The organism is Hominimerdicola alba (assembly GCF_900109655.1).
Lineage (GTDB): Bacteria > Bacillota > Clostridia > Oscillospirales > Ruminococcaceae > Hominimerdicola > Hominimerdicola alba_B.
This window is the reverse complement of record NZ_FOAT01000001.1, coordinates 230,686-423,501: the sequence shown is the minus strand read 5'-3', so window position 1 is coordinate 423,501 and position 192,816 is coordinate 230,686. Positions and strand designations below refer to the sequence as shown.

General features: G+C 46.6%; 183 protein-coding genes and 1 other annotated feature (1 of these 184 only partly in view). Of the genes, 99 read left to right on the top strand and 84 right to left on the bottom strand.

The window, feature by feature from the left end; all coding sequences use genetic code 11:
- Positions 1–646 precede the first annotated feature (646 nt).
- The 12 genes from BMY75_RS01975 to BMY75_RS01920 form a co-directional block, all read right to left on the bottom strand.
- The gene (locus BMY75_RS01975) at positions 647–1,231 is read right to left on the bottom strand and encodes a hypothetical protein (protein WP_074828938.1); all 585 of its coding nucleotides are present in this window, start codon (positions 1,229–1,231) and stop codon (positions 647–649) included.
- A 1-nt stretch (position 1,232) separates the two neighbouring features.
- Complete coding sequence (locus BMY75_RS01970; RefSeq protein WP_074828935.1) at positions 1,233–2,093, bottom strand: hypothetical protein; 861 nt, start codon at positions 2,091–2,093, stop codon at positions 1,233–1,235.
- Positions 2,086–2,943 (bottom strand): ATP-binding cassette domain-containing protein, encoded by an 858-nt coding sequence (locus BMY75_RS01965; RefSeq protein ID WP_074828932.1) that lies wholly within the window; start codon positions 2,941–2,943, stop codon positions 2,086–2,088. Before BMY75_RS01965 ends, BMY75_RS01970 begins: the two co-directional genes overlap by 8 nt.
- Positions 2,943–3,317: a GntR family transcriptional regulator gene (locus BMY75_RS01960; protein ID WP_074828929.1), complete on the bottom strand. Its 375-nt coding sequence runs from the start codon at positions 3,315–3,317 to the stop codon at positions 2,943–2,945. Before BMY75_RS01960 ends, BMY75_RS01965 begins: the two co-directional genes overlap by 1 nt.
- Before the next feature lie 448 nt (positions 3,318–3,765).
- Positions 3,766–4,434 carry a thiaminase II/PqqC family protein gene (locus tag BMY75_RS01955; protein ID WP_074828925.1) on the bottom strand — a complete coding sequence of 223 codons (669 nt, stop codon included), beginning with the start codon at positions 4,432–4,434 and terminating at the stop codon, positions 3,766–3,768.
- Between the two features lie 9 nt (positions 4,435–4,443).
- Entirely contained in the window at positions 4,444–5,148 is a 705-nt protein-coding gene (locus BMY75_RS01950; RefSeq protein ID WP_074828919.1) for a class I SAM-dependent DNA methyltransferase, read from the bottom strand.
- 21 nt (positions 5,149–5,169) lie between these two features.
- On the bottom strand, positions 5,170–5,958 hold the full coding sequence (gene thiD, locus BMY75_RS01945; RefSeq protein ID WP_074828916.1) for a bifunctional hydroxymethylpyrimidine kinase/phosphomethylpyrimidine kinase: 789 nt from the start codon (positions 5,956–5,958) through the stop codon (positions 5,170–5,172).
- Positions 5,959–6,165: 207 nt separating this feature from the next.
- Positions 6,166–6,804 (bottom strand): thiamine phosphate synthase, encoded by a 639-nt coding sequence (gene thiE, locus BMY75_RS01940; RefSeq protein ID WP_074828912.1) that lies wholly within the window; start codon positions 6,802–6,804, stop codon positions 6,166–6,168.
- Positions 6,791–7,612 carry a hydroxyethylthiazole kinase gene (gene thiM / locus BMY75_RS01935; RefSeq protein ID WP_074828911.1) on the bottom strand — a complete coding sequence of 274 codons (822 nt, stop codon included), beginning with the start codon at positions 7,610–7,612 and terminating at the stop codon, positions 6,791–6,793. The genes thiE and thiM overlap by 14 nt, the downstream gene beginning before the upstream one ends.
- A gap of 374 nt (positions 7,613–7,986) precedes the next feature.
- Positions 7,987–9,975: a carbohydrate-binding domain-containing protein gene (locus BMY75_RS01930; protein WP_074828909.1), complete on the bottom strand. Its 1,989-nt coding sequence runs from the start codon at positions 9,973–9,975 to the stop codon at positions 7,987–7,989.
- Positions 9,976–10,145: 170 nt separating this feature from the next.
- The gene (locus BMY75_RS01925) at positions 10,146–11,507 is read right to left on the bottom strand and encodes a sensor histidine kinase (protein ID WP_074828907.1); all 1,362 of its coding nucleotides are present in this window, start codon (positions 11,505–11,507) and stop codon (positions 10,146–10,148) included.
- Complete coding sequence (locus tag BMY75_RS01920; protein WP_074828904.1) at positions 11,504–12,178, bottom strand: response regulator transcription factor; 675 nt, start codon at positions 12,176–12,178, stop codon at positions 11,504–11,506. Before BMY75_RS01920 ends, BMY75_RS01925 begins: the two co-directional genes overlap by 4 nt.
- Positions 12,179–12,518: 340 nt before the next feature.
- On the opposite strand from BMY75_RS01920, the gene BMY75_RS01915 reads away from it, so the two are divergent.
- Positions 12,519–13,514, top strand: a complete 996-nt coding sequence (locus BMY75_RS01915) for a LacI family DNA-binding transcriptional regulator (RefSeq protein WP_074828899.1) — start codon at positions 12,519–12,521, stop codon at positions 13,512–13,514.
- Between the two features lie 120 nt (positions 13,515–13,634).
- Here BMY75_RS01915 and BMY75_RS18335 read toward each other — a convergent pair whose 3' ends face one another.
- The 4 genes from BMY75_RS18335 to BMY75_RS01895 are packed head-to-tail and all read right to left on the bottom strand — an operon-like array spanning position 13,635 to position 16,589.
- The gene (locus tag BMY75_RS18335) at positions 13,635–14,006 is read right to left on the bottom strand and encodes a hypothetical protein (protein ID WP_242940143.1); all 372 of its coding nucleotides are present in this window, start codon (positions 14,004–14,006) and stop codon (positions 13,635–13,637) included.
- A gap of 10 nt (positions 14,007–14,016) precedes the next feature.
- Complete coding sequence (locus tag BMY75_RS01905; RefSeq protein ID WP_074828896.1) at positions 14,017–14,760, bottom strand: type 1 glutamine amidotransferase; 744 nt, start codon at positions 14,758–14,760, stop codon at positions 14,017–14,019.
- On the bottom strand, positions 14,760–16,106 hold the full coding sequence (locus BMY75_RS01900) for a MurT ligase domain-containing protein (RefSeq protein WP_074828893.1): 1,347 nt from the start codon (positions 16,104–16,106) through the stop codon (positions 14,760–14,762). The genes BMY75_RS01905 and BMY75_RS01900 overlap by 1 nt, the downstream gene beginning before the upstream one ends.
- Before the next feature lie 24 nt (positions 16,107–16,130).
- Entirely contained in the window at positions 16,131–16,589 is a 459-nt protein-coding gene (locus BMY75_RS01895) for an NUDIX hydrolase (RefSeq protein ID WP_074828891.1), read from the bottom strand.
- 322 nt (positions 16,590–16,911) lie between these two features.
- Between BMY75_RS01895 and BMY75_RS01890 the strand changes: the two genes are divergently transcribed.
- Positions 16,912–19,557 carry a cation-translocating P-type ATPase gene (locus BMY75_RS01890; protein WP_074828888.1) on the top strand — a complete coding sequence of 882 codons (2,646 nt, stop codon included), beginning with the start codon at positions 16,912–16,914 and terminating at the stop codon, positions 19,555–19,557.
- Between the two features lie 88 nt (positions 19,558–19,645).
- Here the strand turns inward: BMY75_RS01890 and BMY75_RS01885 are convergent, their stop codons facing one another.
- Positions 19,646–20,002 carry a hypothetical protein gene (locus BMY75_RS01885; RefSeq protein ID WP_074828884.1) on the bottom strand — a complete coding sequence of 119 codons (357 nt, stop codon included), beginning with the start codon at positions 20,000–20,002 and terminating at the stop codon, positions 19,646–19,648.
- A gap of 109 nt (positions 20,003–20,111) precedes the next feature.
- Complete coding sequence (gene pyk / locus BMY75_RS01880; protein ID WP_074828881.1) at positions 20,112–21,530, bottom strand: pyruvate kinase; 1,419 nt, start codon at positions 21,528–21,530, stop codon at positions 20,112–20,114.
- A 352-nt stretch (positions 21,531–21,882) separates the two neighbouring features.
- On the opposite strand from pyk, the gene BMY75_RS01875 reads away from it, so the two are divergent.
- The 13 genes from BMY75_RS01875 to BMY75_RS01815 all read left to right on the top strand — a co-directional run bounded on the left by BMY75_RS01875 (position 21,883) and on the right by BMY75_RS01815 (position 40,915).
- Positions 21,883–22,374 carry a hypothetical protein gene (locus tag BMY75_RS01875; protein ID WP_074828877.1) on the top strand — a complete coding sequence of 164 codons (492 nt, stop codon included), beginning with the start codon at positions 21,883–21,885 and terminating at the stop codon, positions 22,372–22,374.
- A gap of 346 nt (positions 22,375–22,720) precedes the next feature.
- Positions 22,721–23,776, top strand: coding sequence for a heat-inducible transcriptional repressor HrcA (gene hrcA / locus BMY75_RS01870; protein WP_347499918.1), 1,056 nt, complete (start codon positions 22,721–22,723; stop codon positions 23,774–23,776).
- Positions 23,777–23,796: 20 nt separating this feature from the next.
- Positions 23,797–24,369 carry a nucleotide exchange factor GrpE gene (gene grpE / locus BMY75_RS01865; RefSeq protein WP_081350422.1) on the top strand — a complete coding sequence of 191 codons (573 nt, stop codon included), beginning with the start codon at positions 23,797–23,799 and terminating at the stop codon, positions 24,367–24,369.
- Between the two features lie 90 nt (positions 24,370–24,459).
- On the top strand, positions 24,460–26,325 hold the full coding sequence (dnaK, locus tag BMY75_RS01860; RefSeq protein ID WP_074828867.1) for a molecular chaperone DnaK: 1,866 nt from the start codon (positions 24,460–24,462) through the stop codon (positions 26,323–26,325).
- Positions 26,326–26,397: 72 nt separating this feature from the next.
- Positions 26,398–27,546, top strand: coding sequence for a molecular chaperone DnaJ (gene dnaJ / locus BMY75_RS01855; RefSeq protein ID WP_074828863.1), 1,149 nt, complete (start codon positions 26,398–26,400; stop codon positions 27,544–27,546).
- Between the two features lie 175 nt (positions 27,547–27,721).
- Entirely contained in the window at positions 27,722–28,411 is a 690-nt protein-coding gene (locus BMY75_RS01850; RefSeq protein WP_081350421.1) for a methionine synthase, read from the top strand.
- Positions 28,401–30,767 carry a homocysteine S-methyltransferase family protein gene (locus tag BMY75_RS01845; protein ID WP_074828860.1) on the top strand — a complete coding sequence of 789 codons (2,367 nt, stop codon included), beginning with the start codon at positions 28,401–28,403 and terminating at the stop codon, positions 30,765–30,767. The genes BMY75_RS01850 and BMY75_RS01845 overlap by 11 nt, the downstream gene beginning before the upstream one ends.
- Before the next feature lie 58 nt (positions 30,768–30,825).
- Positions 30,826–31,047: a hypothetical protein gene (locus BMY75_RS01840; RefSeq protein WP_074828857.1), complete on the top strand. Its 222-nt coding sequence runs from the start codon at positions 30,826–30,828 to the stop codon at positions 31,045–31,047.
- 86 nt (positions 31,048–31,133) lie between these two features.
- Complete coding sequence (locus BMY75_RS01835; RefSeq protein WP_074828851.1) at positions 31,134–34,478, top strand: PD-(D/E)XK nuclease family protein; 3,345 nt, start codon at positions 31,134–31,136, stop codon at positions 34,476–34,478.
- A complete protein-coding gene (locus tag BMY75_RS01830; protein WP_074828848.1) occupies positions 34,475–38,170 on the top strand; it encodes a UvrD-helicase domain-containing protein in 3,696 nt (1,231 codons plus the stop codon). The genes BMY75_RS01835 and BMY75_RS01830 overlap by 4 nt, the downstream gene beginning before the upstream one ends.
- Before the next feature lie 201 nt (positions 38,171–38,371).
- Positions 38,372–39,406 (top strand): GGDEF domain-containing protein, encoded by a 1,035-nt coding sequence (locus BMY75_RS01825; protein ID WP_242940142.1) that lies wholly within the window; start codon positions 38,372–38,374, stop codon positions 39,404–39,406.
- A 101-nt stretch (positions 39,407–39,507) separates the two neighbouring features.
- Complete coding sequence (gene pyrE / locus BMY75_RS01820; RefSeq protein WP_074828844.1) at positions 39,508–40,167, top strand: orotate phosphoribosyltransferase; 660 nt, start codon at positions 39,508–39,510, stop codon at positions 40,165–40,167.
- 1 nt (position 40,168) lies between these two features.
- The gene (locus tag BMY75_RS01815; RefSeq protein ID WP_074828842.1) at positions 40,169–40,915 is read left to right on the top strand and encodes a DUF4261 domain-containing protein; all 747 of its coding nucleotides are present in this window, start codon (positions 40,169–40,171) and stop codon (positions 40,913–40,915) included.
- Positions 40,916–41,196: 281 nt separating this feature from the next.
- Here the strand turns inward: BMY75_RS01815 and BMY75_RS17835 are convergent, their stop codons facing one another.
- On the bottom strand, positions 41,197–41,349 hold the full coding sequence (locus BMY75_RS17835) for a hypothetical protein (RefSeq protein WP_170844230.1): 153 nt from the start codon (positions 41,347–41,349) through the stop codon (positions 41,197–41,199).
- Between the two features lie 76 nt (positions 41,350–41,425).
- Positions 41,426–42,007 (bottom strand): M15 family metallopeptidase, encoded by a 582-nt coding sequence (locus tag BMY75_RS01810; protein ID WP_074828837.1) that lies wholly within the window; start codon positions 42,005–42,007, stop codon positions 41,426–41,428.
- A 101-nt stretch (positions 42,008–42,108) separates the two neighbouring features.
- Between BMY75_RS01810 and spoIIP the strand changes: the two genes are divergently transcribed.
- Positions 42,109–43,239 (top strand): stage II sporulation protein P, encoded by a 1,131-nt coding sequence (spoIIP, locus tag BMY75_RS01805; protein ID WP_074828834.1) that lies wholly within the window; start codon positions 42,109–42,111, stop codon positions 43,237–43,239.
- Positions 43,240–43,261: 22 nt separating this feature from the next.
- Here the strand turns inward: spoIIP and BMY75_RS01800 are convergent, their stop codons facing one another.
- Together BMY75_RS01800 and BMY75_RS01795 are read right to left on the bottom strand one after the other, a co-directional pair.
- On the bottom strand, positions 43,262–43,804 hold the full coding sequence (locus tag BMY75_RS01800; RefSeq protein ID WP_074828831.1) for a hypothetical protein: 543 nt from the start codon (positions 43,802–43,804) through the stop codon (positions 43,262–43,264).
- 60 nt (positions 43,805–43,864) lie between these two features.
- Positions 43,865–44,470 carry a hypothetical protein gene (locus tag BMY75_RS01795; RefSeq protein ID WP_074828828.1) on the bottom strand — a complete coding sequence of 202 codons (606 nt, stop codon included), beginning with the start codon at positions 44,468–44,470 and terminating at the stop codon, positions 43,865–43,867.
- A 189-nt stretch (positions 44,471–44,659) separates the two neighbouring features.
- Between BMY75_RS01795 and BMY75_RS01790 the strand changes: the two genes are divergently transcribed.
- A complete protein-coding gene (locus BMY75_RS01790) occupies positions 44,660–45,505 on the top strand; it encodes a helix-turn-helix domain-containing protein (RefSeq protein ID WP_074828824.1) in 846 nt (281 codons plus the stop codon).
- Positions 45,506–45,917: 412 nt separating this feature from the next.
- On the opposite strand, the gene BMY75_RS01785 is transcribed toward BMY75_RS01790, so the two are convergent.
- Both BMY75_RS01785 and BMY75_RS01780 read right to left on the bottom strand, forming a co-directional pair.
- The gene (locus tag BMY75_RS01785; RefSeq protein ID WP_074828820.1) at positions 45,918–46,916 is read right to left on the bottom strand and encodes a cadherin-like beta sandwich domain-containing protein; all 999 of its coding nucleotides are present in this window, start codon (positions 46,914–46,916) and stop codon (positions 45,918–45,920) included.
- Between the two features lie 70 nt (positions 46,917–46,986).
- Entirely contained in the window at positions 46,987–47,871 is an 885-nt protein-coding gene (locus BMY75_RS01780) for a polysaccharide deacetylase family protein (protein ID WP_074828818.1), read from the bottom strand.
- Positions 47,872–48,066: 195 nt separating this feature from the next.
- On the opposite strand from BMY75_RS01780, the gene BMY75_RS01775 reads away from it, so the two are divergent.
- The 4 genes from BMY75_RS01775 (at position 48,067) to pepT (ending at position 53,112) form a co-directional block, all read left to right on the top strand.
- Positions 48,067–50,187 carry a methyl-accepting chemotaxis protein gene (locus tag BMY75_RS01775; protein ID WP_074828815.1) on the top strand — a complete coding sequence of 707 codons (2,121 nt, stop codon included), beginning with the start codon at positions 48,067–48,069 and terminating at the stop codon, positions 50,185–50,187.
- A 29-nt stretch (positions 50,188–50,216) separates the two neighbouring features.
- Entirely contained in the window at positions 50,217–51,293 is a 1,077-nt protein-coding gene (locus BMY75_RS01770) for a 6-phosphofructokinase (protein WP_074828811.1), read from the top strand.
- A gap of 51 nt (positions 51,294–51,344) precedes the next feature.
- Positions 51,345–51,698, top strand: a complete 354-nt coding sequence (locus tag BMY75_RS01765; protein WP_074828807.1) for a hypothetical protein — start codon at positions 51,345–51,347, stop codon at positions 51,696–51,698.
- Between the two features lie 187 nt (positions 51,699–51,885).
- A complete protein-coding gene (gene pepT, locus BMY75_RS01760; RefSeq protein ID WP_074828805.1) occupies positions 51,886–53,112 on the top strand; it encodes a peptidase T in 1,227 nt (408 codons plus the stop codon).
- Between the two features lie 51 nt (positions 53,113–53,163).
- On the opposite strand, the gene nadE is transcribed toward pepT, so the two are convergent.
- The 5 genes from nadE to BMY75_RS01735 form a co-directional block, all read right to left on the bottom strand.
- Complete coding sequence (nadE, locus tag BMY75_RS01755) at positions 53,164–53,913, bottom strand: NAD(+) synthase (RefSeq protein WP_074828802.1); 750 nt, start codon at positions 53,911–53,913, stop codon at positions 53,164–53,166.
- Entirely contained in the window at positions 53,910–54,326 is a 417-nt protein-coding gene (locus tag BMY75_RS01750) for an NADAR family protein (protein ID WP_074828798.1), read from the bottom strand. The genes nadE and BMY75_RS01750 overlap by 4 nt, the downstream gene beginning before the upstream one ends.
- Before the next feature lie 20 nt (positions 54,327–54,346).
- Positions 54,347–55,105, bottom strand: a complete 759-nt coding sequence (locus tag BMY75_RS01745) for an NUDIX hydrolase (protein ID WP_074828795.1) — start codon at positions 55,103–55,105, stop codon at positions 54,347–54,349.
- A gap of 98 nt (positions 55,106–55,203) precedes the next feature.
- Positions 55,204–55,851, bottom strand: coding sequence for a hypothetical protein (locus tag BMY75_RS01740; protein WP_074828793.1), 648 nt, complete (start codon positions 55,849–55,851; stop codon positions 55,204–55,206).
- Between the two features lie 125 nt (positions 55,852–55,976).
- Entirely contained in the window at positions 55,977–56,936 is a 960-nt protein-coding gene (locus tag BMY75_RS01735; RefSeq protein WP_074828790.1) for a hypothetical protein, read from the bottom strand.
- Between the two features lie 350 nt (positions 56,937–57,286).
- Here BMY75_RS01735 and BMY75_RS01730 point away from each other — a divergent pair, with 350 nt between their 5' ends.
- On the top strand, positions 57,287–59,695 hold the full coding sequence (locus tag BMY75_RS01730) for a right-handed parallel beta-helix repeat-containing protein (RefSeq protein WP_242940141.1): 2,409 nt from the start codon (positions 57,287–57,289) through the stop codon (positions 59,693–59,695).
- Positions 59,696–60,128: 433 nt separating this feature from the next.
- Complete coding sequence (locus BMY75_RS18205; protein ID WP_207646250.1) at positions 60,129–60,311, top strand: hypothetical protein; 183 nt, start codon at positions 60,129–60,131, stop codon at positions 60,309–60,311.
- A gap of 148 nt (positions 60,312–60,459) precedes the next feature.
- Here BMY75_RS18205 and BMY75_RS01725 read toward each other — a convergent pair whose 3' ends face one another.
- Complete coding sequence (locus BMY75_RS01725; RefSeq protein ID WP_074828787.1) at positions 60,460–63,408, bottom strand: fibronectin type III domain-containing protein; 2,949 nt, start codon at positions 63,406–63,408, stop codon at positions 60,460–60,462.
- Between the two features lie 508 nt (positions 63,409–63,916).
- Between BMY75_RS01725 and BMY75_RS01720 the strand changes: the two genes are divergently transcribed.
- Together BMY75_RS01720 and BMY75_RS01715 are read left to right on the top strand one after the other, a co-directional pair.
- Positions 63,917–65,821, top strand: coding sequence for a class I adenylate-forming enzyme family protein (locus BMY75_RS01720; protein WP_074828785.1), 1,905 nt, complete (start codon positions 63,917–63,919; stop codon positions 65,819–65,821).
- Position 65,822: 1 nt separating this feature from the next.
- Positions 65,823–67,601: a dockerin type I domain-containing protein gene (locus tag BMY75_RS01715; protein WP_074828781.1), complete on the top strand. Its 1,779-nt coding sequence runs from the start codon at positions 65,823–65,825 to the stop codon at positions 67,599–67,601.
- Positions 67,602–67,727: 126 nt separating this feature from the next.
- Here BMY75_RS01715 and BMY75_RS01710 read toward each other — a convergent pair whose 3' ends face one another.
- The 3 genes from BMY75_RS01710 to BMY75_RS01700 all read right to left on the bottom strand — a co-directional run bounded on the left by BMY75_RS01710 (position 67,728) and on the right by BMY75_RS01700 (position 70,790).
- Positions 67,728–68,990, bottom strand: coding sequence for a dockerin type I repeat-containing protein (locus BMY75_RS01710; RefSeq protein WP_074828775.1), 1,263 nt, complete (start codon positions 68,988–68,990; stop codon positions 67,728–67,730).
- Positions 68,991–69,122: 132 nt separating this feature from the next.
- Positions 69,123–69,590: a hypothetical protein gene (locus BMY75_RS01705; RefSeq protein WP_074828773.1), complete on the bottom strand. Its 468-nt coding sequence runs from the start codon at positions 69,588–69,590 to the stop codon at positions 69,123–69,125.
- 132 nt (positions 69,591–69,722) lie between these two features.
- Positions 69,723–70,790 carry a hypothetical protein gene (locus BMY75_RS01700; RefSeq protein ID WP_074828770.1) on the bottom strand — a complete coding sequence of 356 codons (1,068 nt, stop codon included), beginning with the start codon at positions 70,788–70,790 and terminating at the stop codon, positions 69,723–69,725.
- 231 nt (positions 70,791–71,021) lie between these two features.
- Here BMY75_RS01700 and BMY75_RS01695 point away from each other — a divergent pair, with 231 nt between their 5' ends.
- The 3 genes from BMY75_RS01695 to BMY75_RS01685 all read left to right on the top strand — a co-directional run bounded on the left by BMY75_RS01695 (position 71,022) and on the right by BMY75_RS01685 (position 75,141).
- Positions 71,022–71,651 (top strand): TetR/AcrR family transcriptional regulator, encoded by a 630-nt coding sequence (locus tag BMY75_RS01695; protein ID WP_074828767.1) that lies wholly within the window; start codon positions 71,022–71,024, stop codon positions 71,649–71,651.
- 74 nt (positions 71,652–71,725) lie between these two features.
- Positions 71,726–72,427: an ABC transporter ATP-binding protein gene (locus BMY75_RS01690; protein WP_074828763.1), complete on the top strand. Its 702-nt coding sequence runs from the start codon at positions 71,726–71,728 to the stop codon at positions 72,425–72,427.
- On the top strand, positions 72,427–75,141 hold the full coding sequence (locus tag BMY75_RS01685; protein ID WP_074828761.1) for an FtsX-like permease family protein: 2,715 nt from the start codon (positions 72,427–72,429) through the stop codon (positions 75,139–75,141). The genes BMY75_RS01690 and BMY75_RS01685 overlap by 1 nt, the downstream gene beginning before the upstream one ends.
- Positions 75,142–75,458: 317 nt before the next feature.
- Here the strand turns inward: BMY75_RS01685 and BMY75_RS01680 are convergent, their stop codons facing one another.
- The gene (locus tag BMY75_RS01680) at positions 75,459–76,244 is read right to left on the bottom strand and encodes a DUF6291 domain-containing protein (RefSeq protein WP_074828757.1); all 786 of its coding nucleotides are present in this window, start codon (positions 76,242–76,244) and stop codon (positions 75,459–75,461) included.
- 365 nt (positions 76,245–76,609) lie between these two features.
- Here BMY75_RS01680 and BMY75_RS01675 point away from each other — a divergent pair, with 365 nt between their 5' ends.
- The 10 genes from BMY75_RS01675 to BMY75_RS01630 all read left to right on the top strand — a co-directional run bounded on the left by BMY75_RS01675 (position 76,610) and on the right by BMY75_RS01630 (position 89,211).
- Positions 76,610–77,998: an efflux RND transporter periplasmic adaptor subunit gene (locus tag BMY75_RS01675; protein WP_074828754.1), complete on the top strand. Its 1,389-nt coding sequence runs from the start codon at positions 76,610–76,612 to the stop codon at positions 77,996–77,998.
- A complete protein-coding gene (locus BMY75_RS01670) occupies positions 77,982–78,698 on the top strand; it encodes an ABC transporter ATP-binding protein (protein ID WP_074828749.1) in 717 nt (238 codons plus the stop codon). Before BMY75_RS01675 ends, BMY75_RS01670 begins: the two co-directional genes overlap by 17 nt.
- Positions 78,695–80,017, top strand: a complete 1,323-nt coding sequence (locus tag BMY75_RS01665; protein WP_081350419.1) for an ABC transporter permease — start codon at positions 78,695–78,697, stop codon at positions 80,015–80,017. The genes BMY75_RS01670 and BMY75_RS01665 overlap by 4 nt, the downstream gene beginning before the upstream one ends.
- A gap of 660 nt (positions 80,018–80,677) precedes the next feature.
- Positions 80,678–82,324 (top strand): FAD-dependent oxidoreductase, encoded by a 1,647-nt coding sequence (locus tag BMY75_RS01660; RefSeq protein ID WP_074828746.1) that lies wholly within the window; start codon positions 80,678–80,680, stop codon positions 82,322–82,324.
- Between the two features lie 1,096 nt (positions 82,325–83,420).
- A complete protein-coding gene (gene mgtE / locus BMY75_RS01655) occupies positions 83,421–84,890 on the top strand; it encodes a magnesium transporter (RefSeq protein ID WP_347499917.1) in 1,470 nt (489 codons plus the stop codon).
- Position 84,891: 1 nt separating this feature from the next.
- Entirely contained in the window at positions 84,892–85,329 is a 438-nt protein-coding gene (locus BMY75_RS01650) for a hypothetical protein (protein WP_074828744.1), read from the top strand.
- 60 nt (positions 85,330–85,389) lie between these two features.
- Positions 85,390–85,884 (top strand): DUF6985 domain-containing protein, encoded by a 495-nt coding sequence (locus BMY75_RS01645; RefSeq protein WP_074828742.1) that lies wholly within the window; start codon positions 85,390–85,392, stop codon positions 85,882–85,884.
- Between the two features lie 34 nt (positions 85,885–85,918).
- Positions 85,919–87,004 (top strand): protein kinase domain-containing protein, encoded by a 1,086-nt coding sequence (locus tag BMY75_RS01640; RefSeq protein ID WP_074828739.1) that lies wholly within the window; start codon positions 85,919–85,921, stop codon positions 87,002–87,004.
- A gap of 90 nt (positions 87,005–87,094) precedes the next feature.
- On the top strand, positions 87,095–87,673 hold the full coding sequence (locus tag BMY75_RS01635; protein ID WP_074828736.1) for a biotin transporter BioY: 579 nt from the start codon (positions 87,095–87,097) through the stop codon (positions 87,671–87,673).
- 176 nt (positions 87,674–87,849) lie between these two features.
- Positions 87,850–89,211, top strand: a complete 1,362-nt coding sequence (locus BMY75_RS01630) for a glycoside hydrolase family 3 protein (RefSeq protein WP_074828733.1) — start codon at positions 87,850–87,852, stop codon at positions 89,209–89,211.
- 109 nt (positions 89,212–89,320) lie between these two features.
- On the opposite strand, the gene BMY75_RS01625 is transcribed toward BMY75_RS01630, so the two are convergent.
- Positions 89,321–90,088 (bottom strand): ZIP family metal transporter, encoded by a 768-nt coding sequence (locus tag BMY75_RS01625; protein ID WP_074828731.1) that lies wholly within the window; start codon positions 90,086–90,088, stop codon positions 89,321–89,323.
- A 243-nt stretch (positions 90,089–90,331) separates the two neighbouring features.
- On the opposite strand from BMY75_RS01625, the gene BMY75_RS01620 reads away from it, so the two are divergent.
- Both BMY75_RS01620 and BMY75_RS01615 read left to right on the top strand, forming a co-directional pair.
- A complete protein-coding gene (locus BMY75_RS01620; protein ID WP_074828729.1) occupies positions 90,332–90,658 on the top strand; it encodes an autorepressor SdpR family transcription factor in 327 nt (108 codons plus the stop codon).
- Positions 90,597–91,307, top strand: coding sequence for an SdpI family protein (locus BMY75_RS01615; RefSeq protein ID WP_074828726.1), 711 nt, complete (start codon positions 90,597–90,599; stop codon positions 91,305–91,307). The genes BMY75_RS01620 and BMY75_RS01615 overlap by 62 nt, the downstream gene beginning before the upstream one ends.
- Positions 91,308–91,853: 546 nt before the next feature.
- Here BMY75_RS01615 and BMY75_RS01610 read toward each other — a convergent pair.
- From BMY75_RS01610 to rnhA, 4 genes are all read right to left on the bottom strand, one after another.
- Positions 91,854–92,111 carry a hypothetical protein gene (locus BMY75_RS01610; RefSeq protein WP_074828724.1) on the bottom strand — a complete coding sequence of 86 codons (258 nt, stop codon included), beginning with the start codon at positions 92,109–92,111 and terminating at the stop codon, positions 91,854–91,856.
- 72 nt (positions 92,112–92,183) lie between these two features.
- Positions 92,184–93,266: a tRNA 2-thiouridine(34) synthase MnmA gene (gene mnmA, locus BMY75_RS01605; protein ID WP_074828721.1), complete on the bottom strand. Its 1,083-nt coding sequence runs from the start codon at positions 93,264–93,266 to the stop codon at positions 92,184–92,186.
- A gap of 14 nt (positions 93,267–93,280) precedes the next feature.
- A complete protein-coding gene (nifS, locus tag BMY75_RS01600; RefSeq protein ID WP_074828719.1) occupies positions 93,281–94,492 on the bottom strand; it encodes a cysteine desulfurase NifS in 1,212 nt (403 codons plus the stop codon).
- Between the two features lie 20 nt (positions 94,493–94,512).
- Positions 94,513–94,986: a ribonuclease HI gene (rnhA, locus tag BMY75_RS01595; protein WP_074828716.1), complete on the bottom strand. Its 474-nt coding sequence runs from the start codon at positions 94,984–94,986 to the stop codon at positions 94,513–94,515.
- Positions 94,987–95,270: 284 nt separating this feature from the next.
- Here rnhA and BMY75_RS01590 point away from each other — a divergent pair, with 284 nt between their 5' ends.
- The 5 genes from BMY75_RS01590 (at position 95,271) to BMY75_RS01570 (ending at position 100,226) form a co-directional block, all read left to right on the top strand.
- Positions 95,271–96,929: a glutamate--tRNA ligase gene (locus BMY75_RS01590; protein ID WP_074828712.1), complete on the top strand. Its 1,659-nt coding sequence runs from the start codon at positions 95,271–95,273 to the stop codon at positions 96,927–96,929.
- Positions 96,930–97,012: 83 nt separating this feature from the next.
- Positions 97,013–97,357: a hypothetical protein gene (locus BMY75_RS01585; protein WP_074828709.1), complete on the top strand. Its 345-nt coding sequence runs from the start codon at positions 97,013–97,015 to the stop codon at positions 97,355–97,357.
- A 12-nt stretch (positions 97,358–97,369) separates the two neighbouring features.
- On the top strand, positions 97,370–97,684 hold the full coding sequence (locus tag BMY75_RS01580; RefSeq protein WP_074828708.1) for a hypothetical protein: 315 nt from the start codon (positions 97,370–97,372) through the stop codon (positions 97,682–97,684).
- Positions 97,685–97,714: 30 nt separating this feature from the next.
- On the top strand, positions 97,715–98,230 hold the full coding sequence (locus BMY75_RS01575) for a hypothetical protein (protein ID WP_074828705.1): 516 nt from the start codon (positions 97,715–97,717) through the stop codon (positions 98,228–98,230).
- A complete protein-coding gene (locus tag BMY75_RS01570) occupies positions 98,217–100,226 on the top strand; it encodes a class I tRNA ligase family protein (protein WP_074828702.1) in 2,010 nt (669 codons plus the stop codon). Before BMY75_RS01575 ends, BMY75_RS01570 begins: the two co-directional genes overlap by 14 nt.
- Before the next feature lie 433 nt (positions 100,227–100,659).
- Here BMY75_RS01570 and sigE read toward each other — a convergent pair whose 3' ends face one another.
- The 12 genes from sigE to BMY75_RS01510 form a co-directional block, all read right to left on the bottom strand.
- A complete protein-coding gene (gene sigE / locus BMY75_RS01565; protein ID WP_081350418.1) occupies positions 100,660–101,364 on the bottom strand; it encodes an RNA polymerase sporulation sigma factor SigE in 705 nt (234 codons plus the stop codon).
- 14 nt (positions 101,365–101,378) lie between these two features.
- Positions 101,379–102,209: a sigma-E processing peptidase SpoIIGA gene (locus BMY75_RS01560; RefSeq protein WP_074828697.1), complete on the bottom strand. Its 831-nt coding sequence runs from the start codon at positions 102,207–102,209 to the stop codon at positions 101,379–101,381.
- 139 nt (positions 102,210–102,348) lie between these two features.
- The gene (locus BMY75_RS01555) at positions 102,349–103,224 is read right to left on the bottom strand and encodes an alpha/beta hydrolase (RefSeq protein ID WP_074828694.1); all 876 of its coding nucleotides are present in this window, start codon (positions 103,222–103,224) and stop codon (positions 102,349–102,351) included.
- Positions 103,225–103,227: 3 nt separating this feature from the next.
- On the bottom strand, positions 103,228–104,637 hold the full coding sequence (locus BMY75_RS01550; RefSeq protein WP_074828691.1) for an aminopeptidase: 1,410 nt from the start codon (positions 104,635–104,637) through the stop codon (positions 103,228–103,230).
- 20 nt (positions 104,638–104,657) lie between these two features.
- Positions 104,658–105,419, bottom strand: a complete 762-nt coding sequence (locus BMY75_RS01545) for a lytic transglycosylase domain-containing protein (protein ID WP_074828687.1) — start codon at positions 105,417–105,419, stop codon at positions 104,658–104,660.
- Positions 105,400–106,014 (bottom strand): dephospho-CoA kinase, encoded by a 615-nt coding sequence (gene coaE / locus BMY75_RS01540; protein WP_074828684.1) that lies wholly within the window; start codon positions 106,012–106,014, stop codon positions 105,400–105,402. The genes BMY75_RS01545 and coaE overlap by 20 nt, the downstream gene beginning before the upstream one ends.
- On the bottom strand, positions 106,011–107,027 hold the full coding sequence (locus BMY75_RS01535) for an L-threonylcarbamoyladenylate synthase (RefSeq protein ID WP_074828682.1): 1,017 nt from the start codon (positions 107,025–107,027) through the stop codon (positions 106,011–106,013). Before BMY75_RS01535 ends, coaE begins: the two co-directional genes overlap by 4 nt.
- 25 nt (positions 107,028–107,052) lie before the next feature.
- A complete protein-coding gene (locus BMY75_RS01530) occupies positions 107,053–107,454 on the bottom strand; it encodes a VOC family protein (RefSeq protein WP_074828679.1) in 402 nt (133 codons plus the stop codon).
- Positions 107,454–108,533 carry a peptide chain release factor 1 gene (prfA, locus tag BMY75_RS01525; RefSeq protein ID WP_074828677.1) on the bottom strand — a complete coding sequence of 360 codons (1,080 nt, stop codon included), beginning with the start codon at positions 108,531–108,533 and terminating at the stop codon, positions 107,454–107,456. Before prfA ends, BMY75_RS01530 begins: the two co-directional genes overlap by 1 nt.
- 56 nt (positions 108,534–108,589) lie before the next feature.
- The gene (locus BMY75_RS01520; protein ID WP_074828675.1) at positions 108,590–108,778 is read right to left on the bottom strand and encodes a DUF951 domain-containing protein; all 189 of its coding nucleotides are present in this window, start codon (positions 108,776–108,778) and stop codon (positions 108,590–108,592) included.
- A gap of 18 nt (positions 108,779–108,796) precedes the next feature.
- Positions 108,797–109,306 carry a hypothetical protein gene (locus BMY75_RS01515; protein WP_139199662.1) on the bottom strand — a complete coding sequence of 170 codons (510 nt, stop codon included), beginning with the start codon at positions 109,304–109,306 and terminating at the stop codon, positions 108,797–108,799.
- A gap of 255 nt (positions 109,307–109,561) precedes the next feature.
- Positions 109,562–110,329, bottom strand: coding sequence for a zinc-ribbon domain-containing protein (locus tag BMY75_RS01510; protein WP_074828670.1), 768 nt, complete (start codon positions 110,327–110,329; stop codon positions 109,562–109,564).
- A 281-nt stretch (positions 110,330–110,610) separates the two neighbouring features.
- On the opposite strand from BMY75_RS01510, the gene BMY75_RS01505 reads away from it, so the two are divergent.
- Positions 110,611–111,879 (top strand): diaminopimelate decarboxylase, encoded by a 1,269-nt coding sequence (locus BMY75_RS01505; RefSeq protein WP_074828667.1) that lies wholly within the window; start codon positions 110,611–110,613, stop codon positions 111,877–111,879.
- Between the two features lie 127 nt (positions 111,880–112,006).
- Here BMY75_RS01505 and BMY75_RS01500 read toward each other — a convergent pair whose 3' ends face one another.
- From BMY75_RS01500 to BMY75_RS01480, 5 genes are read right to left on the bottom strand one after another with little or no spacing between them, the layout of a single operon-like run.
- A complete protein-coding gene (locus BMY75_RS01500; protein WP_074828664.1) occupies positions 112,007–112,681 on the bottom strand; it encodes a uracil-DNA glycosylase in 675 nt (224 codons plus the stop codon).
- A complete protein-coding gene (locus BMY75_RS01495) occupies positions 112,681–112,908 on the bottom strand; it encodes a hypothetical protein (protein ID WP_074828661.1) in 228 nt (75 codons plus the stop codon). The genes BMY75_RS01500 and BMY75_RS01495 overlap by 1 nt, the downstream gene beginning before the upstream one ends.
- A gap of 19 nt (positions 112,909–112,927) precedes the next feature.
- Complete coding sequence (locus BMY75_RS01490; protein ID WP_074828658.1) at positions 112,928–115,651, bottom strand: transglutaminase-like domain-containing protein; 2,724 nt, start codon at positions 115,649–115,651, stop codon at positions 112,928–112,930.
- Positions 115,652–115,709: 58 nt separating this feature from the next.
- On the bottom strand, positions 115,710–116,903 hold the full coding sequence (locus tag BMY75_RS01485) for a DUF58 domain-containing protein (protein ID WP_074828655.1): 1,194 nt from the start codon (positions 116,901–116,903) through the stop codon (positions 115,710–115,712).
- 15 nt (positions 116,904–116,918) lie between these two features.
- Positions 116,919–117,887, bottom strand: coding sequence for an AAA family ATPase (locus BMY75_RS01480; RefSeq protein WP_074828652.1), 969 nt, complete (start codon positions 117,885–117,887; stop codon positions 116,919–116,921).
- Between the two features lie 234 nt (positions 117,888–118,121).
- Here BMY75_RS01480 and BMY75_RS01475 point away from each other — a divergent pair, with 234 nt between their 5' ends.
- From BMY75_RS01475 to BMY75_RS01455, 5 genes are all read left to right on the top strand, one after another.
- Positions 118,122–121,100, top strand: coding sequence for an acyl-CoA dehydratase activase (locus BMY75_RS01475; protein ID WP_074828646.1), 2,979 nt, complete (start codon positions 118,122–118,124; stop codon positions 121,098–121,100).
- 35 nt (positions 121,101–121,135) lie between these two features.
- Positions 121,136–122,407, top strand: coding sequence for a 2-hydroxyacyl-CoA dehydratase (locus tag BMY75_RS01470; protein ID WP_074828644.1), 1,272 nt, complete (start codon positions 121,136–121,138; stop codon positions 122,405–122,407).
- A 118-nt stretch (positions 122,408–122,525) separates the two neighbouring features.
- Entirely contained in the window at positions 122,526–122,993 is a 468-nt protein-coding gene (locus BMY75_RS01465) for a hypothetical protein (protein WP_139199660.1), read from the top strand.
- A 13-nt stretch (positions 122,994–123,006) separates the two neighbouring features.
- Positions 123,007–123,540 (top strand): nitroreductase family protein, encoded by a 534-nt coding sequence (locus BMY75_RS01460; RefSeq protein ID WP_074828638.1) that lies wholly within the window; start codon positions 123,007–123,009, stop codon positions 123,538–123,540.
- A 151-nt stretch (positions 123,541–123,691) separates the two neighbouring features.
- On the top strand, positions 123,692–125,953 hold the full coding sequence (locus BMY75_RS01455; protein ID WP_074828634.1) for an N-acetylmuramoyl-L-alanine amidase family protein: 2,262 nt from the start codon (positions 123,692–123,694) through the stop codon (positions 125,951–125,953).
- Between the two features lie 409 nt (positions 125,954–126,362).
- Here BMY75_RS01455 and trpA read toward each other — a convergent pair whose 3' ends face one another.
- From trpA to trpE, 6 genes are read right to left on the bottom strand one after another with little or no spacing between them, the layout of a single operon-like run.
- Positions 126,363–127,154, bottom strand: a complete 792-nt coding sequence (trpA, locus tag BMY75_RS01450) for a tryptophan synthase subunit alpha (protein ID WP_074828631.1) — start codon at positions 127,152–127,154, stop codon at positions 126,363–126,365.
- Positions 127,144–128,334 carry a tryptophan synthase subunit beta gene (gene trpB, locus BMY75_RS01445; RefSeq protein WP_074828628.1) on the bottom strand — a complete coding sequence of 397 codons (1,191 nt, stop codon included), beginning with the start codon at positions 128,332–128,334 and terminating at the stop codon, positions 127,144–127,146. Before trpB ends, trpA begins: the two co-directional genes overlap by 11 nt.
- Positions 128,335–128,700, bottom strand: a complete 366-nt coding sequence (locus BMY75_RS01440) for a chorismate mutase (RefSeq protein WP_347499916.1) — start codon at positions 128,698–128,700, stop codon at positions 128,335–128,337.
- Entirely contained in the window at positions 128,697–129,485 is a 789-nt protein-coding gene (trpC, locus tag BMY75_RS01435; protein ID WP_074828624.1) for an indole-3-glycerol phosphate synthase TrpC, read from the bottom strand. Before trpC ends, BMY75_RS01440 begins: the two co-directional genes overlap by 4 nt.
- Positions 129,486–129,489: 4 nt before the next feature.
- Entirely contained in the window at positions 129,490–131,124 is a 1,635-nt protein-coding gene (locus BMY75_RS01430) for a bifunctional anthranilate synthase component II/anthranilate phosphoribosyltransferase (protein WP_081350417.1), read from the bottom strand.
- Positions 131,125–131,142: 18 nt separating this feature from the next.
- A complete protein-coding gene (gene trpE / locus BMY75_RS01425; RefSeq protein WP_074828618.1) occupies positions 131,143–132,618 on the bottom strand; it encodes an anthranilate synthase component I in 1,476 nt (491 codons plus the stop codon).
- 77 nt (positions 132,619–132,695) lie between these two features.
- Positions 132,696–132,954, bottom strand: a binding site (T-box leader).
- Positions 132,955–133,140: 186 nt separating this feature from the next.
- Between trpE and BMY75_RS01420 the strand changes: the two genes are divergently transcribed.
- From BMY75_RS01420 to BMY75_RS01290, 27 genes are all read left to right on the top strand, one after another.
- Positions 133,141–134,460, top strand: coding sequence for an AI-2E family transporter (locus tag BMY75_RS01420; protein WP_074828616.1), 1,320 nt, complete (start codon positions 133,141–133,143; stop codon positions 134,458–134,460).
- 105 nt (positions 134,461–134,565) lie between these two features.
- The gene (locus BMY75_RS01415; protein WP_074828614.1) at positions 134,566–135,462 is read left to right on the top strand and encodes a stage III sporulation protein AA; all 897 of its coding nucleotides are present in this window, start codon (positions 134,566–134,568) and stop codon (positions 135,460–135,462) included.
- Positions 135,450–135,923 carry a stage III sporulation protein AB gene (locus BMY75_RS01410; RefSeq protein ID WP_074828611.1) on the top strand — a complete coding sequence of 158 codons (474 nt, stop codon included), beginning with the start codon at positions 135,450–135,452 and terminating at the stop codon, positions 135,921–135,923. The genes BMY75_RS01415 and BMY75_RS01410 overlap by 13 nt, the downstream gene beginning before the upstream one ends.
- A gap of 9 nt (positions 135,924–135,932) precedes the next feature.
- Positions 135,933–136,130 (top strand): stage III sporulation protein AC, encoded by a 198-nt coding sequence (spoIIIAC, locus tag BMY75_RS01405; RefSeq protein WP_074828607.1) that lies wholly within the window; start codon positions 135,933–135,935, stop codon positions 136,128–136,130.
- A complete protein-coding gene (locus BMY75_RS01400) occupies positions 136,130–136,516 on the top strand; it encodes a SpoIIIAC/SpoIIIAD family protein (protein ID WP_074828605.1) in 387 nt (128 codons plus the stop codon). Before spoIIIAC ends, BMY75_RS01400 begins: the two co-directional genes overlap by 1 nt.
- A 9-nt stretch (positions 136,517–136,525) precedes the next feature.
- Positions 136,526–137,644, top strand: coding sequence for a stage III sporulation protein AE (locus BMY75_RS01395; protein WP_074828602.1), 1,119 nt, complete (start codon positions 136,526–136,528; stop codon positions 137,642–137,644).
- Positions 137,645–137,648: 4 nt separating this feature from the next.
- Positions 137,649–138,155 (top strand): stage III sporulation protein AF, encoded by a 507-nt coding sequence (locus tag BMY75_RS01390; protein WP_074828597.1) that lies wholly within the window; start codon positions 137,649–137,651, stop codon positions 138,153–138,155.
- On the top strand, positions 138,124–138,669 hold the full coding sequence (locus tag BMY75_RS01385) for a stage III sporulation protein AG (protein ID WP_074828594.1): 546 nt from the start codon (positions 138,124–138,126) through the stop codon (positions 138,667–138,669). The genes BMY75_RS01390 and BMY75_RS01385 overlap by 32 nt, the downstream gene beginning before the upstream one ends.
- 21 nt (positions 138,670–138,690) lie before the next feature.
- Positions 138,691–139,236 carry a SpoIIIAH-like family protein gene (locus BMY75_RS01380; protein WP_074828591.1) on the top strand — a complete coding sequence of 182 codons (546 nt, stop codon included), beginning with the start codon at positions 138,691–138,693 and terminating at the stop codon, positions 139,234–139,236.
- 257 nt (positions 139,237–139,493) lie between these two features.
- Positions 139,494–139,847 (top strand): Asp23/Gls24 family envelope stress response protein, encoded by a 354-nt coding sequence (locus BMY75_RS01375; RefSeq protein ID WP_074828589.1) that lies wholly within the window; start codon positions 139,494–139,496, stop codon positions 139,845–139,847.
- 47 nt (positions 139,848–139,894) lie between these two features.
- On the top strand, positions 139,895–140,308 hold the full coding sequence (nusB, locus tag BMY75_RS01370; protein ID WP_074828585.1) for a transcription antitermination factor NusB: 414 nt from the start codon (positions 139,895–139,897) through the stop codon (positions 140,306–140,308).
- Positions 140,308–141,249, top strand: a complete 942-nt coding sequence (locus BMY75_RS01365) for a tRNA (adenosine(37)-N6)-threonylcarbamoyltransferase complex transferase subunit TsaD (protein ID WP_074828581.1) — start codon at positions 140,308–140,310, stop codon at positions 141,247–141,249. Before nusB ends, BMY75_RS01365 begins: the two co-directional genes overlap by 1 nt.
- Complete coding sequence (gene xseA, locus BMY75_RS01360) at positions 141,246–142,466, top strand: exodeoxyribonuclease VII large subunit (protein ID WP_074828578.1); 1,221 nt, start codon at positions 141,246–141,248, stop codon at positions 142,464–142,466. The genes BMY75_RS01365 and xseA overlap by 4 nt, the downstream gene beginning before the upstream one ends.
- Positions 142,456–142,644: an exodeoxyribonuclease VII small subunit gene (gene xseB / locus BMY75_RS01355; protein WP_074828573.1), complete on the top strand. Its 189-nt coding sequence runs from the start codon at positions 142,456–142,458 to the stop codon at positions 142,642–142,644. The genes xseA and xseB overlap by 11 nt, the downstream gene beginning before the upstream one ends.
- Positions 142,637–143,530: a polyprenyl synthetase family protein gene (locus BMY75_RS01350; RefSeq protein WP_074828569.1), complete on the top strand. Its 894-nt coding sequence runs from the start codon at positions 142,637–142,639 to the stop codon at positions 143,528–143,530. Before xseB ends, BMY75_RS01350 begins: the two co-directional genes overlap by 8 nt.
- 26 nt (positions 143,531–143,556) lie before the next feature.
- Positions 143,557–145,395: a 1-deoxy-D-xylulose-5-phosphate synthase gene (dxs, locus tag BMY75_RS01345; RefSeq protein WP_074828565.1), complete on the top strand. Its 1,839-nt coding sequence runs from the start codon at positions 143,557–143,559 to the stop codon at positions 145,393–145,395.
- Position 145,396: 1 nt separating this feature from the next.
- Positions 145,397–146,188, top strand: coding sequence for a TlyA family RNA methyltransferase (locus BMY75_RS01340; RefSeq protein ID WP_074828563.1), 792 nt, complete (start codon positions 145,397–145,399; stop codon positions 146,186–146,188).
- A gap of 1 nt (position 146,189) precedes the next feature.
- Entirely contained in the window at positions 146,190–147,053 is an 864-nt protein-coding gene (locus tag BMY75_RS01335) for an NAD(+)/NADH kinase (protein WP_074828560.1), read from the top strand.
- A gap of 3 nt (positions 147,054–147,056) precedes the next feature.
- A complete protein-coding gene (locus BMY75_RS01330; RefSeq protein WP_074828558.1) occupies positions 147,057–147,530 on the top strand; it encodes an arginine repressor in 474 nt (157 codons plus the stop codon).
- Complete coding sequence (gene recN / locus BMY75_RS01325; RefSeq protein ID WP_074828555.1) at positions 147,531–149,198, top strand: DNA repair protein RecN; 1,668 nt, start codon at positions 147,531–147,533, stop codon at positions 149,196–149,198.
- Between the two features lie 157 nt (positions 149,199–149,355).
- Positions 149,356–150,117, top strand: coding sequence for an FAD-dependent thymidylate synthase (gene thyX / locus BMY75_RS01320; protein ID WP_074828552.1), 762 nt, complete (start codon positions 149,356–149,358; stop codon positions 150,115–150,117).
- A 2-nt stretch (positions 150,118–150,119) separates the two neighbouring features.
- Positions 150,120–150,776 (top strand): dTMP kinase, encoded by a 657-nt coding sequence (locus BMY75_RS01315; RefSeq protein ID WP_074828549.1) that lies wholly within the window; start codon positions 150,120–150,122, stop codon positions 150,774–150,776.
- A 3-nt stretch (positions 150,777–150,779) separates the two neighbouring features.
- Complete coding sequence (locus BMY75_RS01310) at positions 150,780–151,682, top strand: DUF2156 domain-containing protein (protein ID WP_074828545.1); 903 nt, start codon at positions 150,780–150,782, stop codon at positions 151,680–151,682.
- A gap of 15 nt (positions 151,683–151,697) precedes the next feature.
- Positions 151,698–152,243, top strand: coding sequence for a DJ-1 family glyoxalase III (locus BMY75_RS01305; RefSeq protein WP_074828542.1), 546 nt, complete (start codon positions 151,698–151,700; stop codon positions 152,241–152,243).
- Positions 152,231–152,848, top strand: a complete 618-nt coding sequence (locus tag BMY75_RS01300; protein ID WP_074828540.1) for a 5-formyltetrahydrofolate cyclo-ligase — start codon at positions 152,231–152,233, stop codon at positions 152,846–152,848. Before BMY75_RS01305 ends, BMY75_RS01300 begins: the two co-directional genes overlap by 13 nt.
- Positions 152,849–154,483, top strand: coding sequence for an endolytic transglycosylase MltG (gene mltG / locus BMY75_RS01295; RefSeq protein ID WP_074828536.1), 1,635 nt, complete (start codon positions 152,849–152,851; stop codon positions 154,481–154,483).
- Between the two features lie 27 nt (positions 154,484–154,510).
- Positions 154,511–155,728 (top strand): peptidase U32 family protein, encoded by a 1,218-nt coding sequence (locus BMY75_RS01290; RefSeq protein WP_074828534.1) that lies wholly within the window; start codon positions 154,511–154,513, stop codon positions 155,726–155,728.
- A gap of 149 nt (positions 155,729–155,877) precedes the next feature.
- Here BMY75_RS01290 and argF read toward each other — a convergent pair whose 3' ends face one another.
- The 16 genes from argF to BMY75_RS01210 all read right to left on the bottom strand — a co-directional run bounded on the left by argF (position 155,878) and on the right by BMY75_RS01210 (position 169,835).
- Complete coding sequence (gene argF, locus BMY75_RS01285) at positions 155,878–156,792, bottom strand: ornithine carbamoyltransferase (protein WP_074828530.1); 915 nt, start codon at positions 156,790–156,792, stop codon at positions 155,878–155,880.
- A 33-nt stretch (positions 156,793–156,825) separates the two neighbouring features.
- Positions 156,826–157,266, bottom strand: coding sequence for a GNAT family N-acetyltransferase (locus BMY75_RS01280; RefSeq protein ID WP_074828528.1), 441 nt, complete (start codon positions 157,264–157,266; stop codon positions 156,826–156,828).
- Positions 157,267–157,283: 17 nt separating this feature from the next.
- Positions 157,284–158,465 carry an aspartate aminotransferase family protein gene (locus tag BMY75_RS01275; RefSeq protein WP_074828526.1) on the bottom strand — a complete coding sequence of 394 codons (1,182 nt, stop codon included), beginning with the start codon at positions 158,463–158,465 and terminating at the stop codon, positions 157,284–157,286.
- A gap of 35 nt (positions 158,466–158,500) precedes the next feature.
- The gene (locus tag BMY75_RS01270) at positions 158,501–159,043 is read right to left on the bottom strand and encodes a YcxB family protein (RefSeq protein WP_074828523.1); all 543 of its coding nucleotides are present in this window, start codon (positions 159,041–159,043) and stop codon (positions 158,501–158,503) included.
- A gap of 26 nt (positions 159,044–159,069) precedes the next feature.
- Positions 159,070–159,480, bottom strand: coding sequence for a hypothetical protein (locus tag BMY75_RS18200; protein ID WP_139199658.1), 411 nt, complete (start codon positions 159,478–159,480; stop codon positions 159,070–159,072).
- Between the two features lie 235 nt (positions 159,481–159,715).
- Positions 159,716–160,579, bottom strand: coding sequence for an acetylglutamate kinase (argB, locus tag BMY75_RS01260; protein WP_074828516.1), 864 nt, complete (start codon positions 160,577–160,579; stop codon positions 159,716–159,718).
- A 38-nt stretch (positions 160,580–160,617) separates the two neighbouring features.
- Positions 160,618–161,250 carry a GyrI-like domain-containing protein gene (locus tag BMY75_RS01255; protein ID WP_074828513.1) on the bottom strand — a complete coding sequence of 211 codons (633 nt, stop codon included), beginning with the start codon at positions 161,248–161,250 and terminating at the stop codon, positions 160,618–160,620.
- A gap of 9 nt (positions 161,251–161,259) precedes the next feature.
- Positions 161,260–162,012, bottom strand: coding sequence for a TraX family protein (locus tag BMY75_RS01250; protein WP_074828510.1), 753 nt, complete (start codon positions 162,010–162,012; stop codon positions 161,260–161,262).
- A gap of 51 nt (positions 162,013–162,063) precedes the next feature.
- Complete coding sequence (gene argJ, locus BMY75_RS01245; RefSeq protein ID WP_074828507.1) at positions 162,064–163,362, bottom strand: bifunctional glutamate N-acetyltransferase/amino-acid acetyltransferase ArgJ; 1,299 nt, start codon at positions 163,360–163,362, stop codon at positions 162,064–162,066.
- Positions 163,363–163,374: 12 nt separating this feature from the next.
- A complete protein-coding gene (locus BMY75_RS01240; protein WP_074828503.1) occupies positions 163,375–164,712 on the bottom strand; it encodes a glycoside hydrolase family 3 protein in 1,338 nt (445 codons plus the stop codon).
- A 19-nt stretch (positions 164,713–164,731) separates the two neighbouring features.
- Complete coding sequence (argC, locus tag BMY75_RS01235) at positions 164,732–165,685, bottom strand: N-acetyl-gamma-glutamyl-phosphate reductase (protein ID WP_074828499.1); 954 nt, start codon at positions 165,683–165,685, stop codon at positions 164,732–164,734.
- Positions 165,686–165,706: 21 nt separating this feature from the next.
- Positions 165,707–166,174 (bottom strand): hypothetical protein, encoded by a 468-nt coding sequence (locus tag BMY75_RS01230; RefSeq protein ID WP_074828497.1) that lies wholly within the window; start codon positions 166,172–166,174, stop codon positions 165,707–165,709.
- Complete coding sequence (gene argH / locus BMY75_RS01225) at positions 166,155–167,528, bottom strand: argininosuccinate lyase (protein ID WP_074828494.1); 1,374 nt, start codon at positions 167,526–167,528, stop codon at positions 166,155–166,157. The genes BMY75_RS01230 and argH overlap by 20 nt, the downstream gene beginning before the upstream one ends.
- A gap of 21 nt (positions 167,529–167,549) precedes the next feature.
- Positions 167,550–167,987: a C-GCAxxG-C-C family protein gene (locus BMY75_RS01220; protein WP_074828491.1), complete on the bottom strand. Its 438-nt coding sequence runs from the start codon at positions 167,985–167,987 to the stop codon at positions 167,550–167,552.
- Positions 167,988–168,134: 147 nt separating this feature from the next.
- Positions 168,135–168,566, bottom strand: coding sequence for a pentapeptide repeat-containing protein (locus tag BMY75_RS01215; RefSeq protein WP_074828487.1), 432 nt, complete (start codon positions 168,564–168,566; stop codon positions 168,135–168,137).
- Between the two features lie 39 nt (positions 168,567–168,605).
- Complete coding sequence (locus BMY75_RS01210; RefSeq protein WP_074828482.1) at positions 168,606–169,835, bottom strand: argininosuccinate synthase; 1,230 nt, start codon at positions 169,833–169,835, stop codon at positions 168,606–168,608.
- Positions 169,836–170,198: 363 nt separating this feature from the next.
- On the opposite strand from BMY75_RS01210, the gene BMY75_RS01205 reads away from it, so the two are divergent.
- The 8 genes from BMY75_RS01205 (at position 170,199) to BMY75_RS01170 (ending at position 177,861) form a co-directional block, all read left to right on the top strand.
- Entirely contained in the window at positions 170,199–170,732 is a 534-nt protein-coding gene (locus BMY75_RS01205; protein ID WP_074828478.1) for a flavin reductase, read from the top strand.
- A gap of 209 nt (positions 170,733–170,941) precedes the next feature.
- Positions 170,942–171,379: an NfeD family protein gene (locus tag BMY75_RS01200; protein WP_074828474.1), complete on the top strand. Its 438-nt coding sequence runs from the start codon at positions 170,942–170,944 to the stop codon at positions 171,377–171,379.
- Between the two features lie 19 nt (positions 171,380–171,398).
- Positions 171,399–172,361 carry an SPFH domain-containing protein gene (locus BMY75_RS01195; protein WP_074828470.1) on the top strand — a complete coding sequence of 321 codons (963 nt, stop codon included), beginning with the start codon at positions 171,399–171,401 and terminating at the stop codon, positions 172,359–172,361.
- Positions 172,362–172,492: 131 nt separating this feature from the next.
- Positions 172,493–173,095, top strand: coding sequence for a pentapeptide repeat-containing protein (locus tag BMY75_RS01190; RefSeq protein ID WP_074828467.1), 603 nt, complete (start codon positions 172,493–172,495; stop codon positions 173,093–173,095).
- Between the two features lie 3 nt (positions 173,096–173,098).
- On the top strand, positions 173,099–173,914 hold the full coding sequence (locus tag BMY75_RS01185) for a TIGR02452 family protein (protein ID WP_081350416.1): 816 nt from the start codon (positions 173,099–173,101) through the stop codon (positions 173,912–173,914).
- Between the two features lie 162 nt (positions 173,915–174,076).
- The gene (locus BMY75_RS01180; RefSeq protein ID WP_074828461.1) at positions 174,077–176,173 is read left to right on the top strand and encodes a glycogen debranching protein; all 2,097 of its coding nucleotides are present in this window, start codon (positions 174,077–174,079) and stop codon (positions 176,171–176,173) included.
- 4 nt (positions 176,174–176,177) lie between these two features.
- On the top strand, positions 176,178–177,359 hold the full coding sequence (locus BMY75_RS01175) for a DNA polymerase beta superfamily protein (RefSeq protein WP_074828457.1): 1,182 nt from the start codon (positions 176,178–176,180) through the stop codon (positions 177,357–177,359).
- Positions 177,360–177,372: 13 nt separating this feature from the next.
- The gene (locus BMY75_RS01170) at positions 177,373–177,861 is read left to right on the top strand and encodes an acyl-CoA thioesterase (RefSeq protein WP_074828454.1); all 489 of its coding nucleotides are present in this window, start codon (positions 177,373–177,375) and stop codon (positions 177,859–177,861) included.
- Positions 177,862–178,049: 188 nt separating this feature from the next.
- On the opposite strand, the gene BMY75_RS01165 is transcribed toward BMY75_RS01170, so the two are convergent.
- From BMY75_RS01165 to BMY75_RS01145, 5 genes are all read right to left on the bottom strand, one after another.
- Positions 178,050–178,199, bottom strand: coding sequence for a cyclic lactone autoinducer peptide (locus BMY75_RS01165; protein WP_074828451.1), 150 nt, complete (start codon positions 178,197–178,199; stop codon positions 178,050–178,052).
- 130 nt (positions 178,200–178,329) lie between these two features.
- On the bottom strand, positions 178,330–178,935 hold the full coding sequence (locus BMY75_RS01160; RefSeq protein WP_074828448.1) for a hypothetical protein: 606 nt from the start codon (positions 178,933–178,935) through the stop codon (positions 178,330–178,332).
- A complete protein-coding gene (locus tag BMY75_RS01155; RefSeq protein WP_074828445.1) occupies positions 178,932–179,513 on the bottom strand; it encodes an accessory gene regulator ArgB-like protein in 582 nt (193 codons plus the stop codon). The genes BMY75_RS01160 and BMY75_RS01155 overlap by 4 nt, the downstream gene beginning before the upstream one ends.
- 98 nt (positions 179,514–179,611) lie before the next feature.
- The gene (locus tag BMY75_RS01150) at positions 179,612–180,889 is read right to left on the bottom strand and encodes a sensor histidine kinase (RefSeq protein WP_074828442.1); all 1,278 of its coding nucleotides are present in this window, start codon (positions 180,887–180,889) and stop codon (positions 179,612–179,614) included.
- Positions 180,889–181,599 (bottom strand): LytR/AlgR family response regulator transcription factor, encoded by a 711-nt coding sequence (locus tag BMY75_RS01145; protein WP_074828439.1) that lies wholly within the window; start codon positions 181,597–181,599, stop codon positions 180,889–180,891. Before BMY75_RS01145 ends, BMY75_RS01150 begins: the two co-directional genes overlap by 1 nt.
- A 702-nt stretch (positions 181,600–182,301) precedes the next feature.
- Between BMY75_RS01145 and BMY75_RS01140 the strand changes: the two genes are divergently transcribed.
- From BMY75_RS01140 to BMY75_RS01130, 3 genes are read left to right on the top strand one after another with little or no spacing between them, the layout of a single operon-like run.
- Positions 182,302–183,318 carry a tyrosine recombinase XerC gene (locus BMY75_RS01140; RefSeq protein WP_074828436.1) on the top strand — a complete coding sequence of 339 codons (1,017 nt, stop codon included), beginning with the start codon at positions 182,302–182,304 and terminating at the stop codon, positions 183,316–183,318.
- Positions 183,311–183,697: a RidA family protein gene (locus tag BMY75_RS01135; protein ID WP_074828433.1), complete on the top strand. Its 387-nt coding sequence runs from the start codon at positions 183,311–183,313 to the stop codon at positions 183,695–183,697. Before BMY75_RS01140 ends, BMY75_RS01135 begins: the two co-directional genes overlap by 8 nt.
- A 14-nt stretch (positions 183,698–183,711) precedes the next feature.
- A complete protein-coding gene (locus BMY75_RS01130) occupies positions 183,712–184,593 on the top strand; it encodes an SUKH-3 domain-containing protein (RefSeq protein WP_074828430.1) in 882 nt (293 codons plus the stop codon).
- A 74-nt stretch (positions 184,594–184,667) separates the two neighbouring features.
- On the opposite strand, the gene glyA is transcribed toward BMY75_RS01130, so the two are convergent.
- Positions 184,668–185,915: a serine hydroxymethyltransferase gene (gene glyA / locus BMY75_RS01125; RefSeq protein ID WP_074828427.1), complete on the bottom strand. Its 1,248-nt coding sequence runs from the start codon at positions 185,913–185,915 to the stop codon at positions 184,668–184,670.
- Positions 185,916–186,320: 405 nt separating this feature from the next.
- Between glyA and BMY75_RS01120 the strand changes: the two genes are divergently transcribed.
- The 10 genes from BMY75_RS01120 to BMY75_RS01075 form a co-directional block, all read left to right on the top strand.
- On the top strand, positions 186,321–186,686 hold the full coding sequence (locus BMY75_RS01120; RefSeq protein WP_074828424.1) for a hypothetical protein: 366 nt from the start codon (positions 186,321–186,323) through the stop codon (positions 186,684–186,686).
- 2 nt (positions 186,687–186,688) lie between these two features.
- Positions 186,689–187,162 (top strand): GNAT family N-acetyltransferase, encoded by a 474-nt coding sequence (locus tag BMY75_RS01115; protein WP_074828421.1) that lies wholly within the window; start codon positions 186,689–186,691, stop codon positions 187,160–187,162.
- 35 nt (positions 187,163–187,197) lie between these two features.
- Positions 187,198–187,716: a GNAT family N-acetyltransferase gene (locus BMY75_RS01110; RefSeq protein ID WP_074828418.1), complete on the top strand. Its 519-nt coding sequence runs from the start codon at positions 187,198–187,200 to the stop codon at positions 187,714–187,716.
- A gap of 53 nt (positions 187,717–187,769) precedes the next feature.
- Entirely contained in the window at positions 187,770–188,159 is a 390-nt protein-coding gene (locus BMY75_RS01105) for a hypothetical protein (RefSeq protein WP_074828415.1), read from the top strand.
- A 139-nt stretch (positions 188,160–188,298) separates the two neighbouring features.
- Positions 188,299–189,054: a nucleoside phosphorylase gene (locus BMY75_RS01100; protein WP_074828411.1), complete on the top strand. Its 756-nt coding sequence runs from the start codon at positions 188,299–188,301 to the stop codon at positions 189,052–189,054.
- 20 nt (positions 189,055–189,074) lie between these two features.
- Positions 189,075–189,539 carry a GNAT family N-acetyltransferase family protein gene (locus BMY75_RS01095; RefSeq protein ID WP_074828407.1) on the top strand — a complete coding sequence of 155 codons (465 nt, stop codon included), beginning with the start codon at positions 189,075–189,077 and terminating at the stop codon, positions 189,537–189,539.
- A gap of 10 nt (positions 189,540–189,549) precedes the next feature.
- Positions 189,550–190,131 (top strand): GNAT family N-acetyltransferase, encoded by a 582-nt coding sequence (locus BMY75_RS01090; protein WP_074828405.1) that lies wholly within the window; start codon positions 189,550–189,552, stop codon positions 190,129–190,131.
- Between the two features lie 13 nt (positions 190,132–190,144).
- Positions 190,145–191,095 carry a homoserine O-acetyltransferase MetA gene (gene metA, locus BMY75_RS01085; RefSeq protein ID WP_074828401.1) on the top strand — a complete coding sequence of 317 codons (951 nt, stop codon included), beginning with the start codon at positions 190,145–190,147 and terminating at the stop codon, positions 191,093–191,095.
- Positions 191,092–191,772 (top strand): YoaK family protein, encoded by a 681-nt coding sequence (locus BMY75_RS01080; protein WP_074828397.1) that lies wholly within the window; start codon positions 191,092–191,094, stop codon positions 191,770–191,772. Before metA ends, BMY75_RS01080 begins: the two co-directional genes overlap by 4 nt.
- Positions 191,773–191,974: 202 nt before the next feature.
- Positions 191,975–192,816, top strand: partial view of a DHH family phosphoesterase gene (locus BMY75_RS01075; protein ID WP_074828394.1) — the 5' portion only. The gene runs 91 nt beyond the window's last position; 842 of the gene's 933 nt are visible here — the first part of the coding sequence; its start codon is at positions 191,975–191,977; the stop codon falls past the right edge of the window.

Genomic DNA, 192,816 nt, shown 5'->3' with positions numbered 1-192,816 from the left:
AAAATATCAGGTGACAAAGCATATGCTTTGTCAATGCTTGCAAGTTCATAAATGCATATCCATTCGTCCTGCTGTCCTCGGCAGGGAGACACTATAATTTCGATAATTACGATACACCGATGTGCTGCGCCTGCGGCATTATGGCAAAAATATAACTTGTCGTTCAGCACTCACCTTTGATAAAACGGCTGCTCAGATAAGGCGAAGTACATCTGAACAGTTTGCCCGATGAAACTGGCGAGACTTACGAACGATACTTCAAAGGTTGCAAATCAGATCATCGAGTTATTTATAGAGTATGCTTCCCCCTTTCAAATGTATATCCCATCGGCAGCTCGCACAGATGGTCGGGTGCGAACTAATCAGGAAACAGATATGTCTTGCATTTTTGTTACCCCTTGTCCTCCTCTCTAATATATAATATAGCACGTTTGTTTGCTCTGTGCCATATATTTCAAAATCCGAATTTTTTCTTGATAAGGGGGCTAAAATTTCATATATGAAGTGGATAACTTGAAAACTGCTATTTGCAAAAAGGTCAAGGATATCCGAGTGCATTGAAATGCACAAAAATCCCCCTATGAATGCTATCATAGAGGGATAGTAATCTATTAAAAACAGTAATGATCACATCTGACTTTATTTATTAGTCCGTATCGGTGTGGGAACGGGATACAAAAATTATTGCACCGTACATAAGGAAAAGTGCTACGGTAAAGTAAACTGCTGCTCCTGCAAATTCGGAGATGACCGAGGGTCTGTCAGCGAAGACATCGTAAGTCCCGCTGCCGAATATCATAGTTTTAAGAGATCGCGAGTTTATGTAGATCGTGTTTCTCACAAGGCACAGCCGCATCAGCAGGTTTTCTGCTGTGAGTATCAGTGCGGTTATCGGTACATAGGTATACAGCGCTTTCGATGAAGTTTTGCGGCTTACTCCGTTTGCCTTGAAGAAGCCCACAGTGGTCTTTGCAAGAAGTGACGCGCATATCGCTGCGGCTATCAGCGAGACGATCTCGAATTTTCCCGTACTGCTGCGCTCAAAGTTTACGCTGAGTATCTCTGCTGCCTCAGACTTCGTTCTTCCGGGATCGCCCATTGCATACCTAAACATATTCATCAGCGGAATTGCAAAGATCCCTGCAGTCAGAAGCATGGTAACAGCACCGGTTAAAGCTGTGAAAATTATACCGAATCTGGCTTTTAGGATATAAGTAAGACTTTCTTTCATATTAACGAACACCTCTCTTTCTTTCTGCAGCAGGAACCCTAAGTATGAACACTGCATAAACCAGATAACCGATCATGAATACCATCAACGCAGTTGTCAGAAAAGCTATGACCGCTCCAAGGCAACTGCCGTACTGATCAGGTGCCATTGGGTTGGGGTGAAGTATCTCTCCGATATATATCATTTTTTCTCTGAGCCCTGACATAAGCTCTCCGCGAAGTGTTACCGAACCGCCGTATTCTATAAACACATTAAAATAGCAATATGCTGTTACCGCAGATGCGACCGATGCTCCAAACAGGTTTGTTCTTTGCTTTACAGCAAGAAAAACCATCACAGCTGTATAACCCAGCATAACAAGCAGGAATATCTCGCTGATGCTGAAAAATATGAACCTCGGGTCATGTGCGAGCAGATCGTTCATGCCCTGCATTGACAACTGTTCACCGCCTGCCCAGGTATGGCGGTCATCACACATTATTATACAGTCGAGTCTCATGCCTGCAAGCCTGAAAATACCATCTGTTATAAGGTAGACAGTTTCTATCATTACAGAACTCAGCGCACCGAACGTGAGAGCTGCTGCACCGCTGCCTACAAGAATACTTACTCTTGAAGTGCCGTTATGCAGTGATATCTTTATAAGATCATAAAGAACCATCCCGAAAATGATACCTGCCGCCGCAGCACCTGCGCTTTCATAAATGTTTTTCCAGTCACTTCTGAAATTTACACTGATGATACCGGCAATGAGCAGAATGATATGGAACAGGAATAAAACTCCGAGACTAAGCCCGAAATATTTGAGATATCTCCTCAGGCCTTCTTTTCCACGAAATGAGTAAGAGAGAAATTCACCCATCCTGCACACCTCCTGTCATAGCTATCAGAAGCTGTTGAAGTGAAGGGTGTGAGACTTCCAGTCCATCAGGCACGTCCTTTACTTCGCCCTTGACACAGGCACTGCATAACGTGCCTATTATTGTCTTTTTCAGACATTGTTTGTCTTTTAGATATTCGGTGACATCCTTAGCTCTTCCTTCGATAAGGTACGCATTCGCCTGAAGCTCTTCACAATCTTCATCTGCGATAAGTCTTCCTTCTTCCAGAACAAAACAATGCTCAAAAAGACCAGCACATTCATCGATAAGATGAGTGGAGATGATAAATGCAGCTTCAGTTTTGTCAAAGCGTTCAATGATCTTCTTATAAAGTTCTTCACGGAAGTTTGCATCAACACCCAGAGTTGGTTCATCGAGGAAGATAAAATCCGCACCACTGGAAAGAGCAAGCGAAACCTTAGCGAGAGTTCGCTGACCTGTCGAAAGCTGAGAAAGACGTTTTTTCGGATCAATGCCAAAAACATCACATAACCTTATCGCATAATCTTCATCTGTATTCTTATAAAAATATGCCTGAGCCTTGATGGTGTCTTTTACTCTCATATGCATCGGGAGGAGGTCATCTGAACTCATGCAGTATATCTTACGCAGCAGCTTATCGTTCTCGGTGACTGTTTCACCGTCAATAGTGATCTCACCTAAATCAGGGAAAATTCTTCCGCCCACCAAGTCCACAAGTGTTGATTTCCCCGAACCGTTACGTCCTAAAAGCCCATATATCATACCATTATCGATACTTAGCGAAACGCCGTCCAGAGCAGTCTTTTTCTTATATTTTTTTGTAAGTGTCTTTATCTCTATCCTGCTCATCAGTCTTCATCTCCTTTCAGCATACCTATGATATCTTCACGGGTAATCCCCAGCCGCTCCGCTTCGTTCAACAGTGGGGCTACAAAGTCATCATAAAATTTAACACGTCTGTCGTCTCTGACATTTTCATTTGCATTTTCAGCCACAAACATACCCATACCTCTCTTTTTATATACCAGTCCTTTGTCCACAAGAATATTGACACCTTTCCGCACAGTAGCAGGGTTTATCTTCAAACTGTGCGAAAGCTCTGTTGTGCTGGGTATCTGTTCACCCTCACCCAGCTGACCAGTGACTATCTTGTTTTCAAGCCACTGGGCTATCTGTATAAACAGGGGCTCAGTATCGTTGAAATGCGGATAATATACACCCATTTAGTCTCATTCTCCTTTCTTTTTCTCTACACAGTTGTTTATTCATTTTTTTGAATAGCTATTCAGAAGTGATCAACCTGGTTGGTTAGTTACCTCTGTAACTAACCATATCACATAAGGTTTGGTTTGTCAATAGGGGCATAATAATTTTGGCGTAGTTCAACAATGAAAAGCTCGTGTGTTTGGCAGAACTTAACAAAAGCAGCAATGTACATACTGATTTGTGGATAAAAATGAGTTGGCTACAATGTTTTAGACATAAAAAACTGCCACACCCGAAGAATGTGGCAGTTGACCCGCTGTATCGTCTGTATCAATTGTTTTGGTATGGATAGATTACTTCTTTGGCGCTAGTCAGATAAAGCTCTCCTCTTTGGCAGTTTCCATGGGTTGCTTTCTCGCAAAAAAATCCCCCATCGGTCGCACTGACCAACGGGAGATCTTGTTTCTATTTTTCGTTATCTGCCGAAATAAATATATTCCAGAACCGTGTCTCATAATGAGCGCATTTCTCAAATATCTCGCAAAGCTTTTCTTCCTCCGCAGGAGATATATCTTTTGCCACGCGGTCTAGGATGTCTATCCAGCGCTGATTTGCTTCCTGATATTCGGCAGATGTATACGCGCTGAACCAATCGGCATAGGGCGAGCTTTCAAGCTTTTCACCGTACCTATCAGCAACTTTCTGTGCGATATATGCATAGCTCCATGAGCACTGTAAAAGGGCAGTAATGCCGTATATCAGGCTCTCTTGGGCTTTGTCCATCATATAGGACAGGTACTCTTCGCTGTCGGGTGCTTTTACCGTACTGCTTATCTCTTCGTCGGTAATGCCAAGATTTTTCATGTTCGGCACATGGACGGTGTCCTTTTCAAAGCGTGTGCTGTCAGCAGCGTTCTTCAGAAACTCGGCAACTTCCGCATCTTCAGCGCGACCCTGCATCCATTCAAGTATACCGATATAGTCTATCAGATAGCAGTGATCCTGAAGCATATATGCGCGGTATATGCCCTCATCAAGAGTGCCCTCAGCCATGGCGGAAACGAAATAGTTTTCCGATTCCTTGTCCCAGAGGGGCTTGGCTCTTTCGTATAGTTTTTCGGATAATTTTGACATTTTGCCCCCTTATTTTTCAGCGATTATGGCAACATAACCACCGCTCTTGTAGCCATCGGAAACTTCCTCGGGCTCTTCGTTGGTGTACATGGGGTTCTTCACAAGGGTCTGGTAGAAGGAGAATTTTGTTATACCCAGTTCTTTCAGAACGCCTATCTTCTCCTCTGTAGAATGCCATACGCCCGATGAAGCCAGTTCGATGGGGTAGGGAAGACCGGGCATGGTGCCTTTGAGGTACTCGTGGTCGTAAGTTCCGAGGCTCTTACCCAGGAGATACATAAAGCCGAATGCGCTCTCCTTAGGCACATCGAGAAGTATCAGCTTGCCGCCGTCTTTCAGGGCTGCAAGGCTCTTTTTGTAAACAGGTGTGAGGTCTTCCATATAGCTGGAGCTTCCGTTGAAATAGATTATATCGTACTTGTTTTCTGGCAGGTCGATATCCTCGATAAGACCGTAGCAGATAACGTTGACACCGCGCTTTTCAGCTATCTGTCCCATATCCTTTGATGGTTCGATACCCTCGATACCCGAGTTGTCGATGAAGCTTTCAAACAGACCGCTTCCGCAGCCTACGGACAGGAGTTTCTTCCCCGATATATCGCCGAGAACTTTTTTGAAGAGTCTCAGTTCGCTTTCAAAAAGGTTGGAATTTTCCTTGAACCAGTAGTCGTACTGATCTGCATAACCGTCAAATTTCTGCTTGATGTTTTCCATTTTACTTTCCTCCGTGTGATCTTAATTCAATATAAATGCGTGATCCATAGGACCGCTGCCTTTTCCGAGGTCAAGCTGTGCCGCAAGGGCTCCCGAAATGTAGTTCTTAGCATTTTCCACAGCTTTTTCAAGAGTCTCGCCCTTGGCAAGATTTGCAGCTATAGCACTTGAAAGTGTACAGCCTGTGCCGTGGGTGTTGGGATTATCTATTCTCTTTCCTCTGAACCACTTTGCGCCGTTTTCGTTGTAAAGCAGGTCGTTGGCATCGCTGATACGGTGTCCGCCTTTGCATAGAACTGCACAGCCGAATTTCTCAAAGATAAGCTTTGCTGCTGCCACCATTTCCTCTTCGCAGGTGATCTTCATATCAGCGAGAACTTCTGCTTCGGGGATATTTGGTGTGATGACGCAGGCGATGGGAAGAAGGCTTTTTTTCAGCTCTTCGATGGCGCTGTCATCTATCAGTTTTGCGCCGCTGGTGGCAACCATAACTGGATCGACAACTATATTTTTTGCTTTGTACTTTTCAAGACTTTCCGCGATCACACGGATAAGGCTGACTGATGATACCATTCCGACTTTTACCGCATCGGGGAAGATATCCTCGAAGATAGCGTCTATCTGCTGCTGTAAAAACTCGGGAGTGGATTCGAGTATGCCTGTTACGCCTGTAGTATTCTGGGCAGTAAGTGCGGTGATAGCGCTCATGGCGTATACACCGTTCATGGTCATTGTTTTCAGATCAGCCTGAATACCGGCGCCTCCGCTGCAGTCGCTTCCTGCAATGGTCAATGCTGTGTTCTTTTTCATTATCATAACTCCTTTCAGGTTTCAGATAAAGCATTGTTTTATATAGTAAACTGTATCAGGAAATGTAATTCCAATTTCGTTTACTTTAACGCGGCATAAAGTGGTGCCCCCGATATGCCGCCGTACACTTTCGTATACGTGATAATACGACCGTATATTTTCGTATCAGTTTGTATACTTTCGTATACTCGATAATACAATCATTTATTATCTTATCATTTCCTCGGATAATTTTCTCAGCTCGCGGCACTCGCTTTCGATATCCTCGGCTGAGAATATCGCGCTGACAAGGGCTACGCCGTCAACGCCTGTGCCTTTCAGTTTGAGGATATTGCCCTTGCCGATGCCTCCGATGGCAACCACAGGGATATCAACCGCATCACAGATATCCCGCAGGGTATCCATTGGCAGTACACTTGCATCAGCCTTGGTGGAGGTGGAGAACATAGCGCCTACACCGAGACAGTCAGCACCTGCGGCAACAGCTTCAAGGGCTTCGTCTACGGTATGGACGGAAACGCCTATCATCATATCATCGCCCACACGCTCACGGACTTTGGAGGCAGCCATATCCTCCTGACCAACGTGGATACCGTCAGCTTTGCATTTTACGGCTACGTCCACGTTATCATTTATGAAGAAGGGAACTCCGTACTTTTTGCAGAGAGCGGAAATCTCTATTGCTTCTGCGAGAAAATCCTCGTCGGAGAGCTCCTTTTCGCGGAGCTGAACGCAGGTCACTCCGCCTTTGAGAGCATCTTCCACCTGCTGATAGAGGGTCTTATCTCCCAGCCAAGCTCTGTCTGTAACAGCGTAGAGCAGCATCGTTTTTTTATCGCACTTCATATTTTGCTCCTTTCTCCAGCGCTTCGGGAGTCATTTTGTAGACAGCGTCGATGATGTAGTTTCTGTAAGTAGAGTTGCCGTCCTTTTCGGAAAGCCTTTCATGAGCAGCTTCACCTGCATAGCCCATAGCGCATACAGCGGCTACAACGGCTTCAAGAGGGTTGTCGGGATTGGCGGTGATGAAAGCGGTGGTCATGGCTGAAAGCTGACAGCCTGTGCCTGTGATGGAAGACATCATGGGATGACCGTTGCGGATAACATAGGCTTTTTCTGCATCGGATACTATATCGATAGCCCCTGTTATGGCGATGACCGCACCTGTCTTTTCAGCAAGTTTCTTGGTGAAAGCTATTACGCTGTCAAGATTTTCATCGGTGACTTTATCTGCGGCATCGGCATCAACGCCCTTGGTAGTACCGCCAACGGAAGCAAGGGTCTTTATCTCGGAGATATTGCCGCGTATGCAGGTGAATTTTATCTCATCCAGAAGCTTGCAGGCTGTTTCTGTCCTGAGTTTTGATGCGCCTGCGCCAACAGGATCGAGAAGAACGGGATGACCCAGTTCATTTGCCTTTTTGCCCGCAAGGAACATGGATGGTATAGTGTTATGGTTCAGTGTGCCGATATTGATATTCAGACCGCCGCAGATAGCGGTTATCTCGGCTGCTTCGCCCTCATCATCTGCCATGATTGGAGAAGCCCCGCAGGCGAGAATGATATTTGCGCAGTCATTGACTGTGACGTAGTTTGTGATATTATGTATTAGCGGACATTTTTTTCTGACATTTTCCAGCATAGTCCCCAGCATAATTATACCTCCCGAATAATATTTGTGCGGATATAGGCGCAAAAAAAGGCGGTACCTGTCTGATACCTCCTGTAAAAAATCGCTTTATGACTTCCTACGGCGGCATTATCCGCATTAGGTCTAAGGGTTCTCAGCCCAACTATGAGCTCCCCTTGGTTATAACATTACTATTATACCGCTATTTTCGGAAAAAGTCAACACATTTGTATTAACACTGATATACGGCAGCTTTTACATAGCTTTGCTTAAAAAATACGGCAGATGTAGGTTGTGTCTACATCTGCCGTTATATCAGGGGAAATCTATTGCTTTATACGCGTGGTGAATCAAGCTTTTGTATCTGATGCCAAAAACTATGAAACATAGTCACTGTATCACTTTACAGTTACAGTAAACGCTCTGCTGTTGATCTTGCTGATATCCCAGCTGCCGTTTATTTTTGCGCATACCACCATTTTGTAGGTCTGTCCTGCCGCCAGCTTCGGGGAAGTGAAGGTGGTTGTAGTGATATTCTGATCTACGACCTTCCATTTACCTGCCAGATATACAGCAACGCCGTACTTTTCAGCGCCGTCAACAGCGTTCCATGTCAGTCTGAACTGGTGATACTTTTCGCTGTATTCTATCTTAGTTACCTTAGGATAATTTGCTGTAGGATCGGTCTCGGGCTCTTCGGGCTGATCGGGAGGATTATCCTGTCCCGGCTGTTCCTGACCCTGACCCGGCTGCCAGGGCTGCTGACCTTGTCCGGGCTGCCATTGACCCTGACCCGGCTGCCATTGACCTTGTCCGGGCTGACCCTGTCCACCGGGCTGTCCGCTGCCCTGCGACTGTCCTGTACCTGCTGTGAGAGTAGCAGTTGCAACGCTCTGACCGTTTACGTACAGCGTATATGTCACATCAGACTTCAGCGATTCTGATGCGAATACAACGTGATTTGCGCTCTTTACCGCGGTTGCCTCATACAGGGTATTGCCGCTGCTGTCCTTTATTGCGATGGATGCACCCTTGCTTATGCTGTAAGACGAGCCGCTCTGACCGGACTGAGATCCGGGTCTGCCAAAACCACCGCCGAAGCCGCCGCCCATGCCGGAGGTGCCGAAAGCTATGTAGTTGCCCGATGTGGGTGTTACTGCCATTCCGTTCATGCCCACAGCTACTATTGTGCCGCCTGTATATGTCAGCGAGTTGCCGAAGTCACCGATGTCAAGTGCGCCGTTACCGTTGTTTGCAGCACCGAATACCTCGGTGTATCCGCCTGAAATGCTCATATTTCCGTTGGAATCAACTCCGTCGCCGTCCGCATTTACGTACCATTCGCCGCCTGAGATATTCAGCTCATAGGTGAAATTTTTAAGCTCGCTGTTAGCCGCATTCATACCGTCATCGGAGGAAAGTATGCTGCCCTTGCCGCCGCGGAGTGTGATGGTCGCACCCTCAAAGCCCTCGTAAGATTTTTTTACGTCAATTTCTGGACCGCTGCCGTCTGCTTTGCCCACAGTCAGTGCGTTTTCGGCTTTCAATCCATCGTTGCCTGCGTTGATAGTCAGATTTCCGCCAAGGACGTTAACCTGTTCTGCGTGTACAGCGTCATCGGATGCGGTAACGCTTATCTTGCCGCCATTGATGGTCACAGTGCCCTTTGATTCTGTGTCATCGTCATCGGGTGAAGCCTTAATGCCGTCATCGGAAGATGTCACATTGATATTACCGCCGTTGATTATCAGCTCACCGTCTGCTGCGAGGGCGTTGTTTACCGCATTCACATTCAGTGTGAAGCTGTCATTTGCGTTTTCGCCCACAGTCACTGTTGAAGTAGCCGCGCCCTTTATGCCGTTTTTGCAGTTGCTTCCGTTGACGGTAAGTGTTCCCGTACCCGTAAGAGTAAGTGATGAGCCGCTTTTGACCTTGATGCCTGCGCCCTCAAAAGCGTCTGCTACAGTCGTATCAGATGAGGTCTCATTTGCGGGATTTTCCGAATCGGTGAGAGTATTTTTGCCGTTTATAACTATCTCAGCTTCGGCACCCTTATTTACCGAAACAGGTGCGGTTGAAGAGCAGGTGAGTGTCAGCTCATCAAGGATAAGCACAACACCTGTGGTGCCTTTCTTCACAGTGATGCTTCCTTCAACACACTGTCCGCTTACAACATAAGTTCCCGCTTCGTTTATGGTCAGGGAAGTTCCGTTGATCTTGTAGCCTGAACCTGCTGCGTTTGAAGCACTTATACCGCTGTTGGTAAAGGTAAAGCTATTGTCATAAGAACCGCTGTAAGCGAAAGTTTCCAAGGATACCGTACTGCATACCATCGCTGCCGCAGCCACTGCTGCCGATACTCTTTTCATCATAAGTCTTGCCTTCATAAGTTATACACTCCTGTCTGATATTATTGTGTTCTTCCGTCCGTAAGTTTTTTTCTTCGGTACTTAACATACCGAAAAAATGCTCTTTTCTTAACCATGACCTCAGTATAAACTGTAAAGGTTAAAATTAGGTTAGAAAAAAGCATCTTTATGAAATATTTAATTTTTATTTACTTTTTGATAATTTTAACAATAAATCGACTGCCTATACCCTCGGTGCTTTCGGCTTCGGCTGTGCCGCCGTGGAATTCTGCTATCTGTTTCACCAGTGCAAGTCCGAGACCCAGTCCCTTTGAGCTTCTTGATCTGTCTGAACGGTAAAAGCGTTCCCAGATATTCGGCAGATCTTCCGCCGATATGCCGATACCGTTGTCTTCGACTGTAAGCACAGCCATATTTCCGTTTTCTGATAATCCAACTTTTACATTGCCGTTCTCTTTGCCGTATCTCAGACTGTTCTGTATAAGATTAACTGTGAGCAAAGTCAGCATTTCGCGGTTGACATAGGCAGTTACGGGGGCTAGCTTTTCGGTGACGGTGATATTTTTATCTGCGATTATGCGCATATCCTCGCAGACAGAATGTACAAGCTCCGTTAGATCGGTCTCTTCTTTCGGGTAATGCTCCGTTCCCTGATCTATCCTTGTGAACATCAGCAGAAGCTTTATAATTCCCGACATCTTGTAGCCCTGTTCCTGTACTGAGGAAACTACCTGCATAAGTTCTTCGGCGCTGTCTGCGTGATCGAAGCCGTATTCGCACTGAGCGAGTATCACCGAAACAGGAGTGCGCAGTTCGTGTGATGCATTTGATGTGAACTGCTTTTGTGCATCGAAATCCTTATCAAGCTTATCGAACATTGTATTGATAGTGTTTGCCAGTTCGTCCAGCTCGTCGCCGTTGCCGCTGGTGCCGATACGCTTGGAAAGATCCCCGCCGGAACGTATCTCCTCGGCAGTTTTGCGGATATCCCTTATGGGCTTTAGAAATTTTCCCGTTATAAAGTAGCCGCCGCCGAAAGCCATCGCCAGAAGTACAGGCAGGGCGATAAGTATCGTTATGTGGGATGTCAGGCTCCCGAAAAGGTCATCTTCTGCCGCAATTATACCCCTGACATACATATCGTTTCCGCGGACGGTTCGGGTCTTTTTGTCCCAGTAGTAATAGTCCCTTCCGTCAAGCTCCGTGCGTACAGGCTTGTCAGATTCGTGTACAGGAAGCTCATCAAGCTCGGGATAGAGGAACACACCTGCGATATGGTCGCCCTTTTTATTATACACCATCAGCTGAACATCATCGACGAGAAAGTTGTGGTCATCAAGCTTTCCCGTTTCCATATCCTTTCGGTATTTCCAGTCGCCCCTCATTTTGTATACCATTGAATCCGTGGCATTATCAAGGGTCTGGAGCAGCAGTTTTTTCTCAGTCGTCTGATATATCCGCATCACCAGTATCAGTATCACAGCACAGACTATGGTGAGTATCAGCGTGAACCACAGAGAAAGCTTCAGCTTTAGCGAGATGCGTTTCATACTTCCTCCTTCATGACATATCCTATGCCCCTTACAGTATGTATCAGCTTTTTATCTCTGCCTGCGTCTATCTTTTTGCGGAGATAGTTCATATAAACCTCAACTATCTTATCGCCGCCCTCGTAATCGTAACCCCATACATGGCTGAGTATCTTGGCCTTGCTGAGTATATGCCCTTTGTTCATCATCAGGTATTCCAGCAGTTCGTATTCCTTGCCTGTAAGAGTGATCTCACAGCCCTCCAGTGTTATGATATGGGTGTCGATATCAACTGTAAGGTCAGCCAGGGTGATCTGATTTGAGATATTCCCCGACACGGTTCGTCTTACTGCCATGATACGAGCGATAAGTTCGTCAAAGGAAAAAGGCTTGACGATATAGTCATTCGCACCGAGGTTCAGCCCCGTTACCCTGTCATGAACCGTATCTTTAGCGGTCAGGAAAATTACAGGTGTGTTTTTTCCATGCCTGCGCAGATCCGTTAACACCTCAGTACCGCTTAGTACAGGCATCATGATATCCAGCACTGCCATATCGTAATCGGTGTAAAGCAGTCTTTCAAGCGCTTCGCCGCCGTCAAGGCAGCTGTCAACGCAGAATCCTTCCTGTTTCAGCTTTTTGGTTATGACCTCATTCAGCGAGCTTTCATCCTCCGCGATAAGTATTTTCATATCACACCTCCGCAGTTTATTATACTATCGTGTTGTCGCTATTATATCAGATAGTTTAGTAAAAGTCAAATGTGAGTTTACTTGTTTGTTAGATAATTGGTTTCGTTTATCTATGTTCTATGGCAGGAATTTTCATTCTCGTTTTTGGCTGTCTTCTCCGTGATACAAGGAATACCACTGGTATTTTTGGTAAACGAAGCTATACCCAAAATACCGAACGTATGACTTGGACGATATTTCTTTTGAATATGTATAAAGCAGCAGTTGATTTTTACAAGGAAATATGATATAATACAGATTAATAAAAATGTGGGATATATGATACTGAAAGGAGTAAGTTATGAGCGCTACTATTAAGGACGTTGCAAGAGAAGCAGGGGTCTCGGTGGCTACGGTCTCAAGGGTACTCAACGGAAGCTGTAATGTATCTGAGGATTCGACTGCCAGAGTTAATGACGCTATCAAAAAACTGCACTATTCTCCTAATTTTCTCGGCAGAAACCTGAGAAAATGCGAGACCAACGTTATTCTCTGCATAATGCCTACCTCTGAACACTCGCTTTATTCAAAGATAATCACGGGTATGCAGAGGTATGCTTCAAAGCTCGGTTATGATATAATCACGGCGTTTTCGGATAATACTGCAACTGCTGAGGCAAGGCAGATGAATATGCTTTTCAACAGGACTGTGGATGGCGTGGTACTGCTGGGTACGATGTACGATGCGGATTCTCTGAACCGCCTTGCACAGAATTACGATATCGCGCTGTGCTGTGAGGGTGTGCCGGGGGCTGATGTGCTGACGGTGGCTGTTGATGATGAAAGCGGCGCTTTCGATGCTGTGAACGCACTTATCGAAAAGGGACACAGGGACATAGCTTTTCTTGGTACAAAGTCGGAGGCTATATCCTCCACCGCTCGTGAGAACGGCTACAAGATGGCGCTGGAGAAGGCTGGCATACCCTTCCGTGAAGAACTTGTTTACCGCGACAGCTACGAATACAACTGCGGCACAGACGCTATGGACTATTTCGCAAATCTGGATAAGATGCCTACCGCCGTTTTTGCGGTATCCGACCTGCTGGCTATCGCTGTGATACACCGTGCGGCTGAACTGGGTATCACGGTTGGCAAGGATATCTCAGTTATGGGATTCGATAATATCACAATGTGCGAGATGATGCTTCCCACAGTTTCGACTGTGGAACAGCCCTGTTTCAAGATGGGTGAGCTTGTCATTGAGAAGCTTATCGAGAATATCCATTCCACCAAGAAAGACAACAAGTATTACACCGTTGACCACAAGGTTATAATGCGGCAGTCCACTGGTGATTAGTAAAAATATAAAGGCACTTTTGTCGCGTGACAGAAGTGCCTTTTTTGTGCGGGTACGCTTAGTTCATTTTGTAGGTTTTGGCAAGTTAGCAGACATGATCTGCTTACTCGCATCATGTGGTTATTTCTGCTGTGTCTTTTTGAGGTCGATCATTATCCCCACCTTGGCAAGGATCTTCACAGCTGTTTCGGTATCAACGGAGAAGATATCACTTTTGCCTGTCTGACGCTCGGATTCAAAGTGCAGGAACTGAATGAAATTCTCGGAAAAATCCTCTTCGGAATACAGCATACCCATGATGTAGCTGTTTTTTATCGCATAGTAATTCACGGGCTTAAGGCGCATAAGCGCTTTGCAGTCCGTTTTCATTTCTGTGCAAAGCCTGTCAAAATCGTCATCGACGAAATATATCTTGCGGCATTTCATCTTTTCCACCCGCTTTTTCAGCGGCGGGTCGTTATCCGCGGACTTTTTTCTGAAAAGTGAGAACATCGGTCACCTCTTAATTTTTGAGAAGCCTTTCCAGAAGCACCTTGCGGCACTCGTCTTCAAGCTTATCGTTTATGGGGGCGGGAGTGTATGCACTTCCTGTTTTTCTGGTCATGCAGTAGGAGATTATGTGGTCGGCAAGCTTGGGATTCTTTGAGAGAAGAGGTCCGTGCAGGTAGGTGGCGGTGACGTTTTTCTCGGTGTAGCCCTCTATGCTGCTGGCGAATTCATTGCCGTTGCCCGCCAGAACTTTTCCGAAAGGAGAAGTTACGTTTGTGGTCTGTCCGCCGTGATTTTCAAAGCCTATGACCTTGTAATTTTCATCACCGAGTTTGGTCTCAACAACGATATTTCCGATGCATCTTTCACGCTTATTGGTGGAAGCCACGGTATAGTAATCGAAGAGACCAAGACCCGGTATCTTCTTGCCGTTTGAATCCTTATAATACTGCCCCATCAGCTGATAGCCGCCGCATATCATCAGGAAGTAAACGCCGCTCTCGTAAGCTTTGCGTATATCATCTTTCAGTGCGAGTAGATCATCAGCGAGAAGCTGCTGTTCAAAGTCTGCGCCCCCGCCGAGGTAGACTATATCTACACCGGAAAAATCGGTGTTTTTATCGCCCAGGTCATGCTTGAAGACTTCGGTCTCGATGCCGCGCATTTTGCAGCGGTAGGAAAGTATCTCCACATTTCCGCTGTCGCCGTAAAGGTCAAGCATTGCGGGATACATATGAAGAATTTTCAGCTTATCCATCAGCCCTGACCTCCTTTTACTTTCTCATTATAACGCTTTATAGCGGCGCGGGTGGGCTGTATCGCGGTATAGTTCGCGATAGCGTACTTGAAGCCCTTGTTCTTGAAAAATTCCACCATGGCATCGTCGAGGTCGGGCTTGACAACAATTTTATCGGGGTCATAGCCCGAGCACTTTATTCTTATGGCGATATCGTATGCTCTTGTGCCACTGGTGACAACTCTCGAAACGTCGTTGAATATGGAGAAGTTGATATCCCAAATCCACGAAACGTCATGACCGTCAGCGAGGTTATCGTTGAGTACGAAGAGCAGTTCCTTTTCGCCCTTGTGCTCGTTCATAACTCTCAGGGTCATGTTTGCGCCCACGGGATTTTTCGCCAGATTTACCAGAAGCTCACTGCCGTCAACGCTGAATTTTTCAAGTCTGCCGTTGTTTACTTCAAATTTCTCAAAGGTCTCGTGGAGGACTTTTTTATCAAAATTATAGAGGTTTGCAGCTGTGTACACAGCCGCAAGATTGTAAACGTAGTAGATGCTGTTATGGCTTATCTTGTACTCCTCGCCCTCGAATTCAACCGAGGGGACATCCAGCTTTACATTCTTAGCGGTGATATAGGGCTTTACATCGCCGAAGCCGCATTTGGGGCATTTGAACTTGCCAACATGGGAGTACTGATAGTAGTCATATACCAGCTCGGTGCCGCATTTGGGGCAGAATTTGCCTTCGCCCACTTCGTAGGGCTTATCGGTTGCGCCTGCGTAGCGGTCAACACTAAAATAGTATATGTTCTTGTTGTTGGGGTTTGCGAGACCAAGTCTTGAAACGTTGGGGTCATCTGCATTGAGGACAACATTGCCCTCGTAAGTCTCCAGAAATTTCTTGACCTTGAGTATCAGGGTCTCAACTTCTCCGTTTCTGTCAAGCTGGTCGCGGAAGAAATTCAGCAGTACCAGAGTTTCAAGCTTCATCTTGGAGAATATGACGGGAACGTGGCTCTCGTCTATCTCCAGTACCAGATAATCAGCCTTGACCCTGCCTTTCATATCGCAGTTGTTCAGCAGCAGGGAAGTTATACCGGTATCAAGGTTATTGCCCTGTTTATTTGTGATTATCTTTTTGCCTGTGCTTTCAAAAATGTGGTTCAGGTAGTTGGTAACGGATGTCTTTCCGTTAGTACCTGTTACCGCGATAATGGGGCAGTCCACTTTGAAGGCTTTAAGGCAGTCTTTATTCAGCTCCCACAGCACGAGCCCGGGAGCGTTGCCCGCGTCTTTGCCCAGTAGGTGCAGTGTTTTTACCATAAGTTTGCCGAACCAGATGGTCAGCGTATTTTTTAAACTCATATCATCTCTCCGTAATTTTTCTTTCTAAAGTATCCCGCTCAGGTATTTTTCAAAAACGGGACGTATGGGCGGGGATATCATATCAAGGGTTATTTCTTCGGGGCGGAAGAACCGAAGTTCTTCTATCTCTTCTTCCTGCCTTTTGAGTTCGCCGTGATATTTTTTGCAGATATAGATTATCTCCACATTTGATACTTCATCGCCGTTGGGGTAGATGTAGTGCGCTTCTTTTCCCGAGTTGATGAAGAAGAATTCCAGTTCATCGGCAATGATGCCCGTTTCCTCAAAAAGCTCCCGCTTTGCGCAGTCTTCCACCTTTTCATCAATCTCCACCGAACCCCCTGCGTAGCCCCACAGGTGATTGTCGGTGCGTCTGCCTAGGAGAAGTCTGCCCTCGCCGTCAACGCATATCACGCTGCCCGCACACTGTATCAGAGTCCTGTGACCCACAATCTTGCGCATATCGGAAATATATCTGCTCATAGAATACCTCCGCAAAAATAGTACGGCACTATCGTTCACGTACAGCTGTAAACTACGCCGTCTTTTAGTCCTGCCGAAATCTGCTGTACACTTGACGACAGGACACTATTATTTATAATATAACAATTCTGAGGAAATGTCAATAGCGAAAATCGCTTAAAAATCCAGAGTTGTGAGCCTGTTTGTCAGCTGATGTAAAATATGGGCAGGCATAATCCTTGTACGCCTGAATAGAATTAAACTAGCACCCTGCTTTGTTAAGTATTATATTTCAGCAGGTGGGGAAAACGGAAAATGTCTTGATAATGAAAGGAAGATGGAGATGTACGGGATATTGGATAAGAAGCTGGAATGTCCTGCGGTGGATGGTGAGGTGCTTGGGCTGTCCTCGGCGGAGGCGGCACAGCGGCTTGAAAGTGACGGCAGGAACGTTCTGGGCGGAAAGCGGCACAAGGGTGCAATGAAGATATTTCTGGGGCAGTTTCATGATGTGATGGTGATGATACTGCTTGGGGCTACGGCGGTATCTGTGCTTATGGGGCAGTATACGGATGCTGTTCCCATAATCGCGGTGGTGGTGATAAATGCTCTGCTGGGGTTTATTCAGGAGTACCGATGTGAGAAAACTCTTGAAAAGCTTGAAGCCATGACTGCGCCGACCGCCCGCGTTTACCGCGACGGCGTGCTTAAAACTCTGCCTGCGGAAATGCTGGCGGCGGGTGATGTTTTCACCCTTGAAGCGGGGGATAAAGTTCCTGCGGACGGCTACATAATCAGCGCTAAAATGCTTTGCTGTGATGAATCTGTTCTCACAGGAGAAGCGGAGCCCGTATGCAAGCGGATGCGGTCGGATGAAGTGGATTTTTCCTCGCTGAACAAGGCTTATATGGCATACATGGGGACTGTTGTGACAAAAGGCAGTGCGGTGGTCAGGGTGACGGCGACAGGCAGACGCACACAAATGGGCAGGGTATCGGTGATGCTGGACAGCATCGATGAGGAGCTGACTCCTTTGCAGAAAAAACTTGCGGAGCTTGGACGGACTCTGGCGGTGATATGTATTGTTATCTGTTTTATCGTTTTCATCGCAGGGATATTGCGTGGCGAACCTCTATTTGATATGGCGATGACAGGTATAACGGTGGCGATAGCGGCGATACCCGAGGGGCTTCCTGCGGCGGTGACCATAGCGCTTTCGCTGGCTGTAAGAAAGATGCTCAGGCGGAATGCTTTGGTACACAAACTCCACTCGGTGGAAACACTGGGTTGTGCCACGGTGATATGCACGGACAAGACAGGCACTGTCACACAGAACAAGATGAAAGTTACAACAATATCGGATGGTGTGGGGAATGTTTTTGAAGCGGCAGGGTTGTCGGGTGAGATACCTGATACGGTGAAAGAGCTGATGATCTGTGGAGCGCTGTGCTCAAATGCCAGAATCGAGGAAAATGCGTCTTCACTGCTTAAAGCGAAGAAGAATTCGGCAAGATTCACGGCTGAGGGCGACCCTACGGAATGTGCCATAGCTTTAGCGGCGGCAGAGCTTGGTATACTTTCGTATGCAGTCGTATACACTCGTACCGATGAGATACCATTTGACAGTGAGAGCCGTTCCATGACGGTGATATGCCGCGGGGCTGGCGGGAATATGGTATCATTCAAAAAGGGAAGTCCCGATGTGATAATCGGTGAATGTACTGCGGTGCTGACGGCGGCGGGTGTGAAGACTTTCGGCAGTGCCGAAAAGCTGGCTGTAATGCGGGTAGGGGACAGGTTTGCGGCTGAGGGTCTGCGGGTGCTGGCATTTTGCAGAATCGTTGACGGAAGCACTGTTTTTCTCGGACTGATGGGTATGCAGGACCCGCCACGACCTGAAGCGGCAAAGGCTGTGCGTCAGTGCGGCAGGGCAGGTATCAGGACGGTGATGATAACAGGCGACCACAAGCTCACCGCGGCGGCGGTAGCACGTCAGGTTGGGATATTGAAACAGGGCAGTCTTGTGCTGACGGGGAGTGAGCTCGACGGAATGAGCGATGAACGGCTTGCGGAAGTCATTGAAAACTGTTCGGTCTTCGCGCGGGTGACACCAGCCCATAAGCTCAGGATAGTCAGGGCTTTCAAGGCAAAAGGGCATATCTGTGCCATGACAGGTGACGGTGTGAACGATGCGCCTGCGGTCAAGGAAGCTGATATCGGTGTATCCATGGGGATACAGGGTACGGAAGTCACGAAACAGGCGGCGGATATGATACTTCTCGATGATAATTTTGCCACCCTTGTGAACGCTGTTGAGGACGGCAGGACTATCTATTCAAACATACGCAAATTCGTGAGATATATGATATCAAGCAACATAGGCGAGGTAGTCACTATGTTCGGGGGACTGCTGATGGGTCTGCCAATGGTGATGCTGCCTGCGCAGATACTTCTGGTGAACCTTGTGACGGATAGTCTGCCCGCGGTAGCACTGGGGCTTGAACCGCCCGAAAAGAGTGTGATGGAGAAGATGCCACGCAGAGAGAGTGACAGCTTTTTCAGCGGCGGTCTGCTGTGGCGTATGCTGATAAGGGGCGTGCTTATCGGCATCTGTACACTGGGTACGTTTTCTGTTCTGCTTAAAGCGGGTGCTGCGCTCACCTTGGCGAGGACAGGTGCGCTTATCACTCTGGTGCTTAGTCAGCTGATACACGTTTTTGAATGTAAATCCGAGGAAAAGACACTGTTCTCTGTGCCATTTTTCAACAACACTTTTCTGCTCTTCGCTGTGACGGCTTCGGCGGCGGTGTTGTTTACGGGGATATACGTCCCTGTACTGGCGAAGATATTCAGCACGGCGGTGCCTGATATCAGGTGTCTTGCGGTGTCGGTGGGTTCGGCTTTTCTGGTGCCTGTGCTGTCGGGGCTTGTGTCCTCGGCTAAAAGATTCGGCAGGCGGAAGACCTTTGATATACCTGCTAAGGGATAGGAAGACTATCCGAAAAAAATATTTATGCCCCCGAGCATTTTGGAGCTTGGGGGCTTATTGTTATTGCATGGGGCGGTGGAAATTATTCTCACCCTAAGTGAAGATACGGGTCATCGAGACCCTGTTCAACATCGCGAACAGCTTTTTCCCAGAGGTCGAGCCTTTTGCGGGCTTCCATATCTTTCAGTATATCGCCTATCTCATCGATATATCCGATATCCAGATATATCCTCAGAAACTGCATACCTATCATGTATGCATCATCGGGGGCGGAAACCTGTTCTACCGCTTTATCCCAGTCGCTTTCGTGGGCAGGGTCTGCTGTACTTCCATCGGGCAGCCAGCTCATCTGACTAAGTAATGAGCCCAGCCAATCGTGTTCTTCGGAATTCCATATATTATCGAGATATCTGTAAAATGTGCGGTAGGCTTTTATGTTTTTCATAGGTGTGCTCCTTAGTTGATTTATGGATATATTATATCCGAGCAGGGAAGAAATGTCAATAGAAAAGCCACAGTATTTCCCATGGCTTTGGAAATCTGTGGCTTGTTTTTTATGCTCTTTCAACCTTCATCAGGTTGGTTGTGCCGCTCATTCCGAGAGGTACGCCTGCGGTGATGACTACAAGGTCGCCCTCTTTGAGGTAGCCTTTTTCAAGTGCGACTTTGATAGCGCGGGAAATGAGTTCATCGGTGTTGTCCATTTCCTCCACAAGACCCGGCAGAAGTCCCCATGACATATTCATCTGGTGACAGGTGACAGGATCGGTGGTCAGACCGATTATTGGACAGTCGGGTCTGTACTTGGAGAGGATACGCGCGGTGGCACCGCTCTTGGTAACTGTCAGAACAGCAGCCGCTTTAAGGTCGTGGGCGGTGGTAACTGTTGCGTGGCAGATAGCATCGGTGATGCTGTGGTGGTCGATATCGTCACGCTTCTGGAAACGGCGCACGTAGTCGATATCACCCTCGGTGGTCTCTGCGATAAGGCTCATTGTCTTGACAACTTCAACGGGGTACTTGCCGGCTGCGGTCTCGCCGGAGAGCATTATTGCGGAAGTGCCGTCATAGATGGCGTTTGCAACGTCGGTTATCTCAGCACGGGTAGGTCTGGGATTGTTTATCATGGATTCCAGCATCTGGGTGGCGGTGATGACCTGCTTGCCTGCGTTGTAAGCCTTGTGGATAAGTTCTTTCTGGATGGCGGGGATCTTTTCAAAAGGTATCTCAACGCCCATATCGCCTCTTGCCACCATTATGCCGTCAGCGGCTTCAAGTATCTCGTCGATGTTCTCAACACCCTCGGCATTCTCGATCTTTGCGATTATCCTGGGGTTGAACCATCCAAGACTCTGGGTGAATTTTCTCAGGTAGGTGACATCTGCGCCTGTTCTCACGAAAGAAGCCGCGATGAAATCAAAGCCCATCTTTGCGCCGAACGCAAGGTCAGCCATATCAGCATCGGAGATATAGGGCATTGAAAGCTTCACACCGGGAACGTTGATGCCCTTATGGTCGGAAACGACACCGCCGTGGATTATCTCGCACTGGATATCGGTGGAATCTATCTTGATGGCTTTCAGCTCGATAACACCGTCATTTATCAGTATCCTTGTACCTGTGGTGATATCTTGGGGCAGCTTTGCAAAAGTGATGGAGCAGATGGTCTCATCGCCCTCAACATCTCTTGTGGTCAGGGTGAACATATCTCCGTCCTTGATGGTGACGGGCTTGTGATCTTTGAAATCCTTCAGCCTTATCTCGGGACCCTTGGTATCCATCAGTGTTGCGATGTTGAGACCCATTTCGTCGCGAAGACGGGTTATAGTCTCAAATCTCTGCTGATGAACGGAATGCTCAGAGTGAGAGAAGTTGAAGCGGGCAACGTCCATGCCGTTTTTCATCATATCCCTGAGGATATTCTCATCATCTGTTGCGGGACCTATGGTGCATACTATCTTGGTTTTGCGCATATTATCAGACTCCTGTTTAAATAAGCAAACGTCCCGAAAAACGGGAGTTTTAGGACAATTGTATGAGCGCCGCAAGGCTGATTTTTCTTACAAAAGATACGTCTGCGGCGAGTTTATCAATATCAATTTAAATTATACTACATCAAAAATTGCTTGTCAAGTTCATTTTTGGCAAACCTTAAGCACAGATTGATAAATAATTGTCAAAATCTACGAAATGCAAAAATGTGCTTGACAATATAGTAAAAAAATGTCATAATATAATTATTGTATTATTTATGTCCCGAATGTTATAGATATAGAAATGATTTTGCGGACGCTTAATGATAAATAATAGACCGGGGGTATTTATATGGAAAAGAAGATAAGGTCGCAGATGAGTATAATGATGGGTATAACCCTCAGTCTGTGTTTGTCATTCGTGGGTACTTTCACTTCTGGCAACTTTACTCCCGTGGCGTTTATGAAAAGCTTTCTGGAAAGCCTTGTGATAAGCCTTGTTATCGGATATTTGGTGCCTATGAAGCTGTTAGAGGACAAAGCCTGCGAAAAGGCAGGCATTACAGGAAAGCATTTGCCTTGCAGGGCGCTGGGAAGCCTTATCTCCGATCTTATATACACCCCGATAATCACTATTTTCATGGTGACTATAAATTTCGTGAAGATACCCGCCGAGCACAGACCGACTTATATTATTATGCTCGGGAAATCAATGCTGATAAGCTTTGTGGTGGCTTACCTCATAGTTTTTCTGGTGGCGGATAATTTCATGAAGCTCATCCTCAAAAGCAACGGCGTGGGAAGACCTCCCGAGGGCGGCAGACCAGATATGAGAAAAAAATAACAAAGTTTACTCAGAGGAACTTTACAGCTGCAATTATGCTGTAAGACGGTGAACAGCAGAAAAATGCTTTTTAAGGGCACTTTTGTCATGGTATGGCAGGAGTGCTTTTTTATATGGTCTTAACCGGACAGTGATGTCAGAACATCGGTTTATGATGGAATAAGTCCCTAAACAGAGGAATTTGTAACAATGGGTGTTTGCTTTGTTTAATGTGTACAATTTGCTTTTGACAGGAATTTTATCTTTGGTGAAAAAATTAGTCCAAAGGTCTTGACAAAATGAAGAAAAAGGTTTAAACTATATTTAGCACTCAGAGAGAATGAGTGCTAACACCTGAAAGTCGCGAGTGCTAAAAGGCAAGACTCAGGAAAGGCGGGACGGTGAGCAGATGGACGACAGAAAACTAAAGATATTGTCCGCGGTAGTGGACGAATATATAGTATCGGGTGAGCCTGTTGGCTCCAAGGCGATAATGGCTCATGTCAAAGCATCTTCCGCCACGATACGAAACGAGATGGCAGAGCTTGAAAAGCAGGGCTATCTTGAACAGCCCCACACTTCGGCGGGGCGAGTACCTACTTATAAAGGGTACAGACTTTATGTGGATAAGCTGATGGAGCAGAACCCTCTGAGTGAGGAGGAGAAGGACAGGCTGGATTCCATGCTTCCCGATGACTTCGTCACCGAGAAAGATCTGGTGGAAAGCGCTTCTCTTGCACTGGCAGAGCTCACAAAGTGCGCTACGGTGGTAGCAAACTCCACACCTAAATTTTCGCTGATATCTAAGGTCGAGGTAATACCCACAGGAAAAAGGATGTACGTCATACTTATGATAACATCCAACGGCGAGATCAAGAACAAAGTTTGTCGACTGGAATTTGACCTTACCCACGAACAGCTGGAATTCTTTGATAATTTCGTTAAGCAGAACCTGAACGGTGTACCTATAAGCGAGATATCAGATGCGAACATGGAAAAGCTGACGGAGGCTATGGGAACTTACATGATGACCCTTTCTCCGCTGGTTTCCGAAGTACTGAAAATGACCAAGGAACTCGATCGGAGCGTGAGCCTTAAGGGGCAGAAAAATCTGCTGACCTGTAAGGATCTCGACCAGACCGAGATAATATCTTTCCTTGATAACGAAAAGGAACTCATGGCGTTTATCGACAGCACATTCTCAGGGCTGAACGTAATGTTCTCACCCGAGACCGACGGATTTGTTATACACAATTCTTCGATGATAACAGCACCGTTCTCAAAGGACGGACAAATGGCGGGTGCGCTGGGACTGATAGGACCCATGAGGATAGATTACGCAAAATTCATACCATATCTTGAATACTTCACATCGAGGATAACAGACCTGATATCCGAGAGAGATGAGAATGATGATAAGTAACAGAAAGGCAGGCGCTGGAATTGGCTTTTGAAGAGAGACAGGATGAACTTGAAGAGGAAGCAGTGAACGCTGAAGAAACAGCTGAGGACACTGCGGAGGATACGGAGAAAGAAGAAAATAACGATACTGCCCCCGAGGAAGAGAATACTCAGAGCGAGGAGGAAAAGCTCAAAGCTGAGCTGGCTGATACAAAGGATAAGTACCTGAGACTTATGGCTGAGTACGATAACTTCCGCAAGCGTTCAGCTAAGGAAAGACTTGATATCTCGGCATCGGTAAAGGCTGATACAGTGGCTGATATACTCCCCGTTATGGACAATTTCGAGAGAGCACTGGGCACTGAAACTCAGGACGAAGCTTACAAGGCAGGCATCGAGATGATATTCAAGCAGTTCAGCGATGCAATGACAAAGCTGGGCATCGAAGCTATCGACCCTGTGGGTGAGGTCTTCGACCCGAATATAGCAAATGCAGTTAACCAGATAGAGGACCCCGAGCTTGGCGAGAACGTTGTAGCTCAGGTATTCCAGAAGGGTTACAGGATAGGCGATAAGGTCATCAGATATGCGATGGTCGTTGTTGCAAATCCGTAGTTAAATTAGCATATACACAGCAGGGTATAAAAGCCTTGCAAATTATCACTTAAACCAATAAAAAAGATAAAACTGAAAGGATGATATTTTATGGCAAAGATAATCGGTATTGACCTTGGTACTACAAACTCCTGCGTAGCAGTTATGGAAGGCGGCGAAGCAGTAGTAATCCCTAACAGCGAAGGTGCTAGAACTACTCCTTCCGTTGTTGGTCTTTCAAAGACAGGCGACAGACTTGTTGGTCAGGTCGCTAAGAGACAGGCAGTTACAAACTTCGAGAACACTGTTATCTCCATCAAGAGACACATGGGTTCCGACTATAAGGCAACTATGGGCGGCAAGGAGTATACTCCTCAGGAGATCTCCGCTATGATACTCCAGAAGCTGAAGGCTGATGCTGAGGCTTATCTGGGCGAGAAGGTAACAGAGGCTGTTATCACAGTTCCTGCTTACTTCACCGACTCTCAGAGACAGGCTACTAAGGATGCTGGTCAGATCGCTGGTCTGACTGTTAAGAGAATAATCAACGAGCCTACCGCTGCTGCTCTTTCCTACGGTATCGATAAGGAAGAGGATCAGAAGGTAATGGTATACGACCTCGGCGGCGGTACATTCGACGTATCCATCATCGAGATGGGCGACGGCGTTACCGAAGTTCTTGCTACAGCTGGTAACAACAAGCTGGGCGGCGATGACTTCGACCAGAGGATCATCGATTGGATGGTAGCTGAGTTCAAGACAGCTGAGGGCGTTGACCTGACTGCTGACAAGCTGGCTATGCAGAGACTGAAGGAAGCTGCTGAGAAGGCTAAGATCGAGCTGTCTTCTACTCCTTCTTCCACAATATCTCTTCCTTTCATCACTGCTGATTCTACAGGTCCTAAGCACCTTGAGATGACACTTACACAGGCTAAGTTCAATGAGATGACAGCTGATCTGGTTGAGTCCACAATGGGTCCTGTAAGACAGGCACTGAGCGACTCCGGTCTGTCCGCAGGCGACCTGCAGAAGGTTCTGATGGTCGGTGGTTCTTCAAGAATCCCCGCTGTTCAGGAAGCTGTTAAGAGATTCATCGGCAAGGAGCCATTCAAGGGCATCAACCCCGATGAGTGCGTAGCACTGGGTGCTGCATATCAGGGCGGTGTTCTCGGCGGCGACGTTAAGGACGGTCTGCTGCTGCTGGACGTAACTCCTCTGTCCCTTGGTCTTGAGACCATGGGCGGCGTATGCACCAAGATCATCGAAAGAAATACAACTATCCCTACCAAGAAGAGCCAGATCTTCTCCACCGCTGCTGATAACCAGAGCGCTGTTGACATCAACGTTCTTCAGGGTGAGAGAGAGTTCGCAAGAGATAACAAGCAGCTGGGTATGTTCCGTCTCGACGGCATCGCTCCCGCTCCCAGAGGTATACCTCAGATCGAAGTAACATTCGATATCGATGCTAACGGTATCGTTCACGTATCCGCTAAGGATCTGGGCACAGGCAAGGAGCAGAACATCACCATCACTTCTTCTACAAATATGTCCAAGGAGGATATAGACAAGGCTGTCAAGGAAGCAGAAGCATTTGCTGCTGAGGACGCTAAGAAGAAGGAAGAAGTTGACATCAGAAACAACGGCGACCAGCTTGCATTCCAGGCTGAAAAGGCTCTGAAGGACTTCGGCGACAAGGTCGATGCAGGCGATAAGGCTGACTGCGAGACCAAGATCGAAGCTCTGAAGGAAGCACTGAAGGGCACTGATACTGACGCTATCAAGGCTAAGACTGAGGAACTGCAGAAGACCTTTGAGGCTATCGCTACCAAGGTTTATCAGCAGGCAGGCGCACAGGGCGGCGCACAGGGCTTTGACCCCAACAGCATGAACATGGGCGGCGGAGCTTCCGCAGGTGCTGCTGACACCAACAAGGGCGGCGATGACGTTATCGACGCTGAGTTCACCGACGCAGACTGATATACAGACAATTGACGGCAGCCTCCGTTCCGTTTTGCGGAATGGGGGTATACCGCTTTAGGAGCGATATATATGGCAGATAAAAGAGATTACTATGAAGTCCTCGGCGTGCAGAAAGGTGCATCGGAGGACGAGCTGAAAAAAGCATTCCGTAAGCTTGCCAAGCAGTATCACCCCGATCTTCACCCGGGAGATAAGGAAGCAGAGGAGAAATTCAAGGAGATAAATGAGGCTTATGAAGTCCTCTCCGATCCTGACAAAAAGGCTAGGTACGATCAGTTCGGCCATGCAGGTGTTGACCCTAATTACGGCGGCGGTGCAGGCGGCGGATTCGGCGGATTCTCGGACATGGGCGATATCTTCGATTCCATATTCGGCGGATTTGGTTTTGGCGGCGGCGGACGTTCCACCAACCCCAATGCCCCAAGGCGCGGCGGCGATATCCGTGCTAATCTCACCATTGATTTCATGGAAGCTTGCTCGGGCAAAAAGGTGAAGATGAAGTATGCTAGAAACGAGACTTGTCCCGACTGTAACGGAACAGGCGCTGCGGCAGGAACTTCACCCAAGACCTGTCCCGATTGTCATGGTACAGGTCAGGTAAGGATAAGCCAGAGAACACCTTTCGGCAACATTTCTCAGACTACGACCTGTTCACGCTGCGGAGGCAAGGGCAGGATAGTTGATAATCCCTGTCGCACCTGCGGTGGTCAGGGCATCGTCAAGAAATCCGTTGAGAGGGATATCGATATCCCCGCAGGTATAGATGACGGTCAGACACTGAGAGTTGCAGGCGAGGGTCACAGAGGTTCAAACGGCGGACCCAACGGCGACCTGCATATCAATATCACAGTACGTCCCGACCCGATTTTCGAGCGCGACGGCTTTGATGTATGGACTGATATTCCGATTACTTACGCTCAGGCAACTCTGGGTGACGAGATAACCGTACCTACCGTTGGCGGCAAGGTGAAGTACAATGTTCCCGAGGGAACACAGAACAACACCGTTTTCAGGCTGAAAGGCAAGGGCATCAAGCGTCTTAACCGCAATGATTACGGCGACCATTACGTGCGCATAAACGTTGAAGTTCCACGCAATCTGAACCGTGAGCAGAAAGAGAAGCTCCGCGAGTTTGAGCGTTCGCTGAACGAGAAGAACTATGCTAAGAAGAATTCTTTCAAGGAAAAGCTGGACAAGCTCAAGGATATTTTCAAATAATAATTTGAATACGAGAAAGCTATAAAATATCATGAACTGACCTCGCTTATGCGAGGTCAGTTTTTTGTCCTTGGGCGGATGGCTCGATCCGTCACGTAAAATTTTTTTGAAGTCCTTGTATTATCGGTTTTGATATGGTATAATGAAAAAAATATGTAGTTTGGAGGACGGCGGGTTGAACGGTCATTTGCAGGTCGGGCTGGAAAGTCTTGACAAAAATGAAGCCCTGCGCTATATGGGCTACGGGGATACTGCTCCCGATGAAAAGATACTTTCCATGATGGACGAGTGCGAAAAGGCTCTGCTTGCTGTGATTAAGCCATGCTGTATATATCATGTGTTCGATATCGAGGCGGTCAGTCAGGGGATAGCGGTCTGCGGGACTTCTCTTGTGCTGGAGGGAAATGCCATCAGGGAGCACCTTGCGGGGTGCTGTAAGGCTGTGCTTATGGCGGCAACACTTTCGGCTCATGCTGACAGGGTGATACGCCGTTTTGAAGCTACCGATATGACACGTGCTGTCATGGCTGATTTTCTTGCAAGTGCGGCTGTTGAACAGGTGTGCGATCAAGCCGAGAATGCCATAGGGCAGGAGTTTGCGGATTATTATCGAACATGGCGGTTCTCTCCCGGCTACGGCGACCTTCCGCTGGATATTCAGGGCAGTTTTCTTGATGTTTTGCAGGCGCAGAAGCTCATAGGGCTGAATGCCACCGCAAGCAATATCCTTACGCCGAGAAAATCCGTCACTGCGGTGATAGGTCTTAGTGAAAACGAGATACAAAAGGGCAGACAGGGCTGTTCTGCCTGCAATATGAAAGATGTTTGTCAGTTCAGGAAAAGAGGGGAACACTGTGGGGTTTAGAGAACTTTTAAAAACCAAGGAATTTGTGATACTTGACGGTGCTATGGGTACCATGCTTCAGGCTAAGGGTCTGAAAATGGGCGAAACTCCCGAGGTCATGAATATAGAAAAGCCCGAATGGCTGCTGGATATCCACAGACAGTACATCGAGGCGGGCTCCGATGTTATCTACGCCAACACCTTCGGCGGAAACAGGCACAAGCTTGCTAAGAGCGGATATTCCGTTGATACACTTATCGGTGAGGGCATACGCCTTGCACGTCAGGCGGCTGAGGGTCATGATACCCTTGTGGCACTGGATATCGGCTCTATCGGACAGATGCTTGAACCTACGGGCACGCTGACTTTCGAGGAAGCATATGATATCTTCAAGGAAATGGTGATAGCAGGCAAGGAAGCTGATGTTATCGTCTTTGAGACCATGACCGACCTCTACGAGCTTAAAGCGGCTATCCTTGCGGCTAAGGAGAACAGCGACCTGCCCATAATGTGTACCATGACTTTCGAGGAGAATATGCGTACTTTCACGGGTGTTGATATAAGTGCCATGTGCCTTACCGCCGAGGGTCTTGGTGTTGATGCTCTGGGTGTTAACTGCTCTCTGGGACCCAAGGAGCTTTATCCTGTTGTTGAGAAGATATGTCAGTGGACAAATCTGCCTGTTGTGGTAAAGCCTAACGCAGGTCTGCCTGACCCTGTTACCAACGAATACAACTGTTCAGCCGAGGAATTTGCTGAGTTCGCTGAGAAGCTGATACCTCTGGGCATAAAGGTCATAGGCGGATGCTGCGGTACTGATCCCACATATATCGCCGCACTTAAAAAGATGCTTGACGGCAAAAAGTATGTCAAGAGGGAAGTTCATATCCCCGCTGTATGCTGTTCACCTACTGAGACCGTCGTTATCGACCAGCCCAGAATTATCGGCGAGAGGATAAACCCCACAGGAAAAAAGCGCTTCAAGCAGGCACTGCTGGAGGGCGATATCGACTATATCCTGGGTCAGGCTATGGAGCAGATAGACGCCGGTGCTGATATCCTTGATGTCAACGTGGGACTTCCCGCCATTGATGAAAAGGCGATGATGGTAAAGGCGGTAAAGGCTTTGCAGGGTGTTTGCGATGTTCCGCTTCAGCTGGATTCCACCATACCAGAGGTTATGGAAGCGGCACTGAGGGTCTACAACGGCAAGCCCATCGTCAATTCCGTAAACGCTGAGGAAAAGTCCCTTGAAACGGTTCTTCCTCTGGTAAAGAAATACGGTGCGGCTGTTGTCGGTCTTACCCTTGACGAGAACGGCATACCAAAGACCGCCGACGCTCGTTTTGCTCTTGCGAAGAAGATACTCGACCGCGCTATGGCTATCGGCATACGCAAGGAAGACGTTTATATCGACTGCCTTACGCTGACGGCTTCCGCTGAGCAGGAGAACGTTATGCAGACTGTCAATGCGGTGTACCGTGTAAAGCATGAGCTGGGTCTGAGGACAGTCCTCGGTGTGTCCAACATCAGCTTCGGTCTGCCAAGCAGAGAGATAGTCAACCACAACTTCCTGATGATGTGCCTGACAAGCGGTCTTGACCTGCCCATCATGAACCCGAATATTGATTCCATGACGGCGACGGTAAGAACTTACAAGCTGCTGACAAATATCGACAAGAACTCCATGGATTTCATCGCCCACTACGGCGCTGATACTTCTTCTCCCGCACCAAAGGCAGAGAAGAAATCCGACATGGACTTGCCCTATGCTATCGAGCACGGTCTGAAGCACGAGGGCGCTGAGATAACGGCGAAACTCCTGGAGACCACGGATTCCATGACTATCATCAACGAGATGCTTGTACCCGCTCTCGACAAGGCAGGCGAGCAGTTTGAAAAGGGCAAGATATTCCTGCCACAGCTGATACAGACCGCAGGCGTTGCTCAGGGCTGTTTCGAGGTCATCAAGCAGAAGATGCTTGCCGAGGGCGGAAGCAGTGTTTCAAAGGGCAAGATAATCCTCGCAACGGTCAAGGGCGATATCCACGATATCGGCAAGAACATCGTGAAAGTTCTGCTTGAAAACTACGGCTATGAGGTGATTGACCTTGGCAAAGACGTTGACTATCAGACTGTTGTTGATGCGGCTATCGAGAATGACGTTCATCTTGTGGGACTTTCAGCGCTGATGACCACAACTCTTGTCAGCATGGAAGAGACTATCAAGCTCCTGCGTGCCAACAATGTTGACTGCAAGATAATGGTGGGCGGCGCAGTAGTTACCCCTGATTATGCCGAGCAGATAGGCGCAGATTTCTACTCCAAGGATGCTAAGCAGTCGGTGGATATTGCAAGGCAGGTCTTCGGAAACTGAATAAAACATATTATTCCTCCCATGATAAGTGTGAAAGCTTATTTTGGGAGGAATTTTTATGTCAACAGGAAACAGGATTTATATCGCGGCGGTGTCAGCCTTTATTTTCGCTTTCGGAAACGGCAGATTTTTCGGCGGACTTGAGAATGCGTTTTTCCCGGCGCAGGCTGTCTGCTTCGAGGAAGAGACCCAAAGCGGCGAGCTGACTGTGATAAAAGGCGAGGGGAAGATCGAGATATCTTTCAGGATAGCGGAGATCATTCGTGAAATTTTAGAATAGTACGATAATTTGTACTATTGCGATTTGACAAAAATCCCCCGCAGTGGTATACTGTTAATAACTATATCCTACGGGGAGGAATAATTATGACCGAGATCATCACGGGCGGTGTGCGCAGCAGCCGCGAAAGCCTTTTTATAGAGCGTATATGCGCAGCCGCGGCGGCTGGCGAAAAGGTGCTTGTCATCGTGCCCGACCAGTTCTCCTTTGAGTATGACAAGACCCTTTACGAAGCTCTCGGGGCGAGTCTTTTCAACAGCATCGAGACCACGGGTTTTCAGCACCTTGCTGAGGATATATCTGCCCGCTATGGCAGCAAGGCGAAGGACAGCGCCAACGCAAATGCCCAGATGATACTCATGTTCCAGTCGGTTAAAAAAGCAGTTAAGGACGGCGTTATCAGGTTTTACAAGAACAGCACTGCCAAGGCTTCATTTATCGGAGAGCTGACCGAGCTTCTGCCACGCCTGCGCCAGAGCGGTGTTACGCCCCAGGCTTTGCAGGCAGCTTCCGCAAAACTGGAGGGCTCTATTTCAATGAAGCTTTCTGACCTCGGGGCGATATTTGAAAACTATATGCAGGAGCTTGAAAGAGCGAACATGAAAGATCAGCTTTCGCTGATGGAGGAAGCCGCTGAGCTTTCACGAAGCTGTGATGTTTTCGACGGTAAGAGCATATTCGTTTCGGCTTTCACGGATTTTTCCTACGATGAAAAACGTATGCTGGAGCAGTGCATCATCAAGGGCAAATCCCTGACGGTATCTCTGCTGATTGACGATGATTTTGTGTCCCGATGCCGAACTCACCCCTTTGATGTTACGGTGTCCGTAAGACAGGCGCTGAGGAATATGACACGAAGTCACAACAAACAGCTGACGGAGACTTCCGCTGTCGATATTTCAGGCGACCACCCCGATATCCTACAGCTTGCAGAGCATCTTTTCGACTACAACAGAACTCCCTACAAGGCATCGGGTGACTGCGTAAAAGTACTGGCGGCGGACGATGTTTACGAGGAGGCAGATTACATCTGCGCTGAGATATGCAGGCTGGTGCGTGAGGAAAACTATACTTTTAACGATATCGCTGTGACCGTCCGCGACCTTGAAAGCTTCGGCGCAGTTATATCAGGCGCTATGGAGAGGTACGATATCCCATTCTTCCTCGATAAGCGTGACAGCATCGATGCTTCGGCGATAGTGCATTACCTTAATACCATTTTCAAGACCGTTCTCACCCGAAAATTCAAAACGGACAATATCATCAAGCTGATAAAATCCCCGCTGTACGGTCTGCTGAATTACGAGATTAGCGACCTTGAGGATTACTGCGTGCGCTGGGGCGTTGACGGCGATATGTGGACTGAGGATTTCGCAGCCGCCCCCGACAGCGGTGTTGACCTCGGGCGTATCAACGAGCTTAGAAGACAGGTCATTGAGCCTCTTGTGAGGTTCAAAGAGGTCTGTGCCGGTGCTACTGCGGCGCAGATATCAAGGGCATTTTATGAACTGCTGGATGCTCTCGACCTTTCAAGGCAGACTTACTCTCTGGTTAAGCGTGTAAGCACCTCGGACAACGACACCGAAACAGAAATGTCAAGAGGTCTGAAACAGCTGTGGACAATGAGCCTTTCGGCAGTTCGGTCGATCTATGAACTTCTTGGTGATGAAAAGATAAGCCTGCGCAGTTACTATGACCTTTACAGCCTTATGCTATCCCAGATGAAAGTCTCGGAGCCACCCCAGAAGCTTGACTGTGTTCGTGTGGTCGATGCTTCACACTCCAGATTCAGCGGAGTTAAGGCGTTGTTTGCGGCGGAAGTAAATGACGGTATTTTCCCTGCCTCGGTTAAAAGCAGGGGACTTCTCAGCGAGCACGAAAAGGAACTTCTGAAACTGGAAGAGGATATCGACATAGCAGACAATTCCCTGAACAGCCTAAGGCGTGAAAGGCTTGCGGCTTATACTGCACTCTGCACCCCCTCGGACAGGCTTTATGTGCTGTATTCACGCTCCGACCTGCTTGGCAGTGAAAAACGTCCCTCGGTACTGGTGAAAGAAGTCCGCGAGATACTTGGGCTTTCGGAAGAGAACATAAATCAGCTCCCTCCCGACTTTTTCTGCACTTCCTACAAAACAGCTTACACCGTGTACATAGAGCATTCCCGCGATAACAGCGCATCCGTCAGCAGTATCCGTGATTCGCTGATGGGCTCGGCTTACTATTACGACAAGCTTAGGACTCTCACCGAAGCCTGCAAGGAAAAGCCTTTCAAGCTTTCGGAAGAAAGAGCAAAGGAAGTCTTTTTCGCGGCGGAAACGGCGGAAGTTTCCCCCACAAAGCTGGATAACTATTTCAAGTGTCCGTTCATGTATTTCTGCAATTACGGACTTCGTTTGTCGAGCTCCCAGAAGATGGATATGGACGGTCTCAACAAAGGTCTGATGATACATGAGGTGCTTGAAAAAGCCATAGGTTCGGAGGAGCGAACTCCTGCGGAGAACCGTGAGCATTTCCTTGAAATGACCGAAGAGCAGATAACCGATCTGATAGAGGAGCGGTTCACCGAGTACTATAAAAATGTTTTCTGCGGAGATTTCGGCAAGAGCAAGACCTTCCTCTACCGATTTGAAGCCATGAAACAGCAGGCGTTCAACATCGTGAAATATGTTCAGCGCGAGCTCTCAAACGGCGGATTTGCCCCCGCTGTCACCGAATACAAGCTGACTAAGGATAACGGCGCTGACCACCTTGATCTTACGCTGAAAGACGGCAGACACATCGTGCTGATAGGCACCATCGACCGTGCGGATATCTACGAGGACGAAGAGGGAAGGAAATTCGTGCGCATAATCGACTACAAATTCCGCAAACAGGCGGCTTTTGACCTTGGTGAGCTTTTCTGTGGGCTGAATCTTCAAATGCTGATATATCTGTCGGTACTGCTTGAAACGGGCAATCCCGTCAACCCCGATATGGAGCTTGAACAGGCGGGAGTTTTCTACCTGAAACTTATCGGCGACAATCAGAAGCTTTCCGAGGACTGCGAGCTTTCGGAAGACGTACTCTACAGCGCCGCCTGCGAATCTGCAATTGATGCTTTTTCGCGTAAGGGCAAGATATCCGATGCGGGGGCTGTGAATGAGAAGCTGGATTCCACCATCGGCAAAACAGCACTCAACAATTACACCATGAGCGATGCCATGTTCACCGCTATGAGAATATTCGCGAAACGCAAAGTTATTGAGTATGGCGACCGTCTGCTTGACGGCGATATCGATGCCGACCCGCTGGAGAATATCTGCTCCTACTGCCGATTCAGCGGTATATGCGGCAGAGCGTTCCCCGACGAGCCCAGAAAGGGAAGCAAAGAGCAGATGAATGAGGCACTGGAAGAGATAATTCAGGAAAATGGGGAGGGAGAAGAATGAGTGTCAGCTGGACAGCCGATCAGCAGAAAGCCATAGATTCATACGGCAGAGGTGTCACCGTTTCGGCGGCGGCGGGCAGTGGTAAGACCGCGGTGCTTATCGAAAGGATAATCCGCCTGTTGTCGGACAAGGAGAAGAATATCCCCGCGGACAGGCTTCTCGCCGTGACATTTACTATAGATGCCGCCGCGCAGATGCGTGACAAGCTGAATGCGGCTTTTGAGAAAAAACTCCGTGAAGACCCCGAAAATGTCTGGGTGCTTCGTCAGCAGGACTTAGTTCAGCTGGCAAGGATATCCACCATAGATTCTTTCTGCTTTGATATGGTAAAGGAGAACCTGAACAAGTTTGAGTTTACAGGCAATCTGAAAATTCTCGGTGAAGCGGAGTGCGAGATGATCTTCGATACTGCCTTTGAACAGGCGACGGAAGAACTCTGCACCGAGAATATTGATGAATACAAATTTCTTGATAACTTTTTCTTCGCGGACAATGGCGAGCTGAAACAGGTGGTGAAAGAGCTTTACAGCCATCTGCGCTCCATATGCCACACGGAAAAGTGGATACGCGAGACCGCGGAAAACTGTGTAAGTGACGAGTTTTTTGAGATGCTCTACGAGGATGCATTTTCTCGCTTTGATGCAAAACTTGCTGAGGCTGAACGCCTTGTTGATGATGCGCGTTACTGCTTCAATTACACAATCTCTGCTGGCGGTGATGAATTCCGTTTCAAAGATCATGTTAAGACAGCCGAGGAAAACATGGCTATCTGTGAGGCGGTTATCAGCAGTTATCAGCTTGCCGCCGCCCACCGCGACAGCGCGGCTTTCGGGAAAATTACCGCCGAGAAATTCAAGGCCATGCGCCTTTCTGGCAAGCCACCCGAGGACATCAAGGCTATCTTTAACGATGTCAAAGAGCGCTTCAAGCAGGATATCAACGGAGTTGGTACACTCCTTTACGGTGCATCCCGCGGGCTGGCACTTTCTGCTGAACACCTGCGTGAAAATCTTGCGCTGGCTCAGAAGCTTTTCCTTGCCATTTGCAGGCTTGAAAAGCGCGTTGAGGAAGTCAGCTTCGATATCAAGCTCGAAAAGAACGCCGTTGATTTCGGTGACATCGAGCTTATGACTAAAAATCTTCTGGTGCGTGAGACCGACGATGGCTTTGAGCGCACCGAGCTTGCCGAGGAGATACGCTCGGGCGGATTTTACAAGCTCATCGTCATTGACGAGTATCAGGATGTCAACGACATTCAGGAGATGATATTCAAGGCGGTTTCCGACACCGACGACCTTACCTACATGGGCAATAACACCTTCATCGTTGGCGACATGAAACAAGCGATATACGGCTTCCGCAAGACGAATCCCGAGCTTTTCAAAAGCTGTATCGACCTTGCACAGAAGTACGGCGATGAAAAACAGCTGGAGCACATCGGTCTTCAAAAGAATTTCCGAAGCAGGGGAGAAGTCATAGCGCTCTCGAATTTCATCTTTGAACGACTGATGAGCCGCGGCTGCGGTCAGGTGGATTATGACGGCAGTGAGCGCCTTGAAGCAGGGGCTGTCTACACCGAAAGGAGCTGTCCCGCCGAAGTCATGCTGGTGGACGCACCCGAGGAAAAGTCCGTTATTTCAAAGGAATTCCGATGCACTGCACAGCGCATCAGGGAGATGATAGACCGCGGCGAGCCTGTCTGCGACGGCGGCGTTGACCGTCCCTGCCGGCAGTCGGATTTCTGCATACTTGTGAACACCAATGACAACATCAGGCAGGTTACTCAGGCGCTTTCCGATGCGGGGCTCAGGGCTTTCTGCGAGGATACCGAGGGCTACATAAAATCCCGCGAGATATCCCTTGCCCTTGACTTACTGCGCACCGTTGACAACCCCATGAACGATATCTCCCTTGCGGCGGTGATGCTGTCCCCCGTGATGGGCTTCACACCCGATGAAATAGCCCTTATCAGGCAGAAATGCATAGCTGTCAACCGTAAAAAGCCCGACCATATCTACCAGATACTGGCTGGCGCTTCAAGGGAAGTCGGCACCGACGAGAAGTACGCAAAGTACGTTGATATGGGCAGTGCTGTGCTTCAGGAGAAATGCCGCTCCGCATTTGATATGATAGAATCCCTGCGCTACTGCTCCATGAGCATGAGCCTTGAAAAGCTGATAAGGCGTATCTTCGATGTTGCCGACCTTATGGGGCTTACTTCGCTGTACCTTGATTCTGCGAAAAAGCGCGCTAATCTTCGCCTGCTGATGCAGTATGCGGGGGACTACGAGCGCAGCGGAAACGAGGGCGTGACAGGCTTCCTGCGTTTCATAGATTCCGTATCAGGCAACGACAAGGCATTCAGGAATGCGGTATCCGTCACAGCTGGCGGCGATTCCGTCAACGTCAAGACCTACCACAAATCCAAGGGTCTTGAGTACCCATTTGTATTCCTCTGCACCCTTTCAAAACCCCTTGTCCGCGAGGATACCCGTGAGCTGATAAAGCTACACAAGACCATGGGCTGTGCTTTTGCACTGCGGGACAGGCGGCTGAACGTCAAGCGCGCAGACCTCTACTATGACTACCTTGCCGAAGTGCTGACCCGTGAACAGAAAAGCGAGAGGATGCGACTGTTCTACGTGGGATGCACCCGCGCAAAAGAGAAGCTGATACTCGTTCTTTCAAATGAAAAAACAGGTCATACCACCCGCGAGAAACTGCTGGAAAAATTGCGTGATGCTGTGAAAGCTTCGGCTCGATACGACCGTATACCCGCGGATATCACATCGGCGCAGGAAAGCGTTCTTTCATGGACGGTAATGTGCCTGGCAAAGCTTCCTGAGCGGTCGCAGCTTGAGGACTGGCTTGGTATGCCGTTGGATACGGTGGCAGTTTCCGAAAGTGCGGAGAATGTCAGCGTGTCCTATCATGTCTGTGAAGATATTGCCGAGGCAGAGACGTCCGACGAAGTGGAAAAGACTGTTCGTGCATCATCAGACCCCGCCATAGTCGCTAGGCTGAGAAAAATATTCGATCAGCAGACCGAGCGTCCCGAGACCCGACTGCCCGCAAAGCTGACGGTTACGGAGATAGTCGCCGCGGAAAAGGCGAAAGATCAGGGTGAGAAGAACACCGAATTCTTCCCGAACCTGCCACGTCTCAGCGACGAGCTTGACAAGCTCACGGCGGCGGAAAAGGGCACATTCACCCATAAATTCATGGAGCTTGCGGACTATGAAAATATGCGCAAAAGCGTAGATGCAGAGCTTGACAGGCTGGTGAACAGCGGTGGTCTTACGGCTAGAGAAGCTAAAGGAGTATACATCGACAAGCTGAAAGATTTTGCCAAAAGCGAACTGTTTGAGCGAATGATGTCATCTCCTGACCTGCGCCGCGAGCAGAAATTCTTAGCCAGCGTGAAAGACCTCGGTCTGACCGCTGAACTCAGTGAGTACACCACCGAAGATGGCTACATACAGGGCATCGCGGACTGCATATTCAAAGAATCCGACGGCTGGGTGCTTGTGGATTACAAGACCGACAACTTCAAGACTACAGAGGAAATGAAGCGCTATAAAACTCAGCTAATGCTATATAAAGCCGCCTTTGAGCTTATTCTGGGCGAAAAGGTCAAGAGCAGCTATATATATTCATTCAAGTTGGGTGAGGGCCTGGAGTTCACGCTTTAAGGTTCATTATTACGCGCTTATATAAGATCTTAGAGAAGCTTCCGAAAATGGGAGCTTCTTTTTGTTGTTAAAATTTATAAAAATATCCACAAACTATTGAATAAGTTAGTGATATGTGGTATAATAGTAAATAATTAATTTCATGCGCTATTCTTACTGCTAAATTCAACAATTGCTCTTTTTCAGCCAAGGAGTGTTTTTATGAATATGAATAGAACGATAAAAAATACGGTTCTGATAGAAAAACTCACCCTGTTTTTTGGCGGTTTTCTGCTGTTTACCGATGTCTTCTTCCTGCTTGTCGCCATATGCACCGATATGCCGCTGATGCGATATGTGGTATATGTCAAGCTTGTCATCAACACCACAAATATCTATCTTATCCTGAAGAAGCATTATCTTATATCAACGGTGATAATATGCACGGTGATCCTGGGATTTATGATAGTCGGGCTGGTATGCGTCGGCACCGAAGCGGCATTCCAGCTGTTTGCACTGGGAATGCTGGCGTGCATAAGCTACAGCGGTTATCTTCACAACAGGGTTCTTAAAAAGGAACTTCCTTTTGTACTTATGCTGGCAATCCATGTGGCTGTTTATACGGGAGGTTACATATATGCCCGTACCCACGAACCTCTTTACGATATCCCTAAACTTGCAGTGGATATACTTATAGCCTTTAACTCCGCGGCAACTTTCGGCATCGTGCTGATCTACATGGTGCTTTTCCACAATGTAGCTATCCAATCCGAGGAAAAGCTTGAACAGATGGCGCTGATAGACAATCTGACGGGACTTTACAACCGTCATTTCCTGCTTACTTCCATGGAACATATGGAGGTAGGTTCTCCCGAAGACCGCTGGCTGGCTATCCTTGATATCGATGATTTCAAAAAAGTCAACGACACCTACGGACACAATTGCGGTGACTATATCCTGAAACAGATATCGTATATCACAAAAAAGAACTGCAAGGATTGTATAGTATGCCGATGGGGCGGAGAGGAGTTTATAATACTCTCCACTATACATAATAATGAAAAAGAAATACTTGAAACATTGAGGACGAAGATATCTGAGGAAGAATTCAGTTTTGAAAACCACAAACTCCATGTTACAGTCACCATAGGTGCGACACATTATGAAAGCGGACTTTCAAATGACGGCTGGATATCAAATTCCGATGAAAAACTGTATTACGGCAAGACCCACGGCAAGGATCAGGTGGTTCTGTGACCCGTGACAAAAGCCGATTTGTTCATATAATCGCATTGACTAAATCGGTACTATATGGTATAATCATACTATCAAGTTAAAATCGGAAAGGATCGTATTTTATGACTTACAAAGAAGAATTTATCAAGTTCATGGTTGACAGCGGAGTGCTGACTTTCGGTGAGTTCACTCTGAAAAGCGGCAGAAAGGCTCCCTATTTCATCAACTGCGGCAACTATAAGACAGGCGCACAGCTGGCTAAGCTGGGCGAGTACTATGCCGAGTGCATAAAGGATAACGATATCCCCGTTGAGACACTTTTCGGACCTGCATACAAGGGTATCCCGCTGGCAGTTTCCGCTGTTGTGGCACTCAGCAATAAGTTCGGCTATGATGTTTCCTACTGTTTCGACAGAAAGGAAGCTAAGGATCACGGCGAGGGCGGTATGTTCGTTGGTAAGAAGCTGACCGACGGCGAAAAGGTGGTCATAATCGACGATGTTATGACTTCGGGCAAGGCGCTGGGCGAATCCATGCCCAAGCTGAAAAGTGCGGCTGACGTTAACGTAACAGGCATGGTCATCACTGTTGACCGTATGGAAAAAGCCCTTGATACCGACTTCTCTGCAGTACAGCAGGCGTATAAGGACTACGGTGTGAAGGTTTATTCCATCGTTAATATCAACGATATCATCAAGGCTATCGAGGACGGCGTAGTTGAAGGAAAGGAGTACCTCGATGCAATGCGCGCTTACCGTGCGCAGTATGGTGCGGAGTACTGATATGTTTGGAAACAGTAATTTTCTCGGTTTCGTGCTTCTGCGCGATGCCGAATGGGATCAGGAAGCTTTTTTCAGCAGACTGAAAGAGAAGTGGGATATCGAACCCAAGAATCTTGAAAATAAGGATGATGAAAAGATTTTCGTATTCAACGCAGGCGATTATCTTGTTTCTCTCGCGTATTACCCGACACCTGTACCCAACGGCGAAGCTGAACAGAATGCGGTGTTTAATTTCCTCTGGCCCGATGCACAGCAGGAGGTCGCAAAGCATACCGCTCAGATCGTTGTGAGCGTATGCAATGGCATGAGTGTCATGGAACGTGCGAAGACCTTTGTAAAAGTCTGCGATAGCTGTATCGATGACAATACCATAGGTATCTATACAAACGGCACGGTATATGCTCCCGCTTTCTATCGCCAGAATGCGGATATGTTAAAAGCTGATGCACTTCCTCTTCTTGACTTCGTATGGCTGGGTCTAGCCAACGATGATGGAAAACTCCGCGGATATACCATGGGTATGGAGAATTTCAAGAAGCTGGAGATGGAGTTCCTGAATTATAGCGGTTCGCCCCACGAATTCCTGAGCTTTATGCTGGCTATAGTCAGCTATATCGTTGAAGGCGATGTGATACTTGATGACGGCGAAACCATTGGTTTTTCAGAGGATCAGAAGTTTAAGATCACCCTTTCCGACGGCATCGAATTCAATGACAGGAAGACTCTGAAAATCGATTGCAAATTATGAAAATATCGCTTTTGAAACAGAATAGTTACATTTTGAAATCATTTGTAATATAAATGTAGCCATATGTAATAGCTTTGTTCTTGTAAAAATCGCTTGTTTGTTCTATAATATTCATTGTAGAACAAAGAAAGAAAAGAATGAACACTAAGAAATTACTCTTAGCTCGTTTCATCCTCTCCAAAATTTTTACACAAGCAGGAGGCAGTCAATAGACTGCCTTTTTGTTTTATACACGCAAAAAAAATCGGTCGGGATTGTTTCCCGACCGATATCTTTAGGCATCAGATGCCGCATTCTTCATAATCTTTCCACTTTTCGTAGTGCTCTTTTTCCTCGAAGTATCTGTATACGATATACGCTGTTGACCCAACTACCAGCAGCAGTGCACTCATCAAACACCAGAATGATTTTTTCTCGGAACGTTTCTTTTCCATTGTTTGCACATCCTCTCTCTGAGTTTTTATTATTATACTACATTCACAAAGCAAAGTCAAGTATTTCACATACTTTTCAGCATAAAGTATATTTATTTGAGTAAAAGTGCAAAAATTCCTCAAGGCAGATGCCGCTTTCGGTGATGATCTCGGCGGGTCTTCTGCCGACGTAGCGGTAATGCCACGGCTCAAAATCTATGCCCGTGATGTGCTCTTTCATTCGGGGATAGCGCAGTATAAAACCAAATTTGCTTGCTTTCCGCGAGAGCCATTTTCCCTCGGCGTTCTTGTGGAAATCAGGTTCGATATCATCAGCACCGGAAGTGCCCAAATCAGCCGCCAGACCTGTGCCGTGTTCACTGCACCCGGGCAGGGCAAGAGTTTTTCCTGTCTCCGCAACCGCTGATGCGTAATTCATCCCGCAGCCCATGTGTCGGTTTATTTCCTTTTCCCAGAGCATCTGCTGATAGTCATCGGAACGATATCCGGAGATGACTTCTATCCCGATGCCGTCGGACTTAGCTTCCTTCAGAAGCTTTTCAAGCGCAATTGCTGTCTTCTCCTCGAAAAGTTTTCCGCCTGCCTTCCGTAGTTTCAGGTTGTCAGCCCAGCCCGGGGGAATCGGTTCAAATTTGTTTACAAGTATCAGGTAGTCCATAAGCCCTCCCGTTTTGGTATAGTATATTCGGGGCGTGGGGGAAGTGTTACCGCATGGAATAAAACAGCCTGTCCCGAATATATATTTACCGAGGTGGTTTTATGGGACTTAAAACAGTTTGTACGAGGGCTTTGCTTTGTATATTCGCAGTGTTCGTTGTACCCATGTGCATTTTCCACGCTGCAAAACACTCCGATGGTATTACGGCGGTATGCGAGGGTGCTTCGAAGCTTCTCGTGATAGACCGAGGTAGTTACCAAAAAATACGAGGGAATACGCTCCCTGCGGGGGCAGATATTTCGTCACGAAGTTACTGGGACATTGCTCTTGCACAGACAGAACGTGAGCCCGAGCGGGTCAGTGCTGAGATACCCAGTCCTCTACCTGCGGAAGATGTAAGCGGCATGATACCATACCCCGAAGACCTCACCGACCATGACGGTGCAATACAAAAGTACACCTATCTGCGCAGTGATGAACCGCAGTTCTTCGATATACCCACAGGTGGTCAGGTGCGAAACTGCACCCTCTATGATAATGCTGAACTCCTTGAACTCAGCAGTGAGGGTCTGCCATTTGATACGGATTTTTCAGACGGCGAGCCTGTGGTGCTCATCTACCACACCCACGCCACAGAGAGTTTCGAGCTTACGGACAAGGATTGGTACGACAGCGATTTTTACGGTAAGACCACCCAGCGTGATAAGAATATTATCTCCGTTGGTGACAGGATATGCGAGCAGCTTGACGCGGCGGGTATACCCTATATCCATGACACTCTCGTCCACGATTACCCAAGCTATGACGACGCCTACTATTCCAGCCGCGAGGCGGTGCAGAAGATTCTGGCGGAGTATCCTTCGATAAAGGTGTGCCTTGATATCCACCGCGACGGAATCGAGCGCAGTGACGGCACACGCATCGCCCCCGTAGCCGAGATAGACGGCAGGGAAGCGGCGCAGATAATGATAATATCCTGTGCCGATGACGGCAGCGGGAATATCCCGAACTTCCGCGAGAATTTCAGGTTCGCCTGCGCTTTTCAGTCCGAAATAGAAAACCGCTTTCAGGGTCTGACCCGACCTGTGCTTTTCGACACAAGGTACTACAATCAAGACCTTTCAAGCGGTTCGCTGCTTATAGAAGTCGGCAGCCACGGCAACACACTGGCACAGGCGCAGTATTCGGGGGAGCTGCTTGGTAAAGCCCTGGCAGGGCTGTTTAATGGGTAGGATATGTTATCCGGTCACTCTTTCAATTCAAAATGAATTTAGGATCGCCCTTTTTTCTCAGGCTGAAACCTGTGACAAACACTTTATCATCCAGGATATACACTGTGCAGTAAGGTGAAGCCAGCACTTTTTCAGGAAATTTTTGCCCGACACTTATAGTACATTCCCGTTCGCCTTTGTCACGAAATCTGATATTCAGCAAGGTGTGATTGGGTTTGGAACTCATACTTCCGCTGCGAACATTAACGCGTATCCTGCGGTAAGATATCACTTCACCCTCTGTCTTTTTTCCGTTTTCAATGTTTTTTTTCACGCGCTTTATTCTGTATGTCATGCTAAGACCCATGAGATAAAACGGAACGGAAAAGCCTATGGGATAGTGCATGTTTTCACTGAGAGCTTTCCAGCCGTCTTTTTCAGTGCAGACAAATAAAACGGAGATCAATATGACGAACACCGTTGCAAAAAAGTATGCGCCTATCTCTGCAGCGTGACATCTGCGAAAGCTGAAATCATAGTCATCAAGCGGGTTATTTATGACGGTATATTTGGTGGGTCTTTTCATGGTGTTGCTCCTGTTTAAATGGCTGTTTTGTGTTTGGAAACTGCGTGCGGTGCTTATTAACTATCCATAAAGATATTCACCAAGATTATCTAAGACATCTTTTCTTGGTCCTGATGCAGTTGGCAATCCGAATTCACTTAATTTACTATCATTCTTCTCTCTATATTCTCTCCTCAAGGCTGAGCATTTTTCTGACTGTCTTTGTTCAAAAATATCAAAATAATTATAAAGTGTACCCTCATTTCGGATCAGATTTTCAGCGATCATTTCATCGACTTCCGGAACTTCATCAAAAGCAAAATCTTCATCCACTAACTGAAACGACTCATTATTCACCGAAACAAGAATGTAGCACTCATAAAACAGATACGCTTTTACTCTGTCAGAATCGTATATCAGCTCAAAATCAGAGCTTCTTATCTCTTCATCTCCTACTTCAAGGAGCAGTGAATCCCCGTCTTTTATAGAATACATTCTGCCTGTTATTTCAGATCTGCTTTTGATCTCAAAAACATCGCCGTTTTGGGTTGTGACCGTTCCCTCATCATAGAGTTTATTAGGGGAATAGCACCCCGCAAATGACAATGCTGCAATCAATACCAACGGTAAGAACAGCATTTTTTGCACGTATGGAAAATGGAGTTTGTTTTCATTTGATGTTATCATGGGGTTGTCTCCTTTTCGATTTGTTGTCATGTTTGATGTTTTTTCTGAATCATATTATAGCCCAAATCACGGCACAAGTCAACAAAAAATCCTAAAAAAGAAAATGCTCAAAAAGTCAAGACAAAACAAAAAATCTGTGTTATAATATGACCATAGTAACGTTACTGATATTTTTCGGGAGGTGTTCTTATGGCTGAGGATAATGAGAGATTTGAACACGGGTTCACTACTTTCGTCACAGCGCTGGATTATATCGAATCCCATCTGTGTGAGGATATCTCGCAGGAGGATATTGCGGCTGCCTGCTTTGTTTCCTTGTCTTCACTGCAAAAGGTCTGGAGGTACTGCACCCATTTCAGCCTGAAAGACTATATCTCAAAGCGCAGGCTTACCCTTGCAGGACGGCTTCTGCTGACCGAGGAAGTCTCTGTCCTTGAAGCCGCCATGAGATTCGGCTACAACTCCCATGAGGTATTCACCCGCGCTTTTACGAAAGTGTGGGGGATAGCACCCTCGAAGTTCAAAAAACAATGGAAAGGTGACTGCGGGCTTTATCCGCCCCTGAACCCCGAATATATTGAAAGGAATGAGCGTATGAGAGTTAAGAAATACGATATCAGTGAGTTCTACGATTATCTGAGGTCGCAGGTAGGGACTTATGTTCTCTGTTTTGACATTCAGAACCTTATGGTGATAAACGACACCCTGGGCAGAGAAGCGGGTGACAAAGCTATCCTTGAAGCTTTCCGCAGGATAAACGAAGCCGCCGATGAAAACATGATATGCCTGCGTCTGGGTGGCGATGAATTTGCCATGATAACGGAAAGCGATGATACCGAAAAAGTGACTGCCATCGCGGAAAATGTGCTTTCACAGAACGGCGGTAAAGTTCCCTACAGCGGCGGAGAAGTCAGCGTATCGGTGAGATGCGGGGCTATCAGGATAGGAGAGCACCTTAAATATTCGGTGCTGTGCAATGATTTCAATGCTGTTATGGAAAAGGCAAGGTTTTCGGGCAGGATAGAGTTTATGTAAAAACGGCAAACTAGAGGAGAACTGCCAAAGAGACAAAGCGCACGGTTTATGCGACTGCGTCGGCATATGCCTCGCGCTAGCAGGCTTGCGGGAGTTTGAGGGCAGAGCCCTCAACTCAAGGAACAAAAGCGACGCGGCAACAAAGCAATAAATAGCACAGCAAACGTCCGACCAAATGGCGCGGCAATATCAAAAATCCGAGCGTATGCGATCGTATGCATACGCTCGATTTTTTGTTATTGCCGCGCCTTTTTGACAGGGGCGGTAGTTCGCTGTTCTCTTATTGCTTGCTCTGCATTTTGGCTTTGCACCTTGACCGAGAGGCTCTGCCTCTCGAGCTCTCCGCAAGCTTTTCGCGAAAAGCTTGACCAAAAGCTCTCTTCCTTGGCATTTTTCCACTAGTTTGCTTTTGCTATTTCTTTTTCTTCTTACCAAGCTTCATCGTCCAGTTTATAACAATGAAAAGCGCAACTATCAGAGTAATGAGTATTATCGCCAGTGCAGGATTCAGCAGTTTTTTGTATCTGTCCTCGGTACTGTCTTTTTTGCTGGAGTTGTTCTTATCCGACTTGTTTCCGTTCTCGTCCTTGGCACGGATGACCTTTACGGTATAGGTATTCACTGTGCCGTCTTCGGCGGTAACGGTGGCGGTGAGGATATTCTCGCCGTAATCAAGTTCTCCGCCCCCTGAGATGGTCACAGTGTCCGAAAATGCAGCCGCTGTTGCGTTCAGGTCAGCGGTCTCGCAGGAACTGTCGGCGTTGACAGTATACTCGAAAGTATCGTAGGAAAACTCGGGAGAAAGTTCACCTGCGGTGCAGGTCAGACCGATGAGGTAGCCTTGTACTACAGGCTGTTGTAACTGAGTTTGCTGAGGTATATCGGTAGTATCATCGACAGCTTCGGATTCGGTCGGATCGGTTGGTACATTTTCGTATGCGCTGGTATCGTCAGGTACATCGGCGCTGTCATTCGTATCGGGTGGAGTATCCTCGGCTGTTCCCTCAACATGGACGCTTGCGCTGGATGCGGGCTGTGCAAGGACTGAGCCGTCGGTCGAAAAAACATAGCCGTTGGTTAGTGTGATGGAGCTGTCACCCTCGCCGACTGCCGTGAAATTCAGCACACAGTCGATAACACCGCTGTCCTCACCGGGGAAGCTGTACAAGGTTATAAGTCCGCCGCCGCCCCATGCGTCGCCGCCTGTAAATTCGATAACGCTGTCATCGTATTCCAGTGATGAATTAAGATAGCCTATGTCACTGTCGGATTCTATCTTGACAGTCACGGTGAAATTTTCACCCACAGCAGGGGTTCCGTTAATTATGATGCTGTCGGTTGTATCTGCAAATGCTATCAGCTGCATCAGTGCGGCGGCAGCAAGGGCGATGCCGAAAGTTGATATCTTCATTTTATGATCTCCTTTACGGGAATTTTGACACCATTATTATACACCATCACAGCGCCGCGGTCAACTGTTTTCAAAAGTCTTTCAGCATATTTTCCATAAATGATAACGTGTCCGTCATACCGGAGCGGTTGTAACGGTTGAGTTTGTAAAGACAGTCGCTGTCGTTCTTTATTATGTAGTTTGGCTTTTCCTCCACTCCGAGGGTGGCTTCAAAACCCAGAGCTTTCAGGGTATCCTCGGCTTCATCGCAGTAAAAACCGTAGGGGTAGGTGAAGACGTTTGGTCTGAAACTGCAGTTTGCTTCAAACAGCTTTTGCAGACCGTCTATATCGCATATCAGTGCGTGGCGGTAATCGTCTGCTGATTCACCCTCTTTTTTTAGTATGCCACGCCTTTCACTGAGATTGTGCATTGAACAGCTGTGGTTGCAGAATTCGTATCTGCCGCTTTCACGCATTTCGGTGATGTCTTTCCAGCTTAGATACGAATACAGCGCCGACTGTTTCTCACCGCTTTCCGAGGCGTTAATGGTATAATCACCAACAACGGAAATTGTCGCCTTGTAATCTTCCTTTTTAAGCAGACCGTAAAGGTACTCGCGGTTGTTGTAAAAGCCGTCATCGAATGTCAATACTATCGGCTTGTCAGGCAGTTCACCGCCGTAGTTAACGTAATTTATCAGGTCGTTTACGAACACGGGTGTAAAGCTTTTCTCCTTGAGATATTCGATATCGCTTTCTATCTGGTCAAGACTTACAACATATTCACCGCAGCAGTCATCATCAAGGGTTATGCTGTGGTACATTATAATAGGCACGGGAATACCGTCTTTTTCTGGCTTTTTCTGCTCTTTCTCCTGCGACGCGAAGGTGTTTGTTATCCCCGCACCTACGGCTATCACTGCGGGTAGCAGTATGGTCAGCAGTAATTTGTTCAGCTTTATCGTTTTGAACATTGTATCTCCTCCATGTCTGCTGTTATATAATTACTATAATTACAGCGTTTTTTAGTATATATGCCGTTTCGGCAAAAAAAATTCAAAAAAAGCCGAATATAGGCTTGAAAAAATTGTGCAAATATGATATACTCTAAATATGTTGAAATGGTAAATTAAGCATTTTGATAAATTATTTAACGGGAGGATCCAGATATGAAGACGATCGGTACTAAATTGATGCTGATAATGTTCGTTGTGGCATTGATAATCATATCCGTTCTCGATGCTGTGGCGATAACTGCCATCAGCAAGACTACCAAGGATTCGGTAATGAGTTCTGCAAAACCTCTTTCGGTACAGGGCGTTAAGAACTTTGACAGCTCTGTTCAGCAGTACATCACAGATATGTCAAGGTCTGTCAGATCATCTGATTTCAGCCAGGCTGCCGGTGAAGCGTCTATGGTCGAGGTCATTAAGAACGGTTTTCCCGAAAATGTCAGGGAAGATATAACCTGCGCAATAATGGGCGCTGAGGGTCAGACCCTTTATTCTACAAATGCGGGACTGACCGATATGATAAAAAGGGAAGAAATAGTAAATGCTGTGTCTTCAAATGAGACCTGCATCAGCGACCTTTGTATTGTTGACAGTGGCAGCGACAAGCAGCAGTACTTCTATATTCTCCAGTCGGCATTCAGGGATGGAAAATATATCGTGGCGGCTTCCGTGATAGATACCTCTTCGCTGTACGATATTTTCTCTGCTTCGGATATCGGTCATGAAGGCTTTGTATGCCTTGTGGACAAGGAAGGCAATGTACTGATGCATACCGACAAGTCGCTGGGTCTCAAGCGTTTCAATCCAATAAGGGAAGAGGGCAGTAATGAGGAATACAAGTCCTTTGCTGAAGCATTGAGAACTGTTACATCGGGCAGTGATGATTCGGGCGAGTTCAAGCTTGATGATAAGAACTATGTATTTGGCACATGCAATTCCGCTTACTTTGATTCGACAATGATATACGCTCTTACTCCGGGCGATTTTATCGGCACTTCTTCGGGTATGTTCAGGACGATCGTTATATGCGGCGTTATACTTCTGCTGCTGACGGTATTCTCGTCGATGTTCTTCTCCAGACGTCTTTCAAAGCCTATTGTATCTGCGACTGCACGTATACGTGAGCTTGCCCAGGGCAATCTTTCCGCACCTGTTGACGTATGGTACTCAAAGGATGAGCTGGGCGTACTGACAAGCTCCCTTGAAGAGACGATAGTATGTCTGAGACAGTACATCAATCTGATAACCGTAGCCCTGAACCAGATATCCGACGGCAACCTCTGCCACCGCATGGAGGGTACTTTCAAGGGTGATTTCCAGCAGATAAAGACCACATTCAACGATATCCTGAATTCGCTTTCAGATACATTCGCATCTATAAATACAGCCGCTGAACAGGTTAATACGGGAGCTGTGCAGGTGTCCAATTCGGCACAGTCGGTTTCACAGGGTTCAACTCAGCAGGCGTCTGCGATAGAAGAACTTTCCGTTACCCTGAAAGATGTTTCAAAGCAGGTCGAGCAGAACGCCAACGACGCTAAGAACGCCAATACTATCGTTACCAGAAATGCAGAAGCCATCGGCTCATGTAATGACGATATGACCAATATGCTCAGCGCTATTAACGAGATAAGGATATCCTCAGAGGAGATATCCAAGATAATCAAGGTCATAGACGAGATAGCTTTCCAGACCAATATACTCGCGCTGAATGCCGCAGTTGAAGCTGCCCGTGAAGGTTCAAAGGGCTTCGGTGTGGTCGCAGATGAAGTAAGACGGCTTGCTTCACGTTCCGCCGAAGCGGCAAAGCAGACAGCTTCACTTATCGAGAATTCCTCGGCGGCTGTACAGAAGGGCTCACAGATCGCAGAAAAGACTGCGGAATCCCTTGGCAGCATAGTTGAGGGCTCCGAAGAGATACAGACCCTTGTAAAGAATATCTCCGAAGCATCGGAAGCGCAGACGGAAGCTATCGCCCAGATAAATACAGGTCTCGGACAGATATCCACCGTAGTTTCAGCGAATACTTCCGCTTCCGTGGGTACAGCATCTGCCAGTGAGGAGCTTTCAAGCCAGTCGCTGATACTCAAGAACATGATAGCAAGATTCAAGCTGGGTGAAGAACCAAAGTCCACCGGCGGTATCTCAAAGTATGACTACTCAGTTCCCGAAGAGAATTCCTCGATTCTCAAAAACAGAGTTATGCAGCTGACTGGTATGGATCTTGACGATGATGACGATCAGGCATTTTTAGACGATCTTGATGATAAATACTGACGAAGATAACAGAAAGGATATGATCAGATATGAAGAGAAGAATAGGTATACTCACAAGCGGCGGCGACTGTCCCGGACTTAACGCGACCATCAGAGGTGTTGCCAAGGCTTGTTATGAAAAATTCGGCGAGGACGTTGAGATAGTCGGTATACATGACGGTTATTTCGGTCTGATAAATGGTCTGTGCAAAGAGATGAACCAGTCGGATTTTTCGGGTATACTCACCACGGGCGGAACTATCTTCGGTACAAAGAGAACACCTTTCAAGATGATGCAGGTAATTGAAGACGATAAGGTCGATAAAGTCAAGGCGATGAAAGCTACCTACAAAAAGCAGAAGCTGGATTGTCTGCTGACACTGGGCGGAAACGGCACCCATAAGACCGCTAATCTGCTGAGTTCAGAGGGTCTTAACGTTATCGGTCTTCCCAAGACCATCGACAACGATATCTGGGGCACAAGCGTGACTTTTGGTTTCCATACCGCTGTGGATACCGCCACCGATGTTATCGACAGACTGCACTCCACCGCTAATTCTCACGGACGTATCCTTGTAGCTGAGATAATGGGCAACAAGGCTGGCTGGCTGACCCTCTATTCGGGAATCGCTGGCGGTGCTGATATGATCGTCATCCCCGAGATACCTTACGATATCGAAAAGCTTGCGGCAGCCTGTGAGCGCCGTGATTCCAAGGGATTCTCCATCATGGCAGTAGCTGAGGGCGCTTTCGATAAGGAAGAAGCTAAGATGAAGAAGAAGGAGCGTGCTAAGCTCCGTGCTGAACAGGGCATTACCACCGCTACCGCTCGTATAGCAAAGCAGATCGAACAGATGACAGGCAGAGAGACAAGAGTATGTATACCCGGTCATATGCTTCGCGGCGGAAGCCCTTCGGCTTATGACAGAGTACTTGCTACAAAATTCGGTGTACACGCGGCAGAGCTTGTTGCTAAGGAAAAGTACGGCTATGCAGTTGCAATGATAAAGGAAGTTGTATCTGAGAATAAGCTGGAAGATGTTGCAGGAAAGACGAAATTCGTGCCTGAGGACGACCAGATGGTGAAGTATGCTAAGGCATTGGGCGTTTCGTTTGGAGATAAGTAATTGTAATTTTCATTATGGCTTAAATATTATAGAAAGGTCTAAGTTTTTGTTATGAACAAGGAAAATGTCACAGAGTTGATTAATACTGTAAATATTTATGACTTACATGAGTACAAATATAAAGATAGAATTCTACTATTTAATGGTAAACTATATCAATTATCATCAAAAGAGCAATTTGAAGATAATAAAGATTCCCGTGATAATTTTTTAGTTGTAAAGATAACTGATGAGAACTGGCTTTATTACAAGTATACTCCCAAAGATGATTCTATTTTAGCAATTCAGCTAGAACAGTATAAAACAAATGAATTATTGAAATCAATTAATTCGAAGTTGACTTTTTTTGTTATCTTAACAATTATTGGAATCATTACATCAATTATCATGAATTTAAATAAATAATTTAGAAGTAGTTTTCAAAAAAAGACCGAGTATTTTTCCGAATGTAAATGATACTATAATTATAACCCGAAAGTTTTGTGATAGCTTTCGGGTTTGTTTTAAGTATGCTGATTCAATTTTTCGGATTATTATGCTTGAAATATGCTATATTATTATGCTATAATTTAATTGTTAGGAGTGATACTTTTTGAACGAAGTAATTGAAAGATTTCTAAAATACGTAAAGATAGACACCCAATCCGATGAGGACGCACAGACCCAGCCCAGCACTGCCAAGCAGTTCTATCTGGCAAAGGTGCTGTATCAGGAACTAACAGACATGGGTGCGAAAGATGTGTATCTTGACGAAGCGCATTGTTACGTATACGCAAGGATACCCGCCAATGACGGTGGTATGCGGTCGCATACGCTGGGATTCATCGCTCATATGGACACCTCACCCGAAGCATCGGGTGCAGACGTAAAGCCAAGAATAATCGAGAATTATGACGGCGAAGATATCACGCTGAATGAGGAGCAGGGCATAGTGCTGAAGACCTCGGTCTTCCCTGAAATTAGGGATTATATCGGGCAGACGCTTATCGTCACCGATGGCACGACTTTGCTGGGTGCTGACGACAAGGCGGGTGTGGCTGAGATAATGACCATGGCTCACTGTCTGCTTTCCGATGACAGCATAAAGCACGGTGAGATAGCCATAGCTTTTACTCCCGATGAGGAGATCGGCGCAGGTACGGACAATTTCGACCTTAAAAGGTTCGGGGCGGACTACGCCTACACCGTTGACGGCGGCGGAATAGGGGAGCTTGAATATGAGACTTTCAACGCCGCATCTGCTGATATCACCGTGCGGGGCGTGAATGTGCATACGGGCGAAGCCAAGAACAAGATGGTCAACGCGGCTCGCATCGCGGCGGAGTTCGACAGTCTTCTTCCCCCTGAACAGAAGCCCGAATTCACCGAGGGCAGGGAAGGGTTCTTCCACCTTATGAACATCGATGGCAACACCGAAAGTGCGTCTCTCTCGTATCTTATCCGCGACCATGACAGGACGAAGTTTGAATCGAAAAAAACCATGATATCCAAACTTGTGGATATCATGAATCTGAGATACGGCGAGGGTACTGTCACCGCAGAGGTCAAGGACACATACTACAATATGCGGGAGAAGATAGACCCCGATTTCATGTTCCTTGTGGAGAATGTTTCTGACTGCATGAAAAAGCTGGGCATCCAGCCCAAGATACAGCCTATCCGCGGCGGCACGGACGGTTCAAGCCTTTCATTCAAAGGTCTGCCCTGCCCGAATATCTGCACAGGCGGTCACAACTACCACGGCAGATACGAGTACTGCTGTGTGGAGTCCATGGAAAAGATATGCGACCTGCTTGTAATGCTGACAGAAACTATATAAGCGAAAAAGGCACTTCCGCAGCAGGAAAGTGCCTTTAATATTATCATGAACTTATTCGGGATCGTATTCAAACTTCGGCATGGGCAGAAGCTTGTGGAGGTTTCTTGCGTGCATACCGTCGATGCGGGCTTTCAGCTCAGGCTTGTCGGAGAGGTCGGTCTCTTTTCTGATATAGCTGTCAAGCTCGGCATAAGTGAAACCAAGATTATCCTCGTCTGTCTTGCCGCAAAGACCGTCGATAGGAGTTTTGTGAGTAAGCTCGTAGGGGAGACCCAGCTCGTCACCCACAGCGATCACTTCGCGTACGCAAAGCTCGGAAAGGGGGCTGAAATCGCCAGCGGCATCACCGAATTTGGTAGAATAGCCAACCCAGTCTTCAGACATATTGCAGGTGTTCACCACACGTCCGCTGACACAGGCTGCAACTGCGTAGAGGGTGCTCATTCTTATTCTCGGGGGAGTATTCACCCTTGCCTGCTCGGAGATCTCAAGAGCATTGCCAAGCTCGCTAAGAAGAGCCGAAACTGTACTGCCCACATTTATCTCGTAGCTCTTTATACCCAGATGTGCCACCAGCTTTTTGCTGCAGTCAATATCGAACTGCTCGCCCTGAGGCATCAGCACGCCGATGACTCTGTCCTTGCCCAGTGCTTCAACGCAGAGCGCCGCAGCTACGGAGCTGTCCTTGCCGCCCGAAATGCCGATTACTGCATTTGTGGTGGGTGTTGCATTTGCCTCAAAATATTCTCTTATCCATTTGATAACGTCTTCCTTTACCTTTTTTGCATCGAAATTGCTCATTGTCTAAGCTCCTCCCTTATCTTCATAAGTATTATCCCAAGGCGGTTCTCGCCCTGTCCGTTGACTTTTCCCCATATCCTGTCGCCCCAGCTGTTGCCTTCAACAAGATCTTCATTGCCTGTGGCTAACAGCTTGCGGGTAAGGTCATCATTCTGGGTGAATTTTGCCTTGCATATCTCGTACATCAGATCTGTCTTAACATCTTCCCAGTCCGCACGCAGGCTGACTTTTCTGCCTGCCTTTTTAGCAGCATCGGGGTCAAGCAATGCAAATCTCCTGCGCTCGTCCTCATCGAGAGTCTTCATCGCCTGAAATGCGGCTTCGTTGTTAAGATAGGTGATGCCATCATAAGTTACTTTGCTTTCGTAAAAATTGCTCAGGAAAAAATATTCATCTTTGAATCTATCGATCATACCGACACCTCTTTATCGGGTCACGCCTTTCGGTAAAGTCTCGATGTCCTGTGTGCCGCGGCTTCATCGAAAAGCTCTGTTTCCGCGAGCTTGCCTATCACTTTTTTTCTGAATCCCTGGGGGGAAAGATGTATCCCCGTTATGGCTTCGTATGGCTGCTGCAGGTCGGATATGGTGAAGTATTCGGGCATAAGTCCGAATATCATATCGTGATTTATGACCTCGTCACGCAGTTTCAGGAATGCGTCAAGTATCATCTCGCCGTGGTCGAATGCCAGTTTATCCGACCGCATACGTCCGCATGAATTCTCGTATACTACCTCGCCGTCGTCGTGAAGTTTCAGCGTAAGACCGTCTTCGGTGCTGGTTGCTTCAAGGTCCAGCCAGTGGGCTGATTCAGCATCAGAACCCGCCGCAGTGGAAAGCTCAACAGTGTTGGTCAAAGCTATAAAACAGCAGGAGATTATCCAGCCGCGGGGGTCGCGCTGGGGCTTACTGTATACCCCGAGATTTATCAGCTTGGGTTCATTCACCCCTGCTTCTTCCTGAAGCTCCCTTATAGCCGCTTCCTCGATGGTCTCGCCCTTTCGCAGAAATCCGCCCGGCAGTGAGTAGCTGCCCATGAATGGCTCTTCGCCGCGCCTTACCAGCAGAAGTTTCAGCTTCTTCGTGTCAAGAGCTTTCTTATCCGCCGACTTTATACTGTCGATACCGAAGACCACAGCGTCTGCCGCCACAGATGGTCTGTCATAATTTTCAAGTGAATACAGGTTGCTCACCTCTCATTGTAACAAAAAGATACTAACTATTGGTTTATTACAATATACCACTTTTGCATCGAAGTGTCAATATAAATATATTACGTTTTATGATTATATTATTCAAGCAGATCTCCGCCTGTTTTGCTTTTGTACATCTCATAAAGGCTCTTGTTCTGGTCGGCGGGATTGATATCAACGTCCTTGGCGTTGGCTTTCCAGCTGTTGTCATCGGGCAGGATACTGTAAGCGATATTGTGCTGTATCCACTCGTAAGCCATGTCCTCAGGCTCGCGGTAGCTTTCGCCGTCACTGCCGTGGATAGGGTGTATATCAGCCAGCGCCCCGCATATAATTATCATATCCGCTTCGCAGGTTATCTTGTAGGAATCTACGATCTTCCAGTTGTCGGTGGAGTATATTGCGTTATATACCTCGCCGTCATAAACAAAGGTATAATTGGTCTCCCAGCCGTCAACATCGGTAAGCTGCAGGTCATCTGCACTTGTAAGCAGAGCTTTTTCTTCCGCGGCTTCTTCGTTCATCTCGGTTATTACTTCCACAGTGTGTTCGGCAGATGAGCTTTCCGTGTCTGGAATATCTGATGATTCGGAATTTGCTTGCGCAATGCTTGCAGACGAAGTCTCTGTTTCGGCAATAGATGAATTTTCAGCTTTTTCCGAATCGGCATCATTACGAGAAACAACACTTCCGCATGATGTAAACATACAACCGATCAATACCAAAAATAAAATTCTCTTATTCATTTTAATCTCCTTAAAAAAATGAATAATGAACAAAAGGAATCCGCGAAGCGAAATCAAATCGCCAAAGGCGATACCTTAATTATTCATTATTCACTATTCGTTATTCATTATTCATTGAGCCTGCATTACTCTTCTTCGTCTTCGTACTTTACGGGCTCGGTGGTAAGTCCGGGGTCATTGGTCTCTTCACAGCGGGCGGTGATATCCTCAACTATGCGCTGGTATATCTCAAAGCTTTCATCGTAGTATTTCTGCGCCTCGTCTTTGCTGAGACCCATGGTATCCTGTGGTATACGTATGGACATATGAACGTCATTTGGCATAAGTTCGTAATTGAATTCCTCAGCCATTACCTTTGAGTTGAAGCTGAAACCATCTTCGTCTATGTACTTGTTATCGGGGAAATCCTTGTCGAGGTCGGTCTTCATTACTGACATGAATTCGTCTGAGGTGTGGGAATCGGTAATGACTATCATGCCTTCACCTGTTTGTATCTCTGCAAGGAATTTCTGCGAATAGGTGCTTTTGGTAACAGTATCCATCTGCCTGCTGATATTTATGACTATCACACCAACATGTACATAGCCGTTGCCGTCAATATCATCGGTGTACTTTTCAAAAAACTCCTCTATCTCTTCTGTGCGCAGGGTGAGGTCGTTGTCGGTGATGACCATAACACTGATGTCGTCGCGTTTTCTTGTAGATTCGGAGTAGATCAGATAGCCCAATACCACCAGTGTGATAAATGAGAAGATCACGATAAATTTGTAGTGATACCAGAAATTCGCTACCGCCGCTTTGCCGTGGGGTTTTTCATAAGCTTCATCTTTCTTTGTAAACTCAGAATCCTCTTCGGAGGTCAAACCCGATTTCATTTTCAAAAGCTCGCGGCGTTCCTCTTCTATCTGGCGAGTGCGCTCCTTTTCAGCTTCACGCTTGCGCTTTTCGCGTGCAGCTTCTTCTGCAGCAGCTTTTTCCTCAGCCTGCTGTTTTTTCAGTCTTTCTTCCTCGGCGAGCTTTTTCTCGTATTCGAAATCCTCTTCGTCAACGTTCATTTCATCTATATTGATATTCTTTTTTGCCATTTTTCACTGACCTTTCAATTAAAAATATACAATTATTATAAACGAGATTTATTGACTTGATATTAATTAATCATGAACTTAAAAACCCTCACAGAATTTTCACCCTATGTCTTGAAAACCCTTAAATTCAATGTCTTGACAAAAAATAGCTTTGGTGTTATAATTTATCTGTGTAAATATTTTCAGATGTCCGCCGACATAAATATATATAATTCTCGTCGGGCAGAGTTTATAATAGGATTATAATAACCGGAGAAGATAAGCGAAAGGATAGAGGCTAAGTGAACTTGAAGAGTTTGGTGCGCGTCTTGTCTGTGTGGACTGCTGCTTTATCAGCGGCGGCTCTGCTTATGTCAGGACGCTTTATGCTCACCGCAAGCGCCTATGATTACAGCGTAATAAGCGGCAGTCATGCAACAGGCGCAAATATAAGCGGATATGATTCCGCCATAGCGGTCAGCGTTACCGACCTTGGTGCTGATCCTACAGGCAAAAAGGATTCGTCTGCCGCTATACAGAAAGCACTTGACTATGCAAAAACAAAGGGCAGCGATTCGGTGCAGGTAAAGGTCATAGTACCCGAGGGTACGTACAGTGTGCGCAAAGGACTGTATGTAAGCTCAAATACATGGCTTTATCTGGATAATGCCACCCTGCGCAAGGATTTCATTGGCGGTGTGCTTCTTATGAACAATACCGACGGACACGGCGGCTTTGACGGCGCAAGGAATATCGTTATCGAAGGCGGCTGCCTTGACGGAAATACAGGGGGCGGCAGTGTAAAGGCTTTTTCTGCCATACGTATGGGTCATCTCCATGATCTTTGGGTAAAGAACGTTGAATTCAAGGATAACTACAACTGCCATATGCTGGAACTTGGCGGCATCAAGAATGTCACCATAGAAGGCTGCAGTTTCCATGAGTACTACGGTCAGAAATTCAAAGAGGCTATACAGTTCGATATCCTCAATAATGCAAACCTTTTTGACGGCTATGCACCTTTCGATGATACTTCCTGCGATAACGTCATTATCAGGAACAACAGCTTCTATGACATCATGCGCGGCGTGGGTTCACATTCCGCTACGGTGGGCAAGTATTACACCAATTTCTATATTGCTGACAATACATTCAGCAACATCTACGAAACTGCGATAGTTATGCAGAATTACCGCTGCTGTTCGATCGAGAACAACAGTATGACAGGTGTTGGCTGCGGCATCGACTTCAAAAATATGACTTCCATGGAATATTCGGGATATTATACACCTGTGGCAGGCTATGACGGCGTATATGACAGGATCAACGATTTTTCCGATGTGGTTATCAGCAACAACACTATCAACGCAAATATAACAGGTTACTGTGACAATCCTTACGGAATAAGCCTGTATGGCAAGCTTGTGCAGAACGGCAGTCTGCCCGACCACGACTATAAGGTCAGCGGTGTGCATATAAGCTCAAACAATATCACTACTGCCGGTTCGGCTGTACAGCTGAACGACGCGACCGGCGTTTACATTGATTCAAATGTTATCGGCACACCTTCTGACGGCGACAAGAGCGGCAGCAGTCTGGTGAGCCTTAAATTCTCAAACGATGTTACCGTAAGCGGAAACAGCATAATCGGAAGTTCTTCCGATGCTATCTCCATTTTAGGCGGCAAAGGCGGGGTCATCAAGAAGAATTCCTGCCTTTACAGCGCAGGCAGCGGTATCTCGGCGGACAAGAGCGCTGAGGTCACCATTTCGGGAAATACCGTTGAAAATTCTTCCCAGAGCGGTATATATATAGCAGGCAAATCCAAGGCAGAGGTCAGCAAGAACACCGTCAAGACAAGTTTCAGCGGTGTTGCGGTTGAGGGCGCTTCGGGGATAAACATCACTGATAACACCATCACTGGCTGTACTGATTCGGGCATTTTTGCTGCCGATGATTCCAGCGCTTATGTAAATGCTAATAATTTTGTAGAAAATAAATGTGCAAATTATAAAGGAGAGGTCTACGCTATGCCTGTGACCGCTTTTGCGGCAGACGGCATTTACGGCGACCATGTCCAGCTCTCATGGAAGAGCAAGGGTGGCTCCGACGGATTCTCAATAAAGCGCCGACTTGCAGGCAGCGAGGAAGATTTCACCGAGGTAGCACAGGTATCAACACCCTCTTTCTCAGACGAATCTCTACCACAGAACACTGTTTTTGAGTACAGGGTCGATTCTCTGCTGGATACGGGTGATACTGTTACCGAGAGCAGTTCAAAGGTGCTGAATATAAGGACTAAAGCTTCTCTCAGCGGGTGTACCTGTGATATCAGACCTGTTTACAGGTTCACAGGCAGGCACATCGAGCCCGATATAAACGTGACTCTCCACGGTGCGAAGCTTGTGCGCAATGTTGATTACATCATCAAATACTACAACAATATCTCCGTCGGTACCGCGACTATTTCTGTTACGGGCTGCGGACAGTATTACGGCTTCAAGGAATTTGAATTTGACATAAGTCTTTCTGAGGGTTATGTACTAGCCGAAAGGGCATCGAATGATCTGAATTTTGCAGGTGACAGCATCGAGCGTTATGAAGTGCTTGCTTTTTCTCCTGACAGTATTCCGAATTTGACGGCACCTATAGCGAACCGCGAGAGTGACAGTCCTCTGATCGCTGAAATAAACTCAGCGAAGAACACAGATGAACTGAGGATCGTATCCAGAAGAATGACAGGTTCAGCTGTGATGCCTTGCTTTGATGCATGGTATTAAAAAGCAAACTAGATGAAAACTGCCAAGGAGGGGAGCTTTTGGTCAAGCGTGGTGCGGAAACAAACTAGCGCACCAAACAAACTATGCCGCGAATCAAAGCGCGCGGTCAAGCCTCGCGCTAGCAGGCTTGCGGAGAGCTCGAGAGGCAGAGCCTCTCGGTCAAGGCGCAAAAGCGACGCGGAAACTGTGCTATAAATAGAACAGCAAACTCCTGACCAAACAGGCGCGGCAATAACAAAAAAAACGAGCGTGGACAATACGACCGTCCACGCTCTTTCTATGTCCGTAAAAAAATTGCCGCGCCTGAAATCAACGGCGGCAGCTCGTTGATTTCTCGACCCGTAAGGGGCGACAAAACGTCCATCGCAGTTCTTTGGATAAGAGTACCGAATAAAATAAAATCGGGCTTTTCGGGTATAGTCGGAAATTTGATGTGGTCGATAGCTTGCTAGTTTTCGCCCCTCGTCCCTCGGGTCGAGCTGTCAAAAACGCTTCGCTGTTTGACAGCGGGCGCGGCAATATCTCACGCAGAAAGAAAGAGCGTGGACTGTTCGATTGTCCACGCTCGGATTTTTCATATTGCCGCGCCTTTTTCGGAAGTTCGCTGTGCTTTTAAAGTTTGCTGTGCATTTTGGTTTTGCACCTTGGTGATTGAGGGCTCTGCCCTTAACAGTCAGCTTTGCTGACTGTGGCTCCCCGCAAGCTTTTCGCGAAAAGCTTGACCAAAAGCTCTCTTCCTTGGTAGTTATATATCAGTTCGCTTTTTACTTTATAGTCACTGTAACCGCATTCTTGATAGCGTTTGCAGTATCCCATGTGCCGCCTACTCTTGCAGCGATAGCAACCTTATAGGTCATGCCGGGTGTAAGATTCTTAGGTGTTACGAAGCTGTTTGTGGTTACGTTAGATGTCTGGACTCTCCACTTGCCAGCCAGGTAAACTGCGATGCCGTACTTGTCAGCGCCCTCTACCTTATCCCATACGAACTGTACCTGATGGTACTTCTCGCTGTAATTTACCTTGATGTTGGTGGGGTATGTAACCTTGCTTGCAGCCTTGGGTGTAACGGTCACAGCATTGGGGTAAGCGTAATTGGTGTACCACTTGCCCTTTGCGTATGTCACAACAGCAAACTTGTAGCTCTTGCCTGCTGTCAGGTTCTTTACAGTGTAAGAAGTGCTGCTGGTCTCGTCTATCTTCACCCACTTGCCGTTCTGATAGCCGTATACAGCGTACTTAGTTGCGTCGGACATCTTGTTCCAGCTGAGCTTAACGCTGTTTTCCAGAGCCTCAGCGCTTATCTTGGGGATCCTTTCATCATCAGTAGGAATAGTGCTTCCGCTTGTAAGCTTGCCGTAAACTATACCACAGCCGACAGTTGACATATAAACCTTGCCGAATTCGTCCATATCGCCTACGAGGTAGTTGCCGTTACCTGTACCGCCGTAGAGGTGGTCAGTGTTGATGCAATCCCAGCTCTTGCCGCCGTCAGTTGAGCGGTAGATGCCCTCGGGGTCGGATTCTGCGGGTCTGCCGTACATATAAAGGGTATTCAGACCGCCTGTCTTTTCAGGTGCGCCGTAGCCTACTGTCTTAGCGTAGAATACGTTATCCAGCTTCTCGATGCTTGCGCCCTTGTTGGAAACCTTGTACATACCGTACCAGCCGCCTGCAACGATTATGGAGCCGTCGCCCAGATATGCGGGGTCGCCTGAGCTGTCGCACATATCGTATCTGCAAACAGTCTTTGCGGTGAATGTTGCGCCGTAGTCGGTGCTGATGTAGAAGCTGTAGTGGCACTCGTCCAGAGTAGGCTCTTTCTTGGTCATATCAGAAGCCCAGTACTCGTTGTACTTAACGCCCGAAGCGTAAACTATCGAAGGATCCTTGGGGTCAACGAGAGTGTAAACAGTCTTTGAAGCGTCGATGCCGCTGGACTTGTTCCATGTCTTGCCGAAGTCGTCGGAGTAGCTTACTGCGCCGTTAGCACTGGTATTGATTATCCTGTAAGTACCCTTTTTCAGCTCGGTGATGGAGAGCTTGCCGCCTGTGCAGGCAGGAGTGAATGCTGTCCATGTCTTGCCGCGGTCGAGGGTGTAATAAGCACTGCCTGTGTTGTTGCCGTCGCCGTTTGCGGTTCTTGCCCATACATCGGTGTTCTGGGGGCATACTGCGATAGCAGATGTTGAACCCATGTTGGGCTGATACTGCAAGCCTATCTTGTTTTCCTTCTCGTGAACGAAACCGTCGTAGTCACCGATAGCGGAAAGGTCAAGACCATCAGCTGTGCTGACAAAGTCCAGAGAAACAACTTCCTCTATTCCGTCGGGGTGGAATGTGAATGTAGGCAGCTTATCCTGATCGGTGCTCCAGAGATTTTCACAGATGAATACGCCGTTGCCCGATGTGATGAACATTCTGTCGGAGTTGCGGGGGTCGGTAACAACAGTACCTGACCAGTGGATAGCCTTGTCAACTATCCAGGAATAGCCGCCGTCCTGGAGATAGTTGGAAACCAGAGGCTGGTTCCAGCCGTGTGTCTGTCCTGGGGAGAAATTCTGCCATGTCTTGCCGCCGTCAAAGGAACGGAAGTACTGGTCGCCCCATGCGGGACCGTGTTCCTCTGTCCATGCCTGCCAGAGCTGAGACTGCCACTTGCCGCAGGTGCCTGCGATGAGGTGGTCGGGGTTGTTGGGGTCAGCCCATATGGAGCCCAGACCGTATGCCGAATCAAAGATGGGTTCAGCCTTGCCTGTTTTGGGGGAATATCTGTATCCGCCGCCGCTTGCGCCGTTGAATGCCAGACCTGCGATATAGGTTATCAGCAGATCGCCGTTAGCGTCAACGTTTATCCTTGAGGGGAATACATCAGTAGGCAGATCCTTGCTAAGAACGCTGTACTTGTCGTCCTTGACGTTTGCAACGTGAACGTTAGCAACACCCTTAATGGAAGTACCAACGTATACCTTTCCGCCTGTGATAGCGATGTTAGCAACGCCGTTCTGGTTGTTGTAAGCATCGGAAGTTACTGAACGTGCGTTGATGTTGCCCCATGTAGGCCACTTGCAGGTCTTGCTGAAAAGTCCCAGATCGTCATAGCCGATAACGGGCTTCCAGGTCTTGCCGCCGTCGGTGGACTTTATAAGTGCTGACAGTGACTTGTCGTCGCTCATAACGTCGCCGCCCGCATAGATGATATTGGGGTTGTCGGGGTCTACTGCGATGGACTCACCGCACTGTCTGCCGTCGCCGTTGCCCATTACCTTTATAAGGCTGGTAACGTCGATCTCGGTGAAGGTCTTACCGCCGTCGGTAGTCTTGAAGATAACGGTCTTCTCGGAAGAGAAGTAAGCACATCCGCAGAGGAAGTACACGGTATCATCATCAGTAGGGTCGATAGCCATAGCGTCAACGCTCAGCAGACCGCGGTCAGCTTCGTTGATGAATCCGAAGAGCTGCTCCCAGCACTCGGTGTCGTAGTTGTACTTGTAAGCGCCGCCTACGTCGGTCCTTGCGTACATAACTTCCTTACCGGTAACGATGCCCGATACGAATCCGCCGCCGCCTATCCTCAGCGTGCCCCATTCCATGGTCGAGGATATGTCCTGAGCGGAAGCCTGAACAGCTGCGATGCTCATACCTGCAAATGGTACAGCAGAAGCTGCCATGCTCATTGCGAGAAGTCCCGCGAAAGTCTTCTTGAATAAATTCATAGTTTAACCTCCCTGATCAAATTTGGGTTGTAGTTTTTCACCTATTATGTTGTTATTTTAACATAGTAATATTTCAAGAATACGGTTAAATTTTGAACATTTTTATATAAAATAATAGAATTCTTACCTCGGATATGAAAAATTGAAACAAACCAGAAACAGTTTCAAATGTTCATATAAACTAAAAAACGTGCGCTTGTGAGCCTTGGGAGAGGGTGCATTGTAAACGATTAAGGGGCGATGATAGGCGGTTTTCACTTTGTTACCAAATGTCTTAAAAACGATTAAGAATGATTTAAGGAAAAAGTAAGGAAATCGTTTAAGGAGTTAAGGACTATTTAAGAAATCGGTGATATACTGATAACCGTCGGGAGGAGAGACACCGACAGGGGAGATTTATTCAACGACTTCATAGAAGTGCATTTATGATGTCGTTGAACAAACCAAAAGATCCCAACCACAGGAGCATACATATATATACCGCTCCCAAAAAAGAAAGGACAAAACTATGAGGACGACAACACAGATCAACACAAGCACCATTGAGAGAAAGTTCCCCGAGTGGGCAAAGGTAGACCGCGTCATCAACGGCGCAAAGATCTACAACATGAATATTTTTGATAATATCATGACCTTCAATCAGGACAACCTTGACGGACCTGCCTTTGACTATTTCGGCAGGGTGATAACTTACGGCGAGCTTCCCGCACTGAGAGAAGCTTATGCCAGAGGACTGAAGCTGGCAGGCGTTAAAGAGGGGGACGTTGTTACCCTGTGTATGCCCGTAAGCGTTGAGAACCTGATGATGCTTTTCGCCGTTAACCTTGTAAAAGCTATCAGCAACAACGTGAACTTCCTGTTCCTCAAAAACGATTTCGAGCTTTATACCAAGGACAAGGGTTCCGAGGTCATCGTAACGCTGGACGCATTCCTGCCCTACTTTGTTGACCATCTGGCAAACAGCGGTGTAAAGAAAGTCATCGTGATGAACCTTGACGATTATCTCCCTGAGGATAAAAAGGGTATGTTCCTTGATACCTCGGAGATGCCCGAGCAGATGCAGGAAGTATTTGATATCGGACAGATAATGGAGTGCCTGAATAATCTGGATAAGATAAAGGGTGTTGAGTTTATCAGGCTGGAAGACCTGAAACAGGCAGGTGAGGACAGCGATATCCCCCTCGACTTAGGTCCCACCGATCTTGACCGCGATATCAGCTACTTCTACACCAGCGGCACCACAGGCAGACCCAAGTGTGTGGTATACAAGGAATATTCCATGAATGCTTATGTTGAGATGCACGCAGGACTTGATACACAGAACTACGTGGGCGAAAGAAACTTCCAGTGCATACCCCTTACACATATGACAGGCGAGAGAGTCTGTGCGATAATGCCGCTGGTAAGGGGCGGTACCCTCGTCCCCAGACCTATCTACAACAAGTACACTTTCGCAAGAGATCTCTCCGAGACACAGTGCAACTGCGTTGTGGCTACTGCAAGCTTCTATCTGATGAGCGTAAGACAGGGTGTGCTTTCACCTGATGCGCTGTCCTGCCTGAGAAGACCTGCTTCGGGCGGCGAGGCTGTTAACGTCAGCGCAGTCAGAAAGATAGACAAGTGGCTGAAAGACAACGGCTGTGAAGTAAGATATTCCATCGGCGGCGGTGCAAGTGAAGAGGGCGGTGCTACTCTGGTTACATACTTCATGGACGAAGCCACCAAGACCAACGAGACAGGCAAGCCCCTTGACCCATATATCCGCGTTAAGCTCCTGGATGATGATGGCAATATCATCACCGATAATGAAGTTCCCGGTAATCTCCACGTTACAAGCCCCGCAGCAGCTGACCGCTACCTCGATAATCCCGAAGCTACCGCGGCACGCTGGTACTTTGATGAAAACGGCACAAAGTGGGGCATCACAGGAGATATCGCAGTAAGGCACGCTGACGGTTCCTACACCATTCTGGGCAGAGGTTCTGATTCCTGCGTTGACGAGAACGGCAAGAGGATATTCCTCTTTGAGATAGAAAGCTCTCTCGATGAGAACGATCCCATCAGCGAATGGGAGATAAGCGCATTCAAGAATGACCGCGGCGGTCATGATATCGTAGGTCAGATAATCCTCGACCCCGACCGTGCAGAACCCACCCCCGAGCTTGTTGAATATATCTGCCGCAAGTACAACCTTGACGCTGTTAAGTTCTACAACGAATTCGAGATAGGTGAGATAACAGCAAAGAGAGATTATATACTGCTTACTCACGATTACAGTGGATACTATGCGCCTTGCAGCAAAAACCATATGATGTTGATAAACTATTCCGAGAACGGCGACACTGTAAAGATCAGGGTCAGAAAAGACCATAAGATAGAGATAAACGAAAAGAAGACCAAGGAGGACAACTGAAATGAGAGGACAGAAATTTATATCGGCACTTTGCGCCGCAGCAATGATGGGAAGCGCCACAGGACTTAATGCTTTCGCGGAGAACAATAATGCTCCTGCACCTGTGAAGAAGACCTACAACTACGTAGCACTGGGCGACAGCATCGCGGCAGGCTACGGACTTGGAAAGGAGAACGGTCTTGCAGGCGACCCTGCACTGGTCATAACCGACAAGCTGCTTGCAAACCCCGTACAGGGTGCTTATCCTGCCATACTTTCCGGCAAGCTGAAAGAGCTGGGAGCAAATTACGGTGCTGATGTTCAGGGTACGAACCTTGCATCTACCGCATACCGTGCGGCTGATATCGAAAAGACTATCAGACAGCCCGGCTACAAGGGTGAATTCGCAGCAAGCATACTTGAAAGCTTTGCAGGTGAGGGAACGAGCGAGGTGCTGGCACCTTACCACGACCTATACCTGAAATATCTGAGCCAGGCTGACCTTGTAAGCATACAGCTTGGCGGCAACGATATCGTTATGAGCATTATCCCCGAGATGCTGGAGCATGAGAACCCTGTTATCAGGGCATCGGCTATGTCACTTATGCTTACCCTCTTCGGCACAGATACCGAAACAGCTATGGGAGCGGGTCTGCAGATAATCGAACAGAGCAAGGACAGCATCACAGCTGATACCTTCCTTGAAGCCGCTAACTACCTGAAGAATATCGGCGCTAAGTCCGAGGAGCTTGTACAGCAGTCCGCTGACCATGTAAAGTGCGTTGTAAAGGCTGTGCAGGAAGTAAACGGCGAGACCGATATCGCTCTGGTCGGTATGTTCAACCCTTACCGCACCGCAGAGGGATCCGCTGATGTCGAAAAGGACATCTTAGATGTACTGGGACCCATCTTTGCCGAGGCATCAGATGCTGCTGCCGAGACAGAAGAACTCACCGATGCAAAGGGCGAGCCCACAGAGGAATTTACCGAGACCCTTAACGACAAGGTCGCAAAGGTGACCGAATTAAAAGAAGCTTTCAGCAAGCTTTACGATTATGGGCATATGGCAAAGGTCATAGATACTTTAGATTCCTGCGAGACTCTCGGCGAGCTGAAAAAATCTATCATGGATCTTGGCCTTGAAGATGCAGAGACACTCGAAGCGATATTGAAGCAGTATACAGATATCGATGAACTGAGAGGTATCCTCGCTGTTATCAAGAGCGGCGAAGACGTTAGCGAACTCCCCGATGTTGCCGAAGTTGTGGGACAGTTCAGCAATTCCGCAGCACCCGCAGAAGCCAAGGCATTTGCAAAGGAGATCGCAGGTCCCGCAGCTATGCAGCTGGCAGGCAAGAACGTTGACCCTCAGATCAAGTCGCTGAATGAAAAGCTGAAAGTCATCGCTAAGGAAACAGGTGCACTCTATGTTGATGTATATAACATCTCGCCCGAGACCGACTTCGACCCCCACCCCAATGCAAACGGTCATCAGGAGATAGCTGATATCGTATTCGCTTCCGTAAAGGATCTGGCGGCAGGAAGAATGTCAGATGACAAGAAAGTTTCCGACGTTGAAGAAACTCCCGATAAAAAAGAAAGATCTCTTGGCGATGTAAACGGCGACGGCGATATAGATACAACCGATGTAACACTGGTTGCAGCACACGTTAAGGGCAAGAAGATCCTTGATCCAAAGGATGCCGTTTATGCAGACGTTGACCGCAACGGCAAGATCAATATTACCGATATCATCATCATCGCGGCTCACGTTAAGGGCAAAAGACTGATCACAAGATAAGAACTCCAAGAACAATACAAAGCAAAGACCGCAGATGTCAGATGACCTGCGGTCTTCTGCTTTTGCATACAAAAAACAGCTCGGATAGATCAATGCTTTCCGAGCCGTATCTTATGCTTTTAAATATCAGGGTAACTTGGATATCTTTCCTGTGATGTACTGTGTGAGTGTAGCTGCATCATTGGTATTAACCGAACCGTCACCGTTAACATCGCAGACAGCTTTGTTGACTGTTACCGCCTTGCCTGCAAGGTACTGTCTCAGCAGAACAACGTCCATTATATCAACGGTGCCGTCGCTGTTGATATCGCCTTTGAGGTAATTATGCGTGGTCTTTACAGTGTTATCCTTTACCAGATAATAGGTCATATCGCAGTACGCCCTGAATGAGTAATTCTCTCTTGTATCATCGGAGGAACCAAGCTTTGTGACCTCTACCTTGTCGCCGAAGATATCGTACACGCTGAATCCTGTACCTGGATTTACGGATACGATACCTGTGCCCGTGCTCTTATCACGCCAGAAGCCCCATACAGCGCTCTTGGAGAATGCGCCGTCAACTTCCATCAGATAATCGCTGGTGGCAAAGCCTTTTCCCAGCTCGATCTCTTCCTGCTTGCCCATTGCGCTGGTATGCATAACGGTGAAAGGACCGTCATCCGGTATCGTGGGGAGCATTTGCACATCAAAATCTCCGGGCTGAACGTACTGTCTTACAATGAAAAGCTTGCCCGAGTAGTTGGAGCTTGAAAGTGTGATCTCGTTAGTGCAGGTACCGCTTTTGTGAGTTACAGATATCTCTTTCTGACTGTCAGCGTAGTAAACTTTTACAGGCATATCCATGTAAGTTTTGAAAGTGACTTTTCTGCCGTTCCTCTGAACATCGAAAACACCGCCTGTGATGGATTTATCAACGTAGAACATATCCTGCTCATTGAAATATGCGGGGTAGAGAAATATGTAGCTGTCGCTTACGCCGTAATAGCCGTCATCGTGCTGAACGAGCTTGTAATTATTCTCAACAGTAAAATCGCCGTAAGGCGTGCATTCAGCCTTGTAACTGTTCATGATCATGTCCTGATTTTCGCAGGCATACATAGTACCGTTGATAGTATAGGTAAATGCATCGAGCGAGGTCATTAGTATATCATATTCATCGGTCACAGTATCGCCTGATTTCAATAACTTGCCGTTCTGATAAGCCTCTACATAGTCAGTGTTGTTTGTGAATGTGAATGTGTGGACTTCTTTCTGGGATAGTTCGTAGGGGATAGGCGGAAGTTCAAGTGCTGAAACCGCGCTGTATCCCAGTACAGCTGTGGGGCATGAAGCTGTTATCATCACCGCGAGAGCCGAAGCGATCATTTTTTTGGAAAAATTACCTTTCATATTCTCCTCCTTGTGAAGTCAATATCGACATATAATAGAGTATTGTACCACAATTTCATTAAGATGTCAATAATTATTGTGTGAAATGTGTATGACTTTCAACGTTCCGCGGAGAGTACATAAGACTCAAAACTACGGATCAGCAGGCACGATGGGCAGTTCATACTCATCGCCGTCGATGTTTATCTCGTAAGGCACATCGGAACTGTCCGCCGATGCCGAAGTCACATCGAGAGAGCCATCCTCGGTGACTATCACGATACCTGTTTCGGTCTGTATTACGGGCTGATCTTTCTCTGATATTGATGTAACGGCACCTGGCTTTTCTTCGGAAGTGCTATCCGGAACAGTGATGTCACCGGACTTGCTATCAGCCGAACTTTCATCGCCCGCGCTTTCGGCTGATGTATCACTCTCTGTCGGATTATCGCTGATATCATCAGAAGAATCTTCCGCTGATATGTTTTCATCGGTCACAGCAGAACTTACCGATGATTTGCTGTCCGCCGACTTACTATCAGAGCTTTCTCCCGATTTGCACCCGCAGAAAGTCAGCGCAGCTGTTAACGCTATCATAGCCGCTATGGTCTTTTTTATCATAATATCACACCCTTCTTTGATAATTTTACTTTGCTCAATTATAGCATATCCCGCCTGAAATGTAAAGCGGGGGATATGCCAAAAAACTCCGCTGCCGCATGTAAGCGCGAAAACGGAGTTCTGTGTATCCTGTTAATATGGCGTATCGGGAGTAACTTTAGATAACATATCAAAAGTGTTCTGCCATTTGGCGATATCCTCCTCGTTCAAGGTGAATGAATCGCGGACAGCTTCAAGAAAATACTGAGCTTTTTCGTGAACGTGAGGGAAGCTGTACAGTCCCGGTGCTATCTCGTACCCCCACATCATATCGACGATAAGATCTTCCATCAGGGTAGCACGGTCTTCCATAGCAAAGGTCAGGGCGTAGTTGTAATAAAAGTATACATCATCAGCGTCCTGTGAAAGTACTCTGGGAATGTATTTTTCCGATGTGTAGCAGTATTTGTCGGTGAACTCACTATCCCTGTAAGTATTGTAATTTTCGGTATAAGCAAAGCCTTCGGGGTTCAGGGATTCCCACTTGCTTTCACTGAAAGTGCCCATGTCGGTCATGAAGAAATCAATGATATGGGTCAGTTCGTGACATACCGTTGGGACATTTATCTCCCCGTCAAGCGATATATCTATGGCAAGATATGTTTCTGTGTCATTCTTATTGGCAAAAGCGGGGATACCATCCCCATCAAATGGGCCGATATCCGAAGTGATCGTACCTGTGAGGTATATTTTCATGGGACTTCCATCAGCTGATATAAGCTGTTCCGTAAGTCCCTGAGGGAATACATCAAGGGCTTCGTCAACGTGTTTCAGAGCCGTTCTTATGCCATTATCATCAGTAGATTTTTCAGCTTTGAGAGTTTCATCTTCCTCTTCGTAGACTGTCCTGATATCATCACCGTATATTATATCTACGCCGTACTTTTTCTCCATCTTTTCAGCCATCTGCTCGGTGCTGTCATCTTCTGAAAAAGTCGCTTCCGAAGTATCACTGTTTGTGTCAGCATCATCTTTCGTGCTTGTTTCGGAAGCATCTTCGGGCTGATCTTCATGTTCTGATAGATTTGATATTTCTTCGGTTATGATCTCCGCTTCTGACGAATTGTTGCTTTTGACTGATTCGTCCTGCACTGCCGATTTACAGCCTGTAAACGCAATTGTAAGACCAAGCACTGCAACAATGATCTTTATCCTATCCATAGTATCTCCATCCTTTTCAGTTTTTCATATTATTCAAATATCCGCGTATCTAGTGGATTTTCTGCATCTGTCACGGACTTATTATACACTCTTTATGATAGATTGTCAATACCTTGACAATCATTTTCTTAGTCAAAATAACCAAATCTCCCCAGAACCACTTGACAAACCATCGAACATGAGTTAAAATAACAGTGTTACGTAACACTGTTATCAAAAGGAGGACACACCATGTCGGAGAAGATCACAGATAATAATGAGAGCCGCAAAAAGCTCATAGAATGCGCAAAAAGAGAGTTCCTTGAAAAGGGCTTTGTCAAGGCTTCTCTGAGAAAAATATCCTCGGACGCGGGGCTGACGACCGGTGCTGTATACTTCTTTTTCGGAGACAAAAACGGATTGTTTGAGGGTGTTGTGGGTGAAGCTCTGGCACAGCTGAATGCAGTGCTTGAGACCCACTTCACCCGGGATATAGAAGCCGACTTGCTTGCATATGAGCATCAGAAAGGCGATCACGATGATTTCAGCGAAGCTCTGGTGGATGTCATCTACGGACACTATGACGAGATGACCATACTCCTTGACCGCTCGGCGGGGTCGAAGTACGAAAAGTTCGTTGACGGTATCATAGACAAGCTGGACAGCTCTTATATCCTGCTTGCGGAAAAGTACGCCGCCTGCGTGCCGAACAAGCGGGTCAACAGAAAGATGCTCCACTGGCTCACCCATGTGCAGATAAACGCTTTCGTCCATATGATGCAGCACGAGAAAGACAAGGAAAGTGCTTTGCATTTCATCAAGCCTGTAATGGATATGCTGATAAAGGATTGGATGGAGTATTCGCTGGAAGATGATGTGTAAGAAAGTATAAAAGAATATGCAGAGAAATTTTATAGCAAAGTTAGATAAATCTAACTAAAGAAAGGAGCCCCAATATGTTTTTAGAGATACAAGACGTTAAAAAAAGCTACGGCAAGGACACCAGCTATATCCAAGTGCTGAAAGGTGTAAGCACACGGGTGGAAAAGGGGCAGATGTGCGTTATTCAGGGTACCAGCGGTTCGGGAAAATCCACGCTGTTAAACTGCATCGGTGGGCTGGATACCATGGATTCGGGGTCGGTGAAAGTTGACGGCAAGGAGATATTCGGGCTTTGTCCCGCGGAACTTTCCGACTACCGCCGCGACTATCTGGGGTTCATATTCCAGTTCTATAATCTGGTGCCGAATCTGACGGTGCGGGAGAATATCCAGGTCTGCGGCTATCTGACGGATTCTCCGCTGGATATGGAGGAACTGCTGGATGTTCTGGGTCTGACCGAGCATCAGAACAAGTTTCCCGCGCAGCTTTCGGGCGGTCAGCAGCAGAGGTGCGCCATCGCCCGCGCCCTTATCAAAAACCCGAAGCTTCTGCTTTGTGACGAACCCACAGGTGCTCTGGATTCAAAGACTTCCCGCGATATCCTGATACTGCTGGAAAAGATCAACAAAAAGTACGGCACCACCATGCTGATCGTCACCCACAATAATTCCATCAAAAATATGGTGCACAAGGTCATCGTCATAAAGGACGGTCAGATCGTGAAAGACTACGAAAATGATACCATCGTCCCCGCCGCCGAACTGGAGGACTTGTGATGAACAGAGTGCTGAAAAAGCGTCTGCCCCGCGATTTAAGGGCAGGGATAGGGCGGTATACCGCACTGATACTGGTCATCGCCATGGGCATTTTTCTGGTGTTGGGAATAGTCGGTTCGGCTGAAACTATACTCCACGGTGCGGTGGAAAAACGTGCTGAATTCAACACCGAGGACGGCTTCTTCACGGTATTTCTGCCCCTGACCGACAGCGAGATATCTACCCTCACCGAGGGCGGTACCGATATTCAGGCGGAGTTCTACACCGACCTCACCGTTGACGAGGAGACCAAACTGAGAATGTTCAAGAACCGGGATAATATCGACAAGATAATTCTCGATGATGGCAGGCTTGCGGAAAAGACAGGGGAGTGCGTTGTGGAAAAGCGCTACGCCGATGTCAACGGTCTGGAGATCTGGGACAGCATTAAGGCGGGCGGTCATGATTTCACGGTTACAGGTATCGGCACTGTGCCCGACTACGACCAGCCCAAAGCCAAGTTCTCCGACACGGCTGTACAGTCACGATTTTTCGGGCTCATCTTTGTGACAGATCAGTGCTATGAGGATATCCGCGCTGAGGGTGATCTGCCTGCTGAGGAGTACGTCTACGCATATAAGCTTGGTGATGATATCACCGATGATGATCTGAAAGAGAAGATACGTTCCGTCAAGCTTGATTACTTGAAAGTTGAAGACAAGTATTTCCGTGAGACGATCGAGGATATCCTCTCCGACCGCAATAAGTTAGAAGACGGCATAAACTCCCTCACCGAGGGAACTTCCGATTTATCCAACGGCATGACCGAACTGGATTCCCACAGCGCCGAACTGAAAAGCGGGGCGCAGAAGCTTGTCGATGCCTATTTTGCACAGGCGAATGAAAGTTTTGGGGCGGCAGGAATGAAAATAACTCTGACGGAAGAAAACTACGCCGAAGAACTTGATAAGCTGATAAAAGCAACCAAGTCCGAAGACCTGAAATCCCTGAAAGAAAGCCTTTCGGGCATGATCGCATACAGGGACGGACTTGCGGAGTACACCGAGTCTGTCAGCCAAGCAAAAGAGGGTTCAGCCAAACTTGATGAGGGCGCAGGAGAACTCTCCGAGGGGCTTGAAAAGCTTTTAGATTCGGCTTTTGATGTGGATATCGAGAACCTCGTTTCATTCGTGCCCCGTGGCGACAACGAGCGCATCGAAGCCGCCGCAGGTGATGTGGTAATGGATAAGAACGCGGGCCTTGCGGCGGGGGTGATAATCCTTATTCTTTTCGGCTACGTGATATCTGTTTTTGTTGTCCACCGCGTTGAAAGCGAAGCACCTGTCATCGGGGCGCTGTACGCCCTTGGCGTGAAGAAGAAAGACCTCCTGCGGCACTACATAGCCCTGCCGACTCTGGTGGCTTTCATCGGCGGAGTCATCGGCACAGCGCTGGGATTTTCGCCCATCGGCATCGGCACGAGGCTGAAGAGCAGCTACGGCTATTTTTCTCTGCCCCAGTACGATATCTACTACGCGCCATATCTGCTTGTTTACGGGCTTATCCTGCCCCCTGTTATATCAGCCATAGTCAATGCACTTGTGATAAACAGCAAGCTTTCGCGGACGGCGCTTTCACTCATCAAAAACGAACAGAACGCTTCAAACTACCGCAGATTCAATGTCAAGTCGAAAAACTTTATAACCATGTTCCGCATAAGGCAGATGGTTCGTGAACTGCGCTCGGCGCTGACTGTGGTTCTCGGTACGTTGGTTTCCCTTATGGTTGTGATGCTAGGTCTTGACTGCATGGTGATGTGTCAAGCAGTAAAGCATGACAATGTGGCTGACACCAACTACGGTTATATGTATCTCTACAAGTACCCCGAAAAGGAAGTCCCCGAGGGCGGCGAGGGCGCTTACATCAAGACCCTTTCCACCGACTGCATGGGCTACCCTCTTGATGTGACTGTGATAGGTCTTAACGAGAACAGCAGGTACTTCGATGCTGACCCCGAAAAGGGCAAGAACAAGGCTGTCATAAACAACTCCCTTGTTCAGCGCTACGGCTATGATATCGGCGACAGGGTGACCTTCACCGATGCGGCATCTGACCGCGACTACACTTTCACCGTGACGGATATAGCCCAGTATTCACCGGGGTTCACCGTGTTTATGGATATCAGCTCAATGCGGGAGCTTTTCGGTGAGGATGATGATTACTTCAACGCTGTCTATTCATCGGATGAACTGGATATCGATGCAGGCAGGCTTTACAGCATCACCACCAAGGCTGATATCGAGAAGAGCTCGGGCGTTTTCGTGGAGCAGATGGGACCGCTGATATACACGCTGATGACCGTGGGGACGGTGATATTCGTGGTGGTCATGTACCTGATGATGGGCGTGATGATCGACCGCAGTTCCTTTGGCATATCGCTGATGAAGATATTCGGCTACCGCCCCAAAGAGGTTCGCAGCCTGTACCTCAACGGCAACCTGATAGTCATTTCCATCGGTGCGCTGATATGCATACCGCTGGCGAAATTCCTGATGGACTGCATCTATCCCAGCTTTATACCAAACGTTGCCTGCTCAATGTCGCTGGATTTCCCGCCTTACCTCTATCTGATAGTGTATGGTGCGGTGCTTGTGGTCTATTTCATCAGCAGTGCTTTGCTGACAAGAAAGCTGAACCGCATAACACCCGCCGAGGTGCTTAAAAACAGAGAATAAATATCCTATCTTTTACCGCCGTCTTTCGCTTGCATGAACGAAAGACGGCTTATTTATGTCCGCGTTTTTTATTCGGATAAATATTCATTCCTGTGAACCCGTCCATGTGAATTTCCGCTCCGTATCATGACGCTTCTGTAAGGGCGTAAATAGGCGCTCATTCGACTACGGTTCATTTATAATAAACCGCTTTTATGCTTAACTTCTGTTTTGTGCATTATGTCGAAATTTGTACATATCTATTCTGTTATCTTGACGGATTTTTTTCGTAATGTTATAATAGTATCGTTGGTGAATTTTTATCATTTTTGCATATTTCACTGTCGTTCCGTGCTTTGATGAATTGTTGATTTTTGTTCAAGTTCTCTTGCAAAATCTTCCATTGCATGGGCTCTTGCATAGGTTTCATATTCGGCGAGTTCTTCATCGGTAATTTTGCCGCTGTCAGCCCATGAAGCCTTAGATGGGTTGATATTTCCCGACCTTGCGATATCTTCGGATATCCAGTTTTTCAGCTTAGCATAACAGCTTTGGTAAACTTTCCCTGACTGTTCCATATAAGCATCCATGCTTTCGATGCATTTATCGGTCATATGCTTACCGAACCTTTTTACAAGACTGCCGTATTCTTCAAGGGACAAAGATATATTTTTAAATTCTCCGAATTTGTGCTTTTTGTGGGCGGGGGAGTGGGATACCTCAGGGTGATCCTGCTTTGCGGTAAGCTCTTTACCCTCATCCTCTTCTTTATCTTCATCTTTGTCTTTTTCTTCATCTTTTTCTTTATCGGTATTTTTGGTATCAGTTGGTATACGGTCGTATTTTTTGGTATCATCTTCGTTGTCCCAGCGCTTGGCGATGTTCTTTTGATTTCTTTCGCATACCTTTTTATAGCGCTCGGAATCTCTGCGAAGCTGATTTGACATGACCATGAAGGCGATCTTCATTGCGCCTTTCAGGTCAGGGTCTTCGCCTGTTCTTACAAAGGCGAATATCTCGCGGATAAGCTCGCCCCTTTCGGCATCGCTTTCCAGTGCAAGAAATATCTCTTCCCATTCTTTGTAGAGCATGAAGCTCTTGCTTTTGCTGTTGATACTGTTCATAAATTTCTACCTCCTGTATATCCTGGTATGCGGTCGCATACCTTTCACTATCAGGAAAAAGAGCAGAAAAGTTGTACGTTTTTGTACAACTCTTGCAGAAATATGTCCGAGTTAAATATAAAAACATTTGTTTGCACAAAACCGCACGTGTTATTATGTGCGGATAGATAAATTTTGTGATGAAAACTTTTCCCTAAAGACCGCGTCCATTATCGGTCAGGCGGTGTAAGATCAGACCTGTGATATATCATTTCCTGTGGCGAAAACAGCCAATGCCCTAAGGGTGATACGGCAGGTCGGAAGACGGTGCCGTCAGCCTGTCTGTGTGCGCTTTTCGGAAAAGGAAAAAAGAAGGAGGCATTTTAATGGCTGTAAAGAAAAAGACTATCATTATCCCTGCGGTGATCGCATTGCTGGCGGGCGGAGGACTTTATGCCTGCAGTGCAATGTCCAAGGCTGCACAGGAGAGCCTGATAGCAAACACAAAGTATTCGGTTATCGCTGCGGGTCAGAACGACCTTTCAAAGGTGATATCCACCACGGGTAAGGTCATCGGCAACGGCACGGTGGACGTTACAACAAAGCTCAATTGTTCCGTTAGCAAGGTAAATGTCAGCCTTGGCGACATGGTCAAGGAGGGCGACCTGCTATGCGAATTCGACACCACAGAGCTTCAGGAGGAGTACGATTCGCTGAAAGAGCAGATGGAAAATTCCGACAAAAAGGAAAAATCCGACAGCTCCAAAAACGAGCGTGACCTTGAAGCCGCAAAGTCAAAGAAAACCGCGGCTCTTGCAAGGGCTCAGCGCGAGATAGACAAGGCTGTCACCGCCCGCGATGATGCTTATAACAAGTACAATAATCTCTGCAACGAGTACAATTCCGCTTTGGAGCGCGGTGATGAGAACTATGATTACTCCACGGTCTGGGCTACACTTGAACAGCTGAAATCGGGTCTTTCCAATTACGATGATGCTGTTACACTGGCAAACGATTCCTACAAGGATACCGAATCTACCTGCGACGATTCTATCCAGAGGATACAGGACCTTATCGATGCAGAAGCTTTCGGCACCACCGACGACAACCAGAAGAAGCTTGACAAGCTGGCTGAGCAGATAGAGCAGTGCAAGGTATATGCGTCCCAGTCGGGTATAATCACCGCCCTGAACGTAAACGAGGGAAGCGTACCTTCATCGCCTTCCATCATGACCATCGTTAACACCGATAAGACCGTCATCGAGCTGACTGTCAAGGAGACTGATATCACCAAGATAGAAGAGGGTATGACCGCCAAGGTAACTTCCAAGGTTCTTCCCGGTGAGGAATTCTCCGCTACTATCACACGTATAGTTAACGTCGTTTCCAACGATGTTACCGCTGAGGGTTCGTCTTCGGGCTACAAGGTTGAAGTCACTCTTGATGAGACCAACGACAAGCTGCTGATAGGTATGTCTGCTTCCGTTGATGTTGTTATCAACGAGATAGGCGAAAAGCTCAGCGTGCCTTATTCGGGCGTGTTTGAAGAAGACGGCGCTGAATACGTATACGTTGCCGAGCCTGCCGATGACGATGAAGGCGGCTATATCGCCAAGAAGAAAAAGCTGGTGAAAGGCGAGGAAAGCGACTTCTATGTTGAGGTCAAGAGCGGTGAAGTCAAGAGCGGCGATCTTGTTATCGAGGATCCCGTTGGCGGTGATCTTCCCGAGGTCAGCGACGGAGCGAGGGTGCAGGTAAATGAAAAGAAGAAGTGATCCTGTAATCCACATGGAATCCGTGACCAAGAAGTACTACGTGGGTGAACCCAATGAGCTTCAGATACTTTTCGATATCGGGCTGGATATCTACCGGGGGGAATTCGTCTCCATCGTAGGTGCATCGGGCTCGGGCAAAAGTACGCTGATGAACATAATCGGTCTCCTTGACAGGCAGACCGAGGGCGAGTACGAACTCAACGGAAACAGCACCAAGGTGCTTGACGACAAACAGCTTTCCCGAATCAGGAACAAGGAGATAGGCTTCGTGTTCCAGAATTTCAACCTTATACCTAAGATAACCGCGCTGAAAAACGTGGAGATGCCCATGATGTATGCAGGCGTATCCCAGAAGAAGCGCACCGAGAGGGCTATGGAGCTCATCGAGCTGGTTGGAATGTCTGACAGATACACCCATGACCCCGCAAGGCTTTCGGGCGGACAGAAACAGCGTGTTGCCATCGCAAGGGCTATGGCGAATGACCCATCTATCATTCTAGCCGATGAGCCTACGGGCGCACTTGATACCAAGACAGGCAGAATGGTAATGGACCTTTTCCACAAGCTTCACGAGGAAGAGGGCAAGACCATCGTGCTGATAACCCACAGCCCCGAGCTTGCATCTGAAACACAGCGCATGATAACCATCAGCGACGGCAGGATAATCGCTGATGATTATAAAAAGGAGGTGTTTCAGTGAATCTCCTTGAAAGCATAAAAATGGCGTTCTCCTCTCTGGCGATAAACAAGCTGAGATCATTCCTGACGATGCTTGGTATCATCATCGGTATCAGCGCCGTTATCACGATAACGACCATAGGTAACTCCATATCAAAAACTCTGAACAATACCTTTGACCAGTTAGGTGACGTAAAGCTCACCATCTATCCCGAGATAAGGGACGATTACGAGGGCAAGTATCCCGACACCGATGACGATACCCTGACCCTTGAAAAGGTGCAGGGACTTGTAGAACAGCACCCCAATGAGCTTACATACAGCTGTAACGAGGCTTACGGCGGTGCAGATATCGTGAACCTGAAAGGCGAAACTTTTAAGGCACTGATGATCGGTGTTTCCGGTGACTATTTCGATCCTCCCCAGTTCAAAAAGCAGATAATTCAGGGACGTGCGCCTTCAAACGCTGATAACATCGGCAATAAGCACACCTGTCTGGTATCCGATATCTTCTGCGAGCAGTATTTCGGTTCGGCAGATGACGCACTGGGCAAGACCATAAGGTTCGAAGTGAACAATCAGGGTAATATCAATCTGACCATAGTCGGCATAATGGAATATACCGACCTTGAAAAGAGCGAGATGAAGATCAACACCACGAAGAACAAGCTGGATATAAGGACTTATGTTTTCTTCCCATACAACACCATGCTTGAAGCTAAGGGTCTTTCTCCGAAAGAGACTATACTCCACAGTGCACAGATAGGCTGGACAAGCAGCTGTGATTCCGAGACTGCAAAGAAGTATATCGAAGATTACTTCGAGGATATATACCGCAACAATGACACATGGCAGATAGCTATATATGACTCTCAGGAAGAGATGGGCATGATAACCACCGTGCTGAACGTTATCACCATAGCGATATCCATTATTGCGGCTATCTCCCTGATAGTGGGCGGTGTGGGCGTTATGAACATCATGCTGGTAAGCATACTTGAACGTACCCGTGAGATAGGTGTGCGTAAGGCGCTGGGTGCGCTTAACGGCGATATCAGAAGTCAGTTTGTTATCGAGGCGGTCATCATCTGTCTTACAGGCGGAACCATCGGTGTTCTTATAGGCGTGCTGAACGGTGTGCTTCTCAGCAAGGTAGCGGCGCTGCTGCTTAACAATATGGCGGCTGAATATGCTGAATACATCACACTGAGTGTACAGCCATCGATTCCTGCGATCATCATATCGCTGGCATTCTCGATGCTGACGGGACTGATATTCGGTTACTATCCTGCGAAGAGAGCGGGCAACATGAATCCGATAGATGCGCTGAGGTATGAATAATCCTTTGGTAATTCATAATTGCCCTCGGCCGGGCGGGCCGATTCCGCCTATTTGTAGATTTGTTTGGGCGGTAAGATAGTGTGACGGCGGGTCAAAGCATGGTGGGTAAACACATTATAAAAGTACACGAAACTTTTACGCTGACTAAGTATGGTTAGCACAACAAAGCAGTGTGCGAGAGGAGCTTTGGGTCAAGCCTTTCGCGAAAGGCTTGCGAGGAGTTTGAGGGGCGGAGTCCCTCAATCACCAAGGTTCAAAGCTAAAATGCACAGCGAACAATAAGAGCAAAGCAAACTACTGACCACATAAGCGCGGGCAATATCAAAACCCCGAGCGTGTGTAAAGTAAAGATATACGCACAAACGATCCGCGTTAACTATTGCCCGCGCTCGTCATCGGACAGCGTCAGCGAATCCGATGACTCGACCCGAGGAACGAGGGGCGACCTGTTTCCAAACTACGTTCATGTATTTACGAGCGCATACGATCCTATACGACCGTATACCAACCGCAGTTCGTAAAGATAACATAAGAGTCAACCAAAAGACGACACTATAAAAACCACGCACAAAGTCCCCAAAAGGGCAAACAAACCGGAAAATCTTGCTGCCGTCCCCGCTGATGAGGACGGCAGTTTGTGCATAAAAAGGAGGAAGAACTATGTCACAGCAAACAAATTTCAACATAACCGAGGAAGAGACCGCAGGCTCGGTATGCGAACTTCAGGCGATAACCCCCGACAAAACTGCCGATTATGATGTTGTAGTCGTGGGCGCTGGCGCATCAGGAGTTCCCGCTGCTTGCAAGGCGGCTGAGCTGGGCGCTAAGGTGGCGCTTCTGCAGAAATCCCGCGCGGTGGTATCACAGGGCAACTGCGGTTCGGCGATAATAAAGTCAAGGTCTACCGAGGCTGGTATCGCTAAGTGGATACACCATACCAACGGTCTTTGCGACTGGCGTGCCGATACCAAGCTGCTGAGGGCTTATGCAGACCATTCCGAAGAAGCTATGATGTGGTTCTGGAACAGGGCTGGCATGACCAAAGAGACTGAGTACGGCGACGGCAGTAAGGTTGACAGCAACACCGACAGCGCAAAACTCCTGAACGACGGCAACGGTCTCTGCGCTTTCATCAGCACCAGCGGAGATTTCACAGGTCACTGGCAGGACAGAGAAAGCAGCTACGAGTACGGTGATGACCACTGCTATTTCTGGGCGCCCTGGGTGGGCCCCAAGCCGAAGAACGTCAGCAACGCCCTGAAAAATATCATCGATAATGTGCAGAAAACAGGTGTGGCACTGGACGTTTTATACAACACTCCCGCGGTTCAGCTTGTGACAGAGAACGGCAGAGTATGCGCTGTTATCGCCAAGAACAGCGAGGGCAAGTACATCCGCTATAACGCGAAAAAAGGCGTTATCCTGGCAACAGGGGACTACACCAACAATCCCGCAATGGTAAAAAGGTGGTGCCCCGATATCGCCGATTTTGACAAAAAGCAGTTCGGCAAAACAGGCGACGGTCATATACTTGCTATGTCCGCAGGTGCTGAAATGGAACCACTGGGACATACAAAAATGATGCACGATTTCGATTCCGCGCTGATGTTTGAAGAGCCATTCCTCTACGTCAATATGAACGGCGAGCGCTTCACCAACGAGTATACAGGCTTTGTCTACATGGGAAATATCCTGCGCTCACAGCCTGCCTACAAGGGCACCATGCTTGATGCAGAACACAGGGAGACTGGCTCAAAGGGCTGGTACTGCACCATCTATGACAGCACCTATATGGACTGGCCGGACGATGAATTTGTCAGCAGGAGAGTGCCGCCCACTGTTATGGAGAAGTTCATTCCCGGGGCGGTTGAAGACCCTCAGGGCGTGTTCAAGAACCTCATCGACCTGCACAGATGTGACACACTTGAAGAACTGGCAAAGGAGCTTGATGTGCCGTATGACAAACTGAAAGCTTCCGTTGACCGCTATAATGAACTCTGCGACAAGGGTATTGATACCGACTTTGGCAAGCCCGGGAAGTATATGCACAAGATAGAAAAAGCGCCATTCTGGGGAGCTAGAAAGCACATCCGCGTATCGGCTGAGGTATCGGGCGTTATCACAGATGAATACGGCAGAGCGCTTGACAAGGACGGCGAACCTATCCCGGGACTTTATTGCGTGGGCAATCTTGGCGGACAGTTCTACGGCGGTGCTGATTATCCGTTCCATCAGACGGGGCTTTCTCTGGGCAAGTGCTATACCTTTGGTATCATCGCGGCGAAACACGCGGTCTCTAATTCATAATTCATAATTGTTGGCAGGGCAACCACGTAGTGTGGTAAGTATGCCAAGGATGGGAGCGTTGGCTCAAGCGTTGCGCGGCAACAAACCTGCGCACCAGACAAACTATGCCGCGAACTGAGCTTTTGCTCAAGCTTTTCGCGAAAAGCTTGCGGATGAGCACACAGTCAGCAAAGCTGACTGTTAGAGGCAGAGCCTCTCGGTCAAGGCGCAAAAGCGACGCGGCAATAGTGCTTTAAGTAGCACAGCAAACTTCCGACCCAAAAGGCGCGGCAATACCAGATAATCCGAGCGTATGCAATCGTATGCATACGCTCAAACTATGTGCGGAAAATTATTGCCGTGCCTGTCATCGGACAGCGAAGCGAATCCGATGACACGACCCGAGGTACGAGGGGCGAAAGTCCGCAAGCCACCGTATACTAAAGTATACGGTCGTATGCCGCCGTACAAATTATCCGCGGAACAATATTGTCGCGTATGTAATCAACGGCGATTGCAACAGTAAAAGCAGTCGCTGTTATCTGACAGCTCGACCCGAGGAACGAGGTGTTAAAGTCCGCAAGCCAATGTATACCAAAGTATACGACCGTATGCCACCGTACAAATTATCCGCGGAACAATGTTTCCATGCACGGAATTAGGGCGATTTGTCATAGCGAACACAGTACATGTTATCGAGCTGAAGAACAAGTCACATCATCTGCCACTCTAGGTCAGAAAATCCAAGCAAAATAAGAGAAATTTTACTCATGACCCATGGTCAGCCATTGACATATGCGTATCAGTGTGGTATAATATTAAAGTAAAAAAATCTAAAGTAAAAGGACGGTGAGGACAGAAGTGACTAACGGTGACAGTTGCGGGTCAAAAGGGCAGCTATGCGGCAAAATATCCTGCGGGCGGCAAACTGTAACGGTTCGTCGTCTTCTGTAATCGTGTCTGCTTTGCGGACAGACCTAAGGATATATGTGCGCTGCCTCTGACAGACCCGTGTAAGGCGTTTTTTAACGCCGCGGTCAGCAGAGGACTTTTTATGCCCATTTTTAACCCCTTGCGTCATTATTAATATTATTAATATGAACGGAGGGCTATGGATATGGCAGAGGATATCAAAAAGGATACCGAGAACACAGAGGATATCTCAAAGATAAATACAGATGACGATACCGCCGAAATGGCGGTAAAGCCCGATTATGAGGGCGAGATTATAGAAGTTATACGCAGCAACGATTCGCCGCGTGTGATACTGAAAAAACTGGAGGACTACCACGGCAACGATATCGCGGGTGTTGTGGCTGACCTTACAAAACAGGAAAGGCAGAAGCTCTACCGCGTGTGCAGCGGTGATATGCTGGCGGAAGCCTTTGAATACCTTGATGAGGACGATGCGGGAGTTTACCTCAACGAAATGGATCTTCAAAAGGCGGCTGCGGTGGTGAGTCTGCTTGAAACTGATACCGCGGTGAACGTTCTTCGTGAGATAGAGCGTGAAAAGCGCGGTCTGATAATCGATGCGCTTTCGGCTGAGGTAAGGAAAGAGATCCGCCTTATCGCGAGTTTCGACGAGGACGAGATAGGCAGTAAGATGACCACTAACTGCATCATCATCAAGGAAGACCTGACCATAAAGCAAGCCATGAGCGAGCTTGTGCGTCAGGCGGAAGATAATGACAATATCACCACTATTTTCGTGGTTGATGATAATGAGGAATTCTACGGAGCTATCGATCTGAAAGAGCTTATCACAGCCCGTAGCACCAGAACGCTGGAGAGCCTTATAATGACCTCTTTCCCCTATGTTTACGCCAACGAAGAGATAGATGAGTGTATTGAAAAGCTGAAGGACTACTCCGAAGACCTGATACCCGTGCTGGATAACAGCAGTCGTCTGCTGGGCGTTATCACTGCGAAAAGCCTTATCGAAGTTGTTGACGATGAGATGGGTGAGGACTACGTGATGTTCGCAGGTCTGACCGCAGAGGAAGACTTGCAGGAACCGCTTTTGCAGAGCATGAAAAAGCGTCTGCCATGGCTGCTTGTACTGCTTTGTCTGGGTATGCTGGTGTCAGGCGTTGTGGGCGTTTTCGAGAAAGTCATCTCACAGCTGACACTCATTATGGCATTCCAGTCGCTGATACTGGATATGGCGGGTAACGTTGGCACACAGTCTCTTGCGGTGACTATCCGCGTGCTTACGGACGAAAACCTTACTTTCTCCCAGAAGATGCATCTTGTGGCAAAGGAGACCCGCGTAGGTCTTTCAAACGGCTTGCTTCTGGGCGTTATGTCTTTCGGTCTGGTGGGACTTTACATAATGTTATTCAAGCACCGCACGGCAGGATTTTCCTTTGCTGTCTCGGGCTGTATAGGCATCTCGCTGATGGTGGCTATGCTGATTTCCAGCGCGGTGGGCACCATAATACCCCTGTTTTTCAAGAAGATAAAAGTTGACCCAGCAGTTGCTTCGGGTCCCCTGATAACCACCGTCAACGACCTTGTGGCTGTGGTGACTTACTATGGACTCAGCTGGATGCTGCTGCTGAATGTTATGAATCTGGGAGGATAAAATGAAACGTAAAATTATTATTGCTGTGATCATACTTATATTTACAGCTTGTGTGGCTTATGTAGTATATATTTCTTCGCCCATGGTACGAATGACAGTGGCATATAAATTGAATGCCGAACTGTTTGAAAAGGCGGCGCATGGAAATGAGGATGATGTTGAGCGTCTTGTACATAAGCTTAATGACACAGTAGGATTTCAGAATACTTTTGATGATGGTATAGTAGAAGCTAACCGTAAAGAAGATCAAGAAAGACTGTATATCATCGGATACAGAGAAGAAGTAGAAAGTTCAGCCGGTGGCAAGGAGTTAAGATATGAGTGGGTCTACTCGGAAACCAAACCTGATTTTGAAAATAAAGAGATGAGCAGTTTCAGGCTTGAAAAGACTTTGGGTGACGGCTGGTACTTATATAGATGGTTAGGTTATATTTGTTAGATTCAGCAGTGCGGTAATGTGCTGATGAATTTAATAATGAACAATCTGAGGAGGCGTATTATGGAGAATAAGGTTTTCCGCGAGGGGGATATTTTGACCGACTGTGTTCTCGGTGATGAGATCGAGATCTATGTTCCCCATGAAAATGTCAGCGGTGAGTACATAAATAAGTGCGTTCGGAAGCTGATAGATCTGCCCGAAGATACGCTTTCGGCTATATGTGAAGCGGCGAAAAGGTACTGTTTGTTCTTTATCGAGCTTTGCAGGGACGCGGCAGGGGAGAGATTCGACCCATCTGATTTTCCGCCTGTTGACAAGACTACGCCTGCGAGTGAGATGTTCAGGTATTTCAATATTTCTACGGTGGAGTTTGAAGTCCCGAAGAACGCTGATATCCCTGCGCTGAACCTCAGCGGAGGCTGTGAATGGGAGCCCGAACATGGTATCCAGATATGTATTCTCGGGGATAAGCTTGTGTATCTCGGCGGTTTTGAGGGCAATTCCCCTTGGGGCAAATATGATCCCGATGATGATTGGAATTTTGCAAACGTTTAAGTAATAATCAAAGGCAGAAAGGAGGGCGTTATTTTTGGAAAACAGCTTGGAGCGCAGGCTTTCGCAATACGAACCGCTGTGGAATGAGTGGTATATTGACAGCTTCATGTGGGAGGACGACCTTGGGTCAATGTTCTCGCTGAAAGACAAAAACGGGCGCAAAAGCGCGGTGAGAGTGCTGACAGTTGACAGTACTGCCTGCGGCAGACCCCTTTCCGAACTGACGGCAGCTGCCATAAAAAGGATAAACGCCCGACTTCCTCTGGCGGGGGAAGCCTTCCTTGTCAGCGCAAGGAACTTCACGGTGAAAAACATCGAAAACGTTGGCGCTCCGCCTGTTGCCGCAGATATTCTCGTGCAGACGGACGACTATCGTCCCCTTGAGATCGATGGTCAGATGCCCTACATAACAGCCCGCAAACTGGCGGATAACATCTGCCGCGGGATTCGCACAGCCCACAGAAACGGCTTTACATTCGGGGATATCTGCCCTAAGAATCTCCGCGTTGACAGCGAGGGTCATTTCTGTCTTGATGCTCCCTGCACTTATCTTCCTGCCCTTGCAGACCATACCTATGCAGCACCTGAAACGTTTTCTGAAAACTACGATCATTTCAAGGCTGATATCTATTCCTACGGAATAATGCTGTATCAGCTTTTCAACGGAGGACTTCTGCCTCTTCAAAAAGAGGGAGAAAGCCCAGAAAACGCAGTAAAATCGCGGCTTGATGGTCAGCCTTTTGACCCACCTGCGGGTGCTCCTCCCGATATTGGGCGTTTCATAATGCAGTGCTGTATGGCGCACCCCGAGAGCAGATATGCTGATATGGATGAGGTCTACAGGGTGCTTAGCCAGCTTACCATGGACAGCATACCGCCACAGTACGAGGCTTGCTATGTACCGCCCGAGAAGCGAATGGGTGAATCGAAAAAAGTTCCCGAGACTAAAGAAAGTTCCGTAACTAAGCCATTACAGCCACCTCAGACAACACCCGAAACTGCTCCGCTTTCCGAAGAAAAGGAAAGCCGTGGTATGCGCTTGTATGTTTTGGTACTGCTTTATATGCTGTTGGCGGCGGGTGGTGCTTTCCTGATCTATTCAATATTTTTTCTGAAATAAAAAATAGTATACCTTTTTTGAAAATTAGGTTGACAAATATCGTCGGTTGTGATATAATGTATACCAGTGAATGAAAAGAGGTATACAAATATGATCACACAAACAGCAACACCCACAACCCACGAAAGCAAACAGCTTCTCACCGTTAAGGACATGGCCCTGACCGCGATGTTTGCGGTTTTGATAGCCGTATGTTCATGGATATCTATACCGACAGCGGTGCCTTTTACCATGCAGACATTTGCTGTTTTTTGCGCAGTATCAATGCTGGGCGGCAAAAGAGGGTTCTTCGCAGTGCTGGTATACATACTCCTGGGTGCAGTCGGTATCCCCGTATTTTCGGGATTTAAAGGCGGTCTGGGAGTACTGCTCGGTGCAACAGGCGGATACATTATCGGATTTCTTGTAATTCCTGCCCTCTGCCTGCTGACAGAAAAGCTCTTCGGCAAGAAGCTTATCGTCGAGATCTTGTCGATGATAGTTGGTCTTACCCTTTGCTACGCTTTCGGAACTGCGTGGTTCATTAAGGTCTACACCGATACAAAGGGTGACATGACCCTCGCAAATGCCCTTAAATTCTGCGTTTTGCCTTTTATCCTCTGGGATATGTTGAAGCTGGCTCTGGCTATTGTGCTTTCAACTGCGGTTAAAAAGAGAGTGCGTATTTAAATAGCTTAATCGTTTGCGGTAATATAGTCCTGCGTTATTTAGCGCGGGACTTTTTCTATGAATCGCTTTTTCCAAAGTGTAGCAAATTTCTGATTCAAATGTTGACAATCCGCGAAAATAGTGGTATACTGTATTTTGATATTTGATTTTACGAAATCGTTTTTAGGAGTGATAATATGTCGAAATCGAAGAAAAAGGCGAGTGTCAAAGCCAAGAGTATACGCACTTTGCTGATTCTTCTGGTGATAACAGGCGCACTGAGTGCCTATGTGGTGCATGGTTATTTCAAGAATCGTCCTGTTGAACTTGTTGACAGCAAAATGTCCGAGAACGCTGCAAAGCGCGGCAAGAAAGCTGAACAGTCCGATAAAGCGGACGATAACCTCACAGATGAGGAAGAACCCTATACCGAAATTGAACAGCGGTCCGACGAGACAAAACCCTCAGCTAAAACAGATGAAAAGACAGATAAGCCAGTCGAAAACGATATCGAGAGCGATGAGATAACCAAGATGATGGCTGAAATGAGCCTGCACGAGAAGATCTGTCAGCTTTTTGTGGTCACTCCCGAAAGCCTTACAGGCTATGATCTGGTGACGGAATCAGGCGCGGCGACCCTTGATGCGCTGAAAGATTACCCTGTGGGCGGTCTGATCTACTTTGCTCAGAATCTGGAGGACGTTGACCAGACGAAAACCATGTTGTCTGCCACCGCCGATAGCAACAGTACTGTCTCCGATATCCCGCTGTTTTTCGCGGTGGACGAAGAGGGCGGAATAGTCGCGAGATGTGCTGAAAAGCTGGGCACCACGGAGTTCCAGCCTATGTATAAATACCGCAAAAAGGGCGCAGATACGGCTTATAAGAACGCTTTCACTATCGCTTCGGATATCGCCGAACTTGGCTTTAACGTCGATTTCGCACCCGTGGCGGACACCTGGTCGAACCCCGATAATACCGTCATCGGCACCCGTGCCTACAGTGACGATTTTGAAGAGACTGCCGAGCTGGTGGCAAGCGCGGTCAAGGGCTTCAAGGACGGCGGAGTCATCTGCTCGGTGAAGCATTTCCCGGGTCACGGCGACACCGCTGAGGACTCGCACGACGGAATGGCTTGCAGCTACAAGACCCTCGATGAGTTGGAAAATGCCGAATATCTGGCGTTTGAGAGCGGTATCGAGGCTGGCGCTGACATGGTCATGGTGGGTCACATCACCATGGTGAATGTTGATAACCAGCCTGCGTCCCTCTCGAAAACTATCATTACCGACGAGCTTCGCGGAAAGCTTGGTTTTGACGGCGTGATCGTCACCGATGCCCTTGCCATGGGTGCTCTGGCAAATTATTACAGCTCCGATGAGATCTCTGTGGCTGTACTGAAAGCGGGTGGCGACCTACTGCTTATGCCCGAAAATCTGGAATCTGCCGTTGCAGGTGTTGAAAAAGCCGTAAAGAAAGGCGATCTGACCGAGAAGAGAATCGACGAGAGCCTTGAACGTGTGCTTCGTCTTAAAAAGGACAGGGGCATACTCAAATAAAACGATTTCGCAAATGATTTAAGCGGGGAATTTTCTCCCCGCTTTTTTTCGTGGCTGATTTTGTTCGTTTGTAATCGTTCAAAATTCATCTATTCAAATCTTTCGCCTTTTATAACGCCACATCAAGTGTCATCATCAGAATAAACCCTATCATCACGCAGATAGTTCCCGCGCGGGAGCCTTCAAGGTGAGCCTCGGGGATGAGTTCATCTGCCACAACATAGAGCATCGCGCCCGCCGCAAATGACAAAAACCAAGGCAGAACAGTCTGCGCCGCACCAGCCACCAGTACAGTTAAAACGCCGAAAACAGGCTCCACAATGCCTGAAGCCGCCCCGCAGAGAAATGCTTTCAGTCTTCCCATGCCGTGCTGACGAAGGGGTATGGCGATAGCCGCTCCCTCGGGAAAATTCTGTATTCCCATACCCACCGCCAGAGCGACTGCCGCCCCGAAAAGCGCAGGGTCAGCGCTCCTTGCCGCTACCGCAAAAGCAAGCCCCACTGCCATGCCCTCGGGGATATTGTGGAGAGTTATGGCGAAAACAAGCATCGCCGTTCGACCTCTTCGCCGCTCTGTATCTTTAGCAAAACATGGCAGCAGCTTATCAAGTAGCATTAGAAAAACCACCCCGCAGGCGAACCCGCCAGCCGCAGGTATCCACCCACGTTTGCCAAGTTTTTCTGATTCTTCTATTGCAGGGATCAGCAAGCTCCACACCGAAGCCGCTATCATAACTCCCGCCGCGAAGCCCAGAAAAGCCCTCCTGACTTTGTCTGAAAAGTCGTCGCTGTACATGAAAAGCACCATCGCCGCCCCCAGCGCCGTCATCAAAAATGTAAAGCCTGTCGCGCAGGCAGCCGAAATCAAACCCGTCATAGTATGCTTCCTTTCTTTTGGTGTTATGCTATACTATGCTGATATCGTGCGGGCTGACACTCTTGAAATACCTATATATTGCTTTGTTTCAGCGTTGGCAGACTTTTCTTTTTCTAATTTAGAAAAACTTCTAAATACCCCTTGACAAACTATCATAAGTGTGATATATTGTATTTAGAAAACATTCTAATTAGATATTCTTCAAATTTACGATCAACCATTTATGCTGAAAGGAGATGCCCGATGGGATTTCAGGAAACATTCAAAGCACTGTCCGACCCTGTGCGGCGGGATATTCTCGTACTGCTCAGGGACGGAAGAATGTCGGCGGGGGATATCGGTTCTCATTTCGATATGACAGGAGCGACCATGTCCTACCACTTCAAACAGCTGAAAAATGCCGACCTTATTACAGAAACAAAAGAAAAGAACTTCGTTTATTACGAGCTCAACACCTCGGTTTTTGATGAGCTTGTAATGTGGTTTGAGATGATGAAAGGTAAAAAAAATGAAAAAACTGACATGGGGCATAGCCCTGTTACCGCTGATAGCGACGGCAGCGGCGGTTAATTTTCTTCCCGAAAAAGTGCCGACACACTACAACGCCGCAGGAGAGATAGACAACTGGGGCAGCCGAAATTCCGCCTTTATACTGCCGATTATTATAATCATTTTCAAGGCGATCTTTGAAGTGATAGCCAGAGCGATGCAAAGTCGGGCGGTGGACTGTGAAAATTCAGCCGATAGAGCAAAGCAGAACATCAAGGTACTTCAAAAGATCATTCCCTGGGTGATTGGCGCGATGGCTGCGTTTCAGTTTGTGATGCTCGTAAAAATGTGCGCCGACAGCCATGCTGATATTTCAAATATGCCAATCGACGGTATGAGGATCTATGCATTTATCTTCGGGCTTATCTTCATACCCATTGGTAACAGTGTTTCAAAGACCCGCCGAAACGGTCTGATCGGTTTCCGCCTGAAATGGACGCTTTATAACGATGTCACCTGGCAGAAGTCCAACTTCTTTGGGGGAGTTTGTCTGATGCTGGTGGGCATCTGCACCATGATATCTACTGCATTTGTGAGCGGTCTGGCAGATTTACTGCTTATGGTTGCTTATCTTAATGTGGCGATCGTTGTGATGATGGTTTATGCAAAGCGTGTTTATGATGAGGAAAAGGCTAAAGGGGATAATTCGGGGATAGGAAATCAGGAGTAAAAAACTATCTTGCGGAAAATGCCAAGGAAGAGAGCTTTTGGTCAAGCTTTTCGCGAAAAGGTCCTCGGCCGGACTGGCCAATTTCGCGGCAACAAATCTGCACACCAGACAAACTATGCCGCGAACTGAGCTTTTGCTCAAGCTTTTCGCGAAAAGCTTGCGAGGAGCCACAGTCAGCAAAGCTGACTGTTAGAGGCAGAGCCTCTCGTTCAAGGCACAAAAGCGACGCGGTAACAAAGCAATTAATAGCACAACAAACTAACGCCCAAATAAGGCGTGGCAATAACGAAATTCCGAGCGTATGCAAAACCAATGCATGCGCTCAAACTATGTGCGGAAAAATATTGCCGCGCCCGCTGTCAAACAGCGAAGCGTCTTTGACAGCTCGACCCGAGGAACGAGTGGCGACAACTTGCAAACTAACGTACACAGCTAATAACCGACAATCCCAACAAACCAAGCCACACATAAAGCCATAGTTCTTCCGATCGTAAATCAGAAAAACTATGGCTTAAATTTTCGATATAACAATGCGAAGGATCTCAGCTAAAACTCACCATTCTTAAACCTGAATAACTGCTCCTCGCCCCAAATAACATTGCTGAAAAGCGAATAAACCTTCCCATTGTTGGCGCAGATAATATCCTGCGCTTCGGAAGAAAAACCACTGGCGAAACAGTGCGTAACCAGAGTCTTGTCACTTATACGTGCAAAGGCTTTTTCAGCGTATCTGCCGGTGACCAGAGACTTGCGGTCGGTTTGAAAAACTATCAGATTCACAGGTGCTGTGCGAGATTCTGCCATAAAGTCCAACAAACTGCGGCGGCAGATACTTTTTTATCTCGCAGGCGGGAATGTTTTCCTTGACTAAAAATTTCATCTTGCGGAATCCTCTATCGTTCCTCCGCCGATGACATATTCCCCATCATAGAACACCACCGACTGTCCCTTGGAAACCGCCTTATGTGGCACATCAAACTCGACTTCGGCTGTGTTTTCACCTGTGGGGTAGATGGTGCATGGAACATCTTTCTGGTGATAACGGGTCTGGGCTGTGCATCGCAGGGGCGAAGTCAGCTTATCGATGGTGATGTAATTCACATCACCGGCGGTGAGCCTTTTGGAGCAGACCTGTTCTGCATTGCCCATGATAAGGCGGTTTGAAGCCATATCCTTGGCGGTGACGAAAAGGGGTTCGCTGTAAGAAACTCCCACACCGCGGCGCTGACCAATGGTGTAATGTATAAGCCCCTTGTGTCTGCCAAGCACAGTGTCGTCGGAAAGCACTATATCGCCCTCGGGCTGTTCACCTGCCCTCTCGGTTATGAAGCTTGCATAGTCGCCGTCGGGGATAAAGCAGATATCCTGAGAATCGCGCTTGTGGGCGTTGATAAGACCGTTTTCTTCGGCGATGGCGCGTATCTCGGGCTTGTTCATTGCACCCACGGGGAAAAGGGTGTGGGCAAGCTGTTCCTGTGTCATTCCGTAAAGCACATAGCTCTGGTCTTTTGACCTGTCGGCTGAACGTTTCAGCAGCCATCTTCCGCTGGCTTCATCGAAATGAGAAGTCACGTAGTGCCCCGTGGCGATGAAGTCAAATCCCAGAAGCTTTGCCCTGTCGAGAAAACTTCCGAATTTCAGGTGCTTGTTACATTCTATACAGGGATTGGGTGTGCCGCCCGCAAGGTAGGTATCAACAAAATTGTCCATCACGCAGCTTTTGAATTCGTCGGAAAAATTGAAGACATGGAAATCGATGCCCAGCTTCAGCGCCACAAGGCGGGCATCCTCAACATCGTTCAGCGAACAGCAGGTTTTTTCGCGGATGCCGATATCCTCATTATTATAAAGGTGCATGGTCGCCCCAGCGACTTCGTAGCCCTCATCAAGCAGCAGCTTTACTGCCGCAGAACTGTCAACACCGCCGCTCATGGCAGCGAGAACTCTTTTTTTAGCCATAATAACTATCCTTTTTATTGTACTGTATAATCGGGTATGCCCTCTTCGCGGCAGATGCGCTGCCACATGGGTGACATACTGCGCAGGCGTTTTATCGTCTCGGGGAGGACTTCGAGGATGTAGTCGATATCCTCATCGGTGTTTCCATCGCCTAAAGTCAGCCTGAGTGAACCCTTTGCAAGCTCCTCGTTAAGACCTATCGCCGTCAGAACGTGTGAGGGGTCTATGGAACCGCTGGTGCAGGCAGAGCCCGAAGATGCCGCGATACCGCGGATATCCAAAGCAAGGATAAGGCTCTCGCCCTCGATGCCGCGGAATGAGATATTCACATTGCCCGAACTTCTGCACTCCCTTCCGCCGTTGAGACGTGAATAAGGTATCGCGGCGAGGATATTGTCTATCAGCCTATTGCGCATCTTGGCAAGGCGAATATTGCGTTCATCGATACCACTGACCGCATCGGTTATAGCGACACCCATGGCAACTATGCCAGCGACATTTTCCGTGCCCGCACGCTTGCCGCGCTCCTGCGCACCGCCGTGGATAAGGCTTTCCAGAGGTGTACCTGTACGAACATAAAGCGCACCCACGCCCTTTGGTGAATGGAATTTATGTCCCGAAATGGAGAGCATATCTATGTTCATATTCTTCAAGTCAAAATGCAGCTGACCTATCGCCTGAACCGCATCTGTGTGAAAAAGAACGCCTTTCTTTTTGCAGACTTCGCCTATCTCTTCAATGGGCAGGATACTGCCAATCTCGTTGTTTATCGCCATTACCGATACTATTGCTGTGTCCTCGCGAATGGCGTTTTCCACCTGTTGGGCTGAAACAATACCGTCTTCATCGGCGGGGAGATAAGTGACCTCAAAGCCGTGTTTTTCAAGGTGTTCGCAGGTGTGAAGAACTGCGTGGTGCTCGATGTTTGTGGTTATGATATGTCGCTTGCCGTTTTTAGCACCGAATTCAGCGGCACTTTTTATAGCAAGATTATCAGCCTCAGAACCGCCCGAAGTGAAAAAGATCTCCGATGGTCTGGCTGCACCAAGGGCTTCCGCCACCTGACGGCGGGCATTGAGGACGGCTTTTGCCGCATCCATGCCGAGGGTATATATGCTTGACGGATTGCCGTACTGCTCCTTGAGATATGGCAGCATGGCATTCAGGGCATTGTCGGAAACATTGGTGGTCGCCGCGTTATCGGCGTAAACAAAGGGTTTTTCCATAGTTTATAACCTTTCTGCGATCATTCGCCGACTACTTTGTCAAAAGACTTGCCCAGTGATCTGGCTTCCTGCGAGCCCTTGACCGCCAGCTCGTCACAGCGCTCGTTTTCTGTATGACCTGCGTGACCTTTCACCCATACGAACTCCACCTTATGAACAGCGAGGAGCTGTAAAATTATCTCCCAGAGATCACTGTTGAGGGCGGGCTTTTTATCGGCTTTTACCCAGCCGCGCTTTTTCCAGCCCTCTGCCCAGCCCTTTGTTATGGCGTTTATAACGTACTGGGAATCGCTGTACAGCGTGATCTCGCAGGGCTCTTTCAGTGCCTGCAAACCCTTTATCACCGCGGTCATCTCCATGCGGTTGTTGGTGGTCTTGGGGTCTCCGCCGTAAAGCTCTTTGCTTATATTATTGAACCTGAGTATCGTGCCGTAGCCCCCGGGGCCTGGGTTGCCCGAGCACGCACCGTCGGTAAAGATCTCGATTTTTTTCATATTTAGCTTTCCTTTTTTGATATGTTAGAACGTTAGTCAGACCGTTGAAAAAACTGGGCTGACTATGTATGTCTTAAATTTTATTATACCATATTGATTGGAAATTGTAAAGACACTTACGACACATTTCCAAATATACCAAGTATATACCAAAATTACCACTGGTATAAGGTGTTTCGCCGATGTTGACACAATATACAAAATGTGCTATAATATTATAGTATATTTTCCCGCACTGTCCCACTTTCGGGATATCGGGTATTTCATAAAAAGGATCTGATAACATGGATAATTTCGCATTAGCTAAACTGCTGTTTCCCGACGTAACTGCCACCCCTGAGGATATGGAGGCTAAGTTCCCAAAGAGAGACCTGCCCGAGGGTGCCTGCGTTACAAGAATAGGACCATCACCCACAGGTTTCGTACATCTCGGAAATCTCTATAACGCTATAATCGCTGAGAGGATAGCTCATCAGTCCGGCGGCGTTTTCTACCTCAGAATAGAAGATACCGACAACAAGCGCGAGGTCGAGGGCGCGGTGGAAACTCTTATCAACGCTATGGAATACTTCGGCGTACACTTTGACGAGGGCGCTACTGCCGAGGGCGACAAGGGCGCTTACGGTCCTTACCGACAGCGTCAGCGTGCGGGCATATACCATGTTTTTGCTAAGAAGCTTGTTGAGCAGGGCAAGGCTTATCCCTGCTTCCTGACCGAGGAAGAGATTCAGGCTATCCGCGATGAACAGATGGCTAACAAGGCAGACCCCGGCATCTACGGCAAGTACGCCGAGAAGAGCAGAAGCCTTTCTCTTGAAGATATCAAGGCAAATATCGATGCAGGCAAGCCCTGGGTACTGAGATACAAGGGCGAGATGAACGATGAAAGGATAGTCGTTGAGGACGCTGTCCGCGGCAAGATAGAGATGCCCCGCAACTTCGCAGACTTTGTACTGCTGAAGAGCGACGGCATACCCACCTATCACTTCGCACACGTAGTTGACGACCACCTTATGCGCTCCACCCACGTTATCCGCGGCGAGGAGTGGATAAGCTCACTGCCCATGCACGTTGAGCTGTTCGGTCAGCTGGGCTGGACTCAGCCTATCTACTGCCACACAGCTACACTGATGAAGATAGACGTTTCCGAGGACGACCCCGAGAAGCAGATAAAGAGAAAACTCTCCAAGAGAAAAGACCCTGAGCTGGCACTTGCATACTATCAGCAGGAGGGCATAAGCAACGATGTTGTATGGGAGTTCCTGCTGACACTGCTGAATTCAAACTACGAGGAATGGCGTGCGGCTAACCCCGATGTTTCTTATATGGAATTTCCTTACAGCATAAAGAAGATGTCCATTTCAGGCGCTCTGGTGGATATGGACAAGCTCCGCGATATCGCTAAGGAGACTATCTCACGCATGGACGCTGAGACAGTTTACAATAACTGGCTGGCTTGGTGCGAGGAATACAATGACGAGTTCGCAGGACTTCTGAAAAAGTATAAGGACAGAACTATCGCTGCGCTGAACGTCGGCAAGAACGGCAAAAAGCCCCGTAAGGATATCGAGACCTGGAAACAGGCTTGCGATTTCATGAGCTTCTACTATGACGAGACTTTCAAGAACGAGGACGATATGGCTGAGCAGGCTGACGAGGAATCCCGCAAGACATTCTTTGCGAAGTATCTTGCAAGCTATGACCACGCTGATGACAGCTCCGCATGGTTCGATAAAGTCAAGGCTATCACCGAGGAGCTGGGCTTTGCGGTAAAGCCAAAGGATTACAAGAAAGAGCCCGAGAAATTCAAGGGCAGCATAGTGCATATCACAAATATGCTGCGTATCGCACTGACAGGACGCGCAAATGCTCCGGATATACACGAGGTCAGCCATGTTCTTGGCGAGGATATCGTAAGGGCAAGGCTCTCCAAATGGGCTTGAATGAATTCATAATTCATAATTCATAATTCACAATTCATAATTATTGACAGGCATTATTGTCTGCTGTATCTGAGGTTACGACTATGGCATACGAAGCACATCTGACCCGCGCTGAACTGTGGGTCTATGATAAAGAACCTATAACTTTTGAAGAAGTTGTGGCTCTCGACCTGCCCGATGGGTTTGAAGCTGTTGAAAACGGCACTTTCTCGGACGGCGCTGTGAGCATCAATCTGGGAAAATGCGTAGTCTACACAAGACCGGACGGAGTGAAGAATTTTCTGATATTCGGAAACGGTGCGCCGTATTTCAAGATGCTTAGCGAGGAAGATGCTACACCATTTATCAAGCTGGCAGAACTTCTGGGCGCAAAAGTCCAGGGGGACGAGGGCGAGATATACACCCGTGACGGTGTTCAGTGGGAATAACAGGAGGGTATCATGCAGACCATAATAATCATGCTTGACCCCGAAAAGCTGGAAAATCCCGACCTTGACCTCACCTATGCACTTCCCGTGAGGATAGAAGAATATACAGACAACATCGTATATGACAACGGCTATGATTACGTTGACGGCGACGTTATTGCGATGTGGCTTGAGACCGAGAACGCCGAAGTTGGCGCGGAGAAAGTCATTGAACTAATAAAAGCTGAGAGGATAGTTGACAACGACCTCTCAAAGACAGTAGAAATACTTATATCGGAAGAGGACTGCGCCGAGATAGATAAATGCAGAAAGATATTCCCCCGATAGATACAGAGACAAGGAAAGAAGAGACAATATATGACGTTTATTGGTGTTTCAGCCGCAGTGTATCTTATTGCGGCGGTATTGCTGAGAAAAGTGAGCAAAGATGCTATTGCCTGCGGTATATGCATATTTTTGCCCGTGATAGTCACTACAGTGATGATAACATCCTCAAGGACACCGTCAATGCGTGGTGTAGGAAAAGCCGGTGGGCTTTTTGCAGTGCTGATATTTATGTTTGCATCAGTGCCGACCTATTTAAGCGTCACCTGTATAAGAGAGCTGATAGCTGAGGGCGGCAGCGCTTCACGCAAGGCGATAATATGGCGTATCATCGGAGTTGTGACTTGTGTCCCGCTGTCGATATTCATTAACCGCAAGATAGCAAAGCCTTTTACTTATTATCTGCACCACACGACTATACTGACATATATACTTCTGGCAGTTACGTTTGCGGTGGGAGTATTTCTTATTATAAAAGGACATCAGCATAAGCGATATATATCAAATTTAATTAAAATGAAAGAGATGAATGAAAATGGCAAAGAATAAAGAGGGCGGAAAGCCTTTCGAGATACCTCGTCCCGAATTCCCCAAGAGGGCTGTAATTACGGGCGGTATGCCTTACGGCAACAAGGAACTGCATTTCGGCCATGTGGGCGGAATGTTCGTTTTCGCGGATACTTTTGCAAGATTCCTCCGCGACAGGATAGGCAAGGAGAATGTTCTCTTCGTGGGCGGTACTGACTGCTACGGCTCACCTATCGCTGAGGGCTGGAGAAAGAAAGTCGCTGACGGCGAGTTTGAGGGTTCGCTCACCGATTTCGTTCAGAGAAATCATGACAAACAGCAGAAGACCCTTGATGACTACGGCATCTGCCCCGATATCTTCGCGGCTTCGGGTCTTGGAAGAAGCAAGGAGATACACGCGGAGGTCACTGACTGGTTCATCAGCAGCCTATACAAAAAGGGTCAGCTGAACAAGATAAGCACCATGCAGTTCTATGATGAAAAAGCAGGCTGTTTCCTCAACGGCAGACAGGTCATCGGCAAGTGCCCCATCGAGGGTTGTACCTCTGAAAAGGGCTACGCTGACGAGTGCGATCTCGGTCATCAGTATATGCCCGAGAACCTCATCGACCCTGTCAGCACACTGACAGGCGAAAAGCCTTCAATGCGCCCTGTTACAAACTGGTATTTCAAGCTGAGAGATTACGAGGAACTTCTGAAAAGCTGGATAGAGATGCTGAAAAAGCGCAAGGACGTTCGTCCCGTGGTATGCAAGACCATCGAGGAATTCCTGAAGCCTCCCGTTATCTACATCAAGCGTGAATATGAGGAAAAGTACCTCTCGCTGAAAGATACCATGCCCGAGCACGAGTACTTCGAGGAGCCTAAAAAGCCCTCTTTCACCGTACAGTTCAAGACACTTTCCGACTGCGACGAGGCTGTTAAAGTCCTTGTCAACAACGGCATACGCTACCGTACAGGCAAGACTCTTGTTCCTTTCAGACTGACAGGCAACATCGAGTGGGGCGTTCCTGCGCCTGTTATGGACGATGTTGAGGGTTTGACCGTTTGGGTATGGCCTGAATCCCTGTGGGCACCTATCTCATTCACCCAGACCTACCTTGAACAGCAGGGCAGAAGCAGAGATGAGTGGAAGAACTACTGGTGCAGCAAGGAAAGTGGCGTTTACCAGTTCATCGGACAGGACAATATCTATTTTTACGGTATCGCTGAGCCTGCAATGTGGATGGCACAGCAGGAATCCGATGTGAAGACTGCCGACCCCTCTGAGGGCGAGATGCAGATGCCTACAATTATCGCTAACCATCACATTCTTTTCCTCGATAAAAAAGCTTCAAGCTCAGGCGCTGTTAAGCCCCCTATGGCTGACGACCTGCTGAATTTCTATACCCCCGAACAGCTTCGTATGCACTGGTTGGGTCTGGGACTGGGTCAGAGGTCGGTAAGCTTCATGCCAAAGCCATACAATCCCGATGCAAAGCCGGAGGATGCTGATCCTGTTGTCAAGGACGGTTTGCTGCTTTCCAACGTATACAACAGAATGGTGCGTACCGCTTTCTATACCACACAGAAGCATTTCGACGGCGTTATGCCTTCAAACACCCCAAGCGAGCAGATACTTGCCGAGGGCAAAAAGGCTGTTCTGGATTACGAGAGACATATGTCGAAGTTCGCATTCCATCAGTGCACATACGTGCTGGATAGCTATATCAGAAACGGCAGCAAGTACATGGCAAAGACCATAAAGGAAGATACTCCCGCTGAGGAGCTTTCGCAGGCGCTGGCAGACCTTTTCTACATGATAAAGATCGCCGCAGTGCTGTTGCATCCGATGGCACCCTTTGGTACCGAAAAAGTACGAGAGTACCTGCAGGTCGGCGAAGAGCTGTGGAGCTGGGATAACATCTTTGAGCCTCTGACATTCTTTGTTGGCGAGGGTCATAAGCTGAAATTCCTGCCCCCGAGAACGGACTTCTTTACAAGACACGAGAGCCAGTTTGAGACAGCGGAGAAGTAAGCGAAAAACACTTGAGCGTTAACTGCCAAAGAGGAGAGCTTTTTGCCAAGTTTTTCGCGAATAGCTTGACCAAATGAAAGTTCAGCGATTTTTTGTAGCTGAGCTTTCATTATATTAGACAGGCTTTTGTAATTGTATAACTGCTCGCACCTACATCTTCAATGTCTAATGAAGTATAATAAACTCCAAGTAACACCATGGAAGTTCATTGGAGTATATTAGACACGGAGGTAACAGGTATGGACAAAACAACATCTATCACAACAGTCAAAAAAGAAATGCAGCTTCAGGAATGGTCATCAGAGATCGAAGCGCGGTAGGCAAGCAGGCTGACGATCAGGGAATGGTGCGCAGAAAACGGGATCAAGCCAAACACATATTACAACCGATTAAGAAAATTACGGGATCTATGATATGCTGAACTTTTATTGGTTCAGCATATTTTTTCAAGATTCTCACGTATAGCTTTCAGTGTCTTCTTTTCCAGCCTTGATATGTAGGACTGGGATATCCCAACGGTCTGGGCGACTTCTTTCTGGGTCATCTCTTTTCTGCCGTTGAGCCCGAAGCGCATTTCCATTATCATTTTTTCACGTTCGCCAAGCTTGCCTATCTCACGGCGGAGAAGTGTCTTTTCGACCTCGCTTTCGATACCCTTGTGGACAGTATCTTCGTCAGTTCCAAGGATATCCGAAAGCAGAAGTTCGTTGCCGTCCCAGTCAGTGTTGAGGGGTTCGTCGATTGATATCTCGCTCCTGCGCTGTGAAGCTTTCCGCAGGAACATTAGTATCTCGTTTTCGATACACCTTGAAGCATAGGTGGCAAGCTTGATGTTTTTATCGGGACGAAAAGTGTTCACCGCCTTTATCAGCCCGATAGAACCTATGGATATAAGGTCTTCAAGACCTACTCCAGTGGCTTCAAATTTCTTTGAGATATACACCACCAGCCGAAGATTGTGAACTATCAGCAGTTCGCGGGCTTTCTTTTCATCGGTGGCAAAAAGCTCAAAGGCGCGGGCTTCTTCTTCCTTTGTAAGCGGGGGAGGGAGCTGCTCGGCTCCGTTTATGTAGTCAACGCTGTGGGCATCTTCCAGAAGTTCCATCACCCAGCGGTTAAGTTTGTTCAGAATGTTCATCATCTTATCTCCTTTCATTCAAGCAAAGCGGGGTCGAATATCGCGCGGCTGTGGTCATTGTCAGCGGGTTTTATACCGACACAGCATCTTATATCGCAGCTTTCGCCGCTGTCATCTGTGATGGTGACATTGCCTTTTGACGTAACGTGAAGCAGTCCGCCGCCGTTTATGGTGGAGTAGGGTGTCAGGCGAAATCCTGCACGCATACCGTTGGCTGGGTCATCAAGAGCGTAATGGCGGTACATATCATCACAGCAAAATATCACCACGGGTAGCCCTGTGAAACTGTCGCAAAGCCTGTTGCCAGTGTCAGCCACCGCAGGCAGAGTGACTTCGTAATCACCGCATCTGAAAATGGCTTCATAGCGCACGTTTTTTGCAAACACTCTCCGTTTTACGGTCTCGGCTACGGTCAGCAGGACGTAGGCTGTGATCAGCGCGGCGGCAAGCTTCAGAAGAGATATGTCAAAATATGCTGTGAAGTTTCGGACGTATATGCGCTTTGTATCGGATATCTCCCAGTACATGATGATCAGCCCTGTGTAGACCATGCGCACAGCCATAAATACAGCAAGACTTCTCACAAAGTCTGTTGCTCCACGCAGTTTCATTGCGATGATAAGTGTCAGCATGATGCCGAATGCTTTTGCGATGGTTATAAGAAGCGCACCAACGAATGTATCTCCGTCGGCACATATTAGCAGAGACATGAGCCCTCCTAATAGACAGGCTGCAAACACTCTGCTGCCATGCAGTTTTCGGTGCATCAGCGCCGCTGTTGTATGCAGATATACATACTCCACCAGACAGCTTGTAACTATGAGCACATCGGCATATATCTTCATTTTTTCACCGCCCTTTGCTTGTCTGTATATATCATACTCCGTGAGGTGAAAGAAAACTGTCGGATATTATCGGTGTCAAAAGTCGAAAAAGTACAAAAAATCTCCCTGCCGCGATGTGCTCGAAGCAGGGAGAGATTTTTTATGCAATTGAGTTCTTTTCAAGAAAATCCGAGAACAGCGAAGCCAGTTTATCGGGGATAAAAGCGTACATCATGTGACCTTCGTCAAAAATATGCACCTCGGAATTGCATTTTTCGCTGTAATCTTTAGCCGCCTGCTGCCATGTCAGGGCTTTAACAGGGGATTTCATATTGCTGACAGCGAAGCAGGCAGGGCATTTCAGATAGCCTGTGCTGTCGGCTTTTGCGGCATTTGCTTCCGCGAGTATTGATTCTTCAGAAACCGCAGGGCTAGTGATGTTCTTGTAGTAGACCTCTTCGTAGGTCTTTTTTTCTTCATCGGTAAGCTCGTTGCCGCTCAGCAGACCTGACGCATTCACCGTCTTGTTCCTGAGCAGTTTGTCTAACAGACCGCGCTTGGCTATCTTCTGCATGAGAGCAGCTGATTTTTTCACCATAGCTACCTTTTTCTCATGAGGTATCTGTGCTGCCTGCGCTTTCATCATGTTGGGAAATCCCATATCCAGCCCAAACACAGCCTTGACCTCATCGGGATAGGTGTTTGCCCACCATATGGCTTCAAAACCCGAATAAGAATGGGGTACCAGCACATAAGGCAGCTGGATATCCAGCGCTTTAAGGGCGGCACGGCTTTCTTCGGCAAGATTTTCGACCGTCCTTTCGGTCTTGGCTTCTCCGCTTAGTCCGTAGCCTGCTTTTTCAACCACAGCTATCCTGTATCGGTCGGATAATCTGCGGTATAATGGCTTATACTCCAGGGCGGGACAACCAACTCCCGAGCCCGCCATAAATACCAGGGTAATACTGCCGCTGCCTTCGGTATAAACGTTTATCTCTGTTTCCCCGACCTTTGATTTTGTTCCGTAGTTCTGCATGGCTTATTTATCCTCAAAGAATACCTTGAAAGCCTTGTAAGCCATATAGTTATCAAGCTTTGAGGTTATCTCGAATGGGGCGTGCATGGAAAGCACGGGTACGCCAACATCGATAACATCAAGGTCGAGATTTGCTATATACTGGGCAACAGTTCCGCCGCCGCCTGCATCGACTTTGCCAAGCTCGCCTGTCTGCCAGATAACTCCGTTTGCATCGAAGAGTCTTCTTATCCTGCCAACAAATTCAGCAGAAGCATCGGATGTGCCCGATTTGCCCCTTGCTCCTGTGAATTTAGTTGCAACAACGCCGTAATTCAGCTGTGAGCAGTTGCGTATCTCAAAGGGCTCGATGAATGTGGGGTCAACAGCGGCATTAACGTCAGCGGAAAGGCACTCGGACTTGCTCATGACATTTCTGCCGTTTGCGCCGTATACCGCAGCAAGATCGCTGATAAAGTAGGGAAGATACGAGCTGTTGAGACCTGTGTTGCCGTCGCTGCCTGTTTCTTCCTTGTCAGTGAGGACTGTCATGCAGGTGTATTCGGGCTTTTTCAGCTCCAGTATAGCCTGCAGGGAAGAATAAGCGCAAACTCTGTCATCCTGTCCGTAAGAACCTACAAGGCTTCTGTCGAAACCAACGTCAACAGCCTTGAATGCGGGAACAGCTTCAAGCTCAGCGGAAATGAAATCAGCCTCAACTATGCCGTATTTTTCGTTCAGTATAGCCATAATGTTCAGCTTGACCTTGTTGGATATCTTATCGTCCTTAAAGGGTCTTGAACCTACGATGATATTCAGCTCCTCACCTGTTATGAGCTTTGGTGCTGGTCTCTTGTACTGCGATTCAGCCAGATGGGGGAGTATATCGCTTATGCAGAATACTGGGTCGCCCTCGTCCTCGCCTATGCGTACTTTTACGGTTGTGCCGTCAGCCTTGATTATAACACCGTGGAGTGACAGGGGCACGGTAGGCCACTGATACTTCTTGATGCCGCCGTAATAGTGGGTCTTGAAGTAAGCTATCTCCTTGTCCTCGTAGAGGGGGTTCTGCTTCAGGTCAAGTCTGGGGGAATCTATATGAGCAGCTGCAAGCCTTATGCCCTCTGATATATTCTTTTTGCCCATAACGGTGAGTATAACAGCCTTTGCTCTGTTAACAAAATAGAACTTGTCGCCCGACTTGTACTTCTTGCCGCGTACATAAGCCTTGAAGCCTGCAGCTTCAGCCTGCTTAACTATTTCCTCTGTTGCTTCGCGTTCGGTTTTTGCGGTGTTGAGGAACTTTTTGTAGCCCTCGTTGTAGCTGTCGATAGCTTCTATCTCTTTGTTCTCGGTTCTCAGAACTCCGTTTTTGGGCTTTGAGAGTATCTTTTCTGCAAGCTCCTCAGCTGCTGATTTTTTCTTTTCTGCCATTAGTAAAACCTCCTTGAAAGTTAATATGTTTCGTCAAAGCTCTCCGATACTTCGGATTCAAGCTCTTCTGCTGACTCGTCCTCGAAGATACTGTCGATACCGCGTTCGGAAAGTATCTTTTTGTAAGCCGAGTAAGCGTCATTTATCTTGTTCACGTAATGTGAAGTCTGGTCATTTTCTTTGGGAATATCATTCACATCGAATTTCTCGGCTTTTAATGTACCGTCTTCCAGCCAGCTGTCAACCTGTCCCATTCCGCAGTGGTATGCAGCTGCTGCAAGGTCTATGGAATCGTCATATCTTTCCATAAGAAAGCTGAGATAATATGTGCCATACTTGATGTTTGTCTCGGGGTCATACATATCGTCATAGCTTTCGCTGTCGTCATCAAGCCTGAATTTCACCCAGTCGTAGGCATCTTCCATTAGCTGCATAAGACCTCTCGCGCCTACTTCCGAAGTCGCTTGGTGATCAAAATTGCTCTCGACCTTTATCACCGAGAAGACAAGCACAGGGTCTACCTGATATTCTTTGCAGTATTTCAGAACATATTCTTCGTAATCAGTTGGATATGTAAATCCGTGGGGAACATAATCTTTGGCTTTTTCAGTGACATCTTCAAGTCCTTTGCTGATACTTCTTTTAAGCAGAAATACAGTTAGCAGAACTATTCCTAAAGCAAATACTATGCCTAATATAACTACTATCCAGTCACCTGCGGAGTTTTTCTTTTTTCTTTTTCTCTTTGGAGCCGAAGCTCTTCTATTTGTTTTTGTTGCCAATTTTATCTTCCTTTATTTTGTCTATTATTTCAATTGTCTGTCTTACAGCGTCCTCGCTTTCACCGTTATTTCTTATCACGAAATCGCTGTTCTCTTCAAAAAATCCCTGACCGTGCTGTGAAGCGAATCTGTTTTTTACGCTTTTCTCATCAAGACCGTCGCGGGCAGTTATACGCTGTAGCCTTATATCTTCGTCAGCCGTTACCGATACGATGATATCGCATTTTTTGTCAGCACCTGCTTCAAACAAAGTTGGTGCGTCAAGAAGTACATATTCATAGTCTATGCTGTACTTTGCTATTTTTTCATCCAGAAGTTTGTCGATGTACCTGAATATAACCGAGTTTAGGGTATCAAGTTTTTTTCTATCAGCGAAAACTATACTGCCAAGGGCACGTCTGTCCAGCGTGAGGTCATCATCGAAACATTCGGGGAATATCTTTGCAAGTTCAAGATTGCAGTCGCTGCCTGCTTCGGTGACTTCTCTTGCTGCCATATCGCAGTTTATAACACCGAAACCATTATCCTCAAACACTTGAGATACCAGTGTTTTGCCTGCACCGCTCTGTCCTGTCAGACCTATCACAACGCTCATAGATGTATCACCCTGAATGCAGCCGCTCGCAGAAGTCTGTTGTAAACCGCAAGACCAACGCCTGTCTTTCTCGGGCACCTTGCCCAGACTTTTTTAGCACCCATATCGTCAAATCCACGCAGAGCATCAAAAAGCCGCTGTGCCTGTTCTTCGTCCGTTGCACCAAGGATCGTTTTTCTGTTAGGGAGTCCATCAGCATCAGCTTTGGTGAATACCATCAGCACATCGTCCTCTGCGGCATTGGCTTTGCAGAATTCATTGAATTCCTTGCTGCTGCCGTCGATTATAGTGACCTCTGCTTTTGGTGCGTAGTGCTTGTATTTCATGCCGGGGCTCCTGACTTTTGCGCCCTCGCCCAGCATTTCTAGCACACCCTTATCAACAAGAACATTATCTGTAACTTCTTTTAAGTCTTCCACCGAGATGAATCCCGGGCGCAGAAGCCTTATGGCATCGCCCTCAAAGCTTATTACAGTGCTTTCAACACCTACTCCGCAGGCACCGCCGTCAACAATGGCGGGTATGCGTCCGTTCATATCTTTGAAAACGTGCTGTGCCGTAGTAGGGGAGGGACTGCCCGATAGATTTGCCGATGGTGCAGCGATGGGACAATCGCTCGCCTTGATTATAGCCCGCGCAGTATCATTAGATGGCATTCTTATACCCACCGTATCCAGTCCGCCGCTGGTGACCATTGGTATCTTATCCGATTTTGGCATTATCATTGTCAGCGGTCCTGCCCAGAATTTTTCCGCACATTTTTCAGCAAGCGCGGGTATCTCCGTCACAAGAGGTTCAATCTCATCAAATGTGCTTATGTGCACTATCAGGGGATTGTCGGCTGGTCTGCCCTTTGCTGCAAAGATCTTTCTTACAGCATCTTCGTCAAAGGCATTTGCGCCAAGTCCGTAGACGGTCTCTGTGGGTATTCCCACGACTTCGCCCGCTTTTATAAGCTCCGCTGCTTTTTTTACCGAAGCTTCATCGCTGCCAAGCAGTTTTGTTTCAAACATTTCAAAACTTCTTTCCCATCAAATATCATCGCTCAAAGGGTTTGCCGAATGAGCCTATCTCTATCAGATTTCCTTCAGGGTCTGCTACGTAGCAGGTGCGCTGTCCCCAGGGCATAGTCCTCGGGGGCATAACTGACTTTGCACCCATTTCTGTAATTCGGGAGTACTCTGTGTCGACCTCGTCAAAGGTATCGACATACAGCGCTATCTCCGAATGTCCGTTCAGACCCTTTATATATTCGTAACTGTGATCCGTCATCTTTTCAAAGTCGCTTCGCCCATAAAGCAGGAATAGTGTGCCGTCTTTGATAAGATATACATTTTCCGTGTCCTCTGATTCCTTTATCTCAAATCCGAGAACATCGCGGTAAAACCTTATCATCGCGGGCATATCGCTGACTAAGAGCCCGAAGCCGTCAAGATGCATCACTGCTCCTCCTGAGCGGCAAGCTTTGCAGCCTGATCAGCAGTTGCAAGTGCATCGATGACCTCATCCAGATTGCCGTTGAGTATCTGCTCTAGCTTGTAGAGTGTCAGCTTTATGCGGTGGTCTGAAATACGGCTTTCGGGGTAATTGTAAGTTCTTATCTTCTCAGATCTGTCGCCTGTGCCCACCTGTGAACGCCTGTTGGAAGCTATCTCATCCTCCTGGGCTCTTACCTTTTCGTCATACAGCTTTGAACGTAGCATTTTCAGCGCTTTTTCCCTGTTCTGGAACTGGGATCTTTCGTTCTGGCATTCCACAACTGTACCTGTGGGAATGTGTATAAGTCTTACAGCTGATGAAGTCTTGTTGATGTGCTGTCCGCCTGCACCCGAGGAACGGAAAACTTCCATTTTGATGTCTCTCTCCTCGTTAAGTTCCAGTTCAACTTCTTCAGCTTCGGGAAGAACTGCCACCGTAACGGTAGATGTGTGTACTCGACCCTGAGATTCGGTCTCTGGCACACGCTGTACGCGATGTACGCCGCTTTCGTATTTCAGTCTTGAATACGCACCCTGCCCCGATACTGTAAAGGTTATTTCCTTGTAACCGCCCAGCTCGGTCTCATTTGCGCTCATTACCTCTATCTGCCAGCCTTTCTGCGCCGCATACATGGAGTACATACGGTACAGCGAATTTGCGAACAGCGCAGCTTCCTCGCCGCCTGCACCGCCTCTTATCTCAATGATAACGTTTCTGTCATCGTTGGGGTCTTTTGGCAGAAGAAGTATTTTCAGTTCTTCTTCAAGACGCGCCATAGCCGCCTTGGATTCGGCATACTGCTCCTGTACCATCTCTTTCATATCAGCATCAAGGCTGCTGTCAGAGGACATTTCCACCGCTTCATCGAATTCTGCTTTAGCCTTGTCGTACTCGCGCAGTGCCTCAACAACAGGTTCAAGATTTCTGTACTCTATCATAAGCTCGGTGTACAGCTTGGAGTCGTTAACTACCTCGGGCTGCATGAGCTTTTCATTTATCTCATTGAATTTATCTTCAAGTGCTCTTAATTTATCAAACATAGCTATTGCTCCTTTTTACTTACTTAAAATGTTCAGCTTATCATATAAAAGCATAGCTATGATTCCGCTTCGCGTATTACGGATCTTACATTTTTTTCAGCCTTGCTGCGTGGTATCATGAACTCCCGTCCGCAGCCGACACAGCGAAGCTTGAAATCCATACCCGAGCGCAGCACCATCATCTCGTTGCTGCCGCAGGGGTGTTTTTTCTTCATAACAAGCCTGTCGCCCTTGATGATATCCATCACGCTTCACCGTCCTTTTCAAGATAATTCTAAATTTATGATCTCTTCTTCATAGCCGCATTTTTCGCATTTTAACGTCATTGTCAGCCAGTTGAATGCCTCTGTGAAGTCTTCCTCGCGGAATTCATCGGGAAATTCTTCTACACATTCTTCGATGAACTGTTCTTTGTCTTCAAGTTCTATGCCGATATCGGTTTTGAATACCTCCGCTCCGCATTCATGGCATATAACAGGGGACATTCTTTTATCATTGACAGTTTCGTATGAATGGCAGGCAAAGCCGTCATACCCATGTACTGACTGATCGAACAGCAGGTGAGTTTTGCCGCACCCGATACACTCTGCTGATACCTTTATGCCGAATTTCCAGTCATCTTCACGGGTATTATCAAGACCAAAACAGCGAAGTTTCATCTTATCACAGCCGCAGGAACATCTTACCTGCCCCGTAATACCAGCGCTGTCAGATTTGCTGTCATCAACAGCAATAAGTCCCCGCAGATGACGCGGAAGCAATTCCTCAGCCATATCACACCTCGCTCTGAAAACGTTTGTCTTGTAAGAGAGATCCATCAACTCAATGCGCAAAAAAGATCATTACTAACATCCGCGCAAGTCTACATTATTTTATTATATCATCCTTTAGGTATATTTGCAAGACTGTTTAACAAAATTAAGATAATTTTAAAATAATGAGAAATATTGTTTTGTTAAGAAAACTTTTGGACTGGGATGTTTTTCATTACAAAAAAAGACTGCCGCGTGTGCAGCAGTCTTTATCATTTAGTAGAAGTTTTGTGGGCTTTTGGGTTTATCAAAAATATAATTGATCAAACAAGAGATCAATGCCAGTATCACCATCAGCATACATAGGACGTATCCGAATTTGGTGTTTACTTTCAGATAATTCCCCAGACCTTCCAGGTCGGTTTTACCGTCGGTGATATATCGCTTGGCAAAGTCCGATTTGAATATGATAAGACATATTATGCTTACCAGTGAACAGCCTGCAGATATCAGTGTGAACAGCTTCTTTCTTTTCAGGAACAGGATCACACATCCAGCTATACAACAAATGGCAGTTATTATCAGCCAAGGATTAGCTCCTTCTTTTGAACCGTATTTTTCGCCTGAATCGGTTGTAGTTGTTTTTTCTTCCCTCTGATCGAATCCCGAACCGGTCTTTACGTTCTTGTCGCTTATGGTAGATGGGAATATAAGATTATAACCCTTGTATACGATCTCAAAGGTATAATCTTCACTTGTATCCTGACCCGTGAGACTTGCTGCAGTAGATGCATCACATGATACTGACATGAACGGGAACAGGAAACATACCAGAGCAGCAAGGAATGCGATCTTTGCTATCAGTCTGGTGGGGATTTTTACGACAGTCTGATTGACAGCAGCTACTCCTCCCGAGACAGGTGCTGCAATTGCAGGCTGTCCGTACATAGGCTGCTGCACTGCCTGAGCACTTGTGGGTTTACCGCACTCGGGACAGAATACCGATCCGTCGGGGATATTATTACCGCAATTTGGACAAAACATATTCTTACCTCCAAATAAGTTTATTGAATTGATTATATCATAAAATCCATTAAATGTCAATAATGATTTTTTTATTTCTGTAATAGCGGTTATTTGCCGAAAATTCGGGCTTTCACTAATAATCGGATCATTATATGCTTTCGTGCAAACGGGTTTATACCCTTATTTTCAGATATCTTTTCAAGACGGTTCATTAAATTATCTATTTTCTATTGACTTGATCTGAAAAAAATGTTATTATATAAAAGTACATTTATTTTTTCAGAAAAGGACGATGATATATGAAGAAACCATTTATTACAAAAGAAAAGGCAGAGGAGATAATCAAGGCTTATCCTACTCCTTTCCATATTTATGACGAAAAGGGTATCCGCGAGAATGCCCGTAATCTCTACAAGGCATTCAGCTGGAACAAGGGCTACAAGGAGTTTTTTGCTGTTAAGGCTACTCCTAATCCTTATATCCTCAAAATACTTCAGGAAGAGGGCTGCGGAGTTGACTGTTCTTCAATGACAGAGCTCATGCTCAGCGATTGCTGCGGCTTCAAGGGTGAGGATATCATGTTCTCTTCCAACGTTACACCTGCTGAGGAGTATGTTAAGGCACGTGAGATGGGAGCTTTCATCAATCTTGATGATTTTACCCATATCGAGTTTCTCGATAAGCTCTGCGGTATCCCCGAGACTATCTGCTGCCGTTACAATCCCGGCGGAACTTTCTCCATTTCCACAAAGATCATGGACAACCCCGGCGATGCAAAGTACGGCTTCACCCATGAGCAGATAATCGAAGGTTTCAAGATACTGAAAGCAAAGGGCGCTAAGTACTTCGGTCTTCACGCTTTTTTGGCTTCCAATACCGTTACAAACGAGTACTATCCGAAGCTCGCTCGTATACTGTTCGAGCTGGCTGTTGAGATCAAGGAGAAGACAGGCGTTGAGTTCAAGTTCATCAACCTGTCAGGCGGTGTAGGTATTGCTTATGAGCCCGACAAGCCCCAGAACGATATCTTTGCTATCGGCGAGGGTGTACACAAGGCATTCGATGAGATACTTGTTCCTGCCGGTCTGGGCGATGTTGCTATATTCACCGAGCTGGGCAGATATATGCTGGCTCCCTACGGTCATCTGGTTACAACTGTTAAGCACTTCAAGCATACCTACAAGGAATACGCAGGTGTTGATGCTTGTGCCTGCAACCTGATGCGTCCTGCTATGTACGGCGCTTACCACCACATCACTGTACTTGGCAAGGAAGACAAGCCCTGCGACCACAAGTACGATGTTACAGGAAGCCTTTGCGAGAACAACGATAAGTTTGCAATCGACAGAATGCTGCCTGAGCTGGAGATAGGTGATATCCTCGTTATCCACGATGCCGGCGCTCACGGTTTCTCCATGGGTTACAACTACAACGGCAGACTCCGTTCTGCTGAGATACTTCTGAAGGAAGATGGCGATGTTCAGCTTATCAGACGTGCTGAGACTCCTGCAGATTATTTTGCTACATTTGATTATACAGGCATAGTTGACAAGTATCTGAACAAGTAAAAGGTTTATGGTGGCTTATCATGGTCGAGATCGACTTTTAGCCGATACATGATATGCTTACCGAGTATGCGTTGACTTTATAATAACAATAAAAACTCCCGAAACTTCGTGCTTCGGGAGTTTTGTGTTATTTGTCTGAAATGCTCCAGTCAATGGGCTGCTGTCCTGTCTGGACAAGGAATTCGTTTGCGATGGAAAAATGTCTGCAACCGAAAAATCCGTTGTATGCCGAAAGGGGAGATGGGTGCGCTGCGGTCAGCACAAGATGTCTGCTGTTTGTTATCAGCTTCTGCTTTTCCTTGGCATTTCTGCCCCACAGCATGAAAACTATAGGTTTTTCACGTTCGTTGAGCCTGCGTATCACCGCGTCTGTCAGCTGTTCCCAGCCCATACCGCGGTGAGAATTTGCCTGTCCTGCACGAACTGTCAGGACTGCGTTCAGCAGCAGCACACCCTGACTTGTCCAGTCGGTAAGCTCTCCGTTGTTAGGTATACGAAAACCCACATCGTTCTGCAGTTCCTTGAAAATGTTCAGAAGAGACGGCGGTGGTGCTATGCCTCTTTTAACTGAAAAGCAAAGCCCGTGAGCCTGTCCCTCTCCGTGATAGGGATCCTGTCCTATAATGACCACCTTTACATCTTCGTAAGCCGTGTATTTAAGGGCGTTGAAGATATCGTACATATTTGGGTAGATGGTCTGCTGGGCGTACTCTCTTTTTAGAAATTCACGCAGACGCAGATAGTATTCGCTTTTGAATTCCTCTGCCAGGATATCATCCCAGCTATTTCCGATATTTACCATCAGAATGATCCGCCTTTAGCAGCTACCATAACAATGCCGAGAATCATAACTGCAACGACTGCGAGTACGAGTATTCTCATAAGCATAGGCTTTCTGCTGGTGGGCACTGTATTGTTATGCACCAGCTGCTTGTCAACCTCTTTTGCGAGTTTTGCAGCTTCTGCTGCCTTGAATGCGTCAATGTTCTTCTGCGGATTTCCGTACTTATTTTTCATCTTGTTAGCCATTAGATCATATCCTTTCCGATCAATACAGACAGTATATAAATCTCGCCGAGATCTTTGATATAATATCAAGTTTCTTCGCTACTATATCCTCAGAGATGCATCTCATTATCTCTTCAGCTCTTGTAGCTTCTTCCTCGGTGATGCTGTCTGCGCTCATATTTGCTTCTACTGCCATTATCGTCAGCTCTGTCAGCTTATCGTCAAGCTGATGTATACGATGCTCATGACATTTGTTTATCAGTTCATCGCACATCTGCATATCCGATAGATTTTTCTTGACCTCGATGTGCAGGACAGAGAGATATTTCAGCGAGTATGTGTAGAACGCTGTCACTCGTTTTGCAAGATCTTTCTGCGTGCAGCTGTCGTGCATCTTGTCAAGGCATCTTTTTCGGTTGATGATTATTGCTGCAAGACCGGCAACTATTGCCAGAAGTGTCATGCCAATTGTTTTTCCAACAGGCGATCTTACTATACCTCCGCTTTCGGGCTGACTGCTGTTATTGCTGTCGTTTCCCGAGGTATCACTGTTTTTGTTGCTCGAATTTTTGCCGACTGTACCACCGCCGGGCTTGCCGTTGGAATTCTTACTGTCTGTCTTTGAGCCAGTTTTGCTGTTGGTAGAGACCTTACTGTTGTTCAGTGGCTTTTTGGAGCTGTTATTTATATCTGTTTTGCTGCTGTCGGGATTGGAAGAACTGTTTGAAATGCTGCTCTCATCCCTTTTATTTCCGCCTTTTTCTTCCTTGGTTAGGTTAGGGTTGTCGCCGTCATATCCCGGAGTGAATTCCGCAGGCATCCAGCCAGCACCTTCGATGAATACTTCTGTCCAGGCATGAGCACATTTGTCTTTTACGACCAGCTCATATCTATTCACGTCCTTGACTGCTGTATCAAGCTGAGAGGGAAGAATCATGTAACCTTCGATGTATCTTGCGGGGTATCCGAACATTCTTAGCAGATGAACACCGGCTGTTGCGTAATAAGTACAATAGCCTTTCTTCTGCTTAGTGAGGAAATAGTCAAGAAAATCCTCACCTTCGGGAGTTTTGCCCGGGTTTGTATCGTAGGTGAATTTATTGTCGCTGAAATAATTCTTTATAGCAGAATATATCTTGTCATATGAGCAGGATTCTGGTTCGTCCCTGAGATATTTCTCACATATCTCTTTATATACAGCATCAAGCGAATCCAGCTTTACCGGAGTAGTATAACTGCGTTTTACATACTCCTTGTAAAGATCTGTGGAAGGCGTGAAATTCTGAGAGAAATGATCCAGATCAGCATAGATGAGATTACTGGTTCTTGTTATCCAGCTTGGTGTTTCAAAGGTCTTATAGTACATCGTGTAGTTCTTGCTTGACTGGCTTATACGAACATATGAATCGTTGTAAGGTGTCATGCCGCTTTCATTGGGAAGTGCTGCATATGAATAGCTGTAATCACATCCATATGGCGCATATACAAACTTTGAGCAGGCGCCTTTGATAGTGATATCCATTGCTGCATCAGATGAACCGGTTTCTTCATCTGAATCACTCAGAAGAAGGCTGTCGTAATCCTGTATCCATCTTCCATTTTCAGATATATCATCGCTTATCTTTTTGATAGTGCTGTCAGTTTCAAGGGGCTGCCACTGGTTTTCAGCGTATTCGCCCGCAACATAGCCTCGCAGATACATTGTGTAGTTGAATCGCTGGGTGTTTATTATCATAGCCTTTGAACCATTGAAGCTTATACCGTTGGTAGTTCCCAGAATACCGCCGTTAGTTCCGCCGACTGTTGTTACACCGAACAGGTTCGAGCCACCGTTGACATCGATGAGGAAATCATCTGCGTGAGTGATATCGAATTTCTCTGCCGCGTGATGAAGATTGTATCTCAAATCAGCAAAAGAATCGGGTCTGTAAAAACCGCTGATCTTTGAGAAGACAACTATCGCCAGGAATACAGTCGCAGTTACTAATGCTACGAATTTTATATACACCGTGTAGAATCCTGCTTTTGATTCAGCCGATGTGAAGAAGAACGTCTTTGATTTTTCATGCACCGCGAAAGTGTTGTTCCTGCCTGCTTTGTTAGTAGTGTGGTTGATGATGTTCATAGAAAGCACTGTTATCCATGATATAAGCATCATCAGAACAGCAGGGGTGGGAACATCAAATCCCAGATACAGTCCAACCTCCACGATAGGGAAGGTCACGATGAACAGCATCGGGAAATCTATCCGCACCACACATGCGATCACAGTACCTATCGCCACCAGAAGTATCACAGCCGAAAAGAAATAATACAAGCCCTGGTCTACTGCGGCTTGTGTTGTGAAGTAATCTTTGTACGCACTTGTCGCCTGCCCGGGAAGTTCGCCTTTGGTAAGATATCCGTGGGCTGCTGCCAGGGCACCGTATTTTATTATGCTGATTTTTCCTATCAGTGGGACAATGTACATTACACCGACTATTGCGGCGCATATCTTGATTATCTTATGTTTAGAAGCCAGAAGTCCGAAGGCCAGCACAGCCACTGTACTGTTATAAGCCAGCAGCAGTGGGCTGATATCTGCGTCGCAAAAGTTGTTGCCCAGCAGTGCCGCAGAAAATGTTGCCATAAGGGCGATGATGATCCTGAAAGCGAAGAACAGTCCCGAAGAGTGGAACTGAGTCAGCCTCATGTCGATATCACCGTCGATGCATATCCCGCCGCTGCCGATAAGCCCGGCTTCACTTTTTGTTTTGTTACTCATTCTGTCACCTTTATCTTTATAGGAGAGTTTATCGACTCTCTCATTAATTTCTCCTCTCTTACAGACAAAGCTCTCTTATGGAGCCATCGAGCTGTCCGGGATATACCGGGATAAGCTCTGCGAATTCATCATAAAGCGCTGTCTGCGAGCCCTTATCTGTCATGAGCAGATATGTATATTTGTATGCAAGATCGGCATCGCTCATAAGTTCCGTCGCATTTGGACTGTATCCGGTTGATACATATATCAGATGACCGCACTTCACGCTTTCGGAGGTTCCAATATAATCAGTGAGAACTGCATCCTTGGTATCGCAAAGTCTTGCCTGCAAAAGCATACCGACCATGGTGCTATGGCTCTCGTCATCGCTGATGTTCTGTTCTATGGACATCTGTCTGTCGGCATCGTAGAAGACTGCTCTGTGGGGAACTTCATTTTCAAGCAGATATTCGGACACCGAAGCAGCTGTCTCTACTGCTGAATCGAACAGCGTAAGTTCATCTGCCTTGCCGTCAGCTTTTGAGAGGTCGATCATAAGTACTATAGAATTTGCTATGGGCAGCGAGTAATCCTTTACCATAGTCTTGTCCTGCTTTGCCGTAAGTTTCCAGTGTATGCGGTTCAGCTTATCGCCTTCCACATAATCTCGTATATCGAATATCTCAGAGGGGTCATCGCCCTTCTGTGTCTTTGAATACTCATCGCTTTCAAGTCCCATATCTGCGTAATTGGCTATTTCGTTTTCAAGGGGGATATAATCGGGGAGTATGGTAACAGTGCAGTTCCTATCGGATAGAAAATTGTTTTTGCTTTTTACTTTCATGTTAAAGATCTTCAGCATATCCGATATCTTACACTTCTTTATATTGAAATCAACCGTTCCGCAGTGCACTCCCGATACGGACAGAGTCAGTATCTGAGTTTCGTGGGGATATACGGGAGTGTTGATCTTGACAACATTTGTCTTGCCGTCAATCTTGTTCGCATATGATATCTCAATAAGCAGATTAGGACATGGAAGCATGGAGCTGTTGCTGACTCTGAGCCTTATTGGCAGCTTAGCTGTTCTGCTGACTATCGACTGCTTGTCAGTAAATCCAATCTTCAGCTTCTTTGCTGTGAGGAGTGTCATTACAAACATCACCACAGGTATCACAAGCAGAAAAGCAAACAGATAGAAAGAAAATGGGTGTTCATACAGTATGTAGAAAAATACCGAAGCTATGAGCAGTACCGTGTATAAAAATGGCATGGCGTCGCTCCCGCATTATCTTGCAACTCTCGGCACTTCAACAGTGCTGAGTATGTCTTTAAGTACCTGTTCGCCGCTCACACCGTTGATCTTTGCCTTTGAATTGAACACTACTCTGTGCAGTACAACATCGTTGAATGTGTAAGCAACATCATCGGGGATAACATAATCTCTGCCCTTGAGAAGTGCTGTCGCTTTTGTCATTCTCAGCAGTGCGATAGTTCCTCGTGGTGAAAGACCCAGCTTGATGAACTGATGGTTTCTTGTAGCAGCTGCAAGTCTTGCGATATAGTCTATGACCTGATCGGCGATATAGATGTTCTCCACCTCGTGTCTTGCCCTTATGATATCCTCGGCTGTGACTACAGGATTTACGCAGTCAACAGGAACAAGGCTCTGCTTGGCTTTCAGCATCATTACCTCGTTCTCTACCGAGGGATAACCCATAGTCAGTCTTACGATGAATCTGTCCATCTGAGATTCGGGAAGCATTTGTGTACCAATTGAACCTATGGGGTTCTGGGTCGCGATAACTATGTATGGGTCGGGAGCTTTTCTGGTAACTCCGTCAACAGTTACCTTGCCCTCTTCCATTATCTCCAGCAGTGCTGACTGTGTCTTTGAAGATGTTCTGTTTATTTCGTCTGCAAGAAACAGATTTGTCAGTGCAGCACCCTGCTTGTATTCAAAACGCTGTGTCTGCTTGTTTAGGATGTTGAAGCCTGTAACATCGGTAGGCAGTACATCAGGTGTGAACTGCAGACGTTTGTAATCCAGCGATAATGCCTTGGAAAGCGCCACCGCGAGAGTAGTTTTACCAACGCCGGGAATATCCTCTATCAGGATATGTCCTCCCGCAAGTATCGAAAGCAGTACTTTGATGATTATCTCATCCTTGCCTATGATGACTTTTTTTACCTCTCCGATAACGTTTTGTGACATTGCAAGGACAGCGCGCTGTCCCTCTGTAAGATTAGTGCTCATTTATGATTCTCCTATCTTTATAATAATGACTACATATATGTTAATTATAACATATTACGGTATTATTTTCAAGTGTTTCTCGCAGATTTTATCCTATTGTCACATTACTGTTATTTTTCTGATATCTTTTTTGTTTTACAGGTAGATGTCTGAAAAATTTTTAAAATGACTTGTAATTTAAAGTCGAATGTGTTATAATAAAACTAATTTGTTATTTCAGCGGAGGTTTTTTTCATGTGTATGACCTATGACCTTGGAATCGACGTCGGTTCCACAACAGTCAAGACAGTTATCACCCTTGATGGTGAATTCATATACAACCGATATGAACGTCATTTTTCCCGTGTTAGGGAAACGGTAGCAGAGCAGCTGAAGCTCATCAGAAAGAGCTATCCGGAGGACAAGTTCCGTATCGCTATAACAGGTTCGGCGGGTCTGGGTATAGCCGAGGCTTGCGGTATACCCTTTGTTCAGGAGGTCTTTTCTGCCTTTGTTGCTGTAAATAAGACCTATCCCGATGCTGATGTTGTTATCGAGCTGGGCGGTGAGGACGCTAAGATAATTTTCCTCACAGGCGGCGTTGAACAGCGTATGAACGGTTCCTGTGCGGGCGGTACAGGTGCTTTTATCGACCAGATGGCAGGACTTCTGGGTGTTACCCCCGATGATATGAACGATCTCGCACTCAAAGCCGAAAAGACTTATCCTATCGCATCACGCTGTGGCGTTTTTGCTAAGTCCGATATACAGCCTTTGCTGAATCAGGGCGCGAGAAAAGAGGATATCTCCGCTTCCATATTCCAGGCTGTTGTGGATCAGACTGTTTCAGGTCTGGCACAGGGCAGAAAGATAGCAGGCAAGGTGCTTTTCCTTGGCGGACCTCTGACTTACCTCAGCGCACTTCGCCAGACTTTCAAAACCACGCTTTCACTCAGCGATGATATGGCTATCCTTCCCGAGAGATCTTCATGCTATATCGCCTACGGTGCAGCTCTCCATGCTCATGATCTTGCTGAAGAAATGACCATAGATCAGGCACTCGAAAAGATCACCAATGCCAAGACGAATGATAATATAGTTGTCGGCAGGAGACTGTTTGAATCTCAGGCAGATTACGCCGAATTCATCGGGCGCCACAAAAAATCCGACCTTAAATACGAGGATATTGTTACCTATGAGGGGGACGCATATCTTGGTATTGATGCGGGTTCAACTACAACAAAGCTGGTGCTCATCACTCCCGAGGGCAAGCTGCTTTATCAGCATTATTGCTCCAATCAGGGTCAGCCTCTGGATATTATCGCTTCAAAATTAAAGGATATCTACCGTCTTGCAGGTGACAAGCTGAAGATAAAGGCTTCTGCTGTTACAGGCTATGGCGAGGAACTTATAAAAGCCGGACTAGGTGTTGATTTCGGTATTGTTGAGACTGTTGCTCACTACAAGGCTGCGGCTTATTTCTGCCCCGATGTTGATTTTATCATTGATATCGGCGGACAGGACATCAAGTGCTTCAAAATCAAAAATAATGCCATCGACAGCATAATGCTCAACGAAGCTTGTTCTTCGGGCTGCGGTTCTTTCATACAGACTTTCGCAGGTGCTATGGGCTATGATATCGCTAATTTCGCACAGCTCGGTCTTTTTGCAAAAGCACCTGTTGAACTGGGCTCAAGATGTACCGTTTTCATGAACAGCTCCGTAAAGCAGGCGCAGAAGGATGGTGCTACCGTTGAGGATATCTCTGCGGGACTTTCAGCTTCCATAATCAAGAACGCTGTCTATAAAGTTATCAGAGCGAAATCCATCGAAGAACTTGGACAGAACATCGTTGTTCAGGGCGGAACTTTCCTTAACGATGCTGTTCTGCGTTCCTTTGAGCAGGAACTTGGCAGGAACGTTATCCGTCCCGCTATTGCAGGACTTATGGGCGCTCTGGGCTGTGCTCTGTTTGCCAAGGAGAAATCCGAGGGTTCTATTGAACATTCGAGTTTGATAAGCAAAGAAGATCTGGATTCATTTACATATACTTCACGTGCATTACAGTGCGGCGGCTGCGGTGCTCACTGTAATCTGACAGTTATCCGCTTCAATGACGGACACAGATTTGTGGCAGGAAACCGTTGCGAAAAGGGTGCGGGCATCAAGATAACCGACCGCACCGAAAATATGATAGAATATAAGTACAACTACATCAGGGAACTTGAAAATAAAAAGACCCGCATGAAGCCCATCGCAACTGTGGGACTGCCTCTGTGCCTGTCTTATTATGACCTCATGCCTTTCTTTGCACAGCTTTTCACTGACCTGGGATTTAAGCCTGTGTTCTCTGAGGAATCTACCAGAGAGACCTACTACAAGGGTCAGCAGACTATCCCTTCGGATACCGTTTGCTATCCTGCAAAGCTTGCCCACGGTCATATCGAGAGCCTGCTTGAAAAGGGTGTCGATTTCATATTCTACCCCTGCATGAGCTATAATATCGATGAGGGCGGTTCTGATAACCATTTTAACTGTCCTGTTGTTGCTTATTATCCCGAGCTTCTCAAAGCTAATAATGACAAGCTCACCGAGGATAATTTCATAGCGCCTTATCTCGACCTGAATAATAAGGGTCATGTTGCTAAGGCTATGGCGAAAGCGCTGAAAAAGTACGGTATCTCAGCAAAACAGGTAATGAGTCTGCTGAACAGAGCGTACTCCGCGCAGATAGATTTCCGTCGTGATATCAAGGGCAAAGCGCAGGAGATAATCCGTGAAGCCCGCAGTAAGGGTCAGAAGATAATCGTTATCGCGGGCAGACCTTATCACATCGACCCCGAGATAAATCACGGCATACACAAGCTGATAGCGTCCCTCGGATTTGCAGTAATTACCGAGGACAGCGTAGCTAGTCTTGTTGATACTCCCGCACTTGATGTTCTCAATCAGTGGACTTATCATTCAAGAATGTACCGCGCAGCAAAATATGTATGCGAGAATGATGATATGCAGATGGTACAGCTTGTAAGCTTCGGCTGCGGTATCGATGCTGTTACCACCGATGAGGTCAGGGCTGTGCTTGAAGAACAGGGCAAGCTCTACACTCAGCTTAAAATAGATGAGATAACCAATCTTGGTGCTGCCAAGATAAGACTGCGTTCTCTTGCGGCTGCCCTTGAAGAAAAAGACGCTCAGGCTGCCCGCAAAAAGAAGAATCAGTCCGCAGTCTGAAAAAGGTAATCTCTTGTTTATTTGGAGGAATAGAAATGTCTGATACAAATTCATGCAGCATCCCTCACTCAGGGTCGGACAGAGTACATAAGTCGTACTTCGACAAATCAAAAAAATCGGATTATCTTGTACTTATCCCCGATATGCTGCCGATACACTTCAAGCTGATAATGGCGATATACGAACAGTACGGCTACCGTATGGAGCTTTTGCAGACTTCCACAAGAAGTGTGATAGATGAGGGTCTGAAAAATGTTCATAACGATACTTGCTATCCCGCTCTGCTGGTAATAGGTCAGTTTATGGACGCACTGAAAAGCGGCAAGTATGACCCCGACCATACTGCACTGCTCATCTCGCAGACCGGCGGCGGCTGTCGTGCTTCAAACTATATCCATCTGCTGAGAAAGGCGCTTTCATCCACTTTCCCGCAGGTGCCCGTGCTTTCACTGAATTTCAGCGGACTTGAAAAGGATGCTTCTATCGAAGTTTCACCCTCTATCGCGCTGAAGCTTATTTACGCAGTTCTTTACGGCGATATGCTGATGCTGCTTTACAATCAGTGCAAGCCCTACGAGATACAGCCTAATTCTACAGATGAACTGCTGGCAAGATGGCAGCATCGTCTTGGGAAAATGTTCCATACAAAGCGCGATTATATGAGTACTACCAAGATATACCGTGCTATGCTGAAGGACTTTGCCGCTCTGCCCAGAACTAAGGAGAAAAAGCCAAAGGTTGGTATTGTGGGCGAGATTTATGTTAAGTATTCACCACTTGCTAACAATCACCTGAATGAATTCCTGCTCAGCGAAGGCTGTGAGCCCAATGTACCGGGACTTCTCGACTTTGTTATGTACTGTGCTTCCGATGCTGTTAACGACAGGAAAATCTATGATAACAAGAGCAAGAAGTCTCTGATATACGGAATCGGATATGATGTTCTCTACAAGTTCCAGAAACAGCAGATAAAGGTCATCAACGAGCAGGGAGTATTCCAGCCGCCTCATGATTTCGAGCATCTTCGCCATTGCGCTGACAAGTACATCAATCAGGGCGTAAAGATGGGTGAGGGCTGGCTGATAACAGCTGAAATGGCGGCTCTTGCTGAGACGGGAACAAAGAATATCATCTGCACTCAGCCTTTTGGCTGTCTGCCGAACCATATCGTTGCAAAGGGAAGTGCCCGCGTTATCAAGCAGGCGTATCCCGATGCGAATATAGTCGCTATCGACTATGACCCTGGTGCAACAAAGGTAAATCAGGAGAACCGTATCAAGCTGATGCTTGCGAATGCGGTATTATAAAGTATATTTCGGACAGTCTGCGGGCTGTCCGTTTTTTGTTTGGAAGGTCTTGCAAAACCGGCGGTTTTGGTGTATAATAGATATCAAGCTTAATGTACTTGAAATATGAGGTGATACTGTGTGTAAAAAGATCATTGCGTTGGCACTGCTTGGTGTCATGTTGCTGTCATCCTGCGGGATTAGCGCGAAAACACCTGACAGTACATCGTCCGAAACTGTGACATCTTCTGAAACGACATCTGAGGAAGATACTCAAAGTACTGTGGATACAGCTCTGCTCAGGGAAAAGTACCCCGAGTATTTTGAACTCAGCAATTTTAAGGGGATAGAGGTATATGTCTGGCAGATGTCGCAGGATAGTTATCTGTGCGGTCTGATGAGCGGCACTAATCGTAATAAAACCGATGAAGAGATAGCTGCTCTTTCTGAAAAAGCACTGGAGATAGATGAAGCAAAAGCGATACTTGACTATCTTGGTGTTACAGGTACTGATATTATTGTTATCCCTGTGATACAGCCATATTCGAGTTATTTGTATGAGATAGATGAAGCTTACACCGAAAAGGTGAGAAAACTGTTTGAATAAAGGAGTGTACATCATGGAATTTCAGACCCTTATAGGATCAAGAAGAAGCGTGCGCAAGTACGCTGACAGGGAAGTTACCCGTGAACAGGTAGAGGAGATAATCAGAGCTGCTCAGGAAGCACCCTCATGGAAAAATCAGCAGACATCGAAGTACTACTGTGTACTTTCTAAAGATAAGCGCGAGGAGCTCAGGACTACCTGCTTTCCTTCGTTCAACGAGCAGAGGTGCATGAACGCCGCATTGATAGTTACAGCCTACGAAAAGAACAACGTTGGCTTTGATGACAATGGTCAGGCTATCAACGAGCTTGGCAACGGCTGGGGCTGTTATGACCTCGGTTTACAGAATATGCTGTTCATGCTCAAAGCAAAAGAGCTTGGTCTTGATACGCTTGTTATGGGTATCCGCGATGGAGAAAAGCTTCGTACTGCGCTAAATATCCCCGAAAATGAGGAGATCGGTGCTGTGCTCGCACTTGGCTATGCTGATGAAGAGCCTAAAAAACCAAGACGTCGTGAGTTTTCTGATATTGCTAAAATATTCTGAGTCTATACTTGCTTTCTATAAGTCGGAGAAATTGCTTTCTCCGACTTTTCTTATCTGAAAATCAGGTGAAGATTTGGTAAAAACGGTTGCAAACAAAGCTCGAATGTGGTATACTAACTAAGTGAATTCTTTAGGAAAGGGATAATTCCGAATGAGTACCAAAGGCTTGGAAAAGGGATATGTGCGTGATAAGACACGTGTAATAGCACAGCGCAGAAGTGCCGCTAATATGGTTTCGGCACTGATCTGCACAGCGGCAGTTGGCGTTGTTTTTTCAGGACATCTTATTTATCAGTCTTATTATTCTGTGGGTTGGCACACCCATTCCGAGGGAACTTACTATATCTCTCCTGAGACCAACGATCGCGTAACAGGCTACCAGATAATCGACAACACCTGTTATCTTTTTGATGACGATGGTATCATACTTCCTCCCGGCTGGCATGATTTTCGTGGTGATACTTACTATCTGGGTGAAGACGGCGTGATTCAGCGTGGCACTGTCGAGATCGACGGTGAAAAGTATTACCTTTCCACCGAATCAGGTGTTTTCAGAACAGGCCTTGTGGATATAAACGGTAATGAGTACTACTTTGATGATCACGGTTTTCCCGGATCCGGTATGACGGGGAATTCTTACTTTGATGAAAACGGCAGACAGCGCCGCGGCTGGGTAAATGTCGGCGGTGTTCAGTATTATTTCAAGAACGACGGTAAGATGGCTGTGGGCTTCTATGAGATAGAAGGTAAAGTATACTATTTTGATGCAGAAGGCAAAATGGCTACCGACTGGAAAGTCATCGATGGCAAGCGCTATCTTTTCAATGAAGACGGTGTTCTTCATCACGGCTGGATAAAAAAAGACGGAAAATATTTTTATGCCGATGATGAAACAGGAGCTTGTGTTATGGGCTTTTGTAAGATCGATGGCAAGACTTATTATTTCGATACACGCGGTGAGATGGTCAAAAGCTGGAAAAAAATCGACGGCAAGACATACCATTTCTCTTCCGATGGAGTAATGACGGTTGGCTGGTATGAGGAGAAAAACAACAAGTATTATTTCTCCGAAAAAGGCGAGGCGGCAAAGGGCTTCAACAAGATTGGCGAAGATTACTTCTATTTTGACGATGAATTTAAGATGCGTTCGGGCTGGCAGAAGATAAACGGTTCAAGATATTATTTCGGACGCGGCGGCGTTGTTGCAAGTGGTTGGACAGAGCTGGCGAGCGGGGATACAAATCCTATTACCCTTGAACCTATAATGTTGAAATACTACTTTTATCCCAAAACTCACGACGCTGCTTACGGCTGGGCTTCTATCGGCAGCGATGCCGCAGAAGTCAAGCTTTTCAAGAAAGATATGTCGGATATACATAAGTTTGGAAAGCTATCCGATGAAAAGAGGGCTTCTCTCACTTACGATGAGATAGCAAGAATAAATGAACTTGACGATAAGTATAGAGATGATACAATAGAAAAATTCCAGAAAGATGTCTATGACAAATTCGGAAGTGATGTTCTTGGAAATTACTATTTCTACAGTGATAACTCCATTGCTTACGGCTGGATAACTGTGGGTGATTACCGTTTCCATTTCGATGAAGAAACAGGTAAGAAGTCATTGGGATGGGCAACTATAGATGGTAAGCGTTATTACTTTGGTGAGACTGGTGCCGCCTGTACAGGAGAATTTAGTGGCAATGAAGAAAACTATGTTTTCTCCTCTGATGGTGTGCTTTCTGATGGTATTGTGAAACTTGATGGTCAGATAAAGTACAAAAAGGGCGGCGAAGAATGGCTGACCGAGAGTTTCCACACAGAGGGCAATAAGACTTATTATTTCGATGAGAATGGAAATGCAGCTATCGGCTGGACGGATATAGACGGCAAACGCTATTTCTTCAATGATGAAGGCGTTATGCATATCGGTGTTTATAACGACGACGGCAACATCTACTATCTCAGTAGGAACGGCATTGAAGAAAACAAGTGGGTTACTGTCGAGAACGGTAAGATCTATTATTTCGGCAGTGATGGTAAAGCGTATAAGGGTTGGAAAACTCTGAACGGCACTGAGTTTTACTTTGGCGATGACGACACTTTGCAGGAGGGCTGGACGACCATCGAGGACAAACGTTACTATCTTGAACACGGCGTTATGCTGAGAGGTCCCATTACAGTCGGCACTGAAATGTATAATCTCGGTGAGAACGGTTATGTTACCGAGGGCTGGCTTACATGGAGCGGAGAAAAGTACTATAATCTCAAAGGCGGCGTAGTAGCAACAGGCTGGCAGGAGATAGATGGTAAACAGTATTACTTCGACTGGCAGGGCATACTTGTGACTGATACTGTTATCGATGGCATAACAATTGGCACAGACGGTGCGGCTGTTAGTGAAAAATCATAACCACCACTAAAGTGGTGGTTATGATTTTTTGTGATTCATTTTAATCCTCCTGTCTAAATAAATTATCATGCCGTCATGGCAAGGCGAATTACTCACAATAATAACACGCAGGAATTGTTATATCATGTATAATTTTGAATGTCAATAAATTAACACACGATTTATGATTATATACTTAATCTTATTTAATTACCCAATCACTACAATATATATTACACAATATACTTCATGTGAAAAAATTTACGCACTTCATCTTTGGTTAAAATTAATTGATGCCGGTGATCATAATCATAAAACAGCCACACCCGAAGATGTGGCTGTTGATCCGCTGTATCGTCTGTATCAATAATTTTGGTATGGATAGATTACATCTTTTGCGCTAATCAGATAAAGCTCCCTTCCTTGGCAGTTAAGCGTCCAGTGCTGTTCTTACGCTCTCAATAAATTCACCCACAGGCTCAACGCTATCTGCACCATATTTCTCCACGATATTAACTATCGCAGAACCGATGATACAGCCGTCGCAATAGTCTGCCATCTTACGAGCCTGCTCGCCGTTGGATATACCGAAACCGATGCAGGCAGGGCAGTAGTTGCCTTCTTTTAGGGGAGCCAGCAGTTCATCGAAATTCGTGCTGAACTCATTACGTGTACCTGTAACGCCAAGGGAGGATACTATATAAAGGAAGCCCTTGCTTTCTTCAGCTATCATCTTCACACGCTCTTTGGATGTAGGTGCAACGAGATAAATGCTTCTTACGCCTGTCTTTTCGGAGTATTCCTTTACTTCGTCACGCTCCTCGAAAGGCATATCGGGGATGATAACGCCGTCTATCTGAACGTTCTTGCAGTTATTGAAGAACTTCTCTGTACCGTAGCGGAATACGGTGTTCAGGTACATCATCAGAAGTATGGGCTTCTCGGTATTATCGCGGAGCCTGCTTACAAGCTCGAATATCTGGTCGAGGTTTGTGTTGTGTTTCAGTGATCTCAGGGAAGCACGCTGGATAGTGCCGCCCTCAGCGATGGGGTCTGAGAAAGGTACGCCGATCTCAACGATATCTGCGCCCTTATCGAACATTTCAAGCACAAGTTTTTCGGTAGTTGCAAGGTCGGGGTCGCCCGCAGTAATGAAAGTAACAAGTGCTTTTTTACCCTGAGCTTTGAGGTCTTCAAAGCAAGCGTCTATCCTATTTTTCATCTAACTCAACTCCTCTGTATCTAGCTATGGAATAAACGTCCTTGTCGCCTCTGCCCGACAGGTTTATAACAACTATCTGATCTTTGCTCATCTGGGGAATAACTTTCATAGCAGCAGCAACAGCGTGTGCTGATTCTATTGCAGGGATAACGCCCTCGGTTTTTGAAAGGTATTCAAAAGCCTGAACAGCTTCCTCGTCGGTTATGCTGAAATAATCAGCTCTGCCGATGGAGTGGAGATATGCGTGCTCGGGACCTATGCCGGGGTAGTCAAGTCCTGCGGAGATAGAATAAACTTCATCTATCTGACCGTACTCGTTCTGTAAGAACAGTGACTTCATACCGTGGAAGATGCCCAGGTCGCCCTTTGCGATGGTAGCTGCGTGTTCGGGAGTATCAACACCTCTGCCCGCAGCTTCTGCACCGATGAGTCTTACACCCTTATCGCCGATGAAATCATAGAAAGCACCCATAGCGTTTGAGCCGCCGCCTACGCAGGCAACAACAGCATCGGGAAGTCTGCCCTCTTTTTCCAGCATCTGCGCCTTGATCTCTTCGCTGATGATCTTCTGGAAATCACGCACCATAGTGGGGTAGGGGTGAGGTCCCATAACCGAACCTATGCAGTAGAATGTGGTGTCGATGTTTGAGCACCAGTCGCGGAAAGCTTCATTTATCGCATCTTTCAGTGTAGCTGTGCCGCTGTCAACTCCTGTTACCTTAGCGCCCAGCAGGTTCATTCTGTAAACGTTCAGGGACTGTCTTTCCATATCGGTGGAGCCCATGTATACTTCACATTCAAGGCCCATCAGTGCGCATACGGTAGCGGTAGCAACACCGTGCTGACCTGCACCAGTCTCAGCGATGATACGCTTTTTGCCCATCTTCTTTGCAAGCAGCAGCTGACCCAGAACATTGTTTATCTTGTGTGCGCCTGTGTGGTTGAGATCCTCTCTCTTGATATACACCTTAGCGCCGCCCAGATCTTTTGTCATCTTCTCAGCATAATAAAGCATTGAAGGTCTGTTTGCGTAATCGCGGTAAAGCTCGCGCAGCTCTCTGTTGAACTCGGGATCGTCCTTGTATTTGTCGTAAGCGGCTTCCAGTTCATGAACTGCTGTCATGACTGTTTCGGGGATATACTGTCCGCCGAAATCACCGAAGCGTCCTATCTTTTCCATTTATTTACCCTCTTTCTTACTGTTGAACTCTATTGTTTCAGCGTCTATGAAACAGCTTATCATCGTGCGGTATACCGCTTCCGTTATATCGGGGTCTCCGCCGCAGTTTTCAGCCTTTTCCCTGACGCCCGCGATGACCTTTTCTACTCTGTCGGGAGCTTTAACATCATCGCTGTTCTTCTTGAAGCCTGCCGCCTGCCTGACGTACTGTCCGCGCTCGGCTATCAGATTCACTATCATATCATCGATGCGGTCGATCTCTTTTCGTACCTCGCCGATGTCATTGCATTTTTTGGTATCGTTTCGTATCATCTCTGTGTCGTCCGGTATGTGGTCGTATACTTTCGTATCCTTTGGTATCATCATACGCCCTCTCGCAGTTCGTGAAGCTTATCGGTGATGCTTTCTGCTCTCATGAGTGTTTCGCCTATCAGCACTGCATCAGCTCCGCCCTCTCGTACAGCTTTCATATCTGCGTTGGTGTTTATGCCGCTCTCGGACACGAACACGGCACCGTCGGGAGCGTAGGGTCTCAGTTTTGAAGCTGTCGCAAGATCGACTTCAAAAGTCTTTAGATTTCGGTTGTTAACACCGATGACCATGCCCTCGCGGTCAAGAGCGTAGCACTGCATCTCTTCCACTGTGTGCATCTCACCCAGTACGCTGAGTCCCAGTGTCTTAGCCAGCTTGAACAGCCTTTCAAAATCCTGTTCGTAAAGTACAGCCGCAATAAGCAGTACTGCATCCGCGCCCAGTGCCGCAGCTTCAAATATCTGGTATTCATCGAATATGAAATCTTTGCGAAGTATCGGGATATTCACAGCCTTGCGTATATCTGCAAGATACTGTGAACTGCCCTGAAAATAATGCTCTTCTGTAAGACAGCTTATTGCATTGGCACCCGCCGCTTCGTACTCTTTTGCAAAGTCCACAGGACGGAAATCCTCTCTTATCAGACCCTTTGAGGGTGAAGCTTTTTTCACTTCGCATATGCATGAAAGCGTATCCTTTTTCAAAGCCTTTTCCAGCGAAAGGGGAGTGCGCTCCGTAAGCTGTATCTCAGCTCTGCGGCGCATCTTGTTCAGGGAGCAGCGCTCCATTTCGTGTCTCAGCTGTATCCTGCGCTGAGCAACTATATCATCAAGTATCATATATTTATCCTCTGTTTGTAAACTCGATCAGCTTGTTCAGCTGTGCCAGTGCCGCACCGCTGTCGATGGCTTCGCGTGCCATTCTAACACCTGCTTCGATGTTGTTTGCCTTGCCGCAGGCATAAAGCGCAGCGCCCGAATTGAACAGTACGATATCTCTCTTAGCGCCCTGTATCTCGCCCTTGAGTATGCCCAGTGTGATGGAAGCATTCTCCAGTGCGTCACCGCCAACGATCTCTGATTTCTTAGCAGTTGTCAGACCAACATCCTCAGGTGAAAGTGTGAACCTGTTTATCTGACCGTTGTCTATCTCAGCGAAATATGTGGGTGCCGATATTGATATCTCATCAAGTCCGTCACTGCCGTAAACAACCATGGAGTGCTTAACACCCAGATTTTTCAGAACGTTTGCAACGATGTCGATAAGTCTTTCCTCGTAAACACCGATAACGTTGTACTCAGCATTTGCGGGGTTTGCAAGAGGTCCGAGGATATTGAAGACTGTTCTGATACCGCTCTGTGCTCTTACAGGTCCCACGAATCTCATAGCCTTGTGATAGCTCTGAGCAAACAGGAAGCATACGCCAACTTCATCTATGCAGGCAGCAGCCTTTTCGGGAGTTGAAGCTATCTTTACGCCGAGAGCTTCCAGCACATCAGCCGCGCCGCTTCTTGAAGAAACGCTTCTGTTGCCGTGCTTTGCCACAGCCTGACCGCAGGCAGATACCACCAAGGAAGAAGTAGTGGAGATATTGAAGCTCTGTGCCAGGTCTCCGCCTGTACCAACTATTTCAAGTACTTCGCTGTTGTGAGGAACTTTAGCCATCTTGTCTCTCATACCCTGAGCACAGCCTGTTATCTCGTCGATAGTCTCAACGTTCATTCTCATGGCAGTCAGCAGAGCGGCTGTCTGTGCGTTTGTAGCACGGTCGCCCATGATTATGTCGATAGCATCTCTTGCTTCCTCGCGGGTAAGGTGCTGACCGTCAACAACTTTAGAAATGTAAGACTTCAGTTCTGTTCTTTCGGAATCGGGAAGAACGTTTACCTGAGGACCTGAAACTTCGATGCCTGCTATCCTAAGGAAGTTTGCGATTATAGCAGAGCCGTATTCAGTGAGTATGCTCTCGGGATGGAACTGTACGCCGTAGGTAGGGTGCTCGCGGTGTTTCAGTGCCATTATCTGACCTCTGTCATCTGTACCGATAACTTCAAGACAGTCGGGGAGAGTTTCTTTCTCAACTATCAGTGAGTGATATCTTGCCGCATCCACCTTGTTTTTCAGACCCTTGAATATGGGCTGATCGTTGTCGATATCTATGGAAGTCTGCTTGCCGTGCATCTGTTCAGCTGCATGGATTATGTGTCCTCCGAAAGCTTCGGCTATGGACTGATGACCCAGGCATACTCCGAAGATAGGGAGCTTTCCGCTGAAATGTCTTATAGCTTCAACGGAGATACCTGCGTCCTTGGGATAGCAGGGGCCGGGAGATACTACCAGCGCCTGAGGGTCGAGCTTTTCGATCTCCTCGATGGTTATCTCATCGTTTCGTACTACCTTGATATCGGGGTTAAGTACACCGATAGCCTGATAAAGATTGTATGTGAAACTGTCGTAATTATCTATCAAAAGTATCATTTTAATTTACCCCCGTCCTTACAGTCTTGCTGCTTCCTTGACAGCATTTATAACCGCAAGAGCCTTGTTGCAGCTCTCTTCATATTCGTTTTCGGGAACAGAATCTGCGACCACGCCGCCGCCTGCCTGAACATAAGCCTTGTTGTTCTTGAAAAGCACCGTTCTGATAGCGATGCAGGTATCCAGCGAACCGTCAAATGCAAGATAACCAACTGTTCCGCCGTAAAGACAGCGCTTTGTGGTCTCCATCTCGTCGATTATTTCCATTGCTCTCACCTTGGGTGCGCCCGAAAGGGTACCAGCGGGCAGTACAGCCATCAGCGCGTCAAGAGGTTTCTTGTCCTCTCTGAGCTTGCCCTTAACATTAGATACTATATGCATTACCTTTGAGTATCTCTCAACCACCATCAGGTCGGTAACTTCGACGCTTCCGAATTCGCTCACCTTGCCGATGTCGTTTCTGCCAAGGTCAACAAGCATTGTGTGCTCGGCTCTTTCTTTGGGGTCGTTGATGAGGCGCTGTTCGTTCATGATGTCCTCATCGTGGGTAGCACCGCGCTTTATAGTGCCTGCGATGGGTCTTGTGACTACCGTTCCTTTTTCAACGCTTACCAGCATTTCGGGAGAAGCACCTGCAAAAGCGTAATCATCGTGCTTGAAGTAGAACAGATACGGGGAAGGATTGGTTGAACGCAGCATTCTGTAAACATCGAAGCTGTCGGGCGGGTTGTCCATCTCAAATCTCTGGGAGGGAACTATCTGGAAGATATCGCCGTCCTTGATGTATTCTTTAGCCCTGCGAACATTTTCAAGGTACTGTTCCTTGCTTATGTTCGATCTTACCTCGATATTCTCGGGCATGGGCTTTCTCTTCTTTACCTCGGGCTGATAGCTCTTCAATGCAACTACTATATCAAGAGCAGTCTGCTCGCAGGCAGCGTACTTTGCATCGATATCATCGGTTGAATTGATGTTCAGTATGATAACTGCCTTGTTGCTAAGGTGATCATAAGCCACCAGCTTTTCAAACATGAACAGATCGGCGTCAGCCATTCCGAGATCGTCCTTGGGGACGTTTGTGAGCTTCTTCTCGAAGTATCTTACCATGTCGTAAGCGAAGTATCCCATGAGACCGCCTGTCAGCTTGGGGTAGCTTTCAAATCTGGGAGACTTGTGTTCGTCGATGACCTTGGAAAGGAAACCGATGGGATCATCTGTCTTTACCTCAACAGGAGCCTTGCCTGCCTGTCTGATCGTCATAACGCCGTTTCTCAGTTCGTACTCGGCTTTGGGATCAATGCCCACGTAGGAATATCTGCCCCACTTGTCCTTGTTGTCTACCGATTCAAGTATGAAGCAGTCCTCATACAGCTCGTGCAGGCAGTTGAACAGTTGTATCGGAGTGCAGCTGTCCATCAGCAGCTCATAGAAAACAGGAACTGTTTTGTAGCTCTCCAGATATTTTTTTACGTCTTCAAGGTTCGGATACAGCATAGTGATTACCTCCATTGTTTGATATCCCAAAGCAAAAACGGCAATAAAAAAAGCCCCATCATCACACATGACTTCAGTCATGGGACGATAGAACCGTGGTGCCACCCATTTTCCCGACAAATAACTGTCGGCTCACAAGGTACGCACTCTTCGGAATGACCTAGAGATCAATACCCCTCCGCACTAACGTAGGGAACACGGCAGGAGATACTCGTGAAAACTTTCGCTCCGCTCCTCACAAATCCATTCACTGTATGCCCTCGTACTGTCTCGCACCAAACGACAGCTCTCTGAAACTACCTCAAACAGTTACTTACTTTTGCTCACAGGATTTCGTTTATCAAATTTTCTGATTTGCATTATATTACTTTTTTTGCCATTTGTCAAGAGGTTTTCCGAAAAATGTAATGTTAACTTTCTGTAAATGCTCGTATGCGGTCAAAAAAATTCGTAAATCACTTGCAAATCTTCTGAAAATGAGTTATAATAAATAACAGTATTTTTTCAATGAAAGGACAGACCATGAAGATATATACAAACAAAAAGTACCAGACCATCGCGGTGTACGCGGCGGTAGTCATCGCTGTTAATGTACTGCTGGTACTGGCACTGAATAACGTTACTGATATACTGGAGAGTATCTATCATCTTTTTGATGTATTGCAGCCTGTGACCTGGGGCTTGATAATCGCATTCCTTACAAACCCCCTTATGGTGCGGACGAGCCGTCTGATGGGAAAATTATACAAGACAGAGGAAAAGCGGCAGAAAGCCTCCGGGTTCATCAAAGTTGTGTCGGTTATCATAACCGAGCTTCTTTTTCTTGGTATAGTTACGGGTATCGTTGCTATAGTAGTCCCCGAACTTATAAAATCAATTATGGAGATCTTTGATAATGCAGGGTCCATAGCCGAGAGTATCCAGAAATGGATAAACAAGGTATTCCGAAACTATCCCGCACTGGAACAGGCGGCAACAAAATGGCTGTCTGATTTCAATACCGATGTGGGTACGATATACGATAAAGTCAAGCCCATGCTTGAAAATATCCTATCGGGCGCGTGGGGTATCGTTACCGTAGTCAAGAACTTCCTGCTGGGTCTTATAGTATCTGTTTATATGCTTTGCAGCAAGGAAAAGCTTCTGGCACAGTTCAAAAAGATCATCATAGCCTTGACCAAAAAGCGTACCTGCGAAAAGATAATGGCAGGCTGCGAGCAGGCAAACACCGTCTTCTCCGGCTTCATTACAGGCAAGATAATCGATTCCATCATAATCGGTCTGATTTGCTTTATAGGTCTTACGATAATGAGTATGCCCTACGCTACGATGATAAGCGTTATAATAGGCGTGACCAACATCATACCTTTCTTCGGTCCACTGATAGGTGCGGTACCCACGGGTCTGCTGATACTCCTTATCGAACCGAAAAAGTGTGTTATTTTCATTATTTTCGTAGTAGTGCTCCAGCAGTTTGACGGCAATATCCTCGGTCCGAAAATTCTTGGTGATTCAACAGGACTTCCGGGTTTCTGGGTTCTGATATCACTGTTCCTTTTCGGCGGGCTTTTCGGTTTCGGCGGAATGATACTTGCAGTCCCCACCACAGCTCTGCTGTACAGCTTCATAAGAGGTTCGGTAGAGGAAAAACTTCGCAAGAAGAAGCTTCCCACAAGCACAGCGTACTATATGGACGATGTTCAGCATCTCTATAAAAAGCCTCCCGAGCGTACGCCCCTAACTGCCGAGGAACTTCTCGCCCTTGATATCCCCTCGATAGACGAGGTCAACGAAGTAAGCATCGATGAACAGAGCAAAGTTATTGAGCTCACAGAAAAATAAACTTTCAGCGCCGCTGTCGGTAAAAAGACAGCGGCGATTTTTTATGCATATCTTTCTGACACAAAGCATATCTATTTACCATGGACAAGCAAAGGAGTGATCGAATTGTCCGAAGCAACAACTCTTAAAAACGCACTGAAACTTCTTCCCACTCATTTTGCGGATATGCTTGAAAATCTCCCGTGTGACATTACCTCAAAGATCTGCGAGATACGTCTGCGTACCAGCAGACCACTTTCGCTGACCTTAACGGATGATACTATAATCCCGTATCGCGAGATCACAGTCACCCCGAAAGATATGGAACTCACAGCCGCAAGGGCTTTCAGATACTCCATGCACAGCAGTACTGCACAGCTATGCGAGGGTTATGCGGCATGGTGCGGTGGTATTCGAGTGGGTGTTTCAGGTACAGCTTCGGCAGAGGGCGGCAGGGTAGTGAATGTCAGTGATATATCTTCGCTGAATATCCGTATCCCGCGGGAGGTGACAGGCTGTGCCGAGGATATATTCCGCCGATTTATGGCTGAACGTCCTGAATCTATGCTTATCGCCGGCGAACCCTCATCAGGCAAAACAACTTTCTTACGAGATCTTGCCAGGCTATGCGGCGGCATTTACAGAACTGCCATCATAGACGAGCGCAGTGAACTGGCAGCGACAGTATCGGGAATGCCTACAAACGATGTAGGTATCATGACGGATGTATTCGACCGATACCCGCGCAAAGCCGCCGTGGAGACCGCAGTCCGCGTGATGTCACCTCAGGTGCTGGTGTGCGATGAGATAGGCTCGGCTGAGGACGTTGCATCCCTCGAATATACCTGTGATTCAGGGGTAGCGCTGATAGCTACCTGCCACTGCGGAAGTCTTTCGGAACTCTCACATAAGCCGAATATCTCAAAGCTTCTTGCTGATGGGGTTTTCGACACAGTACTATTGCTGAAAGACCGTGCTGTGAAAGATATACGAACAGCAGGTGAGCTCCTGTGCTTGGTGTGATAGGCTGTCTGTTGCTGACAGCATCGGGTGCGGCGGCAGGTGAAAACGCAGTATATCGCCTGAAAAAGCGCGAGGACGAGCTCCGTGAATTAAGTGCGATAATGTCGAAGATAGATATCTGCATTACCTCGTGCCGCCTTGACACCGCTGGCATTTTTCGGCGCATATCTGAGGAAAAGGGAAGTTACAGCTCCTTCTTTGTATCGGATGATGTTAATATTACCGAATGTGTATCATCACTCATAAGAACAAGCGGACTTGAGATGTGTGAGGCCTTTGCCGATCTTATAGCTCGTTTCGGTCATACAGATATCGATGGTCAGCTGGCGCAGAATGCTTTGTTCAGGGCGGAAGTCAACACCGCACTGGAAAAAGCTCACATGGCAAGAGAAAAATACACAAGGATATACAGGGCGGCGGGTATCTCCGCTGGATTGACTGCCGCTCTGATTTTAATATAGGTGAAGATAATGGAAATTGATCTCATATTCAAAATAGCCGCCGTGGGCATTATCGTGGCGGTGCTGAATCAGCTTCTCAAACGTGCCGAGCGTGACGAACAGGCGATGATGACCACTCTCGCGGGGCTTGTTGTGGTGCTGATGATGGTTGTCAGCAAGATAGGTGAGTTGTTCGATACGATAAAGAGGATCTTCGGACTGAGCTGATGAATATTGTTATAATATGCGCCTTCGCTGTGGTATCGGCTGTGATTTGCAAGACTGTCAATAATGACCGCAGTATCGCCATTGTACTGACCCTTGCCGCATCTGCTGTGATATTTATGAAAGCGGCGGCTTCCATGAGCGGTATTATAGCCCAGATGCGGTCGCTTTTTTTCGCACAGGGTGGCTCAGACCCTGAGTATATGCGCATACTGCTGAAAGGTCTTGGTATATGCTATATAACAAGCTTTGCATCGGGCATCTGCCGTGACAGCGGAGAATCAACTCTAGCTGAACAGACAGTTCTTGCAGGCAAGACAGCACTTCTGCTTGTCGCCCTGCCAATGCTGGAGACCCTGATAGGGATAGTTAAAACTTTGCTGATGTGAGGTCATTAAATGAAAAGGATAATAACAGCTGTTTTTGTTATAGCAGTGATGTTCATATTGTGCGTTAAAGCAAGTGCATCTTCTGCCGAAAACGGACTAGACCGCCTGAAAGATCAGATAGACTCCGAACTCAGCCGCGCCATCGATGAAGACATAGCCCAGGATATGGACGAGCTTGGGGTAACTCCCTCAGATTATGCAAAGCTTGATATGCGAGGATTCTTCGGCTGGCTGTGGGGGCGTTTTCGCGAAGTGCTATGTACTCCCGCAGTGATGCTTGGCAGGATACTTGCGGTGTCCCTGCTTTATTCTGCCGTGACATTTCTGACTCCGGAAAACCGAGAATTAAGTTCAACTTACGGCAGCGTATCCGTCATAGCTGTGATAACAGTCATGGCTGATACTTTATCGTCAAGTTTTTCTGCTTTGCAGGATTCCATATCCTGCATAAACAGGTTCATGCTGACTTACATACCGGTGTTTTCGGCTGTGTCTGCATCAAGCGGCAGTCCAATGGCTGCGGGCGCATACAGTTCATCGACTGTGCTTTTGTGCGAAGCCGCAGAGCTTGTGGCATCTGGAGTGCTGCTACCATTTTTGAGCACGTTTATGGCACTAGCAGTTGTCTCGGCCTTGAACACCCATGTGAAACTTTCGGGTGCGGAAGAAGCTATCCGTAGGCTGACTACATGGCTTCTTGCGGCGCTTATGCTTGTGTTTGTGGGACTTCTCACCATACAGGGAGTTACCTGTTCTGCGGCAGATTCCGTAGCCGCCAAGACCATACGCTTTACAGCTTCAAGCTTCATACCTGTCATTGGCAGTTCCGTCTCGGACGCTTTTCTTGCAGTCAAAAGCGGAGTTGGTGTCATCAGGGCTGCGGTGGGAGGATTTGGAATGATAGCGGTATTTCTAATAGCCCTCAGACCATTTCTGATTCTACTGTCAATGCGGCTTACCCTTTGGGCAGGCAGGATAGCCAATGAGTTTCTGGGTCTGAAACCCACAGTCGAACTCCTGAAAACTATGGATAACGTGATGGCTGTGGGAGAAAGTATCCTCATCGCCATCACATCGGCATTTATCATAGCTACAGCTGCGGTGATGTCATTTATGACAATGGGGTGAGTATATGAATGATATCAAAAGCGCCATAACAATCGCTTGCTTTATGGGCATAATAACCGCGATCACCGATATGCTGGCGCCGTCGGGTGGAATGAAAAAGCATCTAATGTCACTTTTGGGGCTGATGACTTTACTTGCTGTGATCTCGCCATTCGCTTCGTCGGGATTCAAGCTTTCTCTGAAAGAAGTGGATATCTCTTCTGAGATAGAGCTTGAAAAATCTCACACCCAAGCCGATGTTACCGGGATATTTCTAGATGAAGCGAAGTCACGGTGCGATGAATATTTCACCGACCTGCTGAATAAGAATGATATCAGCGAAGCAAAAGTCAGTACAAAGCTGGTTCTCACAGAGGATAACGAAATCGAGATAACCGCGGTGGAAGTCATTCTGACTGATGAAACCAAAGCAGATGAAGTCAGACGTCTTATATCGGCAGAGATTGGTGAGTCTGAGATAATAATAGGGAAGGCAGAAGATGAAAAAGCTGATTCAACAGTTGGCGGATAGACTGAGAAACAGCCCTAACAGGCTGAAGATAGCAGTTGTCCTGGGGGCGGCGGGGATGCTGATGATAATGCTTTCCGAGTTTATACCCGATAATAAGGATAAGCCGGAAAAAGGTGTAGCGCAGACAAAAACATCTGATAGCAACAATTTCAGAAAGCGTACGGAGAACGAACTCAAAGAACTTCTCGAACAGATTGAGGGTGTAGGGGAGTGTGAGGTCATGATATCCCTTGAAAGCAGCACCGAGTATGTCTATGCAGAAAATATCAGCCGATTTACCGAGGATAACACCGACCGCCGAAGCGAAAAACTAGACGAGGATATCGTCATCACCGAAAACGGCGGGACAAGACAGCCTCTGATAAGAAAGGTCATAGACCCGCAGATAGGCGGAGTTGTCATCGTATGTGAAGGAGGAGGGAACATAAGCATCAATGAACGTGTGCAAAAAGCAGTTTCGACCGCCCTGAACATCTCATCTACAAGGGTTTGTGTTGAAGCTAAATGCAGATAAACGGAAAAGAGGTACATAGCAATGAAAAAGCCAAGTTTTGTTATAGGCAAAAAGCAGATAGTCCTGGCGGGAATGACCCTTATGCTGGGCATAGCCGTTTATGCGAATTACGCAGTTACTTCATCGGGCGGCGAGATAAAGACAACCGATAAGATAGAAAAGCACAGTGCAGATTATGGTGAAGCAGAGCTTGTCAGTCTTGATAAGAACTCAACGGATTATTTCGCACAGGCACGTATAGAACGTATGAACGCCCGTGACGAAGCCAAGGAGACACTCAAGACAATAATCAACGGCGGTGATGCCACAGAAGAAGAAAAAGAGGTAGCTGCCGAAGAAGCTGCCGCCATGACAGGTCTTATGGAATCCGAAAGCAAGATAGAATCACTTGTAAAGGCGGCAGGGTTTACAGAATGCGTATGCTACCTTGACGGAGATAACGCAAACATCGTGGTCAAGGCAGGTCCTGAGGGTCTTATAGCCAGCGAAGCCGCTCAGATCAAGGATATACTGCTCAGCGAAGTGTCCGTACCCACCGAGAATATTCGCATTTTCGATGTGGCATAAAACAAATGAAATATCCGCTCGTATCCCGACGTAGCTTTTGGGGTGCGGGCGGTTTCGTGCGTACATTATCGTATAAATACGGCTCGATTATTATGCGGCGGTTTACCAAATTATACGACCGTATAATTTGGTAACATCAGTTATACGAAAAAATGCGCGCAGTGTCTTTACTTTTGCAGAAAAATATGTTATAATACTTTCAAGTATACAAATAACGGGGCTGATGTCCCGCTGAATATTTTACGGGAGGTATCATTATGTCAGAAAACACCAACAAAGTCGAGAAAAGTCTCCATATAAATCAGGACGTTATCGCACAGATAATCACCAACTCCATGACAGAGGTGGAGGGAGTATACGGTGTAGCACCCGTTATGAAGACCCCCAGGCAGATCTGGCTCAGACAGGAGAGTGTGGGAAATATCAGGATAGGGCTCGTTGACGATGTTCTTTCCGTTTCCATAGGTGTCATTCTCAACAACGGAACCAATGCGATAACCGCTGCCGAGATGATACAGGAGCAGGTCAAGAGCGCTGTGCAGACTATGCTGGGGCTCACCGTTGCCAAGGTAAACGTAACGATCTGCGGCGTTCATTTCAGTGAGGACTGATACCTCTGTAGAAATGTATCAGAATAATTTTTGTTAGGAGTGTTTGTGTGGCAGGAAGACGAGAAGTAAGACAGGCTGCTTTTCTGCTGTCTTTTGAAAAAATGTTTTTGGACGATGATCTGGATAAGATATTTGAGAGTGCCGAGGAACTTGGCGAGTTCATACCCGTGAACGATGAGGTGAAGTCCCTTGTGCGTGCTATATTCGATAACCAGGAGGAGCTTGATTCCATCATATCGAAGTATTCAGACAAGCGCGCTGTCAGCCGTATACCCAAGGTGGATCTTACCGCGCTGAGACTTGCTATCTACGAAGCGCTTTATGATGACAAAGTACCTGTGAACGTAGCGATAAGCGAGGCTGTGGCTCTTACTGAGAAATACGCTCTCGAACCTGATATCGCTTTCGTTAACGGTCTCCTGGGTTCATTTGCAAAGGATATCAAAAAGGACGAGGACTGATGGGAATATACTTAGGTATAGACACCAGTAATTACAGGACGAGCTGTGCGCTGTATGACAGCGTTACGGGGGAAGTAAAGTCTTGCAGACAGCTTCTTCCCGTGAAAAAAGGCGAGCGTGGGTTAAGACAGTCTGAAGCGGTGTTCCATCATACAAAACAGCTTCCTGCGTTAATGGAGGAACTGTTTTCGGACAAGCCGCAGCTTTCGGGCTGTGCCTATTCCTATGCCCCAAGAGAAGTTGAGGGCTCATATATGCCCTGTTTTCTTGTGGGTGAAAACGTGTGCAGAGCAGTTTCTGCCGCCGCAGGTATTGAGCCTGTGCGTACCTCTCACCAGAAAGGTCATGTGCTGGCGGCGCTTTATTCCTGCAAAAAGCTTAGTCTTCTTGATAACGGCGAACCTTTTCTTGCGTTCCATGTCAGCGGCGGTACTACGGATATGTTGCTGTGCAGAGGGGACAAGGAAAAGGTCGTTTCTTTGACTGAGGCAGGTCATTCCGATGACCTTAAAGCCGGTCAGTGTATCGACAGGCTGGGTGTAAGGCTGGGGCTGAATTTTCCCTGCGGTGAGGAACTTGAAGAGCTCGCCCACAAAAGTAATCGGGAATTCAGGATAAGACCCTCGGTAAAAGGGCTTGACTGCTCGCTATCGGGAGTAGAGAACAAGTGCGTGCAGATGCTTGAAAAAGGCGGATCTCCCGAGGATACTGCCAAGTTCTGTCTGGACTATATCTTTGAGACAATATCGGCGATGACAAAGGCAGGTCTTGAAAAATACGGCGATATGCCTGTTATCTATGCGGGTGGCGTCATGGCGGACAAGCTTATCGCTGATAAGCTTTCAAAGCAGTTTGACGCATATTTTGCTGCGCCCGATTTTTCGGGGGATAACGCAGTTGGCATAGCGATCTATGCCGCCATGAAAGGAAATGAGCCATGAGTGTTCTGACAGTCAGTCAGCTGAATAAACTGCTGGCATTCAAGATAAAGCAGGAGCTTAAATTCAAAGGTGCGGCGGTCAAGGGCGAGATATCGAATTTCAGCATACATTTCAGGACGGGTCACGCTTTTTTTACCATCAAGGATGAAGCGAGCTCCATAAAATGCATCATGTTTTCGGGGCGGGTGAAAAAGCTGAAAGCCCTGCCTGAGAACGGCATGAGCGTCCTTGTTATGGGCGATGTTGAAGTGTATGAGCGTGAGGGTTCATGTCAGATAATAGCCACCGAGATAGCTGTTCTCGGCAGTACGGGCATAGCTTTTGCAAAGAACGAACTGCTCAAAGACAAGCTGAAAAAGCTGGGTGTTTTTGATCAGTCGAAAAAAAAAGCCATACCCATGGTGCCGAAAAAGATCGCTGTGGTGACATCGGCGGACGGTGCCGCCTTGCAGGATATCCTTAATATTGTAGGCAGACGTTACCCTGTCTGCACGGTGGAAGTTTATCCCGCTACGGTGCAGGGAGATACAGCACCCGCGTCGGTTGCGGCGGCTTTAAGGTCTGCTGATAAAAGCGGCGCGGATACAATAATACTATCAAGGGGCGGCGGTTCTTCCGAAGACCTTGATGCTTTCAATTCAGAGATTGTTGTAATGGCGGTGGCGGATTGTTCTACACCTGTTATATCAGCTGTTGGCCACGAGACGGATACCACCCTTGCCGACTATGCCGCAGATATGCGGGCACCTACGCCCTCGGCGGCAGCTGAGCTTGCAACTCCCGATATCGTTGATATGTATGCCGCGGCAAATGTGATGAAAGCACGGCTTGATTCTGCTTTTGGGATGTATCTGAGGGGCAGGATGATAGAAATTGAAAAGCTGGATACAAGGCTCAGGGCTTCGTCGCCGAAACGTCGGCTGAAAGAATCCGAAAAGCGCCTTGAAGAAGCCGAAAACAGACTTCGTATGCTGATGGAAAACAAGCTGAAAGTCTGCGAGCTGAACCTTGACAGGGCGGCGGCACAGCTGAGGACACTCAGCCCATTCAACGTGCTGGGCAGGGGTTATGCTCTGGTTGAAAGCGGCGGCACAGCCCTTACCTCGGTGAAGGATATCAAAGAGGGCATGGAGATAAGCATACGCTTCGCTGACGGCACCGTTGCGGCTGTTACGACAAAGATAAATGACCGAAAGGCTGATATAAATGACATTTGAAGAAAATCTGCAAAGGCTTGAGGAGATCGTGGCTCAGCTTGAAAGCGATAAACTCCCTCTGGATAAAGCACTTGAACTTTACAAAGAGGGCGTGGGTCTGACGGCGGACAGCAAAAAGGCTCTGGAGAACGCCAAACTCACAGTAAAAACTATGAACGGAGAAAATACTGATGACTGATAGACATGAACAGCTGTTACAGGCATATGCCGAAAAAATAAATGAAGAGCTGTTGAAATTCACCGAAAATAAGCCCGAGCTCCAAAGCGCAGTTCTTGAAGCAATGGAGTATTCACTGAGTGCTGGGGGCAAAAGGCTTAGACCTATCCTGATACTTGAATTCTACCGTATGTGCGGCGGTGATGATATAGACAAAATGGTGAAGCTTGCCTGTGCTGTTGAGCTTATACACACCTATTCCCTTATCCACGATGACCTGCCTTGCATGGACAATGACGACTTCCGCAGGGGCAAACCCTCATGCCATAAGGCTTTTTCTGAGGATATAGCACTGCTGGCAGGTGACGCGCTGAATACTTTAGCTTTCGAGGTTATCACCGACTGTGCGATGGAGGGGACTATATCCGCTGAAACAGCTGTAATGCTGATCTCAGTGCTTTCCAAAGCCATCGGTACCAACGGCATGATAGGCGGTCAGGTCATCGACTTGCAGACCGAGGACGAAGTGATCGACCTTGAGACCTTGAACACTCTGCAGTCCTATAAAACAGGGGCTCTTATCGAGGCTGCCTGCGTAATGGGCGTTATCATTTCAGGCAAAATGGAGTATATCCCCGCTGCCGCCGAGTACGCTCAGGCTATGGGCAGGGCTTTCCAGATAGTGGATGATATCCTTGACGTTACCGGCACTTTTGAAGAGCTGGGCAAGCCCATCGGCAGCGACAGCGAACAGCATAAGAACACCTATGTATCTCTGCTGGGTCTGCAAAGGTCGAGACAGAAAGCGGCACAGCTGACTGTAACAGCTCTTGGCGCCCTGAAGAAATTTGAAAACAACGAATTCATGTTTGAGCTCACACAAGAGCTGCTTGAAAGACGCTCATGATCTCGGCGAAGGGAGTTTAAAAGATTATGGCAGATAAAAAAGCAGATCTTTTCAGTCTTGACCTGCCCGCAGATCTTAAAAGGCTGTCATACAACCAGTGTGATGAGCTTTGCAGGCAGATACGGGCACTTCTGATAAAGACAGTTTCCAAAAACGGCGGACACCTTGCCTCAAATCTCGGCACGGTGGAGCTGACAGTTGCTCTTCACAGGGTTTTTGAATCACCTGAGGATAAGATAGTCTGGGACGTGGGACATCAGGCATATACCCATAAGATACTTACAGGCAGGCGCGACAGTTTTTCTACCCTGCGCAAAGAGGGCGGTATCTCTGGTTTTTGCCGTCCCGACGAATCAGAGCATGACGCATTTATCAGCGGACACAGCTCAAATTCCATATCCGCGGCGCTTGGTATAGCCTATGCCAACAAGATCAAAGGCGACCCACATCATGCCATCGCAGTACTTGGTGACGGCGCTATGTCGGGTGGACTTAGCTTTGAGGGTCTTAACAACGCAGGCAAAAGCGAGACGAATATCATCGTTATCCTTAATTATAACGAAATGTCCATATCCCGTAACGTGGGCAGTATGGCGAAATATCTCTCCACACTGAGGACAAAGTCTTCATATAAAAGAACAAAATCAGCAGTTCAAAGGGTGCTGGACGCTACTCCTGTCGTGGGTCAGCCTGTGAAGAAAGTCGTCAAATCATCGAAGAACGCTTTCAAGTCCATGCTTCTGCACAGCACCATGTTTGAAGAACTGGGATTCGAGTTTATAGGACCTCTCGACGGTCACAATATTGAAGAACTTGAAGCAGGACTTCGCGCGGCAAAAGCATCGAAAAAGCCTGTTTTCGTCCATGTGAACACTGTCAAGGGAAAAGGCTATGCACCCGCAGAAGCCAATCCCGGTGAGTTCCACGGTGTGGGTTCATTTGAGATATCCACAGGCAATCCCGATGTTGTCAGCGCTGACAGCTTTTCCACCGTTATGGGCAAGGAGCTTTGCAGGCTTGCAAGGGCTGATAAGCGTATCTGCGCGGTGACAGCCGCTATGAAGTACGGTACGGGACTGCAATATTTTGCCAAAAATTTTCCTAACAGATTTTTTGATGTTGGCATAGCCGAAGAACACGCGGTAACATTCTGCGGAGGTCTTTCCGCCGCAGGCATGATACCTGTTTTTGCAGTGTATTCCACATTTTTACAGAGAAGCTATGACCAGCTTATCCACGACCTTGCCATTGGCGGACTTCACGCAGTTATCTGTGTTGACCGTGCGGGCATTGTAGGAAGTGACGGTGAGACACATCAGGGTATATTTGATATCTCATTCCTGACCGCTGTGCCTAATGTAACCATCTATTCGCCCTCGGACTATCAGGAACTCAGGCTTTGCCTTAAAAAAGCAGTTTTTGAAGAAAAGGGCATAGCAGTTGTACGCTACCCCAGAGGCAAAGAAGTGTCAAGTTGTGGTCTTGACACTATCAGAACAACACATTATCTCGGCAAAAACGGCGGAAATACTTTGCTTGTAAGCTATGGCAGACTTTACAATAACGTCTGCAAAGCCGCAAATATTCAAAAAGAAAAAGGTATCATATGCGATACTCTGAAACTTGTCAAGGTATTTCCCTTGGCGGATGATATAGCTGATATAGTCAAGGGCTACGACAAGGTGCTTTTCTTTGAGGAAGCCTATGCTGACGGTTCTATCTCCGAAAAGCTATCCGCTGTGTGCGGTAATGTGGAAACCTTCAACATCAAGGGCTTAGTACATCACGGCGACCCCGATACACTGCTTGATGAACTGGGTCTGTCCGCTGAAAAGATAGCGCATACAGTCGAAGAGAGGATATAAGATGAGATTAGATGTCTACCTGACAGAAAATGGCATTTCCAAAAGCAGGGAGCGTGCCAAGACCATGATAAAGTCGGGCTGTGTAAAGCTTAACGGCGCTGTATGCACCAAACCAGCCGCTGAAGTGGCTGAGGGCGACAAAGTCGAGGCAGATGACAGCAGTTTCGACTATGTGGGCAGAGGTCTTATCAAGCTGGAAACCGCCTTTCAATCATTTAAACTTGACATCACTGATCTTGTCTGCGCTGATATAGGCGCATCAACAGGGGGATTTACACAGTGTATGCTGGGGCGCGGCGCAAAACTCGTCTATGCGGTGGACGTTGGCAGCGGTCAGCTTGACCCTGTATTGCTGAATGATGAGCGTGTGGTAAACATGGAAGGCGTAAACGCAAGATACTTGACACTTGATGATTTTCCTGAAACACCGCAGTTTATCAGCGTTGATTTGTCTTTTATATCCTTGACACAGGTTATGCCCGCATTGGTATCATGTCTGGATAACGGCGGAAAAATGGTGGTTCTTATTAAGCCCCAGTTTGAAGCCGGAAAGGCAGCACTGAATAAGAAAGGGATAGTCAGGGACAAAAAAGACCATCTCCGCGTGCTGCGGGATATGACCGCTTTCTTCACAAGCTGTGGGCTTTCCGTGGCGGGGATAGTGCCTTCCGGCATAACAGGTGGGGACGGCAATAGGGAATATCTGGCATATCTAATAAATGACGGACGGGCTGCCGCTGCATCTATCGATTTGAAAAAGCTCGTTGAAAACGCTTTTTTAGTGGGTGAGTAATATGAAAGTTTTTTTGTATCCCAATCTGGGTAAAAATCGCTGCGCCGAATACACGGTGGAAGCCTGCAACGTTCTTCGCAGCTGCGGCATAGGCTTTTCGGTCAGCGAAAGGTATAAGGACGTTTTTGCCGATGTTAACGGCATGGTTTTCGGCAGTACCGAGGAATGCATGGATAATGCCGATATCATCATCGCTATCGGCGGCGACGGCACTATCCTGAAATGTGCAGGCAGAGCTTCAAGACTGAGAACACCTATTCTCGGCATAAACTGCGGCAGACTGGGCTTTATGGCGTCTCTGGAACATTCTCAGCTTGATTTGCTCCGCAACCTCACCGAGGGCAAATACACAGTAAGCCGCCGCATGATGCTGGAAGCTTCTGCAAGCGGCGAAGAGGGAACTTATTCCGCCCTTAACGATGTTGTTGTTTCAAGGTCGGACGACTGCAAGATATCTGATTTTGAGGTCGTTAAGGACGGTCAGATAGTTTCGCTTATCCGCGCCAACGGTGTGATCTTCTCCACAGCTACAGGTGCTACAGCCTACTCGCTGTCCGCCGGGGGAGCGATAATCGAACCCGAGATGGAATGTATCGAATTCACGCAGATTTGCCCCCATACGCTGTTTGCCAGGTCAATGATATTTTCGGCATCGAGCGAGATAAAAGTCAAGTGCCATACGGCAGACAACGCCCACGTTCATCTCAATGTTGACGGTAATATCGTTTACAGATTGTCCGACGGTGACGAGATAAATATCCGCCGCGCAAAGGAAAGCCTTGATATCATCGATATCTGCGGAGGAAGCTTCTTCTCGTCGGTAAACACCAAGCTTATGAGACCTCTAAAGGGTACGGAGGGATGATTTATGAAGACCGATCGTCATGAACTTATTCTCAAACTTGTTCAGGAAAGAGTTATCGATACTCAGGAAAGCCTGAGAGCGGCTCTGGAAGAGAACGGCATGACCGTCACACAGGCAACGCTTTCAAGGGATATCAAGGAGCTTTCGCTGATAAAAGTCAGCAGTGAACTGGGAGTGAGCAGATATGCGGTTCCACGCCTCAGCAAAGAGGGTCTTGACCGCGGCAGCAGCGATACTCTCCGACTTCTCCACAGCTCCGTTATCTGTGTAGATCACGCTATGAACACGGTTGTAATCAAGTGCCATGTGGGTATGGCGCAGGCTGTCTGCGCAAAGCTCGATTCCACCGATATCGAGAATTCCGTGGGCACTATTGCGGGCGATGACACCATCTTTATGCTTATGAGAACCCAGAAAGATGCGGAAAGACTGGTGCGTGAGCTCAATACCATTTTGTACAGCAAGGACGAAAAATAAATGTTAAGAGAGCTTTATATCGAAAATCTTGCGGTTATAGAAAAAGCATCCATAGGCTTTACCGAAAGCTTCAACGCTTTCACGGGCGAAACCGGTGCTGGTAAATCAATACTGATAAACGGCATAAATGCTATACTCGGTCAGCGTGTGACTAAGGATATAGTCCGCACTGGGGCTGATAAGGCTGTTATTTCCGGACTTTTCACCGATATCGGCGCTACTGTTCTTAAACAGCTTGAAGAAATGGGCGTTGACTGCGAGGACGGTCAGATCTCCCTGACCCGTGAGATACGCTCTGACGGCGGAAGTATCGCAAGGGTGAATCAGCGCGCGGTGAATGTGTCCCTTCTGCGTGATATCGGCGATCTGCTGGTTAATATCCACGGTCAGCACGATAACCAGATACTCATGTCCCCTGAAAAGCATATCGATATACTTGACGGTTATGCGGGTTCGGAAGAACTTATCAGTGATTACCGAAAGTCTTTCCGTGAACTTCAGCACGTCGCAAAAAAGATAAACGATCTTCGCAAAAAGGCTGGCAGAAAGGAAATGCGCATAGCCGAACTGGAAGATATCATAGCCGATATCCGCGCCCTTGATATCACCGACCCCGATGAAGAAAAGCAGATAGCCGCCGAGCTTGAAGTTTCAAAGAATGCGGTTGCTATATCCGAGGCTGTATACGCCGCACAGATGATGCTTTCGGGTGATGATGAGACTGAGGGCATATCCGAAATGGTCTCAGAGTGTTCCGATAAGATAGACGGCTACACTGATATCATGGCAGAGCTTGCGCCTATCAGCGAAAGGCTCAATTCTGCCATCATCGAACTCGATGATATTTCGGGTGAGCTTGCTTCCGTTCTAGATAAGCTTGATGTTGATCCCAAGCGCTTCGACTGGCTCAATCAGCGTTCCGATGACCTGCGGAAGATATGCAAAAAGTACGGTCCCGAGCTCAGTGATGTAATATCCACTCTTGAAAAAAGTGAGGAAGAGCTTGATATCCTCACAAGTTCCGAGCAGAACGTCAAGGAACTTGAAGCCGAAAAAGACCGTCTGCTGGCTGAGGTCTCTCACAAGGCAAAGACCCTCTCGGATTTCCGCAGAGTTGCCGCTGAAAGATTCGTAAGTCAGGTAACAGGGGAGCTTGAATTCCTGAATATGCCCAGCGTTAAACTGGTGGTTGGTCAGGAGACAGGCAAGCTGACACTGAACGGAATGGATAATATCGAGTTTCTGATATCCGCAAATATCGGTGAAGAACCCCGTCCAATCGCGAAGATAGCATCGGGCGGTGAGCTTTCGAGAATAATGCTGGCTCTAAAAAGTGTTCTCGCCGAAAAGGATTCAATCGACACTCTGATATTCGACGAGATAGATACAGGTGTCAGCGGTAGAGCCGCCCAGAAGATAGGCTTGAAACTCCGCGAGATATCAAGCCACAGACAGGTCCTCTGCGTTACTCACCTCGCTCAGATAGCTGTCATGGCAGACAATCATCTGCTTATCGAGAAAAACATCGTTGGCGACAGGACAGTCACAGCCGTGAGAACTCTCGCACGCGAGGAAAGAAAGTACGAGATAGCAAGGATTATGGGCGGCGATAATATCACCGAGCTTATGCTTGAAAATGCAGATGAACTGCTGTCGGCTGTGAAATAATGGCTGTAATTGGCATAAATTTATGATATTTTATTCAAAGGCAGAGTTTATCTGCCTTTTTTCGTGGTCATTTTGTTAAATTTACGGATTTATCGTTGACTTGACTTCGATTTGATGGTATAATAAATATATCTATGAGATGAAAGGAAGATGTTCCATGAAAGTAATGCTTATCGCTCATACACCGGAACCCGAAAAGATAATCGCCACAGCTGCAAAGCTCTGCTATTCGAGCAGCGACATCGGTTCTCTTAAAGACGGTCTTACCGAGGAGAAAACAGCTGAGTTCGTTAATATGCTGGCTTCCATCGGTCATGAGAGCGTTATGGAGCACGTAAGTTTTACTTTCGGTATCGAAGGCATCTCCCGTGCCTGTTCCCATCAGCTGGTGAGACACAGGATAGCTTCTTATTCCCAGAAAAGCCAGCGCTATGTCAACGAGGACGGTTTTGATTTTATAACTCCTCCCGAGATAGAAGCTGTACCCGAAGCTAAGGCTGAATTCGACCGCACTATGGAAGTACTGGTTGAAAGCTATCACAAGATAGCTGAAATGCTTACCGAAAAACATACAGCGGATTTCATAGCTCAGGGTCAGGACGAAAAGACCGCTGCTCGCAACGCCCGCAAAAAGGCTAACGAGGACGCAAGATTCGTTCTTCCCAATGCCTGCGAGACCAAGATAGTCGTTACCATGAACGTCAGAAGCCTGTTCAATTTCTTTGAACACCGCTGCTGTAATCGCGCACAGTGGGAGATTAAGGCTGTTGCTGATGAAATGCTTAGGCTCTGCCGCGAGGTAGCCCCCAACGTATTCAAAAATGCTGGACCTTCCTGCGTCAAAGAGGGCAAATGTCCCGAGGGCAAGATGACCTGTGGAAAGTTTGCAGAAGTTCGTGATAAATATAAGGTGCTTTGATTATGAAATATAAACTGATAGTTCTCGAAGGTCTTGACGGCAGCGGAAAGTCCACACAGTTTGAAAAGCTTGCGGAGTATCTTAAAGACAAGGGTGTTAAGCTGAAAGCAATAAGTTTCCCAGATTATGATGATCCGTCATCGACCCTTGTGCAGATGTATCTGCGTGGTGATATCGCGGGAAGTGCCGAGGCAGTCAACGCCTACGCCGCTTCAAGCTTCTATGCGGCTGACAGATACGTAAGCTACAAAAAATACTGGGAAGCCGATTATAATGACGGCTGTCTTATCCTTGCGGCAAGGTACGTGACATCCAACTGCATCTACCAGATGACCAAGCTTCCCGAGGAAGAATGGGAAAACTATCTGGCGTGGCTGGAGGATTACGAGTACGGCAAACTGGGTCTGCCAAAGCCCGATAAGGTAATTTTCCTCGATATGCCCATCGATATTTCCCAGAAACTCCTTTCTGCAAGATACGGTGGAGATGAGAGTAAAAAAGATATCCACGAAAAGAACATCGGTTTTCTGCGTATGTGCCGCAAGGCAGCGCTCTTTACCGCCGAAAAACAGGGCTGGGATATCGTTGAATGCGGCTGCGGCGATGAACCGCTGAGCATCGATACGATATTTGAAAAGCTCACGGGGATAATTGAATAATAAATGTTTGATTTCAGAAAAATTGAACTCACCGATCGCGATGAGATAAATGCAAGGCTTGCAGTATCTGACCGCATGGGCTGTGAGTACAGCTTCGCGAATAATTTCGCGTGGCACAGGCTGAGCGATTCGCTGATATGTCTTCACGGTGACTTTTATATACTGATGAATTTCAGCGACGGAGAGCCCGTTTTGTCATTACCTGCCTGTGCAGCGGATGGCGATCAAGGCAGGGAAAGGACCTTGTCTCTCCTTAAAGAGTTGGAAAAATATATAACGGATAATGGCGATGTGTTCAGAGTCTGCTCCGTCACCGAAAATGATCTTGAATGGCTCAAAGAAGTCTGCGGCGACAGGATAAGCTTTTCCACTGATCGCGGAAGCTCCGATTATATTTACCTTTCCGAAAAACTCATAACCCTTGAAGGCAAGAAATATCATGGAAAGAGGAACCACATCAACAGGTTCATGGAGAATGACTGGTCTTTCGATGAGATAAGACCCTGTGATATCGAGGATTGTTTCCGATTTGCCGCAGATATCTATAATTCTGTAGGTGATAATGACGGCTCGGCGGCTATAGAGCAGTACGCCATTCACCGCTTTCTGATGAACATGGATTATCTCGGTCTTAAAGGCGGGATACTCCGCGCAAACGGTGAGATGGTGGGATTTACCATCGGTGAACAGCTCAACAGCAATACATTTGTTGTGCATATCGAAAAGGCGAGAGGCGATATAAACGGCGCGTACCCAATGCTCTGCAATCAGTTCGCGAAAAAATACGCCTCTCAGCTAAAATATATAAACAGGGAAGAGGATATGGGCATCGAGGGTCTCAGGCGCTCAAAGCTATCGTATCACCCCGAATTTCTTTTGCATAAGTATACAGTTAGTTTTGAATGAACGGAGGATAATGCTATGGTATACGTATTTCTGGCAGATGGTTTTGAAGAGCTTGAAGCCCTGGCACCCATCGATATTTTAAGACGCGCAGGCGTTGAACTGGTAACAGTAGGCGTCAGCGGTGAAACTGTTGTCGGTGCACACAAGGTAATGTTTACCCCCGATATTACCGTAGATAAGGTCATTCTTGACGATAAAGTCGATATGATCGTTCTCCCCGGCGGCATGCCCGGCACTATAAATCTTGAAAATGATGACTACGTTCAGGCAGCTATAGATTTCTGCGCTAAGAACGATAAGTATATAGCAGCTATCTGCGCTGCACCCAGCATACTGGGTCATAAGGGTCTGCTGAAAGGCATGCAGGCTATCTGCTTCCCAGGTTTTGAAAAAGACCTTGAGGGTGCAGTTATCTCCGATGATCCTGTTGCAGCTGACGGAAAGTTCATCACTGCAAAGGGCGCAGGCGTAGCTGTTGATTTTGCCCTGACCCTTACTGCAAAGCTCGTTTCCGAAGCTAAAGCTGAGGAGATAAGAAAGGGCATACAATGCAGGGACTGACCAAGCAGGAGCTGAGAAAACGCTTCAAAGCCCTCAGGATTGCAAGAGACCCTGAGGAAAAAAGCTCTGCTGATCGTGCAGTCTGTTCTGCTTTCATCGAAAGCTATGTATACAAAAACTCCCGCGATATCCTCATATATGTTTCGGGTGACATCGAGATAGGCACTATCGGTATAATCGATAAGATCCTCAGTGATATAAACATCGGTGCTGATAAGCGCCTGCTTTGCCCGCGATGTGTCAGCGGGACAAATGAAATGCATTTTTACCGCATAAACAGCCTTGATGACCTTGAAACGGGTCATTTCGGCATACTTGAACCTGCCAATCAATGCCAGCGCATAGATGACTATTCAGATGCATTGTGTCTTGTGCCTGCCCTTAGTTTCGATACCAAAGGCTATCGGTTGGGATTCGGCAAGGGTTTCTACGATAGATTCCTCACCGATTTTAAAGGTGTTGCCGTTGGTCTGTGCTGCGAAAGCTGTCTGACAGATGGTGAACTGCCCAGAGATGAGCATGATGTTTCTGTTGATTGGATAATTACCGAGAAAGGCTGGATAAAAATTCCTGCGGATAATATAAAGGAAAGGAAGTCAAAATGAATGAGTGACAAAAATTTCGATATCGACGATATTCTCGGCGGAAGCAAAGAGAACGCCGGTGATGCTTCGTTAAACGCTGAAAAGCCGAAGAAAGCCGAAGTTGACGAGATAGATGAACTCCTTGCTTCACTAAAAAACAGACCCAGAAGGAGAAGACCATCAGAAGATGAGCTCAAAAACGGCAGAGAGGCTGTGAGCGTTACTACTCCAATACCAGAAGAAAAAGAACCGGAAACTGTAATTGCAGATGAAGCAGAAGCTCCTGAAGAGTCCAAAGAGAAAAAGGAAGCTGCTATAATTGGAAATGACAGCGACGATATCAAAAAGCATTTCGGAAAAGATGCCGATGTCGAAGACGAGTTCGACGAAGATGAGGATGAAGACGACGAGGATGAAGAAGATATACCCGTCAGAAAGGCTTCAAAGTCTAAATCTCGCTCCGATGAAGACCGAGGCTCCGGCAAAAAGAGAAGCGGCAAGTCTTCGGGCAGAAAAAAGAAGAAAGGCATAGGCTTCAATGGCTCGATCTTCGGCGGCATAATCCTTGTTACCATAATACTTACTGTTTCACTGCTTTTGGCAGTGGGCGGACTTACTATCGGTATGGAATTCTATGGTATAGGCAAGGATGAAAAGGATATCTCATTCAATATACCTGAAGGATCATCTAATGAGGATATAGCCGATCTTCTGGTGGAGAACGGTATCATAAAGAACAAGAAACTGTTCCTCTATACCATAAAGTTCATGAAGCCAAAGATGATATACCCCGGTGATATCACACTTCAGCCTTCCAAGCCCTACTCTGATATCGTTGAAGAACTTGAGAAGCAGAGAGAGAGTTACCAGACAGTGACAGTAACCTTCACTGAAGGTGAGTACCTTATAGATATTGCAAAGAAGCTGGAAGATAACAATGTCTGTGCTGCTGACGACTTCCTTTTTGAATTCAACAGAGATATGGGGTATAATTTTGAGAGTTATCTGACGGATAACAAGAACGCTTTCTATGCGAGAGAGGGTTATCTGTTCCCGGATACCTATGATTTCTATGTAAACGACACAGCGTATAATATCGCAAAGGTGCTCAGGGATCACTATGATTCCAAGATCAACGATGCGATGTACAAGAAGATGAACGATCAGGGTCTAAGCCTTAACCAGACTATCACACTCGCTTCAATTGTTCAGCTCGAAGCTGCAAACGTTGAAGAGATGCCCAGAGTAGCATCGGTTTTCCTCAACCGTCTGAAAGATTCTGATACATTCCCTATGCTCCAGTCTGATACGACATATAACTACATCAACAATGTTATCAAGATTAAGGCTGGCAGTGAAGAGAGAGTGACCCATTATACTGAGTATTATGATACCTACGCTATGGACGGTCTGCCGGCAGGACCTATCTGCAACCCGGGCATTGAAGCTATAAATGCTGTGCTGAATCCTGAAAAGACAGATTACTATTATTTCTGTAATGATATCGAAACAGGTGAGACCTTCTACGCCGAAACTCTTGACGAGCACGAGAAGAACCTTGTAAAGGCAGGCAGAAGCGATCAGGTTGTTGAAGATACCGCCGATAACGGCAATGGAAATAATGAAGAAAACGACGATGAGAATTACAACGAATAATACAACGAGAATTGGTAGGGATAACTGATGTCCGATCTCCTTGAGATACTTTCGCCTGTTGGCGATATGGAAAGACTGCACGCTGCGCTGGATTTCGGCGCAGACGCTGTCTATCTTGGCGGAACAGCTTTCGGAATGAGAGCTGCTTCTGCAAAATTTACACCGGAGCTTCTTTCACAGGCTTGTGAACTTGCTCACTCCCGGGGTAAAAGGGTCTTCCTGACCTGTAATACTCTGCCGCATAATAACGAGATACCCTACTTTGAGGGTTTTGTAAAAAACGCAGTAGATGCAGGCGTTGATGCGCTGATAATTACCGACCTCGGTCTGCTGAGTCTTGCAAAAAAATTCGCCCCCGACACCGAGATACATATCTCCACTCAGGCGGGTATCGTGAATTATGTAACAGCCAATGAATTTTATAATATGGGCGCAAAGAGGGTAGTCCTCGCAAGAGAACTCACTCTTGAAGAAATAGCTGAGATACGTGCTAAAACACCCGATGATCTGGATATCGAGTGCTTTGTGCACGGCGCTATGTGCGTAAGCTTCTCGGGCAGATGTCTTCTTTCCCAGTACCTCACCGCCCGTGATGCCAACCGCGGCGAATGTGCCCAGCCCTGCCGCTGGGGATATCACCTGATGGAAGAAAAGCGCACCAACGAGTTTTATCCCATATTCGAGGATGAGCGCGGCACATTTATACTTAATGCAAAGGATATGTGCCTTATCGAGCATATCGATAAGCTTGCCAAGGCGGGTGTTAACAGCTTCAAGATCGAGGGACGCGCGAAGTCTTCATACTACGTATCTGTCATCACTAATGCTTACCGCAAGGCTATGGATATCTATAAGTCTGACCCCGAAAATTATCAACTTCCACAGTGGCTTAAAGACGAGGTCTATAAGGTTAGCCACCGCGCTTACTGTCCGGGATTCCTATTTGGCAACCCCAGAGAGAGCCAGTATTACGAAAACAGCGGATATGTCCGCGAGTATGACGTTGTTGCAGTTATCGAGGATTGCAGAGACGGCAGGATATTTGCCGAGCAGCGCAATAAGTTCAATAAGGGCGACGAAGTTGAAGTACTTTCACCCTATGGCGAACCTGTGATACTCACAGCCAGCGAGCTCTTTGATGAAAGAGGCGAGCCCATCGAGACTGCAAACCATGCGGCTATGAAGTTCTCAATGACTTGTGAGCGAGTATTCCCGAAGAACTCGATCATACGAATCAAAAAATAACATAGAAATTTTAAGCCATAGTATTTTCTGACATTCTGTCAAGAGTACTATGGCTTTTTTATTTATGCATTTCTAGTTTGATAATAAAAAATGCCCCAAAGCACTAAAATGCTTTGGGGCAAAATTTATATATGTATTTACTAAGAAGATTATTTCTTCTCACCCATTACCTTGACCATTACAGCCTTCTGTGCGTGGAGTCTGTTCTCAGCCTCCTCAAAGATTTCATTAGCATGAGCCTCGAATACCTTTTCGGTGATCTCTTCCTCGCGGTGTGCAGGCAGGCAGTGCTGTACCATTGCATCAGGCTTTGCAGCTGCCATGATCTCATCATTTATCTGATAGCCTGCAAATGCGACCATACGCTTCTCTGTCTCAGCTTCCTCGCCCATGGAAGTCCAAACGTCTGTGAACAGAACGTCAGAATCCTTAGCAGCCTCGATAGGCTTGTCGGTCATGAAGAACTTGTCGCCGTACTGCTTGGTGAATTCCAGTACTTCGGGATCGGGACGATAGCCCTCGGGGCAAGCGATGGATACGCTCATGCCGACTTTCAGACCGCCTACGATCAGTGAGTTAGCCATGTTGTTGCCGTCGCCGATGTAGCACATCTTCAGACCCTCGAACTGACCCTTGAACTCACGGATAGTCATGAGGTCAGCAAGCACCTGACAAGGGTGGCAGAAGTCTGTCAGACCGTTGATTATCGGGATAGAACCGTACTGAGCCAGGTCTTCAACTTCCTTCTGCTCAAAGGTACGGATCATGATGCCGTCCAGATAGCGGGAGAGTACCCTTGCTGTATCCTGAACAGGCTCGCCGCGGCCTATCTGAAGATCGCGATTGGAGAGGAATAGCGCCTGTCCGCCCAGCTGATACATACCTGTCTCAAAAGAAACACGTGTACGTGTGGAAGACTTCTGGAATATCATGCCAAGGGTCTTGCCTTTCAGCACCTTGTGCTCGATACCGTTCTTGTTTTCGTATTTCAGCTGATCTGCCAGATTGAGTATGTCGATTATCTCCTCTTTTGAAAGATCAAGCATTTTGAGTAAGTGGTTCATATTGTAATACCTCCATCGTTTGAGATTATTTATTTACGTATCTATCCTTTTCATGTCCGAGAGCGCTTTGTTCCTGTAGCACAGATCAGTCCTCTGCGTGAATCCCGTCTTCTCCCAGAAAGTGTTGCCGCCGTCATTTTTCGAGAAGCACACCAGCGCTACTTTGTTTATGCCCTGTTCTTTGAGGGCATTCATTGCCGTATCCACAAGCTTTGTACCGATGTCCTGTCCTCTGTGTTCGGGTGAAACGGCAGTGTGGTAAATGTACCCGCGCCTGCCGTCATGGCCTGCGATTATCACACCGATGATATCCTCACCGTCCTCAGCCACAAAGCACGTTTCGGGATTTCTTTCCAGATATCTTGCTATGCCCTCTCTCGAATCATCAAGGTCATTCAGTCCCATGCCTTTACATGAAAGCCACAGGCTGTAAACTTTATCATAGTCCGAAATAACCATTTTCCTTATCGTCATGGCATACCTCCGAACTTTTATTTTTCAAGGATATCCTTGAGTATAGCCAGACCGTTGTCTATCTCCTCGTAGCTGATGTTCAGCGGGGGCAGGAAACGCAGCTTTTCCTTAGCGGTGAGTATCAGCAGACCATTATCAAGACAAGCCTTGCATACATCGCCTGCGGTCTTGGTCTTCAGGCTGACACCCAGCATAAGACCCATGCCGCTGATGCCTGTTACCTCGGGAACATCTTTCAGCTTCTCGCGGATATAGTCGCCCTTTTTGATAACTTCATCAAGGAAGCCATCTTTTGTAACGTTGTTCAGCACAGCCAGACCGCCTGCGCATACAACAGGGTTTCCGCCGAAAGTAGAACCGTGTGTGCCCTTTGTCAGAACATCACAGCACTTTTCGTCAGCAAGACAAACACCGATAGGCAGTCCGCCTGCCAGACCCTTTGCCATTGTCACGATATTGGGCTTTACGCCGTAGTTCATGCAGGCAAGGAACTTACCCGACCTGCCAACACCTGTCTGAACTTCGTCGCAGATAGTCAGGATATCGTTTTTCTCGGCAACATCGAATATAGCCTTTACAAAAGCTTCGTCCAGGCCGACAACGCCGCCCTCGCCCTGGATACACTCAAACATTATAGCGCATACCTTGCCATCGTTCTCGGCAAGTACCTTGTTCAGGTCATCGATATCGTTAGCCTTAACGTTTACGAATCCCGGAAGGAAAGGGAAGAAGTAGTTATGGAAAACGTCCTGTCCAGTAGCGGAAAGTGTACCCATTGTCCTGCCGTGGAAGCTGTTCACCAGAGTGATGATGACATTCCTCTCGGCTTCCTTTCCGTACTTGTCAAAGCTGTACTTCCTTGCAACCTTGATAGCGCACTCGTTAGCTTCAGCACCCGAGTTTCCGAAGAACATCTTGCTGTAACCTGTGATGCCGCAAAGCTTCTGGGCAAAATCTGCCTGAACCTTTGTGTAGTAGTAGTTTGATGTGTGCTGTATCTTCTTCACCTGTGCACATACCGCATCTACCCATTCCTCGTTGCAGTAGCCAAGGCTGTTTGTACCTATTCCGGAGCCGAAGTCGATATACTGTTTGCCATCCTCGCTGACAGCTGTCTGTTCAGCACCCTTGTCTAAAACCAGGTCATACCGTCCGTAGGTCGGCATAACGTGTTCGTTGAACTGTTCTATAGTATTCATTTTACATTATCCTTTCAAAGAATCATTTATGTAGTTTAGCTTAATTCTATCTCGATCTCTTTGCCCATGTCATACATCAGTTTTTCAAATTCTGCGGCTGGGCAGGTGAAACCTTGTTTATCTATCGTGTACTTGTTACCCATAAAATAAAGGTTGTAGTAGTAGGGATTTTGAGTTACCCTCTCGATACCGTTGTAAGGGATATTTATGGTGTCAAAGTCGCGGGTGACCATTATCTTCTCGTCCGTGAAAACATATTTGAAAACCTTGGGCCCGCTTATAACCTCACCTGTGCCCGTACCATTGCCAAAAACTGACTTTACTATCATCTCCGATGGCAGATAGCCTATGGCAACGCATATAAGCAATACAGCGACACAAGTGCTGTAAGTTTGGAAAAGCCTTGGCAGCATAAGGACGTATATCACAATAAACAGCGGTATAGCGACTGCAAACGTAACTCCGTAGCGAAGTTTTTTCTTTCGTCTGTTGAGTTCGTTGTTCTCATGTATTATATCATAATCCGATTTATTGCTTTCGGTCTTTACAGTCGTGCTGTTCTGAAACAGTACTATCAACGTTTTTTCTCCTTTCAGAAAGGTTTTTATTTGGTAATAACTCTTACCCCTTTGCTCTCCATAAATTTAAGAAATTGCTCAGGATCGCATTCAAAACCGCTGATGTCCATTCGGTATTTTTTATTATCTTGTATTATGTTTTCAGTGTCCTGCATTATATATCCATTATCTTGTATTATATAATAATAGTCATCGGTCACAAATATCTCAATGTCTTTGTAAAACATACGCCCGAATATATATCTTCCATCGAAGAAAACACTTGTTTCCGTAAATCTGAAAGTATTTTTATACCTCAGATATTCATCTGGTTTGCGGATATTATATTGTTTGTACGGGGAGTATTGTGATTTTAGAGCACCATCGCACTTCACAAATCCTACCAACAAAGACATGATCGCAGTTACGATGATCGGTAAGCCAACATAGGGGAGCACTTCTTTCAGATTTGCATGAAGAGGTCATTCATGAGTATCTTTTTGAAGTCAATTATCAGCGCAGATCCATAAGGGAGAAGCCAGAATAGATTTACTGATACAAAAATTGATATTGTCTAACTCCGGAACGTTTTCTTCCTGTAAGCTTCCATCTTGTCCCGCATTTTGTATCCTTCAGCGGAATCATCATACTCTTCGGTGACATTCTTGATGTATGGCTTGTAATTTTTGTCCATCAGTTGAACTGTGTGCCAATGCCCTCATTTGTAAGCAGTTCTATTAGTATCGAGTGGGGAACTCTGCCGTCGATTATGGAGGTCCTCTTGACGCCGCGTCTGACAGCCTCCACACAGCAGTCTATCTTAGGTATCATACCGCCGCTGATTATACCCGACTTTTTCAGGAAAGGAACTTCGCTGACATTTACCTGAGGTATCAGTGTGCTGTCATCGTCCTTGTCCTTCAGCAGACCAACGATATCGGTCATGAGTATCAGCTTTTCAGCCCTCAGGCAGGAAGCTATTCTTGAAGCTGCAGTATCAGCGTTGATATTGTAGCTCTGACCGTCCTCACCGATACCTACAGTTGAGATAATCGGAACATAACCGTCATTAAGTGCATCCAGTATAGGCTTTGTGGTGACCTTCTTTATCTCACCGACATACCCGTAGTCCTCGCCGTCATCACGATCAAGCTTTTCAGCTATTATCATTCGGCCGTCGCATCCGCAGAGACCCAGCGCATTTCCGCCGTGAAGCTGTAAAGCCGATACAAGCTCCTTGTTCAGCTTACCACAGAGCACCATCTTGACTATGTCCATAGTCTCTTTGTCTGTGTATCTGAGTCCGTTTATGAACTTGCTCTCAATACCAACTCTTTTGAGCATAGCATTTATCTCGGGGCCGCCGCCGTGTACCAGCACGACCTTTATGCCTACCTCGCTCAGCAGAACGATATCGCTCATGACAGCCTCTTTGAGAGCTTCGTTAGTCATGGCATTTCCGCCGTATTTTACAACAACTACTTTGTCGTGATACTTCTGTATGTATGGCAAAGCGTCGCTGAGTATCTGACTTCTAATGCTGTTTGAAATATCCATTTTACATCTTCCTTTATATTATCCCATGTGGGAAATTATTAGCTTTTTCTAATCGGGTGCCTGATGACTGTTTTAAGCTTGTCAGCCTCGGTCTTTCGCGGGTCTGAAAGATATATCTCGTGATGCTGTCTTTCTTCACCTATATCATTTACATATCCCTGCTCTTCCAGAAATCTCTCCATCATCTCAACTGATGCGAGCTCATCATCGTAAGAACCGATATGCATCATCTGCACACAAAGCCCCTCATTAAGCGTGAGGTATTCAGCCATTGAACAGTCAAGCTTTTTCTTCTTCGTGGCAGTTTCCACCGCCCACTCAAAGTCAGCCTTGGTTATAAATTCCGGCAGGCGTATCATCGCCACCCATTCAAAGCCGTCTTTGCGGGAGTAATCAATGCTCTCCGAACCGTCCTGCTTCCACAGACCTTCCAGCGGCGGTACAACGTACTCGTAAAAGCCATCTATCCTGTGGTCGGTCTTGTAGCTCATTTTCAGGGTATATGCCACAGCATACAGCACCCCGACAGCCTGCTTGTATTCGCCGTCTTCTTCATTCGGGTCGCCCTTGCCACTCACCGCGATGTATCTCATTTCGGGAACATCAACGATAACAGGCTTTTTCGGCGGCATATAGAATTCCTTGTACTCTTTCTTGAAATCGAAAGCCATATTAACTCCTTATGCAAGCACTACCCATTTTATGATGCCAAGTATCAGCAGGTGTGCAGGGTAGAATATGTAGAAGAACCACTTGTTGAAAGCATTTTTCTTTCCGCCCTTGCCGTTGTAGCAGAAAATTATTATCAGCGGTACCATAAGAACGCCCGCCTGATGCCACCCGTCCATTATGAGAACCATCAGCATCATCGGCAGATATGCCAGCGTCACTGCGATATAGCGCTTCTTCTTGTCATCTCTGTAAATATACATAAACAGCGGCGCAAGAACGTCCATTATTGGCCAGTCTCCGATCACTGAAGCCAGACACAGCAAAAATATGAATATTATTTTCGCATCCTTTTCGTAATTCGGGCTGTCCCAGATCCTTATTGCTGTTATTCCGAGGAATAGTGTATAAATTACGCTCTGCTGTAGAAAATATACGGGAGATTCTATCAGTTTTTGAGGTCCGGGGTTTGCGAATATGAAAGGCAGCCATGATATAGCAGCAAATATCGCAAGCCTTTTCTGATACTTAGCTATATCCCGCGTGTACTTGGCGCCCTCCGCCAGAAAGAATGCCATGGTGGGACCTGTAAGTCTGCCTATGAACCTCATTATGTGGTATATGTTGGGGTCAATTGAACTTTCAAAAAGTTCACCTATGTGATCTATCAGCATAGCCACGATAACTATGTATTTCAGCGCATTGCGGTTGATGAAACCGTGTTCCTCAGACGGTGCCGAAACATTGCTGAGTGTGTTTTCCATATTCTTTGTCCTTTCTCTTGCTTTGTATGTTTACAGAATCATCTTTTTTTCTTAGCTTCTGTAATCGCCGTTTATCTTTACGTAATCATACGTAAGGTCACAGCCCCATGCGGTGGCATTGCCCTCGCCGTCACCTACGCATACATTTATGAAGATCTCATCTTCAAGCAGTATCTTCTTTGCTTCTTCTTCTGAGAAAGGCACGCCGGCACCGTTCTCGCAAACGTGTATCTCGCCCTGCTTTGAAGCTATCTTTACATCTACCTTGTTTATATCGAATTCAGCCTCGGCATAACCGACGGCACAAAGTATGCGTCCCCAGTTAGCATCTGCACCGAACATTGCGCACTTGAACAGGGGAGAGCAGATAACGCTCTTTGCGATGATGATAGCATCATCCTGATCCTTTGCGCCGCATACGTTGCATTCCAGCAGCTTTGTAGCGCCCTCGCCGTCCTTAGCAAGCATCTTTGTTATGTTGCTCATTATGATAAACAGACCCTGCTTGAACTTATTGAAATCAGCGCTCTCAGCAGTGATCTCAGCATTACCTGCAAGACCGTTAGCCATAACAGCACAGGTGTCGTTTGTGGACTGATCTCCGTCTACAGAGAGACAGTTGTATGTTACCTTTACTATCTCGCTCAGCGCCTTTTTCAGCATTTCGGGGCTAACTGCGCAGTCAGTAGTGATAACATTCAGCGTGGTAGCCATATTAGGGTGAATCATGCCGCTGCCCTTGCCCATGCCACCGATGTGACATACTTTTCCGCCTATCTCAAATTCTACTGCTACCTCTTTCTTTACAGTGTCGGTGGTCATTATAGCGATGGCAGCCTTCTCGTTGCCGTCATAAGCAAGACCGCTGTACAGGTCGTCCATAGCATTTTCAACAGGCTCTATAGGCATTATCTGACCGATAACACCTGTCTGTGCGATAAGCATTTCTTCGGTCTTGATGCCCAGCTTGTTTGCAGCCAGCTCGCACATTTTCAGAGCCTTTGCTTCGCCGTCAGCATTGCAGGTGTTGGCATTCTTGGAATTCAGTATAAATCCCTGTGCCTTGCCCCCTGTCTCTTCCAGATGTTTCTGCGAAACAGTTACAGGGGCACCTTTTACCTTGTTCTGAGTGAACACTGCCGCAGCACTGCACATAACGTCAGATGCTACCAGACAAAGGTCGGGCTTTGTATTTGAAACGGGGCTCTCGTTTCCGTCGGGAGTTTCAGCTGCGTCCATAGCTTTCTTGATACCGCAGTACAGACCGTTTGCCTTGAAACCCTTGGCAGCACAAACGCCGCCCTCAATGTATTTGTAGCCGTCGTATACGACTTTGTTTATTTCTTTCATATCAATTTCTCCTTAGCTTTCCGATGAATCACTGTCTGTGTCCTTTGATGTGTCATCAGACTTTGCAGCGTAATCATCAAAAAGATGGTTTTTAACTTTGAGCCAGAGTATCCTCTCAACGCTCTTATCTATTCTTGCTTCGCTTATCTTGCCGTCCTCTACAGCTTTCAGCACCGAGTCATAAGCTTCGTCCAGGTCGTAGGGCATCAGTATCATATCTGCCCCTGCGATTATGGCATTTACAGCAATTTCACGCTTTACATAGTTTTCCGTGATGCACTTGGCTGACATCGCATCAGTGATGACAACGCCCCTGAATTTCAGCTCATCTCTTATCTTGCCCTGGATTATCTGCTGTGACATCGAAGCTGGAAGACCATCATCACTTACCGCGGGCAGCATGATGTGTCCCACCATCAGCATATCAGTCTTATTCAGCGCTCCCGTAAATGCAAGACCGCTCTCTTCCATTATCCTTTCCCACAGGAATCCGTTCTCGGGGACTTTTGACTTATCCGTACTGCCGTCGCCGTATCCGGGAAAGTGCTTTACAGTCGTCATAATGCCAGCCTCGTGCAGTCCGTCGATCTCAGCTTCCACCATGCTTGCGACCATCGAGAGGTCAGCTGCAAAATTGCTTTCTTTTACTTTGTCTTCGTTCAGTGAAACGTCGGCAATTGGTGCAAAATCAAGGTTGATCCCGTAACTCGCAAGATATTTGCCGATGGTTTTTCCAACTTTTTTTGCATTTGCTGCCTCGGCAGTTTCTCCGACCTCATTCATATTTCCGAAAAGAGGCACAGCGAAATTTTTGTTGTTAGCAATAGGCGCAAGTTCACCGCCAATTTCCTCAACACCTATAAACAAAGGATAATCGGAATTCACCTGAAGATCGGAAGTCAGTTTTATCAGCTTATCCTCGTCCATGATGTTCTTTTCCATCAGGACAACTCCGCCTACGTGGTACTTTTCAAGGGCATCGATCATCATATCGTCAACATAGGTAACGCCGCCGATGCTGTCATCATTCACGACCTTGTTCTCGTATCCTGTTTCCAGCGCGTCAGCCCTTACAAAGAAAAGCTGTCCTATTTTCTCTTCGAGAGTCATGTTCTCGACGGTGACTTTTACATAATTCTCGGGATCGTCCTCTATGGTGTATTCCACGTTATCACTGACTGAGCTTTCTTCGTCAGTTGGGAACATCTCATCTACAAGACTTCTTCGTGAAGAATCCTGATCCTCGTTTACTCTTTCAAGGGTCTTAGGATCGGGCCTCCCGAAGTTTCCGCAAGATACCATCGACAATGACATTATAAGTGCCAGTGCTGCAGCGAACTTTTTTTTCATAAATTATCCTCAATAAATTTTATTCAAGACCTGTTGTTTCATCAATGCCAAGCATGATGTTCATATTCTGCATAGCAGCGCCGCTTGCGCCCTTTCCGAGATTGTCAAATCTCGAACACAGCAGTATCTGATCGTCGTTTCCGCATACGAATATCTGCATATTGTTGGTATCAGCCAGTGTATTTGCCGCCAGGAAACCGTCAGCCAGTGTTTCTGTGCCGCCAAGCTCCATTACCTTTACAAAATGCTGACCTGCATAGTGTGCAGTCATTATCTCGTGTATCTCCGCGGGAGTGTACTTCTTTGTCAGGCATCTTGTTACCAGAGGAACGCTCACTACCATACCGCTGTAATAGTCGTCAACGATAGGATTGAACATAGGAGCGTACTTCATGCCGCATATCTTCTGCATCTCGGGGATGTGCTTGTGCTGCTGACCAAGTGCATACTGTCTGGGTGAGTTCATCTCAAAGGTCTTGTCAGGGCTCTCGATAACATTTATCATCTTGTTGCCCGCGCCGCTGTAACCTGATACCGCATGGCAGGTAACAGGATAATCCTCAGGCAGAACGCCTGCCTGTATCAGCGGATATACCAGAGATATAAAACCGCTGGCATAGCAGCCTGGGTTTGCAACTCTCTTGGATTTGCGGATGTTCTCTCTGTGCTTTTCCGAAAGCTCGGGGAAACCGTAATCCCATGCAGGATCGGTTCTGTGTGCGGTAGAAGCATCGATTATCCTTGTCTCGGGATTTGTACACAGCGCCACAGCTTCCTTTGCAGCCGCATCGGGCAGGCAGAGAAATACTATATCCGCGCGGTTTATCATTTTAGCACGTTCAGTGCTGTCCTTGCGCTTTTCCTCGTCTATCAGCAGTATCTCGATATCGTCGCGTTTGCCAAGTCTTTCGTATATCTTAAGACCTGTAGTTCCTGCTTTACCATCTATAAAAACCTTGAATTTATTGCTCATAACGTTACACTTCCCAAAAGATCATTTCTTGTTTTTTCTGACATTATTGTCATCTATTATCGAAGAATAAGGCTTGTCCTCACCGAGTTTCTTCAAGCGCCTGTTTTCACGGTAAGTCTTTACAGCTTCCTTGTCTGCAAAACAACCGCCAAGTCCGCATCCGAAGAGTACACAGAGTATAGTTAGGATAAGCAAGTTCGGGATTATCGCCCTGTAAGTCCCCCATGCCGCATACATAATAACAGTTGCTGTTATCACTGCAACAGGGAAGTACCACATAACTCCGTGCCTTTTGCAGAGCCTGAAAAACATCACCAGGCACCCAGCGGGATATACAAACCCGAAAGCCAGCATCAGGGTCAGTATACTTGGTATCACCTTGTCCACCAGAAGTACCAGCCCCGCCCCGAAGACCAGCCACAGCAGAAATACTGCCGCCGCGCTGAGTTCCTCGCTCTGCCTTATCTTATCAAATCCTTTCACGTACATACGCTATCTGTGCCTTTACGGATTCAGGTGCGGGTCCGCCCGCAGCCTTTCGCTGCATAACGCAAGTATCAAGGCTTATAGCCTCGTAAACATCTTCATCAAAATTCTCTGTCAGCTTCTTGTACTCTTCCATCGGCAGAGTTTCAAGAGTGCAGCCAAGCTCGATGCAGGTGTGTACCAATGTACCTGTTATCTTGTAAGCATCTCTGAAAGGCATACCCTTCTTTACCAGATAATCTGCACAGTCTGTTGCATTTATGAAACCTCTTGCAGCAGCATTTCTCATGTTGTCTTTAAGAACAGTCATGGTATCCAGCATGGGGATAAATGTTTTCAGGCAAAGTTTAACTGTATCCACAGCATCAAAGATAGCTTCCTTGTCCTCCTGCATATCCTTGTTGTATGCAAGGGGAGTGCCCTTCATCATTACCAGCAGGGTATTCAGGTCACCGTAAACTCTTCCTGTCTTACCTCTGATAAGCTCGGTAACATCGGGATTCTTCTTCTGGGGCATTATGGAAGAACCTGTTGCATAAGCATCGTCAAGCTCAACAAACTTGAACTCCCATGAACACCACAGGATTATCTCCTCCGAGAATCTTGAAAGATGCATCATCAGCATTGATATAGCCGAAGCCAGTTCAATGCAGAAATCTCTGTCCGAAACGCCATCCAGCGAGTTCTGAGTAATCTCGTCAAATCCCAGTAGGTCGCATACTCTCTGTCTGTTTATGGGATAAGTGGTTGAAGCCAGCGCACCGCTGCCCAAAGGCATTATATTGAGTCTCTTCTTGCAGTCCTCAAGTCTGCCAAGGTCTCTCAGCAGCATATTTGCATAAGCCATCAGATGATGTGCGAAAGTGATGGGCTGTGCCCTCTGTAAATGAGTATATCCGGGCATTACCGTGGTCAGGTGCTTTTCAGACATATTGAGGATAGTCTGCTCCAGTTCCTTTACCAGTGCGATTATCTCGTCAGCCTCAACTTTTAGATTCATTCTTATATCCAGTGCTACCTGATCGTTTCTCGATCTTGCAGTGTGAAGTCTCTTGCCTGTGTCGCCAAGTCTTGAAGTCAGCTCAGCTTCAACGAACATATGGATATCTTCAGCAGTAGGGTCAAATTCAAGCTTGCCGCTTTCGATATCAGCAAGTATGCCCTTAAGACCCTCGATTATCTTCTTACTTTCCTCGATATCGATTATTCCGCATTCACCCAGCATAGTTGCGTGGGCGATAGAACCCTCGATATCCTGCTTGTACATTCTGTGGTCAAATGAGATAGATGAATTAAAATCGTTGACCCTCTCGTCTACCTCTTTAGTGAAACGTCCTGCCCACATTTTTCCAGCCATTTTACTTACCGTCCTTTTTATTTATTCATTCATAAGTTCTTCTGCTGTCTCAACGGCACTTGCGACCATCTTCGGGCAGAATTCCGAAAACATACCTTTTTCGCGAGCCTCAGCCTGCTGCTTCGGGTCTGAAAGATCATATCCGAGAAGCTCTCTGCAAAGACATGAGCCATTCTTTTCTTTGAATCTTTTCAAAAATTCCGAAGTAACAGCATTGTTCTTTTCCTTGCTGCCGATATCATCGGCTTTGAAAAATTTGTATTTCAAACCGATAGCCATCAGCGCTCCTGTGCAGGCGCCGCAGACTTCGCCGTTTCTCATACCGCCGCCGAAACTGCCGCTGACACTGAGAGCCAGTTCATCGCTCATGCCAAGCTCTTCTGCAAAAGCACCAAGAACAGCCTGAGAACAATGAAAACCCTGACTGAAAAGACTTAAAGCTTTGTCTTTGTGTGTCATGATACTTCCCCTTATTATAATGATCATTTAGTCTGCTTATACAGACCGTCCTGCGCAGGGCAGTCTGTATAAACAGGCATGGGCAAAATAACCCGAACCAAGGAGTTATTCTGCCCGAACACCTGCTAGCGTCCGCCAAACGGACGATCAATCCTTATCGTGCTGCTCCAGAAGCTTCTGGATGTCGATGCCGTTGATCTTCAGACCATCTATCTTGCAGTCGCTGATCTCAACACCTGTGAGGTCACAATGTATGAACTGAGAATTCTTCAGATCAGGATTCTTGAACTCAACATTGTTCATGATAGAACAGCCAAAACGCGAACCACTTATGTTAACGCCCAGAAAACGGGAATTTACCATGTACATATCGGTGAATCTGGTGTTCTGCATACTGATGTTGTCAAAGATGGTATCGTCCATGTTGACATCTTCAAAGTTTGAGCCTTTCAGATTAACATTGGTAAAAGTCGCACCGCCCAGATTAACGTCTTCGAAAGACGAATTGGGAAGATTATCGTAGGATATCTCTACTTTTTTGTCGAAGCCCGGTTCAAAGTAAGAATTCTTGTCTGACATACTATGACCTCCTAATAATAGATTTTTTACGGCGTAAGATTACTTATTGTTTCTCTTCTGTTCCAGCTTAGCGCGTACCTTGATAGGCAGACCGAACAGATTGATGAAGCCTGCGGAATCAGCCTGATTGTAAACATCATCCTCATCGAATGTAGCAACTTCCTCATCATACAGAGTGTAAGGAGAAGTAACGCCTGCGTTGATGATATTGCCCTTGTACAGCTTCAGCTTAACGTCACCTGTAACATTCTTCTGTGTCTCGGTAACGAATGCGCTCAGAGCCTCTCTCAGAGGTGTGAACCACTGACCGTTGTAAACTATATCAGCGAACTTGATGCCGATGTAGCTCTTCATTCTTGCGGTTTCCTTGTCGATGGTGATGGTCTCCAGTATCTCGTGAGCCTTGTACAGGATAGTTCCGCCGGGAGTCTCGTATACGCCTCTGGACTTCATACCAACAAGTCTGTTCTCAACCAAGTCAGCCAGACCGATACCGTTAGCGCCGCCCAGTTCGTTCAGCTTAGCAACGAGATCCTTGCCGCCCATCTTTACGCCGTCAACAGCGGTGGGGATACCCTTTTCAAAGTGGATAGTAACATAAGTGGGCTTGTCGGGTGCCTGTATGGGAGATACACCCAGCTCCAGGAAACCGGGCTTCTCGTACTGAGGCTCGTTTGCGGGATCCTCAAGATCCAGACCCTCGTGAGAAAGGTGCCACAGGTTCTTATCCTTGGAGTAGTTGGTCTCTCTGTTTATCTTCAGAGGAATGTTGTGTGCCTCGGCGTAATCGATCTCCTGATCTCTGGACTTGATATCCCAGATTCTCCAGGGAGCGATGATCTGCATATCGGGTGCAAATGCCTTGATAGCCAGCTCGAATCTTACCTGGTCGTTTCCCTTACCGGTGCAGCCGTGGCAGATCGCGTCAGCGCCTTCCTTGATAGCGATCTCAGCTATTCTCTTAGCGATGATAGGTCTAGCAAAGGAAGTACCCAGCAGATACTGATTCTCGTAAACAGCGCCAGCCTGTACGGTGGGGTAAACGTAATCAGTGATGAACTCTTCTGTAAGATCCTCGATGTACAGCTTGGAAGCACCTGTCTTTATAGCCTTCTCCTCCAGACCGTCAAGCTCGGTGCCCTGTCCAACGTCGCCTGAAACTGCGATAACTTCACAGTTATTGTAGTTTTCCTTCAGCCACGGAATGATGATAGAAGTATCAAGTCCGCCTGAGTAAGCGAGTACAACTTTTTTGATTTCTTTAGCCATGATGTATTCCTCCAAAAATAAAAAATTCAGGCATAAGGTGAATAGTATGTCAAACAATAATCATATTATACACCATTATTCGGATTTGTCAAGAGGTTTTACGCATAAAATTACACGAATATGCAAATTTTTGATGAATATCACGTATAAAGCGTGATAATATACAGGATATCATGCATAATATGAAATATACATCAATACTGCATACAGATATCCCACGACAAAAACGCCCTACATATAGACTATTATAACACCAATTCTGTAAAAAAGCAATTACAAAACGGTTGCATTTTCATAAAATATGGAGTATAATAGTATCATGCTTGTATAAGCATAAATCTTACGCGAAAGGCGGAATGGAAAATGAGCATACTTACTGAAAAATACGGTTTTAAAGAGGTAGACCCCTCGGAACTGCACACAATGTGTTTTGACCCTTATAAGAAGATAGACAAGGATTGGTTCCTTGTTACCGCAGGCAACGAGAACAGCTGGAACACCATGACAGCTTCATGGGGATTTGCAGGTATAATGTGGGGCAAGCAGACCTTCACCACCGTTATCAGACCCCAGAGATATACCAAAGAATTTCTTGACAAGGAAAATACCTTTACAATAAGCTTCTTTGATGAATCTGAGAGAAAAGCACTGGCTTTCTGTGGTTCGCATAGCGGCAGAGACTGCGATAAATCCGCCGAAACAGGGCTCGTTCCCGTTGCAGCAGACGGCTCCGTCACTTTTGAACAGGCAAAGCTGGTGTTCGTATGTGAAAAGGCATATGTCCAGTCCATGACTCCCGACAGCTTCATCAACAAGGATCTCATCGAAGCAAACTACGCTGCAGGTGACTACCACGTGCAGTACATCGGCATAATCAAGAAAGTATATGTCAAGTAATCTTCTTGACGAAAATCATTAAACGACAAGTCGGCTTACTTGACCGAATCACTGTGCTTTCTATCACTTTTCTGTCAGCAAAATTTTTTCTGTTATACGAATTTACCTATTGAAAAAATCGAAAAATTATGGTATAATTATGTTGCGGTAAAATTAATACCGCAGAAAGAAATATATATTTTCAGAACAGGAAAGGAGTTGATCTGTTTATGGCTACCACTTACATCATCGTTTGGGCAGTGGCTTTCGTATTCTTTGTGATCGTTGAGATCGCAAACGGCGCAGGATTGCTTAGCATCTGGTTCGCACTGGGCGCACTTGCGGCTATGTTCTGTGCTATCGCGAAGCTTTCATTCGTGGCTCAGTTTGCAGTATTCGTTATCGCTTCGATAGTATTCCTTATAGCGACACGTCCTCTTGCAAAAAAGGTCAGGATGACCGCTGTTCCCACAAACTTTGAACTTGATGTCGGTAAGACAGCGCAGGTCATCGAGAGCATCGATAACAGCCTGAATAAAGGCAGGGTCAGACTGGACGGCACTGACTGGTCAGCTGTTTCCGAAGACGGGAGCACAATAGAGAAAGGCGCTACCGTAAGCGTAGTCGAGGTCTCAGGCGCAAAACTTGTTGTAACACAAAAGAATTGAATTCGGAGGTAAAGAAGAAATGAGTCCATTATTGATCGTACTGATACTTATCGCATTTATCGTGTTGGTTATAATCTCCAACATAAAGATAGTACCCCAGGCATATGTTTATGTCGTTGAAAGATTTGGTACATTTCACGCAGCATGGGGTACAGGTCTCCATGTTAAAGTTCCTTTCATAGACAGAGTCGCTAAGAAAGTTTCCATCAAGGAACAGGTAGTTGACTTCAAACCCCAGTCCGTTATCACCAAGGATAACGTTACCATGCAGATAGATACCGTTGTATTTTTCCAGATAACAAACGCTATGCAGTTCACATACGGCGTTGAAAGACCTATCTCCGCTATCGAGAACCTCACAGCTACCACTCTGAGAAATATCGTCGGCGACCTGGATCTGGAAGCAACACTTACTTCCAGAGATATCATCAACACACGTATAACCGCTATCCTCGATGAAGCTACCGACAGATGGGGCATCAAGGTTCAGCGTGTCGAGCTGAAGAACATCATCCCTCCCAGAGAGATACAGGACGCAATGGAAAAGCAGATGAAGGCTGACCGTGAAAGACGTGAGAAAGTCATTCAGGCTGAGGCTGAAAAGAAGTCCCAGATACTCGTTGCAGAAGGTGAAAAGGAGTCCAAGATACTCCGTGCACAGGCTGACAAGGAATCTCAGATACTTGCCGCTGAGGCTGAAAAGCAGTCCATGATACTCCGCGCTGATGCAGTCAAGGAGCAGAAGATACTTGAGGCAGAGGGTGAAGCGCAGGCTATCGATATGGTACAGCGCGCACTGGCTGACAGTATCGTTAAGCTGAATGCTGCTAATCCTAACGAAGCAGTTATCCAACTCAAGAGCCTTGAAGCATTCAGCAAAGCAGCTGACGGCAAGGCAACCAAGATCATTATCCCCAGTGAGATACAGAGTCTTGCAGGTCTTGCAACAGGTCTCAAGGAGATCGTTAAGGAAAATCAGTAATAATTTTCAAGCCGCCTTCGGGCGGCTTTTTTGTGCCTTCATACCCGTAAAGTAATATAACTTGATGTAAATTTTCATCTGCTGTCTTTACATTTTTAAAATAATATGGTATGATATTTCGGGTGATAATTATGTTTACAGATGATATTTCAAAAGTCAGAGATCAGGATATGGAGATCAAGAATGCCGAATACGAACGCGAGACAATTGCTTCCGAGGATATCAGCGGTTTTGAATTCTCCGAGGTTTTCTTCAAAGGCTGCCGCTTTATTCAGTGCGACCTTACCAAAGCCTGTTTCTATGGCTGTAAGTTCGATAAATGTGACCTTTCCAACTGCAAACTTGGTGACTGCTATTTTAAGGAATGTGAGTTCTCGGGCTGTAAAGCCAACGGCGCAGAATTCGGAAGTACTGTATTCAAACAGTCCACGCTGAAAACCAGTTCCTTCGCCTACGGACTTTTCTCCGAATCCACCTTCGATGGTTGTACCATCACCGACTGCGATTTGTCGGGTGCGCTTCTTTCCCGAAGCGAATTAAAAAGAACCACCTTTAAAGATGCAAAGCTTATCAGTGCCGAACTGTTTATGACAAAAATGCGCGGCACCGACTTCTCAAAATGTGATATATCGGGCATAGTCCTTTCCCGTGAACTTTCCGAACTCCGCGGCGTGACAGTAACATATGAACAGGCAGCCGACCTTGCAAAACTGTTGGGTCTTATAGTAAAGTGAGGTATGACCATGAATGGAAACGATAAAGAGACCCTAGTAAATATCTTCAATGACACGCTTGAACAGTGCAATAATAACAGCCTGCTTAAAAACGCTGTTCAAAACTCCATAGACCGTCAGTATATCTTACTTGACGGCGATTCGATCGCCCTTAAAGGCGAGCCTTACCTGACTCCGGCAAAAATAACCGTTACCCAAAAGCGTACCATAGAATCTGCTGAACAGTATAAAGGCACCAAGGTCTGCATACTTAATTTCGCATCCGCCAAAAATCCGGGCGGCGGTGTAGTAAACGGCGCAAAAGCTCAGGAAGAATGTATCCGCCGAATCACCACTCTTTTCCCCTGTCTTGCTTCTGATAAGATAATTGAAGGTTTCTATCAGCCCCACAGAACTATGTTCAGCGACCTCATTTACAACGATGACCTCATCTTCACTCCCGATGTCTACTGCATCAAGACCGATACCACATCGCCCGCTCCCAGACCCGAAAATGAATGGTTCAAGGTAGATGTCATTACCTGTGCTTCTCCGAATCTCAGCGGCTACACCAGGATATATGACGATACCCTAGCAAAGATACAGTATAAACGCCTTGAAAAAGTCTTCCTCACCGCCATAAACAACGGCGCTGAGACCTTTATCCTCGGTGCATTCGGCTGCGGTGCTTTCCGCAATCCCCCGAAAGTTGTGGCAAAGGTCATGAAAGACCTGACCGAAAAGTACCGATACTATTTTAAAAACATCGAATTCGCTGTATACTGTTCCCTTAAAAATCCCACAAATTACAATGTCTTCCGAGATACATTCGGAAAATGATGCTTCGATTTAACATTTCGTGACCGCTTTACCAAATATGGCGGTCATTTTTTATACAAAAATTCAATTGATAATTTGTTCAAAATGGTATATAATCAAAGATATGATATATTCACTTTGTTATATTATCATAATATATTAATGATTTAAGGCTGTGATATAATGAAAAATTCATCTACCTACAAAGCTACAGATATCATCGCAGGATTTGAATGCCGTCCCGGAATTTATACCCTGAACGGCGCTTCCGCCATGCTTCATGCTGTTAATTTCACTATTCATTCTTCAAATGCCACAGGCTGTTCCGTAGTGCTTTTCAGGCGCGGCGAGACCGAGCCGTTTGCCATCATACCTATCCCCGACAGCTATCGTATAGGCGATACATGGTCTATCATGATCTACGGTCTTGATATCTATGAGATCGAATACTGCTACCGCTTTTCTGGAGAATATGCCCCCGAAAAAGGTCTGCTGTTCGACGATAGAAAGAATATCCTTGACCCTTACGCAAGGGCTGTCACAGGACAGAGCGTATGGGGCAAAAAAGCCCCAGGCGACGGCAGTTATCACGGCAGAGTAACAACCGATAAATTTGACTGGGGAAATTTCGTCAGCCATAATATACCTTTCAGCGACCTGGTTATCTACGAACTCCATGTCAGAGGTTTTACCAACAGCCTGACCTCGGGCGTTCAGCATCCCGGCACCTTTGACGGCGTTATAGAAAAGATACCCTACCTTAAAAAGCTGGGTGTCAACGCTATCGAACTCATGCCCGTATTTGAGTTCGACGAACTCTACGAGGAGCGTCATCATGAGGGTAACCTGCTGATGAATTACTGGGGCTACAACACAACTTGTTTCTTTGCCCCTAATACAAGCTATGCCTCAAAGGTCGAGTACAACCATGAGGGCGACGAGCTGAAAAATCTTATCCGTACCTGTAACGAAAACGGCATACTTGTTTTCCTCGATGTTGTCTTCAACCATACATCCGAGGGCAACGAGGACGGCACCATTTTTTCATTCAAGGGCATAGATAACAGCGTCTACTATATGCTGACCCCCAACGGCAAGTACGTAAATTTCAGCGGCTGCGGAAACACCATGAACTGCAATCACCCCATAGTTCAGCAGTTTATAATCGACTGCCTGCGCTACTGGGTAATTGAGTACCGCGTCGACGGCTTCCGCTTCGACCTTGCATCTATCCTTGGCAGAAGCGAAGACGGCACTCCAATGGAAAATCCGCCACTGCTGAAAACCATCGCATATGACCCCATACTCAGCGGCTGTAAGCTTATTGCAGAAGCATGGGATGCAGGCGGACTTTACCAAGTTGGTAGCTTCCCCTCATGGAATCGCTGGGCTGAATGGAACGGTCGTTTCCGCGATGACCTTCGCTGCTTCCTTAAAGGTGATAACGGCATGGCGTGGGCGGCTATCCAGAGGATAACAGGCTCAGCTGACCTCTATCCCCCCGAGCGCTGTCATAACGCTTCGGTAAACTTCCTCACTTGCCACGATGGTTTTACCATGTATGACCTCTACTCCTATAATACCAAGCACAACGAAGCCAACGGCTGGAGCAATACCGACGGTGATAACAGTGTCACCAGCTGGAACTGCGGCTTTGAGGGTGATACCGATGACCGCGAGGTAATGGGTCTGCGAATGAGAATGATAAAGAACGCCTTTGCAACACTGCTTTTCAGTAGGGGAGCAGTAATGTTCTATGCAGGTGATGAATTCTGCAACACCCAGTTCGGCAATAACAACGCCTACTGTCAGGATAATGAAGTTTCATGGCTTGACTGGTCAAGACTAAAAAAGTTCCGTGAGATACATGATTTCGTCCGTGATATGATCGCTTTTCGTAAAAGACACGAGGTCATAAGGCACGCCACCAATGAGGGTGCATTCGGTTTTCCAGATACCAGCATACACAATACCACCGCATGGAACAAAAAAACTAACGATCATGATCACGTTATCGGAGTAATGTTTGCGGGCAAGGATAAAAAGGGCAACGACGATGCAGTGTTCATAGGCATAAACGCCTACTGGGATGATTGTTCCATCGAACTTCCCGCTCTTCCCGAGGGCTACGACTGGAATATCGATTTCTATACCTTTGTCCCCTACAAAAAAGGCACGGATTTCAATGCCCTCATTTACCGAAACGGCAATACCTACAGCCTGAGACCCAGAAGCGTCATCATCGCATCGGCAATAAAGAAACTCGGTCTTTACAGGTGATCTGATGGATATAAACAAAGTTATTTCAGCCCCGGAGTACAGCTTTCTTAAAAATGACCCTTATCTCGGCGACCGTATAGCACTGCTGACTTTCGGTGGAAGCATATCCTACGGGCTGAACACTCCCGAATCGGATATAGATATCCGCGGCATTATAATGCCCGAACCCGCAGACCTTTTAGGCTGTGGTTTTCTGAAAGACGATTCTTCCGCCCAAAACGAACACTATATTTACGGCGCAAACGGATTTGAACAGTACATCGACCGTCCCACCGATACCACACTTTACGTCCTTGGCAAGATAGTTGCACTGTTCTATAAATGCAACCCCAACACTATCGAAATGCTTGGCTGTAAGCCCGAACATTATACCATGGTCAGCGAGTACGGAAAACTTCTGCTTGATAACCGTGAGCTATTCCTGAGCAAACTGGCCTACGGTTCATTCGCAGGTTATGCAAGAGGACAGTTCCAGCGTCTGAAAAACGCCATCGGCAAGGATAACGGCTCAAATGTATTCAAAAGCATATCCCTCGCCGATTCCATCGAGCGCATACAGCGCCATCTCGAAGAGGAATGCAAGCACTATAAACGCGAATGCCTGAAAATGTCCGTTACCGACCTAAGCGGCAATAAGATAATCGTAAACGGAATCCCCGTAGATGCCTACGATGTTGGCGTTCTCTTCAATGATACCGTAACCGAGATAACTGTGAACAGCAAACCCATCACCGATGAAGAAGTACAGCTGTGTTTCTCTCTCAACATGGATATGCTTCCCGCTAATGAATTCAGTATAGTTGCCAACGAGATTACTTCCTGTGTCAAGGAATTCAATAAGCATCTCGGACACCGCAACCATAAAAAGGATACCTACCACCTGAACAAACACGCCATGCATCTGCTGAGACTTTATTTCATGGCTGAGGATATCCTGTCCCGCGGAGAGATCATCACCTATCGCGAAAAGGAACATGACCTTCTCATGAGCATCAAAACAGGGGAGTACTTCAACACCGAGCAGAATACCCTTTCACCCGAGTTCTTCGATATGGTGAACCGTATGGATAAAAAGCTCCTCACTGCTTATGAAAACAGCAAGCTCCCCGAAAGACCCGATAAATCAAAAGTCAGCCGACTTCTCACCGATATCCACATGAGATATCTCCAGACATCAAAACCTTAAGGAGGAAACCATCATGCCTTATCCAAAGGGCGATAAACGTGTCTCGGATTCCATCACCGAGATAACCAAGCTTATCCAGTACCGCGATATCAACGGGGAAAACCGTCTTTTCGGCGGCAGACTGATGGAATGGATTGACGAAGCCGCAGGTGTAGCCGCCATGCGCCACTGCGGGGGAAATGCCGTCACACTTATGGTGGACAGCCTGAGATTCAAGCACGCCGCATTCATCAACGATATTGTAGTACTCATCGCTAAGGTCACTTACGTCGGCAAAACTTCAATGGAAGTCCGCGTTGATTCCTATGTTGAAGATAAAGGCTCCGGTATCCGCAGAGCTATAAACCACGCCTATCTCACCTGTGTACACGTAGATGAAAACGGCAGACCAAAGCCCATAGACTATGGCATTATCCCAGAGGGTATAACCGAACAGGCAGAATACGAAGGCGCCCGCAAGCGTATAGCTATCCGCAAACAAAGAACAGCCGAAGGCTACTAAGACAGGAATATAAAACAAACACCGCTTCAGCATTTTAAACTTAGGCGGTGTTTGTTTTACATTTAAATAGGGATTTGCGAAGATAACGTGCCCTTATCCTAGCAAAACAGCCGACAGCTCAGAGGGTCCTGCCGGCTGAAAGCTAAAGATTAGGGTGTTACATATTGTATTTTATAAACCCGACAATTTTATTTGCGGAATTTATTAATACCTTTTGGTTCTTTCGGCTGATTATACCAGAATATGCAGGCCTGTTTGTTGGTAGTTACACCAACTTTCAGCGCCAGTGATGCCAAAGCCGATCCGCACTTCACAATTGGTTTTTTCAATGTTTTCATAAATTCCACTCCTTTAAAAATATTATTTATAACCCCGACAACTGCGGCTGCAAATTACCAAACAGCCGCGCTTCCATACTGCCGGGAATTATTACCATCGCCTGTCCATATTCCGTCTGACTAAGACCTTTTATGTCCTCAGTTCAAGATCTATCCCTTTGGAATCAAGTATAAGCTTGATATTCTTTCTGTCCTTTGGGAACTGCGTCTTGACCAGAGTCATGTTCTTAGACTGTATCTTTTTAAGTGTACTTAAACTTATATTCGATGTCACTCTCAGCCTGTTGAGTGTATCATCGCTCATTCTTACGTGCTTGATGCTTTTCCAGAAAGGAAGATCCTTTCTCTTTCCCGAGAATTTCAGCGTGCTGCTGAAAAGCTTATCATCTGAATAACGTCCCTCTTCGGGAGAGTTGTTAAGTATATGTTCTTCAAGATGTTCAAACATATCGTCCAGCTTTTTATTCACAAGTATCCTTCTCAGTATTCCTAAAGGTATCTTGTGCAAATATTCCACGTTAGTATCAGTATCGTCAACATTCAGAGAGGTATAATAATAATCTCTTTCATAAATAAGTATCACCGAAAGTGAAAGCGCCTGAACGTCATAAGCATCAAAATAAACGTGTACATAAACTCCGTTGTAAGTAAAACGATACTTTGTGAATGTATCGTCTGTATGATAACTCAGACTGTTGTAATCGTTTATAAGTTTTTCTTTGACCTGGTTTCTCATCCTATTTTCTCCTTAAGTTTGAATTTCTCGGCTATCATCGCCAGACCGATTGTAAATACACCCGAAGCCGCATAAAAGCAATAACGCACATTGATCACAGAAAACACTATGCAGAACACCGTCCATACACCTGCCCATAACACCGATCTGTTCCTTAGTCTGATCTTCATATCATCATCAAGTGGCTTGTTAGGGTGTTCCACAGGGGAAAGCATTATGATCAGTGAATTTGAAAGCATCAGCATCAGAAGCGAACTAAAAAACATAGCAGTTTCAGATATATTCTTCTCAGCAAATATAAACACAAGCATTACCGATGCCAGTGTCATCGTACACCCAAGATGTGTATCCGCATGGTATCCTCCTGCATTTACCCGAAGTGTTAGAAAAGCAGTCAGATTCACAAGGCACGGAATAAAAGATTTTGTTATTACTGCGATAGCTATTGCAACAGCAAAGTTCACCACTGTTGATAGAAGCAATTCCATGCCGTAGGAATAAACCTCAATGTCTTCCTCTTCGATTATTTTGTTGTCAACAAAAAAACACGCTGTACATTTTGCAAGTCTGGAGATCATATCATTTTCACCGCCTGCAATCAGTATAGCGTGTTTTATTCATTATTTCAATTAGTTTTGCATGAAGTACCATTAATCGTGCATGAAGTGCAGCCTCGTTAATATTTTATTATAATATCAACCGAGAAGATTTCACATTCGCACTTAAAAGTGATTATTCCGTTAAGTTCTTCAACAGCCTTTTTGATGCTCTTTACTCCCAAGCCATGGGCTGAAAGATCGCTTTTCTCCGTTCTAAGATCATCTACATCAACTTGATTTGAGGAGTTTGAAATGCTGATGTGAAGATTTCCGTTTATCTGGCTTATCCTTATGCTGATAAACTTGTTGTCACCGATGTATCTTTCGCAGCCCTCAATGGCATTATCCAGAAGATTAGCAAAGATCCTGCAAAGCAGAAGATCGTCAAGTTCTATCTTGTCGCTGACAGTTATCTGCGTAACGTACTCGATATCGTGCTTCAAAGCTTCCTGCCATTTCAGATTGACTATTGAATCTACAGAGGATATACCCGTATAGCATACCCCGCTTGTTTCCGAAAGCTTGTCCTGCAATTCGTTCAGATGCTTTATCGCCTCACTCGTCCGCCCTTTCTCGAACATATCGTTAGCCACTGCGATCTGATTTTTAAAATCATGCCTGAGTGTCCGTATCTCGTTGTACTTGTCCTCTATAAGCTTGTAATTATCCTCATCATTTTTCAGCTGCTGTTCCATCAGAGCCATTTTCAGCTGATTCGCATACACATCAAAAAAGTCAAAGACAAACAGATTCACCGCCAGCAGACCCACCGCCGATGAAATAAAGATCACAGTGTCCTTTCTGTCTACTCTGTTTGGATCGAACATACAGTACAGTATAAATATGCTGAAAAACGGCGTGAGAAAAATCGCCATCCAGTTTCTGAGCGGTATCGAGCGCGTCTTGTTTTTCAGATATTCGATGATATATACAGATATCCAGAACATGAATATCTTTGAAAGTATCATTCCGATATACCGCCCTCTGCCGGAAGACAGCTGATCTATAGGAGTTCCCATATCCAGCATATATATCACCGTCATCGGCAGAAATTCCGATACCAGTGCTATCACAACGAACATTACCGAGTAAAACAATCGCTCTATCATACTTACATTGAACCATATATGGGAGGTCAGCACGAGTATCAGCAGTGTCGCTCCGAGATTAAGCAATGGCACAGGCGAAAAGAATGACAGCGCAGAAAATACGGATATGGATATCACCGTCATCAGCGCTATACCCTTGGAACCGTGATAGTATTTCTCCTTGAATATGTTGTACAGAAAGAAAACTATTATTACCGATTCAGCAGAGTTGTTAAGCAGTTCAGCAATTATTTCCGTCCTGCTCATCAGATGCACCTGCTTTTCGTGTACTCAACAAAAGCATCAACGATCTCTTTGTAGTGTTTGCGGCTTATGTAAAGATGCTCGCCGTTTTTCAGAAGCAGTCTGTCCTTTTCTACAAAATCGATGTTCGCCGCATTAACAAGGTGGCTCTTGTCGGGCTTGGCAAAATACATTCCCTTGAAATTGTTCTCATAGTCCTTAAGCTTGCCGGTAGTCCTGTGGCATTCGTCTGCCAGATGGATTATTATCTCTCTTGAATAAACTTCGATATAGTAAATATCATCTATCATCAGCTTCTGCAGAACATCATTCAGATATATGGTTATGTATTTGAACTTTCTGCTGTACTCATCGATGGTGTCCTTTATCTGCTTGAGATAGATAGGACGCGCCTGATCTTTCAATATATAACGGAAAGCATTCACCTCGTATCCCGAATATACGAATTTATCATAATTTGTAAGAAATGCAAGTATAACATTACGGTCTATAGAGCGTATGTATTCCGCAGTTTTAAGGCCGTCCAGTTCTTTCATTTCAATGTCCATGAATATAATATCAAACTCACCTCTGGTAAAATTTGAAATTATATCCTCACCGCTGTTGAATGATCTGAAATGAAAGCTGTTGTTCTCTCCGTATATTTCGTTAATGTCATTCAGCAGGGTATCAACATAGGCTTTTTCATCGTCACAGATCGCGATATTTACCAAGGCTTTCACCTTCCTTTACAGTACTCTGATATTTTAGTATATCATTCATTCTTACATTAATCAAGTATTGATGTGATAATTTTCTTATCTAGTCCATACTTTTGATGTGATTTTCTGCGATAAATCTTTAAATCAGTCGAATGTCAATTTTTTGTGAACAAAAATATCCAAACACGCACACGAATTTACGGCTAAAATATTAACTATCATGTTAATGACTTGTGGTATGAATAATAGATATCTAAAATAAGATAAAAATATTAACAGTGTTACATCTCATGTACATAAATCAGCAGTTCATGTATAAACTATTGCATATGAAATTTGATATGCTATACTTAAATCAAGCTATAATACATAGATCAAAACCTAAAATACACTTATAATTTACCAATGCATCATTATGAAGAGCCAATTAAGAAGCTACATGCACTACACTCAGGGATTCCTGTAACTTCTTAGGTACGACAGAGAGAGTAACACAACTCATATTTATATCCACGGGTTGACCGTGGACTAGCTCCATCGCAAAAGCCTACACGCAAGTGTGGGCTTTTTGCATATCGTAACGGATATTTACTCGCCTTTTATTAAGGCGTTTTTATATCTTGTCTTGGTTGACTTATCCCCGCGAATGTTGTATAATCAAGTTAAGACAGCCCTGAATAGCATGTCATTCCGCAACGATATGGAGATGAAAAAATGAAAAAAGCCTATTATGATGACTGCCCCGATTACCTTGCAGATTATCTAACATATATGCAGCTTGTAAAAGGCAGAGGCGACAGAACTGTTGAAGCCTATTACATCGACCTCAGAACATTCCTGCGTTACCTGCGCATCAACCATAACGAAGCTGATACAAACAAGACCCCCTTTGAGGAAATACCAATAGCGGGAGTGCCATTTGAGTACGTCAGAAAACTCAGGCTTATAGATGCCTACGATTACCTGAAATGGTTAGCTGAAGATCGTGCAAACTCTCTGAAGACCCGCGCCCGCAAGACCTCCGCATTAAAACAGTTTTACTCTTATCTCCACCTGAAAAAGAACCTTATCCCATCCGACCCGCTAACTCAGCTGGAGATACCCAAACTTCCCAAAACTCTCCCCAAATATCTCTCCTTAGAGGACGCACAGCGCCTGCTTTCTTCCATAGAATCCGACCACTTCGAGCGTGACTACTGCATGATAACTCTGTTTCTCAACTGCGGTATGCGTTTGTCTGAACTCTGCGGGCTGAATCTCAGCGATTTCAGTTTCGAGAGTGAAACTTTGCGACTTTTCGGTAAGGGTCAGAAAGAAAGGATAGTCTACATCAATCAGGCGTGTATCAGTGCTTTAAAAGCCTATCTCCCCATACGACTATCCGTACAGACTCAGGAGAAAGCTCTTTTTCTCTCCAACCGAAATACGCGCATTTCTCGCCGCCGCACTCAGGAGATAGTTGAAGAAAGCCTGAAAAAAGCAGGGCTGGGAAACCTCGGCATAACCACCCATAAACTCCGCCATACCGCCGCGACCCTTATGTATCAGTACGGCAATGTTGATACCCTTGTGATCAAGGATATCCTCGGTCATGAAAGCCTTGCTACCACCGAGATATACACCCACCTCAGCAACGAGAATCTCCGTCAGGCGGCAAACGCCAACCCTCTGGCGGGAAACAAAGCACCAAAGCATAAAAAGAAGACAGATAAGGAGGACAACGATGAGTGAAATAATCAGAAAAGATGTGAATGAACAATGGTGCCATTCTGGCATAATCAAAGCAGGAGATTACTGCTTCATAAACTACTGCGCAGGCAACGTAGGCGGTACTGTTGAAGAACAGATAAACGGCGCTTTCGATGAAATGGAAAAACGTCTCGCCCTTTTTGACCTGACCCTTGAAAACGTAGTTCAGATGGACTGCCTTTTCCGCGATGTATGGAATATCCCCATTATGGAAAAAGTAATAAAAGAACGTTTCAACGGCAGATACCCCGTCCGCAAATCCATCCAGACCGAATTCGCCCACGTCGGCGGCGAAAACGGCTTGCAGTTCCAGGCGGATGCCATCGCATACTGTGGCAAAATAGATGATGCGAACGCATAGTTTGGAGGTAAAACATGAGTTTGGTAACTTTTTATGATATAAAAAATGATCCCGGTTTCAGAACAGTCAACGGAACACTTGAACATCAATTAGAAGATTGCAATTCAAGGATTATGAATGAAAGTATTACTTTTGGAGATAAAATCATAGAACTTGTCAAAAAATATGGCGAATTTTATATTGACAGAATAGAGCATGATTCCGGTGACAGATTACGTTTCTATTTTATGCCGTTTTTCAATCCCTGCAAATATTGGTCTGAATTTGATCAGAAAGCTGTTTTTATAGGAACGATCGTAAATTCCGACTGCCGTGGTTTCCTCGATGGAAATACGATAGAGAGTGCTTATCTGCTTAATGACGGCTGTTATTATAATCAGTCAAAAAAGAAAATCGCAGACAGCATTGAGGAGCTATTTGACTATTTTATGATGGTCGAATATGATTATCATGCTCCTATTTCACCAAAAACTTACGAACGCCTTAAAAATGGAGGCTGGTATGAAGGCAGGAAAGTTGATATTTCCAATCTTATTGGAGAATGTGAAGAAGCTGGCATAACCTTGACCGATAAACAGAAAGCATTCTTTGAAGAATTTTCTGGAATTATATGTAAGGCACATGACGGACAAGAAGTTGAGATCTTTAGTAAATTATCACACGGCATCTGCCAAGTCAGCGCTGACAGCGATGAATATGAAGAAAAATGGATGTATGATAATTATGATAAAAATTCAATATGGGTTGGAATGTGTTATACTGGCGAAGGAAGAATATGGCTCACAGGTGACGGACAACTATTATTATTTGCAATTACAGGTGTGCTCAAGGATGATGCTTGGATCAGTCCTATTGGCAGAACCATTATGAATGGATTCAATGTGCTGTTAGGCTGATATCAAAACTGCTGACACTAAACATTAAAAGACCCGGAAACACTTAGCTTCCGGGTCATATTTATCTGTGTAAATTATTCGTACAGAGGATACTTCTTGCAGATGCCTGTTACCATCTCTCTAACCTTGTCAGCATTAGCGTCAAAGTCAGAAGCAGTCAGGTAGATGCACTCAGCAATAACGTCCATGTCTTCCTCAACAAGACCTCTTGTGGTAACTGCGGGAGTACCGATACGAACACCGCTTGTTACGAAGGGGCTCTCAGGGTCGTTGGGGATAGCGTTCTTGTTAACGGTGATGTAAACCTCATCCAGATCATTCTGCAGCTTCTTGCCTGTGATGTTGAAAGGACGAAGATCAGCAAGCATCAGGTGATTGTCTGTGCCGCCGGATACGAGCGCAAAGCCCTTGTCAACCAGACCCTTAGCAAGTCTCTGTGCGTTCTTTACGATCTGCTCACCGTAAGCCTTGAATTCAGGCTTCAGAGCCTCACCGAAGCATACAGCCTTGCCTGCGATAACGTGCATCAGAGGACCGCCCTGTGTGCCGGGGAAGATAGCGCTGTTGAACTTCTTAGCCAGAGCCTCGTCATTGGTCAGTATCAGACCGCCTCTGGGACCTCTCAGGGTCTTGTGGGTTGTAGTGGTTGTAACATCAGCAAAAGGAACAGGAGATGGGTGCATACCGGAAGCAACCAGACCTGCGATATGAGCCATATCTACCATGAAGTAAGCGCCTACAGACTTAGCTATCTGAGAGATGCGCTCGAAGTCGATAATTCTGGGGTAAGCAGAAGCACCTGCAACGATCATCTTGGGCTTAACTTCCTTAGCCTGCTTCTCCATAGCGTCATAGTCGATGAAACCTTCATCGTTAACGCCGTAAGGAACGAAGTTGAAATACTTACCCGAAATGTTAACGGGTGAACCGTGTGTCAGGTGACCGCCGTTGTCAAGGCTCATGCCCATAACAGTGTCGCCGGGCTGAAGCAGTGCGAAGTAAACAGCAGTGTTAGCCTGTGCGCCGGAGTGGGGCTGAACGTTAGCGAACTTTGCGCCGAACAGCTTGCAGGCTCTGTCGATAGCGATCTGCTCAACGATATCAACGTCCTCGCATCCGCCGTAGTATCTCTTTCCGGGATAGCCCTCAGCGTACTTGTTGGTCAGCACACTGCCCATAGCTGCCATAACAGCAGGCGATACGATGTTCTCGCTGGCGATGAGCTCCAGATTTCTTCTCTGACGAGCCAGCTCTAGGTTCATAGCCTCGCCGACTTCCTTGTCAAATCCGGTAACAAAACCGATTGAATCAAGCATCTTCATAGTTTAACTCTCCTTGTCAATAAATTTAAATAAAAATCAACATAGAGTTATTATACAATATTTTTCAGAAAATAGCAAGAGGTTTTTTCAAATTTTTTCTATATTTCTTAACTATCCTTATCTATAAGCAATATTTCATGTCCGCTGTGCCCCGAAGTGTCAATTTTGTTTTGAAAACTTGACAATATCCTGCTTATATGGTATAATAAATGCCATAAGGGAGGGCGGCACTATGATCGCATTTGAAGTCATGTACAATAATATAGTCATGTCAGGCTGTGCGGGACGAGCCGTTTTCGGATAACTGCTATGGCTTTTTTGCCGTGGCTGAGTTTGAAACTTCGGTGCGTCTGTTGAACGGGCGCGCCTTTTATTTTTTGATTTTGATCCGGGGGAGGCTGAACCATGAAACTGTACAGACCTGTCGGTACGGCAGAACTAAAACTGATAGAACAAACAGGATACAAAGCCTTTCCGCCCAGACTACCCGAACAGCCCATCTTCTATCCTGTGCTTAACGAAAAGTACGCTCGTGAAATAGCAGAAAGATGGAACGTCAAAGATACGTCAGACCATAAAGGCTACGTAACAGAATTTGATGTTGATGATGATTACTGCTCAAAATTTCAGATTCAGACCGTGGGAAGAAGCTATCATCAGGAATTATGGGTACCCGCCGATGAATTGGAGACTTTCAACCGTCACATTATCGGTACGATAAAAGTCATCACAGAGTTTTCAAGTGATGATGCTGATATCAAGGAGATGTAAAAATGCCGAATACTGTTCGTCTTGCAGAGGAAAAAGATATCCCTGCTGTTATAGAATTGCTGAAACAGGTCAACCGTGTTCACCACGATGGTCGTCCTGACCTCTTCAAACTTGCAACAAAATATACCGAAGATGAGCTTCGCAATATATTCGCAGACAAAAACACGCCTGTATTTGTCTGCACAGACAGCAGTGAACGCGTGGTCGGACACGGATTCTGCGTTTTTCAGCGTCCTCAGAATACCAGACTTCTGACGGATATCGTTACGCTTTATATTGATGATATCTGCGTAGACGAAACAGCACGCGGTCAGCAAGTTGGCAGAATGATCTATGAGCATATTGTGGCTTATGCCCGCGAATGTGGATGTTATAATGTCACCCTAAATGTGTGGAACTGCAATCCCAGTGCAATGAAGTTTTATGAGAAGCTGGGATTGGTGCCATACAAAGTCGGCATGGAAAAGATATTGTAAATTTACCACTTTGGCAGATTTGTGGAGGTATCAGAATGAACGAACTGTTTTCAACTGAAAGACTGACAGTGAGAAAATTTACTCCCGAAGATCATAATGATCTTGCAGATATACTTACAGATGCTGAAGTCACTTATTTTGAACCATACGAAACTTTCACAAGGGAAGCCTGCGTTCAGGAAGCGATAAACTTTTCAAACAGCGATGAATTTTATGCAGTGGTATTAGATAATAAGGTCATCGGCAAGATATATTTTTCAGATAAAAATTATGGCAGTTATGAGATAGGATATACCTTTAACCGAAATTATCAGGGCAAAGGATATGCCTGCGAAAGTATCATCGGAATGATGAAATATGCTTTCACAACTCTGGGCGTTCGCCGCATTTTTGCCGAAATAGATACAAGAAATCAAAAGTCAATAAGACTGGTCGAAAGGGCAGGAATGCGCAAAGAGGCAGAACATAAAGAGCTGTTTCCACGCAAAGGCGAAATAGATGTCTATAACGATTTTCTGATATACGCTATCCTCAAAAAGGAGTTTATGAAATAGATTCCGTTCTGTCATTCTGATGTCTTACGGAGTTGAATTTAGAGAGGTAATTTATGCAGTGGATATTCTTGATCGGCGATGATTCATTCACTTTGAATTGTTTCTCCGAAATGGATTTTAAAGACAGCCAAAAAATAATATCGAATGACGATCAAGTTGAAGTCATATACAATGATAACGACTATGTTGTTTTCTATAAAGAAGAAAATTCAGATGATATGGTAAGCAGTTTTGAACCCTCCGAGTTTGAGAAATATCTGCAAAAACTGCCTTTTGATGACCCGAGATGGATAATGCTGAAATTTAATAATGCCAAGATACTGAAAAAAATATTAAGCGAAAAGGGATTCCCGACAGATGTTATTATAGACTGCGACGGTCTTGATCTCGGATTAGAAGAAGCAGTTGATAAAAGCAGAATAATTGAGAATGATCTTACATAATACGCTATTCCAAAAATAACTATATAAAGATAGATTAAATACACAAATAAAAAATCCTATCGCCTGTCGATGAATCATCATATCCGAAAAATGGTTTATCATGCGGGTAATGAACTATACAACATAAGGAGAAAATGACATGAGCATACTTGACACTTTTGACGGCGAGGGTGAGGAGATACTCCGCCCCGATATGATATTTGAGCATACAGACGATATACCCAAAAAGTTGATAGCGGTCTTTAACATCAATTCCGTGAATTCTCTTCTTGACCGCTACCGCTGTGCAAAGTGCTCGGCGCGAATGTCAGCAGGACAGAATATCCCCATATACAGCCTCGAATATAAAGGCGAAAAGATAGGCTTCTATCTTTCGCCCATCGGCAGTGCCGCTTCCGTAGGTATCATGGAGGAAATAGCTTTCCGTAAGGATAAGAAACTGCTGTTCTTCGGTTCCTGCGGTTCTCTCGATAAGGAAATTTCTTCGGGAAAACTTCTTATTCCCGCCGAAGCCTACCGCGATGAGGGCACAAGCTACCACTATGCACCGCCCTCGGATTATATAACCGTTGAATCAGCCGACAGACTTGCAGAAGTCTTCGACGAGATAAACGTTCCATATCGTAAAACAAAGATATGGACGACAGACGCTTTCTACCGCGAAACCAAAAGAAATATGCTGGCTCGCAAAGCTGAGGGCTGTTCCGCTGTTGATATGGAATGTTCCGCTTTGATGGCTTGCGCCCAGTTCAGGGGCTATGATGTCTATGAGTTCGTGTATGCCGCAGACTGCCTTGACGGCGACGAGTGGGATAAACGCATACTCGGCAACGGAGAAAAAGACCTCTGCGATATGATGGTGGATATCGCACTTGAAACTATAATCAGATTGTAATAATATAATGGGGTGATACCATGATAAAGCTTAAGTTTGAACAGATGTCCGCAGAAACAATGGAAAAACTCTCTGCCGATATTCCCGATGCAAAACAGCTTGAAGATATCGTCAGGGAACATAAAGGCGTAGTCTTCGCTCTTAATGACGGCGAAAAATATACCGCCGCATCTGCGATGATGTTTGAGATGAACGACGAAACACTCACAGTCGCCCTGAGAAAACTCTATCTCTCGGCACTGCTTGTGAGCGATAATGCAGACAGCGGCATCGACGGCATGATGCTGGAATATACAGCCGACAAAGCAAAATTCATGGGATATGATCTTGTCACAACTAAAGTCAGCACCGAGGATGTAAGAGCTATAAAGTTCTATGCGTCCCACGGCTTTGACAGGATCGTGAAAGCAAACATAACAGGAAAATATCTGATACTGCAGCGTGACGTAAAGATAAAAGTAAGCTGCTGCGGTTTTTACGCATAGGAGGAGAAAAATGGAGGGACTTAACCTTATCGGCTCACAGCCCTTTGATACAAAAAGGCTGAAGATCAGACCTTTCAATATAAAAGATGCTCAGTTTATATACAAAAACTGGGCTAACAGTGATAACGTAACAAAATACCTTGTATGGAACACCCACAAGAGCGTTGAAGATAGCATCGAGTACTGTAATTACGTTGTAAAAGAATCTAAGGCGCTTGATTATTTCCACTGGATCATCGAGCTTAGCGAGATAAAAGAACCCATAGGCTCTATCGGCGTTTCCGATGTAGATAAAGATAAGCGCGAAGCTAAAATTGGCTACGTCCTCGGCGAAAAATGGTGGAATCAGGGCTATATGACAGAAGCTCTGGAAGCTGTCCTTGCATATCTGGTATTTGTTATCGGATTTGATAAGATAACCATCGAACATTTCACCGAAAACAAAGCCAGCGGCAGGGTCATGCAAAAGTGCGGACTTAATCACAGCGGAACAACTAAATGCGTCCTTGAACAGAAGGGCGGCAGGGAAGTCACCAACGAGGTTTACACTATCACAAAGCAAGAATGGTTCGCTAAAAATATCAGGATTTAAAGGTGGGAATATAATGCCTATAAAAATACCTAACGATCTGCCTGCTTTTAAGGCACTTGAAAAAGAAAGGATATTCGTCATACCCAATGACAGGGCTATGCATCAGGATATCCGCGCACTCAAAATAGCTATACTGAATCTCATGCCCGATAAGATAACCACCGAGACACAGCTGCTCCGCCTGCTGAGCAACACACCTCTCCATGTGGATATCGAGCTTATCCAGATGAGCAGCCATGTTTCCAAAAATACATCTCAGGAGCATATGCTGGCTTTCTATAAGCCTTTTAGCGAGGTGAAAGATAACCGCTATGACGGACTTATCATAACAGGCGCACCCATCGAACAGCTGGATTACGAACAGGTGGATTACTGGGATGAGTTCTGTCAGGTGCTTGAATGGTCGAAGACCAATGTTTACTCCACTATCCATATCTGCTGGGGCGCACAGGCGGCGCTGTACTATCACTACGGTGTACCGAAGTATCCCCTTGATGGTAAGATGTTCGGCAACTTCAAACATCACATCGAGCATCCCGAATGTATGATACTCAAAGGCTTCGGCGATGTTTTCCACTGTCCCCATTCCAGACATACCGAGGTCAGACACGAGGACGTTATCAAAGTCCCCGAGCTGACAGTCCTTGCAGAATCCTACGAGGCAGGTCTCCAGCTTATCTGCGATACCAGCGAAAGACTTTTCTTCCAGCTTGGTCACTGGGAGTATGACCGTGAAACTCTCGCCAAGGAGTACTTCCGCGATGTGCGCAAAGGTCTGGATATTCAGGTGCCTTACAACTATTTCCCGGGAAATGACCCCGACCAGCAGCCCATATTCAACTGGAGCTGTTCCGCGAACCTGCTCTATTCCAACTGGCTGAACTACTGTGTATACCAGAAGACCCCCTACGCACTGGAAGACCTTACTCCCGTTCCCGTTGAGGGCAGAAAATACAAGCGATGAGCAAGACGAGACATATTGCGGAAAATTTCAAGGTCGGCGCACTGCTGACCCTTGTGGGCGGATATCTGGATACCTATACCTATATCAGCCGCGGAGGAGTGTTCGCCAATGCCCAGACAGGCAATATCGTCCTGATGGGACTAAAACTAAAAGGCGGAGAATTTGCCGAAGCCGTTCACTACTTTATACCCATACTTTCATTCGTGGCTGGCGTGCTTCTGGTGGAACTTGTAAAATCCAGATTCAACGACGACCCGAAAGTACATTGGCACCAGCTTACTCTCGCCCTTGAGATGCTGATAGTAGTTGTGGTAGCTTTTATCCCGGAGTGCCATAACAATATCGCCAACGTACTTGTTTCATTGACCTGTGCCATGCAGGTGGAAGGTTTTCGGCGTCTTAACGGCAATGCCTACGCAACTACAATGTGTACAGGCAATCTCCGCAGCGGCAGCGAGAGCCTATTCGCTTACCTGAAAACAAAGGATATCACCCAAAGGCAGAAAGCTTTGCAATATTACGGTATCATACTGATATTTATAGCAGGAGCAGTAATTGGCGCTGTCCTCACGGGACTGATAGGAATTAAAGCTGTGCTTTTCTGCCTTGCAGGACAGGCAGGCGCACTTCTTGTACTGAGAACTTATAAGACCCCCGATGATAAGGCGGCAGAATGAACTTCTGCTGCCTTTAAATTTTTTATTCCTATTTTTGTGGATTTTTACAAAAATCTACAAAACTCGTAAAAAAATGGTTTAATATATATAAATATCTATTGACATTAACGAATTAATTTGCTATAATTTATATAGTAAATTTGAACGTGGCTTGTGAGTATTAATCTCACATGAATAAATCATTAATAATATGGAGGCAAACATGAGAAGACTTGTTACAAGAAGTGACTTTGACGGCTTGGTTTGCGCTATGCTGCTCAAGGAAATTGAGATCATTGATGAGATCAAATTCGTTCACCCCAAAGATGTTCAGGACGGCAAGATAGAGCTTTCCGAAAATGATATCACCACCAATCTGCCCTTTGATAAGCGTGTAGGTCTGGCTTTCGATCACCATGAAAGTGAGCTCATAAGAAACAAGATAGAAGATTATCTCGGCAAATATATCATCGACGGCAACGCTAAATCCGCGGCAAGAGTTGTTTATGACTACTATGGCGGCGAACTGGTCTTCCACGATGTTTCCGAGGAAATAATGGAAGCCGTAGATAAGGGCGACAGCGCCGATTTCACCGAGGAAGAGATACTCAACCCCACAGGCTGGGTACTTATGAACTTCCTTATGGATGCCCGTACAGGTCTTGGCAGATTCCATAACTTCCGCATCTCCAACTATGACCTGATGATGAAGCTGATAGATTTCTGTGTCGATCATTCCATCGAGGACGTACTCAAGCTTCCCGATGTTAAGGAACGTGTGGATCTTTACTTTGAACAGCAGGAAATGTTCAAGGAACAGCTGAAACGTATCACCGAGATACATGATAAGGTGGCAGTCATCGACCTCAGAAAGGAAGAGACCATCTATGCGGGCAACCGTTTCATGGTATATGCAATGTGGCCCGAGGTGGAGCTTTCCGTTCATGTGGCATGGGGCTTCAAAAAGCAGAACACTGCTGTTATGATCGGTAAATCCATCATCAACAGAAGTTCGCCTTTCGATATCGGCTCTCTTTGCCTGTCCTATGGCGGCGGCGGTCATGC

Bases quoted from the DNA above. Each gene is read 5' to 3' on its own strand.
- thiE (WP_074828912.1), bottom strand. From the start codon at position 6,804: ATGAAGTGCGATAAAAAAACGATGCTGCTCTACGCTGTTACAGACAGA.
- BMY75_RS01965 (WP_074828932.1), bottom strand. From the start codon at position 2,943: ATGAGCAGGATAGAGATAAAGACACTTACAAAAAAATATAAGAAAAAG.
- argH (WP_074828494.1), bottom strand. From the start codon at position 167,528: ATGGCTGGAAAAATGTGGGCAGGACGTTTCACTAAAGAGGTAGACGAG.
- BMY75_RS01210 (WP_074828482.1), bottom strand. From the start codon at position 169,835: ATGGCTAAAGAAATCAAAAAAGTTGTACTCGCTTACTCAGGCGGACTT.
- BMY75_RS01975 (WP_074828938.1), bottom strand. From the start codon at position 1,231: ATGAAAGAAAGTCTTACTTATATCCTAAAAGCCAGATTCGGTATAATT.
- BMY75_RS01795 (WP_074828828.1), bottom strand. From the start codon at position 44,470: ATGATAACATCAAATGAAAACAAACTCCATTTTCCATACGTGCAAAAA.
- BMY75_RS01825 (WP_242940142.1), top strand. From the start codon at position 38,372: ATGAATATGAATAGAACGATAAAAAATACGGTTCTGATAGAAAAACTC.
- BMY75_RS01420 (WP_074828616.1), top strand. From the start codon at position 133,141: ATGAAGATATATACAAACAAAAAGTACCAGACCATCGCGGTGTACGCG.
- BMY75_RS01350 (WP_074828569.1), top strand. From the start codon at position 142,637: ATGACTGATAGACATGAACAGCTGTTACAGGCATATGCCGAAAAAATA.
- BMY75_RS01300 (WP_074828540.1), top strand. From the start codon at position 152,231: ATGCAGGGACTGACCAAGCAGGAGCTGAGAAAACGCTTCAAAGCCCTC.
- BMY75_RS01765 (WP_074828807.1), top strand. From the start codon at position 51,345: ATGAACAAGGAAAATGTCACAGAGTTGATTAATACTGTAAATATTTAT.
- dxs (WP_074828565.1), top strand. From the start codon at position 143,557: ATGGCAGATAAAAAAGCAGATCTTTTCAGTCTTGACCTGCCCGCAGAT.
- spoIIP (WP_074828834.1), top strand. From the start codon at position 42,109: ATGGGACTTAAAACAGTTTGTACGAGGGCTTTGCTTTGTATATTCGCA.
- BMY75_RS01710 (WP_074828775.1), bottom strand. From the start codon at position 68,990: ATGAAAGGTAATTTTTCCAAAAAAATGATCGCTTCGGCTCTCGCGGTG.
- BMY75_RS01700 (WP_074828770.1), bottom strand. From the start codon at position 70,790: ATGGATAGGATAAAGATCATTGTTGCAGTGCTTGGTCTTACAATTGCG.
- spoIIIAC (WP_074828607.1), top strand. From the start codon at position 135,933: ATGGAAATTGATCTCATATTCAAAATAGCCGCCGTGGGCATTATCGTG.
- xseB (WP_074828573.1), top strand. From the start codon at position 142,456: ATGACATTTGAAGAAAATCTGCAAAGGCTTGAGGAGATCGTGGCTCAG.
- BMY75_RS01490 (WP_074828658.1), bottom strand. From the start codon at position 115,651: ATGAGTAACAAAACAAAAAGTGAAGCCGGGCTTATCGGCAGCGGCGGG.
- BMY75_RS01510 (WP_074828670.1), bottom strand. From the start codon at position 110,329: ATGTTTTGTCCAAATTGCGGTAATAATATCCCCGACGGATCGGTATTC.
- BMY75_RS01725 (WP_074828787.1), bottom strand. From the start codon at position 63,408: ATGAATTTATTCAAGAAGACTTTCGCGGGACTTCTCGCAATGAGCATG.
- BMY75_RS01165 (WP_074828451.1), bottom strand. From the start codon at position 178,199: ATGAAAACATTGAAAAAACCAATTGTGAAGTGCGGATCGGCTTTGGCA.
- BMY75_RS01290 (WP_074828534.1), top strand. From the start codon at position 154,511: ATGTCCGATCTCCTTGAGATACTTTCGCCTGTTGGCGATATGGAAAGA.
- BMY75_RS01455 (WP_074828634.1), top strand. From the start codon at position 123,692: ATGAGTACCAAAGGCTTGGAAAAGGGATATGTGCGTGATAAGACACGT.
- pyk (WP_074828881.1), bottom strand. From the start codon at position 21,530: ATGCGCAAAACCAAGATAGTATGCACCATAGGTCCCGCAACAGATGAT.
- BMY75_RS01775 (WP_074828815.1), top strand. From the start codon at position 48,067: ATGAAGACGATCGGTACTAAATTGATGCTGATAATGTTCGTTGTGGCA.
- BMY75_RS01090 (WP_074828405.1), top strand. From the start codon at position 189,550: ATGGAGGGACTTAACCTTATCGGCTCACAGCCCTTTGATACAAAAAGG.
- BMY75_RS01100 (WP_074828411.1), top strand. From the start codon at position 188,299: ATGAGCATACTTGACACTTTTGACGGCGAGGGTGAGGAGATACTCCGC.
- rnhA (WP_074828716.1), bottom strand. From the start codon at position 94,986: ATGAAAAAAATCGAGATCTTTACCGACGGTGCGTGCTCGGGCAACCCA.
- BMY75_RS01610 (WP_074828724.1), bottom strand. From the start codon at position 92,111: ATGGCAGAATCTCGCACAGCACCTGTGAATCTGATAGTTTTTCAAACC.
- BMY75_RS01905 (WP_074828896.1), bottom strand. From the start codon at position 14,760: ATGGATAAGCTGAAAATTCTTCATATGTATCCCGCAATGCTTGACCTT.
- BMY75_RS01800 (WP_074828831.1), bottom strand. From the start codon at position 43,804: ATGAAAAGACCCACCAAATATACCGTCATAAATAACCCGCTTGATGAC.
- BMY75_RS01375 (WP_074828589.1), top strand. From the start codon at position 139,494: ATGTCAGAAAACACCAACAAAGTCGAGAAAAGTCTCCATATAAATCAG.
- BMY75_RS01110 (WP_074828418.1), top strand. From the start codon at position 187,198: ATGAACGAACTGTTTTCAACTGAAAGACTGACAGTGAGAAAATTTACT.
- BMY75_RS01960 (WP_074828929.1), bottom strand. From the start codon at position 3,317: ATGGGTGTATATTATCCGCATTTCAACGATACTGAGCCCCTGTTTATA.
- metA (WP_074828401.1), top strand. From the start codon at position 190,145: ATGCCTATAAAAATACCTAACGATCTGCCTGCTTTTAAGGCACTTGAA.
- BMY75_RS01815 (WP_074828842.1), top strand. From the start codon at position 40,169: ATGTTTGGAAACAGTAATTTTCTCGGTTTCGTGCTTCTGCGCGATGCC.
- BMY75_RS01915 (WP_074828899.1), top strand. From the start codon at position 12,519: ATGAGCGCTACTATTAAGGACGTTGCAAGAGAAGCAGGGGTCTCGGTG.
- BMY75_RS01495 (WP_074828661.1), bottom strand. From the start codon at position 112,908: ATGGCTAACAAGATGAAAAATAAGTACGGAAATCCGCAGAAGAACATT.
- trpE (WP_074828618.1), bottom strand. From the start codon at position 132,618: ATGCTGTATCCGAACCTTGAAGACGTAAAAAAATATCTGGAGAGCTAC.
- BMY75_RS01780 (WP_074828818.1), bottom strand. From the start codon at position 47,871: ATGTTCAAAACGATAAAGCTGAACAAATTACTGCTGACCATACTGCTA.
- BMY75_RS01715 (WP_074828781.1), top strand. From the start codon at position 65,823: ATGAGAGGACAGAAATTTATATCGGCACTTTGCGCCGCAGCAATGATG.
- BMY75_RS01195 (WP_074828470.1), top strand. From the start codon at position 171,399: ATGAGTCCATTATTGATCGTACTGATACTTATCGCATTTATCGTGTTG.
- BMY75_RS01340 (WP_074828563.1), top strand. From the start codon at position 145,397: ATGAGATTAGATGTCTACCTGACAGAAAATGGCATTTCCAAAAGCAGG.
- BMY75_RS01925 (WP_074828907.1), bottom strand. From the start codon at position 11,507: ATGAAACGCATCTCGCTAAAGCTGAAGCTTTCTCTGTGGTTCACGCTG.
- BMY75_RS01520 (WP_074828675.1), bottom strand. From the start codon at position 108,778: ATGGATATCATCAAGGGCGACAGGCTTGTTATGAAGAAAAAACACCCC.
- dnaK (WP_074828867.1), top strand. From the start codon at position 24,460: ATGGCAAAGATAATCGGTATTGACCTTGGTACTACAAACTCCTGCGTA.
- BMY75_RS01835 (WP_074828851.1), top strand. From the start codon at position 31,134: ATGACCGAGATCATCACGGGCGGTGTGCGCAGCAGCCGCGAAAGCCTT.
- BMY75_RS01185 (WP_081350416.1), top strand. From the start codon at position 173,099: ATGACCATGAATGGAAACGATAAAGAGACCCTAGTAAATATCTTCAAT.
- BMY75_RS01530 (WP_074828679.1), bottom strand. From the start codon at position 107,454: ATGCATCTTGACGGCTTCGGGCTCTTAGTCAGCGATATGCCCGCGATG.
- BMY75_RS01920 (WP_074828904.1), bottom strand. From the start codon at position 12,178: ATGAAAATACTTATCGCGGAGGATGAAAGCTCGCTGAATGAGGTCATA.
- BMY75_RS01585 (WP_074828709.1), top strand. From the start codon at position 97,013: ATGGCATACGAAGCACATCTGACCCGCGCTGAACTGTGGGTCTATGAT.
- BMY75_RS01790 (WP_074828824.1), top strand. From the start codon at position 44,660: ATGGCTGAGGATAATGAGAGATTTGAACACGGGTTCACTACTTTCGTC.
- BMY75_RS01550 (WP_074828691.1), bottom strand. From the start codon at position 104,637: ATGGCAGAAAAGAAAAAATCAGCAGCTGAGGAGCTTGCAGAAAAGATA.
- BMY75_RS01140 (WP_074828436.1), top strand. From the start codon at position 182,302: ATGAAAAAAGCCTATTATGATGACTGCCCCGATTACCTTGCAGATTAT.
- BMY75_RS01205 (WP_074828478.1), top strand. From the start codon at position 170,199: ATGAGCATACTTACTGAAAAATACGGTTTTAAAGAGGTAGACCCCTCG.
- BMY75_RS01885 (WP_074828884.1), bottom strand. From the start codon at position 20,002: ATGAAAAACATAAAAGCCTACCGCACATTTTACAGATATCTCGATAAT.
- BMY75_RS01475 (WP_074828646.1), top strand. From the start codon at position 118,122: ATGTGTATGACCTATGACCTTGGAATCGACGTCGGTTCCACAACAGTC.
- BMY75_RS01680 (WP_074828757.1), bottom strand. From the start codon at position 76,244: ATGAACAGTATCAACAGCAAAAGCAAGAGCTTCATGCTCTACAAAGAA.
- argJ (WP_074828507.1), bottom strand. From the start codon at position 163,362: ATGAAAGAAATAAACAAAGTCGTATACGACGGCTACAAATACATTGAG.
- mnmA (WP_074828721.1), bottom strand. From the start codon at position 93,266: ATGGCTAAAAAAAGAGTTCTCGCTGCCATGAGCGGCGGTGTTGACAGT.
- BMY75_RS01390 (WP_074828597.1), top strand. From the start codon at position 137,649: ATGAATGATATCAAAAGCGCCATAACAATCGCTTGCTTTATGGGCATA.
- BMY75_RS01650 (WP_074828744.1), top strand. From the start codon at position 84,892: ATGAAACGTAAAATTATTATTGCTGTGATCATACTTATATTTACAGCT.
- BMY75_RS01460 (WP_074828638.1), top strand. From the start codon at position 123,007: ATGGAATTTCAGACCCTTATAGGATCAAGAAGAAGCGTGCGCAAGTAC.
- BMY75_RS01505 (WP_074828667.1), top strand. From the start codon at position 110,611: ATGAAGAAACCATTTATTACAAAAGAAAAGGCAGAGGAGATAATCAAG.
- BMY75_RS01500 (WP_074828664.1), bottom strand. From the start codon at position 112,681: ATGGTAAATATCGGAAATAGCTGGGATGATATCCTGGCAGAGGAATTC.
- BMY75_RS01400 (WP_074828605.1), top strand. From the start codon at position 136,130: ATGAATATTGTTATAATATGCGCCTTCGCTGTGGTATCGGCTGTGATT.
- BMY75_RS01570 (WP_074828702.1), top strand. From the start codon at position 98,217: ATGGCAAAGAATAAAGAGGGCGGAAAGCCTTTCGAGATACCTCGTCCC.
- recN (WP_074828555.1), top strand. From the start codon at position 147,531: ATGTTAAGAGAGCTTTATATCGAAAATCTTGCGGTTATAGAAAAAGCA.
- BMY75_RS01200 (WP_074828474.1), top strand. From the start codon at position 170,942: ATGGCTACCACTTACATCATCGTTTGGGCAGTGGCTTTCGTATTCTTT.
- BMY75_RS01250 (WP_074828510.1), bottom strand. From the start codon at position 162,012: ATGGAAAACACACTCAGCAATGTTTCGGCACCGTCTGAGGAACACGGT.
- BMY75_RS01255 (WP_074828513.1), bottom strand. From the start codon at position 161,250: ATGGCTTTCGATTTCAAGAAAGAGTACAAGGAATTCTATATGCCGCCG.
- BMY75_RS01675 (WP_074828754.1), top strand. From the start codon at position 76,610: ATGGCTGTAAAGAAAAAGACTATCATTATCCCTGCGGTGATCGCATTG.
- BMY75_RS01535 (WP_074828682.1), bottom strand. From the start codon at position 107,027: ATGTTTGAAACAAAACTGCTTGGCAGCGATGAAGCTTCGGTAAAAAAA.
- BMY75_RS01625 (WP_074828731.1), bottom strand. From the start codon at position 90,088: ATGACGGGTTTGATTTCGGCTGCCTGCGCGACAGGCTTTACATTTTTG.
- BMY75_RS01175 (WP_074828457.1), top strand. From the start codon at position 176,178: ATGGATATAAACAAAGTTATTTCAGCCCCGGAGTACAGCTTTCTTAAA.
- BMY75_RS01330 (WP_074828558.1), top strand. From the start codon at position 147,057: ATGAAGACCGATCGTCATGAACTTATTCTCAAACTTGTTCAGGAAAGA.
- BMY75_RS01385 (WP_074828594.1), top strand. From the start codon at position 138,124: ATGAAAAAGCTGATTCAACAGTTGGCGGATAGACTGAGAAACAGCCCT.
- BMY75_RS01440 (WP_347499916.1), bottom strand. From the start codon at position 128,700: ATGATGATACCAAAGGATACGAAAGTATACGACCACATACCGGACGAC.
- BMY75_RS01615 (WP_074828726.1), top strand. From the start codon at position 90,597: ATGAAAAAACTGACATGGGGCATAGCCCTGTTACCGCTGATAGCGACG.
- BMY75_RS18335 (WP_242940143.1), bottom strand. From the start codon at position 14,006: ATGTTCTCACTTTTCAGAAAAAAGTCCGCGGATAACGACCCGCCGCTG.
- BMY75_RS01480 (WP_074828652.1), bottom strand. From the start codon at position 117,887: ATGAGCACTAATCTTACAGAGGGACAGCGCGCTGTCCTTGCAATGTCA.
- BMY75_RS01730 (WP_242940141.1), top strand. From the start codon at position 57,287: ATGTCAGGACGCTTTATGCTCACCGCAAGCGCCTATGATTACAGCGTA.
- BMY75_RS01395 (WP_074828602.1), top strand. From the start codon at position 136,526: ATGAAAAGGATAATAACAGCTGTTTTTGTTATAGCAGTGATGTTCATA.
- BMY75_RS01830 (WP_074828848.1), top strand. From the start codon at position 34,475: ATGAGTGTCAGCTGGACAGCCGATCAGCAGAAAGCCATAGATTCATAC.
- dnaJ (WP_074828863.1), top strand. From the start codon at position 26,398: ATGGCAGATAAAAGAGATTACTATGAAGTCCTCGGCGTGCAGAAAGGT.
- BMY75_RS01215 (WP_074828487.1), bottom strand. From the start codon at position 168,566: ATGTCAGACAAGAATTCTTACTTTGAACCGGGCTTCGACAAAAAAGTA.
- BMY75_RS01695 (WP_074828767.1), top strand. From the start codon at position 71,022: ATGTCGGAGAAGATCACAGATAATAATGAGAGCCGCAAAAAGCTCATA.
- BMY75_RS01240 (WP_074828503.1), bottom strand. From the start codon at position 164,712: ATGAAAAAAAAGTTCGCTGCAGCACTGGCACTTATAATGTCATTGTCG.
- BMY75_RS01555 (WP_074828694.1), bottom strand. From the start codon at position 103,224: ATGCAGAACTACGGAACAAAATCAAAGGTCGGGGAAACAGAGATAAAC.
- BMY75_RS01380 (WP_074828591.1), top strand. From the start codon at position 138,691: ATGAAAAAGCCAAGTTTTGTTATAGGCAAAAAGCAGATAGTCCTGGCG.
- BMY75_RS01770 (WP_074828811.1), top strand. From the start codon at position 50,217: ATGAAGAGAAGAATAGGTATACTCACAAGCGGCGGCGACTGTCCCGGA.
- BMY75_RS01275 (WP_074828526.1), bottom strand. From the start codon at position 158,465: ATGAATACTATAGAACAGTTCAACGAACACGTTATGCCGACCTACGGA.
- BMY75_RS17835 (WP_170844230.1), bottom strand. From the start codon at position 41,349: ATGGAAAAGAAACGTTCCGAGAAAAAATCATTCTGGTGTTTGATGAGT.
- BMY75_RS01810 (WP_074828837.1), bottom strand. From the start codon at position 42,007: ATGGACTACCTGATACTTGTAAACAAATTTGAACCGATTCCCCCGGGC.
- BMY75_RS01310 (WP_074828545.1), top strand. From the start codon at position 150,780: ATGTTTGATTTCAGAAAAATTGAACTCACCGATCGCGATGAGATAAAT.
- BMY75_RS01120 (WP_074828424.1), top strand. From the start codon at position 186,321: ATGAAACTGTACAGACCTGTCGGTACGGCAGAACTAAAACTGATAGAA.
- BMY75_RS01280 (WP_074828528.1), bottom strand. From the start codon at position 157,266: ATGACGATAAGGAAAATGGTTATTTCGGACTATGATAAAGTTTACAGC.
- BMY75_RS01720 (WP_074828785.1), top strand. From the start codon at position 63,917: ATGAGGACGACAACACAGATCAACACAAGCACCATTGAGAGAAAGTTC.
- coaE (WP_074828684.1), bottom strand. From the start codon at position 106,014: ATGAGCGTTGTGATAGGTCTGACAGGACAGAGCGGTGCAGGCAAAACA.
- BMY75_RS01470 (WP_074828644.1), top strand. From the start codon at position 121,136: ATGTCTGATACAAATTCATGCAGCATCCCTCACTCAGGGTCGGACAGA.
- BMY75_RS01645 (WP_074828742.1), top strand. From the start codon at position 85,390: ATGGAGAATAAGGTTTTCCGCGAGGGGGATATTTTGACCGACTGTGTT.
- BMY75_RS01580 (WP_074828708.1), top strand. From the start codon at position 97,370: ATGCAGACCATAATAATCATGCTTGACCCCGAAAAGCTGGAAAATCCC.
- BMY75_RS01930 (WP_074828909.1), bottom strand. From the start codon at position 9,975: ATGAAGGCAAGACTTATGATGAAAAGAGTATCGGCAGCAGTGGCTGCG.
- BMY75_RS01705 (WP_074828773.1), bottom strand. From the start codon at position 69,590: ATGATAAAAAAGACCATAGCGGCTATGATAGCGTTAACAGCTGCGCTG.
- BMY75_RS01115 (WP_074828421.1), top strand. From the start codon at position 186,689: ATGCCGAATACTGTTCGTCTTGCAGAGGAAAAAGATATCCCTGCTGTT.
- thiM (WP_074828911.1), bottom strand. From the start codon at position 7,612: ATGCTGGGGACTATGCTGGAAAATGTCAGAAAAAAATGTCCGCTAATA.
- nadE (WP_074828802.1), bottom strand. From the start codon at position 53,913: ATGAGCAATTTCGATGCAAAAAAGGTAAAGGAAGACGTTATCAAATGG.
- BMY75_RS01970 (WP_074828935.1), bottom strand. From the start codon at position 2,093: ATGGGTGAATTTCTCTCTTACTCATTTCGTGGAAAAGAAGGCCTGAGG.
- BMY75_RS01515 (WP_139199662.1), bottom strand. From the start codon at position 109,306: ATGGCTGAGGAATTGCTTCCGCGTCATCTGCGGGGACTTATTGCTGTT.
- argB (WP_074828516.1), bottom strand. From the start codon at position 160,579: ATGGATATTTCAAACAGCATTAGAAGTCAGATACTCAGCGACGCTTTG.
- pyrE (WP_074828844.1), top strand. From the start codon at position 39,508: ATGACTTACAAAGAAGAATTTATCAAGTTCATGGTTGACAGCGGAGTG.
- BMY75_RS01335 (WP_074828560.1), top strand. From the start codon at position 146,190: ATGAAAGTTTTTTTGTATCCCAATCTGGGTAAAAATCGCTGCGCCGAA.
- BMY75_RS01950 (WP_074828919.1), bottom strand. From the start codon at position 5,148: ATGGAAAACATCAAGCAGAAATTTGACGGTTATGCAGATCAGTACGAC.
- BMY75_RS01220 (WP_074828491.1), bottom strand. From the start codon at position 167,987: ATGACACACAAAGACAAAGCTTTAAGTCTTTTCAGTCAGGGTTTTCAT.
- mltG (WP_074828536.1), top strand. From the start codon at position 152,849: ATGAGTGACAAAAATTTCGATATCGACGATATTCTCGGCGGAAGCAAA.
- sigE (WP_081350418.1), bottom strand. From the start codon at position 101,364: ATGAACATTCTGAACAAACTTAACCGCTGGGTGATGGAACTTCTGGAA.
- thiD (WP_074828916.1), bottom strand. From the start codon at position 5,958: ATGAAAAAGAACACAGCATTGACCATTGCAGGAAGCGACTGCAGCGGA.
- BMY75_RS01180 (WP_074828461.1), top strand. From the start codon at position 174,077: ATGAAAAATTCATCTACCTACAAAGCTACAGATATCATCGCAGGATTT.
- BMY75_RS01635 (WP_074828736.1), top strand. From the start codon at position 87,095: ATGATCACACAAACAGCAACACCCACAACCCACGAAAGCAAACAGCTT.
- BMY75_RS01230 (WP_074828497.1), bottom strand. From the start codon at position 166,174: ATGTACGTGAAAGGATTTGATAAGATAAGGCAGAGCGAGGAACTCAGC.
- xseA (WP_074828578.1), top strand. From the start codon at position 141,246: ATGAGTGTTCTGACAGTCAGTCAGCTGAATAAACTGCTGGCATTCAAG.
- BMY75_RS01785 (WP_074828820.1), bottom strand. From the start codon at position 46,916: ATGAAGATATCAACTTTCGGCATCGCCCTTGCTGCCGCCGCACTGATG.
- BMY75_RS01575 (WP_074828705.1), top strand. From the start codon at position 97,715: ATGACGTTTATTGGTGTTTCAGCCGCAGTGTATCTTATTGCGGCGGTA.
- argF (WP_074828530.1), bottom strand. From the start codon at position 156,792: ATGAACCACTTACTCAAAATGCTTGATCTTTCAAAAGAGGAGATAATC.
- argC (WP_074828499.1), bottom strand. From the start codon at position 165,685: ATGAGCAATAAATTCAAGGTTTTTATAGATGGTAAAGCAGGAACTACA.
- BMY75_RS01080 (WP_074828397.1), top strand. From the start codon at position 191,092: ATGAGCAAGACGAGACATATTGCGGAAAATTTCAAGGTCGGCGCACTG.
- trpA (WP_074828631.1), bottom strand. From the start codon at position 127,154: ATGAAAAATAGGATAGACGCTTGCTTTGAAGACCTCAAAGCTCAGGGT.
- BMY75_RS01560 (WP_074828697.1), bottom strand. From the start codon at position 102,209: ATGAAGATATATGCCGATGTGCTCATAGTTACAAGCTGTCTGGTGGAG.
- BMY75_RS01620 (WP_074828729.1), top strand. From the start codon at position 90,332: ATGGGATTTCAGGAAACATTCAAAGCACTGTCCGACCCTGTGCGGCGG.
- BMY75_RS01735 (WP_074828790.1), bottom strand. From the start codon at position 56,936: ATGGCAAAAAAGAATATCAATATAGATGAAATGAACGTTGACGAAGAG.
- BMY75_RS01670 (WP_074828749.1), top strand. From the start codon at position 77,982: ATGAAAAGAAGAAGTGATCCTGTAATCCACATGGAATCCGTGACCAAG.
- BMY75_RS01365 (WP_074828581.1), top strand. From the start codon at position 140,308: ATGGGAATATACTTAGGTATAGACACCAGTAATTACAGGACGAGCTGT.
- BMY75_RS01685 (WP_074828761.1), top strand. From the start codon at position 72,427: ATGAACAGAGTGCTGAAAAAGCGTCTGCCCCGCGATTTAAGGGCAGGG.
- BMY75_RS01840 (WP_074828857.1), top strand. From the start codon at position 30,826: ATGTCAACAGGAAACAGGATTTATATCGCGGCGGTGTCAGCCTTTATT.
- BMY75_RS01895 (WP_074828891.1), bottom strand. From the start codon at position 16,589: ATGAGCAGATATATTTCCGATATGCGCAAGATTGTGGGTCACAGGACT.
- BMY75_RS01430 (WP_081350417.1), bottom strand. From the start codon at position 131,124: ATGATACTTTTGATAGATAATTACGACAGTTTCACATACAATCTTTAT.
- BMY75_RS01660 (WP_074828746.1), top strand. From the start codon at position 80,678: ATGTCACAGCAAACAAATTTCAACATAACCGAGGAAGAGACCGCAGGC.
- BMY75_RS01485 (WP_074828655.1), bottom strand. From the start codon at position 116,903: ATGCCATTTTTATACACGGTACTGCTCATAGCTTCGGTATTTTTCTAC.
- BMY75_RS01155 (WP_074828445.1), bottom strand. From the start codon at position 179,513: ATGATCTCCAGACTTGCAAAATGTACAGCGTGTTTTTTTGTTGACAAC.
- trpB (WP_074828628.1), bottom strand. From the start codon at position 128,334: ATGGAAAAGATAGGACGCTTCGGTGATTTCGGCGGACAGTATATCCCC.
- BMY75_RS01630 (WP_074828733.1), top strand. From the start codon at position 87,850: ATGTCGAAATCGAAGAAAAAGGCGAGTGTCAAAGCCAAGAGTATACGC.
- BMY75_RS01900 (WP_074828893.1), bottom strand. From the start codon at position 16,106: ATGAGTTTAAAAAATACGCTGACCATCTGGTTCGGCAAACTTATGGTA.
- thyX (WP_074828552.1), top strand. From the start codon at position 149,356: ATGAAAGTAATGCTTATCGCTCATACACCGGAACCCGAAAAGATAATC.
- glyA (WP_074828427.1), bottom strand. From the start codon at position 185,915: ATGAAGATGCTTGATTCAATCGGTTTTGTTACCGGATTTGACAAGGAA.
- mgtE (WP_347499917.1), top strand. From the start codon at position 83,421: ATGGCAGAGGATATCAAAAAGGATACCGAGAACACAGAGGATATCTCA.
- BMY75_RS01890 (WP_074828888.1), top strand. From the start codon at position 16,912: ATGTACGGGATATTGGATAAGAAGCTGGAATGTCCTGCGGTGGATGGT.
- trpC (WP_074828624.1), bottom strand. From the start codon at position 129,485: ATGATACTTGATGATATAGTTGCTCAGCGCAGGATACAGCTGAGACAC.
- BMY75_RS01740 (WP_074828793.1), bottom strand. From the start codon at position 55,851: ATGAATAAGAGAATTTTATTTTTGGTATTGATCGGTTGTATGTTTACA.
- BMY75_RS01150 (WP_074828442.1), bottom strand. From the start codon at position 180,889: ATGAGCAGGACGGAAATAATTGCTGAACTGCTTAACAACTCTGCTGAA.
- BMY75_RS01170 (WP_074828454.1), top strand. From the start codon at position 177,373: ATGCCTTATCCAAAGGGCGATAAACGTGTCTCGGATTCCATCACCGAG.
- BMY75_RS01105 (WP_074828415.1), top strand. From the start codon at position 187,770: ATGCAGTGGATATTCTTGATCGGCGATGATTCATTCACTTTGAATTGT.
- nifS (WP_074828719.1), bottom strand. From the start codon at position 94,492: ATGGAAAAACCCTTTGTTTACGCCGATAACGCGGCGACCACCAATGTT.
- BMY75_RS01095 (WP_074828407.1), top strand. From the start codon at position 189,075: ATGATAAAGCTTAAGTTTGAACAGATGTCCGCAGAAACAATGGAAAAA.
- BMY75_RS01750 (WP_074828798.1), bottom strand. From the start codon at position 54,326: ATGATCGATAGATTCAAAGATGAATATTTTTTCCTGAGCAATTTTTAC.
- BMY75_RS01955 (WP_074828925.1), bottom strand. From the start codon at position 4,434: ATGTCAAAATTATCCGAAAAACTATACGAAAGAGCCAAGCCCCTCTGG.
- BMY75_RS01160 (WP_074828448.1), bottom strand. From the start codon at position 178,935: ATGAGAAACCAGGTCAAAGAAAAACTTATAAACGATTACAACAGTCTG.
- BMY75_RS01315 (WP_074828549.1), top strand. From the start codon at position 150,120: ATGAAATATAAACTGATAGTTCTCGAAGGTCTTGACGGCAGCGGAAAG.
- BMY75_RS01305 (WP_074828542.1), top strand. From the start codon at position 151,698: ATGGTATACGTATTTCTGGCAGATGGTTTTGAAGAGCTTGAAGCCCTG.
- BMY75_RS01875 (WP_074828877.1), top strand. From the start codon at position 21,883: ATGGAAAAGAAGATAAGGTCGCAGATGAGTATAATGATGGGTATAACC.
- BMY75_RS01190 (WP_074828467.1), top strand. From the start codon at position 172,493: ATGTTTACAGATGATATTTCAAAAGTCAGAGATCAGGATATGGAGATC.
- BMY75_RS01135 (WP_074828433.1), top strand. From the start codon at position 183,311: ATGAGTGAAATAATCAGAAAAGATGTGAATGAACAATGGTGCCATTCT.
- BMY75_RS01690 (WP_074828763.1), top strand. From the start codon at position 71,726: ATGTTTTTAGAGATACAAGACGTTAAAAAAAGCTACGGCAAGGACACC.
- BMY75_RS01130 (WP_074828430.1), top strand. From the start codon at position 183,712: ATGAGTTTGGTAACTTTTTATGATATAAAAAATGATCCCGGTTTCAGA.
- prfA (WP_074828677.1), bottom strand. From the start codon at position 108,533: ATGTTTGATAAATTAAGAGCACTTGAAGATAAATTCAATGAGATAAAT.
- BMY75_RS01590 (WP_074828712.1), top strand. From the start codon at position 95,271: ATGGATAATTTCGCATTAGCTAAACTGCTGTTTCCCGACGTAACTGCC.